Origin of the sequence: Spiroplasma endosymbiont of Colias croceus (assembly GCF_964020095.1) — a bacterium.
Taxonomy (GTDB): Bacteria; Bacillota_I; Bacilli_A; order Mycoplasmatales; family VBWQ01; genus Spiroplasma_E.
Genome location: NZ_OZ026536.1, coordinates 1,960,833 through 2,191,518, shown reverse-complemented (window position 1 = coordinate 2,191,518; position 230,686 = coordinate 1,960,833). Strand labels below are relative to the sequence as shown.

The 230,686-nt window shown below is 22.0% G+C and carries 287 protein-coding genes, 11 tRNA genes, 1 other RNA gene, 20 pseudogenes and 1 riboswitch (2 of these 320 only partly in view); of the genes and pseudogenes, 208 read left to right on the top strand and 111 right to left on the bottom strand.

Annotated elements, in window-relative coordinates; genetic code table 4:
* The 4 genes from AACL24_RS13780 to AACL24_RS13765 form a co-directional block, all read right to left on the bottom strand.
* Positions 1-183: the start of a transposase family protein gene (locus AACL24_RS13780; protein ID WP_339047430.1), read on the bottom strand. 240 nt of this gene lie to the left of the window's left edge; only the first 183 of its 423 coding nucleotides appear in the window; it begins with the start codon at positions 181-183; its stop codon lies beyond the left edge, outside the window.
* An 83-nt stretch (positions 184-266) separates the two neighbouring features.
* Positions 267-755, bottom strand: a complete 489-nt coding sequence (locus tag AACL24_RS13775) for a hypothetical protein (RefSeq protein ID WP_339047428.1) — start codon at positions 753-755, stop codon at positions 267-269.
* Positions 756-1,667, bottom strand: a complete 912-nt coding sequence (locus AACL24_RS13770) for a hypothetical protein (RefSeq protein ID WP_339046847.1) — start codon at positions 1,665-1,667, stop codon at positions 756-758.
* Positions 1,667-1,861: a hypothetical protein gene (locus AACL24_RS13765; protein ID WP_339047426.1), complete on the bottom strand. Its 195-nt coding sequence runs from the start codon at positions 1,859-1,861 to the stop codon at positions 1,667-1,669. The genes AACL24_RS13770 and AACL24_RS13765 overlap by 1 nt, the downstream gene beginning before the upstream one ends.
* Before the next feature lie 213 nt (positions 1,862-2,074).
* Between AACL24_RS13765 and AACL24_RS13760 the strand changes: the two genes are divergently transcribed.
* Entirely contained in the window at positions 2,075-2,497 is a 423-nt protein-coding gene (locus tag AACL24_RS13760) for a transposase family protein (RefSeq protein ID WP_339045912.1), read from the top strand.
* Between the two features lie 23 nt (positions 2,498-2,520).
* Positions 2,521-2,802, top strand: a complete 282-nt coding sequence (locus tag AACL24_RS13755; RefSeq protein WP_339047424.1) for a transposase family protein — start codon at positions 2,521-2,523, stop codon at positions 2,800-2,802.
* 326 nt (positions 2,803-3,128) lie between these two features.
* Here the strand turns inward: AACL24_RS13755 and AACL24_RS13750 are convergent, their stop codons facing one another.
* From AACL24_RS13750 to AACL24_RS13730, 5 genes are all read right to left on the bottom strand, one after another.
* Entirely contained in the window at positions 3,129-3,677 is a 549-nt protein-coding gene (locus AACL24_RS13750) for a hypothetical protein (RefSeq protein ID WP_339047422.1), read from the bottom strand.
* Positions 3,646-3,930 (bottom strand): hypothetical protein, encoded by a 285-nt coding sequence (locus AACL24_RS13745; protein ID WP_339046845.1) that lies wholly within the window; start codon positions 3,928-3,930, stop codon positions 3,646-3,648. Before AACL24_RS13745 ends, AACL24_RS13750 begins: the two co-directional genes overlap by 32 nt.
* Positions 3,931-3,932: 2 nt before the next feature.
* Positions 3,933-5,267 carry a hypothetical protein gene (locus tag AACL24_RS13740; RefSeq protein WP_339047420.1) on the bottom strand — a complete coding sequence of 445 codons (1,335 nt, stop codon included), beginning with the start codon at positions 5,265-5,267 and terminating at the stop codon, positions 3,933-3,935.
* Between the two features lie 28 nt (positions 5,268-5,295).
* On the bottom strand, positions 5,296-5,811 hold the full coding sequence (locus AACL24_RS13735) for a hypothetical protein (protein ID WP_339046843.1): 516 nt from the start codon (positions 5,809-5,811) through the stop codon (positions 5,296-5,298).
* 104 nt (positions 5,812-5,915) lie between these two features.
* Positions 5,916-6,269 carry a hypothetical protein gene (locus AACL24_RS13730; RefSeq protein ID WP_339047418.1) on the bottom strand — a complete coding sequence of 118 codons (354 nt, stop codon included), beginning with the start codon at positions 6,267-6,269 and terminating at the stop codon, positions 5,916-5,918.
* Between the two features lie 222 nt (positions 6,270-6,491).
* On the opposite strand from AACL24_RS13730, the gene AACL24_RS13725 reads away from it, so the two are divergent.
* The 5 genes and pseudogenes from AACL24_RS13725 to AACL24_RS13705 form a co-directional block, all read left to right on the top strand.
* The gene (locus AACL24_RS13725) at positions 6,492-6,884 is read left to right on the top strand and encodes a transposase family protein (RefSeq protein ID WP_339047416.1); all 393 of its coding nucleotides are present in this window, start codon (positions 6,492-6,494) and stop codon (positions 6,882-6,884) included.
* A gap of 47 nt (positions 6,885-6,931) precedes the next feature.
* Positions 6,932-8,170 carry an IS256 family transposase gene (locus tag AACL24_RS13720; RefSeq protein WP_339049413.1) on the top strand — a complete coding sequence of 413 codons (1,239 nt, stop codon included), beginning with the start codon at positions 6,932-6,934 and terminating at the stop codon, positions 8,168-8,170.
* Positions 8,171-8,318: 148 nt separating this feature from the next.
* On the top strand, positions 8,319-8,726 hold the full coding sequence (locus AACL24_RS13715) for a transposase family protein (protein WP_339047414.1): 408 nt from the start codon (positions 8,319-8,321) through the stop codon (positions 8,724-8,726).
* A gap of 161 nt (positions 8,727-8,887) precedes the next feature.
* On the top strand, positions 8,888-10,030 hold the full coding sequence (locus AACL24_RS13710) for an Mbov_0401 family ICE element transposase-like protein (protein ID WP_339047412.1): 1,143 nt from the start codon (positions 8,888-8,890) through the stop codon (positions 10,028-10,030).
* A 197-nt stretch (positions 10,031-10,227) separates the two neighbouring features.
* A pseudogene (locus tag AACL24_RS13705) lies at positions 10,228-10,638 on the top strand (transposase family protein); the annotation flags it as partial.
* Positions 10,639-10,777: 139 nt separating this feature from the next.
* On the opposite strand, the gene AACL24_RS13700 reads toward AACL24_RS13705, so the two are convergent.
* A complete protein-coding gene (locus AACL24_RS13700; RefSeq protein WP_339047410.1) occupies positions 10,778-11,227 on the bottom strand; it encodes an HAD family acid phosphatase in 450 nt (149 codons plus the stop codon).
* A gap of 40 nt (positions 11,228-11,267) precedes the next feature.
* Positions 11,268-11,516, bottom strand: a complete 249-nt coding sequence (locus AACL24_RS13695; protein ID WP_339047408.1) for a hypothetical protein — start codon at positions 11,514-11,516, stop codon at positions 11,268-11,270.
* 487 nt (positions 11,517-12,003) lie between these two features.
* Here AACL24_RS13695 and AACL24_RS13690 point away from each other — a divergent pair, with 487 nt between their 5' ends.
* Entirely contained in the window at positions 12,004-12,432 is a 429-nt protein-coding gene (locus AACL24_RS13690; RefSeq protein ID WP_339047406.1) for a hypothetical protein, read from the top strand.
* A gap of 10 nt (positions 12,433-12,442) precedes the next feature.
* Here the strand turns inward: AACL24_RS13690 and AACL24_RS13685 are convergent, their stop codons facing one another.
* Complete coding sequence (locus tag AACL24_RS13685) at positions 12,443-12,955, bottom strand: hypothetical protein (RefSeq protein WP_252320146.1); 513 nt, start codon at positions 12,953-12,955, stop codon at positions 12,443-12,445.
* A gap of 119 nt (positions 12,956-13,074) precedes the next feature.
* On the opposite strand from AACL24_RS13685, the gene AACL24_RS13680 reads away from it, so the two are divergent.
* The 11 genes from AACL24_RS13680 (at position 13,075) to AACL24_RS13630 (ending at position 24,838) form a co-directional block, all read left to right on the top strand.
* On the top strand, positions 13,075-13,446 hold the full coding sequence (locus tag AACL24_RS13680) for a helix-turn-helix transcriptional regulator (protein WP_338975821.1): 372 nt from the start codon (positions 13,075-13,077) through the stop codon (positions 13,444-13,446).
* Between the two features lie 64 nt (positions 13,447-13,510).
* The gene (locus AACL24_RS13675; RefSeq protein WP_339047404.1) at positions 13,511-14,857 is read left to right on the top strand and encodes a BMP family ABC transporter substrate-binding protein; all 1,347 of its coding nucleotides are present in this window, start codon (positions 13,511-13,513) and stop codon (positions 14,855-14,857) included.
* A 333-nt stretch (positions 14,858-15,190) separates the two neighbouring features.
* Positions 15,191-16,498, top strand: coding sequence for a BMP family ABC transporter substrate-binding protein (locus tag AACL24_RS13670; protein ID WP_339047402.1), 1,308 nt, complete (start codon positions 15,191-15,193; stop codon positions 16,496-16,498).
* 17 nt (positions 16,499-16,515) lie between these two features.
* Positions 16,516-18,096 (top strand): ABC transporter ATP-binding protein, encoded by a 1,581-nt coding sequence (locus AACL24_RS13665; RefSeq protein WP_339047400.1) that lies wholly within the window; start codon positions 16,516-16,518, stop codon positions 18,094-18,096.
* On the top strand, positions 18,089-20,134 hold the full coding sequence (locus AACL24_RS13660) for an ABC transporter permease subunit (protein ID WP_339047398.1): 2,046 nt from the start codon (positions 18,089-18,091) through the stop codon (positions 20,132-20,134). The genes AACL24_RS13665 and AACL24_RS13660 overlap by 8 nt, the downstream gene beginning before the upstream one ends.
* Positions 20,134-21,054, top strand: a complete 921-nt coding sequence (locus AACL24_RS13655; protein ID WP_339047396.1) for an ABC transporter permease — start codon at positions 20,134-20,136, stop codon at positions 21,052-21,054. The genes AACL24_RS13660 and AACL24_RS13655 overlap by 1 nt, the downstream gene beginning before the upstream one ends.
* Positions 21,055-21,370: 316 nt before the next feature.
* A complete protein-coding gene (locus tag AACL24_RS13650) occupies positions 21,371-21,625 on the top strand; it encodes a hypothetical protein (RefSeq protein WP_339047394.1) in 255 nt (84 codons plus the stop codon).
* Positions 21,626-21,777: 152 nt separating this feature from the next.
* A complete protein-coding gene (locus AACL24_RS13645; RefSeq protein ID WP_339047392.1) occupies positions 21,778-22,506 on the top strand; it encodes a glycerophosphodiester phosphodiesterase family protein in 729 nt (242 codons plus the stop codon).
* Positions 22,507-22,636: 130 nt separating this feature from the next.
* Positions 22,637-23,875: an IS256 family transposase gene (locus AACL24_RS13640; RefSeq protein WP_339047390.1), complete on the top strand. Its 1,239-nt coding sequence runs from the start codon at positions 22,637-22,639 to the stop codon at positions 23,873-23,875.
* A 109-nt stretch (positions 23,876-23,984) separates the two neighbouring features.
* Positions 23,985-24,407 carry a transposase family protein gene (locus AACL24_RS13635; protein ID WP_339045912.1) on the top strand — a complete coding sequence of 141 codons (423 nt, stop codon included), beginning with the start codon at positions 23,985-23,987 and terminating at the stop codon, positions 24,405-24,407.
* Between the two features lie 23 nt (positions 24,408-24,430).
* On the top strand, positions 24,431-24,838 hold the full coding sequence (locus AACL24_RS13630; protein ID WP_339045908.1) for a transposase family protein: 408 nt from the start codon (positions 24,431-24,433) through the stop codon (positions 24,836-24,838).
* A 187-nt stretch (positions 24,839-25,025) separates the two neighbouring features.
* Here the strand turns inward: AACL24_RS13630 and AACL24_RS13625 are convergent, their stop codons facing one another.
* Positions 25,026-25,373, bottom strand: a complete 348-nt coding sequence (locus AACL24_RS13625) for a hypothetical protein (protein ID WP_339047387.1) — start codon at positions 25,371-25,373, stop codon at positions 25,026-25,028.
* Between the two features lie 160 nt (positions 25,374-25,533).
* The gene (locus AACL24_RS13620) at positions 25,534-26,055 is read right to left on the bottom strand and encodes a hypothetical protein (RefSeq protein WP_339047385.1); all 522 of its coding nucleotides are present in this window, start codon (positions 26,053-26,055) and stop codon (positions 25,534-25,536) included.
* A gap of 287 nt (positions 26,056-26,342) precedes the next feature.
* Here AACL24_RS13620 and AACL24_RS13615 point away from each other — a divergent pair, with 287 nt between their 5' ends.
* The 12 genes from AACL24_RS13615 to AACL24_RS13560 all read left to right on the top strand — a co-directional run bounded on the left by AACL24_RS13615 (position 26,343) and on the right by AACL24_RS13560 (position 40,677).
* Positions 26,343-27,170, top strand: coding sequence for a purine-nucleoside phosphorylase (locus AACL24_RS13615; RefSeq protein WP_339047383.1), 828 nt, complete (start codon positions 26,343-26,345; stop codon positions 27,168-27,170).
* Entirely contained in the window at positions 27,145-28,083 is a 939-nt protein-coding gene (gene tsaD / locus AACL24_RS13610) for a tRNA (adenosine(37)-N6)-threonylcarbamoyltransferase complex transferase subunit TsaD (protein WP_339047381.1), read from the top strand. Before AACL24_RS13615 ends, tsaD begins: the two co-directional genes overlap by 26 nt.
* A 10-nt stretch (positions 28,084-28,093) precedes the next feature.
* Complete coding sequence (gene coaE, locus AACL24_RS13605; protein WP_252319908.1) at positions 28,094-28,687, top strand: dephospho-CoA kinase; 594 nt, start codon at positions 28,094-28,096, stop codon at positions 28,685-28,687.
* A 190-nt stretch (positions 28,688-28,877) separates the two neighbouring features.
* A riboswitch (cobalamin riboswitch) is annotated at positions 28,878-29,043 on the top strand.
* Positions 29,044-29,200: 157 nt separating this feature from the next.
* On the top strand, positions 29,201-30,220 hold the full coding sequence (gene nrdF / locus AACL24_RS13600; protein WP_252319910.1) for a class 1b ribonucleoside-diphosphate reductase subunit beta: 1,020 nt from the start codon (positions 29,201-29,203) through the stop codon (positions 30,218-30,220).
* 17 nt (positions 30,221-30,237) lie between these two features.
* Entirely contained in the window at positions 30,238-32,844 is a 2,607-nt protein-coding gene (nrdE, locus tag AACL24_RS13595; protein ID WP_339047379.1) for a class 1b ribonucleoside-diphosphate reductase subunit alpha, read from the top strand.
* Positions 32,845-33,034: 190 nt separating this feature from the next.
* Positions 33,035-33,125 (top strand) — tRNA-Ser (locus AACL24_RS13590).
* Between the two features lie 100 nt (positions 33,126-33,225).
* Positions 33,226-34,749 carry a cardiolipin synthase gene (cls, locus tag AACL24_RS13585; protein ID WP_338958044.1) on the top strand — a complete coding sequence of 508 codons (1,524 nt, stop codon included), beginning with the start codon at positions 33,226-33,228 and terminating at the stop codon, positions 34,747-34,749.
* 50 nt (positions 34,750-34,799) lie between these two features.
* Entirely contained in the window at positions 34,800-35,501 is a 702-nt protein-coding gene (locus AACL24_RS13580) for an acetyltransferase (RefSeq protein ID WP_252319916.1), read from the top strand.
* A 14-nt stretch (positions 35,502-35,515) separates the two neighbouring features.
* Entirely contained in the window at positions 35,516-37,300 is a 1,785-nt protein-coding gene (locus AACL24_RS13575; RefSeq protein WP_339047376.1) for a hypothetical protein, read from the top strand.
* A 6-nt stretch (positions 37,301-37,306) separates the two neighbouring features.
* Positions 37,307-38,758, top strand: coding sequence for a proline--tRNA ligase (gene proS, locus AACL24_RS13570; protein WP_339047374.1), 1,452 nt, complete (start codon positions 37,307-37,309; stop codon positions 38,756-38,758).
* Positions 38,759-38,833: 75 nt separating this feature from the next.
* Positions 38,834-39,187 (top strand): hypothetical protein, encoded by a 354-nt coding sequence (locus tag AACL24_RS13565; RefSeq protein ID WP_339047372.1) that lies wholly within the window; start codon positions 38,834-38,836, stop codon positions 39,185-39,187.
* A gap of 251 nt (positions 39,188-39,438) precedes the next feature.
* Positions 39,439-40,677, top strand: coding sequence for an IS256 family transposase (locus tag AACL24_RS13560; RefSeq protein ID WP_339047370.1), 1,239 nt, complete (start codon positions 39,439-39,441; stop codon positions 40,675-40,677).
* A 96-nt stretch (positions 40,678-40,773) separates the two neighbouring features.
* Here AACL24_RS13560 and AACL24_RS13555 read toward each other — a convergent pair whose 3' ends face one another.
* The gene (locus tag AACL24_RS13555; RefSeq protein WP_339047368.1) at positions 40,774-41,895 is read right to left on the bottom strand and encodes an Mbov_0401 family ICE element transposase-like protein; all 1,122 of its coding nucleotides are present in this window, start codon (positions 41,893-41,895) and stop codon (positions 40,774-40,776) included.
* 296 nt (positions 41,896-42,191) lie between these two features.
* Between AACL24_RS13555 and AACL24_RS13550 the strand changes: the two genes are divergently transcribed.
* From AACL24_RS13550 to AACL24_RS13540, 3 genes are all read left to right on the top strand, one after another.
* Positions 42,192-42,491 (top strand): hypothetical protein, encoded by a 300-nt coding sequence (locus AACL24_RS13550; RefSeq protein WP_339047366.1) that lies wholly within the window; start codon positions 42,192-42,194, stop codon positions 42,489-42,491.
* Between the two features lie 233 nt (positions 42,492-42,724).
* Positions 42,725-42,859 carry a hypothetical protein gene (locus AACL24_RS13545; protein ID WP_339047364.1) on the top strand — a complete coding sequence of 45 codons (135 nt, stop codon included), beginning with the start codon at positions 42,725-42,727 and terminating at the stop codon, positions 42,857-42,859.
* Positions 42,820-43,062 carry a hypothetical protein gene (locus AACL24_RS13540; protein ID WP_339047362.1) on the top strand — a complete coding sequence of 81 codons (243 nt, stop codon included), beginning with the start codon at positions 42,820-42,822 and terminating at the stop codon, positions 43,060-43,062. Before AACL24_RS13545 ends, AACL24_RS13540 begins: the two co-directional genes overlap by 40 nt.
* Before the next feature lies 1 nt (position 43,063).
* Here AACL24_RS13540 and AACL24_RS13535 read toward each other — a convergent pair whose 3' ends face one another.
* The 3 genes and pseudogenes from AACL24_RS13535 to AACL24_RS13525 all read right to left on the bottom strand — a co-directional run.
* Positions 43,064-43,375 (bottom strand): hypothetical protein, encoded by a 312-nt coding sequence (locus AACL24_RS13535; protein WP_339047361.1) that lies wholly within the window; start codon positions 43,373-43,375, stop codon positions 43,064-43,066.
* Positions 43,350-43,709, bottom strand: coding sequence for a hypothetical protein (locus tag AACL24_RS13530; RefSeq protein ID WP_339047359.1), 360 nt, complete (start codon positions 43,707-43,709; stop codon positions 43,350-43,352). The genes AACL24_RS13535 and AACL24_RS13530 overlap by 26 nt, the downstream gene beginning before the upstream one ends.
* A gap of 89 nt (positions 43,710-43,798) precedes the next feature.
* Positions 43,799-43,996: pseudogene (locus AACL24_RS13525) on the bottom strand (transposase); the annotation flags it as partial.
* 72 nt (positions 43,997-44,068) lie between these two features.
* Between AACL24_RS13525 and AACL24_RS13520 the strand changes: the two are divergent.
* From AACL24_RS13520 to AACL24_RS13515, 3 genes are read left to right on the top strand one after another with little or no spacing between them, the layout of a single operon-like run.
* Positions 44,069-44,509 (top strand): transposase family protein, encoded by a 441-nt coding sequence (locus AACL24_RS13520; RefSeq protein WP_339047357.1) that lies wholly within the window; start codon positions 44,069-44,071, stop codon positions 44,507-44,509.
* Positions 44,506-44,673, top strand: coding sequence for a hypothetical protein (locus AACL24_RS15640; protein ID WP_422398102.1), 168 nt, complete (start codon positions 44,506-44,508; stop codon positions 44,671-44,673). Before AACL24_RS13520 ends, AACL24_RS15640 begins: the two co-directional genes overlap by 4 nt.
* 31 nt (positions 44,674-44,704) lie before the next feature.
* Positions 44,705-44,968 carry a transposase gene (locus AACL24_RS13515; RefSeq protein WP_339047355.1) on the top strand — a complete coding sequence of 88 codons (264 nt, stop codon included), beginning with the start codon at positions 44,705-44,707 and terminating at the stop codon, positions 44,966-44,968.
* 183 nt (positions 44,969-45,151) lie between these two features.
* Here AACL24_RS13515 and AACL24_RS13510 read toward each other — a convergent pair whose 3' ends face one another.
* A complete protein-coding gene (locus AACL24_RS13510) occupies positions 45,152-45,544 on the bottom strand; it encodes a transposase family protein (RefSeq protein ID WP_339047353.1) in 393 nt (130 codons plus the stop codon).
* Between the two features lie 96 nt (positions 45,545-45,640).
* Here AACL24_RS13510 and AACL24_RS13505 point away from each other — a divergent pair, with 96 nt between their 5' ends.
* Both AACL24_RS13505 and AACL24_RS13500 read left to right on the top strand, forming a co-directional pair.
* On the top strand, positions 45,641-46,063 hold the full coding sequence (locus tag AACL24_RS13505) for a transposase family protein (RefSeq protein WP_339045912.1): 423 nt from the start codon (positions 45,641-45,643) through the stop codon (positions 46,061-46,063).
* A gap of 23 nt (positions 46,064-46,086) precedes the next feature.
* The gene (locus AACL24_RS13500; RefSeq protein ID WP_339047351.1) at positions 46,087-46,494 is read left to right on the top strand and encodes a transposase family protein; all 408 of its coding nucleotides are present in this window, start codon (positions 46,087-46,089) and stop codon (positions 46,492-46,494) included.
* A gap of 249 nt (positions 46,495-46,743) precedes the next feature.
* On the opposite strand, the gene AACL24_RS13495 is transcribed toward AACL24_RS13500, so the two are convergent.
* Positions 46,744-47,166 (bottom strand): transposase family protein, encoded by a 423-nt coding sequence (locus tag AACL24_RS13495; protein WP_339045912.1) that lies wholly within the window; start codon positions 47,164-47,166, stop codon positions 46,744-46,746.
* Between the two features lie 96 nt (positions 47,167-47,262).
* Here AACL24_RS13495 and AACL24_RS13490 point away from each other — a divergent pair, with 96 nt between their 5' ends.
* The 8 genes from AACL24_RS13490 to AACL24_RS13455 all read left to right on the top strand — a co-directional run bounded on the left by AACL24_RS13490 (position 47,263) and on the right by AACL24_RS13455 (position 51,681).
* On the top strand, positions 47,263-48,147 hold the full coding sequence (locus AACL24_RS13490; protein ID WP_339047349.1) for an IS3 family transposase: 885 nt from the start codon (positions 47,263-47,265) through the stop codon (positions 48,145-48,147).
* A gap of 12 nt (positions 48,148-48,159) precedes the next feature.
* Positions 48,160-48,291: a hypothetical protein gene (locus AACL24_RS13485; protein ID WP_339047347.1), complete on the top strand. Its 132-nt coding sequence runs from the start codon at positions 48,160-48,162 to the stop codon at positions 48,289-48,291.
* Positions 48,292-48,294: 3 nt separating this feature from the next.
* Positions 48,295-48,474 carry a hypothetical protein gene (locus tag AACL24_RS13480; protein ID WP_339047345.1) on the top strand — a complete coding sequence of 60 codons (180 nt, stop codon included), beginning with the start codon at positions 48,295-48,297 and terminating at the stop codon, positions 48,472-48,474.
* Between the two features lie 548 nt (positions 48,475-49,022).
* On the top strand, positions 49,023-50,267 hold the full coding sequence (locus AACL24_RS13475; protein WP_339047343.1) for a hypothetical protein: 1,245 nt from the start codon (positions 49,023-49,025) through the stop codon (positions 50,265-50,267).
* A 1-nt stretch (position 50,268) separates the two neighbouring features.
* Positions 50,269-50,742, top strand: coding sequence for a hypothetical protein (locus tag AACL24_RS13470; protein WP_338988238.1), 474 nt, complete (start codon positions 50,269-50,271; stop codon positions 50,740-50,742).
* A gap of 60 nt (positions 50,743-50,802) precedes the next feature.
* Positions 50,803-51,060: an acyl carrier protein gene (locus AACL24_RS13465; RefSeq protein WP_339047341.1), complete on the top strand. Its 258-nt coding sequence runs from the start codon at positions 50,803-50,805 to the stop codon at positions 51,058-51,060.
* Positions 51,061-51,085: 25 nt separating this feature from the next.
* Positions 51,086-51,547: a Fur family transcriptional regulator gene (locus tag AACL24_RS13460; RefSeq protein WP_339047339.1), complete on the top strand. Its 462-nt coding sequence runs from the start codon at positions 51,086-51,088 to the stop codon at positions 51,545-51,547.
* A gap of 59 nt (positions 51,548-51,606) precedes the next feature.
* Positions 51,607-51,681: transfer RNA gene (locus AACL24_RS13455), tRNA-Trp, on the top strand.
* Between the two features lie 50 nt (positions 51,682-51,731).
* Here the strand turns inward: AACL24_RS13455 and AACL24_RS13450 are convergent.
* The gene (locus tag AACL24_RS13450) at positions 51,732-52,613 is read right to left on the bottom strand and encodes a DegV family protein (protein WP_339047337.1); all 882 of its coding nucleotides are present in this window, start codon (positions 52,611-52,613) and stop codon (positions 51,732-51,734) included.
* 829 nt (positions 52,614-53,442) lie between these two features.
* Between AACL24_RS13450 and AACL24_RS13445 the strand changes: the two genes are divergently transcribed.
* The 6 genes from AACL24_RS13445 to AACL24_RS13420 all read left to right on the top strand — a co-directional run bounded on the left by AACL24_RS13445 (position 53,443) and on the right by AACL24_RS13420 (position 59,888).
* Entirely contained in the window at positions 53,443-53,922 is a 480-nt protein-coding gene (locus AACL24_RS13445; RefSeq protein WP_339047335.1) for a hypothetical protein, read from the top strand.
* Between the two features lie 31 nt (positions 53,923-53,953).
* Positions 53,954-55,074 (top strand): IS3 family transposase gene (locus AACL24_RS13440; protein WP_339047333.1). Its coding sequence is split into 2 segments (ribosomal slippage): positions 53,954-54,197 and positions 54,197-55,074, totalling 1,122 coding nucleotides; the frame shifts between segments, so codons are not numbered across the junction.
* Between the two features lie 152 nt (positions 55,075-55,226).
* Complete coding sequence (locus AACL24_RS13435) at positions 55,227-56,291, top strand: hypothetical protein (protein ID WP_339047331.1); 1,065 nt, start codon at positions 55,227-55,229, stop codon at positions 56,289-56,291.
* Positions 56,292-56,654: 363 nt separating this feature from the next.
* Positions 56,655-56,918: a preprotein translocase subunit SecG gene (gene secG, locus AACL24_RS13430; RefSeq protein WP_174480339.1), complete on the top strand. Its 264-nt coding sequence runs from the start codon at positions 56,655-56,657 to the stop codon at positions 56,916-56,918.
* A gap of 106 nt (positions 56,919-57,024) precedes the next feature.
* Entirely contained in the window at positions 57,025-59,301 is a 2,277-nt protein-coding gene (rnr, locus tag AACL24_RS13425; protein ID WP_339047329.1) for a ribonuclease R, read from the top strand.
* Positions 59,274-59,888: a hypothetical protein gene (locus AACL24_RS13420; RefSeq protein WP_339047327.1), complete on the top strand. Its 615-nt coding sequence runs from the start codon at positions 59,274-59,276 to the stop codon at positions 59,886-59,888. The genes rnr and AACL24_RS13420 overlap by 28 nt, the downstream gene beginning before the upstream one ends.
* Here AACL24_RS13420 and AACL24_RS13415 read toward each other — a convergent pair whose 3' ends face one another.
* Positions 59,889-60,281, bottom strand: coding sequence for a hypothetical protein (locus AACL24_RS13415; protein ID WP_252320718.1), 393 nt, complete (start codon positions 60,279-60,281; stop codon positions 59,889-59,891).
* 276 nt (positions 60,282-60,557) lie between these two features.
* Here AACL24_RS13415 and smpB point away from each other — a divergent pair, with 276 nt between their 5' ends.
* From smpB to AACL24_RS13325, 18 genes are all read left to right on the top strand, one after another.
* Entirely contained in the window at positions 60,558-60,989 is a 432-nt protein-coding gene (smpB, locus tag AACL24_RS13410; protein WP_339047325.1) for an SsrA-binding protein, read from the top strand.
* 388 nt (positions 60,990-61,377) lie between these two features.
* Positions 61,378-62,319, top strand: a complete 942-nt coding sequence (locus AACL24_RS13405) for a hypothetical protein (protein WP_339047323.1) — start codon at positions 61,378-61,380, stop codon at positions 62,317-62,319.
* 86 nt (positions 62,320-62,405) lie between these two features.
* The gene (locus AACL24_RS13400; protein WP_339047321.1) at positions 62,406-62,549 is read left to right on the top strand and encodes an MspA/MspB/MIB-like signal-anchor domain-contatining protein; all 144 of its coding nucleotides are present in this window, start codon (positions 62,406-62,408) and stop codon (positions 62,547-62,549) included.
* Positions 62,550-62,773: 224 nt separating this feature from the next.
* Entirely contained in the window at positions 62,774-63,271 is a 498-nt protein-coding gene (locus tag AACL24_RS13395; protein ID WP_339047319.1) for a BspA family leucine-rich repeat surface protein, read from the top strand.
* Positions 63,272-63,367: 96 nt separating this feature from the next.
* Positions 63,368-63,783: a transfer-messenger RNA gene (gene ssrA / locus AACL24_RS13390) on the top strand.
* 197 nt (positions 63,784-63,980) lie between these two features.
* Positions 63,981-64,056 (top strand) — tRNA-Cys (locus AACL24_RS13385).
* Positions 64,057-64,171: 115 nt separating this feature from the next.
* Positions 64,172-64,248 (top strand) — tRNA-Arg (locus AACL24_RS13380).
* Position 64,249: 1 nt separating this feature from the next.
* Positions 64,250-64,326: transfer RNA gene (locus AACL24_RS13375), tRNA-Pro, on the top strand.
* 11 nt (positions 64,327-64,337) lie between these two features.
* Positions 64,338-64,413, top strand: a tRNA-Ala gene (locus tag AACL24_RS13370).
* Between the two features lie 32 nt (positions 64,414-64,445).
* A tRNA-Met gene (locus tag AACL24_RS13365) sits at positions 64,446-64,522 on the top strand.
* Between the two features lie 7 nt (positions 64,523-64,529).
* Positions 64,530-64,606, top strand: a tRNA-Ile gene (locus AACL24_RS13360).
* A gap of 13 nt (positions 64,607-64,619) precedes the next feature.
* A tRNA-Ser gene (locus tag AACL24_RS13355) sits at positions 64,620-64,709 on the top strand.
* Positions 64,710-64,730: 21 nt separating this feature from the next.
* Positions 64,731-64,805, top strand: a tRNA-Met gene (locus AACL24_RS13350).
* Position 64,806: 1 nt separating this feature from the next.
* A tRNA-Asp gene (locus tag AACL24_RS13345) sits at positions 64,807-64,882 on the top strand.
* Between the two features lie 1,245 nt (positions 64,883-66,127).
* Positions 66,128-66,328: a hypothetical protein gene (locus AACL24_RS13340; protein WP_339047317.1), complete on the top strand. Its 201-nt coding sequence runs from the start codon at positions 66,128-66,130 to the stop codon at positions 66,326-66,328.
* A gap of 2 nt (positions 66,329-66,330) precedes the next feature.
* Positions 66,331-66,453, top strand: a complete 123-nt coding sequence (locus tag AACL24_RS13335; RefSeq protein WP_339047315.1) for a hypothetical protein — start codon at positions 66,331-66,333, stop codon at positions 66,451-66,453.
* A 39-nt stretch (positions 66,454-66,492) separates the two neighbouring features.
* Positions 66,493-67,613 (top strand): IS3 family transposase gene (locus AACL24_RS13330; protein WP_339047313.1). Its coding sequence is split into 2 segments (ribosomal slippage): positions 66,493-66,736 and positions 66,736-67,613, totalling 1,122 coding nucleotides; the frame shifts between segments, so codons are not numbered across the junction.
* Positions 67,614-67,765: 152 nt separating this feature from the next.
* Entirely contained in the window at positions 67,766-69,004 is a 1,239-nt protein-coding gene (locus AACL24_RS13325; RefSeq protein ID WP_339047312.1) for an IS256 family transposase, read from the top strand.
* Between the two features lie 30 nt (positions 69,005-69,034).
* Here the strand turns inward: AACL24_RS13325 and AACL24_RS13320 are convergent, their stop codons facing one another.
* Positions 69,035-69,724 (bottom strand): hypothetical protein, encoded by a 690-nt coding sequence (locus AACL24_RS13320; RefSeq protein WP_339047310.1) that lies wholly within the window; start codon positions 69,722-69,724, stop codon positions 69,035-69,037.
* Between the two features lie 73 nt (positions 69,725-69,797).
* On the opposite strand from AACL24_RS13320, the gene AACL24_RS13315 reads away from it, so the two are divergent.
* From AACL24_RS13315 to AACL24_RS13260, 12 genes and pseudogenes are all read left to right on the top strand, one after another.
* Positions 69,798-69,938, top strand: a complete 141-nt coding sequence (locus AACL24_RS13315; RefSeq protein WP_339047308.1) for a hypothetical protein — start codon at positions 69,798-69,800, stop codon at positions 69,936-69,938.
* A gap of 73 nt (positions 69,939-70,011) precedes the next feature.
* Positions 70,012-70,841, top strand: a pseudogene (locus AACL24_RS13310) (IS5 family transposase).
* Positions 70,842-71,515: 674 nt separating this feature from the next.
* The gene (locus tag AACL24_RS13305; RefSeq protein WP_339047306.1) at positions 71,516-71,725 is read left to right on the top strand and encodes a hypothetical protein; all 210 of its coding nucleotides are present in this window, start codon (positions 71,516-71,518) and stop codon (positions 71,723-71,725) included.
* A gap of 17 nt (positions 71,726-71,742) precedes the next feature.
* Entirely contained in the window at positions 71,743-71,865 is a 123-nt protein-coding gene (locus AACL24_RS13300) for a hypothetical protein (RefSeq protein WP_339047304.1), read from the top strand.
* Entirely contained in the window at positions 71,858-72,511 is a 654-nt protein-coding gene (locus AACL24_RS13295; protein ID WP_339047302.1) for a PD-(D/E)XK nuclease family protein, read from the top strand. Before AACL24_RS13300 ends, AACL24_RS13295 begins: the two co-directional genes overlap by 8 nt.
* Entirely contained in the window at positions 72,501-72,734 is a 234-nt protein-coding gene (locus tag AACL24_RS13290; RefSeq protein WP_339047300.1) for a hypothetical protein, read from the top strand. The genes AACL24_RS13295 and AACL24_RS13290 overlap by 11 nt, the downstream gene beginning before the upstream one ends.
* A 96-nt stretch (positions 72,735-72,830) precedes the next feature.
* Positions 72,831-73,052, top strand: coding sequence for a hypothetical protein (locus AACL24_RS13285; RefSeq protein ID WP_339047298.1), 222 nt, complete (start codon positions 72,831-72,833; stop codon positions 73,050-73,052).
* Positions 73,045-73,236: a hypothetical protein gene (locus AACL24_RS13280; protein WP_339047296.1), complete on the top strand. Its 192-nt coding sequence runs from the start codon at positions 73,045-73,047 to the stop codon at positions 73,234-73,236. The genes AACL24_RS13285 and AACL24_RS13280 overlap by 8 nt, the downstream gene beginning before the upstream one ends.
* 110 nt (positions 73,237-73,346) lie before the next feature.
* Positions 73,347-74,174, top strand: coding sequence for a RecT family recombinase (locus AACL24_RS13275; RefSeq protein ID WP_339047294.1), 828 nt, complete (start codon positions 73,347-73,349; stop codon positions 74,172-74,174).
* Position 74,175: 1 nt separating this feature from the next.
* Positions 74,176-74,316 (top strand): hypothetical protein, encoded by a 141-nt coding sequence (locus AACL24_RS13270; protein ID WP_339047292.1) that lies wholly within the window; start codon positions 74,176-74,178, stop codon positions 74,314-74,316.
* A 306-nt stretch (positions 74,317-74,622) separates the two neighbouring features.
* Positions 74,623-74,880: a hypothetical protein gene (locus tag AACL24_RS13265; protein WP_339047290.1), complete on the top strand. Its 258-nt coding sequence runs from the start codon at positions 74,623-74,625 to the stop codon at positions 74,878-74,880.
* Positions 74,881-74,996: 116 nt separating this feature from the next.
* On the top strand, positions 74,997-75,338 hold the full coding sequence (locus AACL24_RS13260) for a hypothetical protein (RefSeq protein ID WP_339047288.1): 342 nt from the start codon (positions 74,997-74,999) through the stop codon (positions 75,336-75,338).
* Here the strand turns inward: AACL24_RS13260 and AACL24_RS13255 are convergent.
* Positions 75,325-76,563 (bottom strand): IS256 family transposase, encoded by a 1,239-nt coding sequence (locus AACL24_RS13255; protein ID WP_339045948.1) that lies wholly within the window; start codon positions 76,561-76,563, stop codon positions 75,325-75,327. The two genes, AACL24_RS13260 and AACL24_RS13255, sit on opposite strands and share 14 nt — an antisense overlap.
* Positions 76,564-76,774: 211 nt before the next feature.
* Between AACL24_RS13255 and AACL24_RS13250 the strand changes: the two genes are divergently transcribed.
* A complete protein-coding gene (locus AACL24_RS13250) occupies positions 76,775-77,206 on the top strand; it encodes a hypothetical protein (protein ID WP_339047286.1) in 432 nt (143 codons plus the stop codon).
* A gap of 36 nt (positions 77,207-77,242) precedes the next feature.
* On the opposite strand, the gene AACL24_RS13245 is transcribed toward AACL24_RS13250, so the two are convergent.
* From AACL24_RS13245 to AACL24_RS13195, 11 genes are all read right to left on the bottom strand, one after another.
* Positions 77,243-77,449, bottom strand: a complete 207-nt coding sequence (locus tag AACL24_RS13245) for a hypothetical protein (protein ID WP_339047284.1) — start codon at positions 77,447-77,449, stop codon at positions 77,243-77,245.
* A gap of 143 nt (positions 77,450-77,592) precedes the next feature.
* Positions 77,593-79,416, bottom strand: coding sequence for a hypothetical protein (locus AACL24_RS13240; RefSeq protein WP_339047282.1), 1,824 nt, complete (start codon positions 79,414-79,416; stop codon positions 77,593-77,595).
* Positions 79,400-80,182: a hypothetical protein gene (locus AACL24_RS13235; protein ID WP_339047279.1), complete on the bottom strand. Its 783-nt coding sequence runs from the start codon at positions 80,180-80,182 to the stop codon at positions 79,400-79,402. The genes AACL24_RS13240 and AACL24_RS13235 overlap by 17 nt, the downstream gene beginning before the upstream one ends.
* A gap of 5 nt (positions 80,183-80,187) precedes the next feature.
* Positions 80,188-81,381, bottom strand: coding sequence for a hypothetical protein (locus AACL24_RS13230; RefSeq protein WP_339047277.1), 1,194 nt, complete (start codon positions 81,379-81,381; stop codon positions 80,188-80,190).
* 18 nt (positions 81,382-81,399) lie between these two features.
* A complete protein-coding gene (locus tag AACL24_RS13225) occupies positions 81,400-81,585 on the bottom strand; it encodes a hypothetical protein (protein WP_339047275.1) in 186 nt (61 codons plus the stop codon).
* A gap of 4 nt (positions 81,586-81,589) precedes the next feature.
* Positions 81,590-82,072 carry a hypothetical protein gene (locus AACL24_RS13220; protein ID WP_339047274.1) on the bottom strand — a complete coding sequence of 161 codons (483 nt, stop codon included), beginning with the start codon at positions 82,070-82,072 and terminating at the stop codon, positions 81,590-81,592.
* A 16-nt stretch (positions 82,073-82,088) separates the two neighbouring features.
* Positions 82,089-84,917 carry a hypothetical protein gene (locus AACL24_RS13215; protein ID WP_339047272.1) on the bottom strand — a complete coding sequence of 943 codons (2,829 nt, stop codon included), beginning with the start codon at positions 84,915-84,917 and terminating at the stop codon, positions 82,089-82,091.
* A complete protein-coding gene (locus AACL24_RS13210; RefSeq protein WP_339047270.1) occupies positions 84,886-86,181 on the bottom strand; it encodes a hypothetical protein in 1,296 nt (431 codons plus the stop codon). Before AACL24_RS13210 ends, AACL24_RS13215 begins: the two co-directional genes overlap by 32 nt.
* Positions 86,182-86,184: 3 nt before the next feature.
* Positions 86,185-87,537: a phage terminase large subunit gene (locus AACL24_RS13205; protein WP_339047268.1), complete on the bottom strand. Its 1,353-nt coding sequence runs from the start codon at positions 87,535-87,537 to the stop codon at positions 86,185-86,187.
* The gene (locus AACL24_RS13200; RefSeq protein ID WP_339047266.1) at positions 87,531-87,926 is read right to left on the bottom strand and encodes a terminase small subunit; all 396 of its coding nucleotides are present in this window, start codon (positions 87,924-87,926) and stop codon (positions 87,531-87,533) included. Before AACL24_RS13200 ends, AACL24_RS13205 begins: the two co-directional genes overlap by 7 nt.
* A 160-nt stretch (positions 87,927-88,086) precedes the next feature.
* Positions 88,087-88,359 carry a hypothetical protein gene (locus AACL24_RS13195; RefSeq protein ID WP_339047264.1) on the bottom strand — a complete coding sequence of 91 codons (273 nt, stop codon included), beginning with the start codon at positions 88,357-88,359 and terminating at the stop codon, positions 88,087-88,089.
* Positions 88,360-88,583: 224 nt separating this feature from the next.
* On the opposite strand from AACL24_RS13195, the gene AACL24_RS13190 reads away from it, so the two are divergent.
* A complete protein-coding gene (locus AACL24_RS13190) occupies positions 88,584-89,534 on the top strand; it encodes an Mbov_0401 family ICE element transposase-like protein (protein ID WP_339047262.1) in 951 nt (316 codons plus the stop codon).
* 176 nt (positions 89,535-89,710) lie between these two features.
* On the opposite strand, the gene AACL24_RS13185 is transcribed toward AACL24_RS13190, so the two are convergent.
* On the bottom strand, positions 89,711-89,941 hold the full coding sequence (locus tag AACL24_RS13185) for a hypothetical protein (protein ID WP_339047260.1): 231 nt from the start codon (positions 89,939-89,941) through the stop codon (positions 89,711-89,713).
* Positions 89,942-90,296: 355 nt separating this feature from the next.
* Between AACL24_RS13185 and AACL24_RS13180 the strand changes: the two genes are divergently transcribed.
* The 11 genes from AACL24_RS13180 to AACL24_RS13130 all read left to right on the top strand — a co-directional run bounded on the left by AACL24_RS13180 (position 90,297) and on the right by AACL24_RS13130 (position 94,777).
* Positions 90,297-90,785 (top strand): hypothetical protein, encoded by a 489-nt coding sequence (locus tag AACL24_RS13180; protein ID WP_339047258.1) that lies wholly within the window; start codon positions 90,297-90,299, stop codon positions 90,783-90,785.
* Between the two features lie 133 nt (positions 90,786-90,918).
* Positions 90,919-91,077: a hypothetical protein gene (locus AACL24_RS13175; protein ID WP_339047256.1), complete on the top strand. Its 159-nt coding sequence runs from the start codon at positions 90,919-90,921 to the stop codon at positions 91,075-91,077.
* Positions 91,064-91,249, top strand: a complete 186-nt coding sequence (locus AACL24_RS13170; RefSeq protein WP_339047254.1) for a hypothetical protein — start codon at positions 91,064-91,066, stop codon at positions 91,247-91,249. Before AACL24_RS13175 ends, AACL24_RS13170 begins: the two co-directional genes overlap by 14 nt.
* Before the next feature lie 5 nt (positions 91,250-91,254).
* On the top strand, positions 91,255-91,461 hold the full coding sequence (locus AACL24_RS13165; RefSeq protein ID WP_339047252.1) for a hypothetical protein: 207 nt from the start codon (positions 91,255-91,257) through the stop codon (positions 91,459-91,461).
* Positions 91,462-91,480: 19 nt separating this feature from the next.
* The gene (locus tag AACL24_RS13160) at positions 91,481-91,660 is read left to right on the top strand and encodes a hypothetical protein (protein WP_339047250.1); all 180 of its coding nucleotides are present in this window, start codon (positions 91,481-91,483) and stop codon (positions 91,658-91,660) included.
* The gene (locus tag AACL24_RS13155) at positions 91,635-92,291 is read left to right on the top strand and encodes a PD-(D/E)XK nuclease family protein (protein ID WP_339047248.1); all 657 of its coding nucleotides are present in this window, start codon (positions 91,635-91,637) and stop codon (positions 92,289-92,291) included. Before AACL24_RS13160 ends, AACL24_RS13155 begins: the two co-directional genes overlap by 26 nt.
* Position 92,292: 1 nt before the next feature.
* Positions 92,293-93,099 (top strand): recombinase RecT, encoded by an 807-nt coding sequence (locus AACL24_RS13150; RefSeq protein WP_339047246.1) that lies wholly within the window; start codon positions 92,293-92,295, stop codon positions 93,097-93,099.
* Between the two features lie 102 nt (positions 93,100-93,201).
* Positions 93,202-93,849: a hypothetical protein gene (locus AACL24_RS13145; RefSeq protein ID WP_339047244.1), complete on the top strand. Its 648-nt coding sequence runs from the start codon at positions 93,202-93,204 to the stop codon at positions 93,847-93,849.
* Positions 93,840-94,166, top strand: a complete 327-nt coding sequence (locus AACL24_RS13140; RefSeq protein WP_339047242.1) for a hypothetical protein — start codon at positions 93,840-93,842, stop codon at positions 94,164-94,166. Before AACL24_RS13145 ends, AACL24_RS13140 begins: the two co-directional genes overlap by 10 nt.
* 152 nt (positions 94,167-94,318) lie before the next feature.
* Positions 94,319-94,501, top strand: a complete 183-nt coding sequence (locus tag AACL24_RS13135; RefSeq protein WP_339047240.1) for a hypothetical protein — start codon at positions 94,319-94,321, stop codon at positions 94,499-94,501.
* A 3-nt stretch (positions 94,502-94,504) separates the two neighbouring features.
* Positions 94,505-94,777 (top strand): hypothetical protein, encoded by a 273-nt coding sequence (locus tag AACL24_RS13130; RefSeq protein ID WP_339047238.1) that lies wholly within the window; start codon positions 94,505-94,507, stop codon positions 94,775-94,777.
* Positions 94,778-95,737: 960 nt separating this feature from the next.
* Here AACL24_RS13130 and AACL24_RS13125 read toward each other — a convergent pair.
* Genes AACL24_RS13125 through AACL24_RS13115 form a run of 3 tightly spaced genes read right to left on the bottom strand, consistent with a single transcriptional unit; the run spans position 95,738 to position 100,108 of the window.
* Entirely contained in the window at positions 95,738-98,680 is a 2,943-nt protein-coding gene (locus AACL24_RS13125; RefSeq protein ID WP_339047236.1) for a hypothetical protein, read from the bottom strand.
* Positions 98,607-99,962: a hypothetical protein gene (locus AACL24_RS13120; protein ID WP_339047234.1), complete on the bottom strand. Its 1,356-nt coding sequence runs from the start codon at positions 99,960-99,962 to the stop codon at positions 98,607-98,609. Before AACL24_RS13120 ends, AACL24_RS13125 begins: the two co-directional genes overlap by 74 nt.
* Positions 99,956-100,108, bottom strand: a complete 153-nt coding sequence (locus AACL24_RS13115) for a hypothetical protein (protein WP_339047232.1) — start codon at positions 100,106-100,108, stop codon at positions 99,956-99,958. The genes AACL24_RS13120 and AACL24_RS13115 overlap by 7 nt, the downstream gene beginning before the upstream one ends.
* Here AACL24_RS13115 and AACL24_RS13110 point away from each other — a divergent pair.
* Positions 100,101-100,553: pseudogene (locus AACL24_RS13110) on the top strand (transposase); the annotation flags it as partial. The gene AACL24_RS13115 and the pseudogene AACL24_RS13110 overlap by 8 nt on opposite strands.
* A gap of 51 nt (positions 100,554-100,604) precedes the next feature.
* On the opposite strand, the gene AACL24_RS13105 reads toward AACL24_RS13110, so the two are convergent.
* The 3 genes from AACL24_RS13105 to AACL24_RS13095 all read right to left on the bottom strand — a co-directional run bounded on the left by AACL24_RS13105 (position 100,605) and on the right by AACL24_RS13095 (position 101,915).
* On the bottom strand, positions 100,605-100,895 hold the full coding sequence (locus AACL24_RS13105) for a hypothetical protein (RefSeq protein WP_339047228.1): 291 nt from the start codon (positions 100,893-100,895) through the stop codon (positions 100,605-100,607).
* 119 nt (positions 100,896-101,014) lie between these two features.
* Positions 101,015-101,551 carry a hypothetical protein gene (locus AACL24_RS13100; protein ID WP_339047226.1) on the bottom strand — a complete coding sequence of 179 codons (537 nt, stop codon included), beginning with the start codon at positions 101,549-101,551 and terminating at the stop codon, positions 101,015-101,017.
* Positions 101,544-101,915, bottom strand: coding sequence for a hypothetical protein (locus AACL24_RS13095; protein WP_339047224.1), 372 nt, complete (start codon positions 101,913-101,915; stop codon positions 101,544-101,546). The genes AACL24_RS13100 and AACL24_RS13095 overlap by 8 nt, the downstream gene beginning before the upstream one ends.
* A 35-nt stretch (positions 101,916-101,950) precedes the next feature.
* Between AACL24_RS13095 and AACL24_RS13090 the strand changes: the two genes are divergently transcribed.
* Positions 101,951-102,856, top strand: coding sequence for a hypothetical protein (locus AACL24_RS13090; protein ID WP_339047222.1), 906 nt, complete (start codon positions 101,951-101,953; stop codon positions 102,854-102,856).
* 184 nt (positions 102,857-103,040) lie between these two features.
* On the opposite strand, the gene aspS is transcribed toward AACL24_RS13090, so the two are convergent.
* The 5 genes and pseudogenes from aspS to AACL24_RS13065 form a co-directional block, all read right to left on the bottom strand.
* Entirely contained in the window at positions 103,041-104,783 is a 1,743-nt protein-coding gene (gene aspS, locus AACL24_RS13085; RefSeq protein WP_338957448.1) for an aspartate--tRNA ligase, read from the bottom strand.
* Positions 104,767-106,059 carry a histidine--tRNA ligase gene (gene hisS, locus AACL24_RS13080; RefSeq protein WP_252319155.1) on the bottom strand — a complete coding sequence of 431 codons (1,293 nt, stop codon included), beginning with the start codon at positions 106,057-106,059 and terminating at the stop codon, positions 104,767-104,769. Before hisS ends, aspS begins: the two co-directional genes overlap by 17 nt.
* Before the next feature lie 271 nt (positions 106,060-106,330).
* Entirely contained in the window at positions 106,331-108,583 is a 2,253-nt protein-coding gene (locus AACL24_RS13075; protein ID WP_252319154.1) for a RelA/SpoT family protein, read from the bottom strand.
* A 13-nt stretch (positions 108,584-108,596) separates the two neighbouring features.
* Positions 108,597-109,118: an adenine phosphoribosyltransferase gene (locus tag AACL24_RS13070; protein WP_339047219.1), complete on the bottom strand. Its 522-nt coding sequence runs from the start codon at positions 109,116-109,118 to the stop codon at positions 108,597-108,599.
* Positions 109,119-109,127: 9 nt separating this feature from the next.
* Positions 109,128-109,721: pseudogene (locus AACL24_RS13065) on the bottom strand (protein translocase subunit SecDF); the annotation flags it as partial.
* Between the two features lie 88 nt (positions 109,722-109,809).
* Between AACL24_RS13065 and AACL24_RS13060 the strand changes: the two are divergent.
* The gene (locus tag AACL24_RS13060; RefSeq protein ID WP_339049459.1) at positions 109,810-111,048 is read left to right on the top strand and encodes an IS256 family transposase; all 1,239 of its coding nucleotides are present in this window, start codon (positions 109,810-109,812) and stop codon (positions 111,046-111,048) included.
* A 16-nt stretch (positions 111,049-111,064) separates the two neighbouring features.
* Here the strand turns inward: AACL24_RS13060 and AACL24_RS15635 are convergent.
* The 3 genes and pseudogenes from AACL24_RS15635 to AACL24_RS13040 all read right to left on the bottom strand — a co-directional run.
* Positions 111,065-112,614: pseudogene (locus AACL24_RS15635) on the bottom strand (protein translocase subunit SecDF); the annotation flags it as partial.
* 203 nt (positions 112,615-112,817) lie between these two features.
* Entirely contained in the window at positions 112,818-113,225 is a 408-nt protein-coding gene (locus tag AACL24_RS13045) for a transposase family protein (protein WP_339045908.1), read from the bottom strand.
* Between the two features lie 23 nt (positions 113,226-113,248).
* Complete coding sequence (locus AACL24_RS13040) at positions 113,249-113,671, bottom strand: transposase family protein (RefSeq protein ID WP_339045912.1); 423 nt, start codon at positions 113,669-113,671, stop codon at positions 113,249-113,251.
* 383 nt (positions 113,672-114,054) lie between these two features.
* Between AACL24_RS13040 and AACL24_RS13035 the strand changes: the two genes are divergently transcribed.
* Entirely contained in the window at positions 114,055-114,336 is a 282-nt protein-coding gene (locus tag AACL24_RS13035; protein WP_339047211.1) for a hypothetical protein, read from the top strand.
* A gap of 105 nt (positions 114,337-114,441) precedes the next feature.
* Here the strand turns inward: AACL24_RS13035 and AACL24_RS13030 are convergent, their stop codons facing one another.
* Positions 114,442-115,680 carry an IS256 family transposase gene (locus AACL24_RS13030; RefSeq protein ID WP_339049458.1) on the bottom strand — a complete coding sequence of 413 codons (1,239 nt, stop codon included), beginning with the start codon at positions 115,678-115,680 and terminating at the stop codon, positions 114,442-114,444.
* Positions 115,681-115,804: 124 nt separating this feature from the next.
* Here AACL24_RS13030 and AACL24_RS13025 point away from each other — a divergent pair, with 124 nt between their 5' ends.
* A complete protein-coding gene (locus AACL24_RS13025) occupies positions 115,805-116,062 on the top strand; it encodes a hypothetical protein (protein WP_339047209.1) in 258 nt (85 codons plus the stop codon).
* A gap of 116 nt (positions 116,063-116,178) precedes the next feature.
* Here the strand turns inward: AACL24_RS13025 and AACL24_RS13020 are convergent, their stop codons facing one another.
* The 8 genes and pseudogenes from AACL24_RS13020 to AACL24_RS12985 all read right to left on the bottom strand — a co-directional run bounded on the left by AACL24_RS13020 (position 116,179) and on the right by AACL24_RS12985 (position 120,284).
* Positions 116,179-116,607, bottom strand: a complete 429-nt coding sequence (locus AACL24_RS13020) for a hypothetical protein (protein WP_339047207.1) — start codon at positions 116,605-116,607, stop codon at positions 116,179-116,181.
* Positions 116,608-116,884: 277 nt separating this feature from the next.
* Positions 116,885-117,292 carry a transposase family protein gene (locus AACL24_RS13015; protein ID WP_339045908.1) on the bottom strand — a complete coding sequence of 136 codons (408 nt, stop codon included), beginning with the start codon at positions 117,290-117,292 and terminating at the stop codon, positions 116,885-116,887.
* 23 nt (positions 117,293-117,315) lie between these two features.
* Positions 117,316-117,738 carry a transposase family protein gene (locus AACL24_RS13010; protein ID WP_339047205.1) on the bottom strand — a complete coding sequence of 141 codons (423 nt, stop codon included), beginning with the start codon at positions 117,736-117,738 and terminating at the stop codon, positions 117,316-117,318.
* Between the two features lie 149 nt (positions 117,739-117,887).
* A complete protein-coding gene (locus AACL24_RS13005) occupies positions 117,888-118,052 on the bottom strand; it encodes a hypothetical protein (protein WP_339047203.1) in 165 nt (54 codons plus the stop codon).
* A gap of 10 nt (positions 118,053-118,062) precedes the next feature.
* A complete protein-coding gene (locus AACL24_RS13000; protein WP_339047201.1) occupies positions 118,063-118,338 on the bottom strand; it encodes a hypothetical protein in 276 nt (91 codons plus the stop codon).
* A 106-nt stretch (positions 118,339-118,444) separates the two neighbouring features.
* Positions 118,445-118,639 (bottom strand): hypothetical protein, encoded by a 195-nt coding sequence (locus AACL24_RS12995; protein ID WP_339047199.1) that lies wholly within the window; start codon positions 118,637-118,639, stop codon positions 118,445-118,447.
* 115 nt (positions 118,640-118,754) lie between these two features.
* The gene (locus AACL24_RS12990; protein ID WP_339047197.1) at positions 118,755-119,273 is read right to left on the bottom strand and encodes a hypothetical protein; all 519 of its coding nucleotides are present in this window, start codon (positions 119,271-119,273) and stop codon (positions 118,755-118,757) included.
* A 180-nt stretch (positions 119,274-119,453) separates the two neighbouring features.
* Positions 119,454-120,284 (bottom strand): annotated as a pseudogene (locus AACL24_RS12985) (IS5 family transposase).
* Positions 120,285-120,436: 152 nt separating this feature from the next.
* Between AACL24_RS12985 and AACL24_RS12980 the strand changes: the two are divergent.
* The gene (locus AACL24_RS12980; protein ID WP_339047196.1) at positions 120,437-120,595 is read left to right on the top strand and encodes a hypothetical protein; all 159 of its coding nucleotides are present in this window, start codon (positions 120,437-120,439) and stop codon (positions 120,593-120,595) included.
* Complete coding sequence (locus tag AACL24_RS12975; RefSeq protein ID WP_339047195.1) at positions 120,585-120,770, top strand: hypothetical protein; 186 nt, start codon at positions 120,585-120,587, stop codon at positions 120,768-120,770. The genes AACL24_RS12980 and AACL24_RS12975 overlap by 11 nt, the downstream gene beginning before the upstream one ends.
* Positions 120,771-121,076: 306 nt before the next feature.
* Here the strand turns inward: AACL24_RS12975 and AACL24_RS12970 are convergent, their stop codons facing one another.
* The gene (locus tag AACL24_RS12970) at positions 121,077-121,484 is read right to left on the bottom strand and encodes a transposase family protein (RefSeq protein WP_339045908.1); all 408 of its coding nucleotides are present in this window, start codon (positions 121,482-121,484) and stop codon (positions 121,077-121,079) included.
* A 23-nt stretch (positions 121,485-121,507) separates the two neighbouring features.
* Entirely contained in the window at positions 121,508-121,930 is a 423-nt protein-coding gene (locus AACL24_RS12965; protein WP_339047134.1) for a transposase family protein, read from the bottom strand.
* A gap of 103 nt (positions 121,931-122,033) precedes the next feature.
* Between AACL24_RS12965 and AACL24_RS12960 the strand changes: the two genes are divergently transcribed.
* A protein-coding gene (locus AACL24_RS12960) for an IS5 family transposase (protein ID WP_339045885.1) occupies positions 122,034-122,863 on the top strand; the annotation gives its coding sequence in 2 pieces (ribosomal slippage) (positions 122,034-122,430 and positions 122,430-122,863; 831 coding nt in all).
* Positions 122,864-123,477: 614 nt separating this feature from the next.
* Here AACL24_RS12960 and AACL24_RS12955 read toward each other — a convergent pair.
* Positions 123,478-124,392: pseudogene (locus AACL24_RS12955) on the bottom strand (IS256 family transposase); the annotation flags it as partial.
* Positions 124,393-124,499: 107 nt separating this feature from the next.
* On the opposite strand from AACL24_RS12955, the gene AACL24_RS12950 reads away from it, so the two are divergent.
* The 3 genes from AACL24_RS12950 to AACL24_RS12940 are packed head-to-tail and all read left to right on the top strand — an operon-like array spanning position 124,500 to position 125,352.
* Positions 124,500-124,649 (top strand): hypothetical protein, encoded by a 150-nt coding sequence (locus AACL24_RS12950; protein WP_339047194.1) that lies wholly within the window; start codon positions 124,500-124,502, stop codon positions 124,647-124,649.
* 11 nt (positions 124,650-124,660) lie between these two features.
* Positions 124,661-124,921, top strand: a complete 261-nt coding sequence (locus AACL24_RS12945; RefSeq protein WP_339047192.1) for a hypothetical protein — start codon at positions 124,661-124,663, stop codon at positions 124,919-124,921.
* A 23-nt stretch (positions 124,922-124,944) separates the two neighbouring features.
* Positions 124,945-125,352: a transposase family protein gene (locus AACL24_RS12940; RefSeq protein WP_339045908.1), complete on the top strand. Its 408-nt coding sequence runs from the start codon at positions 124,945-124,947 to the stop codon at positions 125,350-125,352.
* A 194-nt stretch (positions 125,353-125,546) separates the two neighbouring features.
* Here the strand turns inward: AACL24_RS12940 and AACL24_RS12935 are convergent.
* The 8 genes and pseudogenes from AACL24_RS12935 to AACL24_RS12900 form a co-directional block, all read right to left on the bottom strand.
* Positions 125,547-125,876 (bottom strand): annotated as a pseudogene (locus AACL24_RS12935) (transposase); the annotation flags it as partial.
* A gap of 57 nt (positions 125,877-125,933) precedes the next feature.
* Positions 125,934-126,137, bottom strand: coding sequence for a hypothetical protein (locus AACL24_RS12930; protein ID WP_339047188.1), 204 nt, complete (start codon positions 126,135-126,137; stop codon positions 125,934-125,936).
* Between the two features lie 398 nt (positions 126,138-126,535).
* On the bottom strand, positions 126,536-126,943 hold the full coding sequence (gene rpsI / locus AACL24_RS12925; RefSeq protein ID WP_252319874.1) for a 30S ribosomal protein S9: 408 nt from the start codon (positions 126,941-126,943) through the stop codon (positions 126,536-126,538).
* A gap of 6 nt (positions 126,944-126,949) precedes the next feature.
* Positions 126,950-127,390 (bottom strand): 50S ribosomal protein L13, encoded by a 441-nt coding sequence (gene rplM / locus AACL24_RS12920; protein WP_252319876.1) that lies wholly within the window; start codon positions 127,388-127,390, stop codon positions 126,950-126,952.
* Positions 127,391-127,942: 552 nt separating this feature from the next.
* Entirely contained in the window at positions 127,943-128,350 is a 408-nt protein-coding gene (locus tag AACL24_RS12915) for a transposase family protein (protein ID WP_339045908.1), read from the bottom strand.
* A gap of 23 nt (positions 128,351-128,373) precedes the next feature.
* Positions 128,374-128,796, bottom strand: a complete 423-nt coding sequence (locus tag AACL24_RS12910) for a transposase family protein (RefSeq protein ID WP_339045912.1) — start codon at positions 128,794-128,796, stop codon at positions 128,374-128,376.
* 101 nt (positions 128,797-128,897) lie between these two features.
* Positions 128,898-129,959 (bottom strand): annotated as a pseudogene (locus AACL24_RS12905) (protein translocase subunit SecDF); the annotation flags it as partial.
* A gap of 121 nt (positions 129,960-130,080) precedes the next feature.
* Positions 130,081-131,025 carry an AAA family ATPase gene (locus AACL24_RS12900; protein ID WP_339047184.1) on the bottom strand — a complete coding sequence of 315 codons (945 nt, stop codon included), beginning with the start codon at positions 131,023-131,025 and terminating at the stop codon, positions 130,081-130,083.
* A gap of 188 nt (positions 131,026-131,213) precedes the next feature.
* On the opposite strand from AACL24_RS12900, the gene AACL24_RS12895 reads away from it, so the two are divergent.
* From AACL24_RS12895 to AACL24_RS12845, 11 genes are all read left to right on the top strand, one after another.
* Positions 131,214-132,043, top strand: a protein-coding gene (locus AACL24_RS12895) for an IS5 family transposase (protein ID WP_339046819.1) whose coding sequence is annotated in 2 segments (ribosomal slippage) — positions 131,214-131,610 and positions 131,610-132,043 — 831 coding nt in all. Because the reading frame shifts where the segments join, the coding sequence is not laid out codon by codon here.
* Between the two features lie 298 nt (positions 132,044-132,341).
* Complete coding sequence (locus tag AACL24_RS12890; RefSeq protein WP_339045912.1) at positions 132,342-132,764, top strand: transposase family protein; 423 nt, start codon at positions 132,342-132,344, stop codon at positions 132,762-132,764.
* A gap of 23 nt (positions 132,765-132,787) precedes the next feature.
* Positions 132,788-133,195: a transposase family protein gene (locus AACL24_RS12885; protein WP_339045908.1), complete on the top strand. Its 408-nt coding sequence runs from the start codon at positions 132,788-132,790 to the stop codon at positions 133,193-133,195.
* 240 nt (positions 133,196-133,435) lie between these two features.
* Complete coding sequence (locus tag AACL24_RS12880) at positions 133,436-133,693, top strand: hypothetical protein (RefSeq protein ID WP_339047182.1); 258 nt, start codon at positions 133,436-133,438, stop codon at positions 133,691-133,693.
* A gap of 87 nt (positions 133,694-133,780) precedes the next feature.
* On the top strand, positions 133,781-134,203 hold the full coding sequence (locus tag AACL24_RS12875) for a transposase family protein (RefSeq protein WP_339045912.1): 423 nt from the start codon (positions 133,781-133,783) through the stop codon (positions 134,201-134,203).
* 23 nt (positions 134,204-134,226) lie between these two features.
* On the top strand, positions 134,227-134,634 hold the full coding sequence (locus AACL24_RS12870) for a transposase family protein (RefSeq protein ID WP_339045908.1): 408 nt from the start codon (positions 134,227-134,229) through the stop codon (positions 134,632-134,634).
* Between the two features lie 197 nt (positions 134,635-134,831).
* Entirely contained in the window at positions 134,832-135,650 is an 819-nt protein-coding gene (locus tag AACL24_RS12865) for an ABC transporter ATP-binding protein (RefSeq protein WP_339047180.1), read from the top strand.
* Positions 135,651-135,733: 83 nt separating this feature from the next.
* Positions 135,734-136,156, top strand: a complete 423-nt coding sequence (locus tag AACL24_RS12860) for a transposase family protein (RefSeq protein ID WP_339045912.1) — start codon at positions 135,734-135,736, stop codon at positions 136,154-136,156.
* 23 nt (positions 136,157-136,179) lie between these two features.
* On the top strand, positions 136,180-136,587 hold the full coding sequence (locus tag AACL24_RS12855) for a transposase family protein (RefSeq protein ID WP_339045908.1): 408 nt from the start codon (positions 136,180-136,182) through the stop codon (positions 136,585-136,587).
* Positions 136,588-136,847: 260 nt separating this feature from the next.
* On the top strand, positions 136,848-138,260 hold the full coding sequence (locus AACL24_RS12850) for an ABC transporter permease (protein WP_339047178.1): 1,413 nt from the start codon (positions 136,848-136,850) through the stop codon (positions 138,258-138,260).
* A gap of 133 nt (positions 138,261-138,393) precedes the next feature.
* Positions 138,394-140,217: an MATE family efflux transporter gene (locus AACL24_RS12845; protein WP_339047176.1), complete on the top strand. Its 1,824-nt coding sequence runs from the start codon at positions 138,394-138,396 to the stop codon at positions 140,215-140,217.
* A gap of 72 nt (positions 140,218-140,289) precedes the next feature.
* Here AACL24_RS12845 and AACL24_RS12840 read toward each other — a convergent pair whose 3' ends face one another.
* The 3 genes from AACL24_RS12840 to AACL24_RS12830 form a co-directional block, all read right to left on the bottom strand.
* On the bottom strand, positions 140,290-141,201 hold the full coding sequence (locus tag AACL24_RS12840) for a hypothetical protein (RefSeq protein WP_339047174.1): 912 nt from the start codon (positions 141,199-141,201) through the stop codon (positions 140,290-140,292).
* A 617-nt stretch (positions 141,202-141,818) separates the two neighbouring features.
* A complete protein-coding gene (locus tag AACL24_RS12835) occupies positions 141,819-142,274 on the bottom strand; it encodes an IS3 family transposase (protein ID WP_339047172.1) in 456 nt (151 codons plus the stop codon).
* Between the two features lie 115 nt (positions 142,275-142,389).
* Positions 142,390-142,911 (bottom strand): IS3 family transposase, encoded by a 522-nt coding sequence (locus AACL24_RS12830; protein ID WP_422398101.1) that lies wholly within the window; start codon positions 142,909-142,911, stop codon positions 142,390-142,392.
* 128 nt (positions 142,912-143,039) lie between these two features.
* Between AACL24_RS12830 and AACL24_RS12825 the strand changes: the two genes are divergently transcribed.
* The 3 genes from AACL24_RS12825 to AACL24_RS12815 are packed head-to-tail and all read left to right on the top strand — an operon-like array spanning position 143,040 to position 143,894.
* Positions 143,040-143,258 (top strand): hypothetical protein, encoded by a 219-nt coding sequence (locus AACL24_RS12825; protein ID WP_339046964.1) that lies wholly within the window; start codon positions 143,040-143,042, stop codon positions 143,256-143,258.
* Entirely contained in the window at positions 143,248-143,463 is a 216-nt protein-coding gene (locus AACL24_RS12820) for a hypothetical protein (RefSeq protein ID WP_339047170.1), read from the top strand. The genes AACL24_RS12825 and AACL24_RS12820 overlap by 11 nt, the downstream gene beginning before the upstream one ends.
* Before the next feature lie 23 nt (positions 143,464-143,486).
* The gene (locus AACL24_RS12815) at positions 143,487-143,894 is read left to right on the top strand and encodes a transposase family protein (RefSeq protein WP_339045908.1); all 408 of its coding nucleotides are present in this window, start codon (positions 143,487-143,489) and stop codon (positions 143,892-143,894) included.
* 243 nt (positions 143,895-144,137) lie between these two features.
* Here AACL24_RS12815 and AACL24_RS12810 read toward each other — a convergent pair whose 3' ends face one another.
* Both AACL24_RS12810 and AACL24_RS12805 read right to left on the bottom strand, forming a co-directional pair.
* Complete coding sequence (locus AACL24_RS12810) at positions 144,138-144,332, bottom strand: IS3 family transposase (protein ID WP_339047168.1); 195 nt, start codon at positions 144,330-144,332, stop codon at positions 144,138-144,140.
* A 167-nt stretch (positions 144,333-144,499) separates the two neighbouring features.
* A protein-coding gene (locus AACL24_RS12805; protein ID WP_339047166.1) for an IS5 family transposase occupies positions 144,500-145,329 on the bottom strand; the annotation gives its coding sequence in 2 pieces (ribosomal slippage) (positions 144,500-144,933 and positions 144,933-145,329; 831 coding nt in all).
* Between the two features lie 192 nt (positions 145,330-145,521).
* On the opposite strand from AACL24_RS12805, the gene AACL24_RS12800 reads away from it, so the two are divergent.
* Positions 145,522-145,704: a hypothetical protein gene (locus AACL24_RS12800; protein ID WP_339047164.1), complete on the top strand. Its 183-nt coding sequence runs from the start codon at positions 145,522-145,524 to the stop codon at positions 145,702-145,704.
* A gap of 234 nt (positions 145,705-145,938) precedes the next feature.
* Here AACL24_RS12800 and AACL24_RS12795 read toward each other — a convergent pair whose 3' ends face one another.
* Complete coding sequence (locus AACL24_RS12795) at positions 145,939-146,331, bottom strand: transposase family protein (RefSeq protein ID WP_339049457.1); 393 nt, start codon at positions 146,329-146,331, stop codon at positions 145,939-145,941.
* A gap of 36 nt (positions 146,332-146,367) precedes the next feature.
* On the opposite strand from AACL24_RS12795, the gene AACL24_RS12790 reads away from it, so the two are divergent.
* Positions 146,368-146,553, top strand: coding sequence for a hypothetical protein (locus AACL24_RS12790; RefSeq protein WP_339047162.1), 186 nt, complete (start codon positions 146,368-146,370; stop codon positions 146,551-146,553).
* Here AACL24_RS12790 and AACL24_RS12785 read toward each other — a convergent pair.
* A pseudogene (locus AACL24_RS12785) lies at positions 146,540-147,587 on the bottom strand (IS256 family transposase); the annotation flags it as partial. The gene AACL24_RS12790 and the pseudogene AACL24_RS12785 sit on opposite strands and share 14 nt — an antisense overlap.
* Before the next feature lie 104 nt (positions 147,588-147,691).
* On the opposite strand from AACL24_RS12785, the gene AACL24_RS12780 reads away from it, so the two are divergent.
* The 12 genes and pseudogenes from AACL24_RS12780 to AACL24_RS12725 all read left to right on the top strand — a co-directional run bounded on the left by AACL24_RS12780 (position 147,692) and on the right by AACL24_RS12725 (position 158,546).
* Positions 147,692-147,817: a hypothetical protein gene (locus AACL24_RS12780; RefSeq protein ID WP_339047160.1), complete on the top strand. Its 126-nt coding sequence runs from the start codon at positions 147,692-147,694 to the stop codon at positions 147,815-147,817.
* 37 nt (positions 147,818-147,854) lie between these two features.
* Positions 147,855-148,115, top strand: a complete 261-nt coding sequence (locus AACL24_RS12775; RefSeq protein WP_339047158.1) for a hypothetical protein — start codon at positions 147,855-147,857, stop codon at positions 148,113-148,115.
* 23 nt (positions 148,116-148,138) lie between these two features.
* Positions 148,139-148,546, top strand: a complete 408-nt coding sequence (locus AACL24_RS12770) for a transposase family protein (protein WP_339045908.1) — start codon at positions 148,139-148,141, stop codon at positions 148,544-148,546.
* Between the two features lie 268 nt (positions 148,547-148,814).
* Positions 148,815-149,288, top strand: a pseudogene (locus AACL24_RS12765) (IS3 family transposase); the annotation flags it as partial.
* Between the two features lie 484 nt (positions 149,289-149,772).
* Positions 149,773-150,054, top strand: coding sequence for a hypothetical protein (locus AACL24_RS12760; protein WP_339047156.1), 282 nt, complete (start codon positions 149,773-149,775; stop codon positions 150,052-150,054).
* Positions 150,055-150,722: 668 nt separating this feature from the next.
* Positions 150,723-151,004 carry a hypothetical protein gene (locus AACL24_RS12755; protein WP_339047154.1) on the top strand — a complete coding sequence of 94 codons (282 nt, stop codon included), beginning with the start codon at positions 150,723-150,725 and terminating at the stop codon, positions 151,002-151,004.
* A gap of 151 nt (positions 151,005-151,155) precedes the next feature.
* Positions 151,156-153,108 (top strand): PTS transporter subunit EIIC, encoded by a 1,953-nt coding sequence (locus AACL24_RS12750; RefSeq protein ID WP_339047152.1) that lies wholly within the window; start codon positions 151,156-151,158, stop codon positions 153,106-153,108.
* Between the two features lie 20 nt (positions 153,109-153,128).
* Positions 153,129-153,398, top strand: coding sequence for a hypothetical protein (locus AACL24_RS12745; RefSeq protein WP_339047150.1), 270 nt, complete (start codon positions 153,129-153,131; stop codon positions 153,396-153,398).
* 438 nt (positions 153,399-153,836) lie between these two features.
* Entirely contained in the window at positions 153,837-154,583 is a 747-nt protein-coding gene (locus tag AACL24_RS12740) for a hypothetical protein (RefSeq protein ID WP_339047148.1), read from the top strand.
* Entirely contained in the window at positions 154,490-157,000 is a 2,511-nt protein-coding gene (locus AACL24_RS12735) for an ankyrin repeat domain-containing protein (protein ID WP_339047146.1), read from the top strand. Before AACL24_RS12740 ends, AACL24_RS12735 begins: the two co-directional genes overlap by 94 nt.
* Positions 157,001-157,193: 193 nt before the next feature.
* A complete protein-coding gene (locus AACL24_RS12730) occupies positions 157,194-158,144 on the top strand; it encodes a hypothetical protein (RefSeq protein WP_339047144.1) in 951 nt (316 codons plus the stop codon).
* Between the two features lie 15 nt (positions 158,145-158,159).
* Positions 158,160-158,546 (top strand): hypothetical protein, encoded by a 387-nt coding sequence (locus AACL24_RS12725; RefSeq protein WP_339047142.1) that lies wholly within the window; start codon positions 158,160-158,162, stop codon positions 158,544-158,546.
* Positions 158,547-159,042: 496 nt separating this feature from the next.
* On the opposite strand, the gene AACL24_RS12720 is transcribed toward AACL24_RS12725, so the two are convergent.
* A complete protein-coding gene (locus tag AACL24_RS12720; protein ID WP_339047140.1) occupies positions 159,043-159,813 on the bottom strand; it encodes a hypothetical protein in 771 nt (256 codons plus the stop codon).
* A gap of 195 nt (positions 159,814-160,008) precedes the next feature.
* On the opposite strand from AACL24_RS12720, the pseudogene AACL24_RS12715 reads away from it, so the two are divergent.
* The 6 genes and pseudogenes from AACL24_RS12715 to AACL24_RS12690 all read left to right on the top strand — a co-directional run.
* A pseudogene (locus tag AACL24_RS12715) lies at positions 160,009-160,191 on the top strand (transposase); the annotation flags it as partial.
* 186 nt (positions 160,192-160,377) lie between these two features.
* Positions 160,378-161,853, top strand: a complete 1,476-nt coding sequence (locus tag AACL24_RS12710; protein WP_339047138.1) for a lipoprotein — start codon at positions 160,378-160,380, stop codon at positions 161,851-161,853.
* A 350-nt stretch (positions 161,854-162,203) separates the two neighbouring features.
* Positions 162,204-162,542, top strand: coding sequence for a transposase family protein (locus tag AACL24_RS12705; RefSeq protein WP_339046799.1), 339 nt, complete (start codon positions 162,204-162,206; stop codon positions 162,540-162,542).
* A gap of 40 nt (positions 162,543-162,582) precedes the next feature.
* A complete protein-coding gene (locus AACL24_RS12700) occupies positions 162,583-163,005 on the top strand; it encodes a transposase family protein (RefSeq protein WP_339045912.1) in 423 nt (140 codons plus the stop codon).
* Positions 163,006-163,028: 23 nt separating this feature from the next.
* Entirely contained in the window at positions 163,029-163,436 is a 408-nt protein-coding gene (locus tag AACL24_RS12695; protein WP_339045908.1) for a transposase family protein, read from the top strand.
* Positions 163,437-163,810: 374 nt separating this feature from the next.
* Positions 163,811-164,218: a transposase family protein gene (locus tag AACL24_RS12690; protein ID WP_339045908.1), complete on the top strand. Its 408-nt coding sequence runs from the start codon at positions 163,811-163,813 to the stop codon at positions 164,216-164,218.
* A gap of 208 nt (positions 164,219-164,426) precedes the next feature.
* Here AACL24_RS12690 and AACL24_RS12685 read toward each other — a convergent pair.
* Positions 164,427-165,290 (bottom strand): annotated as a pseudogene (locus AACL24_RS12685) (IS256 family transposase); the annotation flags it as partial.
* On the opposite strand from AACL24_RS12685, the gene AACL24_RS12680 reads away from it, so the two are divergent.
* Positions 165,199-165,549 (top strand): transposase family protein, encoded by a 351-nt coding sequence (locus AACL24_RS12680; protein WP_339049450.1) that lies wholly within the window; start codon positions 165,199-165,201, stop codon positions 165,547-165,549. The pseudogene AACL24_RS12685 and the gene AACL24_RS12680 sit on opposite strands and share 92 nt — an antisense overlap.
* Before the next feature lie 374 nt (positions 165,550-165,923).
* A complete protein-coding gene (locus AACL24_RS12675) occupies positions 165,924-166,331 on the top strand; it encodes a transposase family protein (RefSeq protein ID WP_339045908.1) in 408 nt (135 codons plus the stop codon).
* Between the two features lie 208 nt (positions 166,332-166,539).
* On the opposite strand, the pseudogene AACL24_RS12670 reads toward AACL24_RS12675, so the two are convergent.
* Positions 166,540-167,403 (bottom strand): annotated as a pseudogene (locus AACL24_RS12670) (IS256 family transposase); the annotation flags it as partial.
* Between AACL24_RS12670 and AACL24_RS12665 the strand changes: the two are divergent.
* Together AACL24_RS12665 and AACL24_RS12660 are read left to right on the top strand one after the other, a co-directional pair.
* Complete coding sequence (locus AACL24_RS12665) at positions 167,312-167,662, top strand: transposase family protein (protein ID WP_339049450.1); 351 nt, start codon at positions 167,312-167,314, stop codon at positions 167,660-167,662. The pseudogene AACL24_RS12670 and the gene AACL24_RS12665 sit on opposite strands and share 92 nt — an antisense overlap.
* A gap of 374 nt (positions 167,663-168,036) precedes the next feature.
* Positions 168,037-168,444, top strand: coding sequence for a transposase family protein (locus AACL24_RS12660; RefSeq protein WP_339045908.1), 408 nt, complete (start codon positions 168,037-168,039; stop codon positions 168,442-168,444).
* A gap of 208 nt (positions 168,445-168,652) precedes the next feature.
* Here AACL24_RS12660 and AACL24_RS12655 read toward each other — a convergent pair.
* A pseudogene (locus AACL24_RS12655) lies at positions 168,653-169,516 on the bottom strand (IS256 family transposase); the annotation flags it as partial.
* On the opposite strand from AACL24_RS12655, the gene AACL24_RS12650 reads away from it, so the two are divergent.
* Positions 169,425-169,775, top strand: a complete 351-nt coding sequence (locus tag AACL24_RS12650) for a transposase family protein (protein ID WP_339049450.1) — start codon at positions 169,425-169,427, stop codon at positions 169,773-169,775. The pseudogene AACL24_RS12655 and the gene AACL24_RS12650 overlap by 92 nt on opposite strands.
* 206 nt (positions 169,776-169,981) lie before the next feature.
* Here AACL24_RS12650 and AACL24_RS12645 read toward each other — a convergent pair.
* Positions 169,982-170,170, bottom strand: a pseudogene (locus tag AACL24_RS12645) (IS256 family transposase); the annotation flags it as partial.
* 28 nt (positions 170,171-170,198) lie between these two features.
* Here AACL24_RS12645 and AACL24_RS15630 point away from each other — a divergent pair.
* The 3 genes and pseudogenes from AACL24_RS15630 to AACL24_RS12635 all read left to right on the top strand — a co-directional run.
* Positions 170,199-170,594, top strand: a pseudogene (locus AACL24_RS15630) (hypothetical protein); the annotation flags it as partial.
* 177 nt (positions 170,595-170,771) lie between these two features.
* A complete protein-coding gene (locus AACL24_RS12640; protein ID WP_339047136.1) occupies positions 170,772-171,266 on the top strand; it encodes a hypothetical protein in 495 nt (164 codons plus the stop codon).
* 136 nt (positions 171,267-171,402) lie between these two features.
* Positions 171,403-172,232 (top strand): IS5 family transposase gene (locus AACL24_RS12635; protein WP_339045885.1). Its coding sequence is split into 2 segments (ribosomal slippage): positions 171,403-171,799 and positions 171,799-172,232, totalling 831 coding nucleotides; the frame shifts between segments, so codons are not numbered across the junction.
* A gap of 288 nt (positions 172,233-172,520) precedes the next feature.
* Here AACL24_RS12635 and AACL24_RS12630 read toward each other — a convergent pair.
* Positions 172,521-172,928 carry a transposase family protein gene (locus AACL24_RS12630; protein WP_339045908.1) on the bottom strand — a complete coding sequence of 136 codons (408 nt, stop codon included), beginning with the start codon at positions 172,926-172,928 and terminating at the stop codon, positions 172,521-172,523.
* A gap of 23 nt (positions 172,929-172,951) precedes the next feature.
* A complete protein-coding gene (locus AACL24_RS12625) occupies positions 172,952-173,374 on the bottom strand; it encodes a transposase family protein (protein WP_339047134.1) in 423 nt (140 codons plus the stop codon).
* 370 nt (positions 173,375-173,744) lie between these two features.
* Here AACL24_RS12625 and AACL24_RS12620 point away from each other — a divergent pair, with 370 nt between their 5' ends.
* The 8 genes and pseudogenes from AACL24_RS12620 (at position 173,745) to AACL24_RS12585 (ending at position 180,534) form a co-directional block, all read left to right on the top strand.
* Entirely contained in the window at positions 173,745-174,356 is a 612-nt protein-coding gene (locus AACL24_RS12620) for a hypothetical protein (RefSeq protein ID WP_339047132.1), read from the top strand.
* Positions 174,357-174,378: 22 nt separating this feature from the next.
* Complete coding sequence (locus AACL24_RS12615) at positions 174,379-176,004, top strand: hypothetical protein (protein WP_339047130.1); 1,626 nt, start codon at positions 174,379-174,381, stop codon at positions 176,002-176,004.
* Positions 176,005-176,238: 234 nt separating this feature from the next.
* Complete coding sequence (locus AACL24_RS12610) at positions 176,239-176,700, top strand: hypothetical protein (protein WP_252319173.1); 462 nt, start codon at positions 176,239-176,241, stop codon at positions 176,698-176,700.
* A gap of 144 nt (positions 176,701-176,844) precedes the next feature.
* Positions 176,845-177,159: a helix-turn-helix domain-containing protein gene (locus tag AACL24_RS12605; protein ID WP_422398054.1), complete on the top strand. Its 315-nt coding sequence runs from the start codon at positions 176,845-176,847 to the stop codon at positions 177,157-177,159.
* 57 nt (positions 177,160-177,216) lie between these two features.
* A pseudogene (locus AACL24_RS12600) lies at positions 177,217-178,455 on the top strand (IS256 family transposase).
* Positions 178,456-178,581: 126 nt separating this feature from the next.
* The gene (locus tag AACL24_RS12595; protein WP_339045912.1) at positions 178,582-179,004 is read left to right on the top strand and encodes a transposase family protein; all 423 of its coding nucleotides are present in this window, start codon (positions 178,582-178,584) and stop codon (positions 179,002-179,004) included.
* A 23-nt stretch (positions 179,005-179,027) separates the two neighbouring features.
* Positions 179,028-179,366, top strand: coding sequence for a transposase family protein (locus AACL24_RS12590; protein WP_339047127.1), 339 nt, complete (start codon positions 179,028-179,030; stop codon positions 179,364-179,366).
* 47 nt (positions 179,367-179,413) lie between these two features.
* Positions 179,414-180,534 (top strand): IS3 family transposase gene (locus tag AACL24_RS12585; RefSeq protein WP_339046622.1). Its coding sequence is split into 2 segments (ribosomal slippage): positions 179,414-179,657 and positions 179,657-180,534, totalling 1,122 coding nucleotides; the frame shifts between segments, so codons are not numbered across the junction.
* Here AACL24_RS12585 and AACL24_RS12580 read toward each other — a convergent pair.
* Entirely contained in the window at positions 180,521-180,790 is a 270-nt protein-coding gene (locus tag AACL24_RS12580; protein ID WP_339047125.1) for a hypothetical protein, read from the bottom strand. The genes AACL24_RS12585 and AACL24_RS12580 overlap by 14 nt on opposite strands.
* A 776-nt stretch (positions 180,791-181,566) precedes the next feature.
* Between AACL24_RS12580 and AACL24_RS12575 the strand changes: the two genes are divergently transcribed.
* The 16 genes from AACL24_RS12575 (at position 181,567) to AACL24_RS12500 (ending at position 191,072) form a co-directional block, all read left to right on the top strand.
* Positions 181,567-182,085, top strand: a complete 519-nt coding sequence (locus tag AACL24_RS12575) for a hypothetical protein (protein WP_339047123.1) — start codon at positions 181,567-181,569, stop codon at positions 182,083-182,085.
* A 134-nt stretch (positions 182,086-182,219) separates the two neighbouring features.
* The gene (locus AACL24_RS12570) at positions 182,220-182,522 is read left to right on the top strand and encodes a hypothetical protein (RefSeq protein ID WP_339047121.1); all 303 of its coding nucleotides are present in this window, start codon (positions 182,220-182,222) and stop codon (positions 182,520-182,522) included.
* Positions 182,523-182,524: 2 nt separating this feature from the next.
* The gene (locus tag AACL24_RS12565) at positions 182,525-182,989 is read left to right on the top strand and encodes a hypothetical protein (protein WP_339047119.1); all 465 of its coding nucleotides are present in this window, start codon (positions 182,525-182,527) and stop codon (positions 182,987-182,989) included.
* 2 nt (positions 182,990-182,991) lie between these two features.
* Entirely contained in the window at positions 182,992-183,285 is a 294-nt protein-coding gene (locus AACL24_RS12560) for a hypothetical protein (protein ID WP_338961240.1), read from the top strand.
* A gap of 3 nt (positions 183,286-183,288) precedes the next feature.
* On the top strand, positions 183,289-183,450 hold the full coding sequence (locus AACL24_RS12555; RefSeq protein WP_174480256.1) for a hypothetical protein: 162 nt from the start codon (positions 183,289-183,291) through the stop codon (positions 183,448-183,450).
* The gene (locus tag AACL24_RS12550; RefSeq protein ID WP_339047117.1) at positions 183,450-183,695 is read left to right on the top strand and encodes a hypothetical protein; all 246 of its coding nucleotides are present in this window, start codon (positions 183,450-183,452) and stop codon (positions 183,693-183,695) included. Before AACL24_RS12555 ends, AACL24_RS12550 begins: the two co-directional genes overlap by 1 nt.
* A gap of 119 nt (positions 183,696-183,814) precedes the next feature.
* Positions 183,815-184,636: a hypothetical protein gene (locus AACL24_RS12545; RefSeq protein WP_339047115.1), complete on the top strand. Its 822-nt coding sequence runs from the start codon at positions 183,815-183,817 to the stop codon at positions 184,634-184,636.
* Positions 184,637-184,652: 16 nt separating this feature from the next.
* On the top strand, positions 184,653-184,811 hold the full coding sequence (locus AACL24_RS12540; protein WP_339047113.1) for a hypothetical protein: 159 nt from the start codon (positions 184,653-184,655) through the stop codon (positions 184,809-184,811).
* A 40-nt stretch (positions 184,812-184,851) separates the two neighbouring features.
* Positions 184,852-185,040 (top strand): hypothetical protein, encoded by a 189-nt coding sequence (locus AACL24_RS12535; protein WP_339047111.1) that lies wholly within the window; start codon positions 184,852-184,854, stop codon positions 185,038-185,040.
* A 16-nt stretch (positions 185,041-185,056) separates the two neighbouring features.
* Positions 185,057-185,434, top strand: a complete 378-nt coding sequence (locus AACL24_RS12530) for a hypothetical protein (protein ID WP_339047109.1) — start codon at positions 185,057-185,059, stop codon at positions 185,432-185,434.
* Positions 185,435-185,453: 19 nt separating this feature from the next.
* Positions 185,454-186,635: a hypothetical protein gene (locus AACL24_RS12525; RefSeq protein WP_339047107.1), complete on the top strand. Its 1,182-nt coding sequence runs from the start codon at positions 185,454-185,456 to the stop codon at positions 186,633-186,635.
* A gap of 14 nt (positions 186,636-186,649) precedes the next feature.
* Complete coding sequence (locus AACL24_RS12520) at positions 186,650-187,384, top strand: hypothetical protein (protein WP_339047104.1); 735 nt, start codon at positions 186,650-186,652, stop codon at positions 187,382-187,384.
* Positions 187,385-187,398: 14 nt separating this feature from the next.
* Positions 187,399-188,001 carry a hypothetical protein gene (locus tag AACL24_RS12515; protein WP_339047102.1) on the top strand — a complete coding sequence of 201 codons (603 nt, stop codon included), beginning with the start codon at positions 187,399-187,401 and terminating at the stop codon, positions 187,999-188,001.
* Between the two features lie 366 nt (positions 188,002-188,367).
* Positions 188,368-189,795, top strand: a complete 1,428-nt coding sequence (locus AACL24_RS12510; protein WP_339047100.1) for a hypothetical protein — start codon at positions 188,368-188,370, stop codon at positions 189,793-189,795.
* A gap of 43 nt (positions 189,796-189,838) precedes the next feature.
* Positions 189,839-190,429: a hypothetical protein gene (locus tag AACL24_RS12505; RefSeq protein ID WP_339047098.1), complete on the top strand. Its 591-nt coding sequence runs from the start codon at positions 189,839-189,841 to the stop codon at positions 190,427-190,429.
* 145 nt (positions 190,430-190,574) lie between these two features.
* Entirely contained in the window at positions 190,575-191,072 is a 498-nt protein-coding gene (locus AACL24_RS12500) for a hypothetical protein (RefSeq protein WP_339047096.1), read from the top strand.
* Between the two features lie 390 nt (positions 191,073-191,462).
* Here AACL24_RS12500 and AACL24_RS15625 read toward each other — a convergent pair.
* Together AACL24_RS15625 and AACL24_RS15620 are read right to left on the bottom strand one after the other, a co-directional pair.
* Positions 191,463-191,729 (bottom strand): annotated as a pseudogene (locus AACL24_RS15625) (transposase family protein); the annotation flags it as partial.
* A complete protein-coding gene (locus AACL24_RS15620) occupies positions 191,726-192,166 on the bottom strand; it encodes a transposase family protein (protein ID WP_339047357.1) in 441 nt (146 codons plus the stop codon). The gene AACL24_RS15620 and the pseudogene AACL24_RS15625, both read right to left, overlap by 4 nt.
* Positions 192,167-192,392: 226 nt before the next feature.
* Between AACL24_RS15620 and AACL24_RS12490 the strand changes: the two genes are divergently transcribed.
* Together AACL24_RS12490 and AACL24_RS12485 are read left to right on the top strand one after the other, a co-directional pair.
* Positions 192,393-193,037, top strand: coding sequence for a hypothetical protein (locus AACL24_RS12490; RefSeq protein ID WP_339047094.1), 645 nt, complete (start codon positions 192,393-192,395; stop codon positions 193,035-193,037).
* A complete protein-coding gene (locus AACL24_RS12485) occupies positions 192,979-194,667 on the top strand; it encodes a hypothetical protein (protein ID WP_339047092.1) in 1,689 nt (562 codons plus the stop codon). Before AACL24_RS12490 ends, AACL24_RS12485 begins: the two co-directional genes overlap by 59 nt.
* A 152-nt stretch (positions 194,668-194,819) precedes the next feature.
* Here the strand turns inward: AACL24_RS12485 and AACL24_RS12480 are convergent.
* Positions 194,820-195,649, bottom strand: a protein-coding gene (locus AACL24_RS12480) for an IS5 family transposase (protein ID WP_339046819.1) whose coding sequence is annotated in 2 segments (ribosomal slippage) — positions 194,820-195,253 and positions 195,253-195,649 — 831 coding nt in all. Because the reading frame shifts where the segments join, the coding sequence is not laid out codon by codon here.
* Positions 195,650-195,919: 270 nt separating this feature from the next.
* On the opposite strand from AACL24_RS12480, the gene AACL24_RS12475 reads away from it, so the two are divergent.
* Positions 195,920-196,093 (top strand): hypothetical protein, encoded by a 174-nt coding sequence (locus tag AACL24_RS12475; RefSeq protein ID WP_339047090.1) that lies wholly within the window; start codon positions 195,920-195,922, stop codon positions 196,091-196,093.
* A gap of 5 nt (positions 196,094-196,098) precedes the next feature.
* Here the strand turns inward: AACL24_RS12475 and AACL24_RS12470 are convergent, their stop codons facing one another.
* The 5 genes from AACL24_RS12470 to AACL24_RS12450 form a co-directional block, all read right to left on the bottom strand.
* On the bottom strand, positions 196,099-196,338 hold the full coding sequence (locus AACL24_RS12470; RefSeq protein WP_339047088.1) for a hypothetical protein: 240 nt from the start codon (positions 196,336-196,338) through the stop codon (positions 196,099-196,101).
* A gap of 23 nt (positions 196,339-196,361) precedes the next feature.
* Positions 196,362-196,538, bottom strand: coding sequence for a hypothetical protein (locus AACL24_RS12465; protein WP_339047086.1), 177 nt, complete (start codon positions 196,536-196,538; stop codon positions 196,362-196,364).
* On the bottom strand, positions 196,520-196,648 hold the full coding sequence (locus AACL24_RS12460; protein WP_339047084.1) for a hypothetical protein: 129 nt from the start codon (positions 196,646-196,648) through the stop codon (positions 196,520-196,522). Before AACL24_RS12460 ends, AACL24_RS12465 begins: the two co-directional genes overlap by 19 nt.
* Positions 196,649-196,654: 6 nt before the next feature.
* On the bottom strand, positions 196,655-196,846 hold the full coding sequence (locus AACL24_RS12455) for a hypothetical protein (RefSeq protein ID WP_339047082.1): 192 nt from the start codon (positions 196,844-196,846) through the stop codon (positions 196,655-196,657).
* 93 nt (positions 196,847-196,939) lie between these two features.
* A complete protein-coding gene (locus AACL24_RS12450; RefSeq protein ID WP_281748842.1) occupies positions 196,940-197,278 on the bottom strand; it encodes a hypothetical protein in 339 nt (112 codons plus the stop codon).
* A 299-nt stretch (positions 197,279-197,577) separates the two neighbouring features.
* Between AACL24_RS12450 and AACL24_RS12445 the strand changes: the two genes are divergently transcribed.
* Positions 197,578-197,868, top strand: coding sequence for a hypothetical protein (locus AACL24_RS12445; RefSeq protein WP_339047080.1), 291 nt, complete (start codon positions 197,578-197,580; stop codon positions 197,866-197,868).
* Positions 197,869-197,908: 40 nt separating this feature from the next.
* Positions 197,909-198,049, top strand: a complete 141-nt coding sequence (locus tag AACL24_RS12440; protein WP_339047078.1) for a hypothetical protein — start codon at positions 197,909-197,911, stop codon at positions 198,047-198,049.
* Positions 198,050-198,136: 87 nt separating this feature from the next.
* On the opposite strand, the gene AACL24_RS12435 is transcribed toward AACL24_RS12440, so the two are convergent.
* Positions 198,137-199,312 (bottom strand): Mbov_0401 family ICE element transposase-like protein, encoded by a 1,176-nt coding sequence (locus AACL24_RS12435; protein ID WP_339047076.1) that lies wholly within the window; start codon positions 199,310-199,312, stop codon positions 198,137-198,139.
* Between the two features lie 120 nt (positions 199,313-199,432).
* Here AACL24_RS12435 and AACL24_RS12430 point away from each other — a divergent pair, with 120 nt between their 5' ends.
* The 13 genes from AACL24_RS12430 to AACL24_RS12370 all read left to right on the top strand — a co-directional run bounded on the left by AACL24_RS12430 (position 199,433) and on the right by AACL24_RS12370 (position 208,510).
* Entirely contained in the window at positions 199,433-199,798 is a 366-nt protein-coding gene (locus tag AACL24_RS12430; RefSeq protein WP_339047074.1) for a hypothetical protein, read from the top strand.
* Between the two features lie 148 nt (positions 199,799-199,946).
* Positions 199,947-200,462, top strand: a complete 516-nt coding sequence (locus tag AACL24_RS12425; protein WP_339047072.1) for a hypothetical protein — start codon at positions 199,947-199,949, stop codon at positions 200,460-200,462.
* Positions 200,463-200,490: 28 nt separating this feature from the next.
* Positions 200,491-201,486 carry a hypothetical protein gene (locus AACL24_RS12420; protein ID WP_339047070.1) on the top strand — a complete coding sequence of 332 codons (996 nt, stop codon included), beginning with the start codon at positions 200,491-200,493 and terminating at the stop codon, positions 201,484-201,486.
* Positions 201,468-202,297, top strand: a protein-coding gene (locus AACL24_RS12415) for an IS5 family transposase (protein WP_339046819.1) whose coding sequence is annotated in 2 segments (ribosomal slippage) — positions 201,468-201,864 and positions 201,864-202,297 — 831 coding nt in all. Because the reading frame shifts where the segments join, the coding sequence is not laid out codon by codon here. Before AACL24_RS12420 ends, AACL24_RS12415 begins: the two co-directional genes overlap by 19 nt.
* 264 nt (positions 202,298-202,561) lie before the next feature.
* Positions 202,562-202,912 (top strand): hypothetical protein, encoded by a 351-nt coding sequence (locus tag AACL24_RS12410; RefSeq protein ID WP_339047068.1) that lies wholly within the window; start codon positions 202,562-202,564, stop codon positions 202,910-202,912.
* A gap of 2 nt (positions 202,913-202,914) precedes the next feature.
* The gene (locus tag AACL24_RS12405; RefSeq protein ID WP_339047066.1) at positions 202,915-203,199 is read left to right on the top strand and encodes a hypothetical protein; all 285 of its coding nucleotides are present in this window, start codon (positions 202,915-202,917) and stop codon (positions 203,197-203,199) included.
* On the top strand, positions 203,168-203,923 hold the full coding sequence (locus tag AACL24_RS12400; RefSeq protein WP_339047063.1) for a hypothetical protein: 756 nt from the start codon (positions 203,168-203,170) through the stop codon (positions 203,921-203,923). Before AACL24_RS12405 ends, AACL24_RS12400 begins: the two co-directional genes overlap by 32 nt.
* Positions 203,923-204,834, top strand: a complete 912-nt coding sequence (locus tag AACL24_RS12395) for a hypothetical protein (protein ID WP_339047061.1) — start codon at positions 203,923-203,925, stop codon at positions 204,832-204,834. Before AACL24_RS12400 ends, AACL24_RS12395 begins: the two co-directional genes overlap by 1 nt.
* A complete protein-coding gene (locus AACL24_RS12390) occupies positions 204,835-205,308 on the top strand; it encodes a hypothetical protein (protein WP_339047059.1) in 474 nt (157 codons plus the stop codon).
* Between the two features lie 100 nt (positions 205,309-205,408).
* Positions 205,409-205,831, top strand: coding sequence for a transposase family protein (locus AACL24_RS12385; RefSeq protein WP_339046952.1), 423 nt, complete (start codon positions 205,409-205,411; stop codon positions 205,829-205,831).
* A 23-nt stretch (positions 205,832-205,854) separates the two neighbouring features.
* On the top strand, positions 205,855-206,262 hold the full coding sequence (locus AACL24_RS12380; protein ID WP_339045908.1) for a transposase family protein: 408 nt from the start codon (positions 205,855-205,857) through the stop codon (positions 206,260-206,262).
* Between the two features lie 255 nt (positions 206,263-206,517).
* The gene (locus tag AACL24_RS12375; protein WP_339047057.1) at positions 206,518-206,868 is read left to right on the top strand and encodes a hypothetical protein; all 351 of its coding nucleotides are present in this window, start codon (positions 206,518-206,520) and stop codon (positions 206,866-206,868) included.
* Between the two features lie 43 nt (positions 206,869-206,911).
* A complete protein-coding gene (locus AACL24_RS12370) occupies positions 206,912-208,510 on the top strand; it encodes a hypothetical protein (protein WP_339047055.1) in 1,599 nt (532 codons plus the stop codon).
* A 173-nt stretch (positions 208,511-208,683) separates the two neighbouring features.
* Here AACL24_RS12370 and AACL24_RS12365 read toward each other — a convergent pair whose 3' ends face one another.
* Positions 208,684-209,091 carry a transposase family protein gene (locus AACL24_RS12365; RefSeq protein WP_339045908.1) on the bottom strand — a complete coding sequence of 136 codons (408 nt, stop codon included), beginning with the start codon at positions 209,089-209,091 and terminating at the stop codon, positions 208,684-208,686.
* 23 nt (positions 209,092-209,114) lie between these two features.
* Complete coding sequence (locus AACL24_RS12360; protein ID WP_339045912.1) at positions 209,115-209,537, bottom strand: transposase family protein; 423 nt, start codon at positions 209,535-209,537, stop codon at positions 209,115-209,117.
* A gap of 330 nt (positions 209,538-209,867) precedes the next feature.
* On the opposite strand from AACL24_RS12360, the gene AACL24_RS12355 reads away from it, so the two are divergent.
* From AACL24_RS12355 to AACL24_RS12335, 5 genes are all read left to right on the top strand, one after another.
* Positions 209,868-211,388, top strand: coding sequence for a hypothetical protein (locus AACL24_RS12355; protein WP_339047053.1), 1,521 nt, complete (start codon positions 209,868-209,870; stop codon positions 211,386-211,388).
* 1 nt (position 211,389) lies between these two features.
* Positions 211,390-212,013 (top strand): phage portal protein, encoded by a 624-nt coding sequence (locus AACL24_RS12350; RefSeq protein ID WP_339047051.1) that lies wholly within the window; start codon positions 211,390-211,392, stop codon positions 212,011-212,013.
* 324 nt (positions 212,014-212,337) lie between these two features.
* Complete coding sequence (locus AACL24_RS12345; RefSeq protein ID WP_339047049.1) at positions 212,338-212,775, top strand: hypothetical protein; 438 nt, start codon at positions 212,338-212,340, stop codon at positions 212,773-212,775.
* Entirely contained in the window at positions 212,687-215,647 is a 2,961-nt protein-coding gene (locus AACL24_RS12340) for a hypothetical protein (RefSeq protein WP_339047047.1), read from the top strand. The genes AACL24_RS12345 and AACL24_RS12340 overlap by 89 nt, the downstream gene beginning before the upstream one ends.
* Positions 215,648-215,686: 39 nt before the next feature.
* Entirely contained in the window at positions 215,687-215,914 is a 228-nt protein-coding gene (locus AACL24_RS12335) for a hypothetical protein (RefSeq protein ID WP_339047045.1), read from the top strand.
* Positions 215,915-216,297: 383 nt separating this feature from the next.
* On the opposite strand, the gene AACL24_RS12330 is transcribed toward AACL24_RS12335, so the two are convergent.
* The 12 genes from AACL24_RS12330 to AACL24_RS12275 all read right to left on the bottom strand — a co-directional run bounded on the left by AACL24_RS12330 (position 216,298) and on the right by AACL24_RS12275 (position 220,755).
* Positions 216,298-216,504, bottom strand: a complete 207-nt coding sequence (locus AACL24_RS12330; RefSeq protein WP_339047043.1) for a hypothetical protein — start codon at positions 216,502-216,504, stop codon at positions 216,298-216,300.
* Positions 216,505-216,507: 3 nt separating this feature from the next.
* Complete coding sequence (locus AACL24_RS12325; RefSeq protein ID WP_339047041.1) at positions 216,508-216,786, bottom strand: hypothetical protein; 279 nt, start codon at positions 216,784-216,786, stop codon at positions 216,508-216,510.
* A gap of 3 nt (positions 216,787-216,789) precedes the next feature.
* Positions 216,790-216,984 carry a hypothetical protein gene (locus AACL24_RS12320; protein WP_339047039.1) on the bottom strand — a complete coding sequence of 65 codons (195 nt, stop codon included), beginning with the start codon at positions 216,982-216,984 and terminating at the stop codon, positions 216,790-216,792.
* A gap of 25 nt (positions 216,985-217,009) precedes the next feature.
* The gene (locus tag AACL24_RS12315) at positions 217,010-217,153 is read right to left on the bottom strand and encodes a hypothetical protein (protein ID WP_339047037.1); all 144 of its coding nucleotides are present in this window, start codon (positions 217,151-217,153) and stop codon (positions 217,010-217,012) included.
* A gap of 117 nt (positions 217,154-217,270) precedes the next feature.
* Positions 217,271-217,846: a hypothetical protein gene (locus tag AACL24_RS12310; RefSeq protein ID WP_339047035.1), complete on the bottom strand. Its 576-nt coding sequence runs from the start codon at positions 217,844-217,846 to the stop codon at positions 217,271-217,273.
* A 228-nt stretch (positions 217,847-218,074) separates the two neighbouring features.
* Positions 218,075-218,881 carry a recombinase RecT gene (locus AACL24_RS12305; RefSeq protein ID WP_339047033.1) on the bottom strand — a complete coding sequence of 269 codons (807 nt, stop codon included), beginning with the start codon at positions 218,879-218,881 and terminating at the stop codon, positions 218,075-218,077.
* Position 218,882: 1 nt separating this feature from the next.
* A complete protein-coding gene (locus tag AACL24_RS12300; protein WP_339047031.1) occupies positions 218,883-219,539 on the bottom strand; it encodes a PD-(D/E)XK nuclease family protein in 657 nt (218 codons plus the stop codon).
* Complete coding sequence (locus tag AACL24_RS12295; RefSeq protein ID WP_339047029.1) at positions 219,514-219,687, bottom strand: hypothetical protein; 174 nt, start codon at positions 219,685-219,687, stop codon at positions 219,514-219,516. The genes AACL24_RS12300 and AACL24_RS12295 overlap by 26 nt, the downstream gene beginning before the upstream one ends.
* 2 nt (positions 219,688-219,689) lie before the next feature.
* On the bottom strand, positions 219,690-219,812 hold the full coding sequence (locus tag AACL24_RS12290) for a hypothetical protein (RefSeq protein WP_339047027.1): 123 nt from the start codon (positions 219,810-219,812) through the stop codon (positions 219,690-219,692).
* Between the two features lie 5 nt (positions 219,813-219,817).
* Entirely contained in the window at positions 219,818-220,003 is a 186-nt protein-coding gene (locus AACL24_RS12285) for a hypothetical protein (protein WP_339047025.1), read from the bottom strand.
* Entirely contained in the window at positions 219,990-220,142 is a 153-nt protein-coding gene (locus tag AACL24_RS12280) for a hypothetical protein (RefSeq protein WP_339047023.1), read from the bottom strand. The genes AACL24_RS12285 and AACL24_RS12280 overlap by 14 nt, the downstream gene beginning before the upstream one ends.
* Before the next feature lie 112 nt (positions 220,143-220,254).
* The gene (locus tag AACL24_RS12275; RefSeq protein WP_339047021.1) at positions 220,255-220,755 is read right to left on the bottom strand and encodes a hypothetical protein; all 501 of its coding nucleotides are present in this window, start codon (positions 220,753-220,755) and stop codon (positions 220,255-220,257) included.
* A 439-nt stretch (positions 220,756-221,194) separates the two neighbouring features.
* Between AACL24_RS12275 and AACL24_RS12270 the strand changes: the two genes are divergently transcribed.
* The 7 genes from AACL24_RS12270 (at position 221,195) to AACL24_RS15615 (ending at position 224,566) form a co-directional block, all read left to right on the top strand.
* Positions 221,195-221,413 (top strand): hypothetical protein, encoded by a 219-nt coding sequence (locus AACL24_RS12270; RefSeq protein ID WP_339046964.1) that lies wholly within the window; start codon positions 221,195-221,197, stop codon positions 221,411-221,413.
* Positions 221,403-221,534 carry a hypothetical protein gene (locus AACL24_RS12265; protein ID WP_339047019.1) on the top strand — a complete coding sequence of 44 codons (132 nt, stop codon included), beginning with the start codon at positions 221,403-221,405 and terminating at the stop codon, positions 221,532-221,534. Before AACL24_RS12270 ends, AACL24_RS12265 begins: the two co-directional genes overlap by 11 nt.
* 40 nt (positions 221,535-221,574) lie before the next feature.
* On the top strand, positions 221,575-221,997 hold the full coding sequence (locus AACL24_RS12260; RefSeq protein WP_339045912.1) for a transposase family protein: 423 nt from the start codon (positions 221,575-221,577) through the stop codon (positions 221,995-221,997).
* A gap of 23 nt (positions 221,998-222,020) precedes the next feature.
* The gene (locus tag AACL24_RS12255; protein WP_339045908.1) at positions 222,021-222,428 is read left to right on the top strand and encodes a transposase family protein; all 408 of its coding nucleotides are present in this window, start codon (positions 222,021-222,023) and stop codon (positions 222,426-222,428) included.
* 177 nt (positions 222,429-222,605) lie between these two features.
* A complete protein-coding gene (locus AACL24_RS12250) occupies positions 222,606-223,028 on the top strand; it encodes a transposase family protein (RefSeq protein WP_339045912.1) in 423 nt (140 codons plus the stop codon).
* A gap of 23 nt (positions 223,029-223,051) precedes the next feature.
* Positions 223,052-223,459: a transposase family protein gene (locus AACL24_RS12245; RefSeq protein ID WP_339045908.1), complete on the top strand. Its 408-nt coding sequence runs from the start codon at positions 223,052-223,054 to the stop codon at positions 223,457-223,459.
* 177 nt (positions 223,460-223,636) lie between these two features.
* Positions 223,637-224,566 (top strand): Mbov_0401 family ICE element transposase-like protein, encoded by a 930-nt coding sequence (locus AACL24_RS15615; RefSeq protein WP_422398100.1) that lies wholly within the window; start codon positions 223,637-223,639, stop codon positions 224,564-224,566.
* Between the two features lie 557 nt (positions 224,567-225,123).
* Here the strand turns inward: AACL24_RS15615 and AACL24_RS12235 are convergent.
* On the bottom strand, positions 225,124-225,450 hold the full coding sequence (locus AACL24_RS12235) for a hypothetical protein (protein WP_338987022.1): 327 nt from the start codon (positions 225,448-225,450) through the stop codon (positions 225,124-225,126).
* A gap of 215 nt (positions 225,451-225,665) precedes the next feature.
* A complete protein-coding gene (locus AACL24_RS12230) occupies positions 225,666-226,808 on the bottom strand; it encodes an Mbov_0401 family ICE element transposase-like protein (protein ID WP_339046495.1) in 1,143 nt (380 codons plus the stop codon).
* Between the two features lie 122 nt (positions 226,809-226,930).
* Between AACL24_RS12230 and AACL24_RS12225 the strand changes: the two genes are divergently transcribed.
* From AACL24_RS12225 to AACL24_RS12205, 5 genes are all read left to right on the top strand, one after another.
* A complete protein-coding gene (locus AACL24_RS12225) occupies positions 226,931-227,314 on the top strand; it encodes a hypothetical protein (protein WP_339046493.1) in 384 nt (127 codons plus the stop codon).
* A gap of 149 nt (positions 227,315-227,463) precedes the next feature.
* Positions 227,464-228,000 carry a hypothetical protein gene (locus AACL24_RS12220; protein ID WP_339046491.1) on the top strand — a complete coding sequence of 179 codons (537 nt, stop codon included), beginning with the start codon at positions 227,464-227,466 and terminating at the stop codon, positions 227,998-228,000.
* A gap of 12 nt (positions 228,001-228,012) precedes the next feature.
* On the top strand, positions 228,013-229,332 hold the full coding sequence (locus tag AACL24_RS12215; protein WP_339047015.1) for a hypothetical protein: 1,320 nt from the start codon (positions 228,013-228,015) through the stop codon (positions 229,330-229,332).
* A 2-nt stretch (positions 229,333-229,334) separates the two neighbouring features.
* Entirely contained in the window at positions 229,335-229,619 is a 285-nt protein-coding gene (locus AACL24_RS12210; RefSeq protein WP_339047013.1) for a hypothetical protein, read from the top strand.
* A complete protein-coding gene (locus AACL24_RS12205) occupies positions 229,588-230,241 on the top strand; it encodes a hypothetical protein (RefSeq protein WP_339047011.1) in 654 nt (217 codons plus the stop codon). Before AACL24_RS12210 ends, AACL24_RS12205 begins: the two co-directional genes overlap by 32 nt.
* A 173-nt stretch (positions 230,242-230,414) precedes the next feature.
* Here the strand turns inward: AACL24_RS12205 and AACL24_RS12200 are convergent, their stop codons facing one another.
* A protein-coding gene (locus tag AACL24_RS12200) for a transposase family protein (protein ID WP_339045908.1) crosses the window boundary here: on the bottom strand, positions 230,415-230,686 show its 3' portion. It continues 136 nt past the right edge of the window; the window shows 272 of its 408 coding nt (coding positions 137-408); its start codon lies off the right edge, out of view — the gene reads right to left on this strand; the stop codon is at positions 230,415-230,417.

The following is a 230,686-nucleotide window of genomic DNA, read 5'->3' as shown; positions in this document are numbered from 1 at the left end:
TCAGTATAATAAAGTCATCATTAATCTTTCTTCTACTGAAAGTTTATTTTTTCGACCTTTATTTTTTTCTAATTTTTCTATTTCAATTAATTTTTCTAACATTTCATTAAAATGAAAACGTTTTATACCAAAATATCTATAAAATTCTTCATTTTTTAATTTTTTTAAATTTTTAAAAATCATTTTTATCAACACTTTTCTAAATTTATTGTTAATAACAAAATTATAAAATAAATTTTAAAATTATTAATTGACTTTTAAAAAATTTAATTACGGAATATGTCTATTAAATAAGGACTTGTAATTATTATTGGAATAGCTATTAATAAATATTTAATTAATTTTCCATAATTACCTAATTTAGTTATAAGATTTAATCCAATATGACCAAACATAGGAAATAAAGTTAATATTAAATGGTCAGGTCAAGTAAAATTATATTGATTAGTTTGATTATCAATAATTAAATTAGTTATTGGATGAGTATAATTACCTATTCCCATTGATATTGGTATTTTAGGTATTAATCAAGGTGTTATTGTAAAAAATAATGTTATAAACATACCAAGACTATGACTAGTTATTTTTAAAATATTTGATATTAAAATTTTAATTTTATCTATATGAGTACTATTTTTATTAAATCAAATCTTATTTAATCTTTTATATTCTTTATTATCTTTACTTAATGGATTAATAGTATTTCATATACCAATTGGTTTAATTGGTTTATCTAATTCAATAATAATTACCACCTACTTTCATGTTTTATAAAAATTAGAATTTTGTTTAATTTTTATATATTTTCTTGTATGTAAAGAATTTTTTAATAATTGTTTTCTTTCATATCTTCATTGTGTACTTCCAATTTCATTTTTAGATAAAGTTTTATATTCTTTTAATTTAAAAAAACCTTTTTCTAATCTATTAATAAAATGCATAGTTTTTTGAACATTAATATTATTTGGATAAATTACACTAGTATCTTGTGAACCATAATATTTACCTTTTTTAGCTAATTCACTTTTAACATATTTTCTTAATTGACTTGGTAATCATTTTCTATTTCAAAATTTTCAAAATATTGTTCCAGCACCAGAACCATTTTTACCTTTTGCTTGTGTCATTAATATTCATATTTCTTGTGGAAATGTTGGATAAGTATATGGACCATATCATATTTGTCTTTTATCATTATCACTTTGAAATAATGTTGTTAAAGTTCCAATTTTTAAATTTTTATTATCAACAATAAATCTACCTTTTTTAAATCATGAACTTGATAATACTTCTCATGCATTATTTGGTATTTCTTCTTCATTTTCTTTAAATAAATTATCAAATTTATTTACATAATTTTTAACAGTTCTAATTTCTGTTGGTATAATAGAATTTTTAAAACTATTTATTGGATTTTTAAATTTATTAATTTCATTTTGTAATATAGATAATTCACTTGGTTTTAATATACTTGTTAATTTTTTAAGTATATTTGGATTAAAAACACTATATGGTTGATGTATTTCTTTTTCACTAATATTTTCACTATCAAATACTGCTTTTAATGATTGATTTTTATAATAAGTTTTTAAAGCATTTATTAATGCTAATTTAATATCATTACTTACTAAAGCATTATATATTCATTCAATAATTAAAGGATTCATTATAAACTCATGTGATTATAATCTCAATTTAATGAAGCATTATCCTGATTTAATTGTACTTCGCTCATATTATCACTACCATATTGACTAGTTGTCTCACTATTAATTGAAAATCTATTATCATTAATTAATCTTGCAGTTTCATTATTAAATGGTGTTTCTTGCATTTCTTCAATATGATTTGTAGTTTCCATAGGTAGTAAATTATGAATAATTTCAGAAGCACCAGCAAAATTATGGTAGGTACTGCATAAGCATTATTAAAATCGTTATTAATACCCATTGCTACACCACTACTAATCAAAAGACATATTCCGTAATTAAATTTTTTAAAAGTCAATTAATAATTTTAAAATTTATTTTATAATTTTGTTATTAACAATAAATTTAGAAAAGTGTTGATAAAAATGATTTTTGAAAATTTAAAAAAATTAAAAAATGAAGAATTTTATAGATATTTTGGTATAAAACGTTTTCATTTTAATGAAATGTTAGAAAAATTAATTGAAATAGAAAAATTAGAAAAAAATAAAGGTCGAAAAAATAAACTTTCAGTAGAAGAAAGATTAATGATGACTTTATTATACTGAAAAGAATATTATACTTTTTTTCAAATGAGTATTAAATCTAAAATGAGCCCATCAAGTTGTTTTCGAAATATTACTTGAGTAGAAAATAAACTTAGTAACCACAAAGATTACCAATTTTTAAAAGAAAGATATAAATTAAAAATTGATAAAAAACAAGAAAATTCAAATGAATTTCAATTTTATTTAATTGATTCAACTGAGATTGAAATTGAAAGACCAACTAAAAAAAACTACAGTTAGAATATTTTTCTGGTAAAAGTTGAATGTATTCTATAAAATTTCAAATTGTATATGATTTTTTTAATAAAAAAATTGTTGATATTTTTGCTGATAATGGTAAAGTGCATGATTTTCAAATATTAAAAAATTCAAATCTTGAATTTTCAGAAAAAACAATAATTATTGGTGATTTAGGATATCAAGGTATACAAAATATTTATAAAAATACAATAATACCAATTAAAAGAACTAAAAATAAAAAATTAACTAAACAAGAAAGAAAATACAATAAGATTGTATCTAAAATTAGAATTGGTAATGTTTAGTAATCTGTGTAACTTACAAAAATAACTATGTTTAATTATATTTACTAGAATTAATTAAACATAGTTATTTTTGTAAGTTACACAGATTACTAAACATTACTTTACTTTGTGAAATTTTTAATAAAATAAAACCATTAAAATAAAAAAAATATTAAAAATATTTTTTTAAAATTTAAATTTTTATCGAGTTAATATAAAAATATTATTAACAATTTTTTGTTTAAAATGTAAACTCATTTTTTAAACTATTTTTTCAAAAAATATTTATTTCTATATTCAATAACACTAAATAGTTTTAAAACAATTTTATTGACAATTAATTAAATTTAATTACGGAATATGTCCAAACATCCACCAGTTGCCATATTACAAATTTTTCTTATTGCTTCAAATTTATTAGGTATTAACTCAGTTAATCCACTAATAAGATTTGATATACCATAAGCATTTAAACTAATATATGTATCTCAATCCATTAAATGATTATCAGTGCTATTATTACTAAATAATAAATCATCTGGAAAAGGATTAACTGGTGTTGTACTTGGAAATGGATTAGGAGTTGGATTAGGATTAATATTTATATTAGTAAATTTAGCATAATTAACTAAACCAATTGTTCCTAATCCTAATGCTATTTTTTTAGAACTATTAATTAATTTAGTTTTTGTACTTGGCATTTGATTTAAACTTCATATATCTAAACCTAATTTTTTACCAAATAATAAACTATTAATTGAACCTAATACTGGATTTCCTATAAGTTGACCATAATAAGCGCTTGTACCAATCATTGCTGATAATGGACTAATTGAAGAACGAATTATTTTTAATAAAGTATAATTATTTGATTGTACAATGGTGTCATTTGGCATTTTCATTAACTCCTTTTACATTAGTTTGTTTTTCTATTTTAATTATTACTTTACCTTCACAATGTATATTATCTCCTACACATATAGCATAACTATCATGTACATCACTAACAATAAAATAATCATTTCTTAATTTAGGATATTCATCTAATAAAATTGCTCTAATATCATTACTAGTAGTTAAATCTTCTGGTTTTGGTGAATAAATAGTAATATGTGCTTTTTCATTAAAATATTTATAAATATATTCCATAATTATTTTTTAGAAAATTTTAATTCTATTTCTTCAATATAATCTTTATCATTACCAGTCATAGTAGCACTTATTGATGTAATATTACTAAATGTTGCTTTACCTTTTTCATAACCATTATTACCAGCATTTATTATTGCAGTTTCTAATTCATCATTAGTTGGTGTATCACCAGCCATTTTAATTTTTCCTAAATTTTTAAAATAAATTAAATCATTTAAACTAATTCTAAAATCATCAAAATCAGCAATTTTAAATGTTACTGGTGCTTTTTCTCTTTTTTCTGGAGTTAATTTAATTCAATTAGTTCAACAACGTTTTTGTGCTTCTTTAATTTCATCAACAGTTGGCATTTTTTCCATAATAATAAATGATAATCAACCACGAATTGCTGTTGTTATACCATAAAGTGCTTTACCTAATGTTTTTTGATTTAATGTATTATTATCAATTAAATTTACTATTTTTTGAAAACTATTAGGTTGTGCAAATGCATTTTTATGTACAAAAACTCCTAATACTTTTTTTAAATCAAATGTTTTTTCTAAATGTAAACCAGTTTTAGTATCTTTAACCATATCTTTATTTAAAAACATATGTTTATATAAATACATACCAAATACTGATTGTTTATATAATTGACCACTTGCTACAGTATCAGCAGCAATTTGACCATAATTTAATCTTAAATATGCTTTTGTTAATTGTAACATTGGAGTAAATCCTAATGCACCAATAAAATCACTTACATTTGTACCAATTTCAGTTTCAGTTATATTTCCTAATAATTCATTCATTTTATCACCAATTTGATAAAATGCTGATTTTGCTGTATCTTCTGTCATTTCTAACATATTAATAGGAATTACTTGTGATTTAGCAATACAATAATCTTTAATACCTTGTAAAAAAATACATTCTTGAATAAATAAATAATTTCTTAATGCACTTTCTGCTCATATTGATAACATATTTGCTTTTAATGGAATTGGACTTGACATAAATCTATTCATATCAAAATCTTCAGTTCTTCAATCAATAACTAATATTTGGTCTAAAATAACACTAGTTGTTCTTAATGTTGTTCATTGTTTATTTGTTCCAACTTCAACATCATATTTTGAACCTCAACGTAAACGTTCAGCAATACGATAATATGCTTCTACTGCTCCAGGTATTTCACTTATTTGTTCTGCAACTGCACTTGCTTTTAAAAACATCATACTTTCATCATTATAAAGTATACCTTTTACTTGTGCTTCCATAGCAGTTAACATTGCTTTATTTCCATTATTACCACCAGTAATTAAACCAGTTGGAACTTGTGGAATAGCCATAATATCTCTCCTTTTGAGAAATATTTAATTATTTACTAAATAAAAATTCTAAAAATTTAATCATTTCTTGTTTAGTTTTTGCACCAACAACTTCTGTATTTTTTAATAATTCTTCATTTTTAGATGTAATATTATTATCTAATTCAAAAAGTGTTTTTGGATTAAAAAACTCTTGTTTAGATTCTTCATTTTTAATAATTTCTTGTTTTTTAATTTCTTTATTATGTAAATTATTATTAAATATTTCTGCATAATCTTCTTTTATTTTATTTAAAGCAGAATGTTTATCAAGTTCTTTATATTCAGTATTAATTAATGATTTAACTATTTTTAATTGTTTATCATTAAAACCATTAAATAATTCTTTTTCTTGATATTCATTAACTTTATTTTCATATTCTTTTAATTTTGTTTCATATTCATTTATTTTTGGTTCTAATTCAGTTTTAGTATTTTTATAAACAAAATTTCGGTGTTGTTCTAATAAATTTTCTAATTCTTCATTAGTATAATTTTTATTTTTATCTCAGTTAAAGTTTTCCATATTTAACTCCTAAACTCACAGAATGGCTACTGTTTCCTTAATAGTAATTATATCATTTTTTCCCTTTAAAATAAAGAAAAAAAACCTATATTTATTATAGGTTTCTAATCATTATTTTCTATTTTTCTAGGTTCAGAAATATTAATAATTATATTACTTTTTTCGTTATTTTCTTCTACTTCTTGTGGAAATGCTAATCTTCAATAATCAAATTTTAATTGTGGAGTTGCTAATGCTCCTTTTAATAGTTCAACTTCTATTTTTTGACATGCTTTATCGTATTCAATGATAAAGTTTTTTGCTCATTTTGGGCTTCTGTGTCGCCAATGAAATATGTTTTTTCTATCAATTCCTAGCGCTAAATTTAAACCTTGCTTAGTATATGGCTGGTTTTCTTTAGAAAAATATTTACGTATTTTTAATTTATAATTTCCTAATTCTTTTCTTTTTGCTGGCATATTATCACCTATTCAATATTTATATACTAATTATATCATTTTCAAAATTATTAAATTACAACAATTTAATTTTAATAAGCATATAATCAAGTCATAAATTAAGAAGGGAATTAATATTATAGACATATTCCGTAATTAAATTTTTTAAAAGTCAATTAATAATTTTAAAATTTATTTTATAATTTTGTTATTAACAATAAATTTAGAAAAGTGTTGATAAAAATGATTTTTGAAAATTTAAAAAAATTAAAAAATGAAGAATTTTATAGATATTTTGGTATAAAACGTTTTCATTTTAATGAAATGTTAGAAAAATTAATTGAAATAGAAAAATTAGAAAAAAATAAAGGTCGAAAAAATAAACTTTCAGTAGAAGAAAGATTAATGATGACTTTATTATACTGAAAAGAATATTATACTTTTTTTCAAATGAGTATTAAATCTAAAATGAGCCCATCAAGTTGTTTTCGAAATATTACTTGAGTAGAAAATAAACTTAGTAACCACAAAGATTACCAATTTTTAAAAGAAAGATATAAATTAAAAATTGATAAAAAACAAGAAAATTCGGTAATGTTTAGTAATCTGTGTAACTTACAAAAAAACTATGTTTAATTAATTCTAGTAAATATAATTAAATGACTAGAAAGAGTGAGTTACAGATGGCTAAAAAGCAAAATATTAATAATAATGATCCAATATCAAAAGCAGTAGATTTATTATTAGAAAATACTGAAGATTTAACAACAGTTTTTAAAGAGGGAGGATTGTATAAAGAATTAACAAAAAGATTAGTAGAAAAAATGTTGAATTCTGAGATGCAAAATTATTTGGGATATGAAAAGAATCAACATAGTAATAGTGACAATGCTCGTAATGGTATAAGTTCAAAAAAAATAATAACTCAACAAGGTAAAATTGAGATTGATGTACCACGAGATCGCAATAGTAATTTTAATCCTATAATAGTTGCAAAAAGACAAAGAAGATTTGATGGTTTTGATCAACAAGTTCTTTCTTTATATGCAAAAGGTATGACATTATCAGATATTAGAATGCAATTACAAGAGTTATATCATGGTGCTGATATTAGTGAAAGTGTTATTAGTCAAATTACTGATGATGTTATTGATGATGTAAAAGCATGGCAAAATCGACCATTAGAAAGTGTCTATCCGATTGTTTATTTTGATTGCATAGTAGTGAAAGTACGACAAGATAAAAGGATTATTAATAAATCAGTTTATATAGCTTTAGGAGTTGATTTAGAAGGTAAAAAAGATGTTTTAGGTTTATGAATTAGTGAAAATGAAGGTGCTAAATTTTGATTAGCAAATTTAACAGAAATGAAAAATCGTGGCTTAAATGATATTCTTATTGCCTGCAGTGATAATTTAACAGGCATGTCAGAAGCAATACAATCAGTTTATCTTAAAACAGAACATCAATTATGCATAGTTCATCAAATTAGAAATAGTTTGAAATATGTCTCATATAAGCATAGAAAATCTCTAGTTGCAGATTTAAAACCAATTTATACTGCATGTAGTGAAGAACAAGCAATGCAGGCTTTAAAATCCTTTGAAAATAAGTGAAATAAACAATATCCTCAAATTGCTAAATCTTGATATAAAAATTGAGATAATTTAATGGTTTTTATTAGTTATCCTACAGAAATCAAAAGAGTGATTTATACAACAAATGCTATTGAATCTGTAAATAGTCAATTACGAAAAGTTATCAGAAATAAAAAAGTTTTTCCTAATGATATGGCAGTTTTTAAAATATTTTATTTAGCAATTGAAAATATAACAAAAAAATGAACAATGCCCATTCAAAATTGAAATACAGCAATTGCTCATTTTATGATAAAATTTAAAGATAGAATTAATCTAAACTAGTACTTTGTAAAACAAAGATACACAGATTACATAAAAGCCTCGAAAATTCAAATGAATTTCAATTTTATTTAATTGATTCAACTGAGATTGAAATTGAAAGACCAACTAAAAAAAACTACAGTTAGAATATTTTTCTGGTAAAAGTTGAATGTATTCTATAAAATTTCAAATTGTATATGATTTTTTTAATAAAAAAATTGTTGATATTTTTGCTGATAATGGTAAAGTGCATGATTTTCAAATATTAAAAAATTCAAATCTTGAATTTTCAGAAAAAACAATAATTATTGGTGATTTAGGATATGAAGGTATACAAAATATTTATAAAAATACAATAATACCAATTAAAAGAACTAAAAATAAAAAATTAACTAAACAAGAAAGAAAATACAATAAGATTGTATCTAAAATTAGAATTAAAGTTGAACATGTCTTTGCTTGATTGAAAAGATTCAAAATTTTAGTAAATAAATGTAGAAAATCTAAATTTAGACTTATGTACTTAAGATTTAACTTACTTTGTGAAATTTTTAATAAAATAAAACCATTAAAATAAAAAAAATATTAAAAATATTATTAACAATTTTTTGTTTAAAATGTAAACTCATTTTTTAAACTATTTTTTCAAAAAATATTTATTTCTATATTCAATAACACTAAATAGTTTTAAAACAATTTTATTGACAATTAATTAAATTTAATTACGGAATATGTCCTATGAATTTTCTTAGTAATGAACTTAATTATGATGAACTTGATATTACAATTAAAAATAATGGTATTAATTATGTAACAAATATATGACAAGGATATGATGATTTTTGATATCAAAATATATATGATACAACTAAACATAAATATGTTAAAACAGCTCCAAGAAGTCCAAATACTCAATATGGTAAAGTAAATGATTTTTATCGTAGATGTTATTTAATATTAGAAACTAATGAATATTATTATCCTTTAGATGAATATATAAAAATTAAAAAAAGAAAAAAAACACTTACAAGTTTAGAAAATACAATAATAAAAAATTCAGGTAATGGTAAAAGACAATCTGATGTACAAGATACAGTAAAAAATAGTAATTTTTCTAAAACATATATGACTAATGTAATGAAAAATGCAATAATAAATGTTGAAGAAATAAAAGAGAAAAAAGTAGTATTACCAACTGAAAAATTATTTATAAATATGGATGATTGTTTTATAAGTTCATTATTTAATAATAAAAAGCAAAAAAATCGTATTCGTACAATTAGTGCAAATAAAGGTAAAGATTTAGAAAAATCTACTAAAAGTAGAAATGTTTTAAAAGATAAAAAAATTACTTATATGAAAACTAAAAATGGTCAAAGAATTAAAAGACAAGAATTAATTGATAAAATTTATGAATTTATTGATTTACAATATATTTATTGTAAAAGTAGTTTAGTATTTATTGGAGATGGTGCACCTTGAATTAAAACTACTGCTAAAAAAGAAAAAATTCCTTATGTAATTGATAGACATCATGCATTTAAAGCACTTAAAAAAGGATTTATTATTAATAGAAAAGTAGATAATAAAAAATTAACAAATGCATATGATTTATTTGTTAATGGTGAATATTATCAATTATTAGATTTTTTAAAAGAAAATAAAGTTGATGAGCAAATATATAAATATTTTAAAAATAATAAAGATGGTGTTATTAATCAAAAAGAAAATTGAAATCAAGGAGTTTGTGTTGAAAGTGATGTATCACATTTAGTTAAATCTTTAAAAGGATATGGTGCTAAGATTTTTAATGATAAAGTACTTGATAATATGCTTATAATTAATTCATCAAGAATTAATAAATTAAATCTTATACTTTAATATTTTAAAACTTAATAAATCTAAACCTAAATAGTTAGGAATTTTTTTCATTTATAATTATAAAATAATTATTTAAAACACTTGATTATAAATGAAAAAAGGTATATAATTTAACCAACAATTAATAATTTATTTTATCTTTTATTTAAAGAAAATTAAATTATAACTATTAACTTTACTCACCCTATTATTCAGGAAAAAAGAAAAAACATACAATAAAAACTCAAGTCATAATTGAAAAAGATAGTAAAAAAATTATAAGTTCTTATTTTTCTTATGGTAAAAATCATGATTTTAAAATTTTAAAAAATTCAAAAACGAAATTTTTATCAGAAACAACTATTTTAGTAGATTTAGGATATCAAGGTATACAAAACATACATAAAAATGTCTTATTACCTAAACGAAAATCAAAGAAAAACCCTTTAACTAAAGAAGAAAAGAAAAATAATAAGGCTATTTCAAAAATGAGAGTTGTTATTGAACATGTTTTTGCGATTCTTAAAAAATTTAAAATTATTAGTGAAAAATATCGAAATAGAAGAAAAAAATTTGCATTAAGATTTAATTTAATAGCTTCAATTTATAATTTACAATTATTAATTTAAATATATTTGATAATTTAATATTTTATTTTTTTATTTGAAATAATAATTTTTGTTGTATTTTAATGACAAAAAATAAAACATATTTTGAACAATAATTTTTAAAAAATATTAAAAGTGTTATTAAAATAAATTTTTAAACTTAAAAAATGTGATTAATATCATAGTTTTGCAAGAAGTCTATTAAATCTTTATAATTATTTGAATTATATTTAGTTACTCCTTGCATTCATCAAACATAACTATCAAGAAATGCCTTTGGATAATAATTATTTTCTAGTAGTTTTTTAGTTGGTATTGCTTCATCTCCATACTTGATATTTTCGCCTTGAAAACGATTTGAATCAAATAAAACAATACCACCACTTTTTCATACATGTTTAACAAATTCTAAAACTCCATTATAAAGTTGTTCTTCAAAATTGACTTGATGATCAACTCATTTTTTAAATTCATAATCCATATCTTTCATTTTTGGATTAAAAAATTTATAAATTGAAAAACCAATATTATTTATGAATGTTTCATCCAAATCAGTAATAACAGTAGGTACATATTTATTAGCTTCAATTTTTGATTCATTATAATGCACAGTGTAATTTTTATCTTCTTCATCATTTTTGGCATTAGGTTTATTTGCGGTTGCGTAAATAACATCTAATGATAAATGTTTTATTTGCTTCTATAACATCATCATACTGTTTTATTGCTGCACGAAAAGTATTTAATAAGGATATTTTTCTTTCTGCTGATTCTTGTCAAATTATTGATTGTAACACTTTTAAATCATAAATATTGTTATTTTTATAACATCCAATAGCGCTTAAACTTGTACTTGTAATAATTATTAAACCACTTATTATTTTTAATATTTTTTTCATGTTTTTTCTCCTTTTAAAAATAAAAACCTATTTACTTTGAGAAACAAAGTAAATAGGTTAAAAACTATATTTAGTTTGTAGTTTTTTTAACATTTTTTTTGAAATTTTACAATCAATAAAGATAATATATTTATTTTTAAAGTTTAAAAGACAAGATATAGTTATTATTAACTATTTAAATTACGTATTATTGTTGATTTATATTGGCTAAATGTTAAGATAAATGTAAAATTAGATACTTAATTATTAATTACATTTAGTTTTTAATAATTTAAAAAATGATTGATAAATAAAATTATTGTTTATAGATTTTAAATTTTTTTTGCATAAGATGTTAAAAATAAAGTATGAATAGTTTACTAGAAATATTGCGAAATAATAATTATAAAGAGGTAAAAGGATGTTAAAATTTTCAAAAACATTATCTAACATTGGTATTTATCTACTTTTGACAACATTAATGCCAGTAATGGTTATTTCTATAATTATGATTTCTTTAAAAGGATTAATGGAAAGTTCTTATGAATTATTATGGAAGTTTGGAGAATGATTACAAGAAGTTTTTGATTTTGGATTAAGTACTATTCAATGATTAGGATGAATTATATTGATAGCTTGTCTAACAACTTATGGTATTCTTATATTTATTTTAGTTATGATAAATTCAAGAAAAGCATTTGAACAAAGAATTGGTTATATTCTTGGTTTAGTAATTGGAGTTGGTTCAATTGTTGTTACATTATTATTATTAATTATTGTTAGTATTGCCAGTCTTGGCAATGGAGTAATAACTTTAGTATTAGGATTATCATTTGTTTTTATTGGATTAAATGGTGGTTTAGTTGCTTGTGGATCATTATTTGGTTTAATTAGTGCAAAAAATATTATAAATTTATGAGATGCAAAGAAAAAGTAGATTATATCTACTATTTGTTATTTATGTATTTACTTCATGGTAATTGTAAATTTGTTAATGTATAATGCATTAATTGTCGATGTATGCTAATAATTAAAACGTTAAATATTGTTACAATAAGTAAAATTCATCAATGATCGTTTAAAGTATTAAAATAATCAAGTTTGCTTTTAAAAACGGCAGTTTCAACTAACATAAATAATGCATTTAAAATGAAAAAAATTAATCAACCAAAACTAAATAGAATAATTAGATAACGATAAAATTTAGTTTGAAAAGTACTACCTTTGACTTTAATTTGATAAACTGTTTCATAAGTATAATGATTAATAGAAAAAGCAAACAAAATTAATAGAATTAAACTATTTATGCCAACTATTAATAAAATATTAATTATTTTTTCACTAGTAGTATTTATTAAAATTGAACCTATTATTATAAATATAATTTGAACAATTAATCACAAAATGCTAACATAAAAAAAACTTTTTTTTGTTCAGTATTTAATTAATTCATTTTCCATTTTGTATCACCATATTAATTTTAGTATATTTTATGCAAATATAGAATAAAATTTATCTTTTTATAATTTTTCATAACATAATAAGTTTGGGAATAACTAAAATTAGAGAGGGAAATAAAATGGCAATTGAAGTAGAAATTAGGCGTATACGTCTAAGACTTGGTTGAACGCAAGCATATTTGGGGAAATTAGTAGGTGTTCGTCAAGCAACAATTAGTAGAATTGAGAGTAATGCTAAAAATTCTTCATGAGGAATAATTCATAAAATTCTTTTAGCATTATTAGTAGATATGAATGATATAAAAGGTTTTACGCATGATTTTGTATTAAAAGAAAATGATTTTGAACTATTTATTAAACTGTTAATGGCTAATTCACAATTAAAAACTAATATTTTATATAATCCTGTTCATTGTGCACGAATTATTATTGATGCATATAATAGAGGAATTATTAATTTTGATGAAAAATATGGTAAAAATAAAGTATAAAAAAATTGTAAATAAATATTAATATTTTTACTGTAGTACATTTTTTTATTTATAGGAGAAATTTATGAAATATTTTTTAAAATTATTAATTATTACTTTGTTAATAAATAGTTCATCAGTAGGATGAATTGGATGTAGTATTCCTAGTGTTGGTGATATTTGAATAATTACTGATGGTGGTGATTTATTCGATAAAGCTTTTAATCAGCAAGTATTAGAAGGTTCAAAAGAGTTTACTAAAACATTTAATGATAATCGTATTATGATTAGTAATTTACCCGGTAATGAAGTTTGAAAAAATAAAAAAATGAAAACGCGTTGAATTATTTCACGAGATAGTACAGTTTCAACTTTACAAAATAATTATAATTTAGCAACATTTGCTGGTGCTAAAACAATTATTGTTGTTGGGTTTAATCATCTTGGTGCATTAACACCAGCTATTCAAAATCAATATAAAAAGTTAGGTGTTCGTTTTATTTTAGTTGATGCTAAATTAGAAAAACCAGTTGATGTAGCGTGTTTAAGTTATTCAGCAGAACAATCAGGGTTTTTATCAGGATTAGCAGGAGCAATATGATTAGCTGCTAATCATGAAACATATGATGATAATGGTTTAAAAATGTCAACTTTTGGTGGTTTACCAGCTGATACTATTGTTAGTTATATGATGGGTTATTATTGAGGTGTATATTATTTTAATAAATATCGTAATAGCAATGATAATTTATTGGAAATGACTAATGCCATTAGAATTAAAGAGGGTAAGAAAAAAATTGAAAAATGAACTAATAAATTTGATATTCATTTTGATAAAATTGCTAAACAATTTACAGGTAGTTTTGAATCCGGTACAAAATCATCAAAAGCGATAACTTCACAATTAATTGATGGATATAAAGATGATATTGTAATGCCTGTTGCAGGAGCACAAACAATTGATTTAGTATCAGCTGTTAAAAACTCTACTACTAATAGCAAAGCAAAAATTATTGGTGTCGATGTTGATCAAAGTGTTCAATATAGTTATGCTAAAGATATTTTTATTACATCAGCTTTAAAAGGAATTCATAAGTCAGTTAATACTTGATTATGACATTCTTTTAATTTAGATTATAATGAGGATGGTATTAAACCTATTAATGGTGAACAATACTTTGATGGTAGCATACCACAACCAGCATTAGGTGGTCAGCAATATCTTGGAATTGCTAATAATGATTCTATTAGTGCTATTTATAATAACTTAATTATTGATAGTAATGATTATTGACATTTAGCACAAAAAGTAACTGATGCTTATAATAAATTAGTTGCTGATTTAGCTAATGATTCTACTCGTGATAAGTGAGAAAATGCTTGAAAAAATTATGTTGATGAAAGTGTTGAAAAGTATAAACCACAGTTTTAATAAAACTTTACTATATATTTTAAAAAATTTATAATTATTCTTGAATTTTTAAAGAATAAGTTTTATTATCTTATATAATGGTAGTTATGCAATTAAAAGGAGAAACTAGTGTTTAGAGTTAATTGTGAAAATAAGAAAATAATTAATATTAAATACATATATACTGTATTTTTTAATAGTAAGTTATTCCCACCCATTTATTTTAAAAATTTATTTATACACAGTTTTATTTTATTTTGAATAATTGAATTAAGAAAGCAATGTTTTTGCTTTCTTTTTTTATATTTTTTTTATATAAATATTTATATATAATTGTAGGAGGAATATAATAGTATGCGTAAAATTTTTACTGTATTTAGTGCAATATCATTGTCAGTAATAATGATATTACCAATTATTGCTTGCAATAGTCAGTTTAATGATCCAAATATTTATCGAATAACTGTTGTAACTGATGGACATACTATTAATGATGCTTCTTTTAATGAATCATCATATAATGCTGCCCTCAAGTTTAAACAAGAGTTTAATGATTGAACACATAGTGATTATGTTGATCCTCAATATAAAAATAAAAGAGTTGAGGTTTCTTGAGATAATCCCCAATTAACTAATACTGATGATTTAATGACATCATATAATAAAGCCGTTTTCATAAACAGTAAAGTAATTATTGCTTCAGGATTTTTACATCATAATGCTTTGGTTAAAGCACAAAATACTATTTTAAAACATAAAGTGAAATTTATTTTTATTGATGGTGATACTCCAAATAAAGAAGTACCAAAATCTAATAAACAATTGGCTGGTTTACTTTACAAAGCAGAACAATCAGGCTTTTTAGCCGGATTAGCAGGGGCAATATGGTTAACTGCTCATGCTAATCAATATGGTGGACTTGATAATTTAAAAATGTCAACCTATGGTGGACTTGATATTCCAGCAGTTACTAATTATATGTATGGTTATTATTGAGCCATACAGTTTTTTAATAATAAATTTAAAAATAAAGAAGATGAAGAAAAATTAATATCATGAGTTAAAATTTTAAATTCAGATTTTAAAGAATCATTACCAAATATTAAATTTATAACTTCAGGTACTCAATTTAGTGGTGATTTTACTCAAGGTTCAAAAGGTTCACAAGCAATTAATGATGATCTTGCTCGACAAAAAACTAATATTATTTTTCCAGTAGCAGGACCACAAACCGAAGATACTTTATCATCATTAAAAAAATCTGGTCAAGGTAAAATTATTGGTGTTGATACAGATCAACAACTTCAATACCCACAATCTGCAGATAGGTTTATTACTTCTGCAGAAAAAGATTTAATTAGTTCAATTAAACTTATGCTCTGAAAATCAGTTGGTAAAACTGATCAGAATCCAGAGCATCCAACTGATCCAACTGACGATCAAACATTTATTGATGATGCACCATACAGAGGTGGGCCTAATTTTACTGGAATAGCACCAAATAAAGCAATTAAAGATGGTGATAAAGATATTTATACACCATTAATGACAGAAACTACTAATTGATTAGATAAAATTTCTGCTGGATGACAAAAAGTACTCAATTTAAAAGATCATTATTGAATTAATGGTATTAAAAAAGAATATGATCCATTTAAATAATTAAGAGGGGTGATAAAATGCAAGTAAATATTGAAAAACAGAACTTACAATATGCTGTTGAAATGGAAGGTATTACTAAAGTTTTTTTAGATACTATTATTGCTAACAATAATATTTCTATTAAAATTAAAAAAGGAGAAATTCACGCTTTGGTTGGCGAGAATGGTGCAGGTAAATCGACACTAATGTCAATCTTATTTGGACTATATCAACCAACAAAAGGTATTATTAAAATTAATGGTAAAGAAGTAGTAATATCAGGACCAATTAGAGCAGGCGAATTAGGTATTGGAATGGTACATCAACATTTTAAATTAGTTGATAACTTCACTATTTTACAAAATATTATTTTAGGTAGTGAGCCAGTTCATAAATGACAGTGAATTAATTATAAAAAAGCTAAATCTAAAATTTTAGAAATTTCAAAAAAATATAAATTAGACATTAAACTTAATTTAAAAATTGAGAATGCTAGTGTTGGTATGCAACAACGTGTTGAAATTTTAAAAGTTCTTTATCGTGGTGCTAGTATTATTGTACTTGATGAACCAACCGCGGTTTTAACACCACAAGAAATTACTAGTTTATTAACAATTATTGAAGAACTTAGATGTGATGGTAAAACTATTATTTTTATTAGTCATAAATTAGAAGAGGTTAAACAAGTTGCTGATAATGTTACAGTAATTCGTTTAGGTAAAGTTATTGAAACTTTTGAATCTAAGAGTAAAACTAAAGAAGAAATTGCTACTTTGATGGTTGGTAGAGATTTAGTTGATATTAGAAATCAAGGTAATGTTGTATTAGGGCCAGTATTATTAAAAATTGATAATTTATTTGTTCATAAAATTGGTAATAGGAAATCAATAATGGGTCTTTCTGATTTTAGTTTAGAAGTTAAGTCACGAGAAATTGTGGCTATTGCTGGTATTGAGGGTAATGGTCAAACTGAATTAATTTCAGCAATTACTGGTTTGATTAAGCCAGAAAAAGGTGATATTTTTTTTGGTAATAAGAATATGAAACACAGTTCAATTCGAAGTTTATATAAAAGTGGTTTAAGTCATATTCCTGAAGATCGTCATAAATATGGACTTGTTTTAGATTATAATGTTATTGATAATATGGTTTTACAAAATATTAGCGAATATCCTTTTTCTAAGCATGGTTTGATTCGCAGTAAAGCTATTCAATCTTATGCACAAAATATTATTAATAATTATGATGTTCGTGGTAGTAAAAGTGGTTTTGCTTTAGTTAGAGGTTTGTCAGGTGGTAATCAACAAAAAGCGGTTGTTGGTAGAGAATTAACAAGAAAACATAAAATTTTAGTTGTTGCTCAGCCAACACGTGGCTTGGATATTGGTGCTATTGAATATATTCATAGTCGTATTCTTGATGAAAAAAATGAAGGTAATGCAGTATTATTAATTTCTTATGAATTATCAGAAGTTATGTCATTAGCAGATCGAATTGTTGTTTTACATGCTGGTAAAATTACTGGTAATGTTAGTGCTAAAAATGTTACTCGTGAACAATTAGGATTAATGATGGCGGGACAAAAAATGTTAATGGAAGGAAATGAAGATAATGTTTAAACAAAAAACATGATTTTTAAAACGACGAAGTCGTTTATATCTTGGTTCAAAAGAAATGAATAGTAGTCTTACTAAATTTAAGGGTTCAATTTTTGCCATTATTTTTGGATTAATTATTGCTTGTTTTGTTATAATTGGTTCAGGTCAAAATGCTTTTACTTATTTTCAGTTGTTATTAACATATGCTTTTACAAGTTGGCCAGCTAATAATTGAGATAATACTTTAGTTTGATGAGCAATTTATATTGTAGCAGGATTAGCACTAGTTATTTCTTTCCGCTCAGGAATGTTTAATATTGGAGTTGCGGGTCAAATGTTAGCAGCAGGAGCTGTTGTTATCGCAATTGGTGTCCGTTATGACTTATCACAACCATTAGCTATAATTAGCGCGCTTTTTGCTGGAGTATTAGCAGCAATATTGGTGGCGTTGGTAACAGTGTTATTAAAAGTTTTTTTTAATGTTCATGAGGTTGTTACTTCTATTTTATTAAATTGAACAATTTGATATTTAGTAAAATGACTATTTAAAATCAATAAAGATTTATATGATGCTGATCATGGAACATCAGCAACTATTCATGATAGTATGAGTATGAGTATTAATGGTTATAATTGTATACTACCATTATTAATTTCTATTATTTTAATAATAACAGTTTGATTGTTATTGAAAAAAACAACTTTAGGTTATAAAATTCGAACAGTAGGTTTAAATCCATTTGCTGCGGTTTATAGTGGTATTAATCATAAACATTATTGCATAACATCATTTGTTATTTCAGGAGCATTAGCAGGAGTAATGGCTGTTATTTATTACATTGCCAAAAATCCTTCAATTAGTTTTTTAACTGATGATTTACCAACTATTGGTTTTGATAGTATAGCTGTTGCCTTAGTTGGTCAAATTAATCCAATAGGTGTTGTGGGTTCTGCTTTTCTTTGAGGCTTAATTAAGAGTGGTGGTTCAATTGGTTCAGTATTAACATTACCAACAGCAACTGGTGATATTATTTTTGGTGTTATTATTTATTCAGCTGCTTGTGCAGTTTTATTATCTCGTTTACAGCCAATTAAATTTTTAATTCGTTATTTAAATATAGCCTTTGATGGAGAAAAACGAAAAGTTACAAATAGTTTTACTGCCAAGATGTACTATCATTTTATTGAAAATTTTAAAATAAAGAGACAATATAATAAGTTAAAATCAGATTTAATTAAAGAAAAAAATAATAAAATTAATCACTTAAAGATAGAATATAATAAATCATTATCAGATTATGAGTCAAAAGTTAAAAATTTAAAACAAAATTTTTCACAAGAAATTAATAAAGTTAATAGTGATATCAACTTACAGTTACAAGCAGTTATTAATAATAAAAATGATAAAGTTGGTGTTAATTGAGCACAATTTTTCCAAGAAAATAAAGCTTTAAATCATTATATATATAAACAATATAATGCAATTTGAAAAAAAGGTAAAATTGGTAATTGAAATAATTTTCAACAAGAAATAAAAACGATTTATGGTGAAAGTTTAAATATGTATATTAATGAAAAAATGAAATATGAAAATAATGTTTATAACTATAAGCAAGATTTAATTCGTGAAATAGTATTATTAAAAAAACAAAAAGCAATATTAGATAAGTCAAGAGTAAAAGACTTAAAATTAAATCTTTATCGAGAAATTAATAAATTGAAACAAGAATTAAGTGATGAATTAAAGTTATTAAAAAATCAAACAGTTAAAACTGACGATAAAAAAATAAAAAAACAATTAATTTTAGCAAAACATCAACTTCAAACTAATTATAAAAATAATGTTAAAGACTTAATTAAAAATTATAAAATTGACAAACAGCAATTAAAAAGTCAAATTATCTCAATTAATAGTAATATTAATATATTAACTAAACAATTTACTAAAAAAGCGGAAATTGAAAAGACAACTTTTATTAATAAATTTACTGATATATTTAAAAATGAACAACAAGCAATTATGAAAATAAAAACTGAAAGAGCAGGAGGAAAAAGTTAATGGAAGCACTCAAAATAATTCTTGAACATTCTAGTTTAATTTTTGTTGTTTTAGTACTTGGTGCATTATCTGGATTAATTTCAGAACGTGCTGGTGTTGTTAATATTGGTATTGAAGGAATGATGACAATTGGTGCTCTTGCTTTTTCTTCATTTGGAAAAAATATAGGTGTTAATTGAGGTAATTGATCACAAATTGTTGCTTTATTAGTAGCTGGATTAGCGGGAATGGGATTTGCTTGTTTCCATGCTTTTGCATCAGTTACTTTAAAATCTGATCAAATTATTTCTGGCGTTGCAATTAATATTTTAGCAGCAGCAATTGCAGTTTTTGTTGTTCAGTTACCAGGGAATAATGGTTTTATTTCATTAACAAATATTTATCAATTACCAAAAATTGGTAATAATGAATTTTTTAATTTATATTTATTTTTAGCAATTATAGTTTTAGTAAGTATTGCTATTATTCTAAAATATACTAAATGAGGATTACATCATGTTGCGACTGGTGAAAATCCCAATGCGGTTGATGCTGCAGGAATTAATGTTATTAAACAACGATATGTTGCTGTATTATTATCTGGTTTTTTAGTAGGAATTGCTGGTGGTATTTTTCCAATGTATGCTAGTCAAACTTTTCGTGGAACAGTTAGTGGAAATGGTTTTATTGCTTTAGCTATTTTAATTTTTGGACAATGAAGAGTACCATTGATTACAATTGGTGCTGCCTTATTTGCTATTGTTGAAACAACAGGTGCCAGAATTACGTTTTTACCAAATATTCCTCAATGAATATTAAGTAATTCTGATATATGGAATATATTGCCTTTTGTAACATCTTTATTAGTTTTAGTGTTTACATCAAAATGAAGTAAAACACCAAAAGCATTGGGTATTGCTTTCAATAAATCTAAACGATAAAATTATTTATTAATAATTTTAATGATGAATTAATTTTGAAATTAAATTTTACTTTTTTAGTAATATTTTCTAAGATTTAATTAAAAATATAATAAAATAAAAAATTTTATGGGTATTTTATACTATAAAATTTTTTATTTTATTAAGAATTTGAAAAAAATTGCAATAATACAGTTTTATTTATCAAAAAAAATAAATATAATTTTTGATAGATAGAAAAAATGTGGTAAAAGTTTAAATTAAATTTAATTAATTATGTTTATAGGAGGAGCAAAGCATATTGGATGGGTTGTTAGAGGAAATAGAGTTTGAATATATGGCTAATGAAGAACAAAGTTCGGTATTAAGTAGTGAAAATTTATCATCTAATTTAATTTTTGATGGTATGTGTGATGAACAAATTATAAAAGATATATCAAATAATTTAGAATTAGATCAATCTATTGAACAATTGTTACTTAGTGAAAAAATAGCAGAACAAAACTTTGAATGAAATAATAGTATTCTATGTGCAAGTAATTTAGATAATGATATTTATGATTATAATTCAGTAACGAGATTTATTCCTTAATTAAATATTAATTTTAATTGTTAATTTTTACTTAAACTTAAAAAAATAAAATTTTATAGTTGAATTTCTGGGAAACACAAAGTACTTTTTTAATTACAAAACAAGTCTAGTGTAAAATAATTAGGTATAGGAATATTGGGGGTGTTTATTTTATGGCATTATTAGTGGCACATCGTGGATTTCGTTCTACAGAAGGTGAAAATCGAATCATTGATTTTCAAAATGCTTTGAAAATTTGCCAAGCAGTAGAGTTTGATATTCGATTAACAAAAGATAATAAAGTAATTATTTTTCATGATGATACATTTGAAAGAATTGCCAATAATAAAAGTGAGGTTAGTAGTTTATTATATGAAGAAATTATTAATTTGGAATTTTTTAAAAATAATAAAGAATGAATTCCACCATTATTTAATGATTTTATTGAAAAATTAAGTAAAAATTATCAAATGATTAATGTTGAAATTAAAGAAGAAATTAATCGTAAATATACCCCAAATCAATTAATGGTTATTTTTTCAGAAATTAAAAAATTAGAAAAAAAAAGTAAAGCTGAAATTATTGTTTCTTCATTTAATCACCAGTTATTAAACGAAATTGTTAAAAGAATTAAATATCCTATGAAAAAAGGTTATTTATTTGAAAATAAAAATGATTTTAGTGAAAGGTATATTAAAAACTTTGATTATTTGCATCCTTCAATTTCCGTAGTTTTAGATTTTGAAATGATTAGTAAGTTAAAAAAATTAAAAAAACCGTTAAATATATGAACATTTAAGAGTGATGAAGAAGCTGTGAAGATAAATGAAATCTATGGTAATCAAGTAGCTGGCTATATTAGTGATAATCCTAAATTATTATGAAAGCAGAAAAATAAATAATGAAGATATTTTTAAGTAAATGTTGAAAAAGTTTTAGGTAATGTTTAGTAATCTGTGTAACTTACAAAAATAACTATGTTTAATTAGTTCTAGTAAATATAATTAATTTTCTAGAAAGAGTGAGTTACAGATGGCTAAAAAGCAAAATATTAATAACAATGATCCAATATCAAAAGCAGTAGATTTATTATTAGAAAATACTGAAGATTTAACAACAGTTTTTAAAGAGGGAGGATTGTATAAAGAATTAACAAAAAGATTAGTAGAAAAAATGTTGAATTCTGAGATGCAAAATTATTTGGGATATGAAAAGAATCAACATAGTAATAGTGACAATGCTCGTAATGGTATAAGTTCAAAAAAATTAATAACCCAACAAGGTAAAATTGAAATTGATGTACCAAGAGATCGTAATAGTAATTTTAATCCTGTAATAGTTGCAAAAAGACAAAGAAGATTTGATGGTTTTGATGAACAAGTTCTTTCTTTATATGCAAAAGGTATGACATTATCAGATATTAGAATGCAATTACAAGAGTTATATCATGGTGCTGATATTAGTGAAAGTGTTATTAGTCAAATTACTGATGATGTTATTGATGACGTCAAAGCATGGCAAAATCGACCATTAGATAGTGTTTATCCGATTGTTTATTTTGATTGTATAGTAGTTAAAGTACGACAAGATAAAAGGATTATTAATAAATCAGTTTATATAGCTTTAGGAGTTGATTTAGAAGGTAAAAAAGATGTTTTAGGTTTATGAATTAGTGAAAATGAAGGTGCTAAATTTTGATTAGCAAATTTAACAGAAATGAAAAATCGTGGCTTAAATGATATTCTGATTGCTTGTAGTGATAATTTAACAGGCATGTCAGAAGCAATACAATCAGTTTATCTTAAAACAGAACATCAATTATGCATAGTTCATCAAATTAGAAATAGTTTGAAATATGTCTCATATAAGCATAGAAAATCTCTAGTTGCAGATTTAAAACCAATTTATACTGCATGTAGTGAAGAACAAGCAATGCAAGCTTTAGAATCATTTGAAAATAAATGAACTAAACAATATCCACAAATTGCTAAATCTTGATATAAAAATTGAGATAATTTAATGGTTTTTATTAGTTATCCTGCAGAAATAAAAAGGGTAATTTATACCACAAATGCTATTGAATCTGTTAATAGTCAATTACGAAAAGTCATCAGAAATAAAAAAGTTTTTCCTAACGATATGTCAGTTTTTAAAATATTTTATTTAGCAATTGACAATATAACAAAAAAATGAACAATGCCCATTCAAAATTGAAATACAGCAATTGCTCATTTTATGATAAAATTTGAAGACAGAATTAATCTGAATTAGTAACTTTAGACATATTCCGTAATTAAATTTTTTAAAAGTCAATTAATAATTTTAAAATTTATTTTATAATTTTGTTATTAACAATAAATTTAGAAAAGTGTTGATAAAAATGATTTTTGAAAATTTAAAAAAATTAAAAAATGAAGAATTTTATAGATATTTTGGTATAAAACGTTTTCATTTTAATGAAATGTTAGAAAAATTAATTGAAATAGAAAAATTAGAAAAAAATAAAGGTCGAAAAAATAAACTTTCAGTAGAAGAAAGATTAATGATGACTTTATTATACTGAAAAGAATATTATACTTTTTTTCAAATGAGTATTAAATCTAAAATGAGCCCATCAAGTTGTTTTCGAAATATTACTTGAGTAGAAAATAAACTTAGTAACCACAAAGATTACCAATTTTTAAAAGAAAGATATAAATTAAAAATTGATAAAAAACAAGAAAATTCAAATGAATTTCAATTTTATTTAATTGATTCAACTGAGATTGAAATTGAAAGACCAACTAAAAAAAACTACAGTTAGAATATTTTTCTGGTAAAAGTTGAATGTATTCTATAAAATTTCAAATTGTATATGATTTTTTTAATAAAAAAATTGTTGATATTTTTGCTGATAATGGTAAAGTGCATGATTTTCAAATATTAAAAAATTCAAATCTTGAATTTTCAGAAAAAACAATAATTATTGGTGATTTAGGATATCAAGGTATACAAAATATTTATAAAAATACAATAATACCAATTAAAAGAACTAAAAATAAAAAATTAACTAAACAAGAAAGAAAATACAATAAGATTGTATCTAAAATTAGAATTAAAGTTGAACATGTCTTTGCTTGATTGAAAAGATTCAAAATTTTAGTAAATAAATGTAGAAAATCTAAATTTAGACTTATGTACTTAAGATTTAACTTACTTTGTGAAATTTTTAATAAAATAAAACCATTAAAATAAAAAAAATATTAAAAATATTTTTTTAAAATTTAAATTTTTATCGAGTTAATATAAAAATATTATTAACAATTTTTTGTTTAAAATGTAAACTCATTTTTTAAACTATTTTTTCAAAAAATATTTATTTCTATATTCAATAACACTAAATAGTTTTAAAACAATTTTATTGACAATTAATTAAATTTAATTACGGAATATGTCCTATGAACATTTCTCTCAAAGATGTTATTTCTGGTGGTAATTGATTAGGAATTTTTTCAATAGTTTCTGGCATTGTTACTACTTGTATTTGTTGATTATTTTTAAAAAATCCAATTTGAATAACTTCTTTACTATTTATATTTGACAAATCTCTTTCACTAGTTGTTATTTGTTTGCCATCTTTATCAATGTAAATTGTATCTTGCTGTGTTTTATTTTCAATATAATTAGTTGTAATATTAGTTTTTTGTAAAGTTGTGTTTAAGAAACTAGTTAAATTACCTGTGGTTGTTGCAAGTGTTAAAACACTTAATGTTTTGATTAATGTTTTCATTAAGATCTCCTTTTTTGTTTTTCCCAATAACTTCTTAAGTTTAAGAAGTTAATTATATTTTAAGTCGTTTAAAAATAAATGCAATAAGTGTTTAGTTTATGATAGAAATAAAAAATAACTAATCTCATTAATGAAATTAGTTATTTTTAAATATAAAAATTTATTTAAATGGAGAACTATATGGATTACTATTTGCCCTTCTTTCTCATTGAGAACAACTAGGTATTTCATTAATTTTGATTTTATTAGTTTCATTTCATGAACTTTTTAACTTTTCACCAGTTTTTAAAACTGTATCAAAAAGTATGCCAAAAGTTCCATCATGATAAACAGATGGTTCATTCATACGTACATGCTTTAATTTTTCAAATTCTTGACTTTTTAATGCTTCTCGTTGTTTTTTTTCTTCTTGACAATATGGTCTATTTTTTATTACTTCTATTTGTTTATAATTATTTATTCATATTTTTTCTTCTTTTCGCAATTTTTGTTCTAATGGTCTTATAGTATCATTTGTTTCAATTACTCGTTCTGCTTCTGTTCTTCAATTTATTTGATCTAATTTTTCTCATTCAAAATATATTTTTTGTTGTAAATATTTCCGATTTTCAGAAGAACTTTTCATTTTTCTTTGGCATTCTTCTATTTCTTTTTTATTTCCTTTAGTTAAATTTTTAAACATTTATGTTTCCCACTTTTTTAAAATAAAAACTCATTTACTTTAAAATAAAGTAAATGAGTTTTTTATAAACTAAACATTATTTAGTTTTAATAAATTATACTAAAAAACTAAAAAAGGTGTTGATTAAACTTTTTTTAGAATATTTTTTATTTTCTTTAATTAGTATGAAAAGTTATAAAATTAAATTTAATTTTTAAAATAAAAAACTAGTCATTAAAAATATTAATGTTGTTACTAAATTAACAATATATTATAATAACTATTATTATTTAAAAAAAGGAGAATATATGGAAAATAAAGAAAAAATTCCAACAGCTCATATTAAAGCTGCTCGTGATCAAATTGCAAAAGTAGTAATTATGCCAGGTGATCCATTACGTGCTCAATTCATTGCTTCTAATTTTTTACAAGATTGAAAACAAGTAAATAATGTTCGTAATATGTTAATGTTTACTGGAAAATATAAAGGATATAATATTACTATTGCTGCTAGTGGTATGGGTATGCCTTCAATTGGTATATATTCATATGAGTTATTTAAATTTTATGATGTTGACTGTATTATTCGTGTTGGTAGCGCTGGTTCATATCAAAAAGATGTTAAAGTTTATGATATTATTAATACTACTAAAGTATATAGTGAATCTACTTTCGCTAAATATGCTGCTAATATTGATGAAAATCAAATTGAATCTGTTGGTAATATTAGCAAAATTATTAATAAAGTGGCACAAAAAATTGATAATGAATTTGATCAGCAAAAAAATGAAAATTCTTCGTATATAGTAAGTGAAAAAATAAATTTAAGATCGGGTTTAATTCATTCAAGTGATGTATTTTATCGTATTAATGATAATGATTATAAAACTAATCCTTTAATTAGTAAATGCTTAGCAGTAGAAATGGAATCTTTTGCCTTATTTGCTAATGCAAAACATTTAGAAAAAAATGCGGCTTGTTTATTAACAATTTCTGATTCTTTTATTACCAGTGAATCAATTTCAGCAGCATTACGCGAAACTAGTTTTAAAAAAATGATGATTTTAGCTTTAGAATCAGCAGTTGCTTATTATAAAGAAGAGGATATTGATGATAATCTTAGCGATAGAAACTAGTTGTGATGAAACTAGTGTTGCTGTTATTAAAGATAAAAAGGTTTTAAGTAATATTATTGCTTCACAAATTAAGCTTCATCAACAATATGGTGGTGTTGTTCCAGAATTAGCAGCACGAGCTCATAGTGAAAATATTCCTACTGTCTTACAAACAGCAATTGAAAAATCTAACATTTCAATTATGGATATTGATTTTGTTGCTTATACTAATACTCCTGGTCTGGCTAGTTGTTTATACGTAGGTAAAATTATAGCAGCAACTATTGCTGCTTATTTAGAAAAGCCATTGCTTCCATGTAATCATTTGTATGGACATTTGTATGCTTCTTTAATTAATAATGAATGAGAATTTCCAGTACTTGGTTTATTAGTTAGTGGTGGTCATACACAGTTGATGTTGGCAAATGAACATTTAAATTTCACTATACTTGGTCAAACATTAGATGATGCTGTTGGTGAATGTTATGATAAAGTTGCAAGAATGTTAGATTTAAAATATCCGGGTGGTCCTGAAATTGAACGAAGTGCTAAATTGGGAAAGCCAACTTATAAATTACCATTACCTAAAAATGATAATAGTTTAGATTTTAGTTTTAGTGGTTTAAAATCAGCATGTGCTAATTTGATAAATAAAGAAAAAGGTAAGTTACAATTTAATAATTTTGCAGCTTCTTTTCAAACAACAGTTATTCAAGTATTGATTAATAAAATTGAATTAGCATTAAAAAAACATAATCCAAAAACTTTAGTTTTAGCAGGAGGAGTTAGTGCTAATCAGCAATTAAGATTAGCAGTATTAGATTTAAAAATTAAATATCCAAATTTAAAAATAATTGTTCCAAAATTAGAATACTGTACTGATAATGCAGCAATGATTGGTATTCTTGCAAGTTATCAAATTGAACATAAGTAAGGGTGAACTCATGATTATTGGTATTATTGGTGAAGCGGGAGTAGGTAAGACAACTGCTACAAATTTTTTTCAAAATAAAGGTGCGTATGTTATTTTTGTTGATAAAGTTGTTAAACATATTTATACACTAAAAGAAACAAAAAAAGCATTAATTAATGAATTCGGTGATACTTTTATTAATAATGATAAAACAATTAATAAAATAAAATTACGGTATGAAGCATTTCAGCACCCTCATATTTTACGTAAATTAGAAAATATTATTTGACCAAAAATGATAAAAATTGTCGAAGAAGATATTATTCGTAATAAAATACACCAAAAGTTAATTGTTATTGATTGTGCAGTATTATTTAATGCAAATTTAAATTTATTAGTTGATAAAATTCTTTTAATTGAGGCTGAAGAAGATAAAAAAATCCAACGAATAAAAGAACGTGATAATGTTAATGATTTACAAGTTATTTCATTATTAAATCAACAAAAAAAATATTTAATTTTAAATAAAGATATTGATTTTATTGTTAAAAATAACGGTACTATTAATGATTTTATTAAACAATTACAAAAAGTTGAAAAAAAGTTATTAACAAATAAAGTATAAAGATTAATGTTTTTTACTTTAAAAAACAACAGTAAAGAATATATTAAATTATTTTTGTATATTAAAATGAAAATTTTCATAATAAAAAAATTAAGAATAATTTTAAAATAGTTGAGGTTAAAAAAATACATAGTAATGTATTTATAAATTACCAAAATTGTTTTTCTTGTAGTAGAATATTTATACAACTAAATAACAAGGAACTTTAGATGTTTGGGAAAAAGATGAGAATTCTTTGCTGCCCCAGCAACTGTGATGTTGATGAACGTTACAAAACCATTGAAGATAAAACTTTGAGAAGGGTAACAAGTAAAATGAAACTAAGCCAGTAGACCGGTCTAATTTTTTAAGTGATATTATATTCCTGGGTGTGAATTAATGATTATTTTTAATAATTACTTTTATTTTTTAATATTTGTAATTTTAATAAACTAATTTTTAATAATGACAACATCCTTTATATAATATAGGGGATGTTTTTAGTTGTGTAATTAAGTAGAGGGGTAATAATAAATGGCAAAAGATAACAAATATTTTCAACAATCACAGTCACCATTAGAATATATTATGAAAAATTTTAATGGAAAAATGCGGTCTGTAAATTGAAATGTAATCAATGATGAAAAAGATTTAGAGGTTTGAAACCGTATTACTCAAAATTTTTGGTTACCAGAAAAAATTCCTGTTTCTAATGACTTAACTTCTTGAAAAACATTAAATCCAAAATGACAAGAGTTAATAACAAGAACATTTACAGGTTTAACTTTATTAGATACAATTCAGGCAACAGTTGGTGATATCGCACAAATACCTAATTCTTTAACTGATCATGAACAAGTTATTTACACAAATTTTGCTTTTATGGTAGCAGTTCATGCTCGATCATACGGAACAATTTTTTCAACTTTATGTTCTAGTGAGCAGATTGAATCTGCTCATGAATGAGTGATTAATAATGAAAGTTTACAAGCCAGAGCACGTGCACTAATTCCTTATTATACAAGTGATGATCCTTTAAAATCTAAAGTAGCTGCCGCTTTAATGCCAGGTTTTTTATTATATGGTGGTTTTTATTTACCATTTTATTTATCTGCTCGTAGTAAATTACCTAATACTTCAGATATTATTAGATTAATTTTACGTGATAAAGTTATTCATAATTATTATAGTGGCTATAAATATCAAAGAAAAGTTGAAAAGTTACCAAAAGAAAAACAAGAAGAAATGAAAAAATTTGTATTTGATTTATTGTTTAAATTAATTGATTTAGAAAAGCAATATTTAACAGAATTATATCAAGAATTTAATTTAGCTGAAGATGCTATTAAGTTTAGTTTATATAATGCTGGTAAGTTTTTACAAAATTTAGGATATGATTCACCTTTTAGTGAAGAACAAACAAGAATTAAGCCAGAAATTTTTAATCAATTATCAGCTCGAGCTGATGAAAATCACGATTTCTTTTCAGGTAATGGTTCATCTTATGTAATGGGCATTACTGTAGAAACGCAAGATGAAGATTGAGAATTTTAATTTTAAAGGAGAAAAAAATGCATAATGATCTTGTAAAAGTTTCAAACCAAAAAATATTAAAGCCAGAAGGAAAAATTCATGTTGTTTATTTTTCTTCTTTGTCAAATAATACTCATCGTTTTATTCAAAAATTAGAGGTTTTAAATTCAAGAATTCCTCATGATCTACAAGAGGAAATTTTAGTTGATAAAGATTATGTGTTAATAACACCAACATATAGTGGGGGTGGTGATATTAAAGAAGGGGCGGTTCCTAAACAGGTAATTAAATTTTTAAATAATAAGCAAAATCGTAATTTTTGTCGTGGTGTTATTGCGTCGGGGAATACTAATTTTGGTGATACTTTTGCAATTGCCGGGCCAATTCTTTCAAAAAAATTAAATGTCCCACTATTATTTCAATTTGAATTATTAGGAACTAATAATGATGTATCAACAATAAAAAATATATTAGTAGATTTTTGAGATAAAGATAAAAAAAATACGAATGAAATAAATACTTTATCTGGAACTTTAGAAAGTGATGAATATGTTACTTTAAATGCTAGATCAAAAACTACTAATAATGCACAATTTGATTTGCAAGCAGCACAATCTTATATGAAAAATCATATTAAACCAAATTTATTGTTTTTTAAAACCGTTAAAGAAAGAATAGAATATTTAGTAAAAAATCAATATTATGATGAAACAATAATTAATAAATATTCAATTACGGAAATTGAACGATTAACAAATGAAGCATACAGTTTTAATTATCAGTTTACGAGTTTTATGGGTATTTTAAAATTTTATAATTCTTATGCTTTAAAAAGTTTTAATGGTAAACAATATTTAGAAAATTATGAAGATAGAGTTGTTATGAATAGTTTATTTTTCGCTGATGGTAATATTGAACATGCTAGTAAAATTTTAAGACAAATTATGTCTGGTAGATTTCAACCAGCTACTCCCACATTTTTAAATGCAGGAAAAAAACAAAGAGGTGAATACACTTCATGTTATCTTTTACGAATTGAAGATAACATGGAATCAATTGCTCGCGCTATTACTACTTCATTACAGTTATCAAAACGTGGTGGTGGAGTTGCTTTGTGTTTAACAAATTTAAGAGAATTTGGAGCTCCAATTAAAAATATTAAAAATCAAGCAACAGGCGTTATCCCAGTTATGAAAATTCTTGAAGATTCATTTTCATATGCTAATCAACTAGGTCAAAGACAAGGTGCTGGGGCAGTTTATTTAAATGTTCATCATCCAGATATTATGTTATTTTTAGATTCAAAGCGTGAAAATGCAGATGAAAAAATTCGTATTAAATCAATGTCTTTAGGAGTAGTTATTCCTGATATTACTTTTGAATTAGCAAAAAACAATGAACAGATGGCACTTTTTAGTCCTTATGATATTGCAAAAGTTTATGGTAAAGCAATGACAGATATTTCTATTACTAAAGAGTATTATAATATGTTAAAAAACCCTGATATTAGTAAAAATTTTATTAGTGCTCGCAAATTATTTCAAATGATTGCTGAATTACATTTTGAAAGTGGATATCCTTATTTATTATTTGATGATACAGTAAATAAAAATAATGCTCATCCCGGTAGAATTGTTATGAGTAATTTGTGCAGTGAAATTATTCAAGTAAGTACAGCTAGTGAATTTAATAGTGATTTAAGTTTTAAAGAAATTGGTGAAGATATTAGTTGTAATTTAGGAAGTATTAATATTGCAAAAGTAATGGAAAGTGGAAGTGAATTTGGTGAGGTTATTTTTCAAGCAATTCATTCATTAGACCACGTATCAAGAAGTAGTGATTTTTCTAGTGCTCCGTCAGTTGCATATGGAAATAAAAAAAATCATGCTTTGGGTTTAGGCGCTATGAATTTACATGGATTTTTAGCAACAAATCATATTTTTTATGATTCAAAAGAAGCAATTGATTTTACTAATATTTTCTTTTATGTTATGGCTTATCATGCTTTTAGTGCTTCAAATAAATTAGCATTAAAATTTGGAAGTTTTGGTGGATTTAAAAATTCAAAATTTGCTGATGGTTCATATTTTGATAAATATATAAAATGTCAGTCAGATAAATGAACTCCTGAAACAAAAAAAATACAAGAATTATTTACAAAATATAACATTATGATTCCAACTCAGAAGCAATGGAAAGAATTAGTAATAAAAATTAAAGAAACGGGATTGGCTAATTCACATTTAATGGCAGTAGCACCCACTGGTTCAATTAGTTATTTATCTTCGTGTACACCAAGTCTACAACCGGTAGTCGCTCCTGTTGAGGTACGAAAAGAAGGGAAATTAGGTCGTGTTTATGTTCCTGCTTATAAGATTGATGATAATAATTTATCATATTACACTGAAGGTGGATATGAATTAGGTCCTAATCCAATTATTGATATTGTAGCAGCTGCACAACAGCACGTTGATCAAGCAATTTCTTTAACTTTATTTATTACTGATAAAGCGACAACTCGTGATTTAAATAAAGCTTATATTAGAGCCTTTAAAAAAGGTTGTTCATCAATTTATTATGTTCGTATTCGTCAAGAGGTTTTAGAGGATAGTGAAAATTATCAATGCAATGTTTGTGTTGTATAAATTAAATAGTAGTTTCAAGTAAAAAAATAAATTTGTAACAAATTTAGTAATATATTATTTATTTAATTTAAAAAATAGTGAAATTTTATTTTGGAATATAGGATTTTTTAAAAAAAATTAAAAAATACATAGTAAATTTTAAAATTAAAGTTATAATAATAATTGTAAAAAAAATAATTATTATAACTTTGGAGTGGTACTCAAGAGGCTGAAGAGGACTGATTGCTAATCAGTTAGGACGGGAAACTGTCGCGAGAGTTCGAATCTCTCCCATTCCGCCATTATTTAAAAAGCATTAATTGCTTTTTTTACTTTTAAATAATAAATTTATTAATAATTAGATATAATTTAATAAAGAACTCTTTATATTAAGGAGAAATCATGCGTAAACGAGTAAACTTACTTTTATCATTAATCTTATATATTGCTTTGATTGCAACAATAGTTTTTGTTATATTTAATTATATTAAATATTCATGAATTATTTTGATGATAATTATTACTTTAACTATTTTAACTGGTATTATTATTTTCATTACCAATCGTATGCAAGATGCAAAACTATCATGAATTATGGTTACCTTATGTTTGCCAATCATCGGTATTTTTTTATATTGAACTTTTGGTCGTCCTTATCGTTATCGACGAAAACAAAAAGCTTATTTAAAAACAAATAGTTATTTTTATACCCAAGAAGATTGAACTTTTGCTAATTCAATTTTAGAATCAAAAAAAATAACTTTGAGTGAAGATACTTTATCTTTATTTAACTATACAACAAGAATTTCTCATCGACCATTTTATAATAATACTGATGTTCAAATTTTAAATAATGGTCCTAATAAATTTGTTAAATTAATTGAAGATTTAAAACAAGCAAAAAGTTATATTTTTATTAATTATTTTATTCTTGGTGAAGGGGAGCTGTTAGAAGTAATTATTAATGTTTTAAAAGCAAGGATTGAAGCAGGAGTTAAAGTTTATATGATTTATGATGCTGTTGGTTCATATTTTAGTTTATCAAAATATAAAATATGAAAAATGAAAAAAATGGGAATTATTATTCATAAATTTTCACCAGTTAGATTACCATTTATGACAGGAAATTATAATTTTCGTAATCATCGTAAAGATATTATTATTGATGGGAATATTGGTTATGCTGGTGGAGTTAACTTAGCAGATAACTATATTTATCTTTCTGCAAAGTATGGCTTTTGAAGAGATACCCAAATTAGAATTGTTGGGGAAGCTGTTAAATCAATTGATTTAATATTTAGACAAGATTGGCATTTTATTACTGGTAATATTCTTGATATTAGTGCTGAAAAATCTGAAATAAAAATTAAAAATAATATTATTGTCCAAGTAATTGATGATGGACCTATTACTAAAGAAACAATTCAAAAAGATTTATTTATTAAATTTATTAGTAATGCTAAAAAGCGAGTTTGAATTAGTACTCCTTATTTAATTCCAACTAGCGATTTAATTACTGCATTGCGTAATAGTGCTTATTCTGGTGTTGATGTTAGATTATCATTACCCGGAATTACTGATAAATTTTTATCATTAGACATGTCAAGAACTTATTATGATTCATTGATTGAGTCAGGTGTTAAAATTTACGAATATAATAATGTTTTTAACCATTCTAAGTCTGGTATTTTTGATGATGATATTACTATTATTGGTTCAACTAATCTTGATTATCGTAGTCTTTATTCAGATCATCAAACTTTAGTAATTGTTTATGATAGTAAAACAAATAGTGATTTATCTGCTTCATTTGAAAAAGATTTTATTCATTCTAGTTTAATTATTAGTAATCCACTACTACATCGTAGTTTTGCCTATCGGGGTGTATTTTTATTATTGCTTAGAATTTTAGCACCATTATTTTAAAAAAATTTAGTATAATTAGATAAATATTAATAATAAGGTGGTCATAATTTATGGGTTGAAGTCGACGAATTAAAAAAATTAAAGAATATTTTAGTGATGAAAATCAACCTAATTTGGATATTTCTAAATTATCAGAAGACAATGAAAAAAAAACTCCTTTTTTTAATAGGTTTAAAAAACAAAAAAAATCTAATAAATCTTCTACTTCAACGAATAATAAAAAACGTAATAATATTTTTTTAAATTTTAGAAGAAGATCAACTATTCAAATTATTAAACATTTAGAAAATAAAAATATTTTTAACTTATTTTTTTATACTGATGTTAGTAATATTACTTTAATATTAGAACAAGGAATTAAACCTTCTTCACAAATTAAATTATTGCCAAAGCAAGAATATATTGTTTGAACTTATTTAGAACATGCTACTTATTTAGAATTAGAGTTAGGTAATTCAACACGTCATTTTTTTTGAAAGTGATGTGCAGAGCAAAATGTTGATGTTAATAAAATAGCTATTATTTCTGTTGATATTCATAAACTATTTCAAAGCACTACTAAAGATTGAGGTTTAAATGTTGATACTAATCGTGTTCAAATATACGAAACAATTCCTGTTGAAGCTATTGATTGAATTTTGGTTAAAGATCGCAAAATGTTTCGTTTAGCTAAATTATATATTGATAATCAAAGACTAAAGTTAAAACTTTTCCAAGGAAATAATGGTAATATTACTTTAGGCTCTGATTAAATGGAGGTAAAATTATGCGTTGATCTGCAATTGTAATTATTGCTTTAATTCCTTTTATGACAATAATAATTATTTTATTTATACGTTTAAATCATCGTAATAATCAATATTATAATGTTATCCATGGTGATTTGTTAAGTTTAGTTCCATTGAAAATTGATTTAAAAAATGAAATCATTACTTTTTCTGAACGCTTAGAAGTTTTAAATCGTAAAAAACGAATTTCATTGTTTGTATTTAAATCAATGATGAATCGTAAAACTAAAGTAAAAATTGAAATTTTTATTCAAGATTTATTAGTGAATAAAGTTCCATTTGAGCCGTGTCATTTTTCGGTTTCCTTTCAATTAGGAAGTAAAGTTATTGTTTATGATTTATCAATTGATTATTTTGATAATAATAATAAAGTTTTGTATGGTCAAATGCAAAGTAATATTCGTTATAATCGTTTTGCTATTTCACAAGCAATTATTTTACAACAAAATGAGTTAACAGTGGTAAAGTCAGTTTTTGTACAAACTATTTTAGATAATTTTAGTCAAAAAAAATATAATAAAAAAATAAATAGTCAATTTGAATATATGATTTTAATAAAAATAAAGAATTATTTAGCATTAGAAAATATTTTAACTGTTAATAATATTGAACGAATGGAATTATTAATTTCATATTATAGTAAAATAACTTTAGGATTAGATAATACTATTATTTGTAAATATTATGATGGTCAGTTTTTAATTTATTCTAGAAATAAGAAAATAAATTTATATCGATTCCAAAAAAAAATAAATAGTTATATTAAACGTAATTTAGTAGAAAAAAGTAGTTATTTGCAGATTCAAAGTCAAATATTATGTGTTTATGCTTCAGTAAAAACTGATGCTTCAAATGTCTATATATTATATAATAAAATTATTGATAAGAATCAATTAGAAGTAGTACAAAGTAGAGACTTAATTGAAATCAAATTGAAGACAAATGATATTTTAAATTATCCCGATTATAATCATTATTCACTTCTACAATCAGAACAAATGGAAAAATTATTAAGTGTTAGTATTAGACCAGTATATAAAAGTGATAATTCAAATGAACCAAATTGTTACTATGCTTGATGAAATTTTGTTAAAAATTCTTATTATGTTTCGTTTATTGTTTTGATGCGTAATATTCAAGATTCAGGATTGTGATGAAAAGTAAATGAGCCTTTATTTATTCAAACATTTGAAAAATTTGCAAAATTAAAACAAGAAAAAAACCTTATTCTTCCTGTTAGTTTAATTGAGTTACAAGATAAAACTATTTTAACAAAGTTAATTGCTCTTGTTAATAAGAGAAAAAATCTTTTTGAAAATTGTGATTTAATTTTTGATTTTCAAGATATTGGTGAAATTAATAGTTGGAATAAGTATGATTCAATTATTAAAACTATTCGTAGTAATAAAATAAAAATTTCTTTTACTCATGATTTACGTCATATTGATAATTTTAAATTAATTAATCATTTTAAACCTGATTATGTAGTTTTAACTTCTAATTTATTAGAACAAGTTACTTTTAGTTTTAGTAAATATATTGATGTTATTATTTGTTTGCATTATTTAAGAATTTTAGGTATTAAAAATATTTTAGCTCGTGGTATTATTAACGTTCCTGAAATTATTGTTTTAAAAGGATTAAAGGTTGACTATTTACTAGGAAAAGTATTAGAATCAAAACAAGCAAATAAAGTGCTAGATGCTTTAAATTACCCAAATTATTGGAAGTGACATAAAAGTCAATCAACGAAAGGTGAATAGATCATTATGAATAATGCAAAGAATAAAAATATTACAGCAAGAGATATTGATTTTGCCAAATGATATACTGATGTTATTAAGCAAGCAGAACTTTGTGATTATGGTGCAGAAAATGGTTCAGCGGCCGGTACCATTATTTTTCGTCCTCGCGGATATGCAATTTGAGAAAATATTCAACATTTATTAAATCAAAGATTTAAAATTTTAAATATTGAAAATGTAATGCTACCACTTTTAATTAGTCAAAAAGCATTTCAAGTTGAAAAAGATCATATTGAGGGTTTTGCACCAGAATGTGCAACTGTAACTAAAGTTGGAAATAATCAATTATCAGAGGAACTAATTATTCGTCCTACTTCAGAAGTTTTATTTTGTCGTCATTTTTCAAAAATAATTAGTTCATATAAACAATTACCATTATTATATAATCAATGATGTAATGTTGTTAGATGAGAAAAAAATACAAAACCATTTTTAAGAACTAGTGAATTTTTATGACAAGAAGGACATACAATGCATAATAACGATGAAGAAGCAAAAAACTTTACATTAAAAATGATTAAGTTGTATGCTGATTTTGTTGAAAAACAATTAGCAATTAAAGTTATTGTTGGTGCAAAAACAATTCACGAACGTTTTGCTGGAGCAAAAATGACATATACAATTGAAACTATGATGCAAGATGGACAAGCATTACAAGCCGGTACTAGTCATTATTTTGGTCAAGAGTTCACAAAGGTATTTAATATTAAATTTAGTAATAAAGACAATAAACAAGAATTAGGATATCAAACATCATGAGGTGTATCGACAAGATTAATTGGTGCTTTAATTATGGCGCATAGCGATGATCTGGGTTTAGTATTGCCATCTACAATTGCACCACATCAGATTATGCTTTTAAATTTATCACCTAAAAGTGATAAATTTAAAATAACTGTTGAAAGAATATTTAAAATTTTAAGTTCTCATTTCCGAGTATTAATAAATGAAGATAATAAAAGTTTTTCTTATAAGAAAAGTGAAAGTCAAATTAAAGGTATTCCAATTACTATTGCAATTGGTGAGCAAGAAATTGAAAATCAAGTAATTAAATTAATTTTACGTCATAATTTAGATACTATTGATGTTGAAATTAATAATCAAAAACTATTAGTAACAACTATTATTAATCAATTAAATAAATTAAATAAAGATTTATTTAATAATTCACAAAAAAAATTAAATACAAGTTTAAAAGAGTTAACAGATTTCAATGAATATCATAAATTAGTTAAAATTCATAAAGGTTTCTTTATTGTACCTTTTTGTGATCAAATAAAGTGTGAAGAAGAAATTAAAAGTTTAACTGGTACAACATCACGTTGTATTCCTTTAGAACCGTATAAAAAACCAAGTAATTGTTTTAAGTGTCAAACTCCTAATAGTGTCTGAACTTATTTTGCAAGATCATATTAAAATTAGTCAGTTAAATAGAAATAAAATAGAGGAAAGATAATTATTTGTTTTTAAATTATTATTGAGGTGATAATAATGAAAGAACAAATAAGTGCTGATAAGCAACTAATTGCTGCTATTTTTGTTAAATATGAACAAGCAAAATTAACATTAGCAAATAATAATTTTAAAGAAAATTATGTTTTGAAAGAGGATAGTGTTCACTATGCTAATAAGATAGCGATAAATAAGGATTTAAAAAATTATGAAAAACATGTACAAATTGTTGATACAGTTTTAGCATTATTACCAAAAAATGAATATAGTTATATTGTTAGAACGTTCTTAGTTAAATCAAATAAAAATTTATGAAAAAAATATGGGAGATTGTCAAAAATCCGGAATAAATTAAATCTATATAGTCTTATTATAATTTTAGACAAGAAATAATTTGGATTTTTATGAAATTGTACATTCATCTTACTATTTTTTAAAATATATTTCAACTAAAATACTTATTTTAAAAAATTCCTAAAAAATTAAAAAATAAATTTAATATTTATACACAACAAAAATGCTTATTAAAGTATCTTTAATAAGTTTTATTGGTAATGTTTAGTAATCTGTGTAACTTACAAAAATAACTATGTTTAATTAATTCTAGTAAATATAATTAAATTTCTAGAAAGAGTGAGTTACAGATGGCTAAAAAGCAAAATATTAATAATAATGATCCAATATCAAAAGCAGTAGATTTATTATTAGAAAATACTGAAGATTTAACAACAGTTTTTAAAGAGGGAGGATTGTATAAAGAATTAACAAAAAGATTAGTAGAAAAAATGTTGAATTCTGAGATGCAAAATTATTTGGGATATGAAAAGAATCAACATAGTAATAGTGACAATGCTCGTAATGGTATAAGTTCAAAAAAAATAATAACTCAACAAGGTAAAATTGAGATTGATGTACCACGAGATCGCAATAGTAATTTTAATCCTATAATAGTTGCAAAAAGACAAAGAAGATTTGATGGTTTTGATCAACAAGTTCTTTCTTTATATGCAAAAGGTATGACATTATCAGATATTAGAATGCAATTACAAGAGTTATATCATGGTGCTGATATTAGTGAAAGTGTTATTAGTCAAATTACTGATGATGTTATTGATGATGTAAAAGCATGGCAAAATCGACCATTAGAAAGTGTCTATCCGATTGTTTATTTTGATTGCATAGTAGTGAAAGTACTACAAGATAAAAGGATTATTAATAAATCAGTTTATATAGCTTTAGGAGTTGATTTAGAAGGTAAAAAAGATGTTTTAGGTTTATGAATTAGTGAAAATGAAGGTGCTAAATTTTGATTAGCAAATTTAACAGAAATGAAAAATCGTGGCTTAAATGATATTCTTATTGCCTGCAGTGATAATTTAACAGGCATGTCAGAAGCAATACAATCAGTTTATCTTAAAACAGAACATCAATTATGCATAGTTCATCAAATTAGAAATAGTTTGAAATATGTCTCATATAAGCATAGAAAATTTCTAGTTGCAGATTTAAAACCAATTTATACTGCATGTAGTGAAGAACAAGCAATGCAGGCTTTAGAATCCTTTGAAAATAAGTGAAATAAACAATATCCTCAAATTGCTAAATCTTGATATAAAAATTGAGATAATTTAATGGTTTTTATTAGTTATCTTACAGAAATCAAAAGAGTTATTTATACAACAAATGCTATTGAATCTGTAAATAGTCAATTACGAAAAGTTATCAGAAATAAAAAAGTTTTTCCTAATGATATGGCAGTTTTTAAAATATTTTATTTAGCAATTGAAAATATAACAAAAAAATGAACAATGCCCATTCAAAATTGAAATACAGCAATTGCTCATTTTATGATAAAATTTGAAGATAGAATTAATCTAAACTAGTACTTTGTAAAACAAAGATACATAGATTACATAAAAGCCTCGTTTTATTTTATTTTTGCTTTTTTTTAAAAAAACTAAATTTTTAATTTATAATAATTATATTTCTGTATTTATTTTATTACATTTAAAAATAACCATTTTAATATAAATTAAAATATTATATGTTCTATTACCAAGCATTTCTTTTAAAACATGTCAAATATTAGTTTCTGTAAAGCAACCAATATTTCACTTTGCACTTTGATTTTCAATACCTTGTTTATTATTTTTAAAATATTTTTTCTTTAATTTTTTATGATTATCTAATTCTTTATATAAATAATCAATTAATTGTTCATAATTACCATTATTAATTAAATTTTTACAATGATTATATTCTTTTAAATATTTTCCTTTATTTCCCGCCATTATTCCAAGATATAATGTTCTAATTAAATGAAATTTATCTAAACCAAACTGTGCACCTAAATAATCAGCAACTTCTTTAATTCATCCTGCACTATCACCACAAATAATAATTTTTGCTTGTTCAATATTTTCATAAAATTTTTGACAATGCTCTTTAACAAATTCAGCAGTCTTTTTAACTCCAATTACTGTTTTTGTTGGTCTTATAATTGCTTTTACTCTTTTGTTTTGTACTTTATGATTAATATTATCTGTATATGTTACTATTAATCGCATAGAATGTTTTATACCTTTATGTTTAAAATTTCAAAATTTTCGATGACCATCATCAATTGCTACAAAAATAGGTTGATTTTTTTCTAATTTTACTTTTTCTGGATTTGCTTCAATTACTTCTAAATTTTTAAAAATTCTATGAACAGTACTAACACTAATACCTGCTTTTTTACAAATAGCACAAATATCATGATATCTTTTTCCATCAGCAAAATATTCAATAATAGTTTGTTCAACATCTTCACCAATTCTTTTATATTTAGGTAATTTTAGTCATTCATCAACTAAACAAACACGAACTCATTTTTGTAATTCTTCATTAAAATATTCATAAATTCTTCTTTTATAATTTACCATTCCATATAATGTTTTTCTTGTTCGATATTGATAATCAACAATTTTATATTTCTTTTTATCTCTTGTTTTAAATATTTTTCAATCTCATTTTTCTAATTTATTTGTTATATGTTCTAAAACTAGTTTATCAATTTTGGCATATTGTTCTCTAAAATTTCATTTATAATTAAAATCCATATTATTCTCCTAACTATTTTTTAAAAATCTAAATTTATTGTAAATATTTTTAAAATATTAATTTACTTGTTTATTATATAAATATATAAGTGTAATTTAAAATTAAATAAAAATTATTTAAAAAACAACTTTCATATTTAACATATAATAAACAATTTCAATATAATTAATAGTATAGGTCTCATAAAATAAACGCCTTGTATTTAGGCATTATTTTGAATTTAAAAGCATACTTGTAAAAATTATCAAAAATAGTACAATTTAGAAGTAAAATTAAGGAAAAAGGAAGAATTTAAATGAGTACAAGGTGTAAAACAAGAAAAAAAGTAAAAAAACAAAATAAATTTAAAAATCAAAATTGTGATTTGTTAATAAATAAAGTAAATAAATATAAAGAAGAAAATACTAATCTTATTTTTTGTCAAAAAATGTTGTGTCCACAAGAATGAAGTAATGTTATAGAAATTAAAGAACTTGGAAAATTTTTTTTCTGCTTTGAGCATGCAGATGATTTTGAAGAAAAAGAATTACCAAAAATTTTAGATAATTTACCTGATGAAAAACTTGAAAAAATTATTAAAGCAAATCAAGAATAATTTTTAAATCCATATAAAAATATAATTATGGGTAAAATAATAATGCTACTGTGAAAAAAATTATCTTCACATTTGCTATATAATAAACAAGTGACATATAATTAATAGTATAGGTATCACAAAATAAACGCCTTTAATTTAGGCGTTATTTTTCGTTTAAAAGCATACTTGTAAAAATAATCAAAAATAGTACAATTTATAAGTAAAATCAAGGAAAAAAGGAGAAATTTAATATGAAAACATGAATAAAAACAAATTTAAGTAAAATAACATTAGCATTAGCACTAACTGGTGCTACAACTGGAACAATAGGATTAATCATGGGGGGGTGCTTACCCATAATGTTAGTGAAGTGAAATATTATTTAACTCCACATAAACAAGTTGAATGAGGTGTTCAAACTATTTGAACAACTAATCCAAATGATACTTTAAAAAAAGATTATAAATTTGAGTTATATTTTGCAGATGAACCATTAAGAAGAAAATTTGATATATCTTTTCAAAATTGATATTACAGTACAGATATAGTATGAAACGGTAAATATCCTAATGGATATTTTAATAAATAATTTATATTTCTAAGTTAATATAAGAAATATTTTCATTATATTTATCAAATAAATTAATATTTTGTAGGTTTATTTCTTGTTTATTAGTAATTAAAATTAAATCATAATTTCCGGCACCAAATATTCCGCTGATTTCAATCCGATTTAAATTATTAATAGGATTTTCTATTTGTAATTCAAATTCACTATTATTATCAATTTTTAAAATTTCTTTATAAAATTCCAGTTTAGAAAATAATTGTGATTTATTAGAACTATATAAATTTAAAGCATTTTCAATTTTAATTTTATCAATAATTACTCTTGTAATCACCATTTGCTAATGTTCAATCAGCAGGAATTAATGAAGGTATATTATTACTTTCTAATTCATTTGTTATTGATAATCAATTAAATTGATTATCATCTAATTTAAATAATTCATTTTGACTAATATCTTTATTTTTTAGTTTAATGTTATTAACATCAGTAAAATCAAAATATACAGATTTTAATATTACTTTTATATCTTTATACTGTCAAATATCATTTTCACTAGGTTGTATTGGACTTGATTGTAATTCAAAATAATATGGCAATAAAATCTTATTATCATCATTTAATCCTTTATTTATTGATAATGATGAATAAATGTATTTTGATAACATAGTAAATATTTGTTTAAATATTTTAACTTGTGATAAATTAACATAATTGAGGCTTTTATGTAATCTGTGTATCTTTGTTTTACAAAGTACTAGTTTAGATTAATTCTATCTTCAAATTTTATCATAAAATGAGCAATTGCTGTATTTCAATTTTGAATGGGCATTGTTCATTTTTTTGTTATATTTTCAATTGCTAAATAAAATATTTTAAAAACTGCCATATCATTAGGAAAAACTTTTTTATTTCTGATAACTTTTCGTAATTGACTATTTACAGATTCAATAGACTTCTTGCAAAACCTATCTATTAAAAATTTAATTTTTAAAATAAAATTAAAAATAAAAAAGATAGGTAATCTATGATGTTTGATAAATTAAAAACTATTAACAATCCAGAATTATTAAGATTAACTGGTATAAATGATATTATTTTTAATAAAATTCTAGAAATTTTAAAGACAGAAGAAGTAAAAAAGTTTAAAAATGGTGGTACACCTAATAAATTATCATTAGAAAATCGTTTATTAATGACTTTAGAATATTGAAGAGAGTATCGAACTTATTTTCATATTGCTAAAAGTTATGGAATTAGTGAAAGTAGTTGCTATAGGAATATCAAGTGAATAGAAAATACTTTAATAAAACATCCTGATTTTCAACAACTTGATGGGCAAAAATCACTGTTAAATAATAATTTTAAAGATAAAACAGTTATCATTGATGTGACTGAAAGTACTATTCAACGCCCAAAAAAAGTCAAAAACAATATTATTCAGGAAAAAAGAAAAAACATACAATAAAAACTCAAGTCATAATTGAAAAAGATAGTAAAAAAATTATAAGTTCTTATTTTTCTTATGGTAAAAATCATGATTTTAAAATTTTAAAAAATTCAAAAACGAAATTTTTATCAGAACTATGGATGGGTTACAATTTATTGGACACTAATTACGTAGACAAGTAAACAAATTTGTTAAAAGAAAGGAATTATAATTATGGCCAATATTAACTCATATACCGATGAATTTAAAAAACAAATAGTAGCTTTATATCAAAGTGGCAAATCAGTATCTTGCCTTGCTAAAGAATATAATGTTACAAGAGCAGCTACTTACAATTGAATTAAGCAATTTAGTAATTCAGGAAGTTTTAAAACTAAAGATAATCGTTCTTTTGAAGAAAATGAATTAATTAAATTAAGAAAAGAATTAAAGCAATTACGAATGGAAAATGATATTTTGGACATATTCCGTAATTAAATTTAATTAATTGTCAATAAAATTGTTTTAAAACTATTTAGTGTTATTGAATATAGAAATAAATATTTTTTGAAAAAATAGTTTAAAAAATGAGTTTACATTTTAAACAAAAAATTGTTAATAATATTTTTATATTAACTCGATAAAAATTTAAATTTTAAAAAAATATTTTTAATATTTTTTTTATTTTAATGGTTTTATTTTATTAAAAATTTCACAAAGTAAGTTAAATCTTAAGTACATAAGTCTAAATTTAGATTTTCTACATTTATTTACTAAAATTTTGAATCTTTTCAATCAAGCAAAGACATGTTCAACTTTAATTCTAATTTTAGATACAATCTTATTGTATTTTCTTTCTTGTTTAGTTAATTTTTTATTTTTAGTTCTTTTAATTGGTATTATTGTATTTTTATAAATATTTTGTATACCTTGATATCCTAAATCACCAATAATTATTGTTTTTTCTGAAAATTTAAGATTTGAATTTTTTAATATTTGAAAATCATGCACTTTACCATTATCAGCAAAAATATCAACAATTTTTTTATTAAAAAAATCATATACAATAGACATATTCCGTAATTAAATTTTTTAAAAGTCAATTAATAATTTTAAAATTTATTTTATAATTTTGTTATTAACAATAAATTTAGAAAAGTGTTGATAAAAATGATTTTTGAAAATTTAAAAAAATTAAAAAATGAAGAATTTTATAGATATTTTGGTATAAAACGTTTTCATTTTAATGAAATGTTAGAAAAATTAATTGAAATAGAAAAATTAGAAAAAAATAAAGGTCGAAAAAATAAACTTTCAGTAGAAGAAAGATTAATGATGACTTTATTATACTGAAAAGAATATTATACTTTTTTTCAAATGAGTATTAAATCTAAAATGAGCCCATCAAGTTGTTTTCGAAATATTACTTGAGTAGAAAATAAACTTAGTAACCACAAAGATTACCAATTTTTAAAAGAAAGATATAAATTAAAAATTGATAAAAAACAAGAAAATTCAAATGAATTTCAATTTTATTTAATTGATTCAACTGAGATTGAAATTGAAAGACCAACTAAAAAAAACTACAGTTAGAATATTTTTCTGGTAAAAGTTGAATGTATTCTATAAAATTTCAAATTGTATATGATTTTTTTAATAAAAAAATTGTTGATATTTTTGCTGATAATGGTAAAGTGCATGATTTTCAAATATTAAAAAATTCAAATCTTAAATTTTCAGAAAAAACAATAATTATTGGTGGTTTAGGATATCAAGGTATACAAAATATTTATAAAAATACAATAATACCAATTAAAAGAACTAAAAATAAAAAATTAACTAAACAAGAAAGAAAATACAATAAGATTGTATCTAAAATTAGAATTAAAGTTGAACATGTCTTTGCTTGATTGAAAAGATTCAAAATTTTAGTAAATAAATGTAGAAAATCTAAATTTAGACTTATGTACTTAAGATTTAACTTACTTTGTGAAATTTTTAATAAAATAAAACCATTAAAATAAAAAAAATATTAAAAATATTTTTTTAAAATTTAAATTTTTATCGAGTTAATATAAAAATATTATTAACAATTTTTTGTTTAAAATGTAAACTCATTTTTTAAACTATTTTTTCAAAAAATATTTATTTCTATATTCAATAACACTAAATAGTTTTAAAACAATTTTATTGACAATTAATTAAATTTAATTACGGAATATGTCCAATTTGAAATTTTATAGAATACATTCAACTTTTACCAGAAAAATATTCTAACTGTAGTTTTTTTTAGTTGGTCTTTCAATTTCAATCTCAGTTGAATCAATTAAATAAAATTGAAATTCATTTGAATTTTCTTGTTTTTTATCAATTTTTAATTTATATCTTTCTTTTAAAAATTGGTAATCTTTGTGGTTACTAAGTTTATTTTCTACTCAAGTAATATTTCGAAAACAACTTGATGGGCTCATTTTAGATTTAATACTCATTTGAAAAAAAGTATAATATTCTTTTCAGTATAATAAAGTCATCATTAATCTTTCTTCTACTGAAAGTTTATTTTTTCGACCTTTATTTTTTTCTAATTTTTCTATTTCAATTAATTTTTCTAACATTTCATTAAAATGAAAACGTTTTATACCAAAATATCTATAAAATTCTTCATTTTTTAATTTTTTTAAATTTTCAAAAATCATTTTTATCAACACTTTTCTAAATTTATTGTTAATAACAAAATTATAAAATAAATTTTAAAATTATTAATTGACTTTTAAAAAATTTAATTACGGAATATGTCTTTTAAAGCAAGCAGCACTAATAATAGGCAGAAAATAGAAATTATTGTCAAAAATAAAGCTAAATATAAAATTCGCACAATGTGTCGTTTTTTAAAAATATCTAAATCAACATATTATTTTAATTTAAAGAAAAAAGAAAATAAAATCAAAAATAATATTTATGATGAAGCTGTTATTAGTGCTTTTAAAGAAAATAAAGAAGTTTATGGTACTAGAAGATTAAAAAAAATTCTAGAAAACCAAGAAATTTATTTATCGCGCAGAAAAATTAAAAAAATTATGAATGAACATAATTTAATATCAAAATATACTAAATTATCATTCAAAAATCATAATAACAAAGTTAACGATAGTCAAATAACTAATCTTGTTAATAGAAAATTTAAGAATAAGATTAAAAATGAATTTATTGTTAGTGATTTAACTTATGTACAAGTTAATGGTAGGTGAAACTATATTTGCCTATTAATAGACCTATTTAACCGCGAAATTATCGGACATAGTGTTGGAGTTAAAAAAGATGCATCATTAGTACATCAAGCATTTATGCAATCAAATCGCTGTTTAAAAGATATTCAAATATTTCATAGTGATCGCGGTAATGAATTTAACAATAAAATTATTGATAAACTTTTACTAGCATTCAACATTAACCGTTCTTTAAGTAAAAAAGGTTGTCCTTATGATAATGCTGTTGCTGAAGCAACTTTTAAAACTTTTAAAACCGAATTTATTAATGATAAAAATTTTACATCATTAATCCAATTAAAATTAGAATTATTTGATTACATCAATTGATATAACAATATAAGAATTCATAGCACTTTAAACTACTTAACTCCAGTTAAATATCAACAACAAATGTTTACCAAAAAATAGTCCTAAAAAGTGTTGCCATTCCATCCACAAGATATTTTTTATTCATGAATATTAGAAAATAATCAAACTGGATATTTAATTATTTGTGGTAATAATAGAGATACTATTGGAAATATGCAATTTAAATTTATAAAAGGAGATTAAATTATGTTAGATGAAATTTTACAAGTCATTTTTGATAGAGCAGATAAAAAAGAGTTAATCGATATGATAGAAAAGTTAATTAATGTTACTAACAATCGTTCAGAAACAAAAAAATGACTTATTAGAGATTTTGATAAAACTAATTATGTTTTAGAAAAATTATTGAATATGAACGGAGATTAAAATGCCAAATATAGAAAATCAATCAAATTATACATTAGACTTCTTGCAAAACCTATCTATTAAAAATTAAATTTTTAATAGATAGGTTTTGCAAGAAGTCTAATAAGTTAAAACTTAATATTTTTTATTTCTAATTTTAAGATTAGAATTTTTGTGTTATTTAAATGTAATTTTGAAATTATATATTTTAATATTTTTAAAATATATGTTATAATTAAATTAAAAAATAATAGAATTTGCAGTTATATTGTTAATGTTACTCATAATTCTAAGGGTTAATCTCATACGTCCTTTGACAACCGTCCAAAAATATTATCATATCAAAGAATATGAAAAATTAGAAAAAACGGCTATTAAGCGTTTTTTATACTTATATTTAATTTAAGGATATAAAATGAAGATTAATAGCATTGATTTATTGAATTCGCGTAGTTTTTTAGAACAAAAGATGAATTTAACGAGTGATGTAAAAAACAGCCCCATTTATGAAAAAGAATTATTTTTAATTCCAAGATAGATTTACAGTGGTTGGCTTTCCAATCCAAACTTTGCAAAAAAGCAGTTATTATTATATTGAACTTCAAATTGTAGAAGCATATAGTTATGATTTTGATATTAACAAAGAACCAAGTGAAGGATTACTTGACGATGTAACGTTTCAATATGATTTGAATTATAGTAATATTAAGCAGGCAAGTGGACAACTTGTGATATCTAAATCAATTAAGTGAGTATTTCTTACTTCTTCATATTTAGAATTACTTGAAAATAATAAACTTGGTCCATATGCTGATATTTCTTTTTTACATATGGTTATGAAAACTTATAAGATAATTTTACCAGCAATAGCAATTAAAAAAGATAATATAAATATTTTAAATTATAGTTTTAATTGTAAAAAACCTAGTAATTTAAAACAAGTTCGTCATATTAATAATAAACATAATTATGGAACACTTAGTTTTTATTTTAATAGTAATCCACAGTATCAATTACAAATTAAACCAAAAATGTTTATTACAACAAATTTTAATTTGGAAATTAAAAATCCCATTATTTTAACGACAAATTTCTCTGATAAAGGATTTTATCATATTTTTTCTAAAAAGATCATGAAGAACATGATAGTTGGTGGAAAATCAAGATTAGATGAGGTTTTTAAGTTTTCTGGTAATAATATTAATACTGCAAATATAGTGCCAATAAGAATAAAACGTTATCTAGTATCACATTTTCCAAAAGTAAAAGATTATTATTATGATGATAAAGAAACAATATTACGTAAAATATTAATATTTAATAATAATTTTGATTTACAACAAAATACATCATTAAATATTAATGAAAATCTATCAAAATTTTATCAAAATAATAAAATACCAGCTTTTTTATTACGTAATAAAAAAAATATTGATGAATATTATTTAGAATTTTATAGTACTATTTATAATAGCATTGTAAATAAAATAGTATTGAATGATGAAATAGGAAAAAATCAATTTGATTTACCAAGATTTGAATGTTTTCACTTTAATATAAATATTCCATTTAATTTTCAAACCTTTTTTAAATATGATATTAATTTAAAATTTATTGAAGAAAGTAGTGAACCAATTATTGGTGGTCCATATCATTCTATTTTTATTAAAAAATTAATAAGAAATAATAGTGAAAATTGAGTGACAACCACTAATTTTAGTTTAACTTACAATGAAATATTAAAATTTTATAGTAGTGATAACTTTAGTTTTATTGATTATAAGTATTTAATTCATAGTCAAATAAAGGTATAAAATGTTTATACGTAGGTTACAAATTAGCATTTTAATTATTACTATCACTATTACATTAAGTATTATGTTATTTTTTATTATCAAAAATTTTTCAACTAATAAAAATTTAAATGAAATGGTAAAAGAATATGATGTAGAATTAGAGACCGTAGATGATAAAAAAGAAAATTTAAATCCAGACATAGTTGTAGAAGCTATTGATATTAAAAAATTAAATGAAAGTATTACAATTATTTTAGATAAAAATAGTACTATCTTAGCAAATCAGTCACAGATTATATATAAAATACAATTTAATCAAGATTTATTTCAATACATATTTTTAAAGTTAATTATTAAAACATTTCCACAATGAAAAATTAATAATTTTATTTTTCATTTTAATATTTTAAATAATGCTGTATGAGTTGAATATAATACTAATTTAAAACTAGATTATTTAGAATGATATTTTAAAATAACAAATAAAATTTAATGCTCTATGTTATACTAAGTATAACTATTAATAAAAATGATTTAAATTAGGAGTGAATTTATGGATATTTTAAGTGAAATTCATCAAATTATTAAAAAAGATTATCCAGAAATTAAAGAAAAAATTACACCCAAAACTAAATTTAAAGATGTAAAAATTGACTCTCTTAAATTAGTAATGATTGTTATTAAAATAGAAGAAAAACATAATGTAAAAATTAATGATAATAAATTACTGGATTTACAAACAAAAACAGTTCAAGATTTAATAAATGAAATTAAAAGATTAGTAGCAATTGAAAAAAATAAAAAAAAGTAATATTATATTTTATCAGGAGATTAGTATGAATAAAAATTTTGAAAATATTATCCAAAAGTTGAAAGATAAAGACTATCGTTTAACTGATGTTCGTAAAGCAGTTATTAAAGTATTAACGTTTAAGCAACATGTTAGTATTAATGATATTATTAGTTTTTTAACAAAAGAAGGTAATGATAATATTAATATTATGAGTATTTATAATACTATTGATTTATTAATGACAGAACATATTATTCATGCTAATGTTTTTGAAGGAAAACAAATAATTTATGAACTATCAGAAAATACCGTTCATATTATTTGTAATTTTTGTAATAAAATTATTCATGCCTCTTTCGAAGATAAACAACAAATTTCACCATTACAAGAAGAAAAACTTGAAAAATTAGCAACTAAAAATAATTTTTATTTTTCACATTATAAGTTAGAAATTCATGGAATTTGTGATAAATGTGAATTAAAAATAAAAAAAATGAAATTTTAATTGAACTTAAAACTTCTTTCGCGTAAAATTGAACATGTACTATTTAAATTAAATATTTTAGGGGTGTAGTTCAATGGTAGAACATCGGCCTTCAGATCCGAGTGTTGTGGGTTCGAGTCCTGCCACCCCTGCCATTATTAAAATTCACTTTTAAATGTTTCTCATAAAAGTGAATTTTTTATTGTTATAATTTTGGTAACTTATCTTTATCTAAATTAAAAGCAACAAAACTGAAGGTTCCAATTCCTGTATGAGCACAAATTACGTTTGCTAAATTAATAGTTTTGACGTTTTTAATGCCATAATCTTTAACAAATTTTGTAATTTTTTCTATTTCTTTTGCCTCAGCAAAAGCATGAATAATGTAAAAGAGAGTAATGCTTTCTATTTTTTTACTTTTATTAATTTCTTTAAGAGTATTTTTAATAGCTTTATCTCATGTTCTTGTTTTATCAAATTTATCAATGGTTCCGTCAAAAGATAAAATTGGAGTTATTTTTAACATAGTAGCTAAGGCTGCTGCTGATTTTGAAATCCTACCACCACGAACTAAATAATTTAAATCATAAGGTAAAATAAATGCTATATAGTTATCTCTTATTAATTTTAGTGCTTCTATAATATTATTAACATTATTTTTTTCGTTAAGTGACATTTGATATGCTTTTTTAACTAATAGTCAGTTAATAACTGAAACACCATTACTATCAAAAACAAAAACTTTATCTTTAAAATTAGATTCTTTTGATAACATAGTAGCAGTGTTATATTGACCCGATAACCCCTTTGATAAAGGAATAAAAATAATCTTTTCAAATTTAGTTAAAGCATCTTCTCAAATTATACTCATTTGACCAAGTGGTGTTTGCGAAGTTTTGGCAGATTGTTTTTCATGAACTATTCTATTATAGAATTCTTCATCCTTTAGAATGTTAGGTTCATCAGTAATAGTTGTATCATCACTAAAAGTGATTAATAATGGACAAAATCCAATATTCATTTCTTTTAAATCTTTAATTGAAAATCCTGAAGAGGAATCAGCGACAATACCAATTTTTTTTTTCAATTTTCTCAACCTAACTATAATATTTTTTACTTATTTATTAAATTATAACATATATTTTTTACTTAAAAATGGACTTTCATCATTGAAAGATATATAAAATAGTTAATATGTTGTTTTTGGAATGGTTGATTCTTGTTTCTTAGATTTTTTATCAGAACATTAATTCTAAAAAACTTAATGTATTGTAAAAACAATTGTGTTATATAATTAACACTAATTTTGACATGAAAGGATTTTATTAATAAGTTAAATATTTTTTCAAAATTAAAAATTATTAAAGACGGAAAAAATATTTTTCAATTAGATATCTAAGAAAATATATTAAATCAAAACTATCAGCATATTACTTTTTAAAAATCAAGAAAAATTTATATAAATAAGTCAAAAAAATAAAACTCATTAAGTAATAAAAATAAAAAAATCCAAATAAATGAATGACCACTTAAAAACTCAAATCAATATTGAAATATTGATGAAAATATTAATGATGTAAATCAATATGTTGTGTTTTTCTAATTATCAAAGAATATATTTTAGATTTCTAAAACCCCGATATTTTTATATCAAATCTGTTTTATTTCATAAATCATATAAAATGATTACATTATGAAAAATTTAAAGATTTAAAGAGAGGGTTATATTATGAAAAAAGAAAATTATTAAAACAATCATTGCATCAATTGCATTAACTAGTGGTATTCCTGCTGAAAGTGGTACTTTAACTAAAATAGAAACTGAAACAGAAAATGAATTAGAAGAAAAAGATGAAAGAGTAAATTCTACAAAAAAAAGAGTTAAAAGGCAAACTCCACCAAGTTTACAAAAAACAATGACAACAATTAATATTGGTCAAATTGAAGCGAATGATAAACAACATATTATTCAAAGATTAAGAGAAATTAATCATCCAATTTTATCTAGAGAAGATTTTTTAGAAAATATTGAATTTGAAAACATTATAAATATTAATGCAACAGTGCATGCTGGTATTAACATTTACGATCAAAATCCCGCAAGAAATATTCCAAAAAATTTAAATTTTACTATTAACTTTACACCTCAAAGATTAACATTATCAAGTATTCTTATTAGAACTGAGTTAGGAGAATTGTTAGATAATGCACCATTAACAATAATAGAGAGACTAAATTTTTTAAATCCCGATTTGCATTTACGTTATCCTAGTTTTACAAATAGACATCCTATAGGCATAAATAATTTTCAAATTTTATCAGAAAATGTTTATGATTTTCAACAGAATAATTGGATGGGTTACAATTTATTGGACACTAATTACGTAGACAAGTAAACAAATTTGTTAAAAGAAAGGAACTATAATTATGGCCAATATTAACTCATATACCGATGAATTTAAAAAACAAATAGTAGCTTTATATCAAAGTGGCAAATCAGTATCTTGCCTTGCTAAAAAATATAATGTTACAAGAGCAGCTACTTACAATTGAATTAAGCAATTTAGTAATTCAGTAAGTTTTAAAACTAAAGATAATCGTTCTTTTGAAGAAAATGAATTAATTAAATTAAAAAAAGAATTAAAGCAATTACGAATGGAAAATGATATTTTAAAGCAAGCAGCACTAATAATAGGCAGAAAATAGAAATTATTGTCAAAAATAAAGCTAAATATAAAATTCGCACAATGTGTCGTTTTTTAAAAATATCTAAATCAACATATTATTTTAATTTAAAGAAAAAAGAAAATAAAATCAAAAATAATATTTATGATGAAGCTGTTATTAGTGCTTTTAAAGAAAATAAAGAAGTTTATGGTACTAGAAGATTAAAAAAAATTCTAGAAAACCAAGAAATTTATTTATCGCGCAGAAAAATTAAAAAAATTATGAATGAACATAATTTAATATCAAAATATACTAAATTATCATTTAAAAATCATAATAACAAAGTTAACGATAGTCAAATAACTAATCTTGTTAATAGAAAATTTAAGAATAGGATTAAAAATGAAGTTATTGTTAGTGATTTAACTTATGTACAAGTTAATGGTAGGTGAAACTATATTTGCCTATTAATAGACCTATTTAACCGCGAAATTATCGGACATAGTGTTGGAGTTAAAAAAGATGCATCATTAGTACATCAAGCATTTATGCAATCAAATCGCTGTTTAAAAGATATTCAAATATTTCATAGTGATCGCGGTAATGAATTTAACAATAAAATTATTGATAAACTTTTACTAGCATTCAACATTAACCGTTCTTTAAGTAAAAAAGGTTGTCCTTATGATAATGCTGTTGCTGAAGCAACTTTTAAAACTTTTAAAACCGAATTTATTAATGATAAAAATTTTACATCATTAATCCAATTAAAATTAGAATTATTTGATTACATCAATTGATATAACAATATAAGAATTCACAGCACTTTAAACTACTTAACTCCAGTTAAATATCAACAACAAATGTTTACCAAAAAATAGTCCTAAAAAGTGTTGCCATTCCAAATCCTCATATTGTTTTTGATAGTGATTTAAATGTAACTTTTACTATTAATGAACAAAGCGTAAGATTATCAACTTTACTTAGAAATACTAATTTAGGACAAATTAGACGTAATGATCCGAGTACTATTATGGAAAGGTTATGAGAATTAAATCCTGATTTAGTTTTTCATTTCGACTTTGTGCCGGGTATAGATTTCTCTTCATTTTTAACTTCAACTACATTAATAATTCCGCTATCAGATATGTTTCGTCCAAACAGTATAATATTTACAGAAAATTTGAATATTATTTATGATTGTGATTTTAGTGTTACTTTTACTACACTTGAAGATATATCAAATTATAAACCAAGTAATTTGCACATCACTACAACAACAACCCCTTCACCTTTAGCAGGTGGAAGCGCTGTTTTGCCATCAACATCTGAACAATCTTTTAACATTGGAACTAGTTCTAGAAATAGAAATCAACAAAGTAATCAAAGTACAGGCTCTAGAATAAATCAGAAACCAAAGTGTGATATTTTAAAAACACAAATTATTGATCAAAAATTATTAGATATTTATCACACCACATCTACAGAAAGTAAAAATAATGTAAGAAAAAAACTAACAGAAATTTATGGACAACATTTTACTGATGCTAGTTGAACACAATTTGAAAAAATTGTTGAATTGCATAAATATGGAATAGTTTTTATAACACCTAATAAAAATGAATATTTATTAAAAGGTCTAGCCACTACCACAACTATGAGTATTCCACCTGCATATAAAGTTGTTAAATGAATAAGTTCTCCACAAGCTACAACAGTAGTTGAAACAGAAGAAGCAGTGCCTTTATTAGAGGTTGGTGAAGAAGGTGCGATTGCTATTGGCGAAGAGGTTGTTGAAGGTGGTGCATCTGTTATGATTGAAGGAGGGCCTATTGGATGAGTTGTGGGTGGAGTAATTATAGTTGGTGGAATAGCATATTTAGTGTATAATTGATCGCATGCTCATAATGCTGATATCAATTCCCATAATCAATATAATAAAATAGAAAAATATTACATACCTTTAGACAATAAAACTCCACAATATACAGAATCAAGTAAAATTAAATTAGGTATTAGTAATGATATGTGAATAAAATTAGCAGAAATTTATCAAGATAATAAAGATAACTATCAACTTTTTGAAAAAAAATTTTAAGTGAAATTACTAAATTTCCACAATTGATAGGAACCTTAGCAAATAGTTTAAGTGATAGTAATTTAAAAACTTTGGTTAAAGTTATGTATAATAATTTTTCAGAAATAAACATTTTTTATTGATGACCAATCAACATGGATGAAAGATTGTAACAAATGCTGTTGGAAATTACTTAGAAATTGAACCAGAATAAAGTTAATAAATTTTCCTATAAAAGAATTATAAAACATAACATATTAGGCTTATTTCATAATTAAAATTTTAATTTTGGAATAAGTCATAATAATAATTATGAAAATTTTTTTATTTTTAGTAAAATTAAGTGTAAAATTAATAATATTATAAAGAAGTGGAAGTGACAAAATGAGTCAAAACATTATTTTTGCTTTTGAAATTATTGCCTTAATTATCGCTATATTATTAGTAATTTTAGGTTTATTACAAGGTAAAAAAAATCATAATGGACTTGGTGCTTTAAGTGGGGGTAATCAAGAATTATTTGCTAGTACTAAAGAACGTGGTTGAAGTAAGTTATTTTCTATTGCCACTTTAGTATTAGGTATATCGTTATTTACTATGGCAATAATAGTAAGAATTCTTATTAATACTATTGGAGTTATAAATTAATGATAATTATTTTATAAAAAGGCACACTAAAATGTGCCTTTTTATAAATTTTAAAAGATAGATTATAATTAATTATATAATTAGGATAAAGTTGGGATTGATTGAAATGAAGCAAGAGATTATTAATGAGTTACAAAATAGTATTACACCTTTATCAACGGTTGATTTAATAGTGAAACTTAATATTACTAATCATCATCAACAGCAAGAACTTATTGCTGATTTAGAAGAATTGAAAAATAGTGAAATTATTTTGGAAAATAAAGAACAACAATTTTATATGCTAAAAAATAATAATTTATTTATTGGCAAAATTCAAATTACTAAAAAAGGATTTCGATTTGTTAAATTATTAAATAGTGAAGAAGAATATTACGTTAATATAAAAAACATAAATAATGCGTTAAATAATGATGAAGTATTATGTAAGTTAGTGAAAATTAATAATCAGAATGATGAGGCTGTAGTATTAAAAATTATTAAACGTGATACTAATCTTCTTGTTGGTACTGTTATTGTTAATGCAGATACGAAAGTAAAAACATTATTAATTCAAAATGCAAAGTTACAACAGTATGAAGTTAATATTTTAAATCCTGATAAAGCGTTAGAAAATAATATTGTTGTTGCAAAAATTAAAAATTTTGAACAGAATATTTTTAATGTTACTATTACTAAAATATTGGGTAATATTAATGATCCTGGTGTTGATATTTTAGCTGTTATTTATGAAATTGGCATTAAAGCACAATTTGATGTTGAAACATTAGCAGCAACAGATAAGGTGCCATTAACAGTGTTAGAATCAGATAAAATTGGTCGTATTGATTTGACTAAAGAGTTATTAGTTACAATTGATGGTAAAGATGCTAAAGATTTTGATGATGCTATTTGTGTTACTAAACTAGCTAATGGTAATTATCGTTTAATTGTAGCTATTGCTGATGTTAGTCATTATGTAACAGAAAATAGTCCTTTAGATGAAGAGGCATTTACTCGCGGTACATCTGTTTACTTAGCAGATCGTGTTATTCCTATGTTACCAACGCAGTTATCAAATGGTATTTGTTCTTTAAATGAACAAGTAGAACGTTTATGTATGGTTTGTGATATGGAGATTGATAAGAATGGTTTAACAGTAAAACATAAAATTTATCAGGCATTTATGAAATCAGCAAGAAGAATGAATTATGATGAAGTAAATGATGGATATAATGGTAAAAATCCAAATTTTATTAAAACACATCCACAAATTTGAGAAATGTTACTAAAAGCAAAAGAATTGCACCAAATTTTATGAAAGTTTAAACAAGATGCTGGAGTAATTGATTTTGAAATTAATGAAGCAAAAACAATTATTAATGACAATGGAGAAGTAACTGATATTATTTTAAGAACTCGTGATATCGCTGAAAAATTAATTGAAAGTTTTATGATTAGAGCTAATGAAGTAGTTGCTAAAACTGTATTTGATATGAAATTACCTTTTATTTATCGTGTTCATGAACATCCTCGTTCTAAAAAAATGCATCAAATGGTTACAATTCTGAAATTAATGGGCATTAAACTAAATCCAAAAATCACAAATATTAGTTCAAAAGATTTACAATTATTATTAAATTCTTTAAAACAATTACCAACATTTCAAGTTTTATCAACTTTATTATTAAGAAGTATGGAAAAAGCACAGTATACTAATAAATGTATTGGCCATTTTGGACTTGCTAGTGATTATTATACACATTTTACTTCGCCAATTAGACGTTATCCTGATTTAATAGTTCATCGTTTATTGCGCCAATATATAGTTAAAAGAGAAATAAATGCTAAAATAATTGAGAAATATCAAAGTTTTAGTAATTGAGCTGCTGAGCAATCTAGTAATATGGAATTAAAAGCATTAGAGTGTGAACGAGCTGTAGATCAAATGAAAAAAGCAGAATACATGATGCAATTTATTGGTCATAAATTTGAAGGTATAATTTCTAGTGTAAATGGCTTTGGATTATTTGTTGAGTTAGATAATACAATTGAGGGTTTAATTAGAATTGCAGACATGACTGATGATTATTATATTTTTAATGAAAAAGCAATGATTTTGTTTGGTGAAAGAAAACGAAAACAGTATGCTCTTGGTCAAAAGGTCAGTGTTCTTGTTAAAAGTGCAAATAAAGTTGCTAGAACTATTGATTTTATTTTAGAAGAAAATGGTCAGCAAAATAAAAACCGTGATAAAAATAATAATAATCAATCATCAAAAATGTATAAAGCAAATAATTTTAAATATAGAAAAAAGATAAAACTAAATGGTAAAGTTAAAAAAAATAAAAATGAAAAGAAAAATGGAGTAAAAAAATGAAAATACAAGGGCAAAAAAGATTAATTCAACAAAGCAATCTTAACATTGAATGCTATTATTATAATTATTTTAAATCGCCAGGCTTAAAACAATATCCGGATTTATTATGAGTTAATGAAGATTATAACTTAATTAAGCAAGTAAATATTGAACAAGATACTATAATAAGATTAGCAACTAATTTATTTGAAGTTGGTCAAAAATTTAATTTGTTTGAAAATTTAGATTATTTTATTATGATGCCAAAAAAACCTACTTCAGTTAGTAGTTTAGAATTGGTAATAATTGAATTAGTTAAAATTATTAAAAAAAAATTAAATTATGAGATATTATTTATTAATAATATTTTCCAAGTTGATAACTACCGTAAATTTTGAGAAAATAAATTAAAAGTTAGCGAAAGACAAATGGAAATTACTAATAAAATTCATTTATTACCTAAATATATTAAATTTTTTAATAAAAAAAAAATTATTATTATTGATGATATAGTTGCCTCAGGGATTTCTATTGCCCAAACTATTTTAGAAATTATCAATAATAACAATGATTTTAAAATTAAAGCTTTGTGTTATGGTTCAGTTTATAATTGAGAAGAAATTTATAAATAGTTAAAAGAGTTTCCTAATTTTTTTCTTTTTTTCTTCTAATGAGTCTGATTCAGATATATTATAAGAATCTTCAATATTATTTATAAATGCATAATTAATTTCAGCATTAATTTGATTTTTAGCAATAAGTTTTAAAATAAAATCAGCAGTATCTGCTTCTAAAGCAAATGTGTAAATTTCGAATTCATCTTCATTAATAATTTCCGTTTTCGTAGAAATTTTTAAAATATGATTTTGTTCATCAATAATAATTTTGCAAACCTCAAGTTTTTTACCAGTTAAAATCTTATAAATAATTACTTTATCATTATTATTTTTATCAAAACCCAAATCGCCTTGATAAAATTGACTATTTTTTACTGCTATTGGTTTAGTATTTAACTCTCCTGCCATGTCCTTAGACTCCTTTCAGTTGTTTATTAATATATAAAATTAACAAAAAGCCGTAAAACAAATATAAAATCTATTTCTTGGGTCGCTATACAACAAATATTAATTTTATGTTTAATTTTACATTAATCATTGCTAGAAAAACTATTGATTAATCTAACCTTCATTAGATTATAGCATGTTCTTAATAAAAAACAAATTTAAGTAAGTATTTCAGTATTTATGAAATTATTATTATATAATCTAATTATAAAGTTTATGAAAATAATGGTGGAAACAATGAAAATAATTGCAAAAAATAAAAAAGCGTACTTTAATTATGAATTATTAGAAAAATTAGAAGTGGGAATTGTTTTGACTGGTTCTGAAATTAAATCAATTCGTTTAGGTAATGTATCTTTACAGGATAGTTATGTAACTTTTAGTAATAATGAAGCTTATATTATTAATATGAACATTACTACTTATAAATTTACTACTAGTTATATACTTGATCCATTAAGAAAAAGAAAATTACTTTTAAATGCTCGTGAAATTAAAAAAATTCAACAAGAACAAAAGCAAAAAAACTTAACTTTTGTTCCAACAATGATATATTTAAATAGTAAAAGTAGAGCAAAGTTAGAAATAGCATTGGCTCGTGGTAAAAAAAATTATGATAAAAGAGAAACCATTAAAAATCGTGATGCAGTAAGACAAATCAAAAAATAATAATTTAATTCAGAAAGGAAAAAAAACTATGATAATATAATTATCTTTCTTAATAATCTTTTGTTTATTTACAAGTTTTTATTTATTTTTTCTTTTTAAGCAAAAGATAGATAAGTGGCAATGATTATTTATTAGTTATTATTTTTTTCTTTATCTTGGTATTAATAGTTTAAAAGCTATTAATAATTTTTTAGTTTTATCATTAACTAATTTAGTAACTGAAGCAATTAGTATTACAGTGATTGTTTCAGTTACTGTAATTATTTTTGCTATACCAGCTACTTTTTTTACTGCAAAATTTAAAAAAAGAAAGTTGTATATTTGATGAATGCATAGTTGACTTTTGGTTACTTGTTGTTTAGTTTTAATTGTACCAAATTTTTGATCTTTGATTTTGTTAAATATTGCGTTAGGAATGAGTACTGCATCATTAGGAGTTCATGAATTAATGTTCAATGAACAATATTTTGTAAAATCACATGCTTTTTTAACTTTTACTATACTTATTGTTCCAGGATTATTGGCAAGTTTAATTATTATACCGATTAATATGCTTACGCTTAATATTTCAACTATTACAATTTCAAAAATCAGTTATTTTATTATTGCTGCTTTGTGTTTTTTCATTTTGACTTTTTTCATGTCTTTTCTTTTGCGAGAAGATCCAAAAAATATGGGTATGCATGATGAAATAGTTTTAAAAAAAATTAAAACTTTTTCTCAATGAAAAATAATAATTTTAATTATGTTTGGATTAACTATTTATTTAATTTATTATTTAATGAATTCTCAATTTTTTAATTATAAAATAAGTAATATTGATCAAAGATGGCATGTTTATAAAACTTTATTTACTACTTTGCCACAAGTAATTGGTGTTTTTTTATTGGGATGATGATTATATTATTTTTTCAGTGCTAATATTGCTTTATATTTTGGTTTTGGAATCTATATAGTAAGTATTATGATTAGTTTAGTAACTATTAATATTTACGCAGTTTTGATTTCACAAATTTTATCCAATATTGCTTTTGGCATTTGCAATTTTGTTATATATAGTTTGGTTTTAGATTGAAATTATCGACAATTAATGCCTATTACAGGAATTTATGCATCATGTATAGCTATTTTAACTTGTAGTGTTGATTTACTCGATAGTTTTATTAATTATAATTTAATTACTTTAAATAATGAAATAATGTTTTATATTGGTAATATTATTGCGTTATTAACTGTTATTAGTTTAATATTTATTACGTTATTTTCTTCAAATTATTGAGTGACAGAAAAGCATCATGTTTTAACAAATCACAATTGAAATAAAATTTAAGTATATTAAATACTTTACTACATAAAATTATATAAAATATGGTCATGCCATTATAAAAAAAATAAGAATTTAAGAGAGGTTTTTTTATGTCTGAAAAAAGTAAAAAAAATAAAATTATTACTGCAATTGTTGGTGGTACTACTTTAGTTGGTGGAGCCACTGCTGGTATTTTGTATACTTCTGATATAGAAGCAAAAAACGAGGAAGAAAATGAAAAAGAAAAAAAATAAAATCACAATCTAATCCAAAGATTTTATTACCTAAACCACCAAATTCAAATAGACAATCAAATCGTTATAAATATACAATAATACAACAACAAGATACAATTTACGTTGATAGTAATGGAGAAGAGCAAACAACTAGTAAAATAGACTTATCAGATATAAAAACTATTGAAATTGTTCAAATTGGATTTTATGAAAATAAAATTGGAGAAATTCAAGCTGTTAAAATGCCAAAAACAATTCAAAAAGTACCAGATCAGTTACCATCAGAAATAACAAGTACAAAACAGATGTTTCAAAGTGCTTCATCGTTTGATCAAGATATTTCGGGTTGAGATGTTTCAAATGTTACAGATATGAGTGATATGTTTGCATATGCAACTTCATTTAATCAGAATATTTCAGTTTGAAGAGTAGAAAAAGTAAAAATTATGAGAGGTATGTTTTTTAATGCACATGCTTTTGATCAAAATATTTCAAGTTGAAATGTAAATAAAGTGACAGATATGCATGGTATGTTTGCTGGTGCAAGAAAATTTAATCAAGATATTTCGGGTTGAGATGTTTCAAATGTAATAACTATGCATTCTATATTTGCCGGTGCAATAACGTTTGATCAAAATTTATCACAATGAAATGTTTCAAAAGTAATAATTCATGATAATTTTGCCATTAATTCTTGAATTAGTAATAGCATTGATAAATTGCCAAATTTTAATTTTTAGATTTTATAATTTATGATGAAAGTTTGAAAGAATTATTAGTGATTTTTAAGAAAACCAAAAATTGCTTTATAGTAGAAAGTAATGTATAATATTAGCGGGGATGTTCTGGTTTCGACAGGAGTGAACAACTAATTGTGGCAGTGGTTTGGTAGACCATAATACTACGAGGTTTCATAACCGGAAAACAAACTAAAACCGTAGTACCTAACTGATTCACAACAAAGTTAAACAACTTTGGATTTGGTTTAGGAAATCAAGCAGTTTTACCTGCTTAATTACTTAAGAAGTAAATACTACCGTTACTAATAGCAAGTTTATCATTATTAGTAACGTATCATAGGATAAACTAGAAAAAATGATGTTAATAAATTTTTTCGAATTTCCATTAACTAGCTATTCATAATTTCGTATAATTTATTATTAAATAGTGATTTTTCTAAATTATACTAAACTGTAGATAGAGTTAGTCAGTTAACTTTTGGACGCGGGTTCGATCCCCGCCATCTCCACCATAAATTAAATGCACAATTGTGCTTTTTTTATTATTTAATTTAATAATTAATTATAAATACCTTTATAAAATTTTAATTAGTGAAATAAATAATAAAAAAATATTTAAATATTTTATGAATAATATTGTAAAACAAGTTGCAAATAGTAACTAGTCTTGGTAATATTGAAAAGTCTTTAAATTTTTTTAATTATATTTGGAGCCGTGGCCAAGTGGTTTAAGGCATAAGTCTGCAAAACTTTGATCGTCGGTTCGAATCCGATCGGCTCCTCCAAAATATTAATAATATTTGCAAATATACTTGTAAATATTACTTTTAATAAGTTATAATTGATTAGGTTTAATGATTTAATGATTTAATGAGTTACTATAAATTTTAGTAATTAAATGCGCCTGTAGATCAATTGGATAGATCGTTTGACTACGGATCAAAAGGTTGTGGGTTCAAGTCCTGCCAGGCGCACCATCGGGATGTGGCTCAGCTTGGTAGAGCGCTCGGTTTGGGACCGAGAGGTCGCAGGTTCGAATCCTGTCTTCCCGACCATTATTAAATAAGGGCCCTTAGCTCATTTGGTAGAGCGCCTGCCTTGCACGCAGGAGGTGGTCGGTTCGATCCCGATAGGGTCCACCATTATATATCGGTTAAACATTTAAACTAAAACTGGCGAGGTAGCTCAGTTGATTAGAGCGTTCGGTTCATACCCGAGAGGCCATGGGTTTGAGTCCCATCCCCGCTACCATAGTCTAGGACCCTTAGCTTAGTTGGTTAAAGCTCCCGGCTCATAACCGGGCGAGCATTGGTTCGAATCCGATAGGGTCCACCATACTTAAATACTCGGAGGCTTACCCAAGTCCGGTTGAAGGGAACAGTCTTGAAAACTGTCAGTGCGCAAGTGCTCGAGGGTTCGAATCCCTCAGCCTCCTCCATTATTATTAAATTTTATACATCGCGGAGTGGGGAAGTGGTATCCCGTCGGGCTCATAATCCGAAGATCATTGGTTCAAATCCAGTCTCCGCAACCACGGTCTTGTGGTAAAGTGGTTAATACGCCTCCCTGTCACGGAGGAGATCGCGGGTTCGATCCCCGTCAAGACCGCCATTTAGAAAATAAAACATAAGCAGTATTAATTTAGAGAGTAAGTAAAAAGTCTTACTCTTTTTTTTATTGGTATAATGAATAATTATTTTATTCATTATGGAAGAAAGTTTTTGATTGATTAAGTAAATTAAAAATATTAAAATACACGTATAGTTTAAATAATAAATATAATTTTATTTAAATTTAGCTATTATTTTATAATAGTTTTTAATTTTTAAAAATGAGCAAAAATATGATAAATAATTTATTAATCTTTAATAACTCATCTTCAAGTATCGTAAGTAGCAATAATGTTGAGACATTGATACCAGTGAATAATGTATTAACATTAGAAAATGGTATCAATGAACCAATTTTAAAAAATATATTATCATTAAATTTTTTGGGAGCGTGTCGAAGATGTCGGTAACTAAAAAGTTTTAAAAATAGCTCCTTTCTTTTTTTACCCTTGAATTAAAAATAAATGACAAAAGACGAGAATAAAAATCTTGTCTTTTTTTGTAATTGTAAAATTTTAAAATTTTTAATAAACCTCTTTAACGCTATTATCAACACGTGTTAGGGAACTAAAAAAGTGAACTACAACACAGTTGTTAAAAATAGTAGCTAGCATGTGGACTTGCATGGATAAATAAAAAGTGGAGTGATACCTAATAAATTATACTAACCAGTAATGGTAATTCTTGGGGTGGGAGCGAATTGGAAACTAGTATATATAGACCTGTTGTAGGGACCTATTGTATTATTTCTATTCTTTATTTAACCAACCTTGCCACTCCCCAGTGAGCAAGTGTTGGTTTTATTTTTTATTTTTTTTGAAAAAATTTTTTGGGCGAGAAAATAAATTTCAAACTTGTAAAAAAAATTGAGCGGTGCCGGTTCAATTAAAATATTAATTTGCTAAGCGCAAATTAAATAAATATTGAATCGAATGCCTCAATGTTTTTTAAAATTTCATAATTTATTTTTGAGCCCAGAATTGATGGAATGAATAAAACGAATAGTATTAATAATATAAAAATAAAAATATATATTCTTTATGCTACAAGCAACAGAATATATTAGAAAGAACTATTATGAAAAAGTATTTTTGTTGAACATGTAAACAAAATAAATTAGATTATTTATTCTTTAATACTAATGATATAAAAACAAGAAAATATTTTTTAAGAGATAAAAATAGTAAAGCAATTTGTTATGACTGTATTTTAAATATTAGGTTAAGTAGGAGGTATAAATATAAATATGACTAGATGTATTATATGTAAAAGTTTAACTGAAAATACTACTGGAATTTGCGATTCTCCACACCATAATTCTTTTAATAAAGCAAAATTCATTACATATTTAGAAAGTAAAATTGAAAATGATGGATATAGAAGTGCAAATCATGATGCAATATATTATTCATTAATTCAAAAAATAAATAATGGATATTTTTATTAATAATGCAATATGACTTAATTATTGGTATTGACCCTGCTGGTATTGGTAATAATGGAATTGTTATATATTCAAATGAAACTAATAATATTGGATGGGTTACAATTTATTGGACACTAATTACGTAGACAAGTAAACAAATTTGTTAAAAGAAAGGAACTATAATTATGGCCAATATTAACTCATATACCGATGAATTTAAAAAACAAATAGTAGCTTTATATCAAAGTGGCAAATCAGTATCTTGCCTTGCTAAAGAATATAATGTTACAAGAGCAGCTACTTACAATTGAATTAAGCAATTTAGTAATTCAGGAAGTTTTAAAACTAAAGATAATCGTTCTTTTGAAGAAAATGAATTAATTAAATTAAGAAAAGAATTAAAGCAATTACGAATGGAAAATGATATTTTAAAGCAAGCAGCACTAATAATAGGCAGAAAATAGAAATTATTGTCAAAAATAAAGCTAAATATAAAATTCGCACAATGTGTCGTTTTTTAAAAATATCTAAATCAACATATTATTTTAATTTAAAGAAAAAAGAAAATAAAATCAAAAATAATATTTATGATGAAGCTGTTATTAGTGCTTTTAAAGAAAATAAAGAAGTTTATGGTACTAGAAGATTAAAAAAAATTCTAGAAAACCAAGAAATTTATTTATCGCGCAGAAAAATTAAAAAAATTATGAATGAATATAATTTAATATCAAAATATACTAAATTATCATTCAAAAATCATAATAACAAAGTTAACGATAGTCAAATAACTAATCTTGTTAATAGAAAATTTAAGAATAGGATTAAAAATGAAGTTATTGTTAGTGATTTAACTTATGTACAAGTTAATGGTAGGTGAAACTATATTTGCCTATTAATAGACCTATTTAACCGCGAAATTATAGGACATAGTGTTGGAGTTAAAAAAGATGCATCATTAGTACATCAAGCATTTATGCAATCAAATCGCTGTTTAAAAGATATTCAAATATTTCATAGTGATCGCGGTAATGAATTTAACAATAAAATTATTGATAAACTTTTACTAGCATTCAACATTAACCGTTCTTTAAGTAAAAAAGGTTGTCCTTATGATAATGCTGTTGCTGAAGCAACTTTTAAAACTTTTAAAACCGAATTTATTAATGATAAAAATTTTACATCATTAATCCAATTAAAATTAGAATTATTTGATTACATCAATTGATATAACAATATAAGAATTCACAGCACTTTAAACTACTTAACTCCAGTTAAATATCAACAACAAATGTTTACCAAAAAATAGTCCTAAAAAGTGTTGCCATTCCAAAAGTTTTTATAAAAATAACGAGTAATCTTTTTTCGGTAATGTTTAGTAATCTGTGTAACTTACAAAAATAACTATGTTTAATTAGTTCTAGTAAATATAATTAATTTTCTAGAAAGAGTGAGTTACAGATGGCTAAAAAGCAAAATATTAATAATAATGATCCAATATCAAAAGCAGTAGATTTATTATTAGAAAATACTGAAGATTTAACAACAGTTTTTAAAGAGGGAGGATTGTATAAAGAATTAACAAAAAGATTAGTAGAAAAAATGTTGAATTCTGAGATGCAAAATTATTTGGGATATGAAAAGAATCAACATAGTAATAGTGACAATGCTCGTAATGGTATAAGTTCAAAAAAATTAATAACCCAACAAGGTAAAATTGAAATTGATGTACCAAGAGATCGTAATAGTAATTTTAATCCTGTAATAGTTGCAAAAAGACAAAGAAGATTTGATGGTTTTGATGAACAAGTTCTTTCTTTATATGCAAAAGGTATGACATTATCAGATATTAGAATGCAATTACAAGAGTTATATCATGGTGCTGATATTAGTGAAAGTGTTATTAGTCAAATTACTGATGATGTTATTGATGACGTCAAAGCATGGCAAAATCGACCATTAGATAGTGTTTATCCGATTGTTTATTTTGATTGTATAGTAGTTAAAGTACGACAAGATAAACGGATTATTAATAAATCAGTTTATATAGCTTTAGGAGTTGATTTAGAAGGTAAAAAAGATGTTTTAGGTTTATGAATTAGTGAAAATGAAGGTGCTAAATTTTGATTAGCCAATTTCACAGAAATGAAAAATCGTGGCTTAAATGATATTCTGATTGCTTGTAGTGATAATTTAACAGGCATGTCAGAAGCAATACAATCAGTTTATCCTAAAACCGAACATCAATTATGCATCGTTCATCAAATTAGAAATAGTTTGAAATATGTCTCATATAAGCATAGAAAATCTCTAGTTGCAGATTTAAAACCAATTTATACTGCATGTAGTGAAGAACAAGCAATGCAAGCTTTAGAATCATTTGAAAATAAATGAACTAAACAATATCCACAAATTGCTAAATCTTGATATAAAAATTGAGATAATTTAATGGTTTTTATTAGTTATCCTGCAGAAATAAAAAGGGTAATTTATACCACAAATGCTATTGAATCTGTAAATAGTCAATTACGAAAAGTCATCAGAAATAAAAAAGTTTTTCCTAACGATATGTCAGTTTTTAAAATATTTTATTTAGCAATTGACAATATAACAAAAAAATGAACAATGCCCATTCAAAATTGAAATACAGCAATTGCTCATTTTATGATAAAATTTGAAGACAGAATTAATCTGAATTAGTAACTTTGTAAAACAAAGAAACACAGATTATTAAAAAGCCTCCTTTTTTCCAAAAGTAGGGCTATATATATTTTTATCAATAAAAGTTCAATTTCATTCTTTAATTGGTTCATTTGACACTTTAATTCTGTTACTTCTAAACATAGATATTTCTAATCGCTCATAGCGATATGTTAATTCTTTATCAGTAAGTGTTTCTTTTTCTTCTGCCATGATTATTTCATCTGTTCTTGAACCTAAAAAACTTGAACCACCTGCTTCTTTTCCAAAAATCTTATTACCATTAGCATAACCAATAAAGTCAATTTGTTGATTATTAGGAAAAATAATACAACCACCATCCTTAGTTATTTTTCATTTAATACCATGTGGATTATTAGGTAATAAATTAATATGATATGTATCTAATAAAACTTGACAAACATTCATTAAAGCACCAATTGTAGTTTCACTATGAGTATTTTCATATCTTCTTACTTCTTGGACACTACTATCACTAAAATTACAACATATAAATAAATCAAATGCTAAGCAGTTTCAAGTTTTTCTTGTTCCACGTGCTGTTGGTATAAAACGATAAAAACAATTAGTAGTAAAATATTCTGCTCATTCATCACCAACAAATGCTTTAAAAATATCTCAATTAAAACCATAATTATTATCACTAAAATTAAGATTATATTTTTTATTCAGTTGTGCATAACTACTAATAAAAGCCATATTTTACTCCCTAATTTTTATAAACAATACAATTAAATTATTAACAAACAAAATTTAGAAAGGAACATTAAAAATGTTTATATTACCATTTCCTAATCTTTTTGATTGAGACAAACACGATTTTAATCAAGATGAATTAAGTTTAAAACAAACAGAAGAATTATTTGCAAAAATTGATGATTATTTATGAAGTATATGTGATAAATCTGAATAGACTTCTTGCAAAACCTATCTATTAAAAATTTAATTTTTAAAATAAAATTAAAAATAAAAAAGATAGGTAATCTATGATGTTTGATAAATTAAAAACTATTAACAATCCAGAATTATTAAGATTAACTGGTATAAATGATATTATTTTTAATAAAATTCTAAAAATTTTAAAGACAGAAGAAGTAAAAAAGTTTAAAAATGGTGGTACACCTAATAAATTATCATTAGAAAATCGTTTATTAATGACTTTAGAATATTGAAGAGAGTATCGAACTTATTTTCATATTGCTAAAAGTTATGGAATTAGTGAAAGTAGTTGCTATAGGAATATCAAGTGAATAGAAAATACTTTAATAAAACATCCTGATTTTCAACAACTTGATGGGCAAAAATCACTGTTAAATAATAATTTTAAAGATAAAACAGTTATCATTGATGTGACTGAAAGTACTATTCAACGCCCAAAAAAAGTCAAAAACAATATTATTCAGGAAAAAAGAAAAAACATACAATAAAAACTCAAGTCATAATTGAAAAAGATAGTAAAAAAATTATAAGTTCTTATTTTTCTTATGGTAAAAATCATGATTTTAAAATTTTAAAAAATTCAAAAACGAAATTTTTATCAGAAACAACTATTTTAGTAGATTTAGGATATTAAGGTATACAAAACATACATAAAAATGTCTTATTACCTAAACGAAAATCAAAGAAAAACCCTTTAACTAAAGAAGAAAAGAAAAATAATAAGGCTATTTCAAAAATGAGAGTTGTTATTGAACATGTTTTTGCGATTCTTAAAAAATTTAAAATTATTAGTGAAAAATATCGAAAGAGAAGAAAAAAATTTGCATTAAGATTTAATTTAATAGCTTCAATTTATAATTTACAATTATTAATTTAAATATATTTGATAATTTAATATTTTATTTTTTTATTTGAAATAATAATTTTTGTTGTATTTTAATGACAAAAAATAAAACATATTTTGAACAATAATTTTTAAAAAATATTAAAAGTGTTATTAAAATAAATTTTTAAACTTAAAAAATGTGATTAATATCATAGTTTTGCAAGAAGTCTAATATAAATCATATATAGATTTAGAAAAAGAAGATTAAAAGCAAAAAAAGGTTTATTAAATTATAAACGACGTATTTGTACACATTATAACCCAAAAACACAAAAAAAGGAATTTGTTTCATTGTTAGGGGCGCATTAATTTAATAGATAGATTTAATAATAACAAAGAACGATATAACTATCGTTCTTTTTTTGTTAAAAGATTAAAACTTCATAAAACTGTCATAGAAGTCTAATAGTGAGTACTTTATGTAAATACTTCTATATCAGAATAAAAGAGCATTTAATGTTAAGCAAGTTAAAATGTTACACTGTATCGCTTAATGTAATTATAGATTAATTTGAATAGCCTTATTATGGCTCAGTAAATACCCCATTAATCTATATTAATAATTACATTTGTATTATTTAAAAAAATAGGGGGTTTTATATATAAATACATAACTCATTAACAATATCATAACACAATAAAAAAATAAAAGGAGAAAAATAAATATGAAATATGTTTACTTATTAAAATATGAAGTTAATTATACTGGTCAAATAAAATATAAGGCTTTTTCAACTGTAGAAAATGCTACTAGCTTTCATAGAAATTATAAACATCATTTATTCAAAGATGCTTATATTGAAAAATATGAAATATTAGTAATGGAATTAGACATAAATTTAAATAATAAGGAATTAAATAAAAAACTTAATTAATGAAAGGAAAAATATTTATGGAATATAGAGAATATAGAATGGTTGGTTCTTGTGATAATTGTAGAAAACAATCTTCTTTTGGTAATAGATTATGTAATAAATGTTTTTGATTATTAATAGGTAGAAATAAATATGAGTAAATTAATCTTTAAAAAAGAAACACATCAATATTTTTTAGAAGATAAAGAATTAATATCAGTTTCTAGAATTATTGATAATTATTTAGGATTTGGTTATAGTCATATCTTATCAGAAGTATTAAAAAATGCTTCAGTTCGTGGTAAATGAGTTCATAAAATTAATGAATTATATTTACAAAATATTAATCAAGAAAATATTATCAATAATTTATTAAAAAAATTAAAACCAGTAACAAATTCAATAAATTATTCTTATTGTAAAAAATCACTTATGTTTTTAAAAGAAAAATTTAAAGATAAAAATAATTATGAATTTATTATTGAAAAACCAATTACTGATACCTTAGTTGCAGGAACACCAGATTTAGTTTATTTAGATAAAAAAGAAAATAAGTATTATTTAATAGATTATAAAACATATTCTTGTATTGATGAAGATAAATTAAAAAGAATTAAATTACAATTAACTGCTTATTATTGTATGTTACTGGCTAATGGTATATGACCATCTAATAAAACTTATGTTTATTTAACAAATAAAAATAATCAAGAAGCAATTGAAATTGAAATAACAAAAGAATTAATACTTGAATGAATGAATGCAAAAACAAAATATTTTAAAGGAGAAGATAAAAATGGAATATAAATTGGAATATTGTAAAAATAAAAAATGTAATTTTAATGAATTATTAGTTAAAAATATTAATGCTAGAATTGAATTTTTAGAATTTCAAATTGAAGAAATTAATTTAAGTCAAATAAATGTATGAGAATTAGATGTTTTAAGAGGTCAAATTAAAGAATTAAATATTTTGAAAAATAATATTAAAGAATGATTAATAAGAAGAAATAAAAATGAACAAATGTAATTTTTTATACTATTGCCATGAACATCAAAAATACGAATGTTGTCAAAAAAAATTATGTTGAGATTGTAAAAAATTAAATTAATAAGGAGAAATAAAATGAATAGAAAAGTAAAAAAAATTATTTGTTCTACATCAGTAATCACAGATGAACAATGAAATTATGAAGAAGTAAAAGATAACTTATTAGGTATATTATTAAGTTTTAAAAATGAAATTCAATATAAAAATTGAAATAAAATAGTAAAAAAAGAATTTGAAGAAAATGATATAGATTTTATTTTTAAATTTAGATTAGAAAAGAATGATAAAAATGATTAATGAAAAATCAATTAAAGAAAAAACTATTTATTCTTGTAATTCAATTGAATTTGATAAATTACCTAAAAAATTAGATAGTAATTTAAATAATTGAATTGAGATTAATAGTCATTTAATAGTTAATCCTAGTAAAAATATTGAAGTACATTTAGATAATAGATTTAAAACAATTAAAAAATGATAGGAGAAAAATTATGGATAATCAAACTTTAATTTTATTAAAACACTTAGGAAAAATTAATAAAAAATTAGATGAAATTTTAGAATTATTAAATAAAAAAGGAGAACAAAATAATGAGTAATAATGATGGTAAAAATGAATTAAAAATACCTAATATTATTAAAAATAATAAAGAGGAATTAATAAAATTTCGAAATTATTATGAAATGATTAGAAATTCTAGTAAAGATTTAAGAACCATCAATCAACAAAGTTTAATTAATGCTTTATTTAATCTATATAAATTAAATCTTTCTATTAATTCTATTAAAAAAGAATTAGCATTAATACCTTATGGTAATGAATTACAAGTACAAATTCAAGAAGATGGTTGATTAACATTATTACAAAGAACTGGATTAGTTGTTGATTTTCAAAGAGAAAAAATAACAACCGCACATAAGTTTAATCCAGAAAATAATAAATGAGAAATTAATCCAGCATTAATTTTTGAAAGAAAAAGTGTTAATACAATTGGTTATTATTGTTATATTTCACTTTTAGACAAAAATGGTAAAATTAATAATTTTTACAAAGGAATGACTATTGAAGAATGTCAAGAATGAAGAAAAAAATTTAGTAAAACTAAACTTGAAAATAGTCCATGAAATACTAGCTTTGACCAAATGGCATTAAAAACTGTAGTTAAAGCATTAATTAGAGAAATCAATAAAACACCAATTATAGTTTTAAATAATCAAGATGATATTAATTTAGCACTTCAGTTAGACCAAGGTGTAGTAATTGATGAAGAAACAATTGCTTATAAAGATAATACTGGTGATGAAGTTAAAATTATTAATTCAAATAATAATATTGATAATACTGATATAAATTCTGCTTTATCTAAATTAAAAGAATTAGAAAAAGAAGAAGAAATAATAGAAAATTTTGAAGTTTAATATGAATAAAGAAAAATTAATTCTTTGATTAAATAAACAAATTAATATTTGTTTATGTGATTTTTTAAAAGAAGCCGCTAAACTTACTGCTTATTATAAAGTACTTGAATTTATAAAACAAGGAGAATTTAATAATGACTAAACAAGATATTTTAGAAATGATAGATAAATTAAAAGAATTAAAAAATTTAGATGGAATAACTGTAAATATAAAAATTGAAGATATTAATATTGAAAATAATTAATATTTAGGCATTTGACATATACTGTTCTTAATTTAACTCCTATTCCCTATTTTTTATTCTCGCTTAAAATATGTCAATGTAAGTCCTAAATTTTATATCTATACAGAACGAAACTATAGAATTATTAAAATTTGGATAACATTATAATTCTATAGTCCACGGTTTATTACGGTGCTGATGAGTTCATAAAAGGATGTGAAATAATGAGAAATATTAGAACTGAATGATTTTATAATGATAAAAGTCCTAAAGAAATAAAATGTCCAACAGTAGGATTATTAAAAAATAAAGAAGATGCTTTATGTTATTTATTAACATTAAATTTATATCCAAAATTATATCCACAATATATTTATTATTCATGAATATTAGAAAATAATCAAACTGGCTATTTAATTATTTGTGGTAATAATAGAGATACAATAGGAAATATGCAATTTAAATTTATAAAAGAAGGTTAATAATGAATAACATGGAATTATTAATATCTTTAATAGAAGATTACAAAGAATGTAATTTTTATAACAATTATTTAATTTATAAAATTATGAACATTATTATAAAAGGAGAATAAAAAATGCCAAATACAGAAAATACAAACTCAAATTATACTTTATTAAAATTAATAAGAACTGGAATATCACCATTATCTGCCATGATTGGTACCAGTGCTTATTATGGTCAATTAATAGGAAATCCTATTTTAGGAAGTATTAATGCTTTATTATTTAGTAAAAAATTAGGAATTGATATTTGAAATTTAAATCAAATGCTAAGTTTAAAAACTAAATTAATTAATAGTAGTAAAAAAATATTATTAGGTTTAGGAACAATTGGTTTAGTTAATTATAGTAAATTTACTAAGAGGCTTTTATGTAATCTGTGTATCTTTGTTTTACAAAGTACTAGTTTAGATTAATTCTATCTTCAAATTTTATCATAAAATGAGCAATTGCTGTATTTCAATTTTGAATGGGCATTGTTCATTTTTTTGTTATATTTTCAATTGCTAAATAAAATATTTTAAAAACTGCCATATCATTAGGAAAAACTTTTTTATTTCTGATAACTTTTCGTAATTGACTATTTACAGATTCAATAGCATTTGTTGTATAAATAACTCTTTTGATTTCTGTAGGATAACTAATAAAAACCATTAAATTATCTCAATTTTTATATCAAGATTTAGCAATTTGAGGATATTGTTTATTTCACTTATTTTCAAAGGATTCTAAAGCCTGCATTGCTTGTTCTTCACTACATGCAGTATAAATTGGTTTTAAATCTGCAACTAGAGATTTTCTATGCTTATATGAGACATATTTCAAACTATTTCTAATTTGATGAACTATGCATAATTGATGTTCTGTTTTAAGATAAACTGATTGTATTGCTTCTGACATGCCTGTTAAATTATCACTGCAGGCAATAAGAATATCATTTAAGCCACGATTTTTCATTTCTGTGAAATTTGCTAATCAAAATTTAGCACCTTCATTTTCACTAATTCATAAACCTAAAACATCTTTTTTACCTTCTAAATCAACTCCTAAAGCTATATAAACTGATTTATTAATAATCCTTTTATCTTGTCGTACTTTCACTACTATGCAATCAAAATAAACAATCGGATAGACACTTTCTAATGGTCGATTTTGCCATGCTTTTACATCATCAATAACATCATCAGTAATTTGACTAATAACACTTTCACTAATATCAGCACCATGATATAACTCTTGTAATTGCATTCTAATATCTGATAATGTCATACCTTTTGCATATAAAGAAAGAACTTGTTGATCAAAACCATCAAATCTTCTTTGTCTTTTTGCAACTATTATAGGATTAAAATTACTATTGCGATCTCGTGGTACATCAATCTCAATTTTACCTTGTTGAGTTATTATTTTTTTTGAACTTATACCATTACGAGCATTGTCACTATTACTATGTTGATTCTTTTCATATCCCAAATAATTTTGCATCTCAGAATTCAACATTTTTTCTACTAATCTTTTTGTTAATTCTTTATACAATCCTCCCTCTTTAAAAACTGTTGTTAAATCTTCAGTATTTTCTAATAATAAATCTACTGCTTTTGATATTGGATCATTATTATTAATATTTTGCTTTTTAGCCATCTGTAACTCACTCTTTCTAGTCATTTAATTATATTTACTAGAATTAATTAAACATAGTTATTTTTGTAAGTTACACAGATTACTAAACATTACTTTTACTAATGCTGATATTAATCCTAATCCAACAGAAAGTCCAACCACAACTACAACAGTTAATCCTTTTCCACCAGATTTATTATTTAGTAATCCTAATACCTCTTCTAATCATTTAATGGATTGAGATACATTTATTAGTCTTAATTCATATGGTATTGCTAATTTAATTGCTGGAATTACTGAAATAATTCCAAGTAAATTTGAAACTATTAGAAAAATTTGTAATATGGCTACTGGTGGTTGTTTAATTTCAAGTGGTGTAGCAATGGGTATTAATAATGATTTTAATAATGCTTATGCAATACCTACCATAATTGCTGGTGCAAGTGAAATTATTCATAATTTATTACCTATGGAAACTACACATCATAATGAAGAAATGCAAGAAACACCATTTAATAATGAAACTGCAAGATTAATTAATGATAATAGATTTACTATTAATAGTGAAACAACTAGTCAATATGGTAGTGATAATATGAGCGAAGTAGCATTAAATCACGATAATGCTTCATTAAATTGAGATTATAATCACATGAGTTTATAAATAAGTAAAAATGCCTATTAAAGGCATTTTTTATTATTAATAAATACTTTTTACTTCTGTTTGTTTATTAATAGAATTTAATTTACTTTGTAATTTATTAATTTTATTTTGTTTTTTTAGTTCTTTTTTATTAGGGTCTGTTAAAGATTTACCAAATGCAACTAATGCTTTTCCAAATTTAATTAAAACATAACCCCCATTAATACATAAATTAGCAACTATAATAATTGTTGTAGTATCCATATTAATCACCACCTTTCTAAAATATTTGATTAATTTTTAATACAATTTTTACAATAATAAATATAATTAAACCAGCAACAGCATAAGATAATAAAACTCCAATTAAACCTAAAATAATTTTTATAATTTTAAAAAACATAATATTATTCCTGTAATTCTTCTAATTTTTTAAAAATATAATCTCTACCCATACCCCACATTATTCTATTATTATAAATATTAATTTCAGTTTGTTGGTTATTGTTATTATTTGCTATTCATAAACTACTTTTTACAACGCTTGTATCTAATTGATAATAAAAATTAATTATTTGTCAACTATAATTTTTATTATTTTCTTTACTTGTATAATCACCATAACTTATATATATTCTATAATGTGTTTTATCTTTAAATATATATTTTATAAAATTTTGATTATTATTATTTTTATCTGTTATAACTTCTCCTACTTCTTTTCAATTTGAACCACTTGGACTTGGTTTTGGTGGAATATCTTTTAATTCAATATTAAAGGCATCTTTTTCTAGTAATTTTATATTTAAAGTTTTAGAAATAATATTTAAAGGTAAAATATTAACTTTAATAGTATTTTGTAATTCTTCTAACGAAAATATATTTCCATATTTTTCATTAGCACCTTCTATAATTAATTTAAAATTATTTGCATTTACTACAACTAAATATAAATTTGCTTCAATTCCATCAATTTCTCCTTGTGTAAGAAAAATTTTATCACCAGCATTACCACCTAAATATTTACCAGTTTTAAATTCTACTATAATTCTTGTATTTACTTGATTAAATGGTGGTTTTTCTCAAGTTATAAGTACCCTATAAAGTTTATCAAATCAAAGTTTAAAATTACTATATTCACGATTATTTATACTTTCACCTATTATTTTTCAATTTTCTTTATCTTGTTTTTTATCAATATTTGATTTATTTTCATTAATAGCACCAGCAACTGTTTTATTAGTAGTTTCTAAATTAGGAATTTCAGTACCAATAGTATTAATAGAAAAAGCATATTTAAATTGGTTTTTATCCATTTTATCTTCTAATTTTTTATTTACTTCTTCTTTTTTATAATAATCTGATAAATCTGAAGTTCCACCAATAGCACTAATTTTATTATTTTCATCAATAGTTATATTAGTACCAGCAATTAATTTATTTTGTTTTTTATCTAATAAATCATCTACATATTGTTTAGTTGTAGCATCACTTAAAAATGTAGGTGTACCAACATCAATAATTCTTTTACCATTAACATCAATACCTTTAAAATCTTTTGGCTTTATAAAATTAGGATTATCTTTATTAACTTCTCATAATGAATCAATATTACTATCAACATGAATTTTTAATTTAGGTATAGTATCACTAACATCATCTATTTTTATGCCAATTCCAGCAATTATTCCTTGTTTTTGTAAAAATGTTTTATTAGCAGAATCTCAAGTAATAACTCTTGTATCACTTTCATCAAATATACTAGGTGTATTAAAATTATCTGTATTACATGAAATCGAATTATTAATTGCTTTTCTTGGAGTATGTAAATTTGCTTGTTGTAATAAATTATATACTTCCATTAAAACATAATCTGGTTCACTTGGAGGACTAATACTACTTGATAAACCATTACCACTAATAGAAACTGAACTTCTTATAAATGCCATTCCATCAGTTAAATAATATATAGTCATTCTTGCTGTTGCTCTTTTAACTAATTGTTGTTGAGTTTCATTAAGATTTTTAAATCCTATGACTTCAATTTGATTACCAGTAATAGTATTAATGCGTTCACTTGATATAGCAATAGCCATAATAGTAAAATCAGTTTTAGTATTATCAGTAGTAGTTTGGTCTGCATCTGGTATAAAACCATATATAGTTTTTAAATCATCTTTTGTAATATAATTTAAATTTACATTTCAATCAATATTATTTTTGTTTTCCATAATTTTTAAACCTTTCATATCCATTTACTGCTTGTGATTTATTAACTACACCAATAACTGATTTATATTTCTTTTGTTGAATTACTTTTTTACCTATATTTTTAGAATTTCTACGTGCTAAGTATTCTTTATCTTCTTTATCTAATCCACCATGATAATACTGTCTTATAAGTACTGAATTAGCACCAGTACCGTAAGCACCAGTTGCTTTACACATATCAATTCACATTTCTTTTGATATCATAAAATAATCATATGATTTACTTAAATTAGTTCTATATGTTAATGTAGCAATACCATAAGTACTAGATTGTTGTTGTACTACTGGAGTTCATATACCACCTGCTAATGCACTACTAGAAAGATTTACATAAACTCCAATCATAGAATCATAATCTTGTTCAGTTAAAGAATTCATTATTATTTCTTTACCTTTATCCATTAATGATTTACCATTTAAATATTGTTTTTGAATATGTTGTAATTTAGCAATATTATTATTAGTAATATGTGTCATTATTTTTTTATGAATTACTGGTAAATTTGTTAATTTTTGTAAAACTTGTTGAAATTCAGATAATTCTTTTTGTGATTTACCTTGACCTAATACTTTTGACATTAATTGATTTTTTAATATTCCTGCTGGATTTTTTAAAAAACTATTAAATAATGAATTATTTTTTTTAAATTTTTCAATTAATTCAGCAGTTTGTATATCACTAACAGCAGTTTCTAATATCATTCTTAATAATAATATAATAGGCATTTAAATTACTTCTTTTTTGTAAAAGTTACTTGTAAAGAACCATCATATAAAGTTTTACCTTCAACATTAGCACTTGTTGCTGTTAAATTTGAAAAATTAGCATTACCTTTTCGATAATTAGGATTTTTAGCAATAACTGCTTTTTCTACTTCATCTGCTGTTGGAGTATCACCAGCCATAGTAATAGCACCTAAATTAGTAAATTCAATTGCTGTAGCAATATCTATACTTGAAGTAACTGTAAATCCTTTAACTAAATCTGGTCTTAATGCTTTACCTTCTGAAACTAAAAACTTATGAAAATTCTTAACATTACCATTACTTTGTAAAACAAAAGTATTATCTTGTCCTCTATTAAATGGAAATGCTAATGCTTCTTTATGTATTAATACAGCATCACATCCTAAAAAATTAAATGATTCTTGTTTATCAATAACTCCAGCAGGATAATTTCTTCCTAATCATGGACATTCTATAATTTTAATTCCACCAATTTCTACAATTTTACCATCTTTTAATGCTTGACTTGCACTATCACTACCTAATGTAGTTGTTGATAATAATACTAATGGTTTAAAGAAACTAGATACTCATAATACATAATCTTCTTCATCTGTACCAATATATTCATCATTAATACGTGCTTTTAATGTTGCTAATGTATTTGATATTTTTAATCATAAAAGCATACGATAATCATCTATTTTTGGATTACTTGGTAATGCAATATTAATAATGCCATTATCTTTGGCTGTTTTAACTGCTAATGATAATAATTTAGCAACTAAATATATTTCTACTGATTTTGCTTTTGCATCAATTCAACTTGATGCTAAACTATCTGATACAAGAACATTACCATCTTCATATTTTGCACCTAATAATTTTAAATCTAATGTTTCTTCTTCAAAATTAATTTCTTTTTTCTTATTTAACAAAATTTGTATTGAATCAGATGCAGTATTATTATTTGCTCCAGCACCAGCAGTATAATCTTCAGTAATATTTCTTTTAGTAATATTATAAATAGCAGTACCAGCATCTAATTGTTCTCTATTTTCTACTGTAGCATTAATTAATGCAACTCTTTTTGATAATAAAACTTTTAAATTTTTAATATATTTTACTGATAAATCTAATTTACCAGTTGGATTACTTGGGTCATTAATTGTTGTTGATTGTGTTGTAATAATTGCCATTTTTATTCTCCTTTTATATTAGCCTAATAGTCAATCTTTAACTAATTGTGGCATTTCATTTATTAATGTTTTATAATCATTAACCGCATTTTCTAATGTGTTAATATCAGTAAATTTAAAACAATTATCAATATGTAATTCAAAATCCCTATCAATTCTGATATCTTGTTTTCTATATTTTTCATTAAATTCAATTTTTGTCATATTTTTAACCTACCATTCCTATTTTTCTAGTATCTACTTCATCTTCTTTTTCTTCTTTAAATTTATCTTTTATATCTAAAGAATTACTAATATTTGTATCTTTATTTTTATTAAATAAATGTGGAAAATCTTTATTTAAATTTGATAATTCTTCATCTATATCTTCTTTATCTCCAAGATATCTTTTTAATAAATTAATATTTTCTTGTGATAAATCATATTTTTTATAACTTTCTGAATGTCTAATTTCTCTATCTTTATCAGTTTTTTCTTTATATAAAGCATTATATTTTTCTTCTAATTCTTTATATTTATCTTCTAAAGTTGGTTCTTTAACTTCTTCAGTTTCTGGTTCTTTTTTCTCTTCAGATTCAGATTCTTTTTCAGTATTTTCTTCTGATTTTACTTCTTCTTTAGTTTCTTCTTGTTCATCTTTTTCTTTTTCTTCCATAGTATTACCTTCTTTCATTTCATTTTCATTTAACATAATTACCACCACCTTTCTAAGTTGAACTTTTTGGATTAATTACCAATGACGTAGTTTGAAGATTTCAATCTGCTTTTGCTACAAATGTGCTTCCAAGATAACTTCAACTTGTAAGAGTCGAAATAAATTGATATCTTAGTACTATATATTTATTAAAACTAATATAAGCAACTATTTTAAATCAAACACTTCCTAATGAATCTATACCAGTTGTAGTTGGTAAATCATTAGTTCATAATAAATCATTAATATAAGTATTAGAAATACTATCATTAGGAGTTAAAGTTGCTATTTGTTTATTTTTACCTTCATTAATACTATTATTTATATTAAATGTTCAATTATTTGTAGCATCATTATGGTTTCCAGAATTATTACTATAATTAATATTATTTGATTCAAATTGAGGATTTTTTTCATTAATATCTTTTAAATCACTTAAATTAATTTTTATAGGTGAAAATCATGATTTTTTATTACCAGTTGTTGATGTTCCTTTCAATGGAAATGAACCACTCATATTAAAATTAAAATTAAATGTCATACTTTCATAATCTTCTTTAAATTTATCAAAACTATCATAACCATAATCTTTAAATGAAAATAATATTGCTTTACCATAACCACTTAATTCTTCATTTACATAAGGTCTCATTTGATAACTATTATTTTCTGGTGTAGTACTAATAATACTATTTCTAATTCCATATTGATTTTGATTACTTAAATCAATAAATATAGGGTGCGCTCTTTCTATTAATGGTGGAGGTTGAATTGCTTGAGGATAATTAAATGGTTGGTCAAATTTAAAAGTATTATTTGCTAAAATAAATGTATTTTGAATTAATCTACTATTATTACTTGCTTTACCAACTGTTTGATAAGTACCACTTCAAATACTAAAATTATCATTAACAGCACCATTTCTATTATCTGGCATTGAATAAAATGTTATTTTAAAATTACTTTTACCTAAAACTTTAATATCAATCATATCAATTGCTCATTTTACTATATTAGTATTAGTAAAATCTGGTGCTTTTAATAAACTATTAACATCATTATCATCTGGTAATAAAAATATTTTTGAATTATCTGTTGTGTCTATTTGACCTAAATTTTCAGTAGTTTTATTATAACCATTTGTAACAGTATTATTATTAATATCAAATCTTGCCATTCCTAGACTATCAGTTAAATTAAATGTAAATGATGTCATATGACTTGCTGTTCCAGCAACTGCTTGTATAGCATCTGGAGTATCATTTCTAAATACATCTAATGGAATTAATGCTGGATTAGTACTTTGTGAACTATATAATAATGTTGTATAAAAATTATATAATTCAGCAGATATTAAGCCATTTATATAATTAAATTGTGGAATTAACAAGTTACTACTTAACTTTGCTCCAATATCTAAACCACCAACAAAGAAATTCATAAACGAACCAAATACTGGAATAGTATTAAGATTAATTTTAATAGTTTCTCTAACTGTTAATGGTATTTCACTAATAGGATTATAAATAAAATAATGTAATGCATTTATAGTATTTAATTGCTTAAATTTATTATTATTCATATTATAATGAGTATTACCAATAAATTTTTTATTATTTTTATTATAATATTGAAAATATGGATTACCAGCAGTTGCATAATTATAATCTTCAATTTCAGCACCATTTAAAAAATTATTATCTCAATAATTAACTAATCTATTTGATACATCAACTTTATTAGTATTTTTAGTTTTTTCAACATTAGTTCTTAAATGACCTTCATAATGCTTAGTTGCACCATCATCATAATTTGGTGCAATTACTTTTTGTCAATCTTGATAACTATCCATTGTACTTTCACCACGTACAGTTAAAACATAATTAGTTTCTGGTAATGCTTGAAAACTTACTGGGTCATAAGTTGAACATTGATATTGTCATGGAAATAATAATTTACTTGGATATTGTCTATATTTATGTTGTTTAGTATTAATAGAATTATTATCAATATCTCTACCTCATAATGCTATTGAAATAGGCTTAACTGAACCATAAAAAGATATTTGACAATGAGTAACTGGTAATGGAGTTAAATAATTTGAATCTAAAATAATATTATTATTTTCATCTAATGCTGGTAATGCTACTGGGTCAGCAGGTGCACCTAATTGTACATATTGATTAATTGCTAATCCACTATGTGCTAATTTATCATTTAATGAACTAAAAGTACATTGAATATATGCTAATTCTTTATTTTCATTATTATAAGTTTTACTAGCAACTTCTAATATATATCATTGTCTATCAACTTTAATTGATTTATCAGTATTTATAACTTTATTAATTTCTGGAATCATATATAATTTATATAAATTTGAAACAATATTATTAATAAAATTAAAATTCTTTTTTTCATTTGGAATATTAATAACTACATTTTTAATTGCTTGTTCTTGAATAAAAGCATTATTTGCTGGAGTTGCTGAATAAGTAATACCTAATTGGTCACTTACAATATTTCCATAAAATACATCACCAACTTGTAATTGTTTATATGCTTCATCTGGATTATCTTTATTTTGAATACGATAATAAGAATGGTCTCATACTGCTTGTATTGCTTCTCTTCCAGTAAAGATTTTACTAAATGAAGTATAATCATTAGGAATTGAAGTTGGTGGTTTATAACCAGTTTCTGTTGAATTTATAGCACCTAAAATAATAGTAAAAGGACATACACGAAATTGTAAATCTTTATTTTGTGTAAAATCTTTTTCAATTTCACCAGTTGATTTTCAAACTGTTTTAATTAATTGATGATTTATTTTCGGTATCATTTTTAGTTTCTCCTAAAAAAGTATTATTAAATTCAATTTCTTCTTTTTGATATTTTCTATTTTCATTAATAATCTGTTCTGCTTCTTCTTCACTAACACCATATCTTTTAACAATAATTCTTTTAATATTAGTAATTCCTAATCTTAATTCTGCTTCATCAATTTCAAGTGATTTTAATCTATCTGTAATAGTATTTTCCTTAATTTCAAATGTTCATTTAGATTTATCACCATCTAATCCCATTAATATAAAACATCTTTGAAATATTTCATTTCAATCACTTTGATTTAAAGTTCTTTTAATTCTTGTAGTTTCCATATCTCTTGAATTAGTAATTAATACTTCTGCTTCAGTTTTTTGACTTGTAGTATCATTTACTGGACTATATCCACTACCTTCAAATGCTTTATCAATAATAAATTGTATAAATTCTGCATATTTATCTAATATTGGACTACCTTGTAAAATAGCAATTGGTGGTGTTCCACTAGTACTTCCTAAACTTCTTAAATTTGCTTGTAAAATAAATTTACCTATTAATTTTTTTAAATCAAAAGCAGTTTTAGATTGATTTATTTCTTGTTCAGTAATATCTAAAAATACACGAGTAACATTATATTCAAGTTCATGTTCAATTGATTCAAATGTTTTATTTAATAATTTTTGTAATCTTTTAATTGGAGTCATATCTGGATAATAATCACCAATAACTCCACCAAAGAAATTCTTTTTAGGTAAATTTTGCATAAATTTAACTGGAATAATACCTAAATTATGATTTTCTATTAATGGTAATTGTAAATCTTTACTTATCTTTTCTTGTAATCCATCTAAAGTAATAAAATCACTAGTAAAATATCTAATTATTTGATTTGGAGTATATGTTGTTTTAACATAAATACTTTGGTCATCATATTGTAATCTTGACCAAGTACTAGCACCTTGTTCAGTATCTAATACTCTTGCAACTCTTGATTGAGCATATGGTTGAGCAAAATTTAATGATATTCTACCAGTTTTACTTTTATCAATTTGAACAATACTATAACCATAACCAGATTTAATATGACAATCTTGATAAAATAATGAATCTAAATTATTTCATTCTTTTAATTTTTCAATTGCTCTTTTATAATCATCATCTTCACTTGTTAAAGTATAACCATTACCCCATAATAATTTACTTGCATGATTTGCTATAATTTCTTGAAGATTTATCATACATCACTTAGGAGTTAATATTTCAGTATTATGATTATTCATATGTTACTTCCTTTCAAAATAAGGATTTATATTTGCACTTAAATTTCTCATATATGGTTCTATAGCATAATCAAATGCATCTCTTAAATGGTCATTACCCGCTAATGGTATTTGTTTAATACTTTTAGGGTCTCATACAGCCAATCTAAATTCATCTAATAATGCTTGTGCATTCATACTAATATTTAAGCGTTCTGATGCCATTAAAGCCACATTCTTACCTATTCTAAACTCAAGTCTTAATTTCACACAATCTTTAAAATATAATCATGAATTAACTTGATATTTAATTGCTGTATCATTTAACATTTCAATAAATGTATAATTACTAAAATCACAATATACAGTTAAACCATATTCATATAACAAATTATTTTCTTTTGCTAATTTAATATAAAATTCAACTACTAATCTTGCTAATTGTTTATTATCATAACGAATTAATTTATTTTCTATTTTTAAACAATCAATAACATTAACAAATTTAAAATTATAATCAAAACCTATTAATAAACATGCTAAAGCATCATCTTTAAAACCATAATCTAATCCAGCACTAAATCTATAACTTGGTTGTAATAATCTACTAATCTTATGAATAAGATGTGAATATATTCCACCAGATTCATAACCTACTAAACCATGACTTCTTACTCTTGCAGATATTGGGTCTAGAACTTCTATTTCTAATAATTGTTGTTTATCACTATCTTTTAAGTAACTATTAAGTTTTCAATTTTGATAATGATAAATAGTATTATCAATAATAGTAAATTGTTCATATTCATTAATTATTTGCTTTTCATTTTGTGGACAAGCATTTATAGTTTTTTTAATAAATTCATTAAGAATTGACCAAGGATTACAGCTCTCTATTTCTAATAATTGATTTGCACCACGAATAGCATCTTTTAAATCTTGATAATCATTTTCGGTAATTTCATATCTTTCATCACTTCATATAATTACATAATCATATAAATAATTACTTGCTAATCCAGTTAATTTAACATTACTATTATCTTGTGCATGTAAATATTTACAAGTTATTTTACTACCATTAAATTCAATAGTTTTTTTAGTTTCGCTAATAATAAAATTAATACTAGGATATGTTGCTCTAATAATTTGTTTTAATTCTTGTCAACTATCATTTAATTGCTTTGACATATTACGAATTAAATAAGCATGAATATTAATATTATCTAACATTAATAAAATACCTAAGAATTCAATATCACTAAATGTTTTACCAGATTTTCGTGAACCTAATTGTTTAATTTTAGTAATATTTAAAGGTTGTTTTAAATACATTCTTTTAGCAATATCTAATAAATAACCAAAATTACTTAACATTTATTCTTACCTTTATTTTCTAAACTAATTGCTATAGGGGCTGTATTATCACTACTTTTTATATCAATTTTTGTAGATAAATGATATTCTTTCACAAATGCTCTTTCTAAATATCATGCAGTATTATTTGCATTTGCTTTTAAATATCTTTGCGTATTAATATGGCGTATTTGTAAATATGCTCAATTAATTTGTTGTAAAAAAGTATTTCTCTTTTTTTGTTTTCAACTATAAAGAGTATTTTCTGTAATATCTAAATAAACTAACATACCAATTTTAGTTGGTACTTCATCAAACTCTTTACAATGAATAAAATATTCTTCTAATTTTTCTCTTAATGCTTTTGCATCATTAAAAATTGTTCTTATTTTTATTTTTTCTTCTTGCACATAAAAATCTCCTTTCATATGCTTTAAAAACACAAAAATTTATGATATAATTAATATAATCTTTAAGTTAAGTTTCTCCGCAATAACTTATTAACTTTATTAATTACTTCATATATTCTTTTATTTAATTTTTATAATATAATTATAACAAAAAATAGCATTATACTGCTATTTTTTTCTTTTTTCTTTTTTTAAATTTAAAAAATTTTTTAATTTTATTTCCTAAACTTTTTCAAAATTTATATTCGGGATTTTGTGATTTATATATAATCATACATCCTATAAAAGTCCCAATAATATTTAAAGAGATAGTTAAAAATAATACTCCAAAAACTTTATTTTTTTCACATAGATTTCAACCATATAAACCTATAAATCCTAAGATACTAAATATAAATATTCCTAGTAATATTCATCATGCAATATATTCCACTTATATTATTTTCCTTTTCTATTTACTTTTTTCTTTATTTTACATTATTTTATTAAAAAAGAAAAGATAACTAATAAAAGTTATCTTTAAACGTTGCAATAGATTTGCTAGTTATTTCAATCGTTCTTTATTATTATACTTTAAAACAAAACTTTTTTCAACAATAATTTAGTAAATTTGTTAGAATGACCGTGAAATATATAAATAAAAAAAGGAGTGAAAAAATGTTTAATTATAAAAATAATCTTGAATATGAAATTAATAGAATTATAACAAATCATGTTAATAAAATCCATGCTTTTGATGAATATTTTTTTCAAAATAGAGATAAAGATAGATATAAAGTTGCTAAAAAATGTAATCGTAGTATTATTTTTGAATTTGGTAAAATGATTTTTAATCAAAGAGTTTATTGAGATAAATTAAAGAAAGAATATTATTATCCAGTTTATGAAGAGTTTAATATTGAAAAAAGAGCAAAAATTATTAGTTGATTAAGAGAAGAAATAATATCATATATTGGAAGAAAGAAACATTATCAAGATATACAAGATATTTTAAAATATACTTATGTTTCAAAAGTAACAATTAGTAAAATTCATAAAAATGCAAAAGTTCAAGAAAAATTACCAGAACAAAAATTTAAAGTTAAAAATAGTGAATTTATTTATATTAATGCTGATGATTGTTATGTTCCAGTTTGAAATAAAAATCATAAAAGAGAAATGCAAAAAATTCGTAGTATTAGTTACAATACTGGTAAAAAACAAATAGGTAAAAATAGAAATAAGTTATCAAATAAAATTTATACTTTTATGGGTGATTATAAATATAGTCCTAAAGAAGATTATTTACAAGCAAATCCAACAGTTGATTTTACTTGAAATGGATTAAAAAAATATTATGAATTTGAAAATGCTAAATTAGTAGTTTCTGGAGATGGTGCTGGATGAATATATAATTTAGCAAAATATTTAGGGGCATATTATGTATTAGATAAATATCATGCTTTTTATTATTTATGAACTGCATATAAACCTGATAAAAGAAAAAATAAAGTTAATCCAGAAAATTTAAAAAACTTTTTAAAGTCTTGAAAATATTTTTGTAATGGTCAATATGATAAATTAATAGCATTTTTAATTGAAACTAAAGTAAATAAAGGGACGAATTAATATAACGGATAGATTTTCTAACTTCAAACAATAAAACTAGCAAATCTAAATATTTGTTAATTAAATTATACCATAAATTTTTAAAAGATTAAAAAATATAATTACAAAATTACATTTAAATAATACAAAAATCCTAATCTTAAAATTAGAATTAAAAAATATTAAATTGTATTATTTTAAGCACTATTAATATAATTTCTACTATTTAAATAATTGGCTCTAGCCATTAACATATTAATTAACGTTGGATAAGCATATATTTTTGCACCTTTAGTTTGAGATTTAACTAAATGTTGAATATCACTTTCAGCACTACAACCTATATTTCAACTAGCAGGTTGATTAATAATACCTTCTTTATTATTTTCAAAAATCCTTAAAGTTTCTTTATTTAGGGCGTATTTCATTAATAGTTAGATTTGATAAAAATATAAATGAGAGATAATTCTCTCATTTTTAATTGTTGAACAATTATAATTAATTATTTTATTAAACCAGCACTTTATTAAAGTAATTAATTATTACATAACTTAATAAAAAATTATGTAGGCTATTGTGCTGGAATTAACCAATAGTAATTTTTGTGTTGCTTTTTTAAAACTTGATATTTTTTGGTTCCCTTCCCCTAGAACCCCTACCCTCCAAGGCTTTGCTACTTACAGTAGCATAAGCCTTACGTATAGTAGTAGAAGTATTTAGTTACTAGTATATAAGCCTTTTATCACTGTAGGTGATAAGGCTTATACGTAGAAAGGATTCATAATGATTAATGTTAATTTAGATATTAAAAATAAAGTAAGAGAAACAACTAAAGGTATGTTATTAGAAATTGGTGAATATGAAACATGATTTCCGATTAAAGATACTACTATTAATAAAAATAATAAAAAAATAACATTAAAAATAATTGAAGATTTTAATTATAAATTAGGTAAAAAATCAATTACAAAAGATATTGAAAGTATTAAAGGTAGTGATATTTTAAAATATATAAAAAATATTTCAGATATTACTACTAATGAAAATGAATTAATATCTTGTGAATTTTATGAACAATATAATGGTTATTATATTTTTACAAATGATAAAAATCAAGAATGTTTTAAATATAACATTACATGAGAACAAGATATGAAAAGTTTTAAAATAAATAATCCATATAAAGATAATGATTTAGCAATTAATTATATAGTTACACCAATAAAAGATATAAATACTAATAATGAAAAAATATTTTATTTAAAGTATTAAAGGAAATTAATATGTTATTAAATGTTGAAAAAATAGAATTAATAAAAAATTTATGTAATGAAAAATTACTTAAAAATGAAAAATATATTGAAATACAAGAAATATTAAAAATTATAGAAAGAGAGAATTAATTATGTTGAATTTAAAAGAAGATAAAAGAATATATTTAAAATATGAAGAAATTGAAAAAATATATGGTTCATGTGATATTTGTCATAAAAATTCATCATTTGCAAATAGAACTTGTAATAAATGTTTTTATAAATTAATGAGTGATAATGATGAAATGTAATATTCATAATGAAAAATATATATGATTTTCTGAATCAGAAAATACATATTATTGTAATAAATGTATAGATGAAATGATTGAAGAAGATATGTATTTAACAAGTGATAATTGAGATTTTTTAAAAGAACATTATATTAATGAATTACAATTAGAAAATTTTAAAGGAGTGTAAAAATAATGAATAGATTAGAATTACAAAATGCAATGAAATTAATAGAAAAATTTGAAGAATTACAAGAAGAATTTAATAGTAAATATGAAGATTTATACGTTGAAATTGATAATGATGGTGATTTAAAAATTAGTAGTGATTATTTTGACTTTGAAAATGTAAATAAATTACAACAAGCAATTATTGATTATAAAAGAATTATTAAAGGTTAAAAGAAAGTAGTGAATAAAAATGGTAGCAGCTCCTAAAAAGAAACCAGAAGAATTAATGATAAAACAAATTATTGTTCATTTAAGATTTACTGAAAAAGATTATGAAACATTAAAAGAAATTTGTGAAGAAAAAAATATGAAAATTAATGGATTTATAAGGAGTTTAATTAAAAATGCAATTAAACAATCAAAAAAATAATTTAATTTTTAAAAAAGAAACACATCAATATTTTATTCAAAATAAAGAATTAATATCAGTAAGTAAAATACTTGATTATTATTTAGGTAATTCATATTGTAAATGTAATAAATGTAAATATTGTTTTAATATAAATAATGCAAGAATTCGTGGTAATTGTGTTCATAAAGTAGCAGAATTATATTTTAAAAATATAACTATTAAAAATATAAATAATCAAATTAAAAATATTATTAAAGAATTATTTCCCGAAAATTATTTAAATTATTGTTATACATTATTAGAATATTTACCAATTAAATTTATTAATAATAATGAATATATTAGTGAAAAAATATTTAATTATGATATTGTTGCTGGAACACCAGATTTAATTTATAAAGAAAATAATTTAAATATAATAGTAGATTTTAAAACTTATAAAGTTTTTACTAAAGAATTATTAGAAAAATCAAAATTACAAATAATAGCATATTATTGATTATTAAAAAATAATAATTATGAATTATCAAATATTCATTTTATATGTTGAGTTAAAGAAAATGAAATTGAATTAATAAAAGTTGAAATAACAAATGAATTATTAATTGAATGAGAAAAAGCAATTTGAACATGAAAGGAATTAAAATAAAATGGCAAATGAATTATTAGTGAAAAATATTAATAATGGTAATGTAGAAAAATTTATTAGACAAAAAGGTATTATTAATAATTTAGAAATTCAAAAATTTAAAAGTAATGTATTAGCAATTTCAAATCAATATGGTTTAGATAAAGCATATCCAGATACTATTATTAATAGTTGTTATCAAGCAGTATTATTAAATTTACCTTTAGAAAAGAATTTTGGTTATTGTTATATTGTACCTTATTGAGATAGTAATACAAAAGTAAATAATGCTCAATTTCAAATGGGATATAAAGGTTATATTCAATTAGCATTACGTAGTCAACAATATAAAGAAATTAATGTAAGTGATGTTAGATTAACAGAAATTAAAAAAGTAGATAGACTTAAGGGAATTGAATTTAATTGAATACAAGATGATTTAGAAAGATTGAAACAACCTATTATTGGTTATGTAGCATATTTTCAATTAGTAAATGGTTTTGAAAAAATTTTATATATGTCAAAAGAACAAATTGAAAAACATTTTTTAAAATATTCAAAAACTTATGCAAAAAATAAAGAATTTGTTGTTAGTGATTTTGATAGTATGGCATTAAAAACTGTATTAACTCAATTATTAAGAAAATGGGGAATTATGAGTACTGAAATGCAAATTGCATATGAAAATGACCAAGCAATTATTACTGAAACAGAAAAAATATATATTGATAATCCAAATACTAATAATGTAATTGAAAATAATACAAATTTTCAACAATTAGAAGCAAATATAAATAAATTAGATAATTTGGTATTTAAAAATGAATAAATGTAGAACATGTAATAAAAGAATTTGATTAAGTAAAAATTGATGTATTAAATGTTTAGAAATATTAGTTATGAATTTAAATAAAAATAAGGAGAAATAATAATGAATAATTATTTACTTTCAATTGACCCAAGTATTAAAAATACAGGATTTACTTTATGAGAAAAATTTAAGCATTATTGTGATAAAGAAGAATGTTTAAAAATATATTATTGAAAACCAATATGAATAAGTAGTTATAGTTTTAATAATAAAAAATTAGATTTTATTGATTTTCAAAATGAGATATTTTTTCATAGAACAAGAAATGAAGATATAAATTTAATTATTGAACGTGGTACTTTTCATAGTAAAAATGGAATTGGTTATGAAACTCAAGAACATTTAAGAGGTTTTATTGCTGGACAATTTAATAAATTATTAACAAAAGATATGTTAATTAGTCCAAGTGAATGAAAGAAATGATATGTAAAAAATGATAAATATTGTTCTGCTATTACATTTGTAAATGGTATAAATTATAAATGAGATAAAAATATTTCTTTGTTTATGTGTGAAAATTTAATAAAAGAAAATAATTGAAATATAAAAATATCAAATCATGATGAAGCTGATAGTTTATTAATTGGTTGATATTATTTAAATAAGGACAATAAAATGCAAAACGAAAAATACAAAGGACGAAAAAGCCCATTTAATTTCGAAATATTTATAGAAGAAAACAACAAGGAGAATAAAAAATGATTATAGTAACTGGATGACAATGTGATTATTATGAAAATAATATAAGATGTGAAGAATATAGTAAAATTAAACCACATAAAGATTTTAATAATAATAGAGTTTATTGTGAAAATCATTGAAAAATAGTTAATAAAATAAATCAAGAGAGAAAAGAATTTGCTATAAAACAATATAAACAAAAATTAATTGATTATTTAAATTTATGTATTGATATGGATAATAAAAGATTAATAACTAAACTTTATAATGAAAATCATATAAATGGTTCAATAGAACAAACAAATGTTATTTTACAATTAATAAAGAATGGAGTATTTGATTAATGAAAATATTTGCTATTTTATTAAGAATTATACTTGTACCAATATTTTTAATTTTAATAATTATTCCTGCAATAATAATTGGAATATTAAAATTTATATGAACTGGTAATTCTGAATTTACAATAAAATTAGAAAAAATTAAGGAGTAAATAATGCAAAAACAAAAACAAGAAAAAGTATTACTTAAATGTATTGTTAAAAATTGTAATAGTAAAGTATTAGTTACTTTAAAAACTGTAAATTTAGAAGATAGTGTAATTCAATTTTTTAATATGTGTTATTTTCATAAAAAACAATTTAAAAATAAAGTTAAAGAAATAAAAAATAAGGAGTAAATAATGAATTTATGAGACTTTTTAAAATATAGTGATAAATATAATGTTTTTAAAATATATACAAGAAATACAGAAATATATTTTTCATGAAATGGTGGAAGTAGTGAATTAGATGATGACCGTACTTTATTAGGTTATGAATTAGCTGATTGAAAAGTTTTATCATATAAACAATATCCAAATGAAATTAGAGTATTTATTAAATTAGATAATCAAGAAATGTGTTCATATAATCATTTTCCAAAAACAAAAGAAGAAAGGTTAAATTATGAATAAAGAAAAATTAATTGAAGAACTTAAATATGAAATGGAAAGATTAAATTTTATATATGAAAAAATTAGAAAGGATAAATTTGATAATGAATAATTAGTTAAATTATCTATATTTAATATAGAAAATATGATATAATTAATATGAAATTTCAATTTAAAATACTATTAAAGTCAGATTCTAGTCAGGTAAATACTACTGGAAATAAAGTTGCTGGTGTGTTCTTAGAGAGCAGGCAAGCTGATTTAAAGTAAAGGGTTTATCATTTTCCCTTGCTAAGACAAAATAAATGACGACTAGGAGCTTTAATAAAGCAGTCTTATTTATTAATTGCAACAGATAGTCATTAGAACCTTTAATTAGGTTCTTTTAGTTTTTATAAAAAAAGTTACCAATTAAGGTAACTTTTTAATTAGGTTCCAACCTAATAATATAACTAATATAACAGTGAAATTATATACTTATCTTTCTCTATAACCCTTGATAAGTATTACAATTAATTATACATTAATATTTAAGATTGTGGGGAAATATTATTTTGTTTAGGTTTTCTTTTAAATTTAAAAATAGATTTTAATTTTGGAAATCTTTTAATTAATTTTAAAATTATTGGAATAAAATAAAAATATAATAACTCAATACATCCAAAAATAATAAATATATAATAAACACTTTTTATATTTAAATTATTAGCAAAAAAATAAAAAAGTAAAGGACATATAAATAAAAAAGTTAAGGCGGTATATATATATATATATATAATTTTTAAAATTTTTATTATCACAAAAACGAATAAATAATTTGTATGGTACAAACATTAGAAATAAAAATGTCAAAGACATGGCAATTGAAATTGTGTAAGGAGAATTTATAAAATTACCTCATCATGGTCAAAATTCATTACGATTTAAAAAATACATGTTTATTCACTTCCTAGAACTTAATTATATTTTAATTTTACCAAATTATCTCGAATTTAAAACTATTTTATTAATATTAGATTTAATATTTGATATATATCTATATGCTCAACTTTTATCAGGTTCTCTTTGTGCAGAATTGGTATATTCTATTTTACCTAAATTACCTTGTAAATAAATAATTCAATTTAATTTTTCAGAGTTATTAATTATACTAAATGCTATAGGATAATCATTACTTATTTTTTGTTCATAAGAATCATAAGACTTCTTAATTTTTAAATCAAATGCATAAGCACATAATGAATATGAAGTAAAAACATTATAATTACAAATACTTTTATAATAAGCATTTGCAAAATAATCAGTAACTTCTTTAGGAGCAATTGTTCCAAATTTACTAAAACAGTCAGCCTCTGGAAAATTAACTTTGTTTATTTTTAAATCTTTTAAATCAATAGTTTTACTTATGTTTTCACTTTTTGCCGGTCTAAAAGTTTCACTATTAATATCAATAGTATTTAAATCAGAATTCTTTGAATTTGATATTGTTTCAAATTTATAACTATAATATATTGTGATACTTTTATAAAATCTTTGTAAATCATTAAAAGTATTAATTAATAATGTAGGGTCTAATAAAGAATTTAAATCTATTTCATATTTACTAAATTTACTTTTATTTTTATCTTCTCATTCTTTTATATTACTATATCCATTTTTTATTAATGCTACATCATCTGTTATCATTTCAATTTTTAAATTTGGAATAATAACAATTGATTTAGCTATATTTTGTGGACTTGGTGGTAATATTTTTGCTGGATAACTAAAAGTAGTTTCTTCAGTTTCTTCATATTCATCATGATTTAATTTATATAAAGTTGTTCAATTAAAAGCATTACCAGTTAAATAACCCATATTATTATAACGAAACTGAGCAACTGATATTTCATTATAATCACCTTGATAAGTAAAAGGATTATCACTATAAAATGTATGTCTTTCTTCTCCTTGATGTAAACTTTGTGTAACAATTGTATCAATAATATAAGGATAATTTGAACCATCAATTACACCATTTGCAGTAGGATTTCATTGACAATTTTTATCTTCATTTGTAAAAGGACTTGCTATATCTAAAAATTCAGTATCTTCTGCTAAAATATAAACTTTATTATTTTTCTTTTGTGATAAATCAATTGTACTTATTTGTTCTTTAGTAGTTAATTTCTTACCACTAGTAGGGTCTCATGGATAAACACTTACTCTATCACTTAATTTCATTGTCATAGCAGTTGTTGAAACATTTGCACCTAATAATTTACCAATAGTAAAATCATTATCATTTGTAAAAGCATTTAAAGGAATTAAACCACCATTACCAATAATATTTTCTAAATTACTTGTAAAAAATGCACTCATAAAACCATTAAAATATAAAATTTTTTTATATTGTTGAACATTTTGAGTAATAACTCAACTACTTCAAATACCTAATGTTAAAGCATTTAATAATTTACCAATTAAAGGTATATCACTTAATGCAAATGGTAATCATTGATTTGAATCATAAGGCATTTGTATTAATGGTGAAAATACAACACTATTAAAATTTAATATTGCTGACATATATTTTTGTGATATTTTACTATAATCAACAGTTGGACTACCAATAATTAAATGAGTATCTGGGTCTTTATATTTAAAATTACTACTCATATCAACATTATAATTTCCAGTTAAATTATTTATATTTCATTCACTATCTCAAAAGAATTTAGCATTACCAATTGCTGTACCATTACTTTTTATTGCTTTATCTTTATCAAAAGAAAGCATACCTTTAAAATCTTTTGTTACAAATAAATTATCTTGAAAATTTAATGAAGTTTTTAATCATTCTGTAAAATTTTTAAAATTAGTAAATCCCGTAGGTTTTGCATCCATAATATTATAAAATGTAGTTTCTGGATGACTACTTGTTGTTATTTTATCATTTATACCAGCAAGTAAACCACCATTATTTTTAATATCAGTTGTAGATTTTTCATTATTACCAGCAATAAATAATCTTCTTGAAGCAAATACTTTACTTTCAAATATTTCTTCATTATTTTGTTGTATTGGTTTTTGTCCTTGAATAATAGGTCTTCCATAATAATAACAACTTGATAATAATTCTAATCCATAACTTTGTCTATGACTATATCTTACTCCTATATCACACATTAAAGTACGATTTAATGTTACTTTTCCTTGTTGAATAGTAGGAAAAGCATAACCACTACCTGGTGAAGCATATTGTACAAAATCAAGTGTATTTTGACCACTACTAATTACTCTATCATTTAAACTACTAAAAGTTAATACTTGTATACTAAATGCACCATTATAAGGACTATAATAATTTGTTACATTTGAAATATATAATAATTGTCTATCTTGATTTTTACGAGAATTACCACCAATATTTTCATTTTCATCATTAAATACAACAAAAAATTGTAAATAATCATCAATTGTAATATGTTCTTCAAACATTACTAAAGTATACTGTCTTTTAGTTTGTACTGTTTTAAATATTTGATTATTTGGTAAATTACTAAAATCAACACCACTTGTATCATCAATTAAATAAGCATTTCAATAATCACCAATTTTATATTCTTTTGTATAAAATTCATCTTGACCAGTAACTTTATGTGTTTCTGGTTCTTTTTTACCTTTATTTTTTTGATATATTTTTGTACTATTTTTTCAAATACATACAACTGGAGTATTACCAGTTAATATTAATTCATATTGACCAAAATCACTTATTTTACTATTAATTGGTTTATAACCAGTTTCAGTTAAAGGTATAGCACCATTATTTATAATAAATGGAAATATTTTTCAATGACTTTGTCTTTTAATTAATATTTGTTGCATCTTTAATCTCAGATGAGCGTGTTTCATTAATTGTATTTGTTGATGTCTGCTCATTTTCATTACCTCCTAAATTTTTCTTTAATTTTTGATTTTCATTAATAATATTTTCTAATTTATTTTCAGCCATTAATTGGTCAATATTATCATATTCACCAATTGCTTCAATTATTGTCATTGTGCCATTATTTAATCTTGAATTAATAATTTGGTCTTGTACTATTTGGTCAGTCATAGCAATTGGAATAAATTTAAAACTATAAGGTCTTTCTCCAATACCATTTCATAAATTTTCACTAATAAGTAATAAATCAAATATACGATAAAAATAAGCACTATAAAATGCTATTTTTATTTCTGTTGTTCCCATATCAAATTTATTATTAAACATTGATTGTGTTTTATTAGTATAAACATCATTACCATGTTCATCATAATCATAACCAGCACCATTAAATATTACTTTAGCAGTACCATTATAATCTAATCAATATTCATTAAATTTAGGGTCACCTTGAATAATTTGCATACCTCCATTACCATTTTTATCATAACCAGCACTACCAACATTCACAAACATATCTTTTTTAGGATTTTCTGCAATATTACCATTTTCTTGCATTTCTTTAACTGTTTCATTATCTAATGCAGCAAATAAAGTAGTAACATTTAATTCTCTTTCTAATCTTTTTTGTCTAATTACACGATTTAAATGTCAAATTAAATCTCATACTGGTGTACAATCTGGATATGCATTTAAAGTTGTAGCATTACCATATAAATTTATAATTGGTAAATTAGTAATTTCAAAAATAGGTATATAATTAAATGGATTTTTAATTTCATAAGTTTTTAATGGAGTAATATTTGGTTTTAATTTAGTTCTTGTAGAACCTAAAATAATATCTTTATTATTATCTTTATATGTTTCATATTTAACTTTTCCATTTTGTATTGTTACTCAAGTTAAAGTTGCTGAATCTGCTTGTTCATTAATAAAATAAAATTCTGCTGATTGTTCTTGTTCATTATATTTAGCAACTCTACCACAAAAACTATTAGGTAATATTTTAAGTGATTTACTATTATCTTCATTAACTATAATCATTATAAATACTTTACCCATTAAACTATTTTGTAATCCAAATTTATAAAATTTTTCTAATCATTTATCTTTTAAATTCATTTCATTTAAATAATCTAATATTTCTTTTTTACTTGAATTAAATAAAAAACCTTTACCTAATCATAATTTAGTTGATTTTTGAGCAATAATCATAGGTATGTCAATATATCAATTTGATTTATCACAACTTAAATATTCCATTGTATTTATCATAATTCATCACCATTAAATTTATTTTTATCAATTAATAATTTATTATTAATACCATTAATTAATCATTTCATTTCATGCATTAAAGCATACATATCACTATCTCAAGTATCATCATGTAAATCTAACATTTTAGGAGTATTATTCATAGTTCATCAAATTAGAAATAGTTTGAAATATGTCTCATATAAGCATAGAAAATCTCTAGTTGCAGATTTAAAACCAATTTATACTGCATGTAGTGAAGAACAAGCAATCCAGGCTTTAAAATCCTTTGAAAATAAGTGAAATAAACAATATCCTCAAATTGCTAAATCTTGATATAAAAATTGAGATAATTTAATGGTTTTTATTAGTTATCCTACAGAAATCAAAAGAGTGATTTATACAACAAATGCTATTGAATCTGTAAATAGTCAATTACGAAAAGTTATCAGAAATAAAAAAGTTTTTCCTAATGATATGGCAGTTTTTAAAATATTTTATTTAGCAATTGAAAATATAACAAAAAAATGAACAATGCCCATTCAAAATTGAAATACAGCAATTGCTCATTTTATGATAAAATTTAAAGATAGAATTAATCTAAACTAGTACTTTGTAAAACAAAGATACACAGATTACATAAAAGCCTCTAAAATTTAATTATTTATAAATAATAAACCTCTTAATGAGGTTTATTTTTTTCTTAAATGTTTCTGTTATATTAGTAGCAATATCATTAGCAAATTTAGTTTGTAATTCTTTTTTAGAATAATTTTGTTTAATTTCTTTTAATTTATTATTAAATTGTTCTTTATGTATTGGACAAAAATTTAACATTTCTTTTGGTTCAAATTGTTCTTTATTATCAATAATTACTTTATTTACTTCAATAATAATTTGCACTTTACAATCTTTAGCCATACATTTAATTTTTATAAAATTAGTTTTCATTATTTATTCTCCTTTTATTAAATCTATTAAATATGCAATAAACACAGTAATTCCAAATAAAACTAATACTCCAATTATTATTGTTACTAAACTAAGTATTCATATTTCTACTGATGTCATTATTTATTCTCCTTATTTAAATAATATCAACCAATTAATAAACTATCTGCTTCATCATGATTATTAATATCAATATTTCATTCATATTTTTCATTTAAATAAAAACATATATCTTCACTTATTTTTTTATTTCAATTTCTTAAAGAAATATTAGTAATAATATTATCTATATATCATTTTTTTCATTTACTAGGACTTATTAACATATCTTTTGTTATAAGTTTATTAAATTGTCCAGCAATAAAACCTCTCAAATGTTCTTGTGTTTCATAACCAATACCATTTTTTGAATGAAAAGTACCACGTTCAATAATTAAATTTATATCTTCATTTCTTGTTCTATGAAAAAATATCTCATTTTGAAAATCAATAAAATCTAATTTTTTATTATTAAAACTATAACTACTTATTCATATTGGTTTTCAATAATATATTTTTAAACATTCTTTTTTATCACAATAATGCTTAAATTTTTCTCATAAAGTAAATCCAGTATTTTTAATACTTGGGTCAATTGAAAGTAAATAATTATTCATTATCAAATTCTCCATATTCAATTTTCATATAAATATCTCAATACCCTATTGCTTGATTGTTTAAATTTACTTCTTTTAATTCTAAAAATTTATTTTTACAATATTCAAATAATTTTTCTTTATTAATAATATTTAAATTTGGTTCGTATTTTTCTTTCATTTTCAAGTACATTATATATCTTATTTCTTCAACTTTTTTCATATGTTCTTCACAAAAATATCTAATTTGATGATTATCTTCATCTCTTTTAGTTGGGGTATTAGGACAGTTAGTAATGAGCTTTCCATCTTTATTAACCTCACTTCAACAGCAAGGAATTACGTTATCTTTTAATAAATCTTGGTTTGCTTTAATATTTTCCATTTTTTCACTCCTTAAATGATTTAAAATATAATTCATTGTTTTTAATTCTTATATTAGAAAAAGAAAGTCTAACTAATAATAAATATAAAACCAAAATTGAAAAATTAAATAAAAAACTACAAGAAACTCTTGATGATTTAAAAGAAATAAGTGATTTCTATGCAAAATCAGAAAGAGATGCATTAGATAAAAGAAAAATAATTACAAATCTTGCAAATAAAATTACAGAATTAGAAACACAGTTAATAGAAAATCAACAACAAGCAGAAATAAAAAATAATAATAAAAAAATTATAATTTCAAAAATAAATTTAATAATACCTGGTGAAATATGTTCTTTAGCAACTGATACAAAAGGTAATCTTTATCTTGGAACTAGAAATAGTTCTTGACATGGTGCTATTTATAAATGTTTAGCAGGAGAAACAAACTTTAAACCAATATTAGGAATATATGGTGAAATATGAACAATAGCTATTGATAAAAATGAAAATGTTTATATAGGTACTAGAGAAAGTAATTTTAAAGGTAACGTTTATAAATATCAAAAAAATCAAAATACTTTTAAAAAAATGGATGGTATAAATAAATCTGTTTCTTCTTTAACTTTTGACAATGATGATAATATTTATGCAGGAGTTTGAACCGGTTCATATCAATCTCCTAGTAATGGTGAAGTTTACAAATGTTTAGCAGAAGAAACAAACTTTAAACCAATGTCTGGAATAAAAGGCGGAGTACTATCATTAGTTTTTAATAAAAATACAAATTTTTTATATGTTACTACATGAAACGGAGATGGAAAAACTAAAACTAATGACGGTTCACTTTATAAATGCTTACCACCAAATAATGTCTTTACTTTAGTTCAAAAAAATTTACCAGCTATATGACATCTAAAAACCAAAGATAGTGAACCATTTATTGAACTTGAATATTAACAAATATCAAAAAAAATATAATTGAAATTAATAATTATTAATTTAACATTATTGAAAAATTGATTTCAATTAAATTACATAATTAATCTCTAATGAAAAACAATTTAATTATTTTTCATTAGAGATTTTTAATATTTATATTTTCTAATTTTATTAAACTTCTAATCACTTTAAAATTAAAATTTTACTTCTTAAATTCCAAATTTAATATTGATAACTGATCAGATGAAATTTCACTAGGACTATTTGTTAATAAACAAATACCACGATTATTTTTAGGAAAAGCAATAGTATCACGAATTGATTCATTCTTAATTAAAATCATTAATAAACGATCAATGCCAAAAGCAATACCACCATGTGGAGGAACTCCGTAATTAAAAGCTGATAAGAAAAAACCAAATTTATTTTCAATTTCTGTTTTACTTAAATCTAATAATTCAAAAATCTTTTTTTGTAATTTATAATCATGAATTCTAATGCTCCCACCAGCAATTTCAAAACCATTTAAAACCAAATCATAAGCATCTGCAGTTAAAGTTCCTAAATCTTTATTTTTTATATCTAATAATTTTTCAGGATTTTTTGGACTTGTAAAAGGATGATGACAAGCTTGTCATTTATTTTCTTCCTGTTCAAACATTGGTCAATCAATAATTCAAATAAATTCAAAGTTTTCAATATTATTCATAAAATCTTTATGATTAATTCGTTTTGACAAATCATTAATATAAAAACTTCTAATAGCACCCATAACTTTATTAGCAACATCTTGTTGTTCATATACGAAAATTAAAAAATTATTATTATATTTTATTTTTGATATTTCTTCTGCTAAAACTAAATCATCAAACTTTACTTTAGAATTATTATGAATAATTTTTTTCTTAATTAAGTCATAAATTATTAATGTTTTTCCTCCATGCTGATTGCTAATTTCTGTTATTTTTTTTATAGTTGTTTCATTCATTTTATCATTAACTATAAAACCCTTATAAATAAATCCATCACTATTATTGTTAATATTAATATTTATTAACTTACATGTACAACGCAAATCAGGTTTATCACTACCATATAAATCCATTGCTTGATCATAGGTAATCGATGAAAATGTTGAGGGAATATTACCAATTTTTAAAGTATTAAAAAGACTTATTATCATATTTTCTACTATTAATTTAATTTCTTTACTAGTAGTAAATGCCATTTCTAAGTCTAATTGTTGAAATTCGGGTTGTCTATCAGCACGAAAATCTTCATCACGAAAACATTTAGCAATTTGATAATATTTGTCAATACCTGATATCATTAATAATTGCTTATAAATTTGTGGTGATTGTGGTAAAGCATAAAAATGTTTTTTTTGAATACGAGCAGGAACTAAAAAATCACGAGCACCTTCTGGTGTTGATTTTGTTAAGCAAGGAGTATCAATTTCTAAAAAATTATTTTGATTCAAAAATGTTCGTAAGCAACTAAGAACTTGGTGTTTAAATTTAATATTATAATTCATTGCTGGTCTTCTTAAATCTAAATAGCGATATTGTAAACGTAATTCTTCACTAGCAAGCGTATTATCATTTTTAATAACAAATGGTAAATTAATAGAATTGCTTAATATTTCAATATCTTTTGCTACTACTTCAATCATATCATTAGCAGTTTTTGCATCTTTATTTTTTCGTAAGACAACTGTTCCAATTACTTTTAAAACAGATTCAACTTTAACATTTTTTATTTCTTGATAATATCCGTTATCTGGTTTAACAATGACTTGTGTTGTTCCATACATATCACGTAAATCAATAAAAATACCAAATTTATTAATACGAATATCTTTAACTCAACCACTAATAATAATTTCTTTTGTAATATCACCCTGCGTTAAATTACCACATGTATGAGTTCTAAAGAGTTTTTCCATATTCTTCATTCTCCTCTAATAATAGATTTTTAACCTTACTAAGCAATTGCTGTTCAGTATCAAAAATTAATTTTATCATTTCTTTTTTAACAAAAGAATAAAAACTAACCTGATTTTTTTCTTTTAAAAATAGTATATTTTTGGCTAAACTACGATCAATAATCTGTGACTTATTTTTATCTTGATATAAATTATATTCCATATCAATATGATAATTTTCTTTACGTAATTGTAATAATAAATCGGAAGCTATTATTAATCCTAATTCGCTTAAAGCAATAATTTGTAAATCAATAATTGGTGGTTTATTAATATTTTTATTTTCTACCAATAATAACATTAATCTTTCAATACCAATTGCAAAACCAATAGCAGGTATTTTTAATGGTGAACCCAATTCATTAAATAAATTATCATATCTACCACCACCAAGTAAAGTATTTTGACTTTCACCAATTCGTGAATCAATAGTAGTTATTTCAAAAATAATACCATTATAATAATCTAAACCACGAACTAAATGCTCATCAATAATAAAATTAACTTTATTATTTTTTAAACTATTAATAATGGTTGTAAAATATGTTTTTTCTTCATTAGTTAAAAAATCATTTAAATATGGTATTTCTAAATTTAATTTAGTACAAATTTTACAATCAAGAACTCTTAACGGCGATACTTTAACTCTAATTTGACAATTTTCACACAATTGCTTACTTTGATTTAATAATTGTTCTTTAAGTGCTATTTGGTATTTATTTTTTGTTTCATTAGATCCAAAATAATTAATATTTAAAGTTAAATTTGGTATTGAAAAACTTTTTATCATTTCTAGGGCCATCATCATTACTTCAACATCAACTAAAGGATGTTTAACACCAACAGTTTCGATACCAAATTGATTAAATTGACGTTGACGCCCTTTTTGAGGTCTTTCATATCGAAACATTGAACCATAATAAAAATACTTTAACGTTTGCTTAGATTTATATAATTTATTTTCAATTATAGCACGAACAATACCCGCTGTTCCTTCAGGACGAAGAGCTAATAATCTATCATTTTTATCATTAAATTGATAAATTTCTTTCTGAATAATATCAGTTGTATCTCCCACGGCTCGTAAAAATAGTTGAGCATTTTCAAAAATAGGAGTAATAAATTCTTGATAATTATATTTAATTGCACACTGTGTTAAAGATTTAATAATATTACGATATATAATAACCTCTTCATTATACATATCACGTGTTCCTCTTGCTTTTTGAAATTGCATACTTTTTTTACTCCTTTTAATAAAAAATAAATCTTCTAAAAAAACGTTCCTTTATTTTAGGAACGTTTCTTAACCCGGTACCATCCTAATTCATTTACAAAGTAAATGCACTTAATTATAATTTATCATATTTAATTAATTAATAATACAAGCTATTTAATGTCATAAAATTAGTTAACCAATGTTTGCACCAACCACACTGTCTCTTAATGTTTACCCTAAATTTACTTTTAAATGCTGAAATAAATGCTGAAAATATTATACTAAAATATTACATAATTATTCTGTTTATTGCAATAATATCAGGAATTTTTTTAATTGATGAAATAATTTGATGTAAACGTTCAATATTAGAAACTTTAATTAAAATTTTTAAACTTCCATGATTTTCCTTAAGCTTATTATTAGCATCAATACTTTGAATTTGTGCCTTTAAATAGCCCAAAATATTTAAAACATCAGTCATCAATGCTGGTCGATCTAAATATTGAATTTGAATTTTTGAATTATAAAGATGATGACTGGTTGCTAATAAATTTCACTTAGTATCAATAATACGTTCTTTACGCTCTGGCAAACTAACATTAGGACAAATTAAACGATGAACTTTAATACCTTGCCCTTTAGTAATATAACCCGCAATTGGTTCATCAGGGATAGGTAAACAACAATGAGCCAATGATGTTTTAGTATTGGGGGCATTTTCAATAATAATTTCATTATTACTACTTAAATTCATTGTTGTTTGTTGTTTAGTTTTTAATTCTTGAAATGTTACTGAATCACTATATAAAATAGTAGTAACCGCCTGTTCAATTGTATAAGTTCCATTAGCAACATCTAAGCAAAAATCTTCATACGTTTTATATTTTAATGATCTAATTCTTGACATAATAACATTACGTTTTGCAATTTTTCAACGAATGTGATTTTCAATAATATATTCTTCTATTTTTTCCTTTGTTTTTTTTATTTTCTCTTTGTTTTCTGTATCTTTAATTTTATTTTCTTGATTAAATTTTTCTTGCTGATTATTTAAATATTTTTTTATTTTATGTTGAGCAAAATTAGTCTTAACAATATTTAATCAATCACGAGAAGGGCGTGCAGTTTTAGCAGTTTTAATTTCAACAATATCACCTGATTTTAAAACAGTATTAATAGGAGAGTAAATACCATTTATTCTTGCACCTACTGTTGTTTCACCAATTTCAGTATGAACTTTAAAAGCAAAATCTAAAACAGTTGAACCAAATGGTAATGTTATAACATTACCATTTGGAGTTAATACATAAATTAAATCACTAAAAATATCTTGTCGAATTTCTTTTTCTAAATTATTATCTTTGGCAATATTATCTGCTAATATGTTTTCATCAACATTTGGATTTAAGTCATTTAAATTTAATATTTCTTGAAAAATATTTAATTTTTCATCAATTTCTGCTTGACGTTTCTTAGGATTTTTATTTTCCCCTTCTTTATATCTTCAATGCGAAGCTGCACCTGCTTCAGCAAAATCTTCCATTTCTTCAGTTCTAATTTGTAATTCATAAATTTCATTATCAAAAACAACAGATGTATGTAATGATTGATACATATTATTTTTTGGTGTTGCAATATAATCTTTAAATCTACCCGGAACAGGAGTAAAACTTTGATGAATATAACCCAAAATGGCATAACAACTATCAATAGAATTAGTAACAACTCTAATTGCTAAAATATCATGTATATCATCAAAATCTTTTCCAAAATAATACATTTTACGATAAATAGAATATAAGTGTTTACTACGACCATAAATTTTAAAAATTAAATTTTTATGTTGTGATAATGTTTTACTTAATTCTTTAATAATTTCATTAACTAATTTTTCACGTTTTTCACGATCCAAATTAATAAGGTTATCAATTTTTTTATACTCTTTAGGATGTAATACTGCAAAAGAACGATCTTCTAGTTCTGATTGTAATTTACGCATACCTAGACGATGAGCAATAGAAGCATAAACTTCTAAAGTTTCTTTAGCAATAATTATTTGTTTTTCGGGATTTAAAAAATTAATAGTTCTAATATTATGTAAACGATCTGCCATTTTAATAATAATGACACGAATATCATGAGCTAAACTTAAATATAATTTACGTAAATAATTAGCTTTAATTTCATTTCTTTTTTCTTTTGCAAAATGACTAACTTTAGTTACAGCTAAAACTAAATTAGCAACTTCCAAACCAAATTCTGCTACTAACTCATCAAAAGTTGTTGGTGTATCTTCTAAAATATCATGTAAAAATCCTGCTTGTATTGAAGAGACATCTAAATGTCATAATACTAAATTATATGCTGTTGATAAAACATGATAAACATAAGGATCACCATTCTTTCGATATTGATCTTTATGTTTTAATAATGCATATTCATAAGCTACTTTAATTTTTGTAATTTGCTTAGGATCTTTGATAAATGTTTTTGCTTCCGCTAATAATTGGTTAAAATCTTTACAAGTTAAATTATTCATTATTTACTACTTATTAAAACTGAATTATTTCTAACAGCGGAATATTATCAAAATGATGTTTATTAGCAAATTCAGAAAGCAAAATTAAAGTAGCAATCCCAACTGATTGAGCATTACTTTGTTTTATTAAATTAAGACAAGCATTAATTGTTCCCGAAGTTGCAATCAAATCATCAATTATTACTACTTTATCTTTTGTTGAAAGTACATTTTGCTGCATTTCTAATATAGCAGTACCGTACTCTAAATCATAAGTTACTTTATAGGTTTTACCTGGTAATTTACCTTTTTTGCGTGCAAGAACTAATTTGATACCCAACTTATATGCTATAGCAGCACCAAAAATAAATCCTCTTGCTTCAGGTGCTAAAATTGCTGTTGCTCCACATTTTTTAATAAAATCTACAAAAATATTAACAACACTTTGAAATGCTTCTGGATTACTTAATATTGGGTTAATATCTTTAAATTGGATACCTTTAATTGGAAAATCAGGAATATTAATAATAATTTTTTTTAATGATTCTTTTGTCATTGCAACCACCTATTCATTAATACCTTTAATAACATATTCATCTGCACCAATGAAATGTTTTTTAATTTTATTAATACGTTTTTTATATCTATAAACTCTTCATTTCTCAAAATAAATTCAAATAAAAGGAGCAATAAAGTAAGATGATACTAAACTTACTATACAACCTATTAATAATGATAAACTAACTATTCAGAAACTAGGAATAATAAACATAACAATTACTGATGTTATTAATACTACACCATTAATAACTAATGTTCTTGGTAAAACCTTTTGAACACTTTTATTTGAAATTTCAATTATTTCTTCTGTGCTAATAACTTGTGTTTGATTATTATTAATCTTAATTTCACGAATATTATCAAAAATTGACATAATACTAATTATTGTTAAAATCATTACTCCCAATAATATTCCAACAATTGAAGTAGAAATTACAATTTGGAAAATACTAATAATAGCAAGTGTCATTAGTAAACTAAAAATAATAGCTAAAATTAAAGGAATAACATAAGTTAATTGAAATCTAATAATAATATAAATTAAAATAACAATAAAAGATAAAGCAATTGAAATAATCATATTAACTAATAAGGTAATGTTTAGTAATCTGTGTAACTTACAAAAATAACTATGTTTAATTAATTCTAGTAAATATAATTAAATGACTAGAAAGAGTGAGTTACAGATGGCTAAAAAGCAAAATATTAATAATAATGATCCAATATCAAAAGCAGTAGATTTATTATTAGAAAATACTGAAGATTTAACAACAGTTTTTAAAGAGGGAGGATTGTATAAAGAATTAACAAAAAGATTAGTAGAAAAAATGTTGAATTCTGAGATGCAAAATTATTTGGGATATGAAAAGAATCAACATAGTAATAGTGACAATGCTCGTAATGGTATAAGTTCAAAAAAAATAATAACTCAACAAGGTAAAATTGAGATTGATGTACCACGAGATCGCAATAGTAATTTTAATCCTGTAATAGTTGCAAAAAGACAAAGAAGATTTGATGGTTTTGATCAACAAGTTCTTTCTTTATATGCAAAAGGTATGACATTATCAGATATTAGAATGCAATTACAAGAGTTATATCATGGTGCTGATATTAGTGAAAGTGTTATTAGTCAAATTACTGATGATGTTATTGATGATGTAAAAGCATGGCAAAATCGACCATTAGAAAGTGTCTATCCGATTGTTTATTTTGATTGCATAGTAGTGAAAGTACGACAAGATAAAAGGATTATTAATAAATCAGTTTATATAGCTTTAGGAGTTGATTTAGAAGGTAAAAAAGATGTTTTAGGTTTATGAATTAGTGAAAATGAAGGTGCTAAATTTTGATTAGCAAATTTAACAGAAATGAAAAATCGTGGCTTAAATGATATTCTTATTGCCTGCAGTGATAATTTAACAGGCATGTCAGAAGCAATACAATCAGTTTATCTTAAAACAGAACATCAATTATGCATAGTTCATCAAATTAGAAATAGTTTGAAATATGTCTCATATAAGCATAGAAAATCTCTAGTTGCAGATTTAAAACCAATTTATACTGCATGTAGTGAAGAACAAGCAATGCAGGCTTTAGAATCCTTTGAAAATAAGTGAAATAAACAATATCCTCAAATTGCTAAATCTTGATATAAAAATTGAGATAATTTAATGGTTTTTATTAGTTATCCTACAGAAATCAAAAGAGTTATTTATACAACAAATGCTATTGAATCTGTAAATAGTCAATTACGAAAAGTTATCAGAAATAAAAAAGTTTTTCCTAATGATATGGCAGTTTTTAATATATTTTATTTAGCAATTGAAAATATAACAAAAAAATGAACAATGCCCATTCAAAATTGAAATACAGCAATTGCTCATTTTATGATAAAATTTGAAGATAGAATTAATCTAAACTAGTACTTTGTAAAACAAAGATACACAGATTACATAAAAGCCTCACTAATAAATCTAAACCTGACTTAGCAACAACTAGATCAATTTCTCCTCATTGTAAAATAGATTCTTGTTTTCAATTTCTATTAATCTCCCCTAAACAATTCTTAAACCTTTGCTGCATACTTTGAGAATTTACTGTTGTTTGAAGAATAATTTTAAACTGATATGGTTTTCCTTCACCACCAGCAATTAAGAAAAAATTAATATTTTTAAAATATTTACTAAATTGACTATTATTTTGAATTTCTTTACTAATAAAATCTTTTGCTAATTCTGCTTCTTTAATAATATTGTAACTAGGATCACTTGGATCTTGAGTAATTGTACCCATTCCAACAAAATCAGTTCGTTGATCAAAACCAGAACCAAAATTAGAACCAATTACACCATAAGTAATACCTGAAGCAAGAACAATAACAGCAGAACCTGAAAGAATTCATTTTGTTAATTTATGAAAATAATTTCAGTTACTTATTTTAAGTTTTGAAAAAACATTTTTAAAATTAACTAATATTTTTTTGTCTTTTGCTTTAACTATTTGAATTTTTAACGGTTTTAATGCATTAATTAATTCTTGTTTCAATTTATTAATTTCTTGTGAAAGATTTAATTTTAAATCTTTTACTTTTGACTTATAAACTGATCTTGATTTACTATGTTTTTTTTTAATTGCTGCTTATCAACTTTAAATTTTTTAATTAATTCTTTAACTTTATTTTTATAACTAATTTGAAGCTGACATTTTTCTGAAATTAATTGTTTTTTTATTTTTTTATCACTACTTTTAATATTATTTGTATCTATTGAATTATTTAAAACTATAGTGCTTTTTCTACTAATATTATTAGTTCCTAAAAGTTGAGGTTTATTTTCTAACCAGTTATTTCGTAATAATGTTCATAACATTAATCTTAATAAGATAATTCCAAAAATAATTACACCAAAAGTAGCAATAGAAGTCATAATAATAAAACCTTTGATAGCACGAGTTCCAAATCAGAAAATAGTTAAATTAACAATTAAAATAATAGCGCTACAATCTAATGAAGAAGATAATGTTTTCTTATTTGCTGATTTAAAAGCACTAATCAAAGTTTTACCTTGCATATATTCATTTTTAAAACGTTCCAACAAATTAATAATTGTATCTAATAATAGTGCAAAACCAATAATTAAAGCAATTACGCTTTCAGGAGCAATTATGCCATTAATGAAAACAAAACTAACAATAGTAAATAATAAAAATAATGATATTATAATTAGAACAATAACTCCTAACATACGATAATAAAACAGAACAATAGTCATAAGAACAAAGGTAACTAATATAATAATAACAACTGCAATTTTTAAAGATGTTGCACCTAGCGTTGGACTAACATTAGCATAAGATAACATAGTAAAATTATTTTTTGACAATCCTGATGTTAAAACACTTTTCATTTGTTCAACTCTTTCAAGATTAAAAGTATCTGAATTAATTGAAATACTATTGTTAGTTACTTTAACTTCACCAACTCAATATGGAGGACATATTCCGTAATTAAATTTAATTAATTGTCAATAAAATTGTTTTAAAACTATTTAGTGTTATTGAATATAGAAATAAATATTTTTTGAAAAAATAGTTTAAAAAATGAGTTTACATTTTAAACAAAAAATTGTTAATAATATTTTTATATTAACTCGATAAAAATTTAAATTTTAAAAAAATATTTTTAATATTTTTTTTATTTTAATGGTTTTATTTTATTAAAAATTTCACAAAGTAAGTTAAATCTTAAGTACATAAGTCTAAATTTAGATTTTCTACATTTATTTACTAAAATTTTGAATCTTTTCAATCAAGCAAAGACATGTTCAACTTTAATTCTAATTTTAGATACAATCTTATTGTATTTTCTTTCTTGTTTAGTTAATTTTTTATTTTTAGTTCTTTTAATTGGTATTATTGTATTTTTATAAATATTTTGTATACCTTGATATCCTAAATCACCAATAATTATTGTTTTTTCTGAAAATTCAAGATTTGAATTTTTTAATATTTGAAAATCATGCACTTTACCATTATCAGCAAAAATATCAACAATTTTTTTATTAAAAAAATCATATACAATTTGAAATTTTATAGAATACATTCAACTTTTACCAGAAAAATATTCTAACTGTAGTTTTTTTTAGTTGGTCTTTCAATTTCAATCTCAGTTGAATCAATTAAATAAAATTGAAATTCATTTGAATTTTCTTGTTTTTTATCAATTTTTAATTTATATCTTTCTTTTAAAAATTGGTAATCTTTGTGGTTACTAAGTTTATTTTCTACTCAAGTAATATTTCGAAAACAACTTGATGGGCTCATTTTAGATTTAATACTCATTTGAAAAAAAGTATAATATTCTTTTCAGTATAATAAAGTCATCATTAATCTTTCTTCTACTGAAAGTTTATTTTTTCGACCTTTATTTTTTTCTAATTTTTCTATTTCAATTAATTTTTCTAACATTTCATTAAAATGAAAACGTTTTATACCAAAATATCTATAAAATTCTTCATTTTTTAATTTTTTTAAATTTTCAAAAATCATTTTTATCAACACTTTTCTAAATTTATTGTTAATAACAAAATTATAAAATAAATTTTAAAATTATTAATTGACTTTTAAAAAATTTAATTACGGAATATGTCTAAAATACTGAAGAGTGATTTAATAATAATCAACCAGTAATTTCATCTAAAAATATTAATTTAAAAGATTATTTAGACCCCACATTATTAATTAATACTTTTAATGATTTAAAAAGGTATTATAAATCAATAACTATTTATTATAGTTATAATATTGAAACTAAAGAAGAAATTCAAAATGCTTCTGGATATCATAATAGAACATGAGTAGAAACAAAATTTTCTACAACAGAAAGTTTTAATCCAACAAAAGAAATTAAAAATACAAGTATAACCATTAATTTGAAAGATTTAATTTTTGAAAAATATCAATCTAATATAATAGAAAAACAATATAGTTGGTCTCATAATATAGATTGGTCAGCACTTTATAATCCAGCAGATGGTAATTTAACTGGTAAATCTTATACATACTATAAAATAAAAAGTAATTATTCAATAAATAATTACGAAATAACATTAAAAGATAATGGAAATAGGGGAGGATTTGATTTATTATTTAATAACTTAACATCAATTAATTTTATTATTCAAGATAATAATAGTTTAAATTGAGATATATAAATATTATTAAGTCAAATATTAATAAAATAGTTTTAAATTCAAGATAATTTGTTATAATTAAAAAGAGGCTTTTATGTAATCTGTGTATCTTTGTTTTACAAAGTACTAGTTTAGATTAATTCTATCTTCAAATTTTATCATAAAATGAGCAATTGCTGTATTTCAATTTTGAATGGGCATTGTTCATTTTTTTGTTATATTTTCAATTGCTAAATAAAATATTTTAAAAACTGCCATATCATTAGGAAAAACTTTTTTATTTCTGATAACTTTTCGTAATTGACTATTTACAGATTCAATAGCATTTGTTGTATAAATCACTCTTTTGATTTCTGTAGGATAACTAATAAAAACCATTAAATTATCTCAATTTTTATATCAAGATTTAGCAATTTGAGGATATTGTTTATTTCACTTATTTTCAAAGGATTCTAAAGCCTGCATTGCTTGTTCTTCACTACATGCAGTATAAATTGGTTTTAAATCTGCAACTAGAGATTTTCTATGCTTATATGAGACATATTTCAAACTATTTCTAATTTGATGAACTATGCATAATTGATGTTCTGTTTTAAGATAAACTGATTGTATTGCTTCTGACATGCCTGTTAAATTATCACTGCAGGCAATAAGAATATCATTTAAGCCACGATTTTTCATTTCTGTTAAATTTGCTAATCAAAATTTAGCACCTTCATTTTCACTAATTCATAAACCTAAAACATCTTTTTTACCTTCTAAATCAACTCCTAAAGCTATATAAACTGATTTATTAATAATCCTTTTATCTTGTCGTACTTTCACTACTATGCAATCAAAATAAACAATCGGATAGACACTTTCTAATGGTCGATTTTGCCATGCTTTTACATCATCAATAACATCATCAGTAATTTGACTAATAACACTTTCACTAATATCAGCACCATGATATAACTCTTGTAATTGCATTCTAATATCTGATAATGTCATACCTTTTGCATATAAAGAAAGAACTTGTTGATCAAAACCATCAAATCTTCTTTGTCTTTTTGCAACTATTATAGGATTAAAATTACTATTGCGATCTCGTGATACATCAATCTCAATTTTACCTTGTTGAGTTATTATTTTTTTTGAACTTATACCATTACGAGCATTGTCACTATTACTATGTTGATTCTTATCATATCCTAAATAATTTTGCATCTCAGAATTCAACATTTTTTCTACTAATCTTTTTGTTAATTCTTTATACAATCCTCCCTCTTTAAAAACTGTTGTTAAATCTTCAGTATTTTCTAATAATAAATCTACTGCTTTTGATATTGGATCATTATTATTAATATTTTGCTTTTTAGCCATCTGTAACTCACTCTTTCTAGTCATTTAATTATATTTACTAGAATTAATTAAACATAGTTATTTTTGTAAGTTACACAGATTACTAAACATTACCATTAAAAATAAAAAAGGATGTCCGTTTATTATGAAAAAAGATTTTTTTTGATTATCATTATTTAGTGCTATGTATATAATTTTTACAATAGGTTGTATAATTGCTGCTGCATGTATGGTTGTTAAAAACCCTATTAATGATTATCAAAAACTATCTAATACATTTGGTTATATAATATTAGGTTTTGGTATTGTATTTGGATTTACTTCTATTTTGTTTTTTTGCATAGCTTATATAGTAAAAAATAATAAATTACATAATCAAAATAATATTTCTTCACAATCTTAAATAATGTATAATTATATTACTTACATAAGTAAGTATATGAAATAAAAAAGTTCTGAATATTATGTTATTAGGTTGGCACCTAATTAAAAAGTTACCTTATTGGTAACTTTTTTTGTTTACATTTTTGGTAAAATTGGTTTATATGCACTTGTTGAAGGTTGATTTTGTAAATCAGTAGAATTTATTTCTTTTTTTATTTTTTCTATTTCTATATATTTATTTGATTTTCTAATATACAATTCATTTATTTTTTTAATATTTTTCAATATATTTTCTTTTCTTTTTCAAAGAAAATTTATTTTCTGTTCCATTATTTTATTTTTATTGATTTTTCCAAAAGTGAATATTTTTAATATTGAAAAATAAATTTTTTTAAAATTATTAGGTTTTAATTTATTCATTTTTGTATCAATATCAATAATTATATTTACGGCTTCATCAACTTTTTCTTTAATAAATTCAGAAGCAAATTGATTTTTATTATTAATTATTTTTTCTAATTTATCATTAATTAATTTTTCTTTTTTTAAATATTCAAAAATCATTTTTATTTTTCCTTTCAAAATAAAAACTCATTTACTTTGAAATAAAGTAATGAGTTAAAAACTTATATTAAGTTTGGACATATTCCGTAATTAAATTTAATTAATTGTCAATAAAATTGTTTTAAAACTATTTAGTGTTATTGAATATAGAAATAAATATTTTTTGAAAAAATAGTTTAAAAAATGAGTTTACATTTTAAACAAAAAATTGTTAATAATATTTTTATATTAACTCGATAAAAATTTAAATTTTAAAAAAATATTTTTAATATTTTTTTTATTTTAATGGTTTTATTTTATTAAAAATTTCACAAAGTAAGTTAAATCTTAAGTACATAAGTCTAAATTTAGATTTTCTACATTTATTTACTAAAATTTTGAATCTTTTCAATCAAGCAAAGACATGTTCAACTTTAATTCTAATTTTAGATACAATCTTATTGTATTTTCTTTCTTGTTTAGTTAATTTTTTATTTTTAGTTCTTTTAATTGGTATTATTGTATTTTTATAAATATTTTGTATACCTTGATATCCTAAATCACCAATAATTATTGTTTTTTCTGAAAATTCAAGATTTGAATTTTTTAATATTTGAAAATCATGCACTTTACCATTATCAGCAAAAATATCAACAATTTTTTTATTAAAAAAATCATATACAATTTGAAATTTTATAGAATACATTCAACTTTTACCAGAAAAATATTCTAACTGTAGTTTTTTTTAGTTGGTCTTTCAATTTCAATCTCAGTTGAATCAATTAAATAAAATTGAAATTCATTTGAATTTTCTTGTTTTTTATCAATTTTTAATTTATATCTTTCTTTTAAAAATTGGTAATCTTTGTGGTTACTAAGTTTATTTTCTACTCAAGTAATATTTCGAAAATAACTTGATGGGCTCATTTTAGATTTAATACTCATTTGAAAAAAAGTATAATATTCTTTTCAGTATAATAAAGTCATCATTAATCTTTCTTCTACTGAAAGTTTATTTTTTTGACCTTTATTTTTTTCTAATTTTTCTATTTCAATTAATTTTTCTAACATTTCATTAAAATGAAAACGTTTTATACCAAAATATCTATAAAATTCTTCATTTTTTAATTTTTTTAAATTTTCAAAAATCATTTTTATCAACACTTTTCTAAATTTATTGTTAATAACAAAATTATAAAATAAATTTTAAAATTATTAATTGACTTTTAAAAAATTTAATTACGGAATATGTCTTTTGTATTTTTTATATCATAAATATTTATTAAATATGTATAATTTAATTAAATATGTTCTTTTTTGTGATGTGCAGTTATTTCATTTAAAGTTTTACTTAAATTTATATAATTATTAATAATTTTATTTAATACTTGTTGTTCAGTTGTATTTAATTTATGACTTATTTCATTAGTAAATTCTATAATTTTTTGTTCAATTTCTTTAGTCATTATTTACTCCTTATTTATAATTTAATCTTTCTTTTTCTGTTTCTGGAAAATGATTATAATTATGCATTAATTGATTATCTGGTGCAATAAATACTTGTATTTCATCATCATCAAAATCTACTTTATATGATAATACTTTTCAATCTGCTAAATTTAAATCAAATAATCTGTTATCATCAATAGCACAATAATTACCATTTCATGAAAAATATATTTCTTTATTTTTCGTGTAGATTATAAATCTATTATATTTATCACTATATTTTAAAAAGTCTCATAAATTCATTATTTACTCCTTTTCTTTTAATTTTTGTTTTTTATTTTTATATACTTTTAATCTTAATTTTCAATCACAATATCAACAACCATATTCACCTTTTGGAATATAATTTTTATTTTTTCTTTTCATAATCATTTTTTATTTCTTTTACTTTATTTTTAAATTGTTTTTTATGAAAATAACACATATTAAAAAATTGAACAGCACTATCTTCAATATTTCCAATTTTTAAAGTAACTAATACTTTACTATTACAATCTTTAACAATACATTTAAGTAATACTTTTTCTTGTTTTTGTTTTTGCATTATTTTACTTCCTTATTTGTTTTTATCAGTTCTCTTATAACATCTAATAAGGAATCTACTACATAAGAATTTAATTCAAATTCATAATTTCTAATTTTAATTTTTTCCTTTTTCATTATTTATTCTCCTTATTTAAATAATATCAACCAATTAATAAACTATCTGCTTCATCATGATTTGATATAGTTATATTTCAATTTTGTTCTTGAATTACTTGTTTTGCTAATTTAATTGATATTTCTTTAGTTCATTTAATTAAAAAATTATCATCAATATTAAAATTTAATCTATATCAACTTTTTCATTTACTTGGACTAATAAGCATATCTTTTGTTAATAATTTATTAAATTGTCCAGCAATAAAACCACGTAAATGTTCTTGTGTTTCATAACCAATACCATTTTTACTATGAAAAGTACCACGTTCAATAATTAAATTTAAATGTTCATAAAAAATATTAATTCGTAAATTTCGTAAATAATAATATTCATATAAAACATCAGTTATATTTATAAAATCTTTATTTTTATTTTTAAAACTACAACTTTTTACTAATACTGGTTTTTTATTTTCTCATAATGTAAATCCAGTATTTTTAATACTTGGGTCAATTGAAAGTAAATAATTATTCATTAGACTTCTTGCAAAACTATGATATTAATCACATTTTTTAAGTTTAAAAATTTATTTTAATAACACTTTTAATATTTTTTAAAAATTATTGTTCAAAATATGTTTTATTTTTTGTCATTAAAATACAACAAAAATTATTATTTCAAATAAAAAAATAAAATATTAAATTATCAAATATATTTAAATTAATAATTGTAAATTATAAATTGAAGCTATTAAATTAAATCTTAATGCAAATTTTTTTCTTCTATTTTGATATTTTTCACTAATAATTTTAAATTTTTTAAGAATCGCAAAAACATGTTCAATAACAACTCTCATTTTTGAAATAGCCTTATTATTTTTCTTTTCTTCTTTAGTTAAAGGGTTTTTCTTTGATTTTCGTTTAGGTAATAAGACATTTTTATGTATGTTTTGTATACCTTGATATCCTAAATCTACTAAAATAGTTGTTTCTGATAAAAATTTCGTTTTTGAATTTTTTAAAATTTTAAAATCATGATTTTTACCATAAGAAAAATAAGAACTTATAATTTTTTTACTATCTTTTTCAATTATGACTTGAGTTTTTATTGTATGTTTTTTCTTTTTTCCTGAATAATATTGTTTTTGACTTTTTTTGGGCGTTGAATAGTACTTTCAGTCACATCAATGATAACTGTTTTATCTTTAAAATTATTATTTAACAGTGATTTTTGCCCATCAAGTTGTTGAAAATCAGGATGTTTTATTAAAGTATTTTCTATTCACTTGATATTCCTATAGCAACTACTTTCACTAATTCCATAACTTTTAGCAATATGAAAATAAGTTCGATACTCTCTTCAATATTCTAAAGTCATTAATAAACGATTTTCTAATGATAATTTATTAGGTGTACCACCATTTTTAAACTTTTTTTACTTCTTCTGTCTTTAAAATTTCTAGAATTTTATTAAAAATAATATCATTTATACCAGTTAATCTTAATAATTCTGGATTGTTAATAGTTTTTAATTTATCAAACATCATAGATTACCTATCTTTTTTATTTTTAATTTTATTTTAAAAATTAAATTTTTAATAGATAGGTTTTGCAAGAAGTCTAATGAAAAATTACTTAAAAATAAAAAATATATTGAAATACAAGAAATATTAAAAATTATAGAAAGAGAGAATTAATTATGCTTAATTTAAAAGAAAATAATGAAAATAAACCTAATTATTTAATGGAGAATAAAATATTTGGTTCATGTGATATTTGTCATAAAAGTTCATCATTTGCAAATAGAACTTGTAATAAATGTTTTTATAAATTAATAGGTGAAAAAAATGAAATGTAATATTCATAATGAAAAATATATTTGATTTAGTGAAATAGATAATAGTTATTATTGTAATAAATGTATTGATGAAATGATTGAAAACGATATGTTTTTAACATCAAATAATTGAGCTTCTTTATATGAATATTATATTAATGAATTACAATTAGAAAATTTTAAAGGAGAATATTAAAAATGAAATATGCTTATTTATTAAAATAGACTTCTTGCAAAACCTATCTATTAAAAATTTAATTTTTAAAATAAAATTAAAAATAAAAAAGATAGGTAATCTATGGACATATTCCGTAATTAAATTTAATTAATTGTCAATAAAATTGTTTTAAAACTATTTAGTGTTATTGAATATAGAAATAAATATTTTTTGAAAAAATAGTTTAAAAAATGAGTTTACATTTTAAACAAAAAATTGTTAATAATATTTTTATATTAACTCGATAAAAATTTAAATTTTAAAAAAATATTTTTAATATTTTTTTTATTTTAATGGTTTTATTTTATTAAAAATTTCACAAAGTAAGTTAAATCTTAAGTACATAAGTCTAAATTTAGATTTTCTACATTTATTTACTAAAATTTTGAATCTTTTCAATCAAGCAAAGACATGTTCAACTTTAATTCTAATTTTAGATACAATCTTATTGTATTTTCTTTCTTGTTTAGTTAATTTTTTATTTTTAGTTCTTTTAATTGGTATTATTGTATTTTTATAAATATTTTGTATACCTTGATATCCTAAATCACCAATAATTATTGTTTTTTCTGAAAATTCAAGATTTGAATTTTTTAATATTTGAAAATCATGCACTTTACCATTATCAGCAAAAATATCAACAATTTTTTTATTAAAAAAATCATATACAATTTGAAATTTTATAGAATACATTCAACTTTTACCAGAAAAATATTCTAACTGTAGTTTTTTTTAGTTGGTCTTTCAATTTCAATCTCAGTTGAATCAATTAAATAAAATTGAAATTCATTTGAATTTTGTTGTTTTTTATCAATTTTTAATTTATATCTTTCTTTTAAAAATTGGTAATCTTTGTGGTTACTAAGTTTATTTTCTACTCAAGTAATATTTCGAAAACAACTTGATGGGCTCATTTTAGATTTAATACTCATTTGAAAAAAAGTATAATATTCTTTTCAGTATAATAAAGTCATCATTAATCTTTCTTCTACTGAAAGTTTATTTTTTCGACCTTTATTTTTTTCTAATTTTTCTATTTCAATTAATTTTTCTAACATTTCATTAAAATGAAAACGTTTTATACCAAAATATCTATAAAATTCTTCATTTTTTAATTTTTTTAAATTTTCAAAAATCATTTTTATCAACACTTTTCTAAATTTATTGTTAATAACAAAATTATAAAATAAATTTTAAAATTATTAATTGACTTTTAAAAAATTTAATTACGGAATATGTCTTATGATGTTTGATAAATTAAAAACTATTAACAATCCAGAATTATTAAGATTAACTGGTATAAATGATATTATTTTTAATAAAATTCTAGAAATTTTAAAGACAGAAGAAGTAAAAAAGTTTAAAAATGGTGGTACACCTAATAAATTATCATTAGAAAATCGTTTATTAATGACTTTAGAATATTGAAGAGAGTATCGAACTTATTTTCATATTGCTAAAAGTTATGGAATTAGTGAAAGTAGTTGCTATAGGAATATCAAGTGAATAGAAAATACTTTAATAAAACATCCTGATTTTCAACAACTTGATGGGCAAAAATCACTGTTAAATAATAATTTTAAAGATAAAACAGTTATCATTGATGTGACTGAAAGTACTATTCAACGCCCAAAAAAAGTCAAAAACAATATTATTCAGGAAAAAAGAAAAAACATACAATAAAAACTCAAGTCATAATTGAAAAAGATAGTAAAAAAATTATAAGTTCTTATTTTTCTTATGGTAAAAATCATGATTTTAAAATTTTAAAAAATTCAAAAACGAAATTTTTATCAGAAACAACTATTTTAGTAGATTTAGGATATCAAGGTATACAAAACATACATAAAAATGTCTTATTACCTAAACGAAAATCAAAGAAAAACCCTTTAACTAAAGAAGAAAAGAAAAATAATAAGGCTATTTCAAAAATGAGAGTTGTTATTGAACATGTTTTTGCGATTCTTAAAAAATTTAAAATTATTAGTGAAAAATATCGAAATAGAAGAAAAAAATTTGCATTAAGATTTAATTTAATAGCTTCAATTTATAATTTACAATTATTAATTTAAATATATTTGATAATTTAATATTTTATTTTTTTATTTGAAATAATAATTTTTGTTGTATTTTAATGACAAAAAATAAAACATATTTTGAACAATAATTTTTAAAAAATATTAAAAGTGTTATTAAAATAAATTTTTAAACTTAAAAAATGTGATTAATATCATAGTTTTGCAAGAAATCTATTACATAAATTTTTAATTAATTCTATTTTTTCAACATTTAATAACATATTAATTTCCTTTAATACTTTAAATAAAATATTTTTTATTATGAGTATTTATATCTTTCATTGGTGTAACAATATAATTAATCGCTAAATCATTATCTTTATATGGATTATTTATTTTAAAACTTTTCATATCTTGTTCTCATGTAATGTTATATTTAAAACATTTTTGATTTTTATCATTTGTAAAAATATAATAACCATTATATTGTTCATTAAGTTTTTCATCACAAGCTATTAATTCATTTTCATTTGTAGTAATATCTGAAATATTTTTTATATATTTTAAAATTTCACTACCTTTAATACTTTCAATATTTTTTGTAATTGATTTTTTACCTAATTTATAGAGGCTTTTATGTAATCTGTGTATCTTTGTTTTACAAAGTACTAGTTTAGATTAATTCTATCTTCAAATTTTATCATAAAATGAGCAATTGCTGTATTTCAATTTTGAATGGGCATTGTTCATTTTTTTGTTATATTTTCAATTGCTAAATAAAATATTTTAAAAACTGCCATATCATTAGGAAAAACTTTTTTATTTCTGATAACTTTTCGTAATTGACTATTTACAGATTCAATAGCATTTGTTGTATAAATAACTCTTTTGATTTCTGTAGGATAACTAATAAAAACCATTAAATTATCTCAATTTTTATATCAAGATTTAGCAATTTGAGGATATTGTTTATTTCACTTATTTTCAAAGGATTCTAAAGCCTGCATTGCTTGTTCTTCACTACATGCAGTATAAATTGGTTTTAAATCTGCAACTAGAGATTTTCTATGCTTATATGAGACATATTTCAAACTATTTCTAATTTGATGAACTATGCATAATTGATGTTCTGTTTTAAGATAAACTGATTGTATTGCTTCTGACATGCCTGTTAAATTATCACTGCAGGCAATAAGAATATCATTTAAGCCACGATTTTTCATTTCTGTTAAATTTGCTAATCAAAATTTAGCACCTTCATTTTCACTAATTCATAAACCTAAAACATCTTTTTTACCTTCTAAATCAACTCCTAAAGCTATATAAACTGATTTATTAATAATCCTTTTATCTTGTCGTACTTTCACTACTATGCAATCAAAATAAACAATCGGATAGACACTTTCTAATGGTCGATTTTGCCATGCTTTTACATCATCAATAACATCATCAGTAATTTGACTAATAACACTTTCACTAATATCAGCACCATGATATAACTCTTGTAATTGCATTCTAATATCTGATAATGTCATACCTTTTGCATATAAAGAAAGAACTTGTTGATCAAAACCATCAAATCTTCTTTAGACATATTCTGTAATTAAATTTTTTAAAAGTCAATTAATAATTTTAAAATTTATTTTATAATTTTGTTATTAACAATAAATTTAGAAAAGTGTTGATAAAAATGATTTTTGAAAATTTAAAAAAATTAAAAAATGAAGAATTTTATAGATATTTTGGTATAAAACGTTTTCATTTTAATGAAATGTTAGAAAAATTAATTGAAATAGAAAAATTAGAAAAAATAAAGGTCGAAAAAATAAACTTTCAGTAGAAGAAAGATTAATGATGACTTTATTATACTGAAAAGAATATTATACTTTTTTTCAAATGAGTATTAAATCTAAAATGAGCCCATCAAGTTGTTTTCGAAATATTACTTGAGTAGAAAATAAACTTAGTAACCACAAAGATTACCAATTTTTAAAAGAAAGATATAAATTAAAAATTGATAAAAAACAACAAAATTCAAATGAATTTCAATTTTATTTAATTGATTCAACTGAGATTGAAATTGAAAGACCAACTAAAAAAAACTACAGTTAGAATATTTTTCTGGTAAAAGTTGAATGTATTCTATAAAATTTCAAATTGTATATGATTTTTTTAATAAAAAAATTGTTGATATTTTTGCTGATAATGGTAAAGTGCATGATTTTCAAATATTAAAAAATTCAAATCTTGAATTTTCAGAAAAAACAATAATTATTGGTGATTTAGGATATCAAGGTATACAAAATATTTATAAAAATACAATAATACCAATTAAAAGAACTAAAAATAAAAAATTAACTAAACAAGAAAGAAAATACAATAAGATTGTATCTAAAATTAGAATTAAAGTTGAACATGTCTTTGCTTGATTGAAAAGATTCAAAATTTTAGTAAATAAATGTAGAAAATCTAAATTTAGACTTATGTACTTAAGATTTAACTTACTTTGTGAAATTTTTAATAAAATAAAACCATTAAAATAAAAAAAATATTAAAAATATTTTTTTAAAATTTAAATTTTTATCGAGTTAATATAAAAATATTATTAACAATTTTTTGTTTAAAATGTAAACTCATTTTTTAAACTATTTTTTCAAAAAATATTTATTTCTATATTCAATAACACTAAATAGTTTTAAAACAATTTTATTGACAATTAATTAAATTTAATTACGGAATATGTCCTTTGTCTTTTTGCAACTATTACAGGATTAAAATTACTATTGCGATCTCGTGGTACATCAATCTCAATTTTACCTTGTTGAGTTATTATTTTTTTTGAACTTATACCATTACGAGCATTGTCACTATTACTATGTTGATTCTTATCATATCCTAAATAATTTTGCATCTCAGAATTCAACATTTTTTCTACTAATCTTTTTGTTAATTCTTTATACAATCCTCCCTCTTTAAAAACTGTTGTTAAATCTTCAGTATTTTCTAATAATAAATCTACTGCTTTTGATATTGGATCATTATTATTAATATTTTGCTTTTTAGCCATCTGTAACTCACTCTTTCTAGTCATTTAATTATATTTACTAGAATTAATTAAACATAGTTATTTTTGTAAGTTACACAGATTACTAAACATTACCAATTTATAATTAAAATCTTCAATTATTTTTAATGTTATTTTTTTATTATTTTGATTAATAATAGTATCTTTAATTGGAAATCATGTTTCATATTCACCAATTTCTAATAACATACCTTTAGTTGTTTCTCTTACTTTATTTTTAATATCTAAATTAACATTAATCATTACGAATTCTTTCTATGTATAAGCCTTATCACCTACAGTGATAAAAGGCTTATATACTACTAACTAATACTTCTACTATTATACGTAAGGCTTATGCTACTGTAAGTAGCATAAGCCTTGGAGGATAGGGGTTCTAGGGGAATGGAACCAAAAAATATCAAGTTTTAAAAGAGCAACACAAAAATTACTATTAGTTATATCTGCACTATAGCCTTTAATAATTTTTATTTAGTTATGTAATAGACTTCTTGCAAAACCTATCTATTAAAAATTAAATTTTTAATAGATAGGTTTTGCAAGAAGTCTAATATATAAAATTCTAGTAATACTATAATAATAAAAAAATATTAGATAATAGTAATTAAAAAAAGAGTCTGAGACTCTTTTTTTAATTACTATTAACGTTTTGAAAACTGCGGTGCTTTTCTGGCTGCTTTTAAACCATATTTTTTACGTTCTTTTTTACGTGCATCACGAGTTAATAATCCAAATTGTCTTAATAATACTCGATAATCTTCTGACACCTTAACTAAAACATTAGATAAAGCTAAACGTGCTGCACCAGCTTGACCAGTTCTTCCGCCACCTTCAACTTTGATATTAATTTCAAAGTTTTCTAACGTATTAGTTACTTTTAAAGGTAATAACATATCTTGAACTAAGATTTCTTGTTCTAAATATTTTAAAGGCTCAAAACCATTAATTAATATTTTTGATTGACCAGTATTTTTTAAATGAACACGGGCAGTTGACGTTTTACGTCCGCCTGAACTTGAATAAGTTACGGGTTTATTAGATGTTGTCATAAAAGTCTACTCCTCTTGGCCTAATATTAAAACTTCGGGGTTTTGGGCTTGATGTTGATGTTGATCATGGTTATAAACATGAAGATGTGTAAATTGCTTACGACCTAAGGTAGTATTTGGTAGCATACCTTTAATCGCTATCTCTACTAATTCAGAAGCATCTTTAGCAATCATACTTTGTGCATTACGTACACGTAATCCACCAGGATATTGTGAATGGTTATAATACTTCTTATCTTGTAATTTATTACCTGTTAATTTAATTTTGTTTGCATTAATAATAATGATATAATCTCCACAATCTAAATGTGGTGTAAATGAAGGTTTATTTTTACCACGCAATATCATTGCAACTTTAGTTGCAAGGCGTCCTAAAATTAAACCACTGGCATCAATAACATATCACTTTTTTTCAATGTTACTGAAATTCATTGTTGTTTGACGCATTTTTTTCTCCTTACAGTGTAATTTTTACCGGGACTACATTGCTTAAAGCATTAATAATTATATAGAAACTTATTTAAAAAAACAAGTATTATCAAAGATTTAATAATTATTTTTACATAAAATTATGGATTACAAAATAAATAATTAAAAGTTATAACTAACTCTTATAAAAATATTTATTTTTTAAAAATATAGTATTATTTTCTAAAAAAGAATTACAAACTATTGAAGAATATGAAGAAAATGAAAACAATAAATTAAAAACTAAAAATAAATTAAAAGGAGAATAAATAACCATGAAAAATTTAATAAAACTAATGACAACATGTTCTTTATTAATGACAAACATAGGACATATTCCGTAATTAAATTTAATTAATTGTCAATAAAATTGTTTTAAAACTATTTAGTGTTATTGAATATAGAAATAAATATTTTTTGAAAAAATAGTTTAAAAAATGAGTTTACATTTTAAACAAAAAATTGTTAATAATATTTTTATATTAACTCGATAAAAATTTAAATTTTAAAAAAATATTTTTAATATTTTTTTTATTTTAATGGTTTTATTTTATTAAAAATTTCACAAAGTAAGTTAAATCTTAAGTACATAAGTCTAAATTTAGATTTTCTACATTTATTTACTAAAATTTTGAATCTTTTCAATCAAGCAAAGACATGTTCAACTTTAATTCTAATTTTAGATACAATCTTATTGTATTTTCTTTCTTGTTTAGTTAATTTTTTATTTTTAGTTCTTTTAATTGGTATTATTGTATTTTTATAAATATTTTGTATACCTTGATATCCTAAATCACCAATAATTATTGTTTTTTCTGAAAATTCAAGATTTGAATTTTTTAATATTTGAAAATCATGCACTTTACCATTATCAGCAAAAATATCAACAATTTTTTTATTAAAAAAATCATATACAATTTGAAATTTTATAGAATACATTCAACTTTTACCAGAAAAATATTCTAACTGTAGTTTTTTTTAGTTGGTCTTTCAATTTCAATCTCAGTTGAATCAATTAAATAAAATTGAAATTCATTTGAATTTTCTTGTTTTTTATCAATTTTTAATTTATATCTTTCTTTTAAAAATTGGTAATCTTTGTGGTTACTAAGTTTATTTTCTACTCAAGTAATATTTCGAAAACAACTTGATGGGCTCATTTTAGATTTAATACTCATTTGAAAAAAAGTATAATATTCTTTTCAGTATAATAAAGTCATCATTAATCTTTCTTCTACTGAAAGTTTATTTTTTCGACCTTTATTTTTTTCTAATTTTTCTATTTCAATTAATTTTTCTAACATTTCATTAAAATGAAAACGTTTTATACCAAAATATCTATAAAATTCTTCATTTTTTAATTTTTTTAAATTTTCAAAAATCATTTTTATCAACACTTTTCTAAATTTATTGTTAATAACAAAATTATAAAATAAATTTTAAAATTATTAATTGACTTTTAAAAAATTTAATTACGGAATATGTCTGGAATATAACGATAATCAATAACATCTTCATGTAAAATATCTGAAACATCTGGTAAACGTAATAAATCTTTAATATAAGGCAATCATGCATTCATAGGTGAACCAACAATAGGAGAAGCAAAAGGATCAAAGCGATTAGCAGGATCATATGTATTTTTTTCATCATTAGTATCAACAGAAAGACTATGAACTGAACCTAAATTATCAGAATAAATTCAATTAATACCAAATTGACCATTTTGATTAGGATTTAATAGTCGTGCTAAAGTAGGGTCTTGTGCTTTAGCTCTAGCTAAAATATCAGTACCTTTACCAAGACCTGGTGTATTATTATCTAATAATGATGTTAATGATGCTTTAATCTTACCATCAGTATCATTTTTAAGATTATCAATTATAAAAGCAAGGGAGCGAATACCCTCCATACTACTTCGAATATAATCTAATAACTGACCAATATCTGAATAAATATAAAATGTATTTTCTTTGGCAGAAGTAAGTTCTTTTAAAACTGAATCATTTTTAACATCAAAAACAAGTTCTGGGCGATGAGTAACAGAATTATTAACAGCTTTAATAGCAGAAAAAACATCACTAGTTAATAATCTTTTATCTCTTTTTGTTCAAGTAGTAGCTTTGTCATCTTTCTTTTCGGTTGCTAATAAATCATTACCATCTTTATCAACAATATAAGAATAACCACGTCGTGATACACTGTGAACAAAAGTAGAAATATCAACTCCCGCATCTTTACTCAACGCTAAATTATACTTATTATTATTATTGCTAGTAATGCTTTCAATATAAACGTTACTAGTACCTAAAGGGTCAACTCTGTCTTTTAATAAATTAATAACATCTTTTTGTTTACCTTTACCCTCATATTGAACTTGTGTTTGATAACCACCAGCAAACTCAATACTTAATTTACTATTATTTTCAACATATTTAGCACTAAACACTACTGAAATTATTATTGCAGAAACAATAATTATTAAACTAAAAATCCTTAAAAAAAATCCAAGATTTTTAGTTTTTCTTGTCCTAGAAGAAGTGTTCATATTTCTTCACTCCTAAATCATTTTATTTGTATAAACATAGATTGTATATTATTTAAGGACTATATAAGAATACCAACATTCGTTATAAATAACAATTGTTTTACAGTAATATCAAAAATAATTATTTTCTAAATCAAATTATATTATTATTAATATACTCTTTACCAATAATTGTTATTTTACGACCCTTAGTTGTCTTAATAATTAAACCACAATGAATAAGTCAAGGTTCATAATGAATTTCAAGATTTTTTCTTTCTTCATTCAAAAGTTGACAAATAGTTTCAATACTCAAACTTTTATCTAAATTTACATTATTAAACAATGCTAAATATGCCAATTGTAAACTATTTAAACCTAAAGGATAAATTTGCAAAAAAAATAAAATTTGCAAAATATTAGTTTCATTTAAATCTACATTCATAACAACACAATAATTATACAATTGTTTAATGATGTTAATAATGAGTCGCGGAATATTACGACAATGATTAGCAATAATATTTATTATATTATTTTCTAATTTTCAATTTAAACTTAAAGAAACTTGTGAAATAATACTTTTAATATCCTGATAATTATAATCAGATAATTGTAAAATATTAGGAATACGACTTATCAACGCTTTAGTTAAGATTCCTACTTTATTAGTAGCACCAATAAATGTAAAAGAGGGTAAATTAATTTTAACAATTTTATTATTATAATCTTTACCAATCATAATATTAATAAAATTACCTTCTAATGCAGAATATAATACTTCTAATATTTCATAGTTAACAACATGAATTTCATCAATAAAAACTATATCAGATTGTTTGATATTTGCTAAAATACTAATAATATCGCTAGTTTTATTAATGCTTGTTCCTTCTAAACTATGAAAATTTACTTGCAATTCTTCTGCTATTAATCGTGCAATAGTTGTTTTTCCAATACCAGGAGGACCAATTAATAAAATATGACTTAAAGCAATATTTTGAATTTTACTACCTTTGATTAAAATTAGAATACGTTCAATAACATTATTTTGTCCAACAAAATTATTAAAACTACTAATACCCATATTTTATTTCCTTAATAGCTAATGCAATAATTTCTTCAACTTCCAAATCTCAATTAATATTTCTTAATAAAAAATTATTAATTACTATTGAACTAAAACCTAATTTTAATAATAGACTTCTTGCAAAACCTATCTATTAAAAATTTAATTTTTAAAATAAAATTAAAAATAAAAAAGATAGGTAATCTATGATGTTTGATAAATTAAAAACTATTAACAATCCAGAATTATTAAGATTAACTGGTATAAATGATATTATTTTTAATAAAATTCTAAAAATTTTAAAGACAGAAGAAGTAAAAAAGTTTAAAAATGGTGGTACACCTAATAAATTATCATTAGAAAATCGTTTATTAATGACTTTAGAATATTGAAGAGAGTATCGAACTTATTTTCATATTGCTAAAAGTTATGGAATTAGTGAAAGTAGTTGCTATAGGAATATCAAGTGAATAGAAAATACTTTAATAAAACATCCTGATTTTCAACAACTTGATGGGCAAAAATCACTGTTAAATAATAATTTTAAAGATAAAACAGTTATCATTGATGTGACTGAAAGTACTATTCAACGCCCAAAAAAAGTCAAAAACAATATTATTCAGGAAAAAAGAAAAAACATACAATAAAAACTCAAGTCATAATTGAAAAAGATAGTAAAAAAATTATAAGTTCTTATTTTTCTTATGGTAAAAATCATGATTTTAAAATTTTAAAAAATTCAAAAACGAAATTTTTATCAGAAACAACTATTTTAGTAGATTTAGGATATCAAGGTATACAAAACATACATAAAAATGTCTTATTACCTAAACGAAAATCAAAGAAAAACCCTTTAACTAAAGAAGAAAAGAAAAATAATAAGGCTATTTCAAAAATGAGAGTTGTTATTGAACATGTTTTTGCGATTCTTAAAAAATTTAAAATTATTAGTGAAAAATATCGAAATAGAAGAAAAAAATTTGCATTAAGATTTAATTTAATAGCTTCAATTTATAATTTACAATTATTAATTTAAATATATTTGATAATTTAATATTTTATTTTTTTATTTGAAATAATAATTTTTGTTGTATTTTAATGACAAAAAATAAAACATATTTTGAACAATAATTTTTAAAAAATATTAAAAGTGTTATTAAAATAAATTTTTAAACTTAAAAAATGTGATTAATATCATAGTTTTGCAAGAAGTCTAGTATATTAACCATATAAGACATATTCCGTAATTAAATTTTTTAAAAGTCAATTAATAATTTTAAAATTTATTTTATAATTTTGTTATTAACAATAAATTTAGAAAAGTGTTGATAAAAATGATTTTTGAAAATTTAAAAAAATTAAAAAATGAAGAATTTTATAGATATTTTGGTATAAAACGTTTTCATTTTAATGAAATGTTAGAAAAATTAATTGAAATAGAAAAATTAGAAAAAAATAAAGGTCGAAAAAATAAACTTTCAGTAGAAGAAAGATTAATGATGACTTTATTATACTGAAAAGAATATTATACTTTTTTTCAAATGAGTATTAAATCTAAAATGAGCCCATCAAGTTGTTTTCGAAATATTACTTGAGTAGAAAATAAACTTAGTAACCACAAAGATTACCAATTTTTAAAAGAAAGATATAAATTAAAAATTGATAAAAAACAAGAAAATTCAAATGAATTTCAATTTTATTTAATTGATTCAACTGAGATTGAAATTGAAAGACCAACTAAAAAAAACTACAGTTAGAATATTTTTCTGGTAAAAGTTGAATGTATTCTATAAAATTTCAAATTGTATATGATTTTTTTAATAAAAAAATTGTTGATATTTTTGCTGATAATGGTAAAGTGCATGATTTTCAAATATTAAAAAATTCAAATCTTGAATTTTCAGAAAAAACAATAATTATTGGTGATTTAGGATATCAAGGTATACAAAATATTTATAAAAATACAATAATACCAATTAAAAGAACTAAAAATAAAAAATTAACTAAACAAGAAAGAAAATACAATAAGATTGTATCTAAAATTAGAATTAAAGTTGAACATGTCTTTGCTTGATTGAAAAGATTCAAAATTTTAGTAAATAAATGTAGAAAATCTAAATTTAGACTTATGTACTTAAGATTTAACTTACTTTGTGAAATTTTTAATAAAATAAAACCATTAAAATAAAAAAAATATTAAAAATATTTTTTTAAAATTTAAATTTTTATCGAGTTAATATAAAAATATTATTAACAATTTTTTGTTTAAAATGTAAACTCATTTTTTAAACTATTTTTTCAAAAAATATTTATTTCTATATTCAATAACACTAAATAGTTTTAAAACAATTTTATTGACAATTAATTAAATTTAATTACGGAATATGTCCATAGTAATTATTATATTTAAGTAGTTAGGAGAATGAGTATGAAAAAACAAGAAATATTAAAACCAGTTATTAATAGTTCTTTAGTTGAAGATGATGTTAATGCTAAATCAAAAGAAAAACATAAATTTCTAAATTTTATTAAATCATATTTTAAAAACTGACGTAATCATTATAACCGTAATGTAATAGTTAATCCCGAAGATGCTCAATATGCAGTTTTAATTCGTGATTTTACTAAACAGTTTAAAAAATTTAAAGCTGTTGATAATGCTATTATTAAAAGACATATTCCGTAATTAAATTTTTTAAAAGTCAATTAATAATTTTAAAATTTATTTTATAATTTTGTTATTAACAATAAATTTAGAAAAGTGTTGATAAAAATGATTTTTGAAAATTTAAAAAAATTAAAAAATGAAGAATTTTATAGATATTTTGGTATAAAACGTTTTCATTTTAATGAAATGTTAGAAAAATTAATTGAAATAGAAAAATTAGAAAAAAATAAAGGTCGAAAAAATAAACTTTCAGTAGAAGAAAGATTAATGATGACTTTATTATACTGAAAAGAATATTATACTTTTTTTCAAATGAGTATTAAATCTAAAATGAGCCCATCAAGTTGTTTTCGAAATATTACTTGAGTAGAAAATAAACTTAGTAACCACAAAGATTACCAATTTTTAAAAGAAAGATATAAATTAAAAATTGATAAAAAACAAGAAAATTCAAATGAATTTCAATTTTATTTAATTGATTCAACTGAGATTGAAATTGAAAGACCAACTAAAAAAAACTACAGTTAGAATATTTTTCTGGTAAAAGTTGAATGTATTCTATAAAATTTCAAATTGTATATGATTTTTTTAATAAAAAAATTGTTGATATTTTTGCTGATAATGGTAAAGTGCATGATTTTCAAATATTAAAAAATTCAAATCTTGAATTTTCAGAAAAAACAATAATTATTGGTGATTTAGGATATCAAGGTATACAAAATATTTATAAAAATACAATAATACCAATTAAAAGAACTAAAAATAAAAAATTAACTAAACAAGAAAGAAAATACAATAAGATTGTATCTAAAATTAGAATTAAAGTTGAACATGTCTTTGCTTGATTGAAAAGATTCAAAATTTTAGTAAATAAATGTAGAAAATCTAAATTTAGACTTATGTACTTAAGATTTAACTTACTTTGTGAAATTTTTAATAAAATAAAACCATTAAAATAAAAAAAAATATTAAAAATATTTTTTTAAAATTTAAATTTTTATCGAGTTAATATAAAAATATTATTAACAATTTTTTGTTTAAAATGTAAACTCATTTTTTAAACTATTTTTTCAAAAAATATTTATTTCTATATTCAATAACACTAAATAGTTTTAAAACAATTTTATTGACAATTAATTAAATTTAATTACGGAATATGTCCAAAGTTAAAAAAGGTACTATTCATGGTTTTATTGGTCCAAATGGATCAGGTAAAACTACTACTATTAAGTGTTTAATTAGCGCTATGGTTGAAACACACGGTGATTTAATTATTCATGGTAAGCGTTCATGAACAGTTGAAGCAAAAAAACAAGTAGGTTATATTCCAGAAGCTGCAAGATTTCCTAAACGAATTACTACTTATGATTATTTAATTTCAATGGGACAAATTAGTGGTTTGAAATATAAAATTGCTAAGGAAAAGACAGAAATGATTTTAAAGGAATTAGATTTATGGAAATTTAAAAAACGCAACCCTAATGCTTATTCTTCGGGTATGAAGAAAAAGGTGTTATTAGCACAATCACTATTAAATAATCCAGATGTCTTAATTTTAGATGAATCAGCCGCTAATCTTGATCCAACAGCAAGAACAGAATTGTTTAATGATTTAAGAAAGCTTCGTGAACAAGGTAAAACTGTTTTTATTTCATCACATATTTTATCTGAATTACAAAATTTAGCCGATGAAGTTACTGTTTTAAATTATAGTAAAGTTGTTTATACAGGATTGGTTAATAAAACTGATTCATTATATGAAATAAGTTCTAATAATAACAATAATAAATTAATGAAGTTATTAATAGATAAAAAATTTTCAGTAGATGTTAATGAAAATCGTTTATTGGTAAATATTAAAACTGAAGCACAAGTTGCAGAAGTATTAGCAATTGCTTTAAGTGCTAATATCATCATTACTTATTTAAAACCATATACTGTTGATTTGCAAACAATAGACATATTCCGTAATTAAATTTTTTAAAAGTCAATTAATAATTTTAAAATTTATTTTATAATTTTGTTATTAACAATAAATTTAGAAAAGTGTTGATAAAAATGATTTTTGAAAATTTAAAAAAATTAAAAAATGAAGAATTTTATAGATATTTTGGTATAAAACGTTTTCATTTTAATGAAATGTTAGAAAAATTAATTGAAATAGAAAAATTAGAAAAAAATAAAGGTCGAAAAAATAAACTTTCAGTAGAAGAAAGATTAATGATGACTTTATTATACTGAAAAGAATATTATACTTTTTTTCAAATGAGTATTAAATCTAAAATGAGCCCATCAAGTTGTTTTCGAAATATTACTTGAGTAGAAAATAAACTTAGTAACCACAAAGATTACCAATTTTTAAAAGAAAGATATAAATTAAAAATTGATAAAAAACAAGAAAATTCAAATGAATTTCAATTTTATTTAATTGATTCAACTGAGATTGAAATTGAAAGACCAACTAAAAAAAACTACAGTTAGAATATTTTTCTGGTAAAAGTTGAATGTATTCTATAAAATTTCAAATTGTATATGATTTTTTTAATAAAAAAATTGTTGATATTTTTGCTGATAATGGTAAAGTGCATGATTTTCAAATATTAAAAAATTCAAATCTTGAATTTTCAGAAAAAACAATAATTATTGGTGATTTAGGATATCAAGGTATACAAAATATTTATAAAAATACAATAATACCAATTAAAAGAACTAAAAATAAAAAATTAACTAAACAAGAAAGAAAATACAATAAGATTGTATCTAAAATTAGAATTAAAGTTGAACATGTCTTTGCTTGATTGAAAAGATTCAAAATTTTAGTAAATAAATGTAGAAAATCTAAATTTAGACTTATGTACTTAAGATTTAACTTACTTTGTGAAATTTTTAATAAAATAAAACCATTAAAATAAAAAAAAATATTAAAAATATTTTTTTAAAATTTAAATTTTTATCGAGTTAATATAAAAATATTATTAACAATTTTTTGTTTAAAATGTAAACTCATTTTTTAAACTATTTTTTCAAAAAATATTTATTTCTATATTCAATAACACTAAATAGTTTTAAAACAATTTTATTGACAATTAATTAAATTTAATTACGGAATATGTCCAATGTATGAACGAATTGTTATGGAAGCTAATGAAAAAAATAAGAAGGGAGAAAAATAATGCCAATATTTCGTTATACTTTTAAAAAGATGATTGCTACTCCTTCAACTTGAATTATTTTTATTATAACTTTAATTTTTCTTGCTTTATCTTGGTCTTTAATTTCGTTATTTGTGGGTTCTGAAGCAATAAAACAATTAACTTATGATCAAGCATTAAACTTTTATGTACCACAATGAAAAGTATTATCGTTCTCGGTACTTTTATCAATTATGATTTTTGTATTTATTTCAGTTAAAGCAACACAAGTTTTTCGTGATGAAATTGATGATGGTACTTTATTGATTTTAGTATCAAAGCCAGTTAGTAGAATTAGAATTTGAACTGAAAAGTTATTATCTTTACAAGTGGTAATTATTTTATATTTATTTTTATCTATTTTTATTGCTAGTTTTGTTATTACTATTCCTGGCATTGGTAGCTCAACTATTTATAATGCGGTATTTCCTTATTTATGAATTTTATTTGGTGTTGCTATTATTTTTGATTTAATTATTTCTTCAATTGCTATTTTATTTTCATTAATTTTAAATGCTAAGGCTTTAGTTGCAATTATGATTGGAATGGCTGCCTTATTCAATATTTTTGCGACATTAATTAATGGTTTAGTAACATTTGATCCTACATATTATGTTGTTTCACAGTCATTAGCAGTTTATAATAATGTAAAAGCTAAATTAGATAAAACTGATATTGATTGAATTAATGACGTATATAGAAAAGACCCAACAACTACTATTGAATCTATTCAAAAGGCTATGTTTAGTATTTACGATACATATATTAAAGAAGTTAAGTATCCTAATAATTATGATTATCAAAAAGAACAAACAATAGTATTAGCAATTAAGAATGGTAGTACTAGTACTCCACCAACTGCTGATGCTCCTAAGGACTTAGTTACTCATATTTACAATATTAGTAATGCTTTTCGTCAATGAAAAGAACAAAGTTTTGAAGAATTAATGACAGGTAAAAAAGTTGGACTAGATAACCTTCGTCCCAAAAGATCAAATGGTGTTGGTAGCAATAATGTTGATTATTCAGTAAATCTTATGATTACGGGTTTAAATACATCTCTTTCTCAATCACAATATGATGCTCTTAATACTAAGACATCACAAGTTAAAGCAATGCGTTATTTAAATATTTTTTATCAATTAAAATATATTTGAGATGGAATATCGACTGAACAAAGTTCAATCTTTGCTTATCCAAGTGAGTATTCTATGACAGCAGATCCTTATTTAGTTAGTTTTAATAAAGTTAACACAAATTATCAAGTTGATACCAATAAAGCAACTAATAGTAAAATTCTTAATTTTCCAGTTTTATTGACTGTGTATGTTTTGCTTGGTATTGGTTTATTTTGTTCTTCATGATTAGTATTTAATCGTAGAGATTTTACTTAGCAGTTTAGTATCTTTTATAAAAAATCAACATCAAAGATGTTGATTTTTTATATATTAAATTTCAAACCTCATTATTTAAATGATGTAAAATTATTATTATAATATAGAGCAAATTAATGATAAGGGTGAAATTATGAAAATTAGTGGATTTAAAATTAATAATAGAGCAAATCCACATAAAATTAGTAATTTTTTTGCTACTAAAAAATGGTATTTATTAGCATTAATGATTATTATTCCGGCAGTATTGCAACAAATATTATCAGCATCAATGAATTTACTAGATAATATTATGGTTGGAGAATTAAAGGATAGTTTTATTAGTGATTTAAAGCCAATGAATGAACATATTAGGGATATTTTTACTTCATTAGGACTTTGAGATAATTGAAGTTGATGAAAAGATAATGGTTTAGAACATTTTTATCATTTGCAATATTCAGCAGGACAAATTGCTGTTTCGGGAGTTACTGCTTCTAATCAAATTTTTGTTATTATTTATGCCGTTATGGGAGGTTTTATCAACGGTGTTAGTATTTTTGGTGCTCAATTTTATGGAGCTGGAAGATATGGTTCTTTAAGACAAACAGTAAGAATGAGAATTATTTTTGGATTTTTAATTGGAGTGATAGTTATTATTTTATCTTATACAGTGGGTGAATATTTAATTTCTTATACTACTAGTCCTAGTAGTGCATTGGATAAATTTAATCAATTATGTGCTGCTAAAGGATTAACTCTTAATGATATTAATGAGCTAAAGGACATTTTAAATTATAATCATGCTTTTGATGAAAATTCACTTATTGATTTTATGAATGTTCATAATATTGATAAAAACGATCCCCAATTTGTACAAATTATTTTACGTTATTATGAATTTCATTCAGCATCTTTAGCAACAGCACAAGGTATTGATTATAATCAATGAATTGTTTTTTCTTATCCATTGTTAGGAATAAACTTTGCTTTTGTTTCAGTATTTCGTGAAACAAAACGTGGTTATATTCCATTAATATTAACTTTTGTTTCAGTATTTATTAACTTTTTATTAAATTTGTTATTAATTAATGGTATTGGTGCAGTTGCAGGAATTGGAGCACGAGGTTCAGGAGTTGCTACTTTAACAGCGAGAATTGCTCAGTTGGCATTAATTAGTAGTTTTATTATATGAAAGAAATATGAATTTCAACCAAAAGTTTTGAAAATGTTTAAGATTAGGGGTGATTTATTTAAAAAAATTATAATTAAAACATGGCCATTAATGTTAAATGATTTATTATTTGCAGTTGCTACGACAATGATTATTAGATTAATTTCGCAATGAAGCTTTGAAGCATTAAGTGGTTCGGCAATTGCTTCCACGATTAATACCATGTTCTATACTTTATATATTGGATTTGGTATTGCTTCTTCGGTGTTAATTGCCAATCGTTTAGGTGCCGATGATTTGATTGGTGCTAAATATAATACTAAACATTTAATTAGGTTAGGCTTTTTTGTTTCATTATTTTTTGCTGGTTTATTAGTTTTATCTTCATTTTTTTTACCACAATTATTATTTAATGCAACAACAGAAGCCTTACGAATTTCTAGTTGAATGATGCGTGTTGATGCTATAGTTTTTAGTGCTTATACTATTTTGTATACTTGTATTTATGCATTTCGTGCTGGTGGCTTAGCAATTACTGTTTTACTTGTTGATAGTTGTTCTACTTGATGTTTTTCAATATTAATTTTATTTATTGAGGTACATTATAGTCCTTTAGATATTGTTTATATTTATGCTATTATGCGTTCTTGTGATGTTATTAAAATGATTATTTCTTTATTTATTTATCATCGTGGTAAATGAGTAAGAAATTTAGCAAGTAGTATGAATAAAGTATATCCAGAATCTCCACCAGTAATTGATATACCAAAAGCAAAAGATAAAGTTGATATTGCTAATTTCTAAAGATTGAAAATTTCTTTAATATATAATTTAAATAAACGCCATAAAAGGCGTTTATTTAAATATGTTTAATTTTTAAAATTTTATTATTCTTGAATTAGTTGGCTTTATTCTTTGCTTATAATTTTTTGTTGGAATATCATTTTCATATTTACGTAGTGTTTGTTCTCAAGGGATGTCTTTTTCTTTTTGTTTATTAATAGGGTTAGATATTTGTGGTTTTGGTTGTATTTTTAGAGGTACTGAAATATCTGAATTTAAAGAATCTGTTGATGTAGATTTTGAATTAAAGCCTTCATCACTACTGTTAGATAATAATTGTTTTTCCAAATCACAAATTTTTTCAGTAAGTTGAAATATTTCTGATTCAAATTGTTCAACTATTTGCTCATTGACTTCGACAATTGTTTCTTTTTCTTGCTGTTCTTTTTGATTTATTAAATCAATTAATAAATTATTATTATTATTATTTAACAAATTATTTTTATCTTCTAATAATTTGTTTTCATATTTAGTTATTTGATTAATATTAGTTATTAAATTTGCGTATTTTGTTTGTTTTTCAATATAATTTGAATTTAAAATATTAATTTTTTGTTGATTATTTAATTTTGTTTTTTTAAATAATTCACAATTTATTTCTTCTGTTTCAATTAAATTATTAATACTTTTATTTTTATTTATTTTTCCAAATGAAAAAAGATTAATAAAAAAATTTTTAATTTTGTTAATTTTTTGTTCCTTTAATTTATAGATTTGAATATTAAATTCAAATACTTTATCTTCTATTTCTTTATTTTGTTTAATTCAAAATTGAATAGTTTTTTGATAATTATTAATTTCTTTTTCAATTTTCTCACTTTTTTCAATAAGTTTTATTTTTTCTCCTTTTAAATTTAGTAATTGTTTTTTAATTTTTTCTACAGTTTCATAATTTATTAAATATGCTTTGTTAGTAAATATTTGTTCTTTTTTAATTGTTTTCATTTTGTCCCCCTTTTAAAATAAAAACCTATTTGTTAAAAAATAAAACAATAGGTCAAAAACTATATCTTTAGTTTACAAGTATTATATCTAATATTTTTTTGTAAACGAGAAATTACTTTATTTGTAATATTTATTATAAGAAATTATTTTAGTAATAAAATGAAATATTAAATTTTATTAAAATCAATATTTGTGATAGTATTATTAATAATTTAATATATGTTCATTACTAATATAAGTATTTTTTATTTATATTAGTTTTTTATTAAATTATATTAATCAGAAGGATATTTTTCATAGATTAGAAAGAGAGAAATAAAAATGGATATTAGTAAATCTTCATTTGCTTCTTCAATGTAAGATGAAAATAATTATGTAGTGGAAGTTGTTAAACCTTCACTATCAAGAAAAAAAGTTTTCGAAAGAAATTTAAAAAAAATTTTGTAAAAAATTTACCTATAATAACTGCCGGTACTGCTACAGTAGTAACATTAGCGGTTGGTGGAATTGATGGCTTTCAATGTTCTGATTTAGGAATAGCAGCTAGTGCAGGTACATCTGCTGCTATGTGAATTTGTCAAGAAAAGTGGACAATTAAAGTAACCTTTTATTAAATTTTATAAAATAGTGTTTGTAAGTGTTAAATTTGTAGATATGAAGTAATTATTTGTTGATTTGGAATGAGCTAATCGATATTCGATTGGACTCATTTCTTTTAATTTTGTTTGAGGTCTATCGTTATTATAAAAGTAAATATATTTGGGTAAATTTTCTTTTATTCATTCAATAGTTCTGTTTTTTCTTAGAATTTGATATAGAAATTCTGTTTTCATTGTTCCAAATCAAGATTCAGTAGCACCATTATCACAAGAATTACCTCTTCTAGACATCGAAATTTTTATTTTTAATTCGTCACATAAGGTTTTATAAGAAGGATTGGTATAATGAAATCCTTGGTCTGATTGTAAAATTCATGAAGTAGGTTTTTGAGCATTAACTCAAGCTTGAATAATGTTTTGGACAACAAATGTCATATCTAAACTTGCGCTTATTTTATAATAGACTTCTTGCAAAACCTATCTATTAAAAATTTAATTTTTAAAATAAAATTAAAAATAAAAAAGATAGGTAATCTATGATGTTTGATAAATTAAAAACTGGATGGTGGAATGGCAACACTTTTTAGGACTATTTTTTGGTAAACATTTGTTGTTGATATTTAACTGGAGTTAAGTAGTTTAAAGTGCTGTGAATTCTTATATTGTTATATCAATTGATGTAATCAAATAATTCTAATTTTAATTGGATTAATGATGTAAAATTTTTATCATTAATAAATTCGGTTTTAAAAGTTTTAAAAGTTGCTTCAGCAACAGCATTATCATAAGGACAACCTTTTTTACTTAAAGAACGGTTAATGTTGAATGCTAGTAAAAGTTTATCAATAATTTTATTGTTAAATTCATTACCGCGATCACTATGAAATATTTGAATATCTTTTAAACAGCGATTTGATTGCATAAATGCTTGATGTACTAATGATGCATCTTTTTTAACTCCAACACTATGTCCGATAATTTCGCGGTTAAATAGGTCTATTAATAGGCAAATATAGTTTCACCTACCATTAACTTGTACATAAGTTAAATCACTAACAATAACTTCATTTTTAATCCTATTCTTAAATTTTCTATTAACAAGATTAGTTATTTGACTATCGTTAACTTTGTTATTATAGACATATTCCGTAATTAAATTTTTTAAAAGTCAATTAATAATTTTAAAATTTATTTTATAATTTTGTTATTAACAATAAATTTAGAAAAGTGTTGATAAAAATGATTTTTGAAAATTTAAAAAAATTAAAAAATGAAGAATTTTATAGATATTTTGGTATAAAACGTTTTCATTTTAATGAAATGTTAGAAAAATTAATTGAAATAGAAAAATTAGAAAAAAATAAAGGTCGAAAAAATAAACTTTCAGTAGAAGAAAGATTAATGATGACTTTATTATACTGAAAAGAATATTATACTTTTTTTTCAAATGAGTATTAAATCTAAAATGAGCCCATCAAGTTGTTTTCGAAATATTACTTGAGTAGAAAATAAACTTAGTAACCACAAAGATTACCAATTTTTAAAAGAAAGATATAAATTAAAAATTGATAAAAAACAAGAAAATTCAAATGAATTTCAATTTTATTTAATTGATTCAACTGAGATTGAAATTGAAAGACCAACTAAAAAAAACTACAGTTAGAATATTTTTCTGGTAAAAGTTGAATGTATTCTATAAAATTTCAAATTGTATATGATTTTTTTAATAAAAAAATTGTTGATATTTTTGCTGATAATGGTAAAGTGCATGATTTTCAAATATTAAAAAATTCAAATCTTGAATTTTCAGAAAAAACAATAATTATTGGTGATTTAGGATATCAAGGTATACAAAATATTTATAAAAATACAATAATACCAATTAAAAGAACTAAAAATAAAAAATTAACTAAACAAGAAAGAAAATACAATAAGATTGTATCTAAAATTAGAATTAAAGTTGAACATGTCTTTGCTTGATTGAAAAGATTCAAAATTTTAGTAAATAAATGTAGAAAATCTAAATTTAGACTTATGTACTTAAGATTTAACTTACTTTGTGAAATTTTTAATAAAATAAAACCATTAAAATAAAAAAAATATTAAAAATATTTTTTTAAAATTTAAATTTTTATCGAGTTAATATAAAAATATTATTAACAATTTTTTGTTTAAAATGTAAACTCATTTTTTAAACTATTTTTTCAAAAAATATTTATTTCTATATTCAATAACACTAAATAGTTTTAAAACAATTTTATTGACAATTAATTAAATTTAATTACGGAATATGTCCTATGATTTTTGAATGATAATTTAGTATATTTTGATATTAAATTATCATTCATTCATAATTTTTTTAATTTTTCTGCGCGATAAATAAATTTCTTGGTTTTCTAGAATTTTTTTTAATCTTCTAGTACCATAAACTTCTTTATTTTCTTTAAAAGCACTAATAACAGCTTCATCATAAATATTATTTTTGATTTTATTTTCTTTTTTCTTTAAATTAAAATAATAGACTTCTTGCAAAACTATGATATTAATCACATTTTTTAAGTTTAAAAATTTATTTTAATAACACTTTTAATATTTTTTAAAAATTATTGTTCAAAATATGTTTTATTTTTTGTCATTAAAATACAACAAAAATTATTATTTCAAATAAAAAAAATAAAATATTAAATTATCAAATATATTTAAATTAATAATTGTAAATTATAAATTGAAGCTATTAAATTAAATCTTAATGCAAATTTTTTTCTTCTATTTCGATATTTTTCACTAATAATTTTAAATTTTTTAAGAATCGCAAAAACATGTTCAATAACAACTCTCATTTTTGAAATAGCCTTATTATTTTTCTTTTCTTCTTTAGTTAAAGGGTTTTTCTTTGATTTTCGTTTAGGTAATAAGACATTTTTATGTATGTTTTGTATACCTTGATATCCTAAATCTACTAAAATAGTTGTTTCTGATAAAAATTTCGTTTTTGAATTTTTTAAAATTTTAAAATCATGATTTTTACCATAAGAAAAATAAGAACTTATAATTTTTTTACTATCTTTTTCAATTATGACTTGAGTTTTTATTGTATGTTTTTTCTTTTTTCCTGAATAATATTGTTTTTGACTTTTTTTGGGCGTTGAATAGTACTTTCAGTCACATAAATGATAACTGTTTTATCTTTAAAATTATTATTTAACAGTGATTTTTGCCCATCAAGTTGTTGAAAATCAGGATGTTTTATTAAAGTATTTTCTATTCACTTGATATTCCTATAGCAACTACTTTCACTAATTCCATAACTTTTAGCAATATGAAAATAAGTTCGATACTCTCTTCAATATTCTAAAGTCATTAATAAACGATTTTCTAATGATAATTTATTAGGTGTACCACCATTTTTAAACTTTTTTACTTCTTCTGTCTTTAAAATTTCTAGAATTTTATTAAAAATAATATCATTTATACCAGTTAATCTTAATAATTCTCGATTGTTAATAGTTTTTAATTTATCAAAAATCATAGATTACCTATCTTTTTTATTTTTAATTTTATTTTAAAAATTAAATTTTTAATAGATAGGTTTTGCAAGAAGTCTAATGAAAAAGGAAAAAATTAAAATTAGAAATTATGAATTTGAATTAAATTCTTATGTAGTAGATTCCTTATTAGATGTTATAAGAGAACTGATAAAAACAAATAAGGAAGTAAAATAATGCAAAAACAAAAACAAGAAAAAGTATTACTTAAATGTATTGTTAAAGATTGTAATAGTAAAGTATTAGTTACTTTAAAAATTGGAAATATTGAAGATAGTGCTGTTCAATTTTTTAATATGTGTTATTTTCATAAAAAACAATTTAAAAATAAAATAAAAGAAATAAAAAATAAGGAGTAATTATGAATTTATGAGACTTTTTAAAATATAGTGATAAATATAATGTTTTTAAAATAGACTTCTTGCAAAACTATGATATTAATCACATTTTTTAAGTTTAAAAATTTATTTTAATAACACTTTTAATATTTTTTAAAAATTATTGTTCAAAATATGTTTTATTTTTTGTCATTAAAATACAACAAAAATTATTATTTCAAATAAAAAAATAAAATATTAAATTATCAAATATATTTAAATTAATAATTGTAAATTATAAATTGAAGCTATTAAATTAAATCTTAATGCAAATTTTTTTCTTCTATTTCGATATTTTTCACTAATAATTTTAAATTTTTTAAGAATCGCAAAAACATGTTCAATAACAACTCTCATTTTTGAAATAGCCTTATTATTTTTCTTTTCTTCTTTAGTTAAAGGGTTTTTCTTTGATTTTCGTTTAGGTAATAAGACATTTTTATGTATGTTTTGTATACCTTGATATCCTAAATCTACTAAAATAGTTGTTTCTGATAAAAATTTCGTTTTTGAATTTTTTAAAATTTTAAAATCATGATTTTTACCATAAAAAAAATAAGAACTTATAATTTTTTTACTATCTTTTTCAATTATGACTTGAGTTTTTATTGTATGTTTTTTCTTTTTTCCTGAATAATATTGTTTTTGACTTTTTTTGGGCGTTGAATAGTACTTTCAGTCACATCAATGATAACTGTTTTATCTTTAAAATTATTATTTAACAGTGATTTTTGCCCATCAAGTTGTTGAAAATCAGGATGTTTTATTAAAGTATTGAGGCTTTTATGTAATCTGTGTATCTTTGTTTTACAAAGTACTAGTTTAGATTAATTCTATCTTCAAATTTTATCATAAAATGAGCAATTGCTGTATTTCAATTTTGAATGGGCATTGTTCATTTTTTTTGTTATATTTTCAATTGCTAAATAAAATATTTTAAAAACTGCCATATCATTAGGAAAAACTTTTTTATTTCTGATAACTTTTCGTAATTGACTATTTACAGATTCAATAGCATTTGTTGTATAAATAACTCTTTTGATTTCTGTAGGATAACTAATAAAAACCATTAAATTATCTCAATTTTTATATCAAGATTTAGCAATTTGAGGATATTGTTTATTTCACTTATTTTCAAAGGATTCTAAAGCCTGCATTGCTTGTTCTTCACTACATGCAGTATAAATTGGTTTTAAATCTGCAACTAGAGATTTTCTATGCTTATATGAGACATATTTCAAACTATTTCTAATTTGATGAACTATGCATAATTGATGTTCTGTTTTAAGATAAACTGATTGTATTGCTTCTGACATGCCTGTTAAATTATCACTGCAGGCAATAAGAATATCATTTAAGCCACGATTTTTCATTTCTGTTAAATTTGCTAATCAAAATTTAGCACCTTCATTTTCACTAATTCATAAACCTAAAACATCTTTTTTACCTTCTAAATCAACTCCTAAAGCTATATAAACTGATTTATTAATAATCCTTTTATCTTGTCGTACTTTCACTACTATGCAATCAAAATAAACAATCGGATAGACACTTTCTAATGGTCGATTTTGCCATGCTTTTACATCATCAATAACATCATCAGTAATTTGACTAATAACACTTTCACTAATATCAGCACCATGATATAACTCTTGTAATTGCATTCTAATATCTGATAATGTCATACCTTTTGCATATAAAGAAAGAACTTGTTGATCAAAACCATCAAATCTTCTTTGTCTTTTTGCAACTATTATAGGATTAAAATTACTATTGCGATCTCGTGCTACATCAATCTCAATTTTACCTTGTTGGGTTATTAATTTTTTTGAACTTATACCATTACGAGCATTGTCACTATTACTATAGACATATTCCGTAATTAAATTTTTTAAAAGTCAATTAATAATTTTAAAATTTATTTTATAATTTTGTTATTAACAATAAATTTAGAAAAGTGTTGATAAAAATGATTTTTGAAAATTTAAAAAAATTAAAAAATGAAGAATTTTATAGATATTTTGGTATAAAACGTTTTCATTTTAATGAAATGTTAGAAAAATTAATTGAAATAGAAAAATTAGAAAAAAAATAAAGGTCGAAAAAATAAACTTTCAGTAGAAGAAAGATTAATGATGACTTTATTATACTGAAAAGAATATTATACTTTTTTTCAAATGAGTATTAAATCTAAAATGAGCCCATCAAGTTGTTTTCGAAATATTACTTGAGTAGAAAATAAACTTAGTAACCACAAAGATTACCAATTTTTAAAAGAAAGATATAAATTAAAAATTGATAAAAAACAAGAAAATTCAAATGAATTTCAATTTTATTTAATTGATTCAACTGAGATTGAAATTGAAAGACCAACTAAAAAAAACTACAGTTAGAATATTTTTCTGGTAAAAGTTGAATGTATTCTATAAAATTTCAAATTGTATATGATTTTTTTAATAAAAAAATTGTTGATATTTTTGCTGATAATGGTAAAGTGCATGATTTTCAAATATTAAAAAATTCAAATCTTGAATTTTCAGAAAAAACAATAATTATTGGTGATTTAGGATATCAAGGTATACAAAATATTTATAAAAATACAATAATACCAATTAAAAGAACTAAAAATAAAAAATTAACTAAACAAGAAAGAAAATACAATAAGATTGTATCTAAAATTAGAATTAAAGTTGAACATGTCTTTGCTTGATTGAAAAGATTCAAAATTTTAGTAAATAAATGTAGAAAATCTAAATTTAGACTTATGTACTTAAGATTTAACTTACTTTGTGAAATTTTTAATAAAATAAAACCATTAAAATAAAAAAAATATTAAAAATATTTTTTTAAAATTTAAATTTTTATCGAGTTAATATAAAAATATTATTAACAATTTTTTGTTTAAAATGTAAACTCATTTTTTAAACTATTTTTTCAAAAAATATTTATTTCTATATTCAATAACACTAAATAGTTTTAAAACAATTTTATTGACAATTAATTAAATTTAATTACGGAATATGTCCAAAGTTAACGATAGTCAAATAACTAATCTTGTTAATAGAAAATTTAAGAATAGGATTAAAAATGAAGTTATTGTTAGTGATTTAACTTATGTACAAGTTAATGGTAGGTGAAACTATATTTGCTTATTAATAGACTTATTTAACCGCGAAATTATCGGACATAGTGTTGGAGTTAAAAAAGATGCATCATTAGTACATCAAGCATTTATGCAATCAAATCGCTGTTTAAAAGATATTCAAATATTTCATAGTGATCGCGGTAATGAATTTAACAATAAAATTATTGCTAAACTTTTACTAGCATTCAACATTAACCGTTCTTTAAGTAAAAAAGGTTGTCCTTATGATAATGCTGTTGCTGAAGCAACTTTTAAAACTTTTAAAACCGAATTTATTAATGATAAAAATTTTACATCATTAATCCAATTAAAATTAGAATTATTTGATTACATCAATTGATATAACAATATAAGAATTCACAGCACTTTAAACTACTTAACTCCAGTTAAATATCAACAACAAATGTTTACCAAAAAATAGTCCTAAAAAGTGTTGCCATTCCAGTTGCCATTCCACATATGTGGATTTGCTCTATATGTAAGTGTTGTCGTAGTCGTTGTTGTACATGCAGTAACAAACATTAGAAAATTTTAAAATTTTCTAATGTTTTATTTTAATTTATCATTTATTTACGATACAATAATAAAGTTACTGGTGTGGTCTTTTAAGGGTCGGCATCAGTAACAATTTTTTTATTTTTACTGTCAATATCAAATGAAAATTTCCCAAAATAATTTCTCAAAAAAAGTAAAAAATTTTCGAAAGTTAAACTGTTAAATAAACATAAATTCAAAAATTCCAAATAACCTCTAAAACTTTAGTTCCTTGTTTTCATATAGGAACTTTTTTATTTACAAACCAATTTTTAATGAATATAATAAATATGAATTAAAAATAGTTTTAGAAACCTAATTGTTTTATTTTTAAACAATTAGGTTTCTAATTTTGAAAGGATTTTTAATATATGGATAAACAATTACAAGAAATTCAAAATCAAATTTCTAAGTTAAGTAATGAATTTAGAAGTTTGGAGAAAAAGCTAGATAATGAAAAAAGAAAAGAAAAAGAAATAAATAAAAAAATATCTTGTTTAACAAATCAAGATATTAACAATAAAAATGAATTAAAAATAAGAAATGAAATAAGAAAATATGAAAATGAACATAGAATTATTTCTCAAAAAGTAAATTATTTTGAAATTAAATTTAATTCAATAAAAGAAGAATTAAAAAAAAATCAAATTTAAAAATGGAAATTTATAACAAAAATTTAGAAAAGTTAAAAATAAAAAAGTTTGATGAAGTTGAAATTAATAGCTTTGAAAATAAAAATTATAAGGGTTTTAAAATAAACTCACTAAAATTATAAAAAAGATATTGCAATTGCAATATCTTTATATATTTAAAATGAATTTTAAGGCACCAAATTTGCTCATATTCAAACGATTTAAAAATTTATATGGTTTTATAGTATTCAAAAAATAAACAGCCCTTTTTACGGCTGTTTTAAATTGAATTATTATTAATTATAAGTTATATAAATAACTTCAGTTTTGGGAAATTATTACTCGATAACTAATAGGAAATTTTTACTAAATAATGACACATTTTTTTATTTTTACTTGATATTTATCATAATTATGATAAAGTTAAATTATAAAAATTGAATAACTAAGTAGGTACGACCCTTGAAAATTTAGACCTATCTATAAAGATATATTTTTGTCTTTCTTTTACGTAAAGAAGTTTGAAAATAAACGAGTTGTAACCTATGTTGTGAATAAATTTGTCAAGAAAAGATAATAAAATAATCATAGAAAAAGATATAATTTGAAAATCATATAATATATTTACAAGTTTTTTTGAGCAAAGCGGTATTGATGGACATATAACCTTTAAAAGGTTAACTACTAAAATGGTTAATAATATTGATGATTTAAAAATATTTTTTGAAATAATAGCACAACTTATAGAAAAAGAAAAAATTGATAAAAAAGGAATTATTAAGATACTATGAACTAAAAATAATATATTAGAACAAATGAAAACGACAAAAGAATTCAACAACATATTTAGTTTAATTTCAAAAATAAGAAATGCAATAAAAGGAAAAACTAAAAAATCAAATGATGAAACAACTAATTTAATAAGTAATATTTTTTGAAATAATGAGATTTTGGACATATTCCATAATTAAATTTAATTATGGAATATGTCCAATATAGAATGGAGCTGAGAAAATGAGTAAATTTTTTCATAGTAAACAAACATCTCCTGAGGATAAGAAAAATCCTAGTTTTACTTTTAAAGGAACTTTCAATAAATTAGGTGGCAAAATGTTTGGAAAAATGCAAAACTTATCAAGAGCCATTGTTTTACCAATAGCTACATTACCAATAGCTGGCTTATTGTTAGGAATTGGTGGTGGAGTTGCTAGTGCTTTAAAGCAATTACCTAATCATGATAGTCTTGTTGCAATTATTAATATTTTTTCAATTATGCAATCAGCCGGAAACGTTGTTTTTGCTAATTTAGGATTGATTTTTGCTATTTCTATTGCTTTTGGTTTTGCAAAAGATAGTAAAGGTGTAGCTGCTCTTTCTGGATTTATTACTTTTATTGTTATGACTTCAGTTATTAGTGGCATGTTTTTTTGAAATTCTAAAACAGGAATGTTAGGGTTTGATCCATGAGGTTTAGGTGAAGGTGCAAAGATTACTCCAGAAAGTGGTAAATCTTCCGGTTTATTTTCTTCTGTCTTAGGATTATTTCCTACGTTTGATACTTCAGTTTTAGGTGGCATTCTTGTTGGTTGATTAGTATCAATTGTTCATAATCATTCATACAATATTCGTATGCCAAGAGTATTAGCTTTTTTTGGTGGTGAACGTTTTGTGCCAATTTTAGCTGTTTTTGTTGGAATAGCAATGGGATTAGCTTTTTTCTTTATTTGACCAATGTTATTAATTGCTTTTAGAGAAATTGGTAATGGCTTAGCAGCTGGTATGAATACAGGTCAACTTACTGATGGACAGTTAACTGGTGATAATTTTCATCCGACAGTTGGTGGAGCATTTATTGCAATGTTTTTTGGAATTACTGAACGTTTATTAATACCAACAGGATTGCATCACGTTCAATATGCACCTTTTTGATATACTGGAATTGGTGGAAATTGAATTAATGAATCTGGTGATCATTTTGTTGGAGCGTACAATATTTTCTTTGGACAATTTGCTTCTAATGCAATAGGACACATGAATCAAACACCAGGAACAATGTTTATGAGTGGGCGATTTGCATATATGCAATATGGCTATCCATTTGCAGCGCTTGCTATGTGAATGTTAGCACGATCAGAAAATAAAAAAATGGTTGGTGGTATTTTAGGATCTGCTGCTCTAACTTCTTTCTTAACAGGGGTTACAGAACCATTGTTGTTTTCATTCTTATTTGTAGCACCATTATGTTTTGTTTTCCATGCATTTATGGCGGGAATTAGTTTTATGATGGCGTATTTATTAAATATAGTTGTTGGTCAAGGTTTTGCTGCTGGATTTATTGACTTTTCTTTCTTTGGAATATTACCAAGTATTCTTGGTAAAGAAACAGGATTCTATTGAGTATTTGTTACTGGATTAATTATGGCACCTGCTTATTTCTTTGGGTTCTATTACATTATTAAGTGAAGAAATTACAAAACTTTAGGTCGTGAAGAAGGAGAATTAGCAACCAACTTAGCTTTACAAAGTGTTGAAAGTTCTTTAGATAAGTCTTCAAAAAAAGGTAGAACAAAAGTAGAAAATTTATTACTTGGACTTGGTGGACCATTAAATATCATTGATGTTAAGGCTAAAGATAAAGTATTAGTTGCAACTTTAAAAGATGCAAATATTTATTCAAAAGCTTTATTAAGATTAAGTGGAACTAAAAATATTAAAGTAATTGCCAATAAAGTTGAAATTACTTATCTTGATGGTGCAGAGTCTATTCATAAAACTTTACAAGCAGAAATGACAAAGAAGCAAACATTAACACCTGATACTAATAAAGATAAAAATAATGATATGTTAGAAAATATCTTTAAAGGTCTTGGTGGACGAAGTAATGTTAAATTATTAGACAATTGTGCTACAAGATTGCGTGTTACAGTTTTTGATGAAACTAAAGTTGATGATAATATTTTAAAATCAACTGGTGCAGTTGGTATCTTTAAAAGAGGTACAGCAATTCAGGTAATTTATGGCCCACAAGTAGGTAATATTAAAAATGATTTATTAAAAACTTGAACTCCAAAATAAACTATTACTAAAATATAAAAATGAGCAACTGAACATGCCACTTGCCACCAACCACCCAATATATTACTGAAGTAGTTGCTGAAAATGTTACCTTTTTAGATTATCGCAAACAAGAAAATAAATTAAATAATGCTAATATTGAAAATTCAGCATTAACAACTGATAAGAAAATTGATTTAGATAGTGCTTTTAAAAATGTTAATTACACTTTAAATAATTCAGGAATTGAAAATTTATATGAAAATAACGATTTGGATTTTAATGAAGAAGTTATTGTTTGAGATAATTAATTATGTTAAATAATTATAAATTAAAGGAGAACCAATAAAATGAAAAAAATTACTAACTACAATCACTCTTAGTGCATTAGTAGGTATAAGTGCAAGTAATTTAAAACCAGTATTTACAAATAATGTTGTAAATCATGGTCTTAAATCAAATAAATTAAATAAAGACATTAGTATCAAAAATCAAAATGATAAAAATATTAAAATTGAACCTTTATCAATTAAAAACTTTTTAAATTAAAAGAATAATCTAATAATTTTAAAAAAAATAAATGCAAAAATTCCAAATAACCCATAAAACTTTAGTTCCAAATTTTTATTTGCGAACTTTTTTTATTTTTTAAAAAAAGATTGTTTAATTTATAAAATTTGTTAAAAAATAAGCACAAACTATATATTTTACTTTTAAAAGTAAAATTTTAAGATAGGAAAAGTGAAAAAATGCCACGAAAAAATAAAAAATCAAAACAATCTCAATCAAATCTTTCTGAACAAGCTTCAACTTCAAAGGTAGAAGCACAAACATCTACAGAAAAAGCATCAACAATTGAATTTATTGAAAAAGAAATTACATTAGATGAAAATTATTCTAAAAATATAAAAAAAATGTTAGAACAGTTAAAAGAAGAAAAGTATATTCATCCAGCAAGAACTTTTGATTTTGGTGGCCTTATTGCTAAACCATTTAATGAGAAAAAAGGTTACAAAAGTGAAACTGTTTTTGATAAATTAGATGAATTAGACAAAAAAATAGCTGATTGAATTAAAGAAAAAGCAAAAACTCAACTATCAATTCTAAGTTTAAGTTTAAATAATAATCAAAACGAAAAGATAAAATTATTAATTAATTTAGAAAATTTTTATGTTCAAGGTTTTATAAATGAAAATAAGTATTTTCATTTTGACGATGAACTTATAGAAAAAGTTAAAGAAAAAAATAAAAAAGAAATTGACAAACTAAAAAGTTTAATAAAAAATTTAAACTCTCATGAGAGTTTAATTAAAAAAGAAATCGAATCATTTACTAAAGAACAATTCAAAAATTTAGAATGAAATATTAAAAAGGATCTTACAAAGTTAAAAACATTAGAAAAATGACAAGAAGATTTAAAAATAGCAAAAAAAGATGAAAAAAAATTGAAGAACAAGCTAAAAAAATGGGAGCAATTCCCAAGGGAAGTAAAATAGTTTCAAGTCAAAGTACAAATGAAAGCGAAGAATTAGAAAAAAAATTAAGTTCATTAAAAATTGAAGAGAATATAAGAAATATTGAACAATTAGTTACAGATGAAATTGGAAATCAAAAAAAAATAGATAATCTTAAAGAAGATTTAAAAATAGCAGGAAAAAGTAATAATAAAAAAGAAATTGACAAACTAAAAACAGAAATATTAAAACTAAAATCAAAATCAGTGAAATTAGTTTCTATTAATAAATTAAATCATGATAATGACAAAAAATATTTAATTAATAAAATTAAAAATTTAGAAGGCAAAAGTTTAAAAGAAGAAGAAAAAGTACTAAAAACGTTGAATAATAAAATAGTAGAAGAATATGGTTGTCAAAAATATAATTTAGGTTATACAGGAGCATATTCTGAAAGTGGATTAAATGTTTCAAAAAATGATAATTTAGATAAAGAAAAAAATAAATTTATTAAAATTTCAAAAAAAACTTTAGAAGAATCAATTAAAAATTTAGCAAATTATAATGAAAATAATAAAGAAGACATTAAACATGACTTAACTAGATTAATTTTTATAACAAGTGAATCAATGAGATTTCAATGTGATGAAAAAACTTTAAAGCTATTTGCAACAATTAAAAATAAAGAAGAGTTAGAAAAAATTATCAATGAAAGTAAAAATATTTTAGAAGATGTTCAAAATGTTTTAATTAATGAAAAAAATGAATTAAACTGAAATGATTATGAAAAACAAATAATAGGTTGTTGAAAACACTATTCAGAAAAAATTAATAAGTTTAGAATAGAAATTCTAGAACAATTAATAAATTTAAAAAATATTAACGACTTTTTTTCTAATTCAAAAGGAGAATTTAAAAAAATTATGAGTGATCATATAAGCAGAATGGGACTTTATGATAATGATGTTCTAATTAATGAATTAAAACCAAAAATTTTGAATATTATTAACAAGGGTGAAAATAAATATAAAAGTTTAGAAGATAAGATTTTATATTTATTTAACTATAATTTAATTTTTTATAATGAATTTTTTAAAAACATTAGAGATGAATATCAAAAAAAATTTATTGGTGATTTTCCTCTTTCTAAGAAAAATAAATCATATGAATTAAATCAATTGGATAAGCAAATTTCAAATATTTTCTTAGCAGAAGAAATGTTTTGAACAAATTTATTTGAAGAAAATAATTCATGTTTTTATTCAGCAATTGTTTTTAACAATTTTGATTTAGTTAAAATTTTAGTAAAAATAAATAAAGAAACAATTTTTAATAAAAACAAAGATAAAATAACAAATTATTTAAATTTATCAATTTTGATTAATGAAGAAAATAGTATTAAATTAGTAGAATTATTACTTGAAAATGATGCTGATATTAATGCACAAGATACAAATGGATGTGCACTTTTACATTTAGCAACACTAAATAATAATTCAAAAGTAGTAGAATTATTACTTGATAAAGGTGCTGAAATTAATATTCCAGATAAAGAAGACAATACTTCTTTACATTGAGCAACACAAGGTGAAAATTTAGAAATAGTAGAATTATTACTTGATAATGGTGCTGAAATTGAAGTTAAAAATAAATTTGGTGAAACTCCTTTACATTTTGCAGCAGAACAGAATAATACAAAAATTGTTAAATTATTAATTGATAAAGCAAAAGAAAAATATGACAATGATATTGATAAAATTAAAAACTTTATTAATGAAAAAAATAAAATTGGTGAAAGTCCTTTACATTGAGCAACACAAGGTGGAAATCGAGAAATAGCTGAATTATTGATTAAAAATGGTGCTGAAATTAATATTCCAGATAAAGAAGACAATACTTCTTTACATTGAGCAACACAAGGTGAAAATTTAGAAATAGTAGAATTATTACTTGATAATGGTGCTGAAATTGAAGTTAAAAATAAATTTGGTGAAACTCCTTTACATTTTGCAGCAGAACAGAATAATACAAAAATTGTTAAATTATTAATTGATAAAGCAAAAGAAAAATATGACAATGATATTGATAAAATTAAAAACTTTATTAATGAAGGAAGTTACACTAATTATACTTCTTTACATTGAGCAACACAAGGTGAAAATTTAGAAATAGTAGAATTATTACTTGATAATGGTGCTGAAATTGAAGTTAAAAATAAATTTGGTGAAACTCCTTTACACACGGCATTAAAAAATAAAAATTGAGAAATAGCTAAATTATTGATTAAAAATGGTGCTGAAATTAATGAAAATAATAATTTAGGTTATACTCCATTAGATTATGCTATTGAATTATTTAAAGATAATGAAACAAACAAAATAAATTTTGAAACTTTTGAAAATTATTTTAGAGAACAAACTTCTTACTTAGAATTATTAAATTTTTTTGAAAAAAAATAACAAAACAAGATTTCAATGATAATGAAATGAAATTACCAATAAAAAATAATAAAAAAATGTTATTAATTCAAATTCAACAACAGGATTAAAATTAAATAATAGTAGTTTATGTCAATCATATAAAAGATTTAAAAAACTAATAACAAATAATAACTTGAAAAAAACTAATATAGACTTTGAACAAATTAAAGAAATGACCGAAAATCAAAAACAAGCATATGAAGAACAAGAAAGAAAAATCAATGAAGCAATTGGCAAAATTGAAAAAAAATATAAACCACAACAACAAAAATTAATAAATGAGTATGATTACTATACTGGATGTTTTATAATTAATAGACAATTAAAAACAACTAAAGAATTTAGTGTAAATAATATTAGTTTTGATGAGTGAATAATAAAAAAGAATGAACCAGATCAAGATGATACAAGTAATTATTCTAAAACATTTTCTGGTTTAAAAAGTTTGTTTCAAAAACAACAAACAAAAGAAGTAACTGAAGAACAAGCTAAAAAAATGGGAGCAATTCCGAAAGGAAGTAAAATAGTTTCAAGTCAAAATGAAAGCCAAGAATTTGAAAAAAAATTAAGTTCATTAAAAGTTGAAAAAGTAACTGAAGAAGAACAGATTTTACAACCTTCAACAAGTGGATGTAAAGATTTTCAAGAAACTCAAAAGAAAAAAGATGATGATTCTGATAAAGATGGTGCAAGTGGTTTTCAATCTTCACAAAATGTTTCTACACAAAGTACAACATCTATTGTTTCTACTTCAAATTCAAATAAAGGTGGAGTTAAAGGTTCTAGTGGTAAATATCATCCTAAAAAACAAAGTGATAAAGTTGAAAGTGAACAAGATTTACTTGAACAAAAATATCAAGAAACCTTAAAAAACTTAGAAGAATTAGAAATTGCTAAACAAAGCGAATTACAAAAATTACAAGCAATTCAATCTCAAAGTTGAACACAAGTAAAAAAAGAAATTAATGAAAATCAAAAATCAAATAATGTTGAAAATAAAAAAATTCCAGATTGATCTGAATTAGATTCTCTATTACCAAATGTTCCAACTCATAAATTAGAAACAAAAAATAAACAAAAGCAAAGTTTTAAAAATCAAAAAAGAATAATGACAAATTTATAAAGTTTAGGAGAAAATATGGAAAATTATGAAATTGAAAAAAGATTATTAAAAATAAAAGAATCTTTAGAAGTTAATTATTTAGAAAAATATTATCAAAATACTATAAAAACAAAACAAACTATTTTAGATTTAGAAAAATTAAATGATTTAAAAAAAGATTATCAAGCAATTAACTGAGAAATTATAATTTCAAAAGAAAGTGATTATAAATTAAAAGAAACTGAATTAAATAAATTAAAAAACTTTTATTTAAAAAATAAAAATCAAGAAATAAAAAAATATAATTTTTCAAGTTTAATTACAGATTTTAAAATAAATTGAAATGATTATTCAAAATTAACAGTTGATCAGCAACAACTTTTATTTTATAAAAAAATTGCAAAATATAAAGCTTATTTATAATTTGTTTCAAATGACAAACAAATTATAAAAAATGAATTTTCAACTTGTTTTAAATATTTTAAAAATATAAATGAAATAATTTCAAAAGAAAAAGCTAAATATCAAAATCAAGAATTGAAAAATTGTGATGAATTAATGAATTTGATAATGTTGAAAAAAAATAATTTATTAAATTCAGATGATGAAATTAAAAAGTTAAGAAATTTTTTAGTTAAAACTAATTTTAAAAAATTTTATGATAAATATGGACATTAATCTGAAATTAATTGAATAAAAAAACCAATTGAATTTTTAAAAGAAGATTGAGAAATAGAAAAAATCAAAGATTATTTTATTTATGTTGGATCACAAAATTTTAATAAAAAAGAAAATTTTTATTATGAAATTATTACAAATAAAAGTTTAATAAAAGAACAATTAAGTTTAGAATTTATCAATATTTTTGGTGATAAATTTAAAAATGACGAAAATTATTTTGATTTTTTAAAGATAACAACTAATCAAATTTTTGAAAAATGTGAAATGTTAATAAATGATAAAATTGATAATAGTCAAATAAATACTGAAATTTTAGACTATTTATTAAAAAATGAGTTATATTTACTAAATTTAAATTTTCCGTTGTTTTTTTAATATTATTTTTAATTTCTATTTCTTCTTTAGTTTTACCAAAATTTCTTTTGTTTACAAATGGTATTTTACGAATTCATAAATGAAATTTTTGTTTCATTCATGAATGAAATTTTTTAGTTGAATTTTCAAATATTGATGAAATTCCTTTAAATATCAAACCACTAAAAGCTAAAGAAATGGCAATTATAATTTTTGTTTCAAGTAATAATGCTGTTGCTGTTACAGGTATAAGTGCAGGAATAACAAAAGTGCAAATAGGAGCTACAACCAAAAGAAGCAAAGTAATCCCAAAAATAATTCCTCATATTTTTCAATCAGTTTTAGTTGGTTTTAGTTTGCACTCATGTTGTAGTTTTAAAAAATCTTTAATTTGTACAAAATGAGAATTATTAGTATTATGGTTTGAAGATTCTTCTATTAATATAATATCTTTACTATATTCGTTGATATTTTGATATTGTTTGGTTTGTTTAAAGACTTTTATATTACCCTTTATGAGTTGTTGAAAATGAATAACTTCTTCATTAATTGAGTTGTCAATATTTTTAATAGTTGTAATAAAATAAAGTTCATTTTTAGGAAAAGGTTCTTTGATTTCGTTATCAGGAAGACTGTCAGTAAGAAAAATAATCAATCAAGATAGAAAAGAACAGTATATTACTGAACTTGTTTCTGAGAATGTTACTTTTTTAGATTATCGCAAACAAGATAATAATAGTTTAAATAATACTAATGCTGATAATTCACTAATAGAAAATTATAAGAACCTGTTTGGAATCTTTTATAAAATAACGTAAAATGACTATATATTTTAAGATAAGGGGTATATATGCATAAAAATTATCCAAGTCATGTTACTAAAGAACAATTTGAGAACATAAGATCAATTTTAGAAAATAGCAAAAAGAAAACAAAACCAATAAATTTAGATTTATATGAAGTATTTTGTGCAGTTTTATATGTATTAAAAAGTGGATGTCAATGAAGAATGTTACCAAAAAATAGTCCTAAAAAAGGTTGCCATTCCACTTTAAAGTTAAAAAATCGTAATCATGGTTAAAATCCTATTTGTTAAATATTTTTATTTGGTGCAGTTAATTTTGATGTAAAGCATATTAAAAATTATTAATTGAAGAAATATTGTAAAATTAACTTAGAAAAATTTAATTATTTAAAAGAAATTTAGGGGGTAAAAGATATGAAGAAATTACTAAGTATGATAGGAGTTATGACTTTAATTGGATCAGCAAGTACTAGCGTTGTTGCATGTGGTGGTGAAAATCCAACTCCTCCCACTCCAGATACAAGAACTGATATTGAAAAGAAAATCACCAGTCCAATTGCTTTAGGACAATTAGATGAAAATACAAAATCAGATTTCTTAGCAAAATTACAAACAGCATTAGCACGAATTACAGAATTGAATACTATAACACCTAGTGATTATGATGTTTATAAAGCAGGAACTACAACTGCTATACAAAATTCTGATATTATTGCAGGTAATTCTTTAAATATTAAAATTGTTGCTAAAGGAAATAAATTTGAAGGTAATAAAGACAATATTGTAGTTAACTATACTCAAAATGATACCAGAACTGATTTAACGACAATAATTACAACTACAAATTTAGATATTATTTATGTTGGACAATTAGAAAAACCAAATAAAAGTCAAATTTTAGATAGTATTAAAGTTAAAAATCAATCAGCAAGTACATTAAATGAAAGTGATTTTGATTTTGAAGGTAATATAACTTCTACAAGCGCTAAAATAATTGGTAATAATGATTACCGAGGTGAAGTTTCTTTAAATTTTACTATTAGCATGTTTAAAAGTGTTAATACTAATGGTATAAAAACCAATTTTAGAATTTCAAATATTTTAAAAATTAACAATCTAATTTATGTTTCAACAAATGACGATAATGGTACTGTTTATAAATCAAATGGAACAGATAATTTTACGGAAATGACAGGAACAAGTCGTAGAATTTGAAGTTTAGCAACTGATAAAGATGGTAATATTTATGCAGGAAGTAGCAATGGAACAGTTTATAAATCAAATGGAACAGATAATTTTACGGAAATGACAGGAACAAGTACTGTAATTTTAAGTTTAGCAACTGATAAAGATGGTAATATTTATGCAGGAAATTATGATGGCACTGTTTATAAATCAAATGGAACAGATAATTTTACGGAAATGACAGGAACAAGTGGTGCAATTTGAAGTTTAGCAACTGATAAAGATGGTAATATTTATGCAGGAAGTAGCAATGGAACAGTTTATAAATCAAATGGAACAGATAATTTTACGGAAATGACAGGAACAAGTGGTGTAATTCAAAGTTTAGCAACTGATAAAGATGGTAATATTTATGCAGGAAGTAGCAATGGAACAGTTTATAAATCAAATGGAACAGATAATTTTACGGAAATGACAGGAACAAGTGGTGTAATTCAAAGTTTAGCAACTGATAAAGATGGTAATATTTATGCAGGAAGTAGCAATGGAACAGTTTATAAATCAAATGGAACAGATAATTTTACGGAAATGACAGGAACAAGTGGTGTAATTCAAAGTTTAGCAACTGATAAAGATGGTAATATTTATGCAGGAGGAACAAGTAAAAGTAAACCATCACTTTATATAAGTGAAAAATTACAGTAAAAAAATATATGGAGTTGGAAAAACAACACTTTGTAAAAATATAGGGTAATGTTAATTAGAGGCTTTTATGTAATCTGAACTAGTAACTTTATAAACTTGAAATTGTAGAAGCGGATGTTGGTCTTTCATCACTAGTGAAATGAAAAGTACCTGTAGAATACATCGAATTTATAGTACTTACACTAGAAGTGGATGTTGGTCTTTCATTTTGAGGCTTTTATGTAATCTGTGTATCTTTGTTTTACAAAAGACATATTCCGTAATTAAATTTTTTAAAAGTCAATTAATAATTTTAAAATTTATTTTATAATTTTGTTATTAACAATAAATTTAGAAAAGTGTTGATAAAAATGATTTTTGAAAATTTAAAAAAATTAAAAAATGAAGAATTTTATAGATATTTTGGTATAAAACGTTTTCATTTTAATGAAATGTTAGAAAAATTAATTGAAATAGAAAAATTAGAAAAAAATAAAGGTCGAAAAAATAAACTTTCAGTAGAAGAAAGATTAATGATGACTTTATTATACTGAAAAGAATATTATACTTTTTTTCAAATGAGTATTAAATCTAAAATGAGCCCATCAAGTTGTTTTCGAAATATTACTTGAGTAGAAAATAAACTTAAGACATATTCCGTAATTAAATTTTTTAAAAGTCAATTAATAATTTTAAAATTTATTTTATAATTTTGTTATTAACAATAAATTTAGAAAAGTGTTGATAAAAATGATTTTTGAAAATTTAAAAAAATTAAAAAATGAAGAATTTTATAGATATTTTGGTATAAAACGTTTTCATTTTAATGAAATGTTAGAAAAATTAATTGAAATAGAAAAATTAGAAAAAAATAAAGGTCGAAAAAATAAACTTTCAGTAGAAGAAAGATTAATGATGACTTTATTATACTGAAAAGAATATTATACTTTTTTTCAAATGAGTATTAAATCTAAAATGAGCCCATCAAGTTGTTTTCGAAATATTACTTGAGTAGAAAATAAACTTAGTAACCACAAAGATTACCAATTTTTAAAAGAAAGATATAAATTAAAAATTGATAAAAAACAAGAAAATTCAAATGAATTTCAATTTTATTTAATTGATTCAACTGAGATTGAAATTGAAAGACCAACTAAAAAAAACTACAGTTAGAATATTTTTCTGGTAAAAGTTGAATGTATTCTATAAAATTTCAAATTGTATATGATTTTTTTAATAAAAAAATTGTTGATATTTTTGCTGATAATGGTAAAGTGCATGATTTTCAAATATTAAAAAATTCAAATCTTGAATTTTCAGAAAAAACAATAATTATTGGTGATTTAGGATATCAAGGTATACAAAATATTTATAAAAATACAATAATACCAATTAAAAGAACTAAAAATAAAAAATTAACTAAACAAGAAAGAAAATACAATAAGATTGTATCTAAAATTAGAATTAAAGTTGAACATGTCTTTGCTTGATTGAAAAGATTCAAAATTTTAGTAAATAAATGTAGAAAATCTAAATTTAGACTTATGTACTTAAGATTTAACTTACTTTGTGAAATTTTTAATAAAATAAAACCATTAAAATAAAAAAAATATTAAAAATATTTTTTTAAAATTTAAATTTTTATCGAGTTAATATAAAAATATTATTAACAATTTTTTGTTTAAAATGTAAACTCATTTTTTAAACTATTTTTTCAAAAAATATTTATTTCTATATTCAATAACACTAAATAGTTTTAAAACAATTTTATTGACAATTAATTAAATTTAATTACGGAATATGTCCTTAGTAACCACAAAGATTACCAATTTTTAAAAGAAAGATATAAATTAAAAATTGATAAAAAACAAGAAAATTCAAATGAATTTCAATTTTATTTAATTGATTCAACTGAGATTGAAATTGAAAGACCAACTAAAAAAAACTACAGTTAGAATATTTTTCTGGTAAAAGTTGAATGTATTCTATAAAATTTCAAATTGTATATGATTTTTTTAATAAAAAAATTGTTGATATTTTTGCTGATAATGGTAAAGTGCATGATTTTCAAATATTAAAAAATTCAAATCTTGAATTTTCAGAAAAAACAATAATTATTGGTGATTTAGGATATCAAGGTATACAAAATATTTATAAAAATACAATAATACCAATTAAAAGAACTAAAAATAAAAAATTAACTAAACAAGAAAGAAAATACAATAAGATTGTATCTAAAATTAGAATTAAAGTTGAACATGTCTTTGCTTGATTGAAAAGATTCAAAATTTTAGTAAATAAATGTAGAAAATCTAAATTTAGACTTATGTACTTAAGATTTAACTTACTTTGTGAAATTTTTAATAAAATAAAACCATTAAAATAAAAAAAATATTAAAAATATTTTTTTAAAATTTAAATTTTTATCGAGTTAATATAAAAATATTATTAACAATTTTTTGTTTAAAATGTAAACTCATTTTTTAAACTATTTTTTCAAAAAATATTTATTTCTATATTCAATAACACTAAATAGTTTTAAAACAATTTTATTGACAATTAATTAAATTTAATTACGGAATATGTCCAAAGTACTAGTTTAGATTAATTCTGTCTTCAAATTTTATCATAAAATGAGCAATTGCTGTATTTCAATTTTGAATGGGCATTGTTCATTTTTTTGTTATATTTTCAATTGCTAAATAAAATATTTTAAAAACTGCCATATCATTAGGAAAAACTTTTTTATTTCTGATAACTTTTCGTAATTGACTATTTACAGATTCAATAGCATTTGTTGTATAAATCACTCTTTTGATTTCTGTAGGATAACTAATAAAAACCATTAAATTATCTCAATTTTTATATCAAGATTTAGCAATTTGAGGATATTGTTTATTTCACTTATTTTCAAAGGATTCTAAAGCCTGCATTGCTTGTTCTTCACTACATGCAGTATAAATTGGTTTTAAATCTGCAACTAGAGATTTTCTATGCTTATATGAGACATATTTCAAACTATTTCTAATTTGATGAACTATGCATAATTGATGTTCTGTTTTAAGATAAACTGATTGTATTGCTTCTGACATGCCTGTTAAATTATCACTGCAGGCAATAAGAATATCATTTAAGCCACGATTTTTCATTTCTGTTAAATTTGCTAATCAAAATTTAGCACCTTCATTTTCACTAATTCATAAACCTAAAACATCTTTTTTACCTTCTAAATCAACTCCTAAAGCTATATAAACTGATTTATTAATAATCCTTTTATCTTGTCGTACTTTCACTACTATGGAATCAAAATAAACAATCGGATAGACACTTTCTAATGGTCGATTTTGCCATGCTTTTACATCATCAATAACATCATCAGTAATTTGACTAATAACACTTTCACTAATATCAGCACCATGATATAACTCTTGTAATTGCATTCTAATATCTGATAATGTAGGATATCAAGGTATACAAAATATTTATAAAAATACAATAATACCAATTAAAAGAACTAAAAATAAAAAATTAACTAAACAAGAAAGAAAATACAATAAGATTGTATCTAAAATTAGAATTAAAGTTGAACATGTCTTTGCTTGATTGAAAAGATTCAAAATTTTAGTAAATAAATGTAGAAAATCTAAATTTAGACTTATGTACTTAAGATTTAACTTACTTTGTGAAATTTTTAATAAAATAAAACCATTAAAATAAAAAAAATATTAAAAATATTTTTTTAAAATTTAAATTTTTATCGAGTTAATATAAAAATATTATTAACAATTTTTTGTTTAAAATGTAAACTCATTTTTTAAACTATTTTTTCAAAAAATATTTATTTCTATATTCAATAACACTAAATAGTTTTAAAACAATTTTATTGACAATTAATTAAATTTAATTACGGAATATGTCCTTAGTAACCACAAAGATTACCAATTTTTAAAAGAAAGATATAAATTAAAAATTGATAAAAAACAAGAAAATTCAAATGAATTTCAATTTTATTTAATTGATTCAACTGAGATTGAAATTGAAAGACCAACTAAAAAAAACTACAGTTAGAATATTTTTCTGGTAAAAGTTGAATGTATTCTATAAAATTTCAAATTGTATATGATTTTTTTAATAAAAAAATTGTTGATATTTTTGCTGATAATGGTAAAGTGCATGATTTTCAAATATTAAAAAATTCAAATCTTGAATTTTCAGAAAAAACAATAATTATTGGTGATTTAGGATATCAAGGTATACAAAATATTTATAAAAATACAATAATACCAATTAAAAGAACTAAAAATAAAAAATTAACTAAACAAGAAAGAAAATACAATAAGATTGTATCTAAAATTAGAATTAAAGTTGAACATGTCTTTGCTTGATTGAAAAGATTCAAAATTTTAGTAAATAAATGTAGAAAATCTAAATTTAGACTTATGTACTTAAGATTTAACTTACTTTGTGAAATTTTTAATAAAATAAAACCATTAAAATAAAAAAAATATTAAAAATATTTTTTTAAAATTTAAATTTTTATCGAGTTAATATAAAAATATTATTAACAATTTTTTGTTTAAAATGTAAACTCATTTTTTAAACTATTTTTTCAAAAAATATTTATTTCTATATTCAATAACACTAAATAGTTTTAAAACAATTTTATTGACAATTAATTAAATTTAATTACGGAATATGTCCAAAGTACTAGTTTAGATTAATTCTGTCTTCAAATTTTATCATAAAATGAGCAATTGCTGTATTTCAATTTTGAATGGGCATTGTTCATTTTTTTGTTATATTTTCAATTGCTAAATAAAATATTTTAAAAACTGCCATATCATTAGGAAAAACTTTTTTATTTCTGATAACTTTTCGTAATTGACTATTTACAGATTCAATAGCATTTGTTGTATAAATAACTCTTTTGATTTCTGTAGGATAACTAATAAAAACCATTAAATTATCTCAATTTTTATATCAAGATTTAGCAATTTGAGGATATTGTTTATTTCACTTATTTTCAAAGGATTCTAAAGCCTGCATTGCTTGTTCTTCACTACATGCAGTATAAATTGGTTTTAAATCTGCAACTAGAGATTTTCTATGCTTATATGAGACATATTTCAAACTATTTCTAATTTGATGAACTATGCATAATTGATGTTCTGTTTTAAGATAAACTGATTGTATTGCTTCTGACATGCCTGTTAAATTATCACTGCAGGCAATAAGAATATCATTTAAGCCACGATTTTTCATTTCTGTTAAATTTGCTAATCAAAATTTAGCACCTTCATTTTCACTAATTGATAAACCTAAAACATCTTTTTTACCTTCTAAATCAACTCCTAAAGCTATATAAACTGATTTATTAATAATCCTTTTATCTTGTCGTACTTTCACTACTATGGAATCAAAATAAACAATCGGATAGACACTTTCTAATGGTCGATTTTGCCATGCTTTTACATCATCAATAACATCATCAGTAATTTGACTAATAACACTTTCACTAATATCAGCACCATGATATAACTCTTGTAATTGCATTCTAATATCTGATAATGTAGGATATCAAGGTATACAAAATATTTATAAAAATACAATAATACCAATTAAAAGAACTAAAAATAAAAAATTAACTAAACAAGAAAGAAAATACAATAAGATTGTATCTAAAATTAGAATTAAAGTTGAACATGTCTTTGCTTGATTGAAAAGATTCAAAATTTTAGTAAATAAATGTAGAAAATCTAAATTTAGACTTATGTACTTAAGATTTAACTTACTTTGTGAAATTTTTAATAAAATAAAACCATTAAAATAAAAAAAATATTAAAAATATTTTTTTAAAATTTAAATTTTTATCGAGTTAATATAAAAATATTATTAACAATTTTTTGTTTAAAATGTAAACTCATTTTTTAAACTATTTTTTCAAAAAATATTTATTTCTATATTCAATAACACTAAATAGTTTTAAAACAATTTTATTGACAATTAATTAAATTTAATTACGGAATATGTCCTTAGTAACCACAAAGATTACCAATTTTTAAAAGAAAGATATAAATTAAAAATTGATAAAAAACAAGAAAATTCAAATGAATTTCAATTTTATTTAATTGATTCAACTGAGATTGAAATTGAAAGACCAACTAAAAAAAACTACAGTTAGAATATTTTTCTGGTAAAAGTTGAATGTATTCTATAAAATTTCAAATTGTATATGATTTTTTTAATAAAAAAATTGTTGATATTTTTGCTGATAATGGTAAAGTGCATGATTTTCAAATATTAAAAAATTCAAATCTTGAATTTTCAGAAAAAACAATAATTATTGGTGATTTAGGATATCAAGGTATACAAAATATTTATAAAAATACAATAATACCAATTAAAAGAACTAAAAATAAAAAATTAACTAAACAAGAAAGAAAATACAATAAGATTGTATCTAAAATTAGAATTAAAGTTGAACATGTCTTTGCTTGATTGAAAAGATTCAAAATTTTAGTAAATAAATGTAGAAAATCTAAATTTAGACTTATGTACTTAAGATTTAACTTACTTTGTGAAATTTTTAATAAAATAAAACCATTAAAATAAAAAAAATATTAAAAATATTTTTTTAAAATTTAAATTTTTATCGAGTTAATATAAAAATATTATTAACAATTTTTTGTTTAAAATGTAAACTCATTTTTTAAACTATTTTTTCAAAAAATATTTATTTCTATATTCAATAACACTAAATAGTTTTAAAACAATTTTATTGACAATTAATTAAATTTAATTACGGAATATGTCCAAAGTACTAGTTTAGATTAATTCTGTCTTCAAATTTTATCATAAAATGAGCAATTGCTGTATTTCAATTTTGAATGGGCATTGTTCATTTTTTTGTTATATTTTCAATTGCTAAATAAAATATTTTAAAAACTGCCATATCATTAGGAAAAACTTTTTTATTTCTGATAACTTTTCGTAATTGACTATTTACAGATTCAATAGCATTTGTTGTATAAATCACTCTTTTGATTTCTGTAGGATAACTAATAAAAACCATTAAATTATCTCAATTTTTATATCAAGATTTAGCAATTTGAGGATATTGTTTATTTCACTTATTTTCAAAGGATTCTAAAGCCTGCATTGCTTGTTCTTCACTACATGCAGTATAAATTGGTTTTAAATCTGCAACTAGAGATTTTCTATGCTTATATGAGACATATTTCAAACTATTTCTAATTTGATGAACTATGCATAATTGATGTTCTGTTTTAAGATAAACTGATTGTATTGCTTCTGACATGCCTGTTAAATTATCACTGCAGGCAATAAGAATATCATTTAAGCCACGATTTTTCATTTCTGTTAAATTTGCTAATCAAAATTTAGCACCTTCATTTTCACTAATTCATAAACCTAAAACATCTTTTTTACCTTCTAAATCAACTCCTAAAGCTATATAAACTGATTTATTAATAATCCTTTTATCTTGTCGTACTTTCACTACTATGGAATCAAAATAAACAATCGGATAGACACTTTCTAATGGTCGATTTTGCCATGCTTTTACATCATCAATAACATCATCAGTAATTTGACTAATAACACTTTCACTAATATCAGCACCATGATATAACTCTTGTAATTGCATTCTAATATCTGATAATGTAGGATATCAAGGTATACAAAATATTTATAAAAATACAATAATACCAATTAAAAGAACTAAAAATAAAAAATTAACTAAACAAGAAAGAAAATACAATAAGATTGTATCTAAAATTAGAATTAAAGTTGAACATGTCTTTGCTTGATTGAAAAGATTCAAAATTTTAGTAAATAAATGTAGAAAATCTAAATTTAGACTTATGTACTTAAGATTTAACTTACTTTGTGAAATTTTTAATAAAATAAAACCATTAAAATAAAAAAAATATTAAAAATATTTTTTTAAAATTTAAATTTTTATCGAGTTAATATAAAAATATTATTAACAATTTTTTGTTTAAAATGTAAACTCATTTTTTAAACTATTTTTTCAAAAAATATTTATTTCTATATTCAATAACACTAAATAGTTTTAAAACAATTTTATTGACAATTAATTAAATTTAATTACGGAATATGTCCTATGTTGATTCTTTTCATATCCCAAATAATTTTGCATCTCAGAATTCAACATTTTTTCTACTAATCTTTTTGTTAATTCTTTATACAATCCTCCCTCTTTAAAAACTGTTGTTAAATCTTCAGTATTTTCTAATAATAAATCTACTGCTTTTGATATTGGATCATTATTATTAATATTTTGCTTTTTAGCCATCTGTAACTCACTCTTTCTAGTCATTTAATTATATTTACTAGAATTAATTAAACATAGTTATTTTTGTAAGTTACACAGATTACTAAACATTACCCAAATTTCATGATTTACATTATGACAGATTCAAGCACTAACACCACAACAAATACAAATATTCAGTCATGCAGACATTGCTTTTTTTACATCTGACCAAATTTCATGATTTACACCAACTCAGATTACACAATTTACAACTGAACAAATTCAATCTTTTACAGAAAAACAAATTCAATCATTTAGTCCAAAACAAATTCAATCATTCACAAACGAACAAATACCAAAATTTGAACTAGAACAAATAGAAAAATTTACAACTGAACAAATAGAAAAATTTACAACTGCACAAATTCAAGTTTTTACAACCGAACAAATTCAAGCATTTACTCCTGACCAAATTTCATGATTTAATCAAGAACAAATTTTAAATTTTACAGAAAAACAAATTCAATCTTTTACAGCAGAACAACGAAAAATTTTTGAGGGAAAAATAGATAAGTATTTTAATAGCACAACAGTTGATTCAACAACAGTAAAACAAGTTGAAGAATTTAATTCAAAACCAATGCAATTATTATCAAAATCAGAAATTCAATCATTGTCATTAGACCAAATTCTGTTATTAACTCCAATACAAAAAGCAGAACTGTCAGAAGAACAAATTTCATGATTTAATCAAGAACAATTGTCAACATTTAAATTAGAGTCAGAGCAAATTGAAAACAATAAATTAGTTTCAATGTCTTTTTGAATTTTACCTATTTTTTCTCTTTGTTTAGTTGGAGGTTTAATAGGTTTTATTTTTAAAAAAATTAGAACTAATTTTAAATCGAATAATAACTTAGAAAGAAATAATGCAAATAAATCACAAGAATTAATAAATATAAATAATGAAGAAGAAATATTAATTATGGATAATATTGAATTACAATCTGTATGTGATGAAAATGTAGAAAATCTAAATAATGAAGTTGATAAGTGAAAACAAATAAACGCAATAGATTTATCAGATTATCACTCAAAATTAGCAAGTGCAAATATTTCTGGATACTCCATATAATCGAAAAAATATTTAAACAATACTATATTATTAAAATAAACAATAATTTTCAATAATTATTAGACTTCTTGCAAAACCTATCTATTAAAAATTTAATTTTTAAAATAAAATTAAAAATAAAAAAGATAGGTAATCTATGATGTTTGATAAATTAAAAACTATTAACAATCCAGAATTATTAAGATTAACTGGTATAAATGATATTATTTTTAATAAAATTCTAGAAATTTTAAAGACAGAAGAAGTAAAAAAGTTTAAAAATGGTGGTACACCTAATAAATTATCATTAGAAAATCGTTTATTAATGACTTTAGAATATTGAAGAGAGTATCGAACTTATTTTCATATTGCTAAAAGTTATGGAATTAGTGAAAGTAGTTGCTATAGGAATATCAAGTGAATAGAAAATACTTTAATAAAACATCCTGATTTTCAACAACTTGATGGGCAAAAATCACTGTTAAATAATAATTTTAAAGATAAAACAGTTATCATTGATGTGACTGAAAGTACTATTCAACGCCCAAAAAAAGTCAAAAACAATATTATTCAGGAAAAAAGAAAAAACATACAATAAAAACTCAAGTCATAATTGAAAAAGATAGTAAAAAAATTATAAGTTCTTATTTTTCTTATGGTAAAAATCATGATTTTAAAATTTTAAAAAATTCAAAAACGAAATTTTTATCAGAAACAACTATTTTAGTAGATTTAGGATATCAAGGTATACAAAACATACATAAAAATGTCTTATTACCTAAACGAAAATCAAAGAAAAACCCTTTAACTAAAGAAGAAAAGAAAAATAATAAGGCTATTTCAAAAATGAGAGTTGTTATTGAACATGTTTTTGCGATTCTTAAAAAATTTAAAATTATTAGTGAAAAATATCGAAATAGAAGAAAAAAATTTGCATTAAGATTTAATTTAATAGCTTCAATTTATAATTTACAATTATTAATTTAAATATATTTGATAATTTAATATTTTATTTTTTTATTTGAAATAATAATTTTTGTTGTATTTTAATGACAAAAAATAAAACATATTTTGGACATATTCCGTAATTAAATTTAATTAATTGTCAATAAAATTGTTTTAAAACTATTTAGTGTTATTGAATATAGAAATAAATATTTTTTGAAAAAATAGTTTAAAAAATGAGTTTACATTTTAAACAAAAAATTGTTAATAATATTTTTATATTAACTCGATAAAAATTTAAATTTTAAAAAAATATTTTTAATATTTTTTTTATTTTAATGGTTTTATTTTATTAAAAATTTCACAAAGTAAGTTAAATCTTAAGTACATAAGTCTAAATTTAGATTTTCTACATTTATTTACTAAAATTTTGAATCTTTTCAATCAAGCAAAGACATGTTCAACTTTAATTCTAATTTTAGATACAATCTTATTGTATTTTCTTTCTTGTTTAGTTAATTTTTTATTTTTAGTTCTTTTAATTGGTATTATTGTATTTTTATAAATATTTTGTATACCTTGATATCCTAAATCACCAATAATTATTGTTTTTTCTGAAAATTCAAGATTTGAATTTTTTAATATTTGAAAATCATGCACTTTACCATTATCAGCAAAAATATCAACAATTTTTTTATTAAAAAAATCATATACAATTTGAAATTTTATAGAATACATTCAACTTTTACCAGAAAAATATTCTAACTGTAGTTTTTTTTAGTTGGTCTTTCAATTTCAATCTCAGTTGAATCAATTAAATAAAATTGAAATTCATTTGAATTTTGTTGTTTTTTATCAATTTTTAATTTATATCTTTCTTTTAAAAATTGGTAATCTTTGTGGTTACTAAGTTTATTTTCTACTCAAGTAATATTTCGAAAACAACTTGATGGGCTCATTTTAGATTTAATACTCATTTGAAAAAAAGTATAATATTCTTTTCAGTATAATAAAGTCATCATTAATCTTTCTTCTACTGAAAGTTTATTTTTTCGACCTTTATTTTTTTCTAATTTTTCTATTTCAATTAATTTTTCTAACATTTCATTAAAATGAAAACGTTTTATACCAAAATATCTATAAAATTCTTCATTTTTTAATTTTTTTAAATTTTCAAAAATCATTTTTATCAACACTTTTCTAAATTTATTGTTAATAACAAAATTATAAAATAAATTTTAAAATTATTAATTGACTTTTAAAAAATTTAATTACGGAATATGTCTTTTGAACAATAATTTTTAAAAAATATTAAAAGTGTTATTAAAATAAATTTTTAAACTTAAAAAATGTGATTAATATCATAGTTTTGCAAGAAGTCTATTGTTTATTTTTCATATTACTTGTACTTAAAAATAGATATTATTAATTATGTTTGTATTTATTTTAAAATAATAATTTGATTATTTTATATATTTAAAATTCGGATATAAGTTAACTATATAGTTTTTAAATAAAATGCATTATAATTATTTTATAGGATGGGTGAAAGATATGGATAAATCATTAGATAAACAATTTTTAACTACAAGTAATCTTATTGGTCAAAAAGAGTTAAAGAAATTAAAGGAAACTCCTTTACCTTCATTATTAGATTTAAATTTAACAAGAGTTTACTTTACTAGTCTTGGTGATGGTTTTTCGCGAATATTTATTTTAACTATTCAAATTTTTTGAATTGGCTTGATTTTTTTTAATGGCATTGGTTTTGGTCAATTGGTTGCTAATCTTCCTGGTATACCATCAGCACCAGTTTTTCAAAGTGCAATATTAAAAGTAGTAGCAATGTTAGTTACTGTTTTATTTGCTTTTATAATTTTAATTATGGTTTTACCCATTTTTTTATCTAAAACTATTAGAGGTATTGGTTTAAGTTGTTTATTTTTTTTAATATTTGGTTCTATTGTTAATTTAATAATTATTGGTATTAGTTTTTTTATGTTTTCTTATAGTGACAGTCCTTATCGAATCACAGTATTGATTTTCGCGGTTATAGCACTCTTATTATGATGAATTGCTATTTTGCATTGATGATTAAATACTATTGAAAATAAAAAATATTTAATTAAAAGTATTATTAAAATGTATGAATTAAGTTTTAGATAATGGAAATTTAGGTGAATAATATATGGCTAAAAAGAAAGATAATGATGATTGAAGAAAACTAAATAATATTACTAAATACGTTACTGGTAAAGTAGAACCAGTAAAAGTAAAAAAAACTTTTCTGACAATAACTATTTCTTTAATTATGATAATTGGTTTAGCAATTAGCACTTTTTTTATTGCTCTTGCTATGCAGAGTGCTTTTAATATTGGTGATTTTAAACAAAATATTCCAGAAGAATCAATTATTGTTGATATGAATGATATTCCAATTGATAGTAGTAATAAAAATTTACGTTTGCCATTTTTTGAAGAAGAATCAAAAAAACAAGTTTTTGATTTATTAATAAAAGAATCTTGATGAGATAGTTTTTTTCCAACTAATATTACTAATTATGATTTCACTTTTTATAAACCCAATAGTAATGATGAATTAGATAAGAGTTTAATTCAAACTGATGGTGTTACTAAATTTGATTTAAAATTAAAGTTACAATCTTCATTTATTGAATTTAAAATACCAGTAATTGCATTAATTAAAAATACTGGTAAATTTTATGAAAAATTTATGATGTTTAATCAATTTGAAGGAAAATTTAGTAAACATGTTTCGGGAAAATTTCCAAATGGTAGTGATTATTTGCAAGAGCAATGAACACATGGTTATTTACCAACTAATTTTTATTATGCGGATAAAATTGATAATACTATTATTTATAAAACAATCGAAGATGAAATTAATAAATTTATTAATGATTATAAAGAAGAATTTGCTAGTGATACTCATCTTTATCCAATAATATCAACAATTCCTTTAGCAGATATTGATTTTAATGATGTAGCTACTATTAAACCATATTTCGAATTAGTTCATAATCCCGAATTAAATTATGTTGGTAATGCTGTGAATAGTTCCAAAGAATATGTTAATCTTTATTCATATTCTTCAAATTTTCCATTAAAACCTTTTTATATAACATATATTTCTAATCCAAATGTTGTTTATGATTTCATTGATTTAAAACCAACAAGTATTGAAAAGGTTATTGATTATCTTAAAGTTAATACTATTGATTTTGTTCCTTTTAGTATGGTACAAGAAGCAGTAGATAGTGATGAATCATTAATAAAATATAGTCCTCCACATGTATTATTGACTAGTGATAATAGTGGTAATCATTTTAAATATAAGGAATTGAGTTATTATTTTGGCTTTTCAAATTCAATAAATAATAGTATTGAAAATATTAATGTTAATGATTATATTAATATTGGTAATTTAGAAACTTTTTTAGAAAATAAATATTGACAAGAAATGTATCAATTTGCAAAAAATAATTCTACTTTTTTCTTATTAGATTATCCTGATTCGACGGTTGATCCAAATATTAATTGAAATCTTGTTATTAAATCACTTGCTACTTTTAAAGGATATTTTGTTAAAGCTTTAAAGGTGCAAATTAATGAGTTAAGTGCTTTTACTTTTTTAGATATTGATGGTAATAACTTATCATTAAAGGCAACTGATATTATTAAGACTAATGATATTAAAAAAATTAGATTTCATATTGGAAAAGATTTGATAAGCAGTGACTATGTTCCCAAGCCCCATAGTTTTAATTTTACTTTTAAAGTAAAGTGAATTTAAATACTTAAAAATAAGTATTGATTTTATGAAAATGGGTTAAATTTTGATAACTATAATTTAATATTCATACTAATTATATAAAATAGTTTTAATTATATAGGTTATTAATTGTAAAATTAATATAAATTTGTTATTATTCTTGTGTATAAAAAATATAAATAATATAGTAGTTTTTAACCCATTGTTTGTTGAGATAAAAGCAAATGGGTTTTTATTTTGAAAGGAAAATTATAAATGATATTGCAAAAATATAAAAAATTAAAATTAGTAACCTTATTTTTATTTATTTTAACTATTTTAATTATGGTAATTGGTTTAATGTTAATTGGTTTTTCTAATTTTGATAAAAGTTTTTTTGAACATCTTAAATTATATAAAGAAAAAAGACTTATTATAGAAATAACAATAGAAATAACAAATGGATTTAGTTTATTAAATTATATGAGTGTAAATTATATTTTAAATCATTCTGCAGAAAATATATGTTCATCAGTAGTTCATAATTATGATGGTTATTATGATTGAGTTCAATTACAAATTGGAGTTATTTTTTGTATAATTTTAACTCCAATTTTTGGATTTTTTACTATTGCATTAACTTTTTTAATTATTGGTTTAAAAGTAAAAATAAAAAATAATAATTTTTGAGATGCAATCCAAAAATGTGAAATAATTAACAGTTATTATGTTCATTAGGTATTTTGTTTTTAAAATATATTAAGTATTATTTTTAGTGAATCAACAAAATGTTTTATTTTATATAATAGACTTCTTGCAAAACCTATCTATTAAAAATTTAATTTTTAAAATAAAATTAAAAATAAAAAAGATAGGTAATCTATGATGTTTGATAAATTAAAAACTATTAACAATCCAGAATTATTAAGATTAAGTGGTATAAATGATATTATTTTTAATAAAATTCTAAAAATTTTAAAGACAGAAGAAGTAAAAAAGTTTAAAAATGGTGGTACACCTAATAAATTATCATTAGAAAATCGTTTATTAATGACTTTAGAATATTGAAGAGAGTATCGAACTTATTTTCATATTGCTAAAAGTTATGGAATTAGTGAAAGTAGTTGCTATAGGAATATCAAGTGAATAGAAAATACTTTGGTAATGTTTAGTAATCTGTGTAACTTACAAAAATAACTATGTTTAATTAATTCTAGTAAATATAATTAAATGACTAGAAAGAGTGAGTTACAGATGGCTAAAAAGCAAAATATTAATAATAATGATCCAATATCAAAAGCAGTAGATTTATTATTAGAAAATACTGAAGATTTAACAACAGTTTTTAAAGAGGGAGGATTGTATAAAGAATTAACAAAAAGATTAGTAGAAAAAATGTTGAATTCTGAGATGCAAAATTATTTGGGATATGAAAAGAATCAACATAGTAATAGTGACAATGCTCGTAATGGTATAAGTTCAAAAAAAATAATAACTCAACAAGGTAAAATTGAGATTGATGTACCACGAGATCGCAATAGTAATTTTAATCCTATAATAGTTGCAAAAAGACAAAGAAGATTTGATGGTTTTGATCAACAAGTTCTTTCTTTATATGCAAAAGGTATGACATTATCAGATATTAGAATGCAATTACAAGAGTTATATCATGGTGCTGATATTAGTGAAAGTGTTATTAGTCAAATTACTGATGATGTTATTGATGATGTAAAAGCATGGCAAAATCGACCATTAGAAAGTGTCTATCCGATTGTTTATTTTGATTGCATAGTAGTGAAAGTACGACAAGATAAAAGGATTATTAATAAATCAGTTTATATAGCTTTAGGAGTTGATTTAGAAGGTAAAAAAGATGTTTTAGGTTTATGAATTAGTGAAAATGAAGGTGCTAAATTTTGATTAGCAAATTTAACAGAAATGAAAAATCGTGGCTTAAATGATATTCTTATTGCCTGCAGTGATAATTTAACAGGCATGTCAGAAGCAATACAATCAGTTTATCTTAAAACAGAACATCAATTATGCATAGTTCATCAAATTAGAAATAGTTTGAAATATGTCTCATATAAGCATAGAAAATCTCTAGTTGCAGATTTAAAACCAATTTATACTGCATGTAGTGAAGAACAAGCAATGCAGGCTTTAGAATCCTTTGAAAATAAGTGAAATAAACAATATCCTCAAATTGCTAAATCTTGATATAAAAATTGAGATAATTTAATGGTTTTTATTAGTTATCCTACAGAAATCAAAAGAGTGATTTATACAACAAATGCTATTGAATCTGTAAATAGTCAATTACGAAAAGTTATCAGAAATAAAAAAGTTTTTCCTAATGATATGGCAGTTTTTAAAATATTTTATTTAGCAATTGAAAATATAACAAAAAAATAAACAATGCCCATTCAAAATTGAAATACAGCAATTGCTCATTTTATGATAAAATTTGAAGATAGAATTAATCTAAACTAGTACTTTGTAAAACAAAGATACACAAGACATATTCCGTAATTAAATTTTTTAAAAGTCAATTAATAATTTTAAAATTTATTTTATAATTTTGTTATTAACAATAAATTTAGAAAAGTGTTGATAAAAATGATTTTTGAAAATTTAAAAAAATTAAAAAATGAAGAATTTTATAGATATTTTGGTATAAAACGTTTTCATTTTAATGAAATGTTAGAAAAATTAATTGAAATAGAAAAATTAGAAAAAAATAAAGGTCGAAAAAATAAACTTTCAGTAGAAGAAAGATTAATGATGACTTTATTATACTGAAAAGAATATTATACTTTTTTTCAAATGAGTATTAAATCTAAAATGAGCCCATCAAGTTGTTTTCGAAATATTACTTGAGTAGAAAATAAACTTAGTAACCACAAAGATTACCAATTTTTAAAAGAAAGATATAAATTAAAAATTGATAAAAAACAAGAAAATTCAAATGAATTTCAATTTTATTTAATTGATTCAACTGAGATTGAAATTGAAAGACCAACTAAAAAAAACTACAGTTAGAATATTTTTCTGGTAAAAGTTGAATGTATTCTATAAAATTTCAAATTGTATATGATTTTTTTAATAAAAAAATTGTTGATATTTTTGCTGATAATGGTAAAGTGCATGATTTTCAAATATTAAAAAATTCAAATCTTGAATTTTCAGAAAAAACAATAATTATTGGTGATTTAGGATATCAAGGTATACAAAATATTTATAAAAATACAATAATACCAATTAAAAGAACTAAAAATAAAAAATTAACTAAACAAGAAAGAAAATACAATAAGATTGTATCTAAAATTAGAATTAAAGTTGAACATGTCTTTGCTTGATTGAAAAGATTCAAAATGGATGGGTTACAATTTATTGGACACTAATTACGTAGACAAGTAAACAAATTTGTTAAAAGAAAGGAACTATAATTATGGCCAATATTAACTCATATACCGATGAATTTAAAAAACAAATAGTAGCTTTATATCAAAGTGGCAAATCAGTATCTTGCCTTGCTAAAGAATATAATGTTACAAGAGCAGCTACTTACAATTGAATTAAGCAATTTAGTAATTCAGGAAGTTTTAAAACTAAAGATAATCGTTCTTTTGAAGAAAATGAATTAATTAAATTAAGAAAAGAATTAAAGCAATTACGAATGGAAAATGATATTTTAAAGCAAGCAGCACTAATAATAGGCAGAAAATAGAAATTATTGTCAAAAATAAAGCTAAATATAAAATTCGCACAATGTGTCGTTTTTTAAAAATATCTAAATCAACATATTATTTTAATTTAAAGAAAAAAGAAAATAAAATCAAAAATAATATTTATGATGAAGCTGTTATTAGTGCTTTTAAAGAAAATAAAGAAGTTTATGGTACTAGAAGATTAAAAAAAATTCTAGAAAACCAAGAAATTTATTTATCGCGCAGAAAAATTAAAAAAATTATGAATGAACATAATTTAATATCAAAATATACTAAATTATCATTCAAAAATCATAATAACAAAGTTAACGATAGTCAAATAACTAATCTTGTTAATAGAAAATTTAAGAATAGGATTAAAAATGAAGTTATTGTTAGTGATTTAACTTATGTACAAGTTAATGGTAGGTGAAACTATATTTGCCTATTAATAGACCTATTTAACCGCGAAATTATCGGACATAGTGTTGGAGTTAAAAAAGATGCATCATTAGTACATCAAGCATTTATGCAATCAAATCGCTGTTTAAAAGATATTCAAATATTTCATAGTGATCGCGGTAATGAATTTAACAATAAAATTATTGATAAACTTTTACTAGCATTCAACATTAACCGTTCTTTAAGTAAAAAAGGTTGTCCTTATGATAATGCTGTTGCTGAAGCAACTTTTAAAACTTTTAAAACCGAATTTATTAATGATAAAAATTTTACATCATTAATCCAATTAAAATTAGAATTATTTGATTACATCAATTGATATAACAATATAAGAATTCACAGCACTTTAAACTACTTAACTCCAGTTAAATATCAACAACAAATGTTTACCAAAAAATAGTCCTAAAAAGTGTTGCCATTCCAATTCTTTTATTCTTAAACTTTAAAACTTGTGCTGGTGTAAAGGCTGCAAGTTGTTTTTTAGTAAATCATGAATTCTGCTCTTTAGTAAATCATGAAACTTGTTGTAAAGTAAATACTTGAATTTGTTCTTTTGTGAAATGTGGTATTTGTTCTTCTGTAAATGCTTGAATTTGTTTTTTATTAAACATTTTAATGTGTTTTTTCGTTAATAATTGTAATTGGACGGTTGTCAAATTTACGAAATAATTAATTATCATATTAGTAACTTATTTCCAAAATTACCATTTAAAAATGATGATAGACAAATTAAATTCTCTTTTACCCTTAAATTTAATATTCGACGTATTTTAAAAAATATACATTTAAAAGATAAAATAAAAATTATTAACAAGGAAAAAGACAAGATTATTTCTTGTCTTTTTTTGTAATTGTAAAATTTTAAAATTTTTAAGAACCCTCTTTAACGCTATTATCAACACGTGTTAGGGAACTAAAAAAGTGAACTACAACACAGTTGTTAAAAATAGTAGCTAGAGCATGTGGACTTGCATGGATAAATAAAAAGTGGAGTGATACCTAATAAAATATACTAACCATTTAATGGTAATTCTTGGGGTGGGAGCGAATTGGAAAGTAGTATATATAGACCTGTTGTAGGGACCTATTGTATTAATTCTATTTTTTATTTAATCAACCTTGCCACTCCCCAGTGAGCAAGTGTTGATTTTATTTTTTATTTTTTTTTGAAAATTTTTTTGGGCGAGAAAATAAATTTCAAACTTGTAAAAAAATTGAGCGAGGCCGGTTCAATTAAAATATTAATTTGTTTAACACAAATTAAATAAATATTGAATCGAATGCCTCAATGTTTTTTAAAATTTCACAATTTATTTTTGAGCCCAGTTTTCATGGAATGAATAAAACGAATAGTAGTAGTATTAATAATCTAAAAATCAAAATATATGTTCTGTTGCTTCTAGCATAAAGAACATATTAGGAAAGGATTATTATGAAAATAGAATTTAAAAAAGAACAAATTATTAAAGATAAACCACAATCTATTCTTATTGATTATGTTGAATATAAATTATCGCTTCCAAAATGAATGATTAAAAATAATTCTTTTATTGTTGATAACAGTTACACATATTGAGTTTTTAATTTAGACAATATTAAAAGAGAATTAAGTGGTAATGAATTAATAAAATTATTAGAACCATATATTAAAGACCAAAAAATAACTGTTAATAAACCAACTGCTCCAAAAGAATATTATCTTAATGATATAAAACTTGAACCATTAACATTTTATGAACAGCATAATAGTTGATTTATGGGTGAAATAACAGATAACAAAACTAAAATTACTAATCCTTGTTTTAAATATAACATTACGTGAGAAGAAAACAGAAAAGGTTTTAAAATAAATAATCAATATAAACATGATGATTTACCAATTAATTATATAGTTACTTTGTATAAGGAAATTTCAACTCATAATGAAAAAGTATTTTTGTTGAACATGTAAACAAAATAAATTAGATTATTTATTCTTTAATACTAATGATATTAAAACAAGAAAATATTTTTTAAGAGATAAAAATAGTAAAGCAATTTGTTATGACTGTATTTTAAATGTTAGGTTAAGTAGGAGGTATAAATATGAATAAACAAAAACCATTTTCTTATAAAGACCAAGAAATTATTAATGAATATAATAAAAAACGTAATCAAGAAATAACAAAAGAACATTTAAATAATATAGAAAAATTAAGAAAAGATTTTAAAAAAGAAGTTATTAATGAATATAAGAAAAATTTAATTTGTTCATTAAATATATTTTTAGGTCATTATATAGAACAATACAAAAAAGAAAAAGAAACATTTTATCGAAATCAATTAAAAGGTTCAATTGATACTATTCAATTCTTAATTAATAAAATACAATCCAAAGAATTTGATTAATAATGCAATATGACTTAATTATTGGTATTGACCCAGCAGGAATAGGTAGTAATGGAATTGTTATATATTCAAATGAAACTAATAATATTGTTTTTAATGAAACATTCAATACATTAACTGTTTTATGGACTAAAAATATGTATAAAGAAAAATTTCAATTAATTAAAGAAAAATTTATTGATAAAAAAATATTAGTTATTGTAGAAAATTTCTTTTTAAGTTCAAAACAATTATTAACTAATCCATTAGCAACTCCTAAAATTATTGGTTCATTAATGGTATTAGTACAAGATGTTTTCAACTGAGATTATCTAGAAAACCACCCAAAAAATAAAAATAAAATAACAAATTATAAAGGAAATATAAAATTAACAAAACATGAACAAGATGCTTATAAGCATATTCAATATTATTTAAAAAATCATAAGAAAATATTGATTTTTGATAATTATTTAAGGAAATTATAAAAATGAAAGATAAAGCAAATTATGTGAAATTAACAGTAAAACTTAGTAACACTATTGAAGCAAAATATTACGAAAAAGGTAATAAGGAATTATATTATAGTGTTCGTGGTCAATGAAATGGATTAAATTATGTTACTTTAATTTTTAATAACCCAAAACTTTATAGACGCTGTATTTTATTAAACAAAAACGATGAAATTATTGTAACTGGTCAAATCTTTAACACTTTAAACATTCCTAAAAATCGTGCATTTTGTTCAATCAATGTTAAATGATTTAAAAAATGAAAAGAGTAAAAAATGATATTATGAAAAATTTTATTAATAGCACCAATATTAATAACCAGTATAACACTAATAATAATTTTAATATTTATTATTAAAGAATTAAAAAATGAATATAAAGTATTGAAAATATTAAGTGAAATTGCTAATCAAATTAAAAATAAGGAGAATAATTAATGATAATATTACCTACTTTGTTTGAAAATAAAGATGAAATTGAAGTATTATCACCATTTCCAAAAGCAATTCATACAAGTAATGATATTAGAGCAATTATTTTAAGACAATACCCAAATGTTAAATCAAAACACATAATTGTTTCTGACCCCGAAAGTAATGTTGCATTAATAGTTGGTGATAATGATGTTTATCAAGGTTGAATTAAAGTAACAGTTAAAAAATTAGAAATTAAAGGAGATTAAACAAATGCAAAAGGAAAAAATTAAAATTAGAAATTATGAATTTGAATTAAATTCTTATGTAGTAGATTCCTTATTAGATGTTATAAGAGAACTGATAAAAACAAATAAAGGAGAATAAAATGCCAAACGAAAATACACAATCAAAATATACTTTAACCAAATTAATTAGAACTGGTATAAGTCCTATTTGTGCAATGATTGGTACAAGTGCTTATTATGGTCAAGTAATAGATAATTCAATATTGGGTTCAATTAATAGTTTATTATTTGGTAAAAAATTAGGTTTAGATATATGAAATTTAAATCAAAGACCAAATACTAAAACTAAATTAATTAATAGTAGTAAAAAAATATTATTAGGTTTAGGAACAATTGGTTTAGCAAATTATAGTAAATGAAGTGAAAATAATATTACTCCAATTATTCCAACACCACCAACTCCAATAACAACTACAACTACAACTGAGGGTCCTCCGTGATTACTATTAGATAAACAAGAACATCAGTCATTAATGGATTGAGATACATATATTAGTTTAAATGCTTATGGTATTTCAAATTTTATTAGTGGATTAACTGAGTTAATACCTAATAGATTTGAAAATATAAAAAAGATTTGTAATATGGCAACTGGTGGATGTTTGATTAGTAGTGGTGTTGCTATGGGTATTAATAATGATTTTAATAATGCTTATGCAATACCTACCATAGTTGCTGGTGCAAGTGAAATTATTCATAATTTACTTCCAATAGAAACAAATCATAGTAGAGAAATGCAAGAAACAGCATTTAATAATGAAACTTCAAGATTAATTAATGATAATAGATTCACAATTAATAGTGAAACAACTAGTCAATATGGTAGTGATAATATGAGTGAAGTACCATTAAATCACGATAATGCTTCATTAAATTGAGATTATAATCACATGAGTTTATAAAGGAGGTGAATAATTTATGAATAAAGAAAAAATACTTGAATATTATAATAATGAAATTCAGACATATAAAGAAAGATTGGAACAATTAAATAAAGAAATATCTGTATTAGTAGAAATTATAAGTAATTCACAATCAATGATTGAAAGAATTAATGGTGGTCAATTTGATGAATAATTAAAAATTAAAAATAAATAATTGAAAGGAAAATATTCAAATGAAAGAATTTTTACATGAATTAATAATTATTGGAACAAGTGTTGGAACATTAATTTGCAGAGAAATTATTTTTTTATTAAAAAGATTTATCACAACTCCAAAACATGTTAGAGCAAATAACAAAATTATCAAACATCAAAAAAAATTAGCAAAGTTAAATGAAAAGATTAATAAAGAAAATAAATAATAAAGTGGTGATGTAAATGTTAGAAAATGAAAATAATGTTCAACAAACAACTGAACCTTTAACTGAAAACAATGCTTCTTCACAAGAAATAGAAAATAAAGTTAATGAAGCAGAAAATAAGTTAAATAAACTTAATTTAGAAATTAAAGAAAAAGAAATTATTAATATATTTAAAAAATATCAAGTTAAAACTGAATTTTATGATTATTTAAAATTTAAAACTAATAATTTAGAAAATTCAAAAATTGAAGAAACTATTAAAAAAATGATTAAAGAACAACCAGTATTTAAAGAAATAATTAATACAGGTGGCAAACCACAAACAATAATAACAAATCAACCAAATTCAATAAAAAGTACATTATTGGATTATAAAAAGAAAAATAATTTATAACAGAAAGGAAATAAAAAAAATGTCAGTACCATTCAATCAAAATTTAGATAATACCGAAAAATTAGTAGAGGCACCTGAGTTTATAGAATTTTATAAACAATCAAATTCACCATGAGCAAGTTTTTTTCCTATTGAAATGGTTAATTCTACAAAAATTGAATTTATAGTTAAAAAACCAAAAAATTCAGAAATTAAAGTACTAAAATGAAATGATAAAAGCAAAGGATTAGATGTTAGTTACGCTGAAACTATTAAAATTTTAAAAGAAATTAAACAAGAAGCAGTTGCAGGTGAAATAATTGCTAATGTTGATTTAAATGCAGAAAATGGACAAAATTTGTTAAACACAATGCAATATGAAGTTGCTAATGATTTAGCAGATTATTTAGCAAATAATGATACAAATGTAATTACAAAATATGCAACTAAATTAGATATTACTGATAAAACACCAGTAGGATATTTAAAATCAATGCTATCTGCTTGAAATACTTTATTTCAATTAAGAAATAGTAATAATTGTCAATTTTTTATTACTAATAATTTATATGATAGTTTAGTTTATTTAGCAGATAATAAAGGTTTAATTACTGATAACCAAATAGCACAACAATTAAGATTAAATGGAACAAATTTATATATCAAAGGTGTACTATGTCAAATTGTAATGGATGATTATATGACTTTTACTGATAATAATGAAACTAAAATTATGTCTTTTGTTTTAGCAACACCAAGAGCAATGAAAAGATATATGTTACAAAATACAGTTGTATATGTTCAAGATATTAATGATGGTAAAGTTGGAAGAAGATATTTAGTTGGGGGAGAAGTAACTGGTGAAGCAATACCCTATATAACAGATGAAGAAACAACTTCACGCTGAATGTTATGTGGAATTATTAATAGTGATAAAACTGATTTAAAAACTAAAATTACAATTTTAACAACTGATATTACTGCAAATGTTAATAACAATAATAGTGAATTAAATACACAAATAAAAAGTACTAATGAACTTAAATCATTAAATCCTAATTTAACAAATCCAACTATTAAATATTTTAGTGATGCACAAGGCAAAACTAATGTAAGTAATCAAAAACAAAAAGCAGGTGATTTATATATAACTATTATTGCAAATGTTAATGACTTAAATTATAAAGGAACAACAAATCCAATTAAAATAACTCTTAAATAAAGGACATTAATATCATGCCAATCGGTACAACTAATACAGCAATACTTTTAAACATAAATAAACCAAAACATACTAGAATAAGTAAACAACAAGAAAATAAAAGTTTTTGATGAGAAATTTTAGAAATGATTGGTGTACAAGTAATAGCAGTAGCACTTGCTCCTTTTACTGGTGGATTAAGTGAAAGTTTTGCACTTGGATTAGGTGCAAGTGATTTAGTTGCTAGTATTAGTGCTGTTGGTGTAGAATTTTTAACTGATTTTACTATTAATCAAGTTTATGATTATTTAAAAGGAAATGTAACACCATTAAATACTTTTTTTAATATATTACCAGCATTTGCTGGAATTAATAAAATTAGTCGTGGTTATCGTACTACTAAATTTATTAATTTAGCACAAAAAACTAAAACATTAGAACAAATAGGTGTTAAAGAAGCAAAAAATTTACAAGAAATTATTAGTCAAGTAAGTGGAAAAGAAATTTTAACAGATAAAATTGTTGGTAAAAATCGTTATTTATTTAATTACAGTTTTGCTCCAAATCGTGAAACAATAATCCAAAATTTAGGTTATGTTGCTGAAAGACAATATAAAAATAATTTTCAAAAATTAGAAGCACAAGAATTAAAAGATTATTTATTATTACAAAATACATTAATAAAATTAAGTCCACAATTAACTCCTAAATTTAAAATCAAAGATATTGAAAAAGCAAATAACTTTTTAAAAAATATAATACTGATTTAAAAAAAGTATTATCTATGAACCAACATGATTGATTAAATTTAGTTCATACAATACACACAGAAAATAGATATGGAAAAACTTTAATTTTGGATTTACAAAAAATTCGTGCTAATGCTATTAAATTTAATTTTAAAAATAGTATTATTCATCAACTTGTTTTAAAAGCAAATCAAATTTTTAAATATTTTGATATTAGATTTTATTTAAAAAAAGGTTTAAATAAATTTTGAAAAGATACTTCATATTTTGAAAAAATACGAGAAAGTATATATAAATTACAAGAAAAATTTGAAAAACTAGAAAAACAAGCATTTGAAAAAATTAATAAATTAAAAGAAAAAGCAACTGATTTATTTACTAGTGCAGAAAAAAGAGCAATTAAACACGCACAATTAATTCCATTAAATTCACCAGTATTTATGGGTTGTAAAATTCAACCTTTGTCATTAGATAAATGTGCAATTACTATTTATCATCGTAATCCTAAATATAAGCCAATTACAGTTGTTGATAGTATTCTTAAAGCAAAAACTTTTGTTACTCAAATACATCCATTTCATTGATATCGTTGATATAGTGGTTGATACATTGGTTATGGTGTTAATCGTAATAAATAATTAAAAGCAATAGCATTTGCTCCACCAGTTGTACAACAAGTAATTAGAGATAGTTTTAAAGTATATAGAGAAATATTTAGAATAATAAGAACTTATCATAAAGTAGTAAATGTTATTAATAATCCTATTGAAAATATTAATAAATCATTTAAAAATGTTGGTTTAAAGTTTTCAGTAAATACTTTATTTGGTACTTGATTATTACATCATTTAGAAAAATTTGCATATAGTCAAGTTGTAACAAAAAGTAAAAACTTAAAAAAAGGAAAAAATAAAATACAAAAAGAAATTGAACATATCACACATAGAAAAACTAAAACAAAAACTAAACATTATAAAAAAGCATTTTTTAAGGAATGATAAAATATGATTAATAAACTTTGAACTGGTGTCAGTCTTGAAAATTATAATAACTGATATCCATTAACTGGAAAAATTACAGAAACACCACAGCAATATATAAAAACATGACCAAATGTTAATGATTGATTTAAAACATTTGGAATACGTGCGCAAAATGATATTAATGCCTATCTTGATTTTATTTTATCTAAATTTCCTTTTGATAGTTTTAAAGATGAATTAATTAAAGAAACATTAAGAGATATGGTTTATGTAATGGTTGAACATTGAGTATTTAATCGTACACCAATTGAATTTAATGTTGATGCAACTATTCAATTTAATAATGGTAATCAATTTAGTGCAAGTAGTATTCCAACAATTAATGTTTGAGATTTAGCACCTACTAGAATGAAAATATGAGCAAGATTAACAGAATTAAAACAAATATTTTCAAGTTATAATGATGATGAAATAGATGTTGAAAAAATTGACTTAAAAGCATTTTATACTAGAAATCAAGTTGATGAATTAATTAAAGAACAAAAAGAATTTACATTATCAAAACAAATGAAATTATATGATGATTTAGTTGATGATAATGAAAATGAAATATATAGGGTTCCTGTTACAAATTTTATTAATAAGGGTTATGTAGCAACAGATTATGATAAAGAAACTGAAACTATGATTTTAGATTGACCTGATGAAATTGGTACATTACCACCTGACGCATTACAAAATAATCCACAAATTGGGGATTATACACATGCACCAACTTGTGATTTTTCTGCTAAACAACAAAAAAGAATTACTACAAATGAAAATAGTATTAAATTATTAGAAACTAAAGTTGATAATAATATCAAATTATTAGAAAATAAAATTGAGATTAATAAACAAAATATTGATGATATTAAAAATAACTGATTTAATATTGAAACTAGTCCATTATGAAAAGAGATATCTAATGAACTTTCAACTGATAATTTAAATAAAGAAATATTAGTAATATGAGGTTATATTTATGAGAGTAATATTTATAAATATAAATATACTAGAAAATCTATATTTAAATTAGATGAAGAATCTGCAATAAAATCATATACTCTATTAGATACTTTTTATTCAGATGAAACTAATAATATTAGATTATATTTAACTTGCGTTAATTATAAAATTCGCGCTAGTGCTACACCCGGAACATATTATTCAGGATTTATTTCTAAAATATATCAATATCAAGGAATAGATACACCAACTGAATTTATAGCAGAAGAAAATACTGAACGTGATTATTATACAAAACTAGAAACTAATAATTTATTAGATAAAAAACAAGATAAATTAATTGCTGGTGAAAATATTAAGATTGATGAAAATAATAAAATTAGTGCTATTGGTGGTTCTACTGATTTAACTGATTATTATAAAAAAAGAAGAAATAGATAAAAAATTAGAAGATACAAAAGCATTATTTCCAATTGCTTTTTCTATGAATGCTATTGGTCAAGAAATTCCTAATTTAGAAACTACTAATAAAACTATTGCTGGGGTTGTTAATGAATTAAAAGAAAAAATAAAAGACAAAAAATTTTCAAATGATTATTTTAAATATAATACTGAAACAAATGAAATTTTATTAAATGATGAAGAAAATTCATTACTTTGTAGGGATTTATTAGAAAATAATGAATATAAAATATTAAAAACTCAAAATAAAAAAATATTACAAGCAATTAATGAAATATTAGAAAAACAACCACAACCAACTCCAACTATAAATAATTGAAAAGAAGTAGGAACAAGAGAAAAAAATAAATGAGATTATTGACAAATTACTTATGATTTTGAAGAGAATAAACATTATAGAGTTTATTATTCTTGAAGTATATATAATCCAGTTTATACTATTCAAGAATTTATTATAACTAATAAAAAAATTGCTGGTGTACAAATACAAACCTTTAATGATAGTGCTAATATAGTAATTTTATCAGTTCAACATGCAAAATTGATTACTATTTATACTGTAAAAGGTAATTTAAAAGGTAATGTATGAAAATTAGAAGAATTACAGGAATAAGATTATGTTTTTTAAAATTATAAAAATTATTTTAGGTTTAATTGGAGTAATTCTATCATTTGCAACTGCTGGTTTAATTATATTTATTATTGTAAAAATTATATTAAAAATTAATCAAATATTTTAAAGAAAGGTGGTGAATATTATGTTAAGTTTATTTAAAAGAAAAGATAAATCAAATATTAGTGATAATCAAAATGAAAAAGTAAAATTTTTAACTAATAAAAATAAAAGTACTCATGCTTCAATTTTAAATTATTTTGGTTTTAATGATTTTAATCATGCAACTTATTTTACTGATTTTGTAGCAGAAAATAATGCTAATTTATATAATGCTCCATTAGAAATAAATAATGAAACTATTAAACAATATTTAATTCAACAAGAATTTTATAGAAAAAATTGAAATTCTATTTTTAAATTAAGTAAATTAGGAATTAGTGGTTATTTAATTTTTATTGCTAATGATGATTTATATTTTCAAGTCGTTGATATACAACAAAGAGTTTATGATATTACTGGTAAATTAATTCAATGCACTATTTTTTATGATAGTTATGAGCAAAATGCACAAATGGTAAGATTATTTGAAATTTATACATTAGACTTCTTGCAAAACTATGATATTAATCACATTTTTTAAGTTTAAAAATTTATTTTAATAACACTTTTAATATTTTTTAAAAATTATTGTTCAAAGGACATATTCCGTAATTAAATTTAATTAATTGTCAATAAAATTGTTTTAAAACTATTTAGTGTTATTGAATATAGAAATAAATATTTTTTGAAAAAATAGTTTAAAAAATGAGTTTACATTTTAAACAAAAAATTGTTAATAATATTTTTATATTAACTTGATAAAAATTTAAATTTTAAAAAAATATTTTTAATATTTTTTTTATTTTAATGGTTTTATTTTATTAAAAATTTCACAAAGTAAGTTAAATCTTAAGTACATAAGTCTAAATTTAGATTTTCTACATTTATTTACTAAAATTTTGAATCTTTTCAATCAAGCAAAGACATGTTCAACTTTAATTCTAATTTTAGATACAATCTTATTGTATTTTCTTTCTTGTTTAGTTAATTTTTTATTTTTAGTTCTTTTAATTGGTATTATTGTATTTTTATAAATATTTTGTATACCTTGATATCCTAAATCTACTAAAATAGTTGTTTCTGATAAAAATTTCGTTTTTGAATTTTTTAAAATTTTAAAATCATGATTTTTACCATAAGAAAAATAAGAACTTATAATTTTTTTACTATCTTTTTCAATTATGACTTGAGTTTTTATTGTATGTTTTTTCTTTTTTCCTGAATAATATTGTTTTTGACTTTTTTTGGGCGTTGAATAGTACTTTCAGTCACATCAATGATAACTGTTTTATCTTTAAAATTATTATTTAACAGTGATTTTTGCCCATCAAGTTGTTGAAAATCAGGATGTTTTATTAAAGTATTTTCTATTCACTTGATATTCCTATAGCAACTACTTTCACTAATTCCATAACTTTTAGCAATATGAAAATAAGTTCGATACTCTCTTCAATATTCTAAAGTCATTAATAAACGATTTTCTAATGATAATTTATTAGGTGTACCACCATTTTTAAACTTTTTTACTTCTTCTGTCTTTAAAATTTCTAGAATTTTATTAAAAATAATATCATTTATACCAGTTAATCTTAATAATTCTGGATTGTTAATAGTTTTTAATTTATCAAACATCATAGATTACCTATCTTTTTTATTTTTAATTTTATTTTAAAAATTAAATTTTTAATAGATAGGTTTTGCAAGAAGTCTATTAAATAATGAACAAGTAACTATTAATCGTGCAATTTATAGTATTAGTGATAATAAAAAACAATTTCCATTAGTTTTTAAATCATTCATTAATAATTCCAATTTAGAACAAGAGCAAATATTAAATATTAATTATATTCCAATAGCAATTATGCGAAATAAAGCAAATGAATTAGCAGATTGTAATAAAGTAATGGATAAAATTAAAGCATTAGATGTTATTTATGAACAAATTGTTTTAGATACCATTTTAAATTCACCTAAATTTATATTTAGTCAAACTTATGGTAATGTTCAATCAACATTAGAAGAAGCAGTAAGAACATTAGTTACTAAAAATTACATATTTAAAAGTGTTGGAGATAATAATGAACAAAACGAAAATATCAATATGACAAATAGCAACTTTAAAGGTAAAAACTTAACTGATATATACGATTGAAATGTTAATGAAATATTTAAACGTTGTGGTATTCATATACCAAGTCAAAAGAAATCTGCACAACAATCAGTTCCTGAAAGTACAGCAGTTAATATTTCAACTATTAATTATATTGAACAAAAATTATGACAATTTAATATTGACATTCTTAAATTTATTCAAATATTAGTACGTATGGATAAAGATTTATTAAATAGTAAAACATTTAATATTAATGATGAACAAGAAATTAATAATTTAACAGTTAAATTAAAATTATTTAATCCCGAAAATAACCAATTAATAGGAGATAACAATGGACAATCAAAACAACAAACCACAAACGAAGTTTCCACAAAAACAGAAGCAAACTAAACTTAATCAAGCAGAAGTAGAAAATGATTATTTAATTGATAATATTCCTTATGATTTTACTAATATGATGAGCGCTACTAGTGACCCAGATATTAATAGAGCATATGATGAATTTAAAAAAAGAACAATTTATATTTATGAAATTGAACGTTTATTTAAAAATAATGAAAATAATAGTTTAAAATTTTCAGCAAATACTATTAAAATAGGTTTTATTGATATTGATAAAGTATTAAAAACTACTGCTATTGAAACATCAGACTTTACTATGCAATTAAATCAAAGAGCAAGTACTAATATTAATGATAATACTATTGAATATAGTATGACTGATATTAAAAATTTAATTTTTCAAGAAATAAATTTATTAAATCAATTTAAATTATATGCAGTTAGTATAAATGAACCATTAACTGAAAATAATATTGATGATTTATATATCATTAATAATTATTCACAACCTTATCAAAATCCAAAAACAAGAAGTACTAAAAATATAACTATTATTAAAATTAAAGATTTTAAAACAAGAGATGGTTATCCAATCATTATTAAATTACAAAAACCATTAGATAAAGATACCAAAGTTATTGGTTTAAAAATTAAAGCCCCTAGAAGCATGATTTTTGGCAATATAAAGGTACTTGGTGAAGTTGACAATATGGAATTATACCCAAAGTTATTTGTCAAGGATAAGATAGCATTTCCGCTGTTATCAATGCCTATTGAAACTCAACCAAAAGTTAGAATATTACAACAATGATTTAGTGAACAAATTTTACCTTGAAATTTAGCAAAACAATTTATAGGACAAGAAAAATCAGTTTTAGATTTAATTGCTATTGGTGGTGGAAGTGAAACAAGAAAAGAAATTATTAATAATGCAAGAGTAACTAATGCTAAAATTGGTTATGATGTTACTAAAAATTTAAAAGTATGACCATTATCCGATGAAATAGAATTAAAAGATAAAAAAATAGAATCATGATTTTTAGTAGGTAACTATAATTTATTTATTTCTACAACTAATAAATTTCATGATGTTGAATTAGAAATAAAAGATAGACCACCAATTGATAGTTTACAAAAAGTATTATTAGATATGCTAACTTATACATATAATTATAATCGTAATTTTGACGGATTTAATCCAAAAAGTGATAAATTACAACCAATTGGAGAATTAAGACAAAAATTTGAAGGACAAAAACCAGAAGAAGTTATTACCAACTTATTTAAGCAATGAAAATTAGATTATCCAAATTATATTAATTTGGAACAAGTAAAAATACTTAAACAAATAATTATTATGTTATCAAATAATATTTATTCAAGTATGTCAATTAATAAAGGATTAAATGATGATAACAAGATTTTATTAGCTTATTACTTTGAATTAAAATCAAATCCTATTCATAGAAATAATGATGATATTTGAGAATTTAAAGATATAAAAGTGGTCTTAAAATCTAAATATTTTGATTTTGCAGATATAAATAATATTAAATTAAAAAATAATGATATTAGTCAAAATGAATTATTCAAACTAGATGATAATCAATTTAATTGATTATCTATAACTAATGAACTTGAAAGTAATAATAGACTTCTTGCAAAACTATGATATTAATCACATTTTTTAAGTTTAAAAATTTATTTTAATAACACTTTTAATATTTTTTAAAAATTATTGTTTAAAATATGTTTTATTTTTTGTCATTAAAATACAACAAAAATTATTATTTCAAATAAAAAAATAAAATATTAAATTATCAAATATATTTAAATTAATAATTGTAAATTATAAATTGAAGCTATTAAATTAAATCTTAATGCAAATTTTTTTCTTCTATTTCGATATTTTTCACTAATAATTTTAAATTTTTTAAGAATCGCAAAAACATGTTCAATAACAACTCTCATTTTTGAAATAGCCTTATTATTTTTCTTTTCTTCTTTAGTTAAAGGGTTTTTCTTTGATTTTCGTTTAGGTAATAAGACATTTTTATGTATGTTTTGTATACCTTGATATCCTAAATCTACTAAAATAGTTGTTTCTGATAAAAATTTCGTTTTTGAATTTTTTAAAATTTTAAAATCATGATTTTTACCATAAGAAAAATAAGAACTTATAATTTTTTTACTATCTTTTTCAATTATGACTTGAGTTTTTATTGTATGTTTTTTCTTTTTTCCTGAATAATATTGTTTTTGACTTTTTTTGGGCGTTGAATAGTACTTTCAGTCACATCAATGATAACTGTTTTATCTTTAAAATTATTATTTAACAGTGATTTTTGCCCATCAAGTTGTTGAAAATCAGGATGTTTTATTAAAGTATTTTCTATTCACTTGATATTCCTATAGCAACTACTTTCACTAATTCCATAACTTTTAGCAATATGAAAATAAGTTCGATACTCTCTTCAATATTCTAAAGTCATTAATAAACGATTTTCTAATGATAATTTATTAGGTGTACCACCATTTTTAAACTTTTTTACTTCTTCTGTCTTTAAAATTTTTAGAATTTTATTAAAAATAATATCATTTATACCAGTTAATCTTAATAATTCTGGATTGTTAATAGTTTTTAATTTATCAAACATCATAGATTACCTATCTTTTTTATTTTTAATTTTATTTTAAAAATTAAATTTTTAATAGATAGGTTTTGCAAGAAGTCTAATATACCTTCATTAATTCCTGCTGATTGAACATTAGGAAATGGTGAATATGGGAAATACCTTACAAAAACAATTATTGATAAAATTAAAATTGATAATGCTTTAAATTTATATGGTTCAAATAAATCTCAATTATTTTCAAAATTAGAATTTTATAAAGAAATCGGACAAATTGATACTATTAGCGAATTTGAATTGCAAATTGAAAATCCGATTAATAACTTAAATCGGATTGAAATTAGTGGTATATTTGGTGCTGGAAATTATGATTTAACTTTATTAACTGATAAACAAGAAATAAACTTAAAAAATATTAATTTATTTGATAAATATAATGAAAATATTTCTTACATTAATTTAGAAATTTAATATATCTAATTTAATCAAATATTTTTCATAAATTCTCCTTTTTTTATTTTTTTAATTAAATTTTTATAAATGTTAATTTCAATATCAGAACGCACCATCATTTGTTTTGTATTCAAAATAAATTTTTCATTAGGATTTTCTTTACTTTCTTCTTTTTCGAGTTGTATTTTCAAATAATCAAAAAAGTTATTAATATTTATAATTTTTTCTTGTAATTTTTTAATCACAATTTTCTCATTAATCATAGTTTAAAGTCCTTAAATTTATTTTATTTATTAAAATATCCATCAGGATATTTACCATCTCATTTTATATCATTTTTTTCTCTTGGTTTAATATCAAAATATAATGATATTGTAGGTTTACAACTATCACATTTATTTTCTCAAATAGTAGTAGTACCAAATACTTTTTCGCCATTTGGTTTTAAATAGTAATTTTCCATATTATGGGTAAGCACCCCCCCATGATTAATCCTATTGTTCCAGTTGTTGCACCGGTTAGTGCTAATACTAATGTTATTTTATTTAAATTTGTTTTTATTCATTTTTTCATATTAAATTACTCCTTTTTTATTTTATTATTTTTTCTTAACTCTTCACAAGTTTTTAATCATTTTGGTAATAATTCATGTTCTAAATTAATTGCATGATTTTTACAAAGAAAAAGACTAAACGTTGTTGATTTTAATTCCAATAATACAATATTACTTCATTTGTTATTACAATTTTTACTTTGACAAATAACATTCATTTTGTAAAATCTTTTTAAAAGATTTCAAATTATTTACAACACCTGATAACTTTTCTTTATTCATGATAATTTACTCCTATTTTGAAATGAAATTTAAGATATTACACAATTATTATTTTTAATAAAGACTTTACTACTTTTTTCTTGATTATTAATAGATTTATATGAATTAATAATACTGACATCATTTAATCATAACAATGGTGTTACTTCTGTTAATTCTGTAATTTTACTTAGTTCATTTGATAATTTTCTTTTAGAAATTTCTAGTTCTTTTTCAAAACTAACAATTTCCCTTGAATAAATTTTTAAATCATGTTCATTGGGTTTATTTTTTTCTTTCTCTTTAATTATTATATTATTTATATAATTAATCATTTCATGAATTTCTTGAATTTTATTTCTTAAAATTTCTATTTTTCCTATTTCCATTTTAATTACTCCTTATGTCTTAATTTTACTTTAAAATTGTACTATTTTTCATTATTTTTACAAGTATGCTTTTAAATGCAAAATAAACGCCTAAATGCAAGGCGTTTATTTTGTGATACCTATTCTATTAATGATATTCAACTTGTTTATTATATTTTAAATATGAAAGTGGTTTTTTAAATAATTTTTATTTTATTTAAAATTACACTTATATATTTATATAATAATTAAGTAAATTAATTTTTTAAATATATTTACAATAAATTTTGATTTTTTTAAAATAGTTAGGAGAAGTAAATTTGAATTTTAATTATAAATGAAATTTTAGAGAACAAAATGCAAAAATTGATAAATTAATTTTAAAACATATAACAAATAAATGAGAAAAAATAGATTGAAGAATAAAAAATACAAGGGATAAAAAGAAATATAAAATTGTTGATTATCAATATCGAACGAGAAAAACTATACATGGATTAGTAACTTATAAAAGAAGAATTTATGAATATTTTAATGAAAAAATACAAAAGACATATTCCGTAATTAAATTTTTTAAAAGTCAATTAATAATTTTAAAATTTATTTTATAATTTTGTTATTAACAATAAATTTAGAAAAGTGTTGATAAAAATGATTTTTGAAAATTTAAAAAAATTAAAAAATGAAGAATTTTATAGATATTTTGGCCGTTTAAAAAATGCGTATAAAGTATATTTTTTTGAGAGAAAAATATCTTTAATTGTTGGTATTATTATACCATACTATTTTTAAAAAATAAAGTATTTTAGTGTTTTATTTTATTAATAAAAACTAAAAATTCCTAACTATTTAGGTTTAGAATTATTTAATTTTATAACATTAACAAATAACTATATTTTGATTATTTATATGAGCAATTCTTGTATTTAACATATTTACAAATGTTTTATAATTATATGATTTTGCACCATAACCTTTTAAAGATTTAACTAAATGTGAAACAGTACTTTCAGCATGACAACCAATATTTCAATCTTTACCTTGATTAATAATTCCTTGTTCATTATTAGCAAAGTAATTAAATGTTTGTTTATCAACATTAGGTTTTAAAATATTAATTAATTCATTATAATTACCATTTTTAAAATTAAATGATGTATCAAAATAATTAGGTCAATTTGTATCAGATTTTTTCTTACCTTTTACATTAATAAATGCTTTTCATAAATATCTAATACCATGAAAACAATCTAATATATATTTTCCACCAAATCATTTTGCCATTGCTCTAATTCATAATGCACCATCTCCACCAATAATTAAATTATTATTTTGTCAAAATACATTAGTTAAATAATTAAGTTTAATATCATAATTATTAATAATAGTTTCATATACAAATTCATATACTTTATCTTGAGTTATATTATCACTTGGTTTAAAAATCATATATGCTCATATTTTATTTTGTAATTGATTCCTATTTTTATAAATATTAATTTTATGAGTATAAAGACTGAAAATTCTAATACAATATTTTTCTATTATTCCTTGTTCATTTGCTAAATATTCAAAACAATCATCCATATCAATATGCAAATAATCTTTAACTTCATATTTTTTTATTGGTAATTGTATTTCAATTTTTGTATTTTTTATTATATTACTATAAGTTTGTTTTGAAATTCCACAATATGGTAACATATCTTTAATATCAGATTGTCTTTTACCTTTATGTATTTGTTTAATTATAAATAATGTTAAATTATTAGTACAATTTTTATATTTAGGAATTCCTATTGCTTGTTTAACTGGAATTATATTTTCATTAGTTTCTAAATTTTTATATATTCTTAATGGAAGATAAGATTTTCCAAAAGGATTAATTAATAATTTCATTCTTCTTTGTATTAATTTAAATTTAGTTTTATCATATTTATTTTTATATCAATAATAATCATAATCTAATAAATCTTTATTATAATCTTCTAATTTTTGATTTGCATGTTGAATATCAAAAGTATCATAATCATATTTATCATTAATTCAAGGCATGATATAAATCCTTTCTTAAATTTATGAATTGATTATATGACTATTAAAATTAAATTGTTGTAATTTAATAATTTTAGAAATGATATAATTAATATATAAGTTTTAAATAAGGTGATTAATATGCCAGCAAAAAGAAAAGAATTAGGAAATTATGATGTTACGATTAGTAATTATTTAAGAACTAAAAATAAAACATTAACACCACAAGGATTAAATAATGCACTTGGAATTGATAGAAAATTTATATTTGATTGCCGACGCAGAAGTAATCCATGACAACGTAATTTTTTAAAAAGTTATGATAAAGCACGTAGTATTATTTCAACTCATATGTTAGAAAAAGCATTAGTAAAACCAGAGTTAATTTATACACATTGATTAAAATCTCATCCAAATGAATTTGATATTAATGAAGAAGATAATAACTCAAAAAGTAATATAATTATTAATATTTGTGAACCTAGAAAAATAGAAAATAATGATTAGAAACCTATAATAAATATAGGTTTTTTTCTTTATTTTAAAGGGAAAAAATGATATAATATATTAAAGTGAATATGTTAAATTAACATATATAAAAGTGACCTATTAACCAAGTGAATTATTAAAATTTAATAAAAGGGAGATTAAAAGTATGAGTGATTTTACTTTTGATGAAAAAGAGAATTATAGTTTAGATGATGTTAAAAATTTACTAAAACAACATAGAAATGTAGTATATGCTGAAAGTAAAAAAAATATTGAACCTAAATTAAGTGAATATGAAACAAAATTAAAAGAATATGAAAATAAAGTTAATGAATATCAAGAAAAAGAATTATTTAATGGTTTTAATGATAAACAATTAAAAATAGTTAAATCATTAATTAATACTGAATATAAAGAACTTGATAAACATTCTGCTTTAAATAAAATAAAAGAAGATTATGCAGAAATATTTAATAATAATTTACATAATAAAGAAATTAAAAAACAAGAAATTATTAAAAATGAAGAATCTAAACAAGAGTTTTTTAATCTAAAAACACTTTTTGAATTAGATAATAATATTACATCTAAAAATGAAGAATTATTAAAAAATACAGAAGTTGTTGGTGCAAAAACTAAACAAGAAATGATTAAATTTTTAGAATTTTTATTTAGTAAATAATTAAATATTTCTCAAAAGGAGAGATATTATGGCTATTCCACAAGTTCCAACTGGTTTAATTACTGGTGGTAATAATGGAAATAAAGCAATGTTAACTGCTATGGAAGCACAAGTAAAAGGTATACTTTATAATGATGAAAGTATGATGTTTTTAAAAGCAAGTGCAGTTGCAGAACAAATAAGTGAAATACCTGGAGCAGTAGAAGCATATTATCGTATTGCTGAACGTTTACGTTGAGGTTCAAAATATGATGTTGAAGTTGGAACAAATAAACAATGAACAACATTAAGAACAACTAGTGTTATTTTAGACCAAATATTAGTTATTGATTGAAGAACTGAAGATTTTGATATGAATAGATTTATGTCAAGTCCAATTGCATTAAAAGCAAATATGTTATCAATATGAGCAGAAAGTGCATTAAGAAATTATTTATTTATACAAGAATGTATTTTTTTACAAGGTATTAAAGATTATTGTATTGCTAAATCACAAGTAATTCCTATTAATATGTTAGAAATGACAGAAGATACAGCAAAATCAGCATTTTATCAAATTGGTGATAAAATGAATGAATTATTAGGAAATATAACTGAAACTGAAATTGGTACAAATGTAAGTGATTTTATTGGTGCATTAGGATTTACTCCAATGTTACAATTAACAAAAGCATATTTAAGATTAAATTATGGTCAAATTGCAGCAGATACTGTAGCAAGTGGTCAATTATATAAACAATCAGTATTTGGTATGTTTTTATATAAACATATGTTTTTAAATAAAGATATGGTTAAAGATACTAAAACTGGTTTACATTTAGAAAAAACATTTGATTTAAAAAAAGTATTAGGAGTTTTTGTACATAGAAATGCATTTGCACAACCTAATAGTTTTCAAAAAATTGTTAATTTAATTGATAATAATACATTAGACTTCTTGCAAAACCTATCTATTAAAAATTTAATTTTTAAAATAAAATTAAAAATAAAAAAGATAGGTAATCTATGATGTTTGATAAATTAAAAACTATTAACAATCCAGAATTATTAAGATTAACTGGTATAAATGATATTATTTTTAATAAAATTCTAAAAATTTTAAAGACAGAAGAAGTAAAAAAGTTTAAAAATGGTGGTACACCTAATAAATTATCATTAGAAAATCGTTTATTAATGACTTTAGAATATTGAAGAGAGTATCGAACTTATTTTCATATTGCTAAAAGTTATGGAATTAGTGAAAGTAGTTGCTATAGGAATATCAAGTGAATAGAAAATACTTTAATAAAACATCCTGATTTTCAACAACTTGATGGGCAAAAATCACTGTTAAATAATAATTTTAAAGATAAAACAGTTATCATTGATGTGACTGAAAGTACTATTCAACGCCCAAAAAAAGTCAAAAACAATATTATTCAGGAAAAAAGAAAAAACATACAATAAAAACTCAAGTCATAATTGAAAAAGATAGTAAAAAAATTATAAGTTCTTATTTTTCTTATGGTAAAAATCATGATTTTAAAATTTTAAAAAATTCAAAAACGAAATTTTTATCAGAAACAACTATTTTAGTAGATTTAGGATATCAAGGTATACAAAACATACATAAAAATGTCTTATTACCTAAACGAAAATCAAAGAAAAACCCTTTAACTAAAGAAGAAAAGAAAAATAATAAGGCTATTTCAAAAATGAGAGTTGTTATTGAACATGTTTTTGCGATTCTTAAAAAATTTAAAATTATTAGTGAAAAATATCGAAATAGAAGAAAAAAATTTGCATTAAGATTTAATTTAATAGCTTCAATTTATAATTTACAATTATTAATTTAAATATATTTGATAATTTAATATTTTATTTTTTTATTTGAAATAATAATTTTTGTTGTATTTTAATGACAAAAAATAAAACATATTTTGAACAATAATTTTTAAAAAATATTAAAAGTGTTATTAAAATAAATTTTTAAACTTAAAAAATGTGATTAATATCATAGTTTTGCAAGAAGTCTATTAAATCAAAAAACATTAGGTAAAGCACTTTATGGTATAACAACAGCAATTCGTGGTTGATTATCATTTATTATTATGGAAAAAATGCCAACAGCTGATGAAATTAAAGAAGCTCAAAAACGTTGTTGAACTAATTGAATTAAATTAACTCCAGCAGAAAGAGAAAAATCACCAGTAACATTTAAAATTGCTGATTTTGATGATTTTAGAATTAGTTTAAATGATTTAATTTATTTTAAAAATTTAGGAAAAATAACTATGGCTGGTGATACACCAACTAATGATGAATTAGAAAATGCAATCATAAATGCTGGTAATGTTGGTTATGAAAAAAGTAAAGCAACATTTAGTAATATTACATCAACAAGTGCTACTATGACTGGTAATGATAAAGATTATATTGAAGAAATTGAATTAAAATTCTCTAAAAAATAATTATGGAATATATTTATAAATATTTTAATGAAAAAGCACATATTACTATTTATTCACCAAAGCCAGCAGATTTAACTACAAGTAATGATATTAGAGCAATTTTATTAGATGAATATCCTAAATTAAGAAATGATTATTTTATAGTAAGTGATGTACATGATAGTTATGCAATATGTGTTGGAGATAATATACATTGTGAAGGTAAAGTAATAATTAAAATAGAAAAACAAACTAATGTAGAAGGAGTTAATGAAAATGCCAATTTCTGACAATATACAATCAAATAATTATACTTTATTAAAGATAATTCGTTCTTCAATTAGTCCATTATTAGCAATGATTGGTACAAGTGCTTATTATGGTCAAGTAATTGCAAATCCAGTATTAGGTTCAATTAATAGTTTATTATTTGGTAAAAAATTAGGTTTAGATATTTGAAATTTAAATCAAAGACCAAACACTAAAACTAAATTAATTAATAGTTCTAAAAAAATATTATTAGGTTTAGGAACAATTGGTTTATCAAATTATGCTAAATTTACTACTAATTCAATTAATCCAAATCCTAATCCATTTCCAGATGATTTATTGTTTAGTAATTCTACTACTGATAATCATTTAATGGATTGAGATACGTATATTAGTTTAAATGCTTATGGTATTTCAAATCTTATTAATGGAATTACAGAATTAATTCCTAATAGATTTGAAACTATACGTAAAATAGCGAATATGGGTACTGGTGGATGTTTGATTAGTAGTGGTGTAGCTATGGGTATTAATAATGATTTTAATAATGCTTATGCAATACCTACCATAATTGCTGGTGCAAGTGAAATAATTCATAATTTATTACCTATGGAAACTATAAATCATATTGAAGAAATGCAAGAAACACCATTTAATAATGAAACTGCAAATCTTATTAATGATAGTATAAGTCAATATGGTGCTATTAGTGAAATTAGTGAATCAAATTTAAGATGAGATTATAGTCATATGAGTTTATAATGTTACCTTTAATTATTGAATGAATATATTATGCATTAGCAAGTAATGATATTAAATTAGCATTAATAAATGCTTTAAAAACTTATTATAAAAATCAATCATTAAAAGCAGTATTTGATAGTGAAAATATTAGTGAAAAAGAAATACATCAACCATATAGTGTTTTTAATCCAAATATACTTAAAAAATTAACAAGTATATTAAAACCAAGTGAATTATCTATATTAAAAAATGAAATTAATAAATTTAAAAATCCAATAAATAGTTTTAAAAATTCTATTATACCAACAGAAATTAGAACTGTTAAAAATTATGTAAATAAATTTAATAATTTATTTAAAGAAAATGAAGAAGAAATACCAGAAAATGCATGAGAAGTATTATCAAGTTCATGATTTAAAAAAGGAAGATTTATTGTTGATAATAAAAATTTAAAAATTGGAACTTTAACAACATTATTTCAAAGTGATAATGATAAAAGACAAATATGATATGGTCCATATACTTATCCAACATTTCCACAAGAAATATGAATATTAATGACACAAGCTAAAGGTAAAAATGGTTCTGGTGCTGGAACAATATTTTGAAAATTTTGAAATAGAAAATGATTACCAAGTCAATTAAGAAAATATGTTAAAAGTGAATTAGCTAAAAAAGGTAAGTATTACGGGTCTCAAGATACAAATGTAATTTATCCTAATAATATTAATGTACAAAAAACTATGCATTTTATTAATAGATTAGAAAAAGGTTTTTTTAAATTAAAAGAATATAAAACTTTATCTAAAAATGAAATTGGAAGTACACAATGAAGATATGAAAGAAAACAATTATTAAAAAATTCTTTACATACAAGAAAATATATAAAAATTAAACAAAATTCTAATTTTTATAAAACATGAAAGTAGGTGGTAATTATTATTGAATTAGATAAACCAATTAAACCAATTGGTATATGAAATACTATTAATCCATTAAGTAAAGATAATAAAGAATATAAAAGATTAAATAAGATTTGATTTAATAAAAATAGTACTCATATTGATAAAATTAAAATTTTAATATCAAATATTTTAAAAATAACTAGTCATAGTCTTGGTATGTTTATAACATTATTTTTTACAATAACACCTTGATTAATACCTAAAATACCAATATCAATGGGAATAGGTAATTATACTAATCAATATAATTTTACTTGACCTGACCATTTAATATTAACGTTATTTCCTATGTTTGGTCATATTGGATTAAATTTAGTAACTAAATTAGGTAATTATGGAAAATTAATTAAATATGCATTGATAACAATACCAATTATTATTACAAGTCCTTATTTAATATATCAATATAAAAATATTAGAAAACATAAAAAAGAATAGACATATTCCGTAATTAAATTTTTTAAAAGTCAATTAATAATTTTAAAATTTATTTTATAATTTTGTTATTAACAATAAATTTAGAAAAGTGTTGATAAAAATGATTTTTGAAAATTTAAAAAAATTAAAAAATGAAGAATTTTATAGATATTTTGGTATAAAACGTTTTCATTTTAATGAAATGTTAGAAAAATTAATTGAAATAGAAAAATTAGAAAAAAATAAAGGTCGAAAAAATAAACTTTCAGTAGAAGAAAGATTAATGATGACTTTATTATACTGAAAAGAATATTATACTTTTTTTCAAATGAGTATTAAATCTAAAATGAGCCCATCAAGTTGTTTTCGAAATATTACTTGAGTAAAAAATAAACTTAGTAACCACAAAGATTACCAATTTTTAAAAGAAAGATATAAATTAAAAATTGATAAAAAACAAGAAAATTCAAATGAATTTCAATTTTATTTAATTGATTCAACTGAGATTGAAATTGAAAGACCAACTAAAAAAAACTACAGTTAGAATATTTTTCTGGTAAAAGTTGAATGTATTCTATAAAATTTCAAATTGTATATGATTTTTTTAATAAAAAAATTGTTGATATTTTTGCTGATAATGGTAAAGTGCATGATTTTCAAATATTAAAAAATTCAAATCTTGAATTTTCAGAAAAAACAATAATTATTGGTGATTTAGGATATCAAGGTATACAAAATATTTATAAAAATACAATAATACCAATTAAAAGAACTAAAAATAAAAAATTAACTAAACAAGAAAGAAAATACAATAAGATTGTATCTAAAATTAGAATTAAAGTTGAACATGTCTTTGCTTGATTGAAAAGATTCAAAATTTTAGTAAATAAATGTAGAAAATCTAAATTTAGACTTATGTACTTAAGATTTAACTTACTTTGTGAAATTTTTAATAAAATAAAACCATTAAAATAAAAAAAATATTAAAAATATTTTTTTAAAATTTAAATTTTTATCGAGTTAATATAAAAATATTATTAACAATTTTTTGTTTAAAATGTAAACTCATTTTTTAAACTATTTTTTCAAAAAATATTTATTTCTATATTCAATAACACTAAATAGTTTTAAAACAATTTTATTGACAATTAATTAAATTTAATTACGGAATATGTCCAATGTCATTTATGTAAACAACATTCAAATAAAATACAATTGGAGGAATAAAAAATGAATTTTTCAATAGAATTAATATCAGCAGTAATAGGAGGAGCAGTAGCTAGTGGAATATGTATTGCATTAGGATTTCTATTATTTGGTAAATCAATTATAAAATCAAAAAAAAGTAAATTAGCAAAAGAATTAAAGCAAGAAAAATTAATTAATTATATTACAAATAATATTAAACAAATAAATTCTCAATTACAATTAGAAACTACATCAGTTGCTAAATCTTTAGATAGTTTTAATAATAATGAAGAAAAAGAAGAATTAATTGAAAACCATATTATTAGTAAAAGAGCTTCTAGTAAAGAATTAACTGAAAAAGATAAGAAAAAAGTAACTAAAGCTAAATTTTAAAGTGTTTAAATACCCTTTATTTTACATTAAGGAGTAAATTATTATGGCTATTAAAGACCCATTGATGTTTATTACAATTGAAGAATTTAAAAATTGAAAAGGATTTAATAAATCATTATTTGATGAAGTTACAACACCAGATAGTGAAATTAGATATGCAATAGAAATTGCAAGTAGTAATATTGATTTTTTAAGTGGTTTTACTATTTCAAAAAAATGACCAGAAATAAATCCTACTAAATTTACAGATAATATTCAAACTGCAACTACTCATTATGTTAATTTTTTATTAGGTAAAGGTGTTGAATATGCACGTGGTCAAGCAAGTATTGGTCAAGGTGGTATTACTTATTCACAAAATAATCCAGAAGACCCTTATTATATTGTTCCACAAGTATTTAATTATTTAAAAGAAATAAATGAATATCCAATTATGCAAGGTTTTAATCTTAATGTTTCACCTAAACAAAATTGATTTAAAAAATTTATGGGTAATGGTGGTGAACAAAATCCATGAGAAATTTATTTACAAACTATTAATTTAAAATCATCAGACCCTAGAACTAAAATTAATATTACTCATCAAAAAAATATTATGGGTTCAGTAGTTGATATTGATACTAGGGGTATTAAATCATTTGATAATTTAACAACACTTGAATTATTTACAAAATATTTTAGTAATGATACTATGAAATTAGTTGATGGTAAAGAAGGTCAAGAAAAGAAAGTTATTAGTACAACTGGTAGTGGTGATGAATCATTATGAGAAGTTGATAAAGATAATCCTAATTTTATAAAGCCAAAAGATGATAAAGGTATTGATGTTAATGGTAGAAGACTTATTGATGTTGGAACACCTACTTTTGAAACTGACGCTACAACTAAAGAATATGTTGATAAAAAGCAAGATAAATTAATTGCTGGTGAAAATATTAAGATTGATGAAAAAACTAATACTATTAGTGCTACTGGTGGTAAAGTAGATTTATCTGATTATTATAAAAAAGAAGAAGTAGATAAAAAATTAGAAGATACAAAAGCACAATTTCCGATTGCATTTCAAATAAATGCTATTGGTCAAGAAATTCCTAATTTAGAAACTACTAATAAAACTGTTGTTGATGCTATTAATGAAATAAATAAAAAAGAAAGTAAAGATAAATGAGTTGCTGTTGGTAAAAGTCTTAATAATCGTACATGAACAGATTTTAAAATTCAAATTAATAAAACTTATAAAGTTATTATTACATGAGAAACTGAATTAGTAGGTTATCCAATAATGATTTTATTTAAAACTGCTAAAGCATTTAATACTGCAAAACATACTATTATTAATGGAAAAATTGGTAATGAAGAAGCTACATTAGATATAACAATTAATTCAAAAACATCAATTTTACAAATTAATGGTGGAGATATTAATTATGGAGCAATTCTTAGTTTAGAAATTAAAGAAAATGAATGAGATGTTGATTTAAGAGATAATGATTCACCAAATCCAAGAACTAATGAATGAAAAGAAGTAGGAGAAGTTATAACAGATAAAAATAATAATAATCAAAATTATATAAAATATATATTTAAAGATAAAACACATTATAGAATATATAGGACATATTCCGTAATTAAATTTAATTAATTGTCAATAAAATTGTTTTAAAACTATTTAGTGTTATTGAATATAGAAATAAATATTTTTTGAAAAAATAGTTTAAAAAATGAGTTTACATTTTAAACAAAAAATTGTTAATAATATTTTTATATTAACTCGATAAAAATTTAAATTTTAAAAAAATATTTTTAATATTTTTTTTATTTTAATGGTTTTATTTTATTAAAAATTTCACAAAGTAAGTTAAATCTTAAGTACATAAGTCTAAATTTAGATTTTCTACATTTATTTACTAAAATTTTGAATCTTTTCAATCAAGCAAAGACATGTTCAACTTTAATTCTAATTTTAGATACAATCTTATTGTATTTTCTTTCTTGTTTAGTTAATTTTTTATTTTTAGTTCTTTTAATTGGTATTATTGTATTTTTATAAATATTTTGTATACCTTGATATCCTAAATCACCAATAATTATTGTTTTTTCTGAAAATTCAAGATTTGAATTTTTTAATATTTGAAAATCATGCACTTTACCATTATCAGCAAAAATATCAACAATTTTTTTATTAAAAAAATCATATACAATTTGAAATTTTATAGAATACATTCAACTTTTACCAGAAAAATATTCTAACTGTAGTTTTTTTTAGTTGGTCTTTCAATTTCAATCTCAGTTGAATCAATTAAATAAAATTGAAATTCATTTGAATTTTCTTGTTTTTTATCAATTTTTAATTTATATCTTTCTTTTAAAAATTGGTAATCTTTGTGGTTACTAAGTTTATTTTCTACTCAAGTAATATTTCGAAAACAACTTGATGGGCTCATTTTAGATTTAATACTCATTTGAAAAAAAGTATAATATTCTTTTCAGTATAATAAAGTCATCATTAATCTTTCTTCTACTGAAAGTTTATTTTTTCGACCTTTATTTTTTTCTAATTTTTCTATTTCAATTAATTTTTCTAACATTTCATTAAAATGAAAACGTTTTATACCAAAATATCTATAAAATTCTTCATTTTTTAATTTTTTTAAATTTTCAAAAATCATTTTTATCAACACTTTTCTAAATTTATTGTTAATAACAAAATTATAAAATAAATTTTAAAATTATTAATTGACTTTTAAAAAATTTAATTACGGAATATGTCTATATAAGTTATGGTGATTATACAACTAAAAAAAATAATAAAAATTATAGTTGACAAATAATTAATTTTTATTATCAATTAGATACAAGCGTTGTAAAAAGTAGTTTATGAATAGCAAATAATAACAATAACCAACAAACTGAAATTAATATTTATAACAATAGAATAATGTGGGGTATGGGTAGAGATTATATTTTTAAAAAATTAGAAGAATTACAGGAATAAAATTATGAATAAAGAATTTACTTATTTAAATGAAATTAGTTATTGATTATTAAATAAAAGTGATTTTACTCATAGTGAATATAATTTAAGTGGAAGTAGATATTCAAGTAAAACATATAGTATTGCAGAAGAATTAGCAATATTAATAGCAATTTCAATTAAAGTTAATAAATCAATTGCTATATATTGTTTTAGAAAATTAAATAAAGATATTAATGAATTAACTAAAGAAATTGATGAAGCTTTAATTAATATTGGTTTTGATTATAAAGAATATAATTTAAAATATCCAAATAAACAAGCAGATTTTCGTTTTAAAGGTAGTAAATCATTTATTAGAGTTATGGGTGTATATAGTAATAGTAATGATAGAATACCTTTAAAAGGTCTTTCTCGTAGTGAAATAAAAGGTTTTGATTTAGCAATTGAATGATGTGAAGAAGCAAATGAATTTAGTCAAGCAGAATTTCAAGCAATTACATTTGCATTAGGTAATGCTAAAAAAACTATTAAAATAAGAAGTTGTAATCCAGATAATATTTATCAATATTTTATTACTTATATGAATGAACGTGTACCTTTTAATTTAGAAATTATGAAATGTAATAATGAACAAATAAAATCAATAGAAGAAAATCAAATGTTTAAATTATTTCATTATTCAAATTGAAAAGTAAATTCTCATAATTTAAAACAAGATAAGATTAATAATCTTGAAGAATTAAAAATATTAGACCCTATAAAAGCACAAAGTTGATATTATGGAGTTCCTAGTGTTTTACAAGGGGCTATATTTGCAAGATATTTAGATAAAGTAAATACTGAATTAGATTTTCAAGTTTCTAAAATAACTGGTGGTTTAGATATAGGTATGGCAACAAGTAGTAGTGGTCATCCAACTGCAGCTTCATTATGATTTATTGGTGAAAATCATAATGGAAGAAGAGCACATAAAGTAAGTGAATTTTATCATAGTAATGCTAATATTAATGGTCAACCAGCAATGTATTTTAAAAATACTTATGAATTAGCAAATAGTATTATTGATTATTATTTAATTGAAGCACAAAAATATTTTGCTATGTTTAAAGGTTTTATTTGTTATGTTGATTATGGTAATGGTGGTCAAGCATTTATTGATGTTTTAAATGTAGAAAAAAATAAAAGAAATATGAATTGATTAAATTTTGAACCAGTAGATAAATCAGTAATGTATTTAAAAGATAGAATTGATTTTACTACTACTGGATTAATTAAAAATATATTAAGTTATGATTGAAATAATTGCCCAGAAACTAAAAGACAATATAGTTTAATTCAATGATTATCTAAATCTAAAATAGAAAATTCAAATAATGAACCTAAAATGTTAGATTTATATGATGATACTTGAGATAGTGATTGTTATGCATTAATGAATGATATGAAATGATTAATTGAACAAATAAATAATGAATTATTAATTAATAAAACTAAATTTGAATTTGGTAAACAATATAGTTTTATTAATAATAAGGAGTGATAATATGAATTATAGTCCAACAGAATATTTTAGTATACATGAAGATAATTGAGAATTAGATATACCTAGAATTATTGCAAATAAAAGTACAATGTTATGATTAGGTAAAGGTTTATTATTTAAAAGTGAAGATAAAGATTTATTAAATTTTTTAAATAAATTAAAAGATAAAGATAAATGAAATGAAAAATTATATCAATTTGGTATTCAAAATTCATTATTAGGTAAATGTTTTTTAATATGAATGTTAACTAAAAATGGTGAATTAAGTTTAACTTTACCAAGTCCAAGTTTTATGTCACGTGTTGCTAAATTTAATGAACAAGAACAATCAGCAGAATTATTTTTTATGAATGAACAAAGTGATAATGGTAGTTTAACATGAGTAACAATAGAAAATTCAAAAGTAAAAGTTGAAATATTTAATGGTAATAGAGAAATTTTATTAGGTAGTACAAAATCAAAAATTAAACCAGAAAGTCAATTAAAAGAAAAATATGAATTAAAAAATCCATTTGGTTATTTACCAATTGTAGAAATTACAAATTTACCACAAATTCATTTTTATGGTAATAGTACACAAATGAATGCATATCCAGATTGTGCACCAGTATGAAATTTAATATAAGATTTACAACATATTATTAAACAAAAAAGAAAAGAAAGAATATTAAATTTAACTAGATTTTATGGAATTATTGATAATGAAAAATTTAAAGCTTTAAATTTAAGTGATGATTTTCAATCAATTATTAAAGATGCATTTTTAAATATTACTACTGCAAATTATGTAAAAGGTGGTAATGGTGGAGTTGATATTGTACAAGGTAATCCAAAATTTGGTGAATATTGACTTGATTATAATGGTACAGCAAAACAAATATTTAATGGTGCTGGTTATGATTATGATGAATTTAATGGTATTAATTATGAAAATAAAACTAAAACATTAATGAATAATAAATTTGATATGCAAACAACAGAAGTTAAAATAACACATTATACAACTTATTTATATAGAATGTTTGATATGTTAGTAACTTCTTCTAAAGATGAAAATGGAAAAGTATATTGAAATGGTAAAGGTGAAAGACCTTATAGTTTTGAATTTATACCAATTGCTATGGTTGACCAATTAGTACAAGATGAATTAATTAATAGTAGATTAAATAATGGTACATTATCAGTAATTGAAGCAATTAGTTTATATGAAAATATTGATACATTAATGGCAAAACAAAAATTGGAACATATTATTGAAGAAAGTAAATTTTTAAATAAACATTTAGGAGATAATACAAATGATAATAAGCAACGCAATGAAAATTCAATTAATGAAACAAGCACATCTAGCATTAAAGCAAACTCAACAATTAATAAAGAGATGTAGTTATTGAAAAATATTTCCATTTGTTATTAATAATGGAGCAATTCCTTTAACTGAAACTGGTTATAAACCAATTAATAGTAAAATAAGTGATTTTGGTCAATATGAATTAATATTAACTGGTACTACTCCAGTTGTATGTATTTGAAAAAATAGTACAAAAATATATCAAAAAAATAAAGGTAAAATTGACCCTATAACTCATAAACCTAGTGGTCAAGATGAATTTTATACAAAACAATATAAAATTGGTGATTATTGAAATGCTTATTTAATTGATGATACAAGTGGTGTTGATTTTAGTAATTTACCAAATAATCAAATATTTAAAACAGTACAAACTAAAAGACAATATACTTTAGTAATGTTTGAAGAACATATTACAATTGATGATTATTTACAATTTTTTTGTGTATTTAATGATGAAAATGAAAATATTGGTGGTAATAGTGGTAAAAATCAAGATAGACAATTATTATATATTTCAAATGTAACAAATTATTATAGTCCTTATAATGGTGCATTTAGTATGCAAGTATTAACTTTTAGTAGTTTAAATGATAGAGTAGTTTCTACTGGTCAAAATACACTTGATTTTGTACAATATGCAAGCCCAGGTAGTGGTTATGCTTTCCCTACTATTCAACAAGGAAAAGTAACTTTAAATCGTACTTTAATGCGTGATATAGGAGTAAGATATAGTCATAGACAATCATATGGATTAGAATTATTAACAAGTTGTTATTATTATGGAAGACCAATAATTCAAGGTCAAGAACCAATACAACAAAATAATGAAGAAATATTTGAAAGTAAAGTATTTGCTTCAAGAAGATTATTTATTGCTGGTAATAATGAAAAATCTACAACTGATATTAAAAATAATGGTGGTTTACTTGCTGGAATAAATGATAAAATAACTACAAGTAGTCATCCAGAAACAACATTTTATAATATTATGGACGCAAAACCTACTGGATTTACTAATTTTAAAAATTTTACAGAATGATTAAAAACTTCATTAAATTTTCAAGATAATTTATTTGTAACAAAAGATTTTAAAGGTATGTTATCTTTTGATAAAGATAAAGCAAGATTAAGTAATGGTACATCAGTAGGAGAAGCAAAATTCTTTTGAGATAGTGAATGAAATATAAATAATTTAACTGGTAATTATAATGTTGATATGAGTAGTAATTTTAAATATAAAGACCCAGAATCTGGATTAATTATAGGAAGTCCAACTGTTGATTATTCAAAAATATCACAAAAATATATGTCAGCAATATTAAATTTTAATAGTGTAGTATTTTCACCATTAATACAAATGCCTTATGATAGTCAACAATGATTACCATTTGCATTAAGTGATATTCCTTTAATTGGTAAATTATTAAATGCTTTAACATTAGGTATATGAAGTAGTTGAGTTATTACTCAAAATGCTCAACAATATAAAAAAATGTTATATTTTAATGGTTTTATGAGTGCATTTTTTACAAGTAATTTAGAAAGTATTATTGGTAATGGTGGTTTAATTCCTTTAAATGCATTTACAAATGATAATGATTTTACTATTGGTAAATTATTAGGTGCAAATGTTTCAACAACTGCTATGACAATGAAATTAAGTGATAGAGTTAGTGTTTATCCATGAGACCCTACTACTGGTAAGAAATTAAGTGTAAAAGAACAAATAAGTACAGTTGATTTATCACAAAAGAAAAATAATAAAGTTTATATTTTAGCAGAAGATACTGAGTTTTTAGATATTGCTTCACCATTAACTAATGAAGATACTGAATGTCAATGAAATCCAACAAGTAATGGAGTTATTGATGGTTCAAATTATGCTTATATTATTGATACAATTGTAACTCAATCATTACATCAAGGTGAAGAAAGACATACATTTTATAGTGATAATCCTTTTACTTATCAAGGTGATTATAATGAAATATCAGTTGCACAGTTTAGATATAATAATATGGGTTATTTAACTGGTAATGCTTTTAATTGAACAACTTTATATAAATTAAATCATGATGAATATGAAGAAAGTGAAGAAACAACATTTTCATATCCTGCAAAAATATTGCCACCAAGTCCTCAAAATATAGCAAAACAAATTATAATTATTCCAGAAAATCCAACTGTAGAAGTTAATATACCAAAAACAGTTATATTTGCTCATACACAAGATAAATTAATATGAGACTATAATTCATGAGTAGAAAATGTAGTTCCTAAAATCAAACCATTAGAAATTAATATTAATTTTAAAGATTATTTAGACCCTACATTATTAATCAAAACTTTTAATGATTTAAAAAGATATTATAAAAGTGTAGATGTATATTTACATTATGAATATGAAACAGATGAATTTATTAATCATCAGTCAGATGGTTGTTCTACAATGGAAATTTTTAAACCATCTAAAATTCAAAATTTTATTTTTTCAAGAAATTTAAAAGAATTGTCAATATACAATAAACCACTAAATTTAAAATATTATGAAGACAATAATATAACATATCATGGATTATATGCTGGATATTATGGAAATGGTAAAATAGGAATAGAAATTGACAGAAATGAATATAATTTATATAAAATTCAAAATACTTACATGCAAACTAAAATTGAAGATAATATTGCTACACAAAGTATTGAAAATCAAAAAGATACACTATTAGGTTTTTGTGATTTATCTGATAAAGAATTTAAGTGAAAAATACAATTATTACCTAATATTATGCAATTAGAACTTGGAATTTTTAGTGAAAAATCAGTTTCAGGTTTAATACAATACATAAGATATTATAAATACTATAAATTAAATATATCAAAAATTGTTTTTAACCCAAGATAATTATGTTAGAATTAAAATAAAAAAGTAAGGAATAATTTTATGATATTTTTAGTAAGTATAACTCCAATTTTAGGAATTAAATTAGCAATATTAAGAGCTCTTTTTTTAGTGTTTACTTTAATACCTGGTGTATTATTATTTTGTCATTCTGTAAATGAAAATAAAAAAATAAATTTTAAAGAAAAAAAAACCATTATTGGTACTATATTTTTAATATTATCACTCTTATCTTTTATAGAAGTAATTGTTTTTACAACAATTATTTAGTAAATTTCCCTCACAATCTTAAATAATGTATAATTAAATAACTTACTTATGTAAGTATATGAAATAAAAAGTTCTCAAATTTATATTAGTTCTAAATAATTAGGTTGGCACCTAATTAAAAAGTTACCTTAATTGGTAACTTTTTTTATATTTTTATAAATAAAAAAAAAGAAGACATGAAATTCATCATATATCACCGCTCTACAAAATAAAATTAAAAATTTATTTCTACGGCTATCTTCTTTAAAAATTAGGAAAATATTTCATTATTTATTACATTAGAGTTAATTACGCTCACCGAATTCTTAACTTACGATTTAATGTACGGAAACCTATTTTTATAAATTAATTATATCATATTTTCTATATTAAATATACATAATTTAATTATTATCTCATTCAATATTTTTATAATCATTTAATAATTCAATATAATTATCAATATCATCTCTTACAAAATCAAATTTCTCTTCATCATATATATCTTCATGTTCATGTTTTAAAACTAAATTAGCTTTACCAACATAATGTAATTTAATATCTACTTCTTTATCTACTTTTCATTTAATTAAAAATTCACGTTTAGTCATTATTTACTCCTTATTATAATTTAATCTTTCTTCTTTTGTTTTTGGAAAATGATTATATGAACACATTTCTTGATTATCTAATTTAATAAATACTCTAATTTCATTTGGATATTGTTTATATGATAATACTTTTCAATCAGCTAATTCATAACCTAATAAAGTACGGTCATCATCTAATTCACTACTGCCACCATTTCATGAAAAATATATTTCTTTATTTTTTGTATATATTTTAAAAACATTATATTTATCACTATATTTTAAAAAGTCTCATAAATTCATTATTTACTCCTTATTTTTATAATATTCTTTTATTTCTTTTACTTTATTTTTAAATTGTTTTTTATGAAAAAAACACATATTAAAAAATTGAACAGCACTATCTTCAATATTTCCAATTTTTAAAGTAACTAATACTTTACTATTACAATCTTTAACAATACATTTTAATAATACTTTTTCTTGTTTTTGTTTTTGCATTAATCAAATACTCCATTTTCTTTTTTTATAAATCTAAATCATCAATTTTTATATCATTGTTTTGTAATATTTTTATAAAATGTGTTTTACAAAAATATAAATTAAATCCAGAATAATTTTCAATTTTTGCACTTCCTACTGCTTGATTTTCACATAATAGACATTTCATTAATCAAATTCTCCTTAATTATTTTCAATATTAATATCTTCAATTTTTATATTTATAGTCATACCATCTAAATTTTTTAATTCTTTTAATTTATCTATTATTTCTAAAATATCTTGTTTAGTCATTTTTATTCTCCTTATTTAAATAATATCAACCAATTAATAAACTATCAGCTTCATCATGATTTGATATTGTTATATTTCAATTATTTTCTTGAATTAATTCATTAACTAAAAATAATGAAATTTCTTTTGTTCATTTTTGTTTTCTAGTAATATTAATAATTGTATAATCTTGAAGTAAATATCATTTCTTTCATTCACTTGGACTTATTAACATATTTTTTGTTAATAATTTATTAAATTGTCCAGCAATAAATCCTCTTAAATGTTCTTGTGTTTCATAACCAATACCATTTTTTGAATGAAAAGTACCACGTTCAATAATTATATTCATATTATCAAAATCTCCAATTTCACCAATCATAAATAATTCAAATATTATTTGTTCATCAAATGTTGGATTAATATTTTTAAATTTTTCAAAACTATAACTTTTAATTCATGTTGGTGTTCATAGTTTTAATTCAATACAATTATTATTTTCACAATCTATTACATGACATCTTTTTTCTCATAAAGTAAATCCAGTATTTTTAATACTTGGGTCAATTGAAAGTAAATAATTAGTCATAATTATTTCTCCTTAATTTAAACTTAGTCTTTTTAATATTTTCATTAATTGTTTATCTTTTTTTGCTACTTTAATTCCATGTTCAACTAATTTTTCATTATATTTAAATTGTTTTCTTTTATTCATTATTTTTTCTCCTTATTTTTATTTAAATTCATAACTATTATTTGTAAACAATTCATACATCAATAATTAGTTAATCAAATTCTTTTATTACAATACTTACATTTATTCATTTTTAAATACCAAATTATCTAATTTATTAATATTTTCTTCTAATTGTTGAAAATTTGTATTATTTTCAATTACATTATTAGTATTTGGATTATCAATATATATTTTTTCATTTTCAGTAATAATTGCTTGGTCACTTTCATATGCTATTTGCATTTCAGTACTCATAATTCCCCATTTTCTTAATAATTGAGTTAATACAGTTTTTAATGCCATACTATCAAAATCACTAACAATAAATTCTTTATTTTTTGCATAAGTTTTTGAATATTTTAAAAAATGTTTTTCAATTTGTTCTTTTGACATATATAAAGTTTTTTCAAAACCATTTACCAATTGAAAATATGCTACATAACCAATAATAGGTTGTTTTAATCTTTCTAAATCATCTTGTATTCAATTAAATTCAATTCCCTTAAGTCTATCTACTTTTTTAATTTCTGTTAATCTAACATCACTTACATTAATTTCTTTATATTGTTGACTACGTAATGCTAATTGAATATAACCTTTATATCCCATTTGAAATTGAGCATTATTTACTTTAGTATTACTATCTCAATAAGGTACAATATAACAATAACCAAAATTCTTTTCTAATGGTAAATTCAATAATACCGCTTGATAACAACTATTAATAATAGTATCTGGATATGCTTTATCTAAACCATATTGATTTGAAATTGCTAATACATTACTTTTAAATTTTTGTATTTCTAAATTATTAACAATACCTTTTTGTCTAATAAATTTTTCTACATTACCATTATTAATATTTTTAACTAATAATTCATTTGCCATTTTATTTTAATTCCTTTCATGTTCAAATTGCTTTTTCTCATTCAATTAATAATTCATTTGTTATTTCTACTTTAATTAATTCAATATTATTTTCTTTAACTCAACATATAAAATGTATATTTGATAATTCATAATTATTATTTTTTAATAATCAATAATATGCTATTATTTGTAATTTTGATTTTTCTAATAATTCTTTAGTAAAAACTTTATAAGTTTTAAAATCAATTATTATATTTAAATTATTTTCTTTATAAATTAAATCTGGTGTTCCAGCAACTATATCTGCATTAAACATTTTTTCACTAATATATTCATTATTATTAATAAATTTAGTAGGTAAATAATCTAATAATGTATAACAATAATTTAAATAATTTTGTGAAAATAAATCTTTAATATAATTTTTAATTTGATTACTAATATTTTTAATATTTATATTTTTAAAATATAATTCTGCTACTTTATGAACTGCATTACCACGAATTCTTGCATTATGAATATTAAAACAATATTTACAGTTATTACATTTACAATATGAATTACCTAAATAATAATCTAATATTTTACTAACTGATATTAATTCTTTTTTATTTATAAAATATTGATGTGTTTCTTTTTTAAAAATTAAATTATTTTTTTGATTGTTTAATTGCATTTTTAATTAAATTCTTTACAAAACTATTAATTGTAATATCTTCTTCTAAACACATCTTTTTTAATTCATAATACTCACTTTTATTTAATCTAATATGAATTTGTTTAATAATTAAATCTTCTGGTTTCTTTTTTGGAGCTGCTACCATATTTATTCACTACTTTCTTCTTGCATAAATAATTCTTTAATTCTTTCACCATATTTACCATTTTCTATATCTTTAAAAAATTGTTGATAATCATTTTTGATATCTTGAAAACCTTTATTTTGCATATTATTTACACTCCTTTAAAATTTTCTAATTGTAATTCATTAATATAATATTCATATAAGTAATCTCAATTATTTGATGTTAAATACATATCTTCTTCAATCATGTCATTAATACATTTATTACAATAATATGTATTTTCTAATTCAGAAAATCATATATATTTTTCATTATGTATATTACATTTCATCATTATCACTCATTAATTTATAAAAACATTTATTACAAGTTCTATTTGCAAATGATGAATTTTTATGACAAATATCACATGAACCATATACTTTTATTTCATGTTTTAAATACATTCTTTTTTCTTCTTTTAAATTCAACATAATTATTTACTCTCTTTCTATAATTTTTAATATTTCTTCAATTTCTATATATTTTTTATTTTTAAGTAATTTTTCATTACATAAATTTTTAATTAATTCAATTTTTTCAACATTAAGTAACATAATTAATACCTTTTTTAATGAAATTATTTTTTTCTTGTAATTTTTCTCAAAAATTATTTTCAATTGGTAAACTTGCTTTTAAATTTTTTAATTTTAAAAGTAATTTATAACCTTTAATACTTTCTAATTTTTTATTATTTTTATTTTTTAAATCATATTCATAAATAGTAAAATCAAAACTTCTTTTAATACTTATTCTTATTTCATTTTTTTCTTTACTTCTATGAATAAATCTTTTATCAATTCATACACCAATAACATTCGAATTATTTTCATTTAATAATTTAATAAAACTTGCTTTACTAGTTTCATTAATAATTGCTATTTTTGATAAAAAAATAGAAGTAAAATTAATTTTAGTTTTTTCTAATAATTCTTGTATTTCTTTTTCTTCTAAATTTTGTTGAAAAATATTATCTTTATCAAAATCTAAAAGTAAATTAGTAATTTCTTCTTTTGATAAATCTTTTTTAATATTTTCTTTAAACATAAAATATAATCCTTTCTTTAATTTAAGTCTTATTTAAAAGAAGTCTTAAAAAGAGAAAAATTTCTTTTCTCTTTCTTTTTGAAAAAGAGGGGGTGTGGGGGAGAAAAAACTTTTTCTTTCTCTTTTCTTAAAAAGACCACACTAAAAATTACTATTGGAATATTCCAGCACAATAGCCTAAATAATTTTTTATTTAGTTATGTAATAATTAATTACTTTAATAAAGTGCTGGTTTAATAAAATAATTAATTATAATTGTTTAACAATTAAAAATGAGAGTTTTATCTCTCATGTCATTTTTATAAAATATACCAATTTTTTATTCGGCCGATATTTTAGACATATTCCGTAATTAAATTTTTTAAAAGTCAATTAATAATTTTAAAATTTATTTTATAATTTTGTTATTAACAATAAATTTAGAAAAGTGTTGATAAAAATGATTTTTGAAAATTTAAAAAAATTAAAAAATGAAGAATTTTATAGATATTTTGGTATAAAACGTTTTCATTTTAATGAAATGTTAGAAAAATTAATTGAAATAGAAAAATTAGAAAAAAATAAAGGTCGAAAAAATAAACTTTCAGTAGAAGAAAGATTAATGATGACTTTATTATACTGAAAAGAATATTATACTTTTTTTTCAAATGAGTATTAAATCTAAAATGAGCCCATCAAGTTGTTTTCGAAATATTACTTGAGTAGAAAATAAACTTAAGACATATTCCGTAATTAAATTTTTTAAAAGTCAATTAATAATTTTAAAATTTATTTTATAATTTTGTTATTAACAATAAATTTAGAAAAGTGTTGATAAAAATGATTTTTGAAAATTTAAAAAAATTAAAAAATGAAGAATTTTATAGATATTTTGGTATAAAACGTTTTCATTTTAATGAAATGTTAGAAAAATTAATTGAAATAGAAAAATTAGAAAAAAATAAAGGTCGAAAAAATAAACTTTCAGTAGAAGAAAGATTAATGATGACTTTATTATACTGAAAAGAATATTATACTTTTTTTCAAATGAGTATTAAATCTAAAATGAGCCCATCAAGTTGTTTTCGAAATATTACTTGAGTAGAAAATAAACTTAGTAACCACAAAGATTACCAATTTTTAAAAGAAAGATATAAATTAAAAATTGATAAAAAACAAGAAAATTCAAATGAATTTCAATTTTATTTAATTGATTCAACTGAGATTGAAATTGAAAGACCAACTAAAAAAAACTACAGTTAGAATATTTTTCTGGTAAAAGTTGAATGTATTCTATAAAATTTCAAATTGTATATGATTTTTTTAATAAAAAAATTGTTGATATTTTTGCTGATAATGGTAAAGTGCATGATTTTCAAATATTAAAAAATTCAAATCTTGAATTTTCAGAAAAAACAATAATTATTGGTGATTTAGGATATCAAGGTATACAAAATATTTATAAAAATACAATAATACCAATTAAAAGAACTAAAAATAAAAAATTAACTAAACAAGAAAGAAAATACAATAAGATTGTATCTAAAATTAGAATTAAAGTTGAACATGTCTTTGCTTGATTGAAAAGATTCAAAATTTTAGTAAATAAATGTAGAAAATCTAAATTTAGACTTATGTACTTAAGATTTAACTTACTTTGTGAAATTTTTAATAAAATAAAACCATTAAAATAAAAAAAATATTAAAAATATTTTTTTAAAATTTAAATTTTTATCGAGTTAATATAAAAATATTATTAACAATTTTTTAGACATATTCCGTAATTAAATTTTTTAAAAGTCAATTAATAATTTTAAAATTTATTTTATAATTTTGTTATTAACAATAAATTTAGAAAAGTGTTGATAAAAATGATTTTTGAAAATTTAAAAAAATTAAAAAATGAAGAATTTTATAGATATTTTGGTATAAAACGTTTTCATTTTAATGAAATGTTAGAAAAATTAATTGAAATAGAAAAATTAGAAAAAAATAAAGGTCGAAAAAATAAACTTTCAGTAGAAGAAAGATTAATGATGACTTTATTATACTGAAAAGAATATTATACTTTTTTTCAAATGAGTATTAAATCTAAAATGAGCCCATCAAGTTGTTTTCGAAATATTACTTGAGTAGAAAATAAACTTAGTAACCACAAAGATTACCAATTTTTAAAAGAAAGATATAAATTAAAAATTGATAAAAAACAAGAAAATTCAAATGAATTTCAATTTTATTTAATTGATTCAACTGAGATTGAAATTGAAAGACCAACTAAAAAAAACTACAGTTAGAATATTTTTCTGGTAAAAGTTGAATGTATTCTATAAAATTTCAAATTGTATATGATTTTTTTAATAAAAAAATTGTTGATATTTTTGCTGATAATGGTAAAGTGCATGATTTTCAAATATTAAAAAATTCAAATCTTGAATTTTCAGAAAAAACAATAATTATTGGTGATTTAGGATATCAAGGTATACAAAATATTTATAAAAATACAATAATACCAATTAAAAGAACTAAAAATAAAAAATTAACTAAACAAGAAAGAAAATACAATAAGATTGTATCTAAAATTAGAATTAAAGTTGAACATGTCTTTGCTTGATTGAAAAGATTCAAAATTTTAGTAAATAAATGTAGAAAATCTAAATTTAGACTTATGTACTTAAGATTTAACTTACTTTGTGAAATTTTTAATAAAATAAAACCATTAAAATAAAAAAAATATTAAAAATATTTTTTTAAAATTTAAATTTTTATCGAGTTAATATAAAAATATTATTAACAATTTTTTGTTTAAAATGTAAACTCATTTTTTAAACTATTTTTTCAAAAAATATTTATTTCTATATTCAATAACACTAAATAGTTTTAAAACAATTTTATTGACAATTAATTAAATTTAATTACGGAATATGTCCAAAAATGAGTTCGTGTTTGTTTAGTTGATGAAATACTAGAACTACCAAAATATAAAAGAATTGGTGAAGATATTGAAAAAACTATTATTGAATATTTTGCTGATGGAAAAAGATACAGAGATATTTGAGATATTATAAAAAAAGCAAATATTAGTCTTAGTTCTATTCATAGAGTTTTTAAAAATTTAGAAGTAATTGAAGCAAATCCAGTAAAAGTAAAATTAGAAAAAAATCAACCTGTTTTTGTTGCTATTGATGATGGTCACCGAAAATTTTGAAATTTTAAACGTAAAGGTACAAAACATTCTATGCGATTAATAGTAACATATACAGATAATATTAATCATAAAGTACAAAACAAAAGAGTAAAAGCAATTATAAGACCAACAAGAACAGCAATTGGTGTTAAAAAAACTGCTGAATTTGTTAAAGAACATTGTCAAAAATTTTATGAAAATATTGAACAAGCAAAAATTATTATTTGTGGTGATAGTGCAGGATGAATTAAAGAAATTGCTGATTATTTAGGTGCCCAGTTTGTTTTAGATAAATTTCATTTAATTAGAACATTATATCTTGGAATAATGGCTGGCAATAAAGGAAAATATTTAAAAGAATATAATCACTGTAAAAATTTAATTAATAATGGACAATATGAACAATTAATTGATTTTTTATATAAAGAATTAGATAATCATAAAAAATTAAAGAAAAAATATTTTAAAAATAATAAACAAGGTATTGAAAATCAAGGTGCAAAATGAAATATTGGTTGCTTTACTGAAACTAATATTTGACACGTTTTAAAAGAAATGCTTGGTAATAGAACTTATAATATTTCAATTTATATTAAAATGGTTATTTTTAAATGTAATAAAATAAATACAGAGATACAATTATTATAAGTTAAAATTTTACTTTTTTTAAAAAATCAAAATAAAATAAAATAAAACTTATTAAATGTGTTTTAATAAGAATTTTTGTTGTGTATAAATATTAAATTTATTTTTTAATTTTTTAGTAATTTTTAAAAATAAGTATTTTAGTTGTATTATCTTTTAAAAAATAGTAAGATGAATGTACAATTTCATAAAAATTCAAATTATTTCTTGTCTAAATTTATAATAAGACTGTGTATGAAGTAATTTATTCCGGATTTTTGACAATCTCCCATTGTTAATTGTTCTGCCGTTAGTAATTGCAGTTGTTCTTTAGAACTCATTTCAATATTATATAAAAAATTGGGAGCGTACCGATGTTGTCAATAATATTCAAATTTGTCTTAAAATTATAAAGTTAGACGAGAATAATTTTGACTTCAATATGCAATTGTATGATAATCTTAACACTTGAAAAATATTAGTCAACAATAATACTTATTTTTATAACTCAAAAATTCTTATTAAAACACATTTAATAAGTTTTATTTTATTTTTGGTTTTTTAAAATCTTTAATTTTAATTTATAATAACTGGATGGCAGTATTTATTTGATAGCATTTAAAATTAACCATTTTTGTATACATATCAATGTTATATGTTCTATCACCAATCATATGCTTTAAAATTTGTTTAATATTAGTTTCAGTAAAGCAACCAATATTTTCAACTAATGCTTGGTTTAATACACCATCTTTTGCATTAATAAAATAACCAACTTTTAATTTTTTATATTGTAAAGTTAGTGATTGTAAAAAATCAATTAATTCATAATATTGACCTTTGGCAAATAAATTTATGGCATTTTCATAGTGTAATTTAGCTATTTTATTTTTTCTTCTTCCAGCCATTATTCCAAGAAATAAAACATGAAAAGCAGGGTGAGTAAAGTTAATAGTTATAATTTAATTTTCTTTAAATAAAAGACAACTTTAAATTATTAATTGTTGGTTACATTATATACCTTTTTATATTTATAATCAAGTGTTTTAAGTTATTATTTTACAATTATCTAAACTAAAAATTCCTAACTATTTAGGTTTACATTTATTAATTTTTTAAAATATTAAAGTAAAAGATTTAATTTATTAATTCTTGCTGAATTAATAATAAGCATATTATCAAGAACTTTATCATTAAAAATTTTAGCACCATATCCTTTTAAAGATTTAACTAAATGTGATACATCACTTTCAGCACAAACTCCTTGATTTCAATTTTCTTTTTGATTTATAACACCATCTTTATTATTTTTAAAATATTTATATACTTCTTCATTTACATTATTTTCTTTTAAAAAATCTAATAATTTATAATATTCACCATTAACAAATAATTCATATGCATTAGTTAATTTTTTATTATCTACTTTTCTATTAATAATAAATCCTTTTTTAAGTGCTTTAAATGCATGATGTCTATCAATTACATAAGGAATATTTTCTTTTTTAGCAGTAGTTTTAATTCAAGGTGCACCATCACCAATAAATATTAAACTACTTTTACTATAAATATATTGTAAATCAAGAAATTCATAAATTTTATCAATTAATTCTTGTCTTTTAATTCTTTGACCATTTTTAGTTTTCATATAAGTAATTTTTTTATCTTTTAAAACATTTCTACTTTTAGTTGATTTATCTAAATCTTTACCTTTATTTGCACTAATAGTACGAATACGATTTTTTTGTTTTTTGTTATTAAATAATGAAGAAATAAAACAATCATCCATATTTATAAATAATTTTTCATTTGGTAATACTACTTTTTTCTCTTTTATTTTTTCAACTTCAATTATTGCATTTTTCATTACATTAGTCATATATGTTTTAGAAAAATTAGTATTTTTTATTATATCTTGTACATCAGATTGTCTTTTACCATTACCTGAATTTTTTATTATTGTATGTTCTAAACTTGTAAGTGTTCTTTTTCTTTTTTTAATTTTTATATAATTATCTAAAGGATAATAATATTTATTAGTTTCTAATATTAAATAACCTCTACGATAAAAATTATTTATTTTACCATATTGAGTATTTGGATTTCTTTTTGCAGTTTTAACATATTTATATTTAGTTTTATCATATATATTTTGATATCAAAAATCATCATATGCTTTTAATAGATTTGTAAAATAATTTAAACCATTATTTTTAATTTGATTATCAAGTTCATCATAATTAAGTTCATTATTAAGAAAATTCATAATATTATTTCCTTTCTTAATTTATGATTTTCATTATAGTAATTTTAGAAAAAAAGTTTGGAAATATGATAATTGTAAAATGATATAATTAAATATATATGTTTTAAAATAAGGTGATTAATATGCCAGCAAAAAGAAAAGAATTAGGAAATTATAAAGAAAAAATAAATGAATATTTTAGAGATAATAAAAATGTTCCAACTAGAATGACAAAAACTGGTTTAAATTTAGCATTAGGAATTGATAGAAAATATATATTTGATTGCCGACGCTACCAGACAAAATGACAACAAAAATTTTTAAAAGATTATGATAAAGCATGTCAAAAAATTGCTAATTATTTATTAAGAAGTACTATGCAAGACCCAAAGTATCAATGAGAATATTTAAGAAAATGTCATCCAGAAGAATTTGATGATTTACAAGAAAATTATCAAGATAATACCACTAAAAATAATATAATTATTAATATTTGTGAACCAAGAAAAATTGAAAATGATGATTAAAGGTCTATATTATATATAGATTTTTTCTTTATTTTAAAGGGAAAAAATGATACAATATATTAAAGTGAATATGTTAAATTAACATATATAAAAGTGACCTATTAACCAAGTGAATTATTAAAATTTTATTAACAAGGGAGATTAAAAGTATGAGTGATTTTACTTTTGATGAAAAAGAGAATTATAGTTTAGATGATGTTAAAAATTTACTAAAACAACATAGAAATGTAGTATATGCTGAAAGTAAAAAAGATATTGAACCTAAATTAACTAAATTAAGTGAATATGAAATAAAAATAAAAGAATATGAAAATAAAATTAATAGTTTTGAAGAGCAACAATTATTTTCTAATATTAAAGATACAAAAAAAGTAAATTTAATTAAAAATTTAATGAGTACTGATAATTATAAATCTTTATCTAAACAAGAAGCATTTAATAAAATAAATGAAGATTATAAAGAATTTCTTATTGATAAAACAGAACCTATTAAATCAGAAAATAAACTTAATTCAAATGATTTTAATCCTAAAACTCTTTTAGATTTACATACAAATAGTATTAATCCAGAAGAATTAGAAAGAAAATTAAATGAAAAAGCAAAAACTACAGGTATTACTGACCCTAAAGAATTAGAAAAACTTGTAAATTTAGCAAGAGGAAATGCACTTCAATCTATTAAATAGAAAGAGGATAATATGGCAATTCCACAAATACCTAAAGCATTTATTATTGGTGGTAATTCTCCTACTGAAAATGCTGTTTTAAGTGTACTTGAAGCACAAGTTCGTGGTGAATTAACTGCTGAATTAAGTACTTTATTTATGAGAAATACTGTTACTGCTGACCAAATAGCAAATATTAGTGGTGTAGCAATGGCAATATATAGAGCAACTGTTCGTGTATTATGAGGTTCAACATGAGATGAATTTAGTGGTACTAAAAGACAAAAAGGAACAGTTAAAACAACAACATTAATTATTGATAAAGAATTAACAATTGATTTTAATATTCCAGAATTTGATATTGAAAGATTTATGACTTCACCAGCAAATGTAGCAACACAAATTGTTTCAAATTGAACAAGTTCATTTATGAGAAATTTAAGAGAAAACTTTGAATTAATATTTTTACAAGGTACAAAAGATTATGCAATTGCTAAATCATTAGTATTACCTTTAAATTTAAATAATATGACTAAAGAACAAGCATTAAATGCTTATTATATAATCGGAGAAAGAAATAATAAATTAATTAAAAAAGTAGATGATATTACAGTTGGTATTAATAAAGCAGATTTAACTGGTGCTTGTGGTATTGATAGTAGTTTTAATTTAGCAAAAGCATTTACATTATTAAATTATGGACAAATTGCAGCAAATACTTTAGCAACTGGTAAAAGATATACAAATCAAATTATGGGTATGGAATTTTATGAAAGTTTTTATTTAGAACAAGATTTTATACATGATACTGTTTCTGGTATGCATTTAGAAAAAGATTATAAATTATTAGATTTATTTGGTGTAGTTTATAACAGATATATGTGAGGTATGCCTATTTCATTTACTAAAGTAAGAAATAAATTAGATAATGCTACAGATAATATTCGTATTATTGGTAAAGCATTATATTCATTACCAGCAGCAATAAGACCTAATTTAATGTATATAATTCAAGAAAAAATACCTACACTTGATGAAATTAAAGAAGCAAGAACAAAAAATTATAAAGTTGATACAACTAATATTAATGCAACATATCAAAGTACTGATTATGATAATATGAATATTTTAGATTTACAAGATGTAATTTATTATAAAAATTTAGGAAAAATTACTATGGTTGGAGATATTCCTACTAATGCTGAATTAGAAACCGTAATACTAAATATTGGTAATAATGGTTATGAAAAAGGTAAAGCAACATTTAGTAATATTACATCAACAAGTGCTATTATTTCTGGTAATAATAAAGATTATTATGGAACAGTAAAACTAAAATTTACTAAAAAATAATTATGGAATTTATATATAAATATTTTGATGAAAAAGCACATATTACTATTTATTCATCAAAACCAGAAGATTTAACTACAAGTAATGATATTAGAGCAATTTTATTAGATGAATATCCTAAATTAAGAAATGATTATTTTATAGTAAGTAATGTACATGATAATTTTGCTATATGTGTTGGAGATAATATAAATTGTGAAGGTAAAGTAATAATTAAAATAGAAAAACAAACTAATGTAGAAGGAGTTAATAAAAATGCCAAATGACACCATTGTACAATCAAATAATTATACTTTATTAAAGATAATTCGTTCTTCAATTAGTCCATTATCAGCAATGATAGGTATAAGTGCTTATTATGGTCAAGTAATAAGTAATCCAATATTAGGAAGTATTAATTCATTATTATTTGGTAAAAAATTAGCTTTAGATATATGAAATTTAAATCAAAGATTAAATACTAAAACTAAATTAATTAATAGTAGTAAAAAAATATTATTAGGTTTAGGAACAATTGGTTTAGTTAATTATGCAAAATTTACTAATAATGATATTAATCCTAATCCAACAGAAAATCCAATAACTACTACAACACCAATTAATCCATTTCCAGATGATTTATTATTTAGTAATAATAGGACTGATAATCATTTAATGGATTGAGATACATATTTTTCTTTAAATGCTTATGGTATTTCAAATCTTATTAGTGGATTAACTGAATTAATCCCAAATAGATTTGAAACTATACGTAAAATAGCAAATATGGCTACTGGTGGTTGTTTGATTAGTAGTGGTGTTGCTATGGGTATTAATAATGATTTTAATAATGCTTATGTTATACCAACTATTATTGCGGGTGCTAGTGAAATTATTCATAGGACATATTCCGTAATTAAATTTAATTAATTGTCAATAAAATTGTTTTAAAACTATTTAGTGTTATTGAATATAGAAATAAATATTTTTTGAAAAAATAGTTTAAAAAATGAGTTTACATTTTAAACAAAAAATTGTTAATAATATTTTTATATTAACTCGATAAAAATTTAAATTTTAAAAAAATATTTTTAATATTTTTTTTATTTTAATGGTTTTATTTTATTAAAAATTTCACAAAGTAAGTTAAATCTTAAGTACATAAGTCTAAATTTAGATTTTCTACATTTATTTACTAAAATTTTGAATCTTTTCAATCAAGCAAAGACATGTTCAACTTTAATTCTAATTTTAGATACAATCTTATTGTATTTTCTTTCTTGTTTAGTTAATTTTTTATTTTTAGTTCTTTTAATTGGTATTATTGTATTTTTATAAATATTTTGTATACCTTGATATCCTAAATCACCAATAA